The 224,263-nt window shown below is 65.2% G+C and carries 216 protein-coding genes, 7 tRNA genes, 3 rRNA genes and 1 pseudogene (2 of these 227 only partly in view); 148 read left to right on the forward strand and 79 right to left on the reverse strand.

Annotated elements, in window-relative coordinates; genetic code table 11:
- The 6 genes from nirQ to VQ067_RS02880 form a co-directional block, all read left to right on the forward strand.
- Positions 1-506: the 3' portion of a transcriptional regulator NirQ gene (gene nirQ / locus VQ067_RS02855; protein ID WP_003084875.1), read on the forward strand. It extends 277 nt beyond the left edge of the window; only the last 506 of its 783 coding nucleotides appear in the window; the start codon falls outside the window, past its left edge; it ends in the stop codon at positions 504-506.
- Positions 507-540: 34 nt separating this feature from the next.
- Positions 541-1,068 carry a cytochrome c oxidase subunit 3 gene (locus VQ067_RS02860; protein WP_073657368.1) on the forward strand — a complete coding sequence of 176 codons (528 nt, stop codon included), beginning with the start codon at positions 541-543 and terminating at the stop codon, positions 1,066-1,068.
- A 7-nt stretch (positions 1,069-1,075) separates the two neighbouring features.
- Complete coding sequence (locus VQ067_RS02865) at positions 1,076-1,333, forward strand: cytochrome C oxidase subunit IV family protein (RefSeq protein WP_003084879.1); 258 nt, start codon at positions 1,076-1,078, stop codon at positions 1,331-1,333.
- 89 nt (positions 1,334-1,422) lie between these two features.
- Positions 1,423-1,863: a nitric oxide reductase subunit NorC gene (norC, locus tag VQ067_RS02870; RefSeq protein WP_003084881.1), complete on the forward strand. Its 441-nt coding sequence runs from the start codon at positions 1,423-1,425 to the stop codon at positions 1,861-1,863.
- Positions 1,863-3,260 (forward strand): nitric-oxide reductase subunit NorB, encoded by a 1,398-nt coding sequence (norB, locus tag VQ067_RS02875; RefSeq protein ID WP_003084883.1) that lies wholly within the window; start codon positions 1,863-1,865, stop codon positions 3,258-3,260. The genes norC and norB overlap by 1 nt, the downstream gene beginning before the upstream one ends.
- A gap of 1 nt (position 3,261) precedes the next feature.
- Positions 3,262-5,100 carry a nitric oxide reductase activation protein NorD gene (locus tag VQ067_RS02880; protein ID WP_003129146.1) on the forward strand — a complete coding sequence of 613 codons (1,839 nt, stop codon included), beginning with the start codon at positions 3,262-3,264 and terminating at the stop codon, positions 5,098-5,100.
- Positions 5,101-5,106: 6 nt separating this feature from the next.
- Here the strand turns inward: VQ067_RS02880 and VQ067_RS02885 are convergent, their stop codons facing one another.
- The 3 genes from VQ067_RS02885 to VQ067_RS02895 form a co-directional block, all read right to left on the reverse strand.
- A complete protein-coding gene (locus VQ067_RS02885) occupies positions 5,107-5,301 on the reverse strand; it encodes a hypothetical protein (protein ID WP_003084889.1) in 195 nt (64 codons plus the stop codon).
- Positions 5,302-5,384: 83 nt separating this feature from the next.
- Positions 5,385-6,068 carry a transcriptional regulator Dnr gene (gene dnr, locus VQ067_RS02890; RefSeq protein ID WP_003084891.1) on the reverse strand — a complete coding sequence of 228 codons (684 nt, stop codon included), beginning with the start codon at positions 6,066-6,068 and terminating at the stop codon, positions 5,385-5,387.
- Positions 6,069-6,421: 353 nt separating this feature from the next.
- Positions 6,422-7,300, reverse strand: a complete 879-nt coding sequence (locus tag VQ067_RS02895) for a LysR family transcriptional regulator (RefSeq protein ID WP_003084893.1) — start codon at positions 7,298-7,300, stop codon at positions 6,422-6,424.
- Positions 7,301-7,401: 101 nt separating this feature from the next.
- Between VQ067_RS02895 and VQ067_RS02900 the strand changes: the two genes are divergently transcribed.
- From VQ067_RS02900 to VQ067_RS02915, 4 genes are read left to right on the forward strand one after another with little or no spacing between them, the layout of a single operon-like run.
- Complete coding sequence (locus tag VQ067_RS02900; protein ID WP_003129147.1) at positions 7,402-8,103, forward strand: MOSC domain-containing protein; 702 nt, start codon at positions 7,402-7,404, stop codon at positions 8,101-8,103.
- Positions 8,100-8,336: a hypothetical protein gene (locus tag VQ067_RS02905; protein WP_003101561.1), complete on the forward strand. Its 237-nt coding sequence runs from the start codon at positions 8,100-8,102 to the stop codon at positions 8,334-8,336. Before VQ067_RS02900 ends, VQ067_RS02905 begins: the two co-directional genes overlap by 4 nt.
- Positions 8,329-9,510 carry an aspartate aminotransferase family protein gene (locus tag VQ067_RS02910; protein ID WP_003117940.1) on the forward strand — a complete coding sequence of 394 codons (1,182 nt, stop codon included), beginning with the start codon at positions 8,329-8,331 and terminating at the stop codon, positions 9,508-9,510. The genes VQ067_RS02905 and VQ067_RS02910 overlap by 8 nt, the downstream gene beginning before the upstream one ends.
- Positions 9,510-10,226, forward strand: a complete 717-nt coding sequence (locus VQ067_RS02915) for a type 1 glutamine amidotransferase (RefSeq protein WP_033990547.1) — start codon at positions 9,510-9,512, stop codon at positions 10,224-10,226. The genes VQ067_RS02910 and VQ067_RS02915 overlap by 1 nt, the downstream gene beginning before the upstream one ends.
- 74 nt (positions 10,227-10,300) lie before the next feature.
- Here the strand turns inward: VQ067_RS02915 and VQ067_RS02920 are convergent, their stop codons facing one another.
- Entirely contained in the window at positions 10,301-10,564 is a 264-nt protein-coding gene (locus VQ067_RS02920) for a hypothetical protein (protein ID WP_003084903.1), read from the reverse strand.
- 285 nt (positions 10,565-10,849) lie between these two features.
- Between VQ067_RS02920 and VQ067_RS02925 the strand changes: the two genes are divergently transcribed.
- The 3 genes from VQ067_RS02925 (at position 10,850) to VQ067_RS02935 (ending at position 14,539) form a co-directional block, all read left to right on the forward strand.
- Positions 10,850-12,340, forward strand: coding sequence for a helix-turn-helix transcriptional regulator (locus tag VQ067_RS02925; protein ID WP_340080805.1), 1,491 nt, complete (start codon positions 10,850-10,852; stop codon positions 12,338-12,340).
- Between the two features lie 337 nt (positions 12,341-12,677).
- A complete protein-coding gene (locus tag VQ067_RS02930) occupies positions 12,678-13,967 on the forward strand; it encodes an NAD(P)/FAD-dependent oxidoreductase (RefSeq protein WP_033990548.1) in 1,290 nt (429 codons plus the stop codon).
- A gap of 17 nt (positions 13,968-13,984) precedes the next feature.
- The gene (locus tag VQ067_RS02935; protein WP_003084911.1) at positions 13,985-14,539 is read left to right on the forward strand and encodes a helix-turn-helix domain-containing protein; all 555 of its coding nucleotides are present in this window, start codon (positions 13,985-13,987) and stop codon (positions 14,537-14,539) included.
- Positions 14,540-14,677: 138 nt separating this feature from the next.
- On the opposite strand, the gene VQ067_RS02940 is transcribed toward VQ067_RS02935, so the two are convergent.
- The 3 genes from VQ067_RS02940 to VQ067_RS02950 form a co-directional block, all read right to left on the reverse strand.
- Positions 14,678-15,703, reverse strand: coding sequence for a TPM domain-containing protein (locus VQ067_RS02940; protein WP_003121802.1), 1,026 nt, complete (start codon positions 15,701-15,703; stop codon positions 14,678-14,680).
- 3 nt (positions 15,704-15,706) lie between these two features.
- Entirely contained in the window at positions 15,707-16,315 is a 609-nt protein-coding gene (locus tag VQ067_RS02945; RefSeq protein ID WP_003084923.1) for a LemA family protein, read from the reverse strand.
- Between the two features lie 87 nt (positions 16,316-16,402).
- Positions 16,403-16,912, reverse strand: coding sequence for a disulfide bond formation protein B (locus VQ067_RS02950; protein ID WP_003101580.1), 510 nt, complete (start codon positions 16,910-16,912; stop codon positions 16,403-16,405).
- Between the two features lie 227 nt (positions 16,913-17,139).
- Between VQ067_RS02950 and VQ067_RS02955 the strand changes: the two genes are divergently transcribed.
- The 3 genes from VQ067_RS02955 to VQ067_RS02965 all read left to right on the forward strand — a co-directional run bounded on the left by VQ067_RS02955 (position 17,140) and on the right by VQ067_RS02965 (position 18,997).
- Positions 17,140-17,970, forward strand: a complete 831-nt coding sequence (locus tag VQ067_RS02955) for a DMT family transporter (RefSeq protein ID WP_003084928.1) — start codon at positions 17,140-17,142, stop codon at positions 17,968-17,970.
- 69 nt (positions 17,971-18,039) lie between these two features.
- Positions 18,040-18,426 carry an MAPEG family protein gene (locus VQ067_RS02960; protein ID WP_003101585.1) on the forward strand — a complete coding sequence of 129 codons (387 nt, stop codon included), beginning with the start codon at positions 18,040-18,042 and terminating at the stop codon, positions 18,424-18,426.
- Positions 18,427-18,538: 112 nt separating this feature from the next.
- Positions 18,539-18,997 (forward strand): c-type cytochrome, encoded by a 459-nt coding sequence (locus tag VQ067_RS02965; protein ID WP_003110213.1) that lies wholly within the window; start codon positions 18,539-18,541, stop codon positions 18,995-18,997.
- Positions 18,998-19,188: 191 nt separating this feature from the next.
- Here the strand turns inward: VQ067_RS02965 and VQ067_RS02970 are convergent, their stop codons facing one another.
- Positions 19,189-19,608 (reverse strand): DUF1090 domain-containing protein, encoded by a 420-nt coding sequence (locus VQ067_RS02970; RefSeq protein ID WP_015649728.1) that lies wholly within the window; start codon positions 19,606-19,608, stop codon positions 19,189-19,191.
- A 249-nt stretch (positions 19,609-19,857) separates the two neighbouring features.
- On the opposite strand from VQ067_RS02970, the gene VQ067_RS02975 reads away from it, so the two are divergent.
- Positions 19,858-20,826, forward strand: a complete 969-nt coding sequence (locus VQ067_RS02975; RefSeq protein WP_031686349.1) for an alpha/beta hydrolase family esterase — start codon at positions 19,858-19,860, stop codon at positions 20,824-20,826.
- Positions 20,827-20,829: 3 nt separating this feature from the next.
- Here the strand turns inward: VQ067_RS02975 and VQ067_RS02980 are convergent, their stop codons facing one another.
- Complete coding sequence (locus VQ067_RS02980) at positions 20,830-21,573, reverse strand: metallophosphoesterase (protein WP_003110215.1); 744 nt, start codon at positions 21,571-21,573, stop codon at positions 20,830-20,832.
- Positions 21,574-21,777: 204 nt separating this feature from the next.
- On the opposite strand from VQ067_RS02980, the gene VQ067_RS02985 reads away from it, so the two are divergent.
- Positions 21,778-23,082, forward strand: coding sequence for a ferredoxin reductase family protein (locus VQ067_RS02985; RefSeq protein WP_031686350.1), 1,305 nt, complete (start codon positions 21,778-21,780; stop codon positions 23,080-23,082).
- Positions 23,083-23,138: 56 nt separating this feature from the next.
- Here VQ067_RS02985 and metK read toward each other — a convergent pair whose 3' ends face one another.
- Positions 23,139-24,329 carry a methionine adenosyltransferase gene (gene metK, locus VQ067_RS02990; RefSeq protein ID WP_003084948.1) on the reverse strand — a complete coding sequence of 397 codons (1,191 nt, stop codon included), beginning with the start codon at positions 24,327-24,329 and terminating at the stop codon, positions 23,139-23,141.
- Between the two features lie 15 nt (positions 24,330-24,344).
- Entirely contained in the window at positions 24,345-25,346 is a 1,002-nt protein-coding gene (locus tag VQ067_RS02995) for an ArsR/SmtB family transcription factor (protein WP_003113231.1), read from the reverse strand.
- A 246-nt stretch (positions 25,347-25,592) separates the two neighbouring features.
- On the opposite strand from VQ067_RS02995, the gene tkt reads away from it, so the two are divergent.
- Positions 25,593-27,590, forward strand: coding sequence for a transketolase (gene tkt, locus VQ067_RS03000; protein ID WP_023095141.1), 1,998 nt, complete (start codon positions 25,593-25,595; stop codon positions 27,588-27,590).
- Positions 27,590-28,654, forward strand: a complete 1,065-nt coding sequence (locus tag VQ067_RS03005; RefSeq protein WP_033957749.1) for a hypothetical protein — start codon at positions 27,590-27,592, stop codon at positions 28,652-28,654. Before tkt ends, VQ067_RS03005 begins: the two co-directional genes overlap by 1 nt.
- Here the strand turns inward: VQ067_RS03005 and otnI are convergent.
- Entirely contained in the window at positions 28,635-29,432 is a 798-nt protein-coding gene (gene otnI / locus VQ067_RS03010; protein ID WP_003084956.1) for a 2-oxo-tetronate isomerase, read from the reverse strand. The genes VQ067_RS03005 and otnI overlap by 20 nt on opposite strands.
- 214 nt (positions 29,433-29,646) lie before the next feature.
- Here otnI and epd point away from each other — a divergent pair, with 214 nt between their 5' ends.
- From epd to VQ067_RS03040, 6 genes are all read left to right on the forward strand, one after another.
- Positions 29,647-30,708 carry an erythrose-4-phosphate dehydrogenase gene (gene epd / locus VQ067_RS03015; RefSeq protein WP_003084958.1) on the forward strand — a complete coding sequence of 354 codons (1,062 nt, stop codon included), beginning with the start codon at positions 29,647-29,649 and terminating at the stop codon, positions 30,706-30,708.
- Between the two features lie 5 nt (positions 30,709-30,713).
- Positions 30,714-31,877, forward strand: coding sequence for a phosphoglycerate kinase (locus tag VQ067_RS03020; protein WP_033990549.1), 1,164 nt, complete (start codon positions 30,714-30,716; stop codon positions 31,875-31,877).
- A gap of 72 nt (positions 31,878-31,949) precedes the next feature.
- On the forward strand, positions 31,950-32,150 hold the full coding sequence (locus VQ067_RS03025) for a hypothetical protein (RefSeq protein WP_003084961.1): 201 nt from the start codon (positions 31,950-31,952) through the stop codon (positions 32,148-32,150).
- Between the two features lie 159 nt (positions 32,151-32,309).
- Positions 32,310-32,651, forward strand: a complete 342-nt coding sequence (locus tag VQ067_RS03030; protein ID WP_003113229.1) for an MliC family protein — start codon at positions 32,310-32,312, stop codon at positions 32,649-32,651.
- 119 nt (positions 32,652-32,770) lie between these two features.
- On the forward strand, positions 32,771-33,835 hold the full coding sequence (gene fba / locus VQ067_RS03035) for a class II fructose-bisphosphate aldolase (RefSeq protein ID WP_003084964.1): 1,065 nt from the start codon (positions 32,771-32,773) through the stop codon (positions 33,833-33,835).
- Between the two features lie 65 nt (positions 33,836-33,900).
- Complete coding sequence (locus VQ067_RS03040) at positions 33,901-34,383, forward strand: hypothetical protein (RefSeq protein ID WP_015502261.1); 483 nt, start codon at positions 33,901-33,903, stop codon at positions 34,381-34,383.
- A 1-nt stretch (position 34,384) separates the two neighbouring features.
- Here VQ067_RS03040 and VQ067_RS03045 read toward each other — a convergent pair whose 3' ends face one another.
- Positions 34,385-34,810, reverse strand: a complete 426-nt coding sequence (locus VQ067_RS03045) for a YybH family protein (RefSeq protein ID WP_003110219.1) — start codon at positions 34,808-34,810, stop codon at positions 34,385-34,387.
- A gap of 229 nt (positions 34,811-35,039) precedes the next feature.
- Between VQ067_RS03045 and VQ067_RS03050 the strand changes: the two genes are divergently transcribed.
- On the forward strand, positions 35,040-35,807 hold the full coding sequence (locus VQ067_RS03050) for a class I SAM-dependent methyltransferase (RefSeq protein WP_003084969.1): 768 nt from the start codon (positions 35,040-35,042) through the stop codon (positions 35,805-35,807).
- Here VQ067_RS03050 and VQ067_RS03055 read toward each other — a convergent pair.
- On the reverse strand, positions 35,804-36,982 hold the full coding sequence (locus VQ067_RS03055) for a BaiN/RdsA family NAD(P)/FAD-dependent oxidoreductase (RefSeq protein ID WP_003113227.1): 1,179 nt from the start codon (positions 36,980-36,982) through the stop codon (positions 35,804-35,806). The genes VQ067_RS03050 and VQ067_RS03055 overlap by 4 nt on opposite strands.
- 112 nt (positions 36,983-37,094) lie before the next feature.
- Between VQ067_RS03055 and VQ067_RS03060 the strand changes: the two genes are divergently transcribed.
- Positions 37,095-37,583 (forward strand): M48 metallopeptidase family protein, encoded by a 489-nt coding sequence (locus VQ067_RS03060; protein WP_003084971.1) that lies wholly within the window; start codon positions 37,095-37,097, stop codon positions 37,581-37,583.
- 7 nt (positions 37,584-37,590) lie between these two features.
- Here the strand turns inward: VQ067_RS03060 and VQ067_RS03065 are convergent, their stop codons facing one another.
- The 3 genes and pseudogenes from VQ067_RS03065 to VQ067_RS03075 all read right to left on the reverse strand — a co-directional run bounded on the left by VQ067_RS03065 (position 37,591) and on the right by VQ067_RS03075 (position 39,871).
- Positions 37,591-38,286, reverse strand: coding sequence for an HAD family hydrolase (locus tag VQ067_RS03065; RefSeq protein WP_003084972.1), 696 nt, complete (start codon positions 38,284-38,286; stop codon positions 37,591-37,593).
- A gap of 128 nt (positions 38,287-38,414) precedes the next feature.
- Positions 38,415-38,782, reverse strand: a pseudogene (locus VQ067_RS03070) (DUF805 domain-containing protein).
- A 177-nt stretch (positions 38,783-38,959) separates the two neighbouring features.
- Positions 38,960-39,871 carry an AraC family transcriptional regulator gene (locus tag VQ067_RS03075; RefSeq protein WP_003117946.1) on the reverse strand — a complete coding sequence of 304 codons (912 nt, stop codon included), beginning with the start codon at positions 39,869-39,871 and terminating at the stop codon, positions 38,960-38,962.
- Between the two features lie 117 nt (positions 39,872-39,988).
- Between VQ067_RS03075 and VQ067_RS03080 the strand changes: the two genes are divergently transcribed.
- Positions 39,989-40,327 (forward strand): carboxymuconolactone decarboxylase family protein, encoded by a 339-nt coding sequence (locus VQ067_RS03080; RefSeq protein ID WP_004352218.1) that lies wholly within the window; start codon positions 39,989-39,991, stop codon positions 40,325-40,327.
- Here VQ067_RS03080 and VQ067_RS03085 read toward each other — a convergent pair.
- Positions 40,317-40,832, reverse strand: a complete 516-nt coding sequence (locus VQ067_RS03085; protein ID WP_003099616.1) for a hypothetical protein — start codon at positions 40,830-40,832, stop codon at positions 40,317-40,319. The genes VQ067_RS03080 and VQ067_RS03085 overlap by 11 nt on opposite strands.
- A gap of 187 nt (positions 40,833-41,019) precedes the next feature.
- Here VQ067_RS03085 and VQ067_RS03090 point away from each other — a divergent pair, with 187 nt between their 5' ends.
- Complete coding sequence (locus VQ067_RS03090) at positions 41,020-41,178, forward strand: YqaE/Pmp3 family membrane protein (protein WP_003084988.1); 159 nt, start codon at positions 41,020-41,022, stop codon at positions 41,176-41,178.
- Positions 41,179-41,187: 9 nt separating this feature from the next.
- Here the strand turns inward: VQ067_RS03090 and VQ067_RS03095 are convergent, their stop codons facing one another.
- The 5 genes from VQ067_RS03095 to impA form a co-directional block, all read right to left on the reverse strand.
- A complete protein-coding gene (locus VQ067_RS03095; RefSeq protein ID WP_017001541.1) occupies positions 41,188-41,646 on the reverse strand; it encodes a DUF6985 domain-containing protein in 459 nt (152 codons plus the stop codon).
- A gap of 15 nt (positions 41,647-41,661) precedes the next feature.
- The gene (locus tag VQ067_RS03100; protein ID WP_003161937.1) at positions 41,662-42,132 is read right to left on the reverse strand and encodes a hypothetical protein; all 471 of its coding nucleotides are present in this window, start codon (positions 42,130-42,132) and stop codon (positions 41,662-41,664) included.
- A 13-nt stretch (positions 42,133-42,145) separates the two neighbouring features.
- Positions 42,146-42,493, reverse strand: coding sequence for an SMI1/KNR4 family protein (locus VQ067_RS03105; protein ID WP_033990550.1), 348 nt, complete (start codon positions 42,491-42,493; stop codon positions 42,146-42,148).
- Positions 42,483-43,097: a DMP19 family protein gene (locus tag VQ067_RS03110; protein ID WP_033990552.1), complete on the reverse strand. Its 615-nt coding sequence runs from the start codon at positions 43,095-43,097 to the stop codon at positions 42,483-42,485. The genes VQ067_RS03105 and VQ067_RS03110 overlap by 11 nt, the downstream gene beginning before the upstream one ends.
- A 190-nt stretch (positions 43,098-43,287) precedes the next feature.
- Entirely contained in the window at positions 43,288-46,059 is a 2,772-nt protein-coding gene (gene impA, locus VQ067_RS03115; RefSeq protein ID WP_033990553.1) for an ImpA family metalloprotease, read from the reverse strand.
- Between the two features lie 99 nt (positions 46,060-46,158).
- Between impA and VQ067_RS03120 the strand changes: the two genes are divergently transcribed.
- Positions 46,159-46,302, forward strand: a complete 144-nt coding sequence (locus VQ067_RS03120) for a hypothetical protein (RefSeq protein WP_003085001.1) — start codon at positions 46,159-46,161, stop codon at positions 46,300-46,302.
- A gap of 325 nt (positions 46,303-46,627) precedes the next feature.
- Here VQ067_RS03120 and VQ067_RS03125 read toward each other — a convergent pair whose 3' ends face one another.
- The 10 genes from VQ067_RS03125 to rpsU form a co-directional block, all read right to left on the reverse strand.
- Positions 46,628-46,963 carry a nuclease-related domain-containing protein gene (locus VQ067_RS03125; RefSeq protein ID WP_023092350.1) on the reverse strand — a complete coding sequence of 112 codons (336 nt, stop codon included), beginning with the start codon at positions 46,961-46,963 and terminating at the stop codon, positions 46,628-46,630.
- A 92-nt stretch (positions 46,964-47,055) separates the two neighbouring features.
- Entirely contained in the window at positions 47,056-48,177 is a 1,122-nt protein-coding gene (locus VQ067_RS03130; RefSeq protein ID WP_023095146.1) for a Fic family protein, read from the reverse strand.
- Positions 48,178-48,438: 261 nt separating this feature from the next.
- Positions 48,439-48,600 carry a hypothetical protein gene (locus VQ067_RS03135; protein ID WP_015502271.1) on the reverse strand — a complete coding sequence of 54 codons (162 nt, stop codon included), beginning with the start codon at positions 48,598-48,600 and terminating at the stop codon, positions 48,439-48,441.
- Between the two features lie 128 nt (positions 48,601-48,728).
- Positions 48,729-48,805, reverse strand: a tRNA-Ile gene (locus tag VQ067_RS03140).
- 97 nt (positions 48,806-48,902) lie between these two features.
- Positions 48,903-50,588 carry a group II intron reverse transcriptase/maturase gene (gene ltrA / locus VQ067_RS03145; protein ID WP_003099598.1) on the reverse strand — a complete coding sequence of 562 codons (1,686 nt, stop codon included), beginning with the start codon at positions 50,586-50,588 and terminating at the stop codon, positions 48,903-48,905.
- Positions 50,589-51,668: 1,080 nt separating this feature from the next.
- Positions 51,669-55,406, reverse strand: a complete 3,738-nt coding sequence (locus tag VQ067_RS03150; protein ID WP_003109019.1) for a bifunctional diguanylate cyclase/phosphodiesterase — start codon at positions 55,404-55,406, stop codon at positions 51,669-51,671.
- Between the two features lie 106 nt (positions 55,407-55,512).
- Positions 55,513-57,366 carry an RNA polymerase sigma factor RpoD gene (gene rpoD, locus VQ067_RS03155; protein WP_003085035.1) on the reverse strand — a complete coding sequence of 618 codons (1,854 nt, stop codon included), beginning with the start codon at positions 57,364-57,366 and terminating at the stop codon, positions 55,513-55,515.
- Between the two features lie 79 nt (positions 57,367-57,445).
- Positions 57,446-59,440, reverse strand: coding sequence for a DNA primase (gene dnaG, locus VQ067_RS03160; protein ID WP_340080806.1), 1,995 nt, complete (start codon positions 59,438-59,440; stop codon positions 57,446-57,448).
- Between the two features lie 82 nt (positions 59,441-59,522).
- On the reverse strand, positions 59,523-59,972 hold the full coding sequence (locus VQ067_RS03165; RefSeq protein WP_003085042.1) for a GatB/YqeY domain-containing protein: 450 nt from the start codon (positions 59,970-59,972) through the stop codon (positions 59,523-59,525).
- Positions 59,973-60,041: 69 nt separating this feature from the next.
- Positions 60,042-60,257 carry a 30S ribosomal protein S21 gene (rpsU, locus tag VQ067_RS03170; RefSeq protein WP_003085057.1) on the reverse strand — a complete coding sequence of 72 codons (216 nt, stop codon included), beginning with the start codon at positions 60,255-60,257 and terminating at the stop codon, positions 60,042-60,044.
- 200 nt (positions 60,258-60,457) lie between these two features.
- Between rpsU and tsaD the strand changes: the two genes are divergently transcribed.
- A complete protein-coding gene (tsaD, locus tag VQ067_RS03175) occupies positions 60,458-61,483 on the forward strand; it encodes a tRNA (adenosine(37)-N6)-threonylcarbamoyltransferase complex transferase subunit TsaD (RefSeq protein WP_003109020.1) in 1,026 nt (341 codons plus the stop codon).
- 78 nt (positions 61,484-61,561) lie between these two features.
- On the opposite strand, the gene plsY is transcribed toward tsaD, so the two are convergent.
- A complete protein-coding gene (gene plsY, locus VQ067_RS03180) occupies positions 61,562-62,131 on the reverse strand; it encodes a glycerol-3-phosphate 1-O-acyltransferase PlsY (protein WP_003085061.1) in 570 nt (189 codons plus the stop codon).
- A gap of 83 nt (positions 62,132-62,214) precedes the next feature.
- Here plsY and folB point away from each other — a divergent pair, with 83 nt between their 5' ends.
- Both folB and folK read left to right on the forward strand, forming a co-directional pair.
- Entirely contained in the window at positions 62,215-62,568 is a 354-nt protein-coding gene (gene folB / locus VQ067_RS03185; protein WP_003099587.1) for a dihydroneopterin aldolase, read from the forward strand.
- The gene (folK, locus tag VQ067_RS03190) at positions 62,559-63,101 is read left to right on the forward strand and encodes a 2-amino-4-hydroxy-6-hydroxymethyldihydropteridine diphosphokinase (RefSeq protein ID WP_003085067.1); all 543 of its coding nucleotides are present in this window, start codon (positions 62,559-62,561) and stop codon (positions 63,099-63,101) included. Before folB ends, folK begins: the two co-directional genes overlap by 10 nt.
- On the opposite strand, the gene VQ067_RS03195 is transcribed toward folK, so the two are convergent.
- The 13 genes from VQ067_RS03195 to ltrA (VQ067_RS03255) form a co-directional block, all read right to left on the reverse strand.
- On the reverse strand, positions 63,074-64,306 hold the full coding sequence (locus VQ067_RS03195) for a multifunctional CCA addition/repair protein (protein ID WP_003099584.1): 1,233 nt from the start codon (positions 64,304-64,306) through the stop codon (positions 63,074-63,076). The two genes, folK and VQ067_RS03195, sit on opposite strands and share 28 nt — an antisense overlap.
- Positions 64,307-64,349: 43 nt before the next feature.
- Entirely contained in the window at positions 64,350-64,856 is a 507-nt protein-coding gene (locus VQ067_RS03200) for a DUF4136 domain-containing protein (protein WP_003085071.1), read from the reverse strand.
- A 93-nt stretch (positions 64,857-64,949) separates the two neighbouring features.
- On the reverse strand, positions 64,950-66,503 hold the full coding sequence (locus tag VQ067_RS03205) for a SpoVR family protein (RefSeq protein ID WP_003099581.1): 1,554 nt from the start codon (positions 66,501-66,503) through the stop codon (positions 64,950-64,952).
- Positions 66,500-67,771 (reverse strand): YeaH/YhbH family protein, encoded by a 1,272-nt coding sequence (locus VQ067_RS03210; protein WP_003099579.1) that lies wholly within the window; start codon positions 67,769-67,771, stop codon positions 66,500-66,502. The genes VQ067_RS03205 and VQ067_RS03210 overlap by 4 nt, the downstream gene beginning before the upstream one ends.
- Positions 67,772-67,871: 100 nt before the next feature.
- On the reverse strand, positions 67,872-69,794 hold the full coding sequence (locus VQ067_RS03215; protein WP_003085078.1) for a PrkA family serine protein kinase: 1,923 nt from the start codon (positions 69,792-69,794) through the stop codon (positions 67,872-67,874).
- 278 nt (positions 69,795-70,072) lie between these two features.
- On the reverse strand, positions 70,073-70,405 hold the full coding sequence (gene glpE / locus VQ067_RS03220; RefSeq protein ID WP_003099577.1) for a thiosulfate sulfurtransferase GlpE: 333 nt from the start codon (positions 70,403-70,405) through the stop codon (positions 70,073-70,075).
- Between the two features lie 43 nt (positions 70,406-70,448).
- Positions 70,449-71,300: a symmetrical bis(5'-nucleosyl)-tetraphosphatase gene (locus VQ067_RS03225; protein ID WP_003113213.1), complete on the reverse strand. Its 852-nt coding sequence runs from the start codon at positions 71,298-71,300 to the stop codon at positions 70,449-70,451.
- The gene (gene apaG, locus VQ067_RS03230; protein WP_003085085.1) at positions 71,300-71,680 is read right to left on the reverse strand and encodes a Co2+/Mg2+ efflux protein ApaG; all 381 of its coding nucleotides are present in this window, start codon (positions 71,678-71,680) and stop codon (positions 71,300-71,302) included. The genes VQ067_RS03225 and apaG overlap by 1 nt, the downstream gene beginning before the upstream one ends.
- Positions 71,681-71,716: 36 nt before the next feature.
- Positions 71,717-72,523: a 16S rRNA (adenine(1518)-N(6)/adenine(1519)-N(6))-dimethyltransferase RsmA gene (rsmA, locus tag VQ067_RS03235; RefSeq protein WP_003099569.1), complete on the reverse strand. Its 807-nt coding sequence runs from the start codon at positions 72,521-72,523 to the stop codon at positions 71,717-71,719.
- Between the two features lie 115 nt (positions 72,524-72,638).
- Entirely contained in the window at positions 72,639-73,625 is a 987-nt protein-coding gene (pdxA, locus tag VQ067_RS03240; RefSeq protein WP_003129197.1) for a 4-hydroxythreonine-4-phosphate dehydrogenase PdxA, read from the reverse strand.
- A complete protein-coding gene (locus VQ067_RS03245; RefSeq protein ID WP_003129198.1) occupies positions 73,622-74,914 on the reverse strand; it encodes a peptidylprolyl isomerase in 1,293 nt (430 codons plus the stop codon). Before VQ067_RS03245 ends, pdxA begins: the two co-directional genes overlap by 4 nt.
- Entirely contained in the window at positions 74,895-77,696 is a 2,802-nt protein-coding gene (lptD, locus tag VQ067_RS03250) for an LPS-assembly protein LptD (RefSeq protein ID WP_003085092.1), read from the reverse strand. The genes VQ067_RS03245 and lptD overlap by 20 nt, the downstream gene beginning before the upstream one ends.
- A gap of 132 nt (positions 77,697-77,828) precedes the next feature.
- Positions 77,829-79,541, reverse strand: coding sequence for a group II intron reverse transcriptase/maturase (gene ltrA, locus VQ067_RS03255; protein ID WP_023435438.1), 1,713 nt, complete (start codon positions 79,539-79,541; stop codon positions 77,829-77,831).
- Between the two features lie 1,271 nt (positions 79,542-80,812).
- Between ltrA (VQ067_RS03255) and VQ067_RS03260 the strand changes: the two genes are divergently transcribed.
- Genes VQ067_RS03260 through VQ067_RS03270 form a run of 3 tightly spaced genes read left to right on the forward strand, consistent with a single transcriptional unit; the run spans position 80,813 to position 83,260 of the window.
- Entirely contained in the window at positions 80,813-81,829 is a 1,017-nt protein-coding gene (locus VQ067_RS03260) for an aminoglycoside phosphotransferase family protein (protein WP_033989253.1), read from the forward strand.
- Positions 81,826-82,500, forward strand: coding sequence for an N-acetylmuramate alpha-1-phosphate uridylyltransferase MurU (murU, locus tag VQ067_RS03265; RefSeq protein WP_033990554.1), 675 nt, complete (start codon positions 81,826-81,828; stop codon positions 82,498-82,500). The genes VQ067_RS03260 and murU overlap by 4 nt, the downstream gene beginning before the upstream one ends.
- 1 nt (position 82,501) lies before the next feature.
- On the forward strand, positions 82,502-83,260 hold the full coding sequence (locus VQ067_RS03270) for a DnaJ domain-containing protein (RefSeq protein WP_003099547.1): 759 nt from the start codon (positions 82,502-82,504) through the stop codon (positions 83,258-83,260).
- On the opposite strand, the gene VQ067_RS03275 is transcribed toward VQ067_RS03270, so the two are convergent.
- Complete coding sequence (locus VQ067_RS03275; RefSeq protein ID WP_003137371.1) at positions 83,261-84,322, reverse strand: alpha/beta hydrolase family protein; 1,062 nt, start codon at positions 84,320-84,322, stop codon at positions 83,261-83,263. It abuts the gene before it with no gap.
- Positions 84,323-84,473: 151 nt separating this feature from the next.
- Between VQ067_RS03275 and VQ067_RS03280 the strand changes: the two genes are divergently transcribed.
- The 10 genes from VQ067_RS03280 (at position 84,474) to trpE (ending at position 96,618) form a co-directional block, all read left to right on the forward strand.
- Positions 84,474-86,867 (forward strand): PAS domain-containing sensor histidine kinase, encoded by a 2,394-nt coding sequence (locus tag VQ067_RS03280; protein ID WP_033990555.1) that lies wholly within the window; start codon positions 84,474-84,476, stop codon positions 86,865-86,867.
- 45 nt (positions 86,868-86,912) lie between these two features.
- On the forward strand, positions 86,913-87,545 hold the full coding sequence (locus VQ067_RS03285; RefSeq protein WP_003085103.1) for a response regulator: 633 nt from the start codon (positions 86,913-86,915) through the stop codon (positions 87,543-87,545).
- A gap of 128 nt (positions 87,546-87,673) precedes the next feature.
- The gene (locus VQ067_RS03290) at positions 87,674-88,708 is read left to right on the forward strand and encodes a polyamine ABC transporter substrate-binding protein (RefSeq protein ID WP_003085106.1); all 1,035 of its coding nucleotides are present in this window, start codon (positions 87,674-87,676) and stop codon (positions 88,706-88,708) included.
- 233 nt (positions 88,709-88,941) lie between these two features.
- Positions 88,942-90,051, forward strand: a complete 1,110-nt coding sequence (locus VQ067_RS03295; protein ID WP_003085109.1) for an ABC transporter ATP-binding protein — start codon at positions 88,942-88,944, stop codon at positions 90,049-90,051.
- Between the two features lie 55 nt (positions 90,052-90,106).
- Entirely contained in the window at positions 90,107-91,153 is a 1,047-nt protein-coding gene (locus VQ067_RS03300) for an ABC transporter substrate-binding protein (protein ID WP_033990556.1), read from the forward strand.
- Positions 91,154-91,267: 114 nt separating this feature from the next.
- Entirely contained in the window at positions 91,268-92,515 is a 1,248-nt protein-coding gene (locus VQ067_RS03305) for an ABC transporter permease (protein ID WP_015502276.1), read from the forward strand.
- Between the two features lie 105 nt (positions 92,516-92,620).
- A complete protein-coding gene (locus VQ067_RS03310; protein WP_003085119.1) occupies positions 92,621-93,451 on the forward strand; it encodes an ABC transporter permease in 831 nt (276 codons plus the stop codon).
- A gap of 123 nt (positions 93,452-93,574) precedes the next feature.
- On the forward strand, positions 93,575-94,249 hold the full coding sequence (gene rpe, locus VQ067_RS03315) for a ribulose-phosphate 3-epimerase (protein WP_003085122.1): 675 nt from the start codon (positions 93,575-93,577) through the stop codon (positions 94,247-94,249).
- Positions 94,249-95,067, forward strand: a complete 819-nt coding sequence (locus tag VQ067_RS03320; RefSeq protein WP_023100179.1) for a phosphoglycolate phosphatase — start codon at positions 94,249-94,251, stop codon at positions 95,065-95,067. The genes rpe and VQ067_RS03320 overlap by 1 nt, the downstream gene beginning before the upstream one ends.
- Positions 95,068-95,139: 72 nt before the next feature.
- Positions 95,140-96,618 carry an anthranilate synthase component I gene (gene trpE, locus VQ067_RS03325; protein WP_023100180.1) on the forward strand — a complete coding sequence of 493 codons (1,479 nt, stop codon included), beginning with the start codon at positions 95,140-95,142 and terminating at the stop codon, positions 96,616-96,618.
- 186 nt (positions 96,619-96,804) lie between these two features.
- Here trpE and prtN read toward each other — a convergent pair whose 3' ends face one another.
- The 3 genes from prtN to VQ067_RS03340 all read right to left on the reverse strand — a co-directional run bounded on the left by prtN (position 96,805) and on the right by VQ067_RS03340 (position 98,244).
- Positions 96,805-97,119, reverse strand: coding sequence for a pyocin genes transcriptional regulator PrtN (prtN, locus tag VQ067_RS03330; RefSeq protein ID WP_003085128.1), 315 nt, complete (start codon positions 97,117-97,119; stop codon positions 96,805-96,807).
- 99 nt (positions 97,120-97,218) lie between these two features.
- A complete protein-coding gene (gene prtR, locus VQ067_RS03335) occupies positions 97,219-97,989 on the reverse strand; it encodes a transcriptional regulator PrtR (RefSeq protein WP_003109047.1) in 771 nt (256 codons plus the stop codon).
- An 84-nt stretch (positions 97,990-98,073) separates the two neighbouring features.
- The gene (locus tag VQ067_RS03340; protein ID WP_016252929.1) at positions 98,074-98,244 is read right to left on the reverse strand and encodes a hypothetical protein; all 171 of its coding nucleotides are present in this window, start codon (positions 98,242-98,244) and stop codon (positions 98,074-98,076) included.
- A gap of 202 nt (positions 98,245-98,446) precedes the next feature.
- Between VQ067_RS03340 and VQ067_RS03345 the strand changes: the two genes are divergently transcribed.
- The 23 genes from VQ067_RS03345 (at position 98,447) to trpC (ending at position 116,113) form a co-directional block, all read left to right on the forward strand.
- Complete coding sequence (locus VQ067_RS03345) at positions 98,447-98,647, forward strand: TraR/DksA C4-type zinc finger protein (protein WP_003085132.1); 201 nt, start codon at positions 98,447-98,449, stop codon at positions 98,645-98,647.
- Positions 98,648-98,694: 47 nt separating this feature from the next.
- Complete coding sequence (locus VQ067_RS03350; protein ID WP_003118907.1) at positions 98,695-99,054, forward strand: PA0613 family protein; 360 nt, start codon at positions 98,695-98,697, stop codon at positions 99,052-99,054.
- A 459-nt stretch (positions 99,055-99,513) separates the two neighbouring features.
- Positions 99,514-99,867, forward strand: a complete 354-nt coding sequence (locus VQ067_RS03355) for a phage holin family protein (RefSeq protein WP_003085137.1) — start codon at positions 99,514-99,516, stop codon at positions 99,865-99,867.
- 21 nt (positions 99,868-99,888) lie between these two features.
- Positions 99,889-100,404: a hypothetical protein gene (locus VQ067_RS03360; RefSeq protein ID WP_003101620.1), complete on the forward strand. Its 516-nt coding sequence runs from the start codon at positions 99,889-99,891 to the stop codon at positions 100,402-100,404.
- A complete protein-coding gene (locus VQ067_RS03365; protein WP_003085141.1) occupies positions 100,401-100,958 on the forward strand; it encodes a phage baseplate assembly protein V in 558 nt (185 codons plus the stop codon). Before VQ067_RS03360 ends, VQ067_RS03365 begins: the two co-directional genes overlap by 4 nt.
- Positions 100,959-101,110: 152 nt before the next feature.
- A complete protein-coding gene (locus VQ067_RS03370; RefSeq protein ID WP_003085143.1) occupies positions 101,111-101,437 on the forward strand; it encodes a GPW/gp25 family protein in 327 nt (108 codons plus the stop codon).
- Positions 101,434-102,321, forward strand: coding sequence for a baseplate assembly protein (locus tag VQ067_RS03375; RefSeq protein ID WP_003085151.1), 888 nt, complete (start codon positions 101,434-101,436; stop codon positions 102,319-102,321). The genes VQ067_RS03370 and VQ067_RS03375 overlap by 4 nt, the downstream gene beginning before the upstream one ends.
- On the forward strand, positions 102,314-102,847 hold the full coding sequence (locus VQ067_RS03380; protein ID WP_003137385.1) for a phage tail protein I: 534 nt from the start codon (positions 102,314-102,316) through the stop codon (positions 102,845-102,847). The genes VQ067_RS03375 and VQ067_RS03380 overlap by 8 nt, the downstream gene beginning before the upstream one ends.
- Position 102,848: 1 nt before the next feature.
- A complete protein-coding gene (locus tag VQ067_RS03385; protein ID WP_015502281.1) occupies positions 102,849-104,957 on the forward strand; it encodes a phage tail-collar fiber domain-containing protein in 2,109 nt (702 codons plus the stop codon).
- Positions 104,958-104,965: 8 nt separating this feature from the next.
- Positions 104,966-105,406 (forward strand): tail fiber assembly protein, encoded by a 441-nt coding sequence (locus VQ067_RS03390; protein ID WP_003085172.1) that lies wholly within the window; start codon positions 104,966-104,968, stop codon positions 105,404-105,406.
- Between the two features lie 42 nt (positions 105,407-105,448).
- Positions 105,449-106,609 carry a phage tail sheath subtilisin-like domain-containing protein gene (locus VQ067_RS03395; RefSeq protein WP_033990557.1) on the forward strand — a complete coding sequence of 387 codons (1,161 nt, stop codon included), beginning with the start codon at positions 105,449-105,451 and terminating at the stop codon, positions 106,607-106,609.
- A 12-nt stretch (positions 106,610-106,621) separates the two neighbouring features.
- The gene (locus VQ067_RS03400) at positions 106,622-107,125 is read left to right on the forward strand and encodes a phage major tail tube protein (protein WP_003085175.1); all 504 of its coding nucleotides are present in this window, start codon (positions 106,622-106,624) and stop codon (positions 107,123-107,125) included.
- A 14-nt stretch (positions 107,126-107,139) separates the two neighbouring features.
- Entirely contained in the window at positions 107,140-107,484 is a 345-nt protein-coding gene (locus VQ067_RS03405; RefSeq protein WP_003085178.1) for a phage tail assembly protein, read from the forward strand.
- 169 nt (positions 107,485-107,653) lie between these two features.
- A complete protein-coding gene (locus VQ067_RS03410; protein ID WP_033990559.1) occupies positions 107,654-109,891 on the forward strand; it encodes a phage tail length tape measure protein in 2,238 nt (745 codons plus the stop codon).
- 9 nt (positions 109,892-109,900) lie between these two features.
- Complete coding sequence (locus tag VQ067_RS03415; protein ID WP_003085182.1) at positions 109,901-110,773, forward strand: phage tail protein; 873 nt, start codon at positions 109,901-109,903, stop codon at positions 110,771-110,773.
- A complete protein-coding gene (locus VQ067_RS03420) occupies positions 110,748-110,954 on the forward strand; it encodes a tail protein X (RefSeq protein ID WP_003101635.1) in 207 nt (68 codons plus the stop codon). The genes VQ067_RS03415 and VQ067_RS03420 overlap by 26 nt, the downstream gene beginning before the upstream one ends.
- 57 nt (positions 110,955-111,011) lie before the next feature.
- Positions 111,012-112,001: a phage late control D family protein gene (locus VQ067_RS03425; protein WP_023095155.1), complete on the forward strand. Its 990-nt coding sequence runs from the start codon at positions 111,012-111,014 to the stop codon at positions 111,999-112,001.
- 32 nt (positions 112,002-112,033) lie between these two features.
- Positions 112,034-112,663 (forward strand): glycoside hydrolase family 19 protein, encoded by a 630-nt coding sequence (locus tag VQ067_RS03430; RefSeq protein WP_023095156.1) that lies wholly within the window; start codon positions 112,034-112,036, stop codon positions 112,661-112,663.
- Positions 112,660-113,022: a hypothetical protein gene (locus VQ067_RS03435; RefSeq protein WP_003121852.1), complete on the forward strand. Its 363-nt coding sequence runs from the start codon at positions 112,660-112,662 to the stop codon at positions 113,020-113,022. The genes VQ067_RS03430 and VQ067_RS03435 overlap by 4 nt, the downstream gene beginning before the upstream one ends.
- On the forward strand, positions 113,019-113,276 hold the full coding sequence (locus VQ067_RS03440) for a hypothetical protein (protein WP_003137395.1): 258 nt from the start codon (positions 113,019-113,021) through the stop codon (positions 113,274-113,276). Before VQ067_RS03435 ends, VQ067_RS03440 begins: the two co-directional genes overlap by 4 nt.
- 347 nt (positions 113,277-113,623) lie before the next feature.
- Positions 113,624-114,229, forward strand: coding sequence for an aminodeoxychorismate/anthranilate synthase component II (locus VQ067_RS03445; RefSeq protein WP_023091406.1), 606 nt, complete (start codon positions 113,624-113,626; stop codon positions 114,227-114,229).
- Position 114,230: 1 nt separating this feature from the next.
- On the forward strand, positions 114,231-115,280 hold the full coding sequence (trpD, locus tag VQ067_RS03450; protein WP_003085203.1) for an anthranilate phosphoribosyltransferase: 1,050 nt from the start codon (positions 114,231-114,233) through the stop codon (positions 115,278-115,280).
- The gene (trpC, locus tag VQ067_RS03455) at positions 115,277-116,113 is read left to right on the forward strand and encodes an indole-3-glycerol phosphate synthase TrpC (protein ID WP_003085205.1); all 837 of its coding nucleotides are present in this window, start codon (positions 115,277-115,279) and stop codon (positions 116,111-116,113) included. Before trpD ends, trpC begins: the two co-directional genes overlap by 4 nt.
- A gap of 61 nt (positions 116,114-116,174) precedes the next feature.
- Here the strand turns inward: trpC and crp are convergent, their stop codons facing one another.
- Complete coding sequence (gene crp, locus VQ067_RS03460) at positions 116,175-116,819, reverse strand: cAMP-activated global transcriptional regulator CRP (RefSeq protein WP_003085214.1); 645 nt, start codon at positions 116,817-116,819, stop codon at positions 116,175-116,177.
- A gap of 271 nt (positions 116,820-117,090) precedes the next feature.
- Here crp and VQ067_RS03465 point away from each other — a divergent pair, with 271 nt between their 5' ends.
- Together VQ067_RS03465 and speD are read left to right on the forward strand one after the other, a co-directional pair.
- Entirely contained in the window at positions 117,091-117,513 is a 423-nt protein-coding gene (locus tag VQ067_RS03465; protein ID WP_003085219.1) for an OsmC family protein, read from the forward strand.
- Between the two features lie 319 nt (positions 117,514-117,832).
- The gene (speD, locus tag VQ067_RS03470) at positions 117,833-118,627 is read left to right on the forward strand and encodes an adenosylmethionine decarboxylase (RefSeq protein WP_003085223.1); all 795 of its coding nucleotides are present in this window, start codon (positions 117,833-117,835) and stop codon (positions 118,625-118,627) included.
- A gap of 54 nt (positions 118,628-118,681) precedes the next feature.
- Here speD and coq7 read toward each other — a convergent pair whose 3' ends face one another.
- Positions 118,682-119,329: a 2-polyprenyl-3-methyl-6-methoxy-1,4-benzoquinone monooxygenase gene (gene coq7, locus VQ067_RS03475; protein WP_003085224.1), complete on the reverse strand. Its 648-nt coding sequence runs from the start codon at positions 119,327-119,329 to the stop codon at positions 118,682-118,684.
- Between the two features lie 99 nt (positions 119,330-119,428).
- Positions 119,429-119,767: a histidine triad nucleotide-binding protein gene (locus VQ067_RS03480; RefSeq protein WP_003085225.1), complete on the reverse strand. Its 339-nt coding sequence runs from the start codon at positions 119,765-119,767 to the stop codon at positions 119,429-119,431.
- Positions 119,768-119,845: 78 nt separating this feature from the next.
- Here VQ067_RS03480 and VQ067_RS03485 point away from each other — a divergent pair, with 78 nt between their 5' ends.
- Positions 119,846-121,327: an AAA family ATPase gene (locus tag VQ067_RS03485; RefSeq protein ID WP_003121853.1), complete on the forward strand. Its 1,482-nt coding sequence runs from the start codon at positions 119,846-119,848 to the stop codon at positions 121,325-121,327.
- A 39-nt stretch (positions 121,328-121,366) separates the two neighbouring features.
- Here the strand turns inward: VQ067_RS03485 and VQ067_RS03490 are convergent, their stop codons facing one another.
- The 4 genes from VQ067_RS03490 to hemJ form a co-directional block, all read right to left on the reverse strand.
- A complete protein-coding gene (locus tag VQ067_RS03490) occupies positions 121,367-122,167 on the reverse strand; it encodes an SDR family NAD(P)-dependent oxidoreductase (RefSeq protein WP_003085237.1) in 801 nt (266 codons plus the stop codon).
- A 60-nt stretch (positions 122,168-122,227) separates the two neighbouring features.
- On the reverse strand, positions 122,228-123,262 hold the full coding sequence (locus tag VQ067_RS03495; protein ID WP_317951670.1) for a DUF805 domain-containing protein: 1,035 nt from the start codon (positions 123,260-123,262) through the stop codon (positions 122,228-122,230).
- Positions 123,263-123,383: 121 nt separating this feature from the next.
- The gene (locus VQ067_RS03500; protein WP_023095158.1) at positions 123,384-124,352 is read right to left on the reverse strand and encodes an NAD(P)H-dependent flavin oxidoreductase; all 969 of its coding nucleotides are present in this window, start codon (positions 124,350-124,352) and stop codon (positions 123,384-123,386) included.
- Positions 124,353-124,368: 16 nt separating this feature from the next.
- Positions 124,369-124,791: a protoporphyrinogen oxidase HemJ gene (hemJ, locus tag VQ067_RS03505; protein WP_003085245.1), complete on the reverse strand. Its 423-nt coding sequence runs from the start codon at positions 124,789-124,791 to the stop codon at positions 124,369-124,371.
- Positions 124,792-125,081: 290 nt separating this feature from the next.
- Between hemJ and argC the strand changes: the two genes are divergently transcribed.
- From argC to erpA, 4 genes are all read left to right on the forward strand, one after another.
- Complete coding sequence (gene argC, locus VQ067_RS03510; protein WP_033990563.1) at positions 125,082-126,116, forward strand: N-acetyl-gamma-glutamyl-phosphate reductase; 1,035 nt, start codon at positions 125,082-125,084, stop codon at positions 126,114-126,116.
- Complete coding sequence (locus VQ067_RS03515) at positions 126,116-126,835, forward strand: DUF6776 family protein (RefSeq protein WP_003085249.1); 720 nt, start codon at positions 126,116-126,118, stop codon at positions 126,833-126,835. Before argC ends, VQ067_RS03515 begins: the two co-directional genes overlap by 1 nt.
- Positions 126,836-127,258, forward strand: a complete 423-nt coding sequence (locus VQ067_RS03520; RefSeq protein WP_003120826.1) for a bactofilin family protein — start codon at positions 126,836-126,838, stop codon at positions 127,256-127,258.
- Positions 127,259-127,335: 77 nt separating this feature from the next.
- On the forward strand, positions 127,336-127,686 hold the full coding sequence (gene erpA, locus VQ067_RS03525) for an iron-sulfur cluster insertion protein ErpA (protein WP_003085254.1): 351 nt from the start codon (positions 127,336-127,338) through the stop codon (positions 127,684-127,686).
- Positions 127,687-127,739: 53 nt separating this feature from the next.
- Here the strand turns inward: erpA and VQ067_RS03530 are convergent, their stop codons facing one another.
- Positions 127,740-128,831: an anhydro-N-acetylmuramic acid kinase gene (locus tag VQ067_RS03530; protein ID WP_017148741.1), complete on the reverse strand. Its 1,092-nt coding sequence runs from the start codon at positions 128,829-128,831 to the stop codon at positions 127,740-127,742.
- 2 nt (positions 128,832-128,833) lie between these two features.
- A complete protein-coding gene (locus VQ067_RS03535) occupies positions 128,834-130,273 on the reverse strand; it encodes a peptidoglycan DD-metalloendopeptidase family protein (RefSeq protein ID WP_445324201.1) in 1,440 nt (479 codons plus the stop codon).
- Positions 130,274-130,461: 188 nt separating this feature from the next.
- On the opposite strand from VQ067_RS03535, the gene tyrS reads away from it, so the two are divergent.
- The 56 genes from tyrS to bfr all read left to right on the forward strand — a co-directional run bounded on the left by tyrS (position 130,462) and on the right by bfr (position 174,269).
- Positions 130,462-131,661, forward strand: coding sequence for a tyrosine--tRNA ligase (gene tyrS, locus VQ067_RS03540; RefSeq protein ID WP_003113167.1), 1,200 nt, complete (start codon positions 130,462-130,464; stop codon positions 131,659-131,661).
- A 539-nt stretch (positions 131,662-132,200) separates the two neighbouring features.
- Positions 132,201-133,736 (forward strand): 16S ribosomal RNA (locus VQ067_RS03545).
- 64 nt (positions 133,737-133,800) lie between these two features.
- Positions 133,801-133,877: transfer RNA gene (locus tag VQ067_RS03550), tRNA-Ile, on the forward strand.
- Between the two features lie 28 nt (positions 133,878-133,905).
- Positions 133,906-133,981: transfer RNA gene (locus VQ067_RS03555), tRNA-Ala, on the forward strand.
- Between the two features lie 226 nt (positions 133,982-134,207).
- Positions 134,208-137,098, forward strand: a 23S ribosomal RNA gene (locus tag VQ067_RS03560).
- A 144-nt stretch (positions 137,099-137,242) separates the two neighbouring features.
- Positions 137,243-137,358: ribosomal RNA gene (gene rrf, locus VQ067_RS03565) — 5S ribosomal RNA — on the forward strand.
- Together the 16S, 23S and 5S rRNA genes with 2 tRNA genes alongside form the textbook arrangement of a ribosomal RNA operon.
- A gap of 161 nt (positions 137,359-137,519) precedes the next feature.
- The gene (birA, locus tag VQ067_RS03570) at positions 137,520-138,458 is read left to right on the forward strand and encodes a bifunctional biotin--[acetyl-CoA-carboxylase] ligase/biotin operon repressor BirA (RefSeq protein ID WP_033991864.1); all 939 of its coding nucleotides are present in this window, start codon (positions 137,520-137,522) and stop codon (positions 138,456-138,458) included.
- Positions 138,455-139,201, forward strand: coding sequence for a pantothenate kinase (locus VQ067_RS03575; RefSeq protein WP_003093768.1), 747 nt, complete (start codon positions 138,455-138,457; stop codon positions 139,199-139,201). Before birA ends, VQ067_RS03575 begins: the two co-directional genes overlap by 4 nt.
- A gap of 8 nt (positions 139,202-139,209) precedes the next feature.
- Positions 139,210-139,914, forward strand: a complete 705-nt coding sequence (locus tag VQ067_RS03580; protein WP_003112013.1) for an SPOR domain-containing protein — start codon at positions 139,210-139,212, stop codon at positions 139,912-139,914.
- Positions 139,915-140,061: 147 nt separating this feature from the next.
- Positions 140,062-140,146: transfer RNA gene (locus VQ067_RS03585), tRNA-Tyr, on the forward strand.
- A 26-nt stretch (positions 140,147-140,172) separates the two neighbouring features.
- Positions 140,173-140,246 (forward strand) — tRNA-Gly (locus VQ067_RS03590).
- Between the two features lie 19 nt (positions 140,247-140,265).
- Positions 140,266-140,341, forward strand: a tRNA-Thr gene (locus VQ067_RS03595).
- 84 nt (positions 140,342-140,425) lie between these two features.
- Positions 140,426-141,619 carry an elongation factor Tu gene (tuf, locus tag VQ067_RS03600; protein WP_003115146.1) on the forward strand — a complete coding sequence of 398 codons (1,194 nt, stop codon included), beginning with the start codon at positions 140,426-140,428 and terminating at the stop codon, positions 141,617-141,619.
- A 55-nt stretch (positions 141,620-141,674) separates the two neighbouring features.
- Positions 141,675-141,750, forward strand: a tRNA-Trp gene (locus VQ067_RS03605).
- A 45-nt stretch (positions 141,751-141,795) separates the two neighbouring features.
- Positions 141,796-142,164 (forward strand): preprotein translocase subunit SecE, encoded by a 369-nt coding sequence (gene secE, locus VQ067_RS03610; protein WP_003108030.1) that lies wholly within the window; start codon positions 141,796-141,798, stop codon positions 142,162-142,164.
- Between the two features lie 9 nt (positions 142,165-142,173).
- Positions 142,174-142,707, forward strand: coding sequence for a transcription termination/antitermination protein NusG (gene nusG, locus VQ067_RS03615; RefSeq protein ID WP_003108028.1), 534 nt, complete (start codon positions 142,174-142,176; stop codon positions 142,705-142,707).
- 116 nt (positions 142,708-142,823) lie between these two features.
- Positions 142,824-143,255 (forward strand): 50S ribosomal protein L11, encoded by a 432-nt coding sequence (gene rplK, locus VQ067_RS03620; protein WP_003093751.1) that lies wholly within the window; start codon positions 142,824-142,826, stop codon positions 143,253-143,255.
- Positions 143,255-143,950, forward strand: a complete 696-nt coding sequence (rplA, locus tag VQ067_RS03625; RefSeq protein WP_003093749.1) for a 50S ribosomal protein L1 — start codon at positions 143,255-143,257, stop codon at positions 143,948-143,950. The genes rplK and rplA overlap by 1 nt, the downstream gene beginning before the upstream one ends.
- A 198-nt stretch (positions 143,951-144,148) precedes the next feature.
- Positions 144,149-144,649, forward strand: coding sequence for a 50S ribosomal protein L10 (rplJ, locus tag VQ067_RS03630; RefSeq protein ID WP_003093748.1), 501 nt, complete (start codon positions 144,149-144,151; stop codon positions 144,647-144,649).
- A 78-nt stretch (positions 144,650-144,727) separates the two neighbouring features.
- Positions 144,728-145,096 (forward strand): 50S ribosomal protein L7/L12, encoded by a 369-nt coding sequence (gene rplL / locus VQ067_RS03635; RefSeq protein ID WP_003093747.1) that lies wholly within the window; start codon positions 144,728-144,730, stop codon positions 145,094-145,096.
- A gap of 221 nt (positions 145,097-145,317) precedes the next feature.
- Positions 145,318-149,391: a DNA-directed RNA polymerase subunit beta gene (gene rpoB, locus VQ067_RS03640; RefSeq protein WP_003093746.1), complete on the forward strand. Its 4,074-nt coding sequence runs from the start codon at positions 145,318-145,320 to the stop codon at positions 149,389-149,391.
- Between the two features lie 65 nt (positions 149,392-149,456).
- Entirely contained in the window at positions 149,457-153,656 is a 4,200-nt protein-coding gene (rpoC, locus tag VQ067_RS03645; RefSeq protein WP_003093745.1) for a DNA-directed RNA polymerase subunit beta', read from the forward strand.
- A 151-nt stretch (positions 153,657-153,807) separates the two neighbouring features.
- A complete protein-coding gene (gene rpsL / locus VQ067_RS03650; protein ID WP_003093744.1) occupies positions 153,808-154,179 on the forward strand; it encodes a 30S ribosomal protein S12 in 372 nt (123 codons plus the stop codon).
- A gap of 99 nt (positions 154,180-154,278) precedes the next feature.
- A complete protein-coding gene (rpsG, locus tag VQ067_RS03655; RefSeq protein ID WP_003093742.1) occupies positions 154,279-154,749 on the forward strand; it encodes a 30S ribosomal protein S7 in 471 nt (156 codons plus the stop codon).
- Positions 154,750-154,779: 30 nt separating this feature from the next.
- Positions 154,780-156,900, forward strand: a complete 2,121-nt coding sequence (gene fusA / locus VQ067_RS03660; RefSeq protein ID WP_003093741.1) for an elongation factor G — start codon at positions 154,780-154,782, stop codon at positions 156,898-156,900.
- 30 nt (positions 156,901-156,930) lie between these two features.
- Positions 156,931-158,124: an elongation factor Tu gene (tuf, locus tag VQ067_RS03665; RefSeq protein ID WP_003115146.1), complete on the forward strand. Its 1,194-nt coding sequence runs from the start codon at positions 156,931-156,933 to the stop codon at positions 158,122-158,124.
- A 155-nt stretch (positions 158,125-158,279) separates the two neighbouring features.
- A complete protein-coding gene (rpsJ, locus tag VQ067_RS03670) occupies positions 158,280-158,591 on the forward strand; it encodes a 30S ribosomal protein S10 (RefSeq protein WP_003103876.1) in 312 nt (103 codons plus the stop codon).
- Between the two features lie 82 nt (positions 158,592-158,673).
- A complete protein-coding gene (gene rplC, locus VQ067_RS03675; protein ID WP_003103877.1) occupies positions 158,674-159,309 on the forward strand; it encodes a 50S ribosomal protein L3 in 636 nt (211 codons plus the stop codon).
- Between the two features lie 13 nt (positions 159,310-159,322).
- Positions 159,323-159,925 (forward strand): 50S ribosomal protein L4, encoded by a 603-nt coding sequence (rplD, locus tag VQ067_RS03680; protein ID WP_003093737.1) that lies wholly within the window; start codon positions 159,323-159,325, stop codon positions 159,923-159,925.
- Positions 159,922-160,221 carry a 50S ribosomal protein L23 gene (gene rplW, locus VQ067_RS03685; protein ID WP_003093736.1) on the forward strand — a complete coding sequence of 100 codons (300 nt, stop codon included), beginning with the start codon at positions 159,922-159,924 and terminating at the stop codon, positions 160,219-160,221. Before rplD ends, rplW begins: the two co-directional genes overlap by 4 nt.
- Before the next feature lie 11 nt (positions 160,222-160,232).
- The gene (rplB, locus tag VQ067_RS03690) at positions 160,233-161,054 is read left to right on the forward strand and encodes a 50S ribosomal protein L2 (RefSeq protein WP_003103878.1); all 822 of its coding nucleotides are present in this window, start codon (positions 160,233-160,235) and stop codon (positions 161,052-161,054) included.
- A 16-nt stretch (positions 161,055-161,070) separates the two neighbouring features.
- Positions 161,071-161,346, forward strand: a complete 276-nt coding sequence (rpsS, locus tag VQ067_RS03695; RefSeq protein ID WP_003093734.1) for a 30S ribosomal protein S19 — start codon at positions 161,071-161,073, stop codon at positions 161,344-161,346.
- 12 nt (positions 161,347-161,358) lie between these two features.
- The gene (rplV, locus tag VQ067_RS03700; protein WP_003103908.1) at positions 161,359-161,691 is read left to right on the forward strand and encodes a 50S ribosomal protein L22; all 333 of its coding nucleotides are present in this window, start codon (positions 161,359-161,361) and stop codon (positions 161,689-161,691) included.
- 12 nt (positions 161,692-161,703) lie between these two features.
- The gene (rpsC, locus tag VQ067_RS03705) at positions 161,704-162,390 is read left to right on the forward strand and encodes a 30S ribosomal protein S3 (protein ID WP_003093727.1); all 687 of its coding nucleotides are present in this window, start codon (positions 161,704-161,706) and stop codon (positions 162,388-162,390) included.
- 11 nt (positions 162,391-162,401) lie between these two features.
- Positions 162,402-162,815 (forward strand): 50S ribosomal protein L16, encoded by a 414-nt coding sequence (rplP, locus tag VQ067_RS03710; protein ID WP_003093723.1) that lies wholly within the window; start codon positions 162,402-162,404, stop codon positions 162,813-162,815.
- Entirely contained in the window at positions 162,815-163,006 is a 192-nt protein-coding gene (gene rpmC, locus VQ067_RS03715; RefSeq protein ID WP_003093720.1) for a 50S ribosomal protein L29, read from the forward strand. The genes rplP and rpmC overlap by 1 nt, the downstream gene beginning before the upstream one ends.
- A 2-nt stretch (positions 163,007-163,008) precedes the next feature.
- Entirely contained in the window at positions 163,009-163,275 is a 267-nt protein-coding gene (gene rpsQ, locus VQ067_RS03720) for a 30S ribosomal protein S17 (protein ID WP_003093717.1), read from the forward strand.
- Between the two features lie 23 nt (positions 163,276-163,298).
- Positions 163,299-163,667, forward strand: coding sequence for a 50S ribosomal protein L14 (gene rplN / locus VQ067_RS03725; protein WP_003093714.1), 369 nt, complete (start codon positions 163,299-163,301; stop codon positions 163,665-163,667).
- 12 nt (positions 163,668-163,679) lie between these two features.
- Positions 163,680-163,994 (forward strand): 50S ribosomal protein L24, encoded by a 315-nt coding sequence (rplX, locus tag VQ067_RS03730; RefSeq protein WP_003093711.1) that lies wholly within the window; start codon positions 163,680-163,682, stop codon positions 163,992-163,994.
- A gap of 19 nt (positions 163,995-164,013) precedes the next feature.
- Positions 164,014-164,553, forward strand: a complete 540-nt coding sequence (gene rplE, locus VQ067_RS03735) for a 50S ribosomal protein L5 (protein WP_003093703.1) — start codon at positions 164,014-164,016, stop codon at positions 164,551-164,553.
- 13 nt (positions 164,554-164,566) lie between these two features.
- Entirely contained in the window at positions 164,567-164,872 is a 306-nt protein-coding gene (gene rpsN / locus VQ067_RS03740; RefSeq protein WP_003093701.1) for a 30S ribosomal protein S14, read from the forward strand.
- A gap of 189 nt (positions 164,873-165,061) precedes the next feature.
- Complete coding sequence (rpsH, locus tag VQ067_RS03745) at positions 165,062-165,454, forward strand: 30S ribosomal protein S8 (RefSeq protein ID WP_003093700.1); 393 nt, start codon at positions 165,062-165,064, stop codon at positions 165,452-165,454.
- Between the two features lie 11 nt (positions 165,455-165,465).
- A complete protein-coding gene (gene rplF / locus VQ067_RS03750) occupies positions 165,466-165,999 on the forward strand; it encodes a 50S ribosomal protein L6 (protein ID WP_003093699.1) in 534 nt (177 codons plus the stop codon).
- Positions 166,000-166,009: 10 nt separating this feature from the next.
- Positions 166,010-166,360, forward strand: a complete 351-nt coding sequence (rplR, locus tag VQ067_RS03755; protein ID WP_003093698.1) for a 50S ribosomal protein L18 — start codon at positions 166,010-166,012, stop codon at positions 166,358-166,360.
- Between the two features lie 3 nt (positions 166,361-166,363).
- On the forward strand, positions 166,364-166,864 hold the full coding sequence (rpsE, locus tag VQ067_RS03760) for a 30S ribosomal protein S5 (protein ID WP_003093697.1): 501 nt from the start codon (positions 166,364-166,366) through the stop codon (positions 166,862-166,864).
- A gap of 2 nt (positions 166,865-166,866) precedes the next feature.
- A complete protein-coding gene (gene rpmD / locus VQ067_RS03765; protein ID WP_003093696.1) occupies positions 166,867-167,043 on the forward strand; it encodes a 50S ribosomal protein L30 in 177 nt (58 codons plus the stop codon).
- 3 nt (positions 167,044-167,046) lie between these two features.
- Entirely contained in the window at positions 167,047-167,481 is a 435-nt protein-coding gene (gene rplO, locus VQ067_RS03770; protein ID WP_033991348.1) for a 50S ribosomal protein L15, read from the forward strand.
- A complete protein-coding gene (gene secY, locus VQ067_RS03775) occupies positions 167,482-168,810 on the forward strand; it encodes a preprotein translocase subunit SecY (protein WP_003093694.1) in 1,329 nt (442 codons plus the stop codon).
- A 28-nt stretch (positions 168,811-168,838) separates the two neighbouring features.
- The gene (rpmJ, locus tag VQ067_RS03780) at positions 168,839-168,955 is read left to right on the forward strand and encodes a 50S ribosomal protein L36 (protein ID WP_003093693.1); all 117 of its coding nucleotides are present in this window, start codon (positions 168,839-168,841) and stop codon (positions 168,953-168,955) included.
- A 130-nt stretch (positions 168,956-169,085) separates the two neighbouring features.
- The gene (gene rpsM / locus VQ067_RS03785; protein WP_003093692.1) at positions 169,086-169,442 is read left to right on the forward strand and encodes a 30S ribosomal protein S13; all 357 of its coding nucleotides are present in this window, start codon (positions 169,086-169,088) and stop codon (positions 169,440-169,442) included.
- A gap of 18 nt (positions 169,443-169,460) precedes the next feature.
- Positions 169,461-169,850: a 30S ribosomal protein S11 gene (rpsK, locus tag VQ067_RS03790; protein WP_003093689.1), complete on the forward strand. Its 390-nt coding sequence runs from the start codon at positions 169,461-169,463 to the stop codon at positions 169,848-169,850.
- 16 nt (positions 169,851-169,866) lie between these two features.
- The gene (gene rpsD, locus VQ067_RS03795; RefSeq protein ID WP_003093678.1) at positions 169,867-170,487 is read left to right on the forward strand and encodes a 30S ribosomal protein S4; all 621 of its coding nucleotides are present in this window, start codon (positions 169,867-169,869) and stop codon (positions 170,485-170,487) included.
- Between the two features lie 22 nt (positions 170,488-170,509).
- A complete protein-coding gene (locus VQ067_RS03800; RefSeq protein ID WP_003093675.1) occupies positions 170,510-171,511 on the forward strand; it encodes a DNA-directed RNA polymerase subunit alpha in 1,002 nt (333 codons plus the stop codon).
- A gap of 43 nt (positions 171,512-171,554) precedes the next feature.
- Positions 171,555-171,944 carry a 50S ribosomal protein L17 gene (gene rplQ / locus VQ067_RS03805; protein ID WP_003093672.1) on the forward strand — a complete coding sequence of 130 codons (390 nt, stop codon included), beginning with the start codon at positions 171,555-171,557 and terminating at the stop codon, positions 171,942-171,944.
- Between the two features lie 281 nt (positions 171,945-172,225).
- Entirely contained in the window at positions 172,226-173,674 is a 1,449-nt protein-coding gene (gene katA, locus VQ067_RS03810) for a catalase KatA (RefSeq protein WP_003103909.1), read from the forward strand.
- A gap of 130 nt (positions 173,675-173,804) precedes the next feature.
- The gene (gene bfr, locus VQ067_RS03815) at positions 173,805-174,269 is read left to right on the forward strand and encodes a bacterioferritin (RefSeq protein ID WP_003093668.1); all 465 of its coding nucleotides are present in this window, start codon (positions 173,805-173,807) and stop codon (positions 174,267-174,269) included.
- A 71-nt stretch (positions 174,270-174,340) separates the two neighbouring features.
- On the opposite strand, the gene uvrA is transcribed toward bfr, so the two are convergent.
- A complete protein-coding gene (gene uvrA / locus VQ067_RS03820; RefSeq protein ID WP_003093663.1) occupies positions 174,341-177,178 on the reverse strand; it encodes an excinuclease ABC subunit UvrA in 2,838 nt (945 codons plus the stop codon).
- Positions 177,179-177,391: 213 nt separating this feature from the next.
- Between uvrA and VQ067_RS03825 the strand changes: the two genes are divergently transcribed.
- Positions 177,392-178,780 (forward strand): MFS transporter, encoded by a 1,389-nt coding sequence (locus VQ067_RS03825; RefSeq protein WP_003103910.1) that lies wholly within the window; start codon positions 177,392-177,394, stop codon positions 178,778-178,780.
- Positions 178,781-178,796: 16 nt separating this feature from the next.
- A complete protein-coding gene (ssb, locus tag VQ067_RS03830; RefSeq protein WP_003114685.1) occupies positions 178,797-179,294 on the forward strand; it encodes a single-stranded DNA-binding protein in 498 nt (165 codons plus the stop codon).
- A gap of 88 nt (positions 179,295-179,382) precedes the next feature.
- Here ssb and pchA read toward each other — a convergent pair whose 3' ends face one another.
- From pchA to pchD, 4 genes are read right to left on the reverse strand one after another with little or no spacing between them, the layout of a single operon-like run.
- On the reverse strand, positions 179,383-180,813 hold the full coding sequence (gene pchA / locus VQ067_RS03835) for an isochorismate synthase PchA (protein ID WP_033991349.1): 1,431 nt from the start codon (positions 180,811-180,813) through the stop codon (positions 179,383-179,385).
- A complete protein-coding gene (gene pchB / locus VQ067_RS03840; RefSeq protein ID WP_003106950.1) occupies positions 180,810-181,115 on the reverse strand; it encodes an isochorismate lyase PchB in 306 nt (101 codons plus the stop codon). Before pchB ends, pchA begins: the two co-directional genes overlap by 4 nt.
- On the reverse strand, positions 181,115-181,870 hold the full coding sequence (pchC, locus tag VQ067_RS03845) for a pyochelin biosynthesis editing thioesterase PchC (RefSeq protein WP_003114687.1): 756 nt from the start codon (positions 181,868-181,870) through the stop codon (positions 181,115-181,117). Before pchC ends, pchB begins: the two co-directional genes overlap by 1 nt.
- Positions 181,867-183,510 carry a pyochelin biosynthesis salicyl-AMP ligase PchD gene (gene pchD / locus VQ067_RS03850; RefSeq protein ID WP_033991350.1) on the reverse strand — a complete coding sequence of 548 codons (1,644 nt, stop codon included), beginning with the start codon at positions 183,508-183,510 and terminating at the stop codon, positions 181,867-181,869. The genes pchC and pchD overlap by 4 nt, the downstream gene beginning before the upstream one ends.
- Positions 183,511-183,739: 229 nt before the next feature.
- On the opposite strand from pchD, the gene pchR reads away from it, so the two are divergent.
- The 10 genes from pchR to VQ067_RS03900 all read left to right on the forward strand — a co-directional run bounded on the left by pchR (position 183,740) and on the right by VQ067_RS03900 (position 204,321).
- Positions 183,740-184,630 carry a pyochelin biosynthesis transcriptional regulator PchR gene (gene pchR, locus VQ067_RS03855; RefSeq protein WP_003110567.1) on the forward strand — a complete coding sequence of 297 codons (891 nt, stop codon included), beginning with the start codon at positions 183,740-183,742 and terminating at the stop codon, positions 184,628-184,630.
- A gap of 193 nt (positions 184,631-184,823) precedes the next feature.
- Positions 184,824-189,140: a pyochelin non-ribosomal peptide synthetase PchE gene (gene pchE, locus VQ067_RS03860; protein ID WP_033991351.1), complete on the forward strand. Its 4,317-nt coding sequence runs from the start codon at positions 184,824-184,826 to the stop codon at positions 189,138-189,140.
- A complete protein-coding gene (pchF, locus tag VQ067_RS03865) occupies positions 189,137-194,566 on the forward strand; it encodes a pyochelin non-ribosomal peptide synthetase PchF (protein ID WP_033991353.1) in 5,430 nt (1,809 codons plus the stop codon). The genes pchE and pchF overlap by 4 nt, the downstream gene beginning before the upstream one ends.
- Complete coding sequence (gene pchG, locus VQ067_RS03870; protein WP_003129320.1) at positions 194,563-195,612, forward strand: pyochelin biosynthesis thiazoline reductase PchG; 1,050 nt, start codon at positions 194,563-194,565, stop codon at positions 195,610-195,612. Before pchF ends, pchG begins: the two co-directional genes overlap by 4 nt.
- Entirely contained in the window at positions 195,609-197,321 is a 1,713-nt protein-coding gene (gene pchH / locus VQ067_RS03875; protein ID WP_033991354.1) for an ABC transporter ATP-binding protein PchH, read from the forward strand. The genes pchG and pchH overlap by 4 nt, the downstream gene beginning before the upstream one ends.
- The gene (gene pchI / locus VQ067_RS03880; RefSeq protein ID WP_023095168.1) at positions 197,318-199,042 is read left to right on the forward strand and encodes an ABC transporter ATP-binding protein PchI; all 1,725 of its coding nucleotides are present in this window, start codon (positions 197,318-197,320) and stop codon (positions 199,040-199,042) included. The genes pchH and pchI overlap by 4 nt, the downstream gene beginning before the upstream one ends.
- Before the next feature lie 91 nt (positions 199,043-199,133).
- Positions 199,134-201,296, forward strand: coding sequence for a Fe(3+)-pyochelin receptor FptA (gene fptA, locus VQ067_RS03885; protein WP_003111969.1), 2,163 nt, complete (start codon positions 199,134-199,136; stop codon positions 201,294-201,296).
- Positions 201,296-201,577, forward strand: coding sequence for a hypothetical protein (locus VQ067_RS03890; RefSeq protein ID WP_003129326.1), 282 nt, complete (start codon positions 201,296-201,298; stop codon positions 201,575-201,577). Before fptA ends, VQ067_RS03890 begins: the two co-directional genes overlap by 1 nt.
- A gap of 1 nt (position 201,578) precedes the next feature.
- On the forward strand, positions 201,579-203,084 hold the full coding sequence (locus VQ067_RS03895) for a PepSY-associated TM helix domain-containing protein (RefSeq protein ID WP_033991355.1): 1,506 nt from the start codon (positions 201,579-201,581) through the stop codon (positions 203,082-203,084).
- Positions 203,077-204,321, forward strand: coding sequence for a RhtX/FptX family siderophore transporter (locus VQ067_RS03900; protein ID WP_003112118.1), 1,245 nt, complete (start codon positions 203,077-203,079; stop codon positions 204,319-204,321). The genes VQ067_RS03895 and VQ067_RS03900 overlap by 8 nt, the downstream gene beginning before the upstream one ends.
- A 95-nt stretch (positions 204,322-204,416) precedes the next feature.
- Here VQ067_RS03900 and phzM (VQ067_RS03905) read toward each other — a convergent pair whose 3' ends face one another.
- From phzM (VQ067_RS03905) to phzA, 8 genes are all read right to left on the reverse strand, one after another.
- Positions 204,417-205,625 (reverse strand): pyocyanin biosynthetic protein PhzM, encoded by a 1,209-nt coding sequence (gene phzM, locus VQ067_RS03905; RefSeq protein WP_003142876.1) that lies wholly within the window; start codon positions 205,623-205,625, stop codon positions 204,417-204,419.
- Between the two features lie 237 nt (positions 205,626-205,862).
- Entirely contained in the window at positions 205,863-206,507 is a 645-nt protein-coding gene (gene phzG, locus VQ067_RS03910) for a phenazine biosynthesis FMN-dependent oxidase PhzG (protein ID WP_003112073.1), read from the reverse strand.
- Positions 206,508-206,532: 25 nt separating this feature from the next.
- On the reverse strand, positions 206,533-207,369 hold the full coding sequence (gene phzF, locus VQ067_RS03915) for a phenazine biosynthesis protein PhzF (protein WP_003093628.1): 837 nt from the start codon (positions 207,367-207,369) through the stop codon (positions 206,533-206,535).
- 13 nt (positions 207,370-207,382) lie between these two features.
- Positions 207,383-209,266, reverse strand: a complete 1,884-nt coding sequence (gene phzE, locus VQ067_RS03920) for a phenazine biosynthesis protein PhzE (protein ID WP_003132707.1) — start codon at positions 209,264-209,266, stop codon at positions 207,383-207,385.
- On the reverse strand, positions 209,263-209,886 hold the full coding sequence (gene phzD, locus VQ067_RS03925; RefSeq protein ID WP_034020314.1) for a phenazine biosynthesis protein PhzD: 624 nt from the start codon (positions 209,884-209,886) through the stop codon (positions 209,263-209,265). The genes phzE and phzD overlap by 4 nt, the downstream gene beginning before the upstream one ends.
- The gene (gene phzC, locus VQ067_RS03930; protein ID WP_058158277.1) at positions 209,883-211,100 is read right to left on the reverse strand and encodes a phenazine biosynthesis protein PhzC; all 1,218 of its coding nucleotides are present in this window, start codon (positions 211,098-211,100) and stop codon (positions 209,883-209,885) included. The genes phzD and phzC overlap by 4 nt, the downstream gene beginning before the upstream one ends.
- Positions 211,101-211,135: 35 nt before the next feature.
- Entirely contained in the window at positions 211,136-211,624 is a 489-nt protein-coding gene (gene phzB, locus VQ067_RS03935) for a phenazine biosynthesis protein PhzB (protein WP_003123955.1), read from the reverse strand.
- A 29-nt stretch (positions 211,625-211,653) separates the two neighbouring features.
- The gene (gene phzA, locus VQ067_RS03940) at positions 211,654-212,142 is read right to left on the reverse strand and encodes a phenazine biosynthesis protein PhzA (protein WP_003114729.1); all 489 of its coding nucleotides are present in this window, start codon (positions 212,140-212,142) and stop codon (positions 211,654-211,656) included.
- Between the two features lie 696 nt (positions 212,143-212,838).
- Here phzA and phzM (VQ067_RS03945) point away from each other — a divergent pair.
- The gene (gene phzM / locus VQ067_RS03945) at positions 212,839-213,843 is read left to right on the forward strand and encodes a phenazine-1-carboxylate N-methyltransferase PhzM (RefSeq protein ID WP_009313264.1); all 1,005 of its coding nucleotides are present in this window, start codon (positions 212,839-212,841) and stop codon (positions 213,841-213,843) included.
- A gap of 10 nt (positions 213,844-213,853) precedes the next feature.
- Here the strand turns inward: phzM (VQ067_RS03945) and opmD are convergent, their stop codons facing one another.
- The 6 genes from opmD to nmoR all read right to left on the reverse strand — a co-directional run bounded on the left by opmD (position 213,854) and on the right by nmoR (position 222,733).
- Positions 213,854-215,317 carry a multidrug efflux transporter outer membrane subunit OpmD gene (opmD, locus tag VQ067_RS03950; RefSeq protein WP_003111615.1) on the reverse strand — a complete coding sequence of 488 codons (1,464 nt, stop codon included), beginning with the start codon at positions 215,315-215,317 and terminating at the stop codon, positions 213,854-213,856.
- Positions 215,314-218,403 carry a multidrug efflux RND transporter permease MexI gene (gene mexI, locus VQ067_RS03955; protein ID WP_003093610.1) on the reverse strand — a complete coding sequence of 1,030 codons (3,090 nt, stop codon included), beginning with the start codon at positions 218,401-218,403 and terminating at the stop codon, positions 215,314-215,316. The genes opmD and mexI overlap by 4 nt, the downstream gene beginning before the upstream one ends.
- 12 nt (positions 218,404-218,415) lie before the next feature.
- Positions 218,416-219,528 (reverse strand): multidrug efflux RND transporter periplasmic adaptor MexH, encoded by a 1,113-nt coding sequence (gene mexH, locus VQ067_RS03960; protein ID WP_003104731.1) that lies wholly within the window; start codon positions 219,526-219,528, stop codon positions 218,416-218,418.
- Positions 219,529-219,535: 7 nt separating this feature from the next.
- A complete protein-coding gene (gene mexG / locus VQ067_RS03965; RefSeq protein WP_003093607.1) occupies positions 219,536-219,982 on the reverse strand; it encodes a multidrug efflux RND transporter inhibitory subunit MexG in 447 nt (148 codons plus the stop codon).
- A 650-nt stretch (positions 219,983-220,632) separates the two neighbouring features.
- Entirely contained in the window at positions 220,633-221,799 is a 1,167-nt protein-coding gene (ppgL, locus tag VQ067_RS03970; protein WP_031685331.1) for a gluconolactonase PpgL, read from the reverse strand.
- A gap of 79 nt (positions 221,800-221,878) precedes the next feature.
- On the reverse strand, positions 221,879-222,733 hold the full coding sequence (gene nmoR / locus VQ067_RS03975; RefSeq protein ID WP_031685333.1) for a LysR family transcriptional regulator NmoR: 855 nt from the start codon (positions 222,731-222,733) through the stop codon (positions 221,879-221,881).
- 107 nt (positions 222,734-222,840) lie between these two features.
- On the opposite strand from nmoR, the gene nmoA reads away from it, so the two are divergent.
- Both nmoA and VQ067_RS03985 read left to right on the forward strand, forming a co-directional pair.
- Positions 222,841-223,896: a nitronate monooxygenase gene (nmoA, locus tag VQ067_RS03980; RefSeq protein WP_003121876.1), complete on the forward strand. Its 1,056-nt coding sequence runs from the start codon at positions 222,841-222,843 to the stop codon at positions 223,894-223,896.
- Positions 223,897-223,991: 95 nt separating this feature from the next.
- Positions 223,992-224,263, forward strand: the 5' portion of a protein-coding gene (locus tag VQ067_RS03985) for a D-alanine--D-alanine ligase (RefSeq protein WP_023096430.1). It continues 769 nt past the right edge of the window; only the first 272 of its 1,041 coding nucleotides appear in the window; it begins with the start codon at positions 223,992-223,994; its stop codon lies beyond the right edge, outside the window.

The raw sequence follows: 224,263 nt of genomic DNA on the forward strand, positions 1-224,263 counted from the left end.
GTATCTGCTACCTGGACGAAGTGGTGGAGGCGCGCCAGGACACCACGGTCGCCATCCACCCGCTGGCCGACGACCGCCGCGAGCTGTACCTGGAGCGCACCGGCGAGACGTTGCAGGCGCCGCCTTCGTTCATGCTGGTGGTGTCCTACAACCCCGGCTACCAGAACCTGCTCAAGGGCCTGAAGCCCAGCACCCGGCAGCGTTTCGTCGCGTTGCGCTTCGACTACCCGGCGGCGCAGCAGGAGGCACGCATCCTGGTCGGCGAGAGCGGTTGTGCCGAGGCCCTGGCGCAGCGCCTGGTGCAGTTGGGCCAGGCGCTGCGGCGGCTGGAGCAGCACGACCTGGAGGAAGTCGCCTCGACCCGCCTGCTGATCTTCGCCGCGCGCCTCATCGGCGACGGCATGGACCCGCGCGAGGCGTGCCGGGTGGCGCTGGCCGAACCGCTCTCGGACGACCCGGCGACGGTGGCGGCGCTGATGGACATCGTCGATCTCCATGTCGCCTGATACCGTCGAGCGGCGCCTGCCCGGCGACCTGGCGATGTGGTTCTTCATCCTCGCCGAACTCAGCGTGTTCAGCCTGCTGCTGCTGGCGTTCGCCGGTGCCCAGGCCTGGCAGCCGGAGCTGTTCCGCGCCGGCCGGGAGCAACTGGATAGCCGCTGGGGCCTGTTGCTGACCGTGGCCCTGCTCAGCTCCGGCTGGCTCGCCGCGCTGGCGGTGCACGCGGTGCGCCGCGGACGGCCGCGCCAGGCGAGCGGCTGGTTGCTGGCGGCGCTGCTGCTGGCGCTGGTCTATGTCGGCCTGAAGTCGCACGAGTACGGGCGGCTCGCCGACCTCGGCCTGGACATCGAACACGACACTTTCTTCACCCTCTACTGGTGCCTGACCGGCTTCCATTTCCTCCACGTCCTGCTCGGCCTGCTGATCCTCGGCTGGCTGGCGCAGGCCTGCTGGCGCCGGTGTTATACGCCGCAGGCTTGCTCGGGACTGGAGTCGGGAGTGCTCTACTGGCACATGGTCGACCTGGTCTGGGTGCTGCTGTTCCCGCTGGTCTACGTCCTGCAATGAGGTGCCGATGCGAACCCTGACCCTCTGCTGGCTGGCGTTGCTGGCGCTGGCCGTGGCCGGCGTGCTGCTGGGCGGCGCCGGCGACTCTCCCTGGCTGCTGGCGGCGGTGCTGGCCTGCGCGGTGGCCAAGGGCTGGCTGATCGGCGAGCGCTTCATGGAGCTGGCCCATGCCCCGGCGCTATGGCGCCGCCTGCTGCTGGCCTGGCCGCTGCTGATGGCCCTGGCGGTGGGCGCTGCGCTGTACCTGGCGCGGATGAATAACTGAGTAAATCGTTCGGGAATCTTGATTGCCATCAAGCGGGTTCGCCGCCGCCGCTTCCTAGAATCGCCGCACCACCCATTCCAGGAGGCCGCATGTCCGAGACCTTTACCAAAGGCATGGCCAGGAACATCTATTTCGGCGGGAGTGTGTTCTTCATCCTGCTGTTCCTGGCCCTGACCTACCACACCGAGAAGACCCTGCCCGAGCGCACCAACGAGGCCGCGATGAGCGCCGCGGTGGTGCGCGGCAAGCTGGTCTGGGAGCAGAACAACTGCGTCGGCTGCCACACCCTGCTCGGCGAGGGTGCCTACTTCGCGCCGGAGCTGGGCAACGTGGTCGGACGCCGTGGCGGCGAGGAGGGCTTCAACACCTTCCTCCAGGCCTGGATGAAGATCCAGCCGCTGAACGTGCCGGGCCGCCGCGCCATGCCGCAGTTCCATCTCAGCGAAGGGCAGGTCGACGACCTGGCCGAGTTCCTCAAGTGGAGCTCGAAGATCGATACCAACCAATGGCCGCCGAACAAGGAGGGTTGATGATGTCGCCCAATGGCTCCCTGAAATTCGCCTCGCAGGCGGTCGCCAAACCCTACTTCGTGTTCGCCCTGATCCTCTTCGTCGGGCAGATCCTGTTCGGCCTGATCATGGGCCTGCAGTACGTGGTCGGCGACTTCCTGTTCCCGGCGATCCCCTTCAACGTCGCGCGCATGGTGCACACCAACCTGCTGATCGTCTGGCTGCTGTTCGGCTTCATGGGCGCTGCCTACTACCTGGTGCCGGAGGAGAGCGACTGCGAGCTGTACAGCCCGAAGCTGGCCTGGATCCTGTTCTGGGTATTCGCCGCCGCCGGCGTGCTGACCATCCTCGGCTACCTGCTGGTGCCCTACGCCGGCCTGGCCAGGCTCACCGGCAACGAACTGTGGCCGACCATGGGCCGCGAGTTCCTCGAACAGCCGACCATCAGCAAGGCGGGCATCGTGATCGTCGCCCTGGGCTTCCTGTTCAACGTCGGCATGACCGTGCTGCGCGGGCGCAAGACCGCCATCAGCATGGTCCTGATGACCGGCCTGATCGGCCTCGCCCTGCTGTTCCTGTTCTCCTTCTACAACCCGGAAAACCTCACCCGCGACAAGTTCTACTGGTGGTGGGTGGTGCACCTGTGGGTGGAAGGCGTGTGGGAACTGATCATGGGTGCGATCCTCGCCTTCGTGCTGGTGAAGATCACCGGGGTCGACCGCGAGGTGATCGAGAAGTGGCTCTACGTGATCATCGCCATGGCGCTGATCAGCGGCATCATCGGCACCGGCCACCACTACTTCTGGATCGGCGTGCCCGGCTACTGGCTGTGGCTCGGCTCGGTATTCTCGGCGCTGGAGCCGCTGCCGTTCTTCGCCATGGTGCTGTTCGCCTTCAACACCATCAACCGCCGCCGCCGCGACTATCCGAACCGCGCGGTCGCACTGTGGGCCATGGGCACCACGGTGATGGCCTTCCTCGGCGCGGGAGTGTGGGGCTTCATGCATACCCTGGCGCCGGTCAACTACTACACCCACGGCACCCAGCTCACCGCCGCCCACGGCCACATGGCCTTCTATGGCGCCTACGCGATGATCGTGATGACCATCATCTCCTACGCCATGCCGCGCTTGCGCGGGATCGGCGAGGCGATGGACAACCGCTCGCAGGTCCTGGAGATGTGGGGCTTCTGGCTGATGACCGTGGCGATGGTGTTCATCACCCTGTTCCTCTCCGCGGCCGGGGTGCTGCAGGTCTGGCTGCAACGGATGCCGGCGGACGGCGCGGCGATGACCTTCATGGCCACCCAGGACCAGCTGGCGATCTTCTACTGGCTGCGCGAAGGCGCCGGGGTGGTGTTCCTCATCGGCCTGGTCGCCTACCTGCTGAGCTTCCGGCGCGGCAAGGCGGCCGCCTGAGATGGCCTTCGCCGTCGAGCTGGAGGAATGGGTCGGCGCCCACTGGCACCGCTTCATCACCCGCCATGCCAGCGGCGAGTTCGAGGCGGCGCGGGTGACCCTGGAGAGCATGCGGCGTCCGCTCGGCATGCTCTTCCGGGCGCTCGGCGGCGCACCGGGGGTAGCCCTCGAGGCGACCCCGGCGCGCCGCCTGCTGCTACGCCGCACCTGGTTGCAGCGGGTCGCCGGGACCTGCGAGCAGGCCCCGGTGTCCTGGTTCAACGGCGACAGCCTGCGCCTGCCGGAATCCCTCGCGGTCTATCCGCAGGCCGAGCTGAACCGCGAACTGTATCGCTGGCTGGCGCTGCTGGCGGCCAGCGCCGGGCCGCTGCGGCACTGGGCCCAGGACAACCAGCGCTGGGCGCGGCAGTTGCTCGATGCCTATCCGGCGCTGCGCCCGCGCTACGCCCGGCTGGTCGCCGCGCATCTGCGCCAGCGCCCGTCGCTGGACGATTGCCCGGCGGCAGACGCCGAACTGGAAATCGCCCTGCGCCGCGCGCTTGCCGAGCCGGGCAGCGTCGAGCGCTTCCCGCGAGTCGAGCGGGCGCCCTGGCCGGTGCCGCTGTGGCTGTATCCCGGCGAGCGCTGGACGCCTTCCGCCAGCGCGGAGGACGGCGAGGAAGCGGCCGCCGGCGCCGGCAAGCGCCAGGTCGCCCGCAGCGGAGCGCGCAAGCGCGCCGAGCGCATCGAGGAGCGCGACAGCGAACGCAACCTGCTGCTGTTCCGCCTGGAAAGCCTGCTCAGTTGGTCGGAGCACCTGGCCCTGGACCGCTGTAGCGACGACGAGGACGACCCGGACGGCGCGCGCGTCGCCGAAGACCTCGACTACCTGTCGCTGTCGCGCCAGCGCACGCAGAAGGGCGGCGGCCTGCGCCTGGATCTCGACCTGCCGGCCGCCGACTACGATGACCTGCCGCTCGGCCCCGGGCTGAAGCTGCCCGAGTGGGACTATCGGCAGCAGCGCCTGCTGAGCGACCACGTGCTGCTGCAACCGATGCGGCCGCGCGGCGCGACCAGCGCCAGCCTGCCGGCGCACCTGGAGAAGACCGCGCTGCATCTGCGCCGCCAGTTCGCCTGCCTGCGCGACGGCCGCCAACGCCTGCGCCAGCAGCCGCAAGGCGACGAGATCGACCTCGATGCCTGGCTCGACTTCCAGGTCGAGCGGCGGCGCGGCGGTTCCACCCAGCCAGGCCTGTTCCTCGAACAGCGGCCGCGCCGGCGCGACCTCGCCTGCCTGTTGCTGGCGGACCTGTCGATGTCCACCGAAGCTTACCTCGACGACCAGCGGCGGGTGATCGACAGCATCGTCGACAGCCTGCTGCTGTTCGGCGAGGCATTGCAGGCACTGGGCGACCCCTTCGCGCTGTACGGGTTTTCCTCGGTGCGCCGGCAGCAGGTGCGCTGGCAGGTGCTGAAGGACTTCGACGAAGGCTACGGCGGCGAGGTCCGCGGTCGCGTGCTGGCGCTCTCGCCGGGCTACTACACGCGGATGGGCGCGGCGATCCGCCGGGCCAGCCAGGTGCTCGGCGGGCAGCCGCAGAAGCGTCGCCTGCTGTTGCTGTTGAGCGACGGCAAGCCCAACGACCTGGACCGCTACGAGGGCCGCTACGGCATCGAGGACACCCGCCAGGCGGTGATCGAGGCGCGCAGCCAGGGACTGGTGCCCTTCTGCATCACCATCGACAAGGAGGCGGCGGACTACCTGCCCTACCTGTTCGGCGCCGACGGCTTCGCGCTGGTCGAGCGCGCCGGGCAGTTGCCCGAGCGCCTGCTCCAGCTCTATCGGCGCCTGCGCCGCTGAGAGGCCTCAGGGAACATCGCGCGGCAGCCAGAGCATCATGCCCAGGCAGAACAGCGCCAGCCCGACGCAGAACCAGGCGAAGCGCCGCTGCCGGCGACCCTGGAGCTGGCGCTGGGAAGCGCTGGGCAGTGGCATGCCGCACTGTTCGCAGGCGCTTTCCGCGCCTTCGGTTTCATGGAGGCAATACAGGCATTGGCGCATGGGCGTTCTCGCGGGCTCGACCCCGCCAGCTTGCCGGTGGACGGGCCGTGGCGCGCTTGACCGCGATCAAGCGGCGGGGCTGTTCACTCGAAGCACTCCAGGCGTTCGCGGTCGAGGATGCTGATTTCGCGGCCGTCGAGGCGGATGATGCCCTCGTCGCCGAGGCGGTGCATGATCCGCGAGAAGGTTTCCGGCTGGATCGACAGGTGACCGGCCACCAGTTGCTTGGCCACCGGGATTTCCACCCGGCAGTTCTCCCCCGGCGCGTGGGCGGCGAGGGTCAGCAGGTAGCGCACCACGCGGTGGGTGGCGTTCTTCAGGGAAAGCGTCTCGATCTCGTCGATGCGCTGGTGCAGGCGGGTGCTGAGCTTGGCCAGCAGGGCCAGGGCCAACGGGGTGTTGTCCTGCAACTGGCGCAGGTAGGCCTTGTTGGAGAAACGGAACAGCTGGCTGGGCACCACGGCCTGGGCGGTGGCCACGTAGTTCGGGGTGTCCATGAACATCATCGCCTCGGCGAAGGTGTTGCGTTCGTTGGTCACTTCGAGAATCTTCTCCTGGCCTTCCGGGGTCAGCCGGTAGATCTTCACGCAGCCGGAAATCAGGTAGTAGAAGGCGTGCGCCGGCTCGCCCTGGCGGAACACGTAGGCGCCCTTGTCGAGGTTGACCAGGTCGCTGCTGGCGAGCAGTTCCTGGAGCTGGACGGGAGAAAGCGGTTCGAACAGGTGGTGGCTTTGCAGCAACTGCTGGTGGACGCGCTGGAATTCCATGCTGGGAAGGCTCGCGATGATGAGGGGACTGGCCACTGTAGCGGGCCCGGCGCAGATCATCTTGACGCACGGCAAGCTCCCGGCGGCTGGGTGTTGCCGTCGGTCCGGCGAGCGGAACTATTACAGCGTGTAAGCCAAGGCTTACAAACGGCGGTGGTTTTGGCTGCTTTCTCCCCCTCGCGGAGATGCGTAATCTTCAAACCGTCAGGACATTGCGCAGGAAGCGCCAAAGACAATACGGAAACTCAGGGAATCCACCATGGATGGTGGCGTAGCACGGATGTCAGGATAGAGGTCTGCAAAACCCCGCCCAAAAGGCGGGGTTTTTTATTGCCCGAGGAAAACCGCGTCGCTCAGACCACGCCTTCCAGCAGCGAGCGCAGCAGCTCGACGCTGGCGTGCTGGCGTTGCGCGTCGCGGTAGACCAGGCCGACCTTCAGCGGGATGCGCGGTTCGCTGAGCGGTTTCCACAGCAGCCGCTGGTTCGAGTGCATCTGCCGTGCCTTGCCCGGTAGAACGGTGGCGAAGCGGGTCTGCGGCAGGCTGTCGAGAATCCCGCTCATGTGGTTCAGTTCCGCCTGCACCCGCGGCCGCCGGCCGATCGCGGCGAGTTGCTCCTGCCAGATCTGGCGCGCACGGAACTCCTCGCCGAGCAGCAGCATCGGCAACTCCGCGGCCTGGGCCAGGGACACCTTCCTGAATTCCTTCAACGGGTGTTCCTCGGGGATCACCAACTGCAATTCGTCCTCGTACAGCTCGACGCTGTGCAGGCCCGGCTGGCGCGGCGGCAGGAAACCGATGCCGATGTCCAGGTTGCCGGTGAGCAGGCGCCGCTCGATGTCGATTCCCGACAGTTCGTAGATCTGCACCCGCAGGTGCGGCTGCGCGGCATGCAGGCGTTCGACCATGTACGGCACCAGGCTGGCGTTGACCGTCTGCAGCACGCCGATCGCCAGGCTGCGCGGGGTCTGCCCGCGGAATACGCGCATCGCCTCGCGGGCCCTTTCCAATCCCTCCAGCAGCGGTACCGCATGGTTGTACAGGGTGTGGGCGGCGACGGTCGGCAGCAGGCGCTTGCCGCTGCGCTGGAACAGCGAGACGTCGAGGTTCTGCTCCAACTGGCGGATCTGCTGCGAGAGGGCCGGTTGCGACAGGGCCAGGCGTTCGGCGGCGCGGCCGACGTGGCCTTCTTCGTAGAGCGCGACGAAATAGCGGAGTTGGCGAAAATCCATAAGCTGTTCTTATCGATGAAACTGGAAAATCGAAATGGAGTGGGTCCCGCGTGAGGCACTAGTCTAGCTGCATTGGCGGTACATCGGGTGGTCGCGGAGCAATGGAGCAGATAGTCGTAAACGGTGTTTTCATAGGTAAAGTCGAAGAAACCTGGGGCGGATTGGTCAGCGCGATCGACAAGCTGCCGGTCGAGCAGGAGTTCTGGCTGGGCCACGATGGCCTGCCCGGCGACGAACAGGCCGACATCCGCCACCACGGCGGCCTCGAGCGCGCTCTCCATCACTATCCCGCCGAGCACTACCGCTACTGGCGCAAGCGCCACCCGCTGAACCGCTGGCAACTGCCGGCGTTCGGCGAGAACATCTCGACCTACGGCATCACCGAAGCCGAGGTCTGCATCGGCGACCAGTTCCATTGGGGCGATGCCCTGCTGGAAGTCAGCCAGCCGCGTTCGCCCTGCTATCGCCAGGGCCAGCGCTGGAATCTTCCCGAGCTGCCCGACGAATTGCAGAGCGGCGGCCGCTGCGGCTGGTTCTATCGGGTCCTGCGCAGCGGCATGGTGACTCCCGGGGACCAGCTGAAGCTGGTCCAGCGGCATTACCCTGAACTGACCGTCGCCCGCCTGTTGCAGTGGTATTTCGGCGATCCCCTGGAGCCTCTCGGGTTGCGCCAGATGATGGCCTGCGACGCGCTCTCCCAGCGTTGGCGCAAGACAGCGGCGAAACGCCTGTCCAGCGGCGTGGTGGAAGACTGGGGGCCGCGCCTGCACGGGCCGTCGGATTACCGGGAGCATGCCTCTTGAGCGACTACCTGATCACCCTGAGCCAGTCCGGCCGGCTGTTGGCCAGCATGACGGTGAGCGCCGCGCGCTTTGCCGAGGTGCGCGAGCTGATGCGCCAGCGCTTCCCCGCCGGCGACGGCTTCGAACTGCGCATCGAAACGCGCCGGGAAAGCCGCCGGCTGCTGGAACAGGGGCCGCAGGGCGTGCGCTTGCTGGCGGTGGAGTACATGACCGAGGAACTGAAAGATGGCTGATGCGCTGGATAGCCTGCGCCTGATGCGCACCCAGGAACGGCCCGAACAGGTGTTCGTCCGTGGCCAGGGCTCGTGGCTGTGGGACAGCGACGGACGTGCCTTCCTCGACTTCACCCAGGGCCTGGCGGTGAACTGCCTTGGCCACAGTCCCAGCGTGCTGGTCCAGGCCCTGGCCCGGCAGGCGCGGGAGCTGGTCAGCGCCGGCCCCGGCCTGCTCAACCGGCCGGTGCTGGCATTGGCGCAGCGCCTGTGCCTGGCGACCGGCAGCGACCAGGCCTACTTCCTCACCAGCGGCGCCGAGGCCAACGAAGCGGCCATCGCCCTGGCGCGCAAGTGGGGCCGCCTGCATCGCGGCGGCGCGCAACGGATCGTCAGCACCGTCAACAGCATCCATGGACGCACCCCGGGCACCCTGACGGCTTGTGGCAAGCCGGCGCAGCATGGCCTGGAGGGATTCGCCAGGGTGCCGTTCAACGACCTCGACGCCATGGCCGCGGCCATCGACGAAGAGACGGTGGCGGTGATGCTGGAGCCGGTGCAGGGCGATGCCGGGGTGATCCCGGCGACCCTCGACTACCTGCGTGGCATCGAGCGGCTGTGCCGGCAGCGTGGCGTCCTGTTGATCCTCGACGAGGTGCAGACCGGCATCGGCCGCTGCGGCGCGCTGCTGGCGGAGGAACTGTACGGGGTACGCGCCGACATCGTTACCCTCGGCAAGGGCCTCGGCGCCGGGGTGCCGCTGTCGGCGCTGCTGGCGCGTGGCAACGCCTGTTGCTTCGAACCGGGCGACCAGCTTGGCACCCACCACGGCAACGCGTTGATGACCGCTGCCGGGCTGGCGGTACTGAATACCGTGCTGGAGCCGGGTTTCCTGGAGCAGGTGCGCGAGCAGGGCACCCACCTGCGCGATGGCCTGGCCCGTGTCGCGCGTCGCTATGGGCATGGTCCGCTGCGCGGCCAGGGACTGTTCTGGGGGCTGCCGCTGATCGGCCAGCGCGCGCCGGCGGTGGTTCGCGCGGCGTTCGGCGAAGGCCTGCTGATCAACGCGCCGCAGCCGCACTGCCTGCGTTTTTCCCCGGCGCTGACGGTGAGCCGGGCCAACGTCGACGAAATGCTGCGGCGACTGGAGCGGGCCCTGGCCCGGGTCGCCAACCGACACGAGGAGGTGGCCTGATGCGCGCCCTGGTATTGCAACACGTTCCCTTCGAAGGCAGCGCGCGGATCGGCGACTGGATCGGCCGCCACTGCGAGCACGAGCACGTCTGCTACCTCTACGCCGACGCCCACCTGCCTGCGCTGGACAGCTTCGACCTGCTGGTGGTGATGGGCGGGCCGATGAGCGTCCACGACGAAGCGCAATATCCCTGGCTGGTGGCGGAGAAGCGTTTGATCCGCGCGGCGCTGGATGCCGGCAAGAAGGTCCTTGGCATCTGCCTCGGCGCGCAGCTGCTGGCCCAGGCGCTGGGGGCTGCGGTACGCCCGGGACGCCAGGCGGAGATCGGCTGGTGGCCGCTGCACAGGTACAGCCAGGCGCTGGGCTCGCCGCTGGGCGAGCGCCTGCCGGAACGGCTGATGGCGTTCCACTGGCACGGCGAGACCTTCGACCTGCCAGTCGGCAGCGTGCCGCTCTATGGTTCGGCTGCCTGCGCCAACCAGGGCTTCATCTGGAACGAGCAGGCTATCGGCCTGCAATGTCACCTGGAAAGCACCGCGGAGAGCATCGAGGCGCTGCTCGATGCCTGCCCGCAGGACCTGCAACGGGAAGGGGCGGTGCAGAGCGCCGGGAGGATCCGCCAGGGTGTCGCGCATTGCCGCGAGGTGGCGCCGGTGCTGTTCCTGTTGCTCGATTACCTGGCGCATCGGCCGGCGGAGATCGCACGCCGGGCCTGATCGCCAGAAAGATTCCTCTGTCCTCGCATGCGCCTCCGGACGTCGTTTTGGTCCTGTGGGGCGCTTTTTTTATTCTAGGCTGCGTGCTTTCCCAACCAGGGCTCCAGTAGTGCCAGGTCGCGACGCAGGCTTTCGGCGAACAGGTGCAGGCGGGTGGGGTTGTCCAGCTCGCCGGGCTGGATGCCGACGAAGGTGAAGGTTTCGTCGTGCTCTCGGGCGGCGACATTGATACTGACGGTGCCGTCGTAGTGCATCCGGCACTGGCAGTCGTAGCCTTCCAGCGCCTGGTTCAGGCTGCGCTGGATCTCGCCGAGATCGGGGTGCTTGTTCTTGCTCATCGCATCGCTCATGCAAGGGGATGGGGCTTTCTTCTCGTGCAGGGCGAGTCGGGTGGATGCGTCGACGACCTCGGGACCGAGGGGCGGCGTAGCCTCCCGGCCGGCGCGGCGTCTGGGCTTCCCGCCCGGACATTGCTTCCTGTATCGCCAGGGTAGGGGTGCCTCCGCTATCGTTTCGCGATGCAAATGCACTAGCACCGCTAGTGCAATCGTCACGCGTGCGCGGTCAGGGCGGGCGGGCATCCTTGCTGCCCCCGGAAAATCGCTCCATCCAAGAGGAACAGCATGAACGACCAGGTACTGCGTACCCATACCGACCGCCGCCAGTTGCAGCAGATCATCGCCGGTCTTACCGAAGGGGTGATCCTGATCGAGCCGGACCAGCGCATCCTCTGGGCCAACGAGGCGGCCCTGGCGATGCACGGCGTCGATTCGCTGCAAGGCCTGGGCGCCGATACCGGCGAGTATCGCGAGCGCTTTCGCCTGCGCTACCGCAACAATCATCCGCTGCAGGAGGGCCAGTACCCGGCCGAGCGCCTGGTGGCTGGCGAGTGCTTCAGCGACGTGGTGGTGGAAGTGTTTCCCGCCGCCGACGAGGACACCCGCTGGGTGCACCGCGTGCGCGGGTTGGTGCTGACCACCCCCGAGGACAAGCCCGACTGCCTGGTGCTGATCCTCCACGACGCCACCGAGTGGGCCAGCGCCGAGCAGCGCTTCGAGAAGACCTTCAATGCCAACCCGGCGCCGGCGGTGATCTGCCGGCTCAGCGACTACCGCTACGTGAAGGTCAATGTCGGTTTCCTGGAAATGACCGGCTATGCCCGCGACCAGGTGATCGGCCGTTCGGTGTACGAGCTGGACGTACTCGACCAGGCCGAGCGCCGCGAACTGGCGGTGGAACGCCTGGGCGCCGGCGAGACCATCCCGCAGATGGAGGCGAGCCTGCGGGTGGCGGAGGGCGGACGCAAGTGCGTGGTGGTCGCCGGGCAACCGATAGAGGTCGGCGAGGAGGCCTGCATGCTCTTCACCTTCACCGATCTCGAACCGCGGAAGAAGGCCGAGGAGGCCCTGCGCAAGAGCGAGGAGCGCTTCGCCAAGGCCTTCCGCATGGCACCGGTGCCGAGCCTGGTGCTGTACGGCGACGACCTGCAGGCGCTGGACATCAACCAGGCCTTCAGCGAAACCTTCGGCTACCAGGCCGAGGAACTGCTCGGCGAGTCCACCGTCGCCTGCGGGCTGTGGCAGGACGGCGGCGCCGAGCGCCTGGGCGAGCTGCTGGCGCAGAGCGGCAGCGTGCGCAACGTCCAGCTGCGCCTGCAGCACAAGGATCGCAACGGCCTGGACTGCCTGGTCTCGGCCGAGGCGGTGAGCCTCAACGAGCAGGACTGCGTGCTGGTGGCCTTGCTGGACATCAGCGACCGGCGGCGCACCGAAATGGAGCTGGTGCACGCCATCGAGACGGTGATGCAGGACGCTTCCTGGTTCAGCCGCACCCTGATCGAAAAGCTCGCCAACGTGCGCCGCGCCAACGCGCCGGGCACCGGCGCCGAACTGGCCGACCTGACTGCGCGCGAGCGCGAGGTGTTCGACCTCATCTGCCAGGGCCTGGCGGACAAGGAGATCGCCAAGGAACTGGGCCTGGCGCCGAACACCGTGCGCAACCACGTGGCGACCATCTACGCCAAGCTCGATGTCCACAGCCGTGGCGAGGCCATCGTCTGGGCACGCGAACGCGGATTCGCGCCGGAGCCGCGCAACGGCAACGGGCGCAAATAAACGAAGAGGGTACGAATGCACCAGGGCGGCTGGTGCATTCGTACCTGTCGCCCGCTCCCGTCGGCGCCGACACTGGCGCAGCACGCCCGGCATGCCCCCGCCCGTGGTCGTGCACCTTTTCTCCGCGGCGCGAGCCGCGCCGTCCGCACGTCTGTTCCCCTCGCCAGTTTCGCTCTGGCGGGGGGCTTCCCGCCTCCTTTCGAATATTTGCCCCTCTGCCTCTGCTGGTGCGCGACGGCATCCTGCCGGCCGTTTGCGAATGCTCGGGACTGGTGTCGTGAAATTTTAAGTGTTATTTTTCATGAAAAATAACCAATATAATTTCACGGAGGTCGCGATGTTCCTGCAATCCAACGAGCATGTCGGCACTTACTACGCCGCCGTCAATCCCGAACTGATCCAGCCGCGCCAGTCCCTGGAGGGCGACCTCGACTGCGAGGTGCTGGTGGTCGGCGCCGGTTTCAGCGGCTTGCACACGGCGCTGCGGCTGGTCGAAGGCGGACGCCAGGTATGCGTCATCGAAGCCAGCCGGATCGCCTGGGCGGCCTCCGGGCGCAACGGCGGGCAGGCGCTGCCCGGCTGGTCCAGCGACCTGCCGCCGCTGGAGGCCGACCTCGGCTACGAAGGCGCACGCCGTCTCTGGGACGGCATGCTCTGGGCGGCCGGCGAGATGCGCGAGTTGCCGCAGCGACATGGCTTCGACTGCGACTACCGGGTCGGCCACCTATGGACGGCGATCCTGCCGCGCCGGGTCGGCCTGCTCTACGACTGGCAGGCCGAGGCCAACCGTCGCTGGGGCTACGAGGGGCTACGCTTCGTGGCGAAGGACGAGTTGCCCGAATGGATCGCCAGCGAGCGCTACCTTGCCGGTCTCTACGATCCCCACGCCGCACACCTGAATCCGCTCAAGCTGGCGTTCGGCCTGGCCGCCGCCATCGAGCGCGCCGGCGGGCGTATCCACGAGCGGACCCGGGCCCTGAACTATCGCGAGGAGGGCGACGGCTACCGGGTCCGTACCGAGCACGGCGAGATCCGCTGCGCGGCGCTGGTGCTGGCCTGCAACGCCTACATCGACGGGCTGGACAGCGAGCTGTTGCAACGGATGCTGCCGGTGGGCACCTATCAGGTCGCCACTGAGCCGCTCGGCGAGGAACGGGCGAAGTCGTTGCTGCCGCGCAACTGCTGCGTGACCGACAACCAGTTCGTCCTCGACTACTTCCGCCTGACCCCGGACCACCGCCTGCTGTTCGGCGGCGGCTGCACCTACCTGGGCGGCATGCCCAGCGACATCCGCGCCGCCACCCGGCCCTATCTCGAACGGGTGTTCCCGCAGTTGCGCGGGGTGGCGCTGGAATACGCCTGGGGCGGGCATATCGACTGCAGCATGCGGCGCACCCCGGACATCGGCCGGCAGGGCAACCGCTACTGGCTGCAAGGCTACTCCGGCCACGGCGTGCTGCCGAGTCTGGCGGCGGCCAGGGCGGTCAGCGACGCGCTGCTCGGCGACGACGAGACCCTGGCGCTCTACCAGCGTCTGCGCAATCCGAAGTTTCCCGGTGGCCAGCGCTTCGCCGCGCCGCTGGAAGCCCTGGGCAAAGCGTATTACCGTTTGCGCGACCTGTTCTGAGAGGGCCCGGAGCCGAGATGAGCGAAGTAGCCGACGACCTGGCGGAGATCGCCAGCCTGGTGCGCGAATTGCGCAAGCGCAAGGGCATCACCCTGCAGGCGCTGGCCGACGGCATTCGCCGTTCGGTGGGCTTCGTCTCCCAGGTCGAGCGCGGCCTGTCGCGGCCGGCGGTGGACGACCTGGTCGCCATCAGCCAGGTGCTCGGGGTGCCGGCGACCTACTTCTTCTGCTCGCCGAAGACCCAGGCCTCGCCCTGGGTGACCCGTCCGGGCGAGCGTCGGACCCTGGCCTACGCTCGTGGCGCCAGCGACAACCTGGTGTCGCCGCGTCTTGGCGGTGCCTTCTTCATGCTCGAAACCTGCCTTGAAGCGGGTGCCGACAGCGGCGAGCGCGACCTGCTGGACAGCTCGGAGCAGGGCGGCTACGTGCTCGAAGGCGAGCTGACCCTGTGGCTGGAGGACGAGGAGCTGCGCCTGCAGGCCGGCGACGGTTTCCAGATTCCCAGCCATATGCGCAGCCGCTATGCCAACCGCAGCCAGGCGCCGGTCAGGGTGCTCTGGGTATACGCCTGACGAGGCGAGTTACCCTGTCGTTTGCCGGATAACGCCGGGGAAAGGCTGGCGTCGCCCGTTGCGCGAAGACTTCCGGCATCGGCGAGAACCGTCGCCGACCGATGAAAAAAGCCCGAGGCACAGGCCTCGGGCTTTTCGTCACCAGCGTCCGGAGGCGCCGCCGCCGCCGCTGGAGCCGCCGCCACCGCGGAAGATGCTGCCACCGCCGCTGCCGCCTCCCCCACCGCCGCCGCGACTATTGAGGATGGCGCTGAGAATGGCCATCAGCACTTCGCCGGGAAGCAGGAACAGGGCGTAGATGAACAGGGTCGGGGCCAGTACGCCGAGACTGTCGTCCGCCGCGCGGTCGACGTTCTGCCACAGGCCCATGCTCAACAGCCAGGCCAGGCCGGCGACCGCCGCGCTGCAAAGCAGGAAGCGGCCGATGCTGCGCCGCCGCATCCACTGCAACGGCAGCAGGCGTCCGAGCAGGGCCACGGCGAGCAGGACCGCCACATAGACACCGAGGTAGACCGGATTGCCCCAGAGCTGTCCGCTCAGGCCGCTCTTCTTCTTCGGCTCCGGCGGGGCGCTGTCATACACCTCACCCTCGTCGACCGGTGCCGGCAAGGCCCGCGGCGGCGTGGCCTCGGGAACCGCCGGCAAGGCGTCGACGGGAGCGCTGGCGGTCGCGCTGTCCGGGTTCTTCTCGGCATCGATCAGTTGCACCAGGCTGTCCACGCCGGCCTGGATGCCGCCATAGAAATTGCCCTGGCGGAACTGCGGCGTGATCTGCTCGCTGATGATCCGCCCGGCCTGGACGTCGGTGATGGCCCCTTCCAGGCCGTAGCCGACCTCGATGCGCAGGGTGCGGTCGTTCTTCGCCACCAGCAGCAGGACGCCGTCGTCGACCTTCTTCTGGCCCAGCTTCCATTTCTCGAAGGTACGCACCGCGTACTCCTCGATGGAATCGTCGCCGGTGGTCGGGACCAGCAGCACCGCGAGCTGCGCGCCGCTCTTGGCTTCCAGGGCGGCGAGCTGTTGCTCCAGGTGCTGGCGCTGGTCGCCGGAAAGGGTCGCGGTGAGGTCGGTGACCCGCGCCGTCAGCGCGGGTATCGGTGGCACATCGGCCCAGGCGACCAGGCTGGCGAGCAGCAGCCCGGCGCCCAGTAGCAGCCGGCGCATGGCTTACTGCGCCGGTTGCGGGTTGCCGAAATCGACTTTCGGCGCGGTGGAGATGGCCGCTTCGTTTTCCACGCTGAAGTTCGCCTTGGGCTTGTAGCCGAACAGCTTGGCGGTGATCACGCCGGGGAACTGGCGCAGCAGCACGTTGTATTCCTGTACCGACTTGACGTAGCGGCCGCGAGCGACGGCGATGCGGTTCTCGGTGCCTTCCAGTTGGGTCAGCAGGTCCTTGAACAGGCCGTCGGCCTTCAGTTGCGGGTAGTTCTCGGTGACTACCAGCAGGCGCGAAAGCGCCGAGCTCAGTTCGCCCTGGGCCTTTTGGAAGCGCTGCACGGCCTGCTCGTCGTCCAGTTGGTCGGCGTTCAGCTGCACGCTGCCGACCTTGGCCCGGGCCTCGGTGACCTGGGTCAGGACCGACGCCTCATGGGAGGCATAGCCCTTCACCGTGCTGACCAGGTTGGGCACCAGGTCGGCGCGCCGCTGGTACTGGTTGAGCACTTCCGACCAGGCGGCTTTCACCTGTTCGTCGCCGGCCTGCATGGCGTTGTAGCCGCAGCCGCTGAGCAGCAGGGCGAGGACGGGAAGGAGGGCATTTCTGAGGAATCGAGGCATGGTGGTACTCATCCGGGTTGAGAAAGCTCGATTGTAGACCAGCCAATGGCCAGCACGTTCCTTGTGCCGGCACGGATATCGGCGCTGTCAGGCGGTGCGGCGGCCGAACGCCAGCTTGGCCGCCAGGGCCAGCAGGCAGAACACGAACAGCGCCAGCGACCAGACCGCCATGGACTGGCCGAGCAGGGTCCAGACCACTTCGCCGCACAGCCCCTCGGGCTGGAAGACCTGCGGCAGCCAGGTGTCCAGCGGTATCCATTCGGGGAAGCCCATGAACATCTTGCAACTGCCCATGCCCTGGGCAGCCAGTTTCTCTTCCGCGACCAGCGACCAGGCGTGGTAGATCCCGCCCAGGCTGGCGGCGAGCATGCCCAGCGCGGCGATGCCGCCGGCGATCCGCGAACGCGGGGCGAGGCTGCCGACGATCCCGGCGAGCACCAGGCCGAGCACGTCCAGGCGAATGAAGATGCACAGCGAGCAGGGCGCGAAGCCGCGCACGTGCTGGAGGTAGAGGACGAAAGCGAGGATCAGCAGGCCGCCGATGGCGACCGCGGGCCAGAACAAGCGGTTGTCGAGGGGCTTGAGGAGAGCGCTCAAGGCAGGGATTCCTGTGTCGTTGATAAGGGAGGCCGGGCCGGCACTGTGCGGCGCTGGCCGATGGTAGTCCATCAGGATTGCCCGAAGATTAAGCCGTTTGACGTAACGATGTCTGCTGCATGTTTCTCCGCTTTCGTAGGAGCTTTCAGGGAAAAACGCCGCAACGGGGTGAGCATCTGGAGGCTCCGCCGGGATAGACTATCTTGGTCTATACCAAAAGGACCATCATGCTAGCCACCAGCCTGGTGCTGTGCGCCGCCGTTCTCCACGCCACCTGGAACACCCTGGTCAAGTTCAGCAGCGACCGCTTGCTGGTCGTCGCCTGCATGGACGTGGTCGGCGTGCTCTGCGCCATCCTGCTGTTGCCCTTCGTCAGCCTGCCGCCGGCCGAAGTCTGGCCCTGGCTGCTCGGCGCCACCGTCCTGCAACTGCTCTACCGGGTACTGCTGATCGAGGCCTACAAGGTCGGCGACCTGGGCCTGGTCTATCCGCTGATGCGCGGGCTGTCGCCGCTGGTGGTGCTGGGCCTGACCCTGGCGTTCGGCGGCGAGCAGCTCAGCGGCCGGCAGATCCTCGGCATCCTGTTGATTCCCTTCGGCATGCTTTGCCTGCTCTGGGGCGGCGGCGGTTCGCGGCTGCCCTGGCGGACCCTGCCGGTGGTGCTGCTGATCGGCCTGTGCATCGGCGGATACACCTGGAGCGACGGCAACGCCCTGAAGCGCTGGCCGTTGGCGCTGGACTACCTGGTCTGGCTGACGCTGCTCTCCGGCCTGCCGTTCCCGCTGATCGCAGCCGGCGCGCGAACCCGCGCCTTCGCCCGCTTCTGGGCGCTGGAGTGGAAGCTCGGCCTGGCGGTCGGGGTCTGCGTGTTGGCCAGCTACGGCCTGGTGCTGTGGGCCATGCAGCTGGGGTCGATCGCCGAAGCGGCAGCGTTGCGCGAGACCAGCGTGCTGCTGGCGGTGCTGTTCGGCATGCGCTTCCTCAACGAGCCGTTCGGACTGCCACGCCTGCTGGCGTGCGGCCTGGTGCTGGCCGGAATGCTGCTGATGAAGCTCTGAAGGAGCTGTGCCTTTACAGAACGAGCGGCGCCAGCTTGAGTTGCAGTTCCACAACTACAAGGAACTGCCATGACCATCGCTTTCTGGTGCGTGCTGATCGCGATCTTCCTGCCTTACGTCTGTACCTCCATCGCCAAGTTCGGCGGGGAGGGCTACGGCGGTCGGGCCAACGCCGACCCGCGGGCGTTCCTCGGTTCGCTCGAAGGCTTCCGCCGGCGTGCCAACAACGCCCAGTTGAACGCCTTCGAGGTGACCCCGGCGTTCGCCGCGGCGGTGATCATCGCCCATCTGGTCGGCAACGCTTCGCAGGCGACCCTGGATAGCCTGGCCATTGCCTGGATCACCAGTCGCCTGCTCTACGTCATCTGCTACCTCGCCGACTGGGGGCCGTTGCGCTCGCTGGTCTGGTTCGTCGGCATGCTGCTCATCGCCGCGTTCTTCGTGGTTTCCGCCTGAGCAGCCCGCTGCGGCCTATGGCCGCAGTGCGGGCGCGCGGCTCTGGATCAATCGGCGGTGGCGGCGGATAATCCGCCGCTTCCGTGATCGACCCTGAAAAAAGAGCCTTGCCATGAAGCTGAAGTCCCTGCTCGTCGTGCTGCTGGCCGGCGTCGCCCTGAGCGGCTGTCACCGTATGGATCCCAATTCGCCCGAGGCCAAGCGCCAGGCGATCTTCAAGGAAATGCTACGGACCAGCGAGGACATGGGCGGGATGCTCCGCGGACGCCTGCCCTTCGACGCGGAGAAGTTCCGCGCCGGATCGGCGAAGTTGCACCAACTGGCCGACCAGCCCTGGCAGTACTTCCCCAGTCCCAAGGCCGGCGAGGAGGGCGAGGACACCCGCGCCAAGGACGAGGTCTGGCAGCGCCAGCAGGAGTTCAAGGCCGCCACCCAGGTCTTCATCGACGCGATGAACCGTCTCCAGGACAACACTCGCCAGGCCACGCCGACCCCGGATGGCGTGCGCAAGGACTTCGCCGCGGTGGAAGACGCCTGCGAAGCCTGCCACAAGAAATTCCGCGCGCTCTGAGGCCGGACCGGGCGTCATACGCCCTGCCTGGAAGGCGCGAGGGGTAGGGCGAATGAGCGCTGGCGCTCATTCGCCGTTGCGGCAGCGCTGGGCGGCACCTGGTGTCCCGCTGCGGCGCGGATGGCGGGTAACGCCGTGGGTGTCATACGCCTTACGTGGGAGGCGCGAGGCGTAGGGCGGTACCTGGTGTCCTACTGTGCCTGGGCCTGTTCCAGGCCTTTCTTGGCCTCTTCCAGTTCGGCGCGGGCCTCGGCCAGCTTGGCCTTGCGTTTCTCGATCTTCTCCGGATCGCCCTTGCCCATGGCCTTGCGCAAATCCTTCTCGCGTTCGCTGACCTCGCGCTCGCTGTCGATCACCTTCTGCTTGTTCTCCCTCAGCAGGCCGGCTTCGGTGCAGTGTTCCTTGACCTCGGAGAGGGCCTTTTCCAAGCCGGCCACCTGGCCTTCGTTGGCGAACGAACGGGCCGTTTCCAGCTTCGCCTCGATGGCGGCCTGCTTGGCGGCGCAACCGCTGAGCGGGGCGCCTTTGATGGTGCCCGGCTGGGCGGCGGAGAGCGGCAGGGAGACGGCGAGCAGCAGCCCGGCCAGCGGCAGTGAAGGACGAATGGACATCGGTTGGCTCCTTGATCGAACGGCCGGTGCGGTTGCCGGACGACGGCTCGGCCGAGCGTCCTGGCAGGCGGATGAGGCAGGCGGCAGCCGGCGTGACAAAGGCGCAAGTGTGCCAGCAAACGGCACGGTTGTGGTTGTCCGGGAGCAAAGTACGCCGCCCCGGGGTCTCTGGAGAAGGGCCATGGTTCGGGCATTCCGGCGCAACCCGGCCTAACGTTGTCCGAAGACGCCGAGAACGGGAGAACCGCGATGCGTACGCTGATCCGCCTGGTTCGCACGCTTATCCTGCTGCTGGTCCTGGCGCTGCTCGCCGGCGCCTGGTGGTGGCTGCAGGACGAGGCCCTGCGCACCCCCGCGCTGGCCGGCCACAGCGAGGACTCGAGCCTGAAGGTCGCGGGCCTGCGCCGGCATTACCTGCTCTACGTGCCGCCGGGCGTGACCGAGGGAGCGCCGTTGCTGGTGGTGCTGCACGGCTCACGGGGCGACGGCGCGCAGATGCGCCGCATCAGCGGCTACGGCTTCGACCGGCTGGCGGCGCAAGAAGGTTTCCTGGTGGCCTACCCGGACGGCTTCGAGGGCCACTGGAACGATTGCCGCAAGGCCGCCAGCTATTCGGCGCGGCTGCGTGACGTCGATGACGTGGCTTTCCTCCGCGCGCTGGTGGCGCGGCTGGCCCAGGAATACCGCGTCGATCCGCAGCGGGTATATGTCGCCGGCTACTCCAATGGCGGCCAGATGGCTTTCCGCCTGGCCGCCGAAGCACCGGGGTTGCCGGCGGCGATCGCAACGGTGGCGGCGAGCCTGCCGACCACGGAGAACGATGCCTGTCGGCCGGTCGAGCGGCCGACCGCTGCGTTGCTGATCAACGGCACGCGCGATCCGATCAATCCCTATCTCGGCGGCAAGGTCAGCCTGTTCGGCTTCGGCGACCGGGGCGCGGTACGCTCGACCCTGGACTCGGCACGCTGGTGGGCCGGCCTGAACGGCATCGCAGCGCCGCCGGACGTGGCGCCGCTGACCCGTCCCGGCCCGGTCTGGACCGAGCGCCAGCGCTGGCAGGAAGACGGCCATCCGCCGGTGGAGCTGCTCAGCGTGCATGGCGCCGGCCACGTGCTGGCGCAGCCGGACTATCGCTTCCCGCGGATTCTCGGCAAGAGCGACCCGGAACTGGACGCGCCAGTGGAAATCTGGCGCTTCTTCAGCCAGTTGCCGCGCTGAGGCTCAGACCTCGAAGACGAATTCCGGACGGAACCCGCCTCTCTCGTGGGGATAGCCGCCCGGATTGGCCAGCACCCGTGCCCGGCCGATGCGGTAGTCGAGGGCATCGTGGACGTGACCGTGCAGCCAGTAGTCGGCCTGCGCCACCAGTTCGTCGAGGTTGGAAGCGAAGGCTGGCGAGAGCGGGTTGCCGACGAACTGCGGCGGGATCGACAGCGCACTGGGCGCGTGGTGGCTGACCACCAGCGTCGGGCCGTCGTGGGGCCGCGCCAGCTGTTCGGCGAGCCAGTCGCGCGAGGCTCGGTGCAGGGCGATGCTCTGCTCGGGGGTGAAGTCGCCGCCGAACCAGTCGATGCAGCTGAAGTCCGGCATCGATTGCAGGGCCAGCTCATGGGCGGGCGCATAGCCGTCCGCGCCATAGAGCTGGAAGTCGGTCCACAGGGTGGCGCCGAGGAAGCGCGCCGGGCCGATCCGTGCTTCGTCGTTTTCCAGGAAGTGGATCTCCAGCGCCCGGGCGATATTGCGCATCGCCTGGGTCAGGTCGGTCATTTCCGAGGAGTAGAACTCATGGTTGCCGGCGACGTAGACGATCTCGCTGTCGGCGAAGGTCTCGCGGGCCCAGTGCAGGCCTTCCAGGTGGCTGTGGATATCGCCGGCCAGCACCACCACGTCGGCCTCGACCTCTGGCAGTTGGCGTCGCCCGTCGAAATGTTCGTGGTGGAGGTCGGACAGCAGGCGGATCTTCATGGCACGGCTCGGCGGTAGGCGCGGCGGACCAGCATAGCTCCACCCACCCCGGGGTTGAAGGCCGACAACGATTGACGCAGGTCATGGCTGTGCGGGAAAACCTCGCTGGCCTCGCTAATTCCCCCATGAAGTTAAGGGACAATTAAGACTGGACGCGCAGGGTTCATTCCAGCGATTCGCGCGTTCTGTCGGGGAGTGGTGCCAATGAAACTGTTATGGGGAGTTCTCGCCGCCGCGCTGGCGGCCTGGGGCCTGACGCTGGCCGTCGATCCGCCGGCGAGCCTGGATATCTGGGTGGTGCGCAAGCAGGCGATCCTGCTTACCGGGGTAGCGTCCTTCGCCCTGATGTCGTTGATCATGCTGCTGGCGGTGCGTCCGGTCTGGCTGGAGAAGCCGCTGGACGGGCTCGACCGCATGTACCGCCTGCACAAGTGGGCGGGCATCCTGGCCATCGTCCTAGGCCTGTTGCACTACCTGCTGGAGTTGGCCGGTCCCTGGCTGGCGGGTATCGTCGGCAAACCGGTGAAAGGCCCGCGGGTGGAAACCTTCCTCGATGTCTTCCGTGGCTCGGCCAAGGAGTTGGGTGAATGGTCGGCGTGGATTCTCGGCGGGATGCTGCTGATCACTCTCTGGCAGCGCTTCCCGTATCACCTCTGGCGTTATGTGCACAAGGCGTTGGCCCTGGTCTACCTGGTACTGGCCTTCCATTCCGTGGTGCTCGCCCCGGCCAGCTACTGGAGCCAGCCGGCCGGTTGGCTGGTGGCGGCCTGCGCTCTGCTCGGTTCGGCCTGCGCACTGTTGTCTCTGAGCGGGCGGATCGGTCGCGCGCGCCGCCATGCGGGCGTGGTCACCGCCGTCGAGCGGCACGGCGAAAGCCTGCTCGAGGTGACCTGCCGGCTGCAGGGCGACTGGTCGCACAGGGCCGGGCAGTTCGCCTTTCTCACCTGCGACCGCCTGGAGGGTGCCCATCCGTTCACCATCGCCAGCGCCGACCGCGGCTGCGGCGAGGTGCGCTTCAGCATTAAGGCGTTGGGCGACTACACCCGGCGCCTGCAGGACAACCTGGAGGTCGGCGCCAGGGTCGAGGTGGAGGGGCCATACGGCTGCTTCGACTTCCGCCGTGGCCTGGCCGGGCGGCAGGTCTGGGTCGCCGCCGGGATCGGCGTGACGCCGTTCATCGCCTGGCTGGAGTCGCTGCAGGCCGCGCCGGAAAGCGCGCCGTCGGTGGAGCTGCACTATTGCGTGCGCAATTCCCAGGAAGCGCTGTTCGCCGGGCGCTTGCGCGAGCTTTGCGAACGCTTGCCCAGCGTGACCCTGCACATCCGCTATAGCGACGAGCAGGGCAAGCCGCAGGCGGCGCAACTGGGCGTGCTGAAGAGCGCCGAAGGACGCTGGCCGAGCGTCTGGTTCTGCGGTCCGCAGGGGCTGGCCGACAGCCTGCGCCGCGATCTGCGCCGGCAGGGCATGCCGCTGCGGCTGTTCCACCAGGAAGCCTTCCGCATGCGCTGAGCCTGCCGGAAACGAAAAAGCCCCGCCGAAGCGGGGCTTTTTCATCGCGCGGTCGCTCAGAGGCCGGCGGCGTCGCGCAGGAGAGCGGCCTTGTCGGTCTTCTCCCAGGTGAACGCGGTGAAGGTATCGCCGTCCACGGTCAGCTCGAACGGATGACGACCGAAGTGGCCGTAGGCCGCGGTCGGCTGGTACATCGGGTGGAGCAGGTCGAGCATCTTGGTGATCGCGTACGGGCGCAGGTCGAAGTGCTCGCGGACCAGTTGCACGATCTTCTCGTCGCTGACCTTGCCGGTGCCGAAGGTGTTGATCGAGATCGAGGTCGGCTGGGCCACGCCGATGGCGTAGGAAACCTGGATCTCGCAACGCTCGGCGAGGCCGGCGGCGACGATGTTCTTCGCCACGTAGCGGCCGGCGTAGGCGGCGGAGCGGTCGACCTTGGACGGGTCCTTGCCGGAGAACGCGCCGCCGCCGTGGCGGGCCATGCCGCCGTAGGAGTCGACGATGATCTTGCGTCCGGTCAGGCCGCAGTCGCCGACCGGGCCGCCGATCACGAAGTTGCCGGTCGGGTTGATGTGGAACTGGGTGTCCTTGTGCAGCAGCTCGGCCGGCAGCACCTGCTTGATGATCAGCTCCATCACGCCGTCGCGCAGGTCGTTATAGGAGACTTCCGGGTTGTGCTGGGTGGACAGCACCACCGCATCGATGCCGACCACCTTGCCGCCTTCGTAGCGGCAGGTCACCTGGGACTTGGCGTCCGGGCGCAGCCATGGCAGCAGGCCGGACTTGCGCGCCTCGGCCTGGCGCTCGACCAGGCGGTGGGAGAAGCAGATCGGCGCCGGCATCAGCACGTCGGTCTCATTGCTGGCGTAGCCGAACATCAGGCCCTGGTCGCCGGCGCCCTGGTCTTCCGGCTTGGCCCGGTCGACGCCCTGGTTGATGTCCACCGACTGCTTGCCGATGATGTTCAGCACGCCGCAGGTGGCGCCATCGAAGCCGACGTCGGAGCTGTCGTAGCCGATGTCGATGATGACCTTGCGCACCAGCTCTTCCAGGTCGACCCAGGCGGAGGTGGTGACTTCACCGGCGATGATCGCCACGCCGGTCTTGACCAGGGTTTCGCATGCCACGCGAGCGTACTTGTCCTTGGCGATGATGGCGTCCAGCACCGCGTCGGAGATCTGGTCCGCGATCTTGTCCGGATGGCCTTCGGACACGGACTCGGAGGTGAAAACGGAATATTCGCTCATCAATCGGTTCCTACATTACCGGTGGGTGAGGCGGCTTTCGGATGCATCCCTGGCGAAGTGCCGGACCTGGATCTGGAAGCCATTGCGTAAACCAATGTAAAGACTCTCGCCGGGCGTGAGCCCTGCGGCGTCGGCCCACTGGGCCAGGTCCTCCTGTTCGAAACCCAACCAGAGGTCGCCGCAGGCCTCCCTGGCCCAGCCCTGGTTGTGCCGGCACAAGTCCGTCACCAGCAGGCTGCCGCCCGGATGGACCAGGCGGGCCAACTGTTTCAGCGCCTCCGCCGGCGCGGCGAAGTGGTGCAGGACCATGTTCAGCACCACGCAATCGGCCGGTTCGGCGGCATCCTGCAGGGCATCGGCCAATTCCAGGCGGACGTTGCCCAATCCTTCTTCCTTGCAGCGCTGGCGCGCCAGTTCCAGCATCGCCGCGCTGTTGTCCAGCGCCGTGACCTGGCGGAAACGCCTGGCGAGTTCCGGCAGGAACCCGCCGTCCCCCGGGCCGACCTCCAGCGCCGTGGCGCCGGGGGCGAAGGCCAGTGCGTCGAGCAAGGCCAACACGCTCTCACGGTATTGCGGCAGTCCTGCGATCAGGTCCTGCTGGGCCTGGAACTTGTCCGCCGCGCGGGCGAAGAAGTCCTGGCTGACCGCCGCGCGCTGGGCGTGCACGGCATCGATCCGCGCCCGCACGTCGTCGGGTAGCGCCCGTTCGTCCACTTCCTCCAGCAGCGCCGCGTGCAGCGCGCCGCCGGTGCGTTCGGCCAGGGGCAGCGAACGTCGGTAGAAGATCGCGTTGCCTTCGCGGCGCGTCGCCACCAGCCCGGCCTGGGCCAGCACCTTGAGGTGGTGGCTCATGCCCGACTGGCCGATGGCGAAGATCTGCGCCAGCTCCAGCACGCCGAACGAATCGTTGGCCAGGGCGCGCAACACGTTCAGTCGCAGCGAGTCGCCAGCCGCCTTGCACAGCGCGGCGAGCGGGTCGTAGTCGTCTGGTCGTATCGAAGGCACGCGAAGGCTCATGGAGGCGCAGTCTAGTACCGGGTCCGAACCCCGGCAATGCCTGTATCAAAAATTTTTGATATTGATGACGGGTGGCCGTCGCGCAATTGCAATCCGGCTGCGCCAGGCTTCTGGCAAAACCGGTCGGCAGCGACATACTGTCCCCCTGCCGATCTGTCATTGCCCCTTGGGCCTTCGGTGGGCGAAAATGGCGCCCTTTTTTTCACTCCTGGTCTTCCGACCAGCAACCCCCGTAGGAGAATTGCGATGCCCAGCCGTCGTGAGCGAGCCAATGCCATCCGTGCACTGAGCATGGATGCCGTGCAGAAAGCCAACAGCGGCCACCCGGGCGCCCCGATGGGCATGGCCGATATCGCCGAGGTCCTCTGGCGCGACTACATGCAGCACAACCCGAGCAACCCGCAGTGGGCCAACCGCGACCGCTTCGTGCTGTCCAACGGCCACGGCTCGATGCTGATCTACTCCCTGCTGCACCTCACCGGGTACGACCTCGGCATCGAGGACCTGAAGAACTTCCGCCAGCTCAACTCGCGCACCCCGGGCCACCCGGAGTACGGCTACACCGCCGGCGTCGAGACCACCACCGGCCCGCTCGGCCAGGGCATCGCCAATGCGGTGGGCATGGCGCTGGCGGAGAAGGTCCTGGCCGCCCAGTTCAACCGCGACGGCCACGCGGTGGTTGACCACTACACCTACGCCTTCCTCGGCGACGGCTGCATGATGGAAGGCATTTCCCATGAGGTCGCCTCGCTGGCCGGCACCCTGCGCCTGAACAAGCTGATCGCCTTCTACGACGACAACGGCATTTCCATCGACGGCGAGGTCCACGGCTGGTTCACCGACGACACCCCGAAGCGCTTCGAGGCCTATGGCTGGCAAGTGATCCGCAACGTCGACGGGCATGACGCCGACGAGATCAAGACCGCCATCGATACCGCCCGCAAGAGCGACCAGCCGACCCTGATCTGCTGCAAGACCGTGATCGGCTTCGGCTCGCCGAACAAGCAGGGCAAGGAAGAGTGCCACGGCGCGCCGCTGGGTGCCGACGAGATCGCCGCGACCCGCGCCGCGCTGGGCTGGGAGCACGCTCCGTTCGAAATCCCGGCGCAGATCTACGCCGAGTGGGACGCCAAGGAAACCGGCGCCGCCCAGGAAGCCGAGTGGAACAAGCGTTTCGCCGCCTACCAGGCCGCCCATCCGGAACTGGCCGCCGAACTGCTGCGCCGCCTGAAGGGCGAGCTGCCGGCCGACTTCGCCGAGAAGGCCGCGGCCTACGTCGCCGATGTTGCCAACAAGGGTGAGACCATCGCCAGCCGCAAGGCCAGCCAGAACGCGCTGAACGCCTTCGGCCCGCTGCTGCCGGAGCTGCTCGGCGGTTCCGCCGACCTGGCCGGCTCCAACCTGACCCTGTGGAAGGGCTGCAAGGGCGTCAGCGCCGACGACGCCGCCGGCAACTACGTGTTCTACGGCGTGCGCGAATTCGGCATGAGCGCGATCATGAATGGCGTCGCCCTGCACGGCGGTTTCATTCCCTACGGTGCGACCTTCCTGATCTTCATGGAATACGCGCGCAACGCCGTGCGCATGTCCGCACTGATGAAGCAGCGCGTGCTCTACGTGTTCACCCACGACTCCATCGGCCTCGGCGAGGACGGCCCGACCCATCAGCCGATCGAACAACTGGCCAGCCTGCGCCTGACCCCGAACCTGGACACCTGGCGCCCGGCCGACGCGGTCGAGTCGGCGGTGGCCTGGAAGCACGCCATCGAGCGTGCCGACGGTCCGTCCGCGCTGATCTTCTCCCGCCAGAACCTGCCGCACCAGGCGCGCGACGTCGCCCAGGTGGCCGACATCGCCCGCGGCGGTTACGTGCTGAAGGACTGCGCCGGCGAGCCGGAACTGATCCTGATCGCCACCGGTTCGGAAGTCGGCCTGGCCGTGCAGGCCTACGATAAGCTCAGCGAGCAGGGCCGCAAGGTCCGCGTGGTATCGATGCCATGCACCAGCGTCTACGAGCAGCAGGACGAGTCCTACAAGCAGTCCGTGCTGCCGGTGGAAGTCGGCGCGCGCATCGCCATCGAGGCCGCCCATGCCGACTACTGGTACAAGTACGTCGGTCTCGACGGGCGCATCATCGGCATGACCAGCTTCGGCGAGTCGGCTCCGGCCCCGGCGCTGTTCGAGCACTTCGGCTTCACCCTGGACAACGTCCTGGCGGTGGCCGAGGAGCTGCTGGAAGACTGATGCACACGCTCTACTGGCGGGACCTCGAAAGCCCCGCCAATGGCGAATGGCTGGGCCTCGCGGTCCAGGTGGAGGGCGCCCATCGGGCGCCCTCTTTCCTTCATCTGCAATCCGGCGGCCAGGCCCGCATCCGTCTGATGCGCGGCGATCAGCCGCTGCTCTGGGCCACCCAGTTGCCGTACCACGATGGCATCTGGCTGGTGAAGAGCCTGGTCGCGGCGAGCCCGGCGCAGGCCAGCGTGCCGCCCATCGACTCGCCGACCCTGGAAGCCTTGCGCGGCCTGCGCGGCGAGGCCCGCTACAAGGCCTGGAGCCGGCATTTCGTCGAGGCCCTGCGCGCCAGCCCGGGCAGTTGCCTGGAGGCCGGGCGCTGGTTGCTGCGCCTGTCGCTCGCCGAGCAGGTGCCCGCCTGGCAGCCACCGCAGAGCCACGATCCGCGCGAACGGGTGCTGGAACGCTGGCGCTACCGCAGCGTCGGGCGCGACGCACTGTTGCCGGACTGGCGCTTCTACAGCCTGGAGAAGGTCCTCGACGACGACTGGGTGCAGTGGCTCGACTGGTGGGGGCGCGACAACGACGCCCTGATCGCCCTGCGCCGGGTCGAGGATGACGAGGGGCGGGTCAAGTGGTGGCGCAAGAAGGCCCGCGAAGGCGAGCTGCCGCCGGTGCTGGCGCTGCGCCTGAACTGCCTGGATGCCTGCGTGATCCTCGATGGCCACTGCCGGCTGCGCGCCGGCCTGCTGGAGAACGTCGCGCCGGAGATCCTGGTGCTCTGCGCCTACGACGAGCAGCCGATGCCGGTGGATACGGCACAGCGCGAACGGGTGCTGCAATCGCTGGCGCAGCGGGTCGACGCGCCGGTGCGCCGTGGACGCCGGCCGCTGGATAGCGAACAGCTCAACCAGGTGCTGCTGCGCCTGTTCGACGACCGTCCCTGGCCGCGAGTGCTGACCCGTGCACGCGCGGTGCTGAAGGAAGAACAGTGGTGCGCGGAAGTGCGCGACTGGCTGGCCGCCCGCGAGCGCCTGGACGCGCTGGAGCCGATCATCCGTCGCGTCGAGTAGCGCGCCAGCGCCGCAGCCATTCCAGGCCTGCCGAGGTGTCGCCGCGCGGACGGTACTCGCAGCCGATCCAGCCCTGGTAGCCGAGCCGGTCGAGTAGCTCGAACAGGTAGGGGTAGTTCACTTCGTTGTCGTCATCCGGCTCGTGGCGGTCGGGTACCCCGGCGATCTGGACATGGCCGATATTGCCGATGTCGCGACGCAGGGTGGTGGCCAGGTCGCCCTCGACGATCTGGCAGTGGTAGCAGTCGAACTGCACCTGCAGGTTGTCCGCGCCGACCTCGCGGCAGATGGCCTGGGCGTCGTCCTGGCGGGTGAGGAAGAAGCCCGGCATGTCGCGGTTGTTGATCGGCTCTATGAGCACCGTCAGCCTGGCGCCGGCGGCTTCGCGGGCGGCATGGGCGAGGTTGTCGAGGTAGGTCTCGCGGTGGCGGATGCGGTCGGCGCCGGCCGGCAGCAGTCCGGCCATGACATGGATGTGGCGGTTGCCGAGGACCTGGGCATAGTCGATGGCCTGGGCGATGGCGCGGCGGAATTCGGCCTCGCGCCCCGGCAGGCTGGCCAGGCCGCGCTCGCCCTTGTCCCAGTCGCCGGGTGCGGCATTGAACAGCACCTGGCGCAGGCCGTGGTCGTCCAGCCGGGCCTTCAGTTCGGCCGCAGGGTAGGCATAGGGGAACAGGTACTCCACGCCCTCGAAGCCGTCCGCCGCGGCGGCGGCGAAGCGTTCGAGGAAGTCGTGGCGGGGGTAGAGCATGCTGAGGTTGGCGGCGAAGCGGGGCATCTGGCGCTCCTGGCGGTCGGTGGATGCGGGCGAGCCTTGCACAGCGGAACGCGGTCGCGCCAGCCAGGTGTCGCATGAATCGTTTCAGCGCCAGCGCGCGAGCCGTCGCCGCGGCGCATGCCGCGCCGCGCGGGTCGCGGACGGTTCCCAGGCGGGCCCATCCCCCGCATAATTGGCGCCTTTCACTGGCCCCTTGCCGGAGCTATCCCTGCCGATGTCCACCCCGCCTTTTCGCGTCGCGCTCAATGGCTATGGCCGTATCGGCCGCTGCGTCCTGCGCGCGCTGCACGAGCGCCCGGAGCAACTGGGCTTCGAGATCGTCGCGCTGAACGACCTGGCCGACCAGGCCAGCGTCGAGTACCTGACCCGCTTCGACTCCACCCATGGCCGCTTTCCCGGCGAAGTGAAGGTCGACGGCGACTGCCTGCACATCAACGGCGATTGCGTGAAGGTGCTGCGCAGCCCGACTCCGGAAGCCATCGACTGGCAGGCGCTGCGGGTCGACCTGGTGCTGGAGTGCTCCGGCCAGTACACCAACCGCGCCCAGGCCGAACGTTTCCTCCGCGCCGGCGCGCCGCGGGTGCTGTTCTCGCAGCCGATGGCGAGCGAGGCGGACATCGACGCCACCATCGTCTATGGGGTCAACCAGCAGGACCTCAGCGGCCGCGAAACGCTGGTCTCCAACGCCTCCTGCACGACCAATTGCGGGGTGCCGCTGCTCAAGCTGCTGAACGAGGCGATCGGCCTGGAATACGTGTCGATCACCACCATCCACTCGGCGATGAACGACCAGCCGGTGATCGACGCCTACCACCATGAGGACCTGCGCCGTACCCGTTCGGCGTTCCAGTCGGTGATCCCGGTGTCCACCGGTCTGGCGCGCGGCATCGAACGCCTGTTGCCGGAACTTGCCGGGCGCATCCAGGCCAAAGCCATACGCGTGCCCACGGTGAACGTCTCGGCGCTGGACATCACCCTGCAGACTTCCCGCGACACCTCCGCCGCCGAGATCAACCGGGTGCTTCGCGAGGCCGCCGAAAGCGGCCCGCTGCGCGGACTGCTGGCTTATACCGAGCTGCCGCACGCCAGTTGCGATTTCAACCACGACCCCCATTCGGCCATCGTCGATGGCAGCCAGACCCGCGTTTCCGGGCCTCGCCTGGTCAACCTGCTGGCCTGGTTCGACAACGAATGGGGATTCGCCAACCGTATGCTCGACGTCGCCGGACACTACCTGCGCGCCGCCGTGCCTGATCAACAAGTACCCAAGGACTGATTGTCATGACCGTGTTGAAGATGACTGACCTCGACCTCAAAGGTAAGCGCGTGCTGATCCGCGAGGACCTCAACGTGCCCGTGAAGGACGGCCAGGTGCAGAGCGATGCACGGATCAAGGCCGCCCTGCCGACCCTCAAGCTGGCCCTGGAGAAGGGCGCGGCGGTGATGGTCTGCTCGCACCTGGGCCGTCCGACCGAGGGCGAGTTCTCCGCCGAGAACAGCCTGAAGCCGGTGGCCGAGTACCTGTCCAAGGCCCTGGGCCGCGAAGTGCCGCTGCTGGCCGACTACCTCGACGGCGTCGAGGTCAAGGCGGGCGACCTGGTGCTGTTCGAGAACGTGCGCTTCAACAAGGGCGAGAAAAAGAACGCTGACGAGCTGGCGCAGAAGTACGCCGCGCTGTGCGACGTGTTCGTGATGGATGCCTTCGGTACCGCCCACCGCGCCGAGGGGTCGACCCACGGCGTGGCCAGGTTCGCCAAGGTCGCCGCCGCCGGCCCGCTGCTGGCCGCCGAACTGGACGCGCTGGGCAAGGCGCTGGGCAACCCGGCGCGGCCGATGGCGGCGATCGTCGCCGGCTCCAAGGTTTCCACCAAGCTCGACGTGCTGAACAGCCTGGCCGGCATCTGCGACCAACTGATCGTCGGCGGCGGCATCGCCAACACCTTCCTCGCCGCGGCCGGACACAAGGTCGGCAAGTCGCTGTACGAGGCCGACCTGGTCGAGACCGCCAAGGCCATCGCCGCCAAGGTCAAGGTGCCGCTGCCGGTGGACGTGGTGGTGGCCAAGGAATTCGCCGAGAGCGCCGTGGCGACCGTCAAGGCCATCGCCGAGGTCGCCGACGACGACATGATCCTCGACATCGGCCCGCAGACCGCCGCGCAGTTCGCCGAGCTGCTGAAGACCTCGAAGACCATCCTGTGGAACGGTCCGGTCGGGGTGTTCGAGTTCGACCAGTTCGGCGAGGGCACCCGTACCTTGGCCAACTCCATCGCCGATAGCGCGGCGTTCTCCATCGCCGGCGGCGGCGATACCCTGGCGGCGATCGACAAGTACGGCATCGCCGAGCGGATCTCCTATATTTCCACCGGTGGCGGCGCGTTCCTCGAGTTCGTCGAGGGCAAGGTCCTGCCGGCCGTGGAAATCCTGGAGCAGCGCGCCAAGGGCTGACGCAGACGGGGCAAACCATTCGCCGTCCTCGGGGGTCACACCTTTGAGGACGACGAAAAAAGGAGGTGCCCCATGCGTTCCGTAACCTTGCCACTCCTGATGTTCTGCCTGGGCCTGGCCGCCTGTAGCGGCGATGGCGGTCGACGCCCGAGCACCTGCGAGGTGATCAGTCCGCCGGACGTGATGGTGCCGACCGAGCAGAACCGCCAGCGGGTCGAGCAGCAGAGCAGCGGCGATCCGACCGCCGGACAAAAGCCGGTGGAATGCCCGTAGTGCTTTTCTGCCAGTTTCTACGGAAAGGGCTGGGGATTCGCCAGCGTACGCAGTAGCATTGCGCCTTTCCTGTGACAGGCAAGGCCAGCCGGCCGCCGCGCGGGCCGCTTGCGGCCCGGCGAGGTGCGGTGGAGCGTTCCGCACGGATGGAGGATGGACATGAACTACTCGCGTATCGCCCTGTTCGGCGGCTTCGCCGCCGCGGCGCTGCTGGCCGGCTGCTCCGCTTCCTCCGGCAAGCCGGGCGGCAAGGACTGGACCCGCTGGACCTGCGACAGCAAGGCGGTGATCGAATGGCGCTATATCGACGGCAGCAAGAACATCGTCGACCTGCGCCTGAAGGACGAGGACGACGTGGTCCACCACTTGGAGCAGGAACCTGCGGCCGTCGGCGCTTTCTATAGCGACGGACGCCTGGGCTTCCACCTGGAGAACGACGAAGGCCTGGTGTACTGGGTCGAAACCGACGACCTCATCGGTCGCGGTTGCAAGGCGCGCTGAGTCGCGCCGGCAGGGGCGCGGCGCCGCGACCGCTCCTCGCAAGGAACTTGAACCGGGCCTGCCCCTGCGGCAGGCTTCTGAATCACTGAACGACCCCGCGATTGGGAGATACGAGAACCATGGCACTCATCAGCATGCGCCAGATGCTGGATCACGCCGCCGAATTCGGCTACGGCGTGCCGGCCTTCAACGTCAACAACCTCGAGCAGATGCGCGCCATCATGGAAGCGGCCGACAAGACCGATTCGCCCGTGATCGTCCAGGCTTCCGCCGGTGCTCGCAAATACGCCGGCGCGCCCTTCCTGCGCCACCTGATCCTCGCCGCGATCGAAGAATTCCCGCACATCCCGGTGGTCATGCACCAGGATCACGGCACCAGTCCCGACGTCTGCCAGCGTTCCATCCAGCTGGGCTTCAGCTCGGTGATGATGGACGGCTCCCTGCGTGAAGACGGCAAGACCCCTGCCGACTACGACTACAACGTCCGCGTGACCCAGCAGACCGTGGCGTTCGCCCATGCCTGCGGCGTGTCCGTGGAAGGCGAGCTGGGCTGCCTGGGTTCCCTGGAAACCGGCATGGCCGGCGAGGAAGACGGCGTCGGCGCGGAAGGCGTGCTGGACCACAGCCAGTTGCTGACCGACCCGGAAGAAGCCGCCGACTTCGTGAAGAAGACCAAGGTCGACGCCCTGGCCATCGCCATCGGCACCAGCCACGGCGCCTACAAGTTCACCAAGCCGCCGACCGGGGACACCCTGTCGATCCAGCGCATCAAGGAAATCCACGCGCGCATCCCGGACACCCACCTGGTGATGCACGGCTCTTCCTCGGTACCGCAGGACTGGCTGGCGATCATCAACGAGTACGGCGGCGAGATCAAAGAGACCTACGGCGTGCCGGTCGAGGAAATCGTCGAGGGCATCAAGTACGGCGTGCGCAAGGTGAACATCGACACCGACCTGCGCCTGGCCTCCACCGGTGCCATCCGCCGCTTCCTGGCGCAGAACCCGAGCGAGTTCGACCCGCGCAAGTACTTCTCCAAGACCGTCGAGGCCATGCGCGACATCTGCATCGCTCGCTACGAAGCCTTCGGCACCGCCGGCAACGCTTCCAAGATCAAGCCGATCTCCCTGGAAGGCATGTTCCAGCGCTACGCCCGCGGCGAGCTGGATCCGAAGGTCAACTAAGCGCCTTCGTTCGAACGGGAGCCCCGCTGGTCGGGGCTCTTGCACATCCGTCCCGGGGAAATCCGATGCGCCGCTGGCTCCTGACCCTGCCGTTCCTCCTGCTGGCCGGTTGCGCTGGCCTGCACACGCCGTCCCGCGACGTCGAGGAGGCCGCGTCGCCGAGCGTAGCGCGTGATCCCGCCGATCCGCAGGATTGCCTGGCGCGTAGCGACTGCACGACCAAGACTTCGCGCACCCTGTTGTTCGTCTTCGACTATGCAGAGGCCGGCGGCGAACTGGTGGTGCGCGACGGTCGCCGACTGGAAACCCCGCCGGCGCCGCACCGCTCCACCTGGCCGGCGTTGCGCATCCAGCTGGCCGAGCCGGTCAACGGTCGCTTCGAGTTCGAGAGCCCCTGCCTGCGCAAGAGCGGCAAGGGCTGCCGCTACAGCCAGGCTACGCTGCTGAAGGTCTACCGCAGTTACCTGGTCGGCAAGCCTTGCTCGCTGCTCAGCCCTCGCGCAGTGAAACGCTGCGTCGACCCGGCGACGACCGCCGCGCGGCGCTGAGTCAGGGCTGCAGGTCGAACAGCGCCTTGCCGTCCATGTCGAACGGCGCCGAGAAATGCTCGTGGATCACCTTCCAGCCGTCGCCTTGCTTGCGGTAGCCGGCGCTGACCCGCATCCACGAGGAGTGCGGCTGGCCGTCCGGGCCGGTGCCGCCGCAGTGGCAGAGGTAGTGGGCGAAGGCGACCTGCTGGTCGGCATGGATCTGCAGTTCGGCGATATCGAAGGTCATCGGTCCTTTGCACATCTCGGTGCAGGCCTGCCAGTGCTTCTGGTAGGCGTCGCGCCCCTTGAATTGCAATTGCAGGATGGCGTCGAAGGCGACGATGTCCTCCGCGTAGTACGAGACGATGCGCGGAACGTCGCTGGCGCGGACGGCGGCTCGCCAGTCTTCGATCAATTGGCGGATGGCGCTGACTTCGCTGCTCATGGCTGACTCCTGGTTGTGGCGGGGGACGCCGGCGTGTGCCGGGATGCTTTTACCCTGGTCGTCGGGTGGGCCTTCGGATCGACAATAGCCTCTTCCCCGAGAGGTCCACGAAGCCCCTGACCAATGGCTGCGAGCCACGCTGCGCAAGGCTTTGAACCGTTCGTCTGGAATTCGGAGGAAAACCGCTGTGCTATACCTCGGGCTTTCCCTGCCGCCCAGGAGGTCCCTCATGTCGTCCGTACACAGCGCCGCCCAGCAAGGTTTCAGCGCCGAGGCCCAGCGTTACGCCCAGGGCCGGCCCGAGTACCCGGAAGCGCTCTCCGACTGGCTGCGCGATGCCCTTGGCCTGCGTCCGCAGACCGTCGCGGTGGACCTCGGCGCCGGCACCGGCAAGTTCACCCGCCTGCTGGCCCGTACCGGTGCGCGGGTGGTCGCGGTGGAACCGGTGGATGCGATGCGCGCCCAGCTCGCCGAAGCCTTGCCGCAGGTCCAGGCGCTGGCCGGTAGCGCCCAGTCGATTCCGCTGGCCAACGGCTTCGCCGACGCCCTGGTGTGCGCACAGGCCTTTCATTGGTTCGCCACCGTGGAGGCGCTGGAGGAAATGCGCCGCGTGCTGACGGCGGAAGGCAGGCTGGGGCTGGTGTGGAACGTGCGTGACGAGTCGCTGGATTGGGTCGCCGAGATCACCCGCATCATCACCCCCTACGAAGGCGATGCGCCGCGTTTCTACAAGGGCGACTGGCGTCGGCCGTTCGAGCGTGCGCCCTTCGGACCGCTGCGACTTTCCACCTTCGCCTACGAGCATGTCGGCCCGCCGGAGCAGGTGATCGTCTCGCGCTTCCTTTCGGTGAGCTTCATCGCCGCCTTGCCGGAGACGGAAAAGAACGCCGTGGCGGCGCAATTGCGCGAGCTGGTCGCCAGCCACCCGGCGCTCAAGGGGAAGGAGCAGGTAGCGCTGCCCTATCGCACCGAGGCCTATCTGGCCGAGGCGCGCTAGGCGTACTGCCCCGCCGCATAACCCGAGGCCCAGGCCCACTGGAAGTTGAAGCCGCCGAGATGGCCGCTGACGTCCAGTACTTCGCCGACGAAATACAGCCCCGGCGAGCGCTGCGACTCCATGGTCTTCGACGACACTTCGTCGGTGCTCACCCCGCCCAGGGTCACTTCCGCGGTGCGGTAGCCCTCGGTGCCCGAGGGCGTGACCCGCCAGGCCGAAAGCTGCCCGGCGATACCCGCCAGTTCGGTCGGGGTGTACTGCTTCATCGGCTTGGAGACGAACCAGCGGTCGGCCAGCAGTCCGGCGAGCTTCTTGGTGAACAGCTCGGCGAGCAGGGTCTTCAGCTCGCTGTTGGGACGCTCGCGCTGTTGCTGTGCCAGCCATTCGCTGGCGTCGTGGTCCGGCAGCAGGTCGATTTCCAGGGTATCGCCCGGTTGCCAGTAGGAGGAAATCTGCAACATCGCCGGGCCGCTGAGGCCGCGATGGGTGAACAGCAGGTTCTCGCGGAACGCCTGGCCGTTGCAGCTCACCCGGCAATCCACGGAGGTGCCGGAAAGCTCGGCGCACAGCTCCTTCAGCTGGTCGGTGATGGTGAACGGCACCAGCCCGGCGCGGGTCGGCAGCACCTCGTGGCCGAACTGGCGCGCCACCTGGTAGCCGAAACCGCTAGCGCCGAGGGTCGGGATCGACAGGCCGCCGCTGGCGATCACCAGCGACTCGCAGCGCATCTCGCCGGCGCTGGTACGCAGGCGGTAGCCGGCGTCGTCGCGGGCGATCTCTTCGATCGAGGTGTCCAGCAGGATTTCCGCTCCGGCCTCGGCGCATTCGCGCAGCAGCATCTCGAGGATGTCGCTGGACTTGTTGTCGCAGAACAGCTGGCCGAGTTTCTTCTCGTGGTACGGCACCTGGTGCTTGGCCACCAGGCCGATGAAGTCCCACTGGGTGTAGCGGGCCAGCGCCGACTTGCAGAAGTGCGGGTTGCGCGAAAGGAAGTTGGCCGGCTCGGTGTACAGGTTGGTGAAATTGCAGCGCCCGCCGCCGGACATGAGGATCTTCTTGCCGGCCTTGTTGGCGTGGTCGAGTACCCGCACGCGGCGCCCGCGCCCGGCCGCCGTCATCGCACACATCAGCCCGGCCGCCCCGGCGCCAACGATCAGCACATCTGTACTTGCCACTGTCCCACTCCGCTCATCGGAAACGGCGCGCATCTTACCCGAAGCGGCGGTCGGCCGCCGGAGCTCCCGACGCGGTACACTGGGCGTTTTCCGCGAACCGCCGGACCCGTGCATGATCCCCCTCAAGTACCTCCAGGCCTATCCCGCATCGCTGCAGGACCAGGTCCGCCAGCTGATCGCCGAGAACCGCCTGGGCGAGTACCTCGAGCGCCGCTACCCGGGGCGTCACGATGTGCAGAGTGACAAGGCGCTGTACGCCTACACCATGAACCTCAAGCAGGAACACCTGCGCAACGCGCCGGGCCTGGACAAGGTGCTCTACGACAACAAGCTCGACGTGGTCCAGCGTGCCCTCGGCCTGCACACCGCGATCTCGCGGGTGCAGGGCGGCAAGCTCAAGGCGAAGAAGGAAATCCGCGTGGCTTCCCTGTTCAAGGACGCCGCCCCGGAGTTCCTGCGGATGATCGTCGTCCACGAACTCGCCCACCTGAAGGAAAGCGAGCACAACAAGGCGTTCTACCAGCTCTGCCAGTACATGCTGCCGGACTATCACCAGCTGGAGTTCGACCTGCGGGTGTACCTGACCTGGAAGAGTCTCTGACGCCCGGTTACGGCGTTCCCAGCGCCACTCGGCTCTCGCGGCGCAGGCGCGCCACGGTCTCCGGCAGTTCGCGCATGTGCTCGACGATGGCGATGGCGCCCAGCTCGCGCAGTACCTCGGCGTGCCCGGCGGGAATGTGCCCGGCGCCGACGAAGCCAATCACCCGCATCCCCGCGGCGAGGGCGGCGCGGGTGCCGGTGCTGCTGTCTTCCACCACCAGGCAACGCTCGGGGGCGACGCCGAGCAGGCTGGCGGCGTGCAGGTAGACGTCGGGTGCGGGCTTGGGCAGGGCGACCATATCGGCGCTGGCCAGGCGTTCGCCGATCAGTTCGCTGAGCCCGGCGCGCGCCAGCGAGCGCTCCAGGCTGTGGCGGCGGCTGTTGGAGGCCACCGCGACGGGCAGGTCCAGGGCCAGCAGCGCCTCGCGTGCGCCGGGAATGGGTTGGACCTGGGCGACCATCTCCTCGCTGCGCTGGCGCACCTCGCGGTTGAAGCTGTCGGGGATGCGCAGGCCGAAGTGCTTCTCGACGCGATCGAGGATGTCGCGGCTGGTCAGGCCGAAGGTGCCTTCCAGCAGGCGCTGCAGCTCCTCCAGCGGTGCGTAGGCGCTGAGCGCCTCGTACATCACGCGCTCGGCGATGACCTCGCTGTCGACCAGGACGCCGTCGCAGTCGGAAATCAGTGCGTCGATGGGATGGGGCATGGGCTACCTCGCTGCGGGCGTTGGCGCAGGGCGCCGGAGTGGGAGCGAGTCATTCTAACCCCGGTCAGGGGCGGGAAGGGAAACAGGGAGCGGGAGAACGCCGGGCCGTGCGGCCCGGCGGGAAGGAATCAGGCGATGCCTTTCGGGTTCTGGCCGTACTGGTTCTGGCCGGCGTCGCTGTCCTTGGCCAGCAGGTAGATCAGGTACAGGCCGACGATCGGGATCAGCGCGATCAGCATCCACCAGCCGCTCTTGTTGATGTCGTGCAGACGCCGGGCGGTGACGCCCAGGGCCGGCAGCAGTACGGCGAGCGAGTAGAGATTGGCGATCGGCAGGAGCTTTTCACTGATCAGGCCGAGCACGACGCTCAGCGCGACGGAGATAGCGCGACGGAGATGATGATGTTCACCAGGGTGAACATCCAGTATTCCTTGCGACGGGCGCGCCCGTTGAAGTCGAAGTAGTGTTCCTTCACGCATTTCAGAAACCATTCCATGTTTGCCTCCTGGGCGTACTGGTAAAGCGGGAGAGTGGGTGCCGCGACAAGTACCCCCGCGCCTCCTTGCCGGGAAAGCACAGTGTAGCCGTACTGTCAGTGAATTCGTACAGGATGTTGCGAAAATCATTCGCATTGCATAGCGGCGGATTACCGAAATGTGCGCCGGTAGCGCTTTCAGCGAGCGGGGTCGGCCTGGCGGCGGAAACGGCCGGGCGATTCGCCGAAGGCTTGGCGGAAATTGCGGGAAAACGCCGCCTCCGACTGGTAGCCGGTCTCGGCGGCGATATCCAGCAGGCTCTTCTGCGTTTGCCGCAGCAGGCCGCGGGCCTTTTCCATGCGGATGCGGGTCAGCAGGTTCCACGGCGAGGTCCCGCCGAGGGCGGAGAAGGCGCGGACGAAACTGGCCCGCGACATCGCCGCCTGCTGGGCAAGCTGTTCCAGGGTCCAGGCATGCTCCGGGCGTTCCAGCATGGCCCGCAGGGCTCGTCCCAGGCGGGCGTCGCCCAGCAGGCCGAACAGGCCGTCGCCCAGCGGTTGGCGGTCCAGGTAGGCGCGCAGGGCCAGGGCGAACAGCGCGGTGGCCAGCGCGTCGATGATCGAGCGGGCGCCGCTGCGGGTGCTCTCGGCTTCCTCGCGCATCAACCCGATCAGCGCGCGCAGGGGCTGCTGGGTCGACTCGTCCATATGCACCAGCAGGCGCTCGGGGAGCGCGCCGAACAGGCTGGCACCGGCGTGATAGCGGTAGCTGCCGCAAAGCATGTCGAGGGCCTCGCCGGGGCCGTTCAACTGGTACAGCGGGATGCTGCCGCGGTGCTCCACGGTGGGTTCGCAGGGTTGCGCCGGGCTGTCGCTGCGCAGCAGGTGCGGGGTGCCGCGTGGCAACAGGATCAGGTCGCCGGGGTGCAGGTCGAGGCGACCGCCATCGAGGAATTCGCAATAGCAGGTGCCGGCCATGACGATATGGAAGGTCGCCTCGCCGGGCACCGCTTGCGGATGCTCCAGCGCCCAGCTGCCCTGTAGCTGGCAGCGCTGGTCGAGGCGGCCCTGCAGGTTGGCGAGCTGGATGAGCCGGTCGAGTGGGTCCATGGGATGAGCCGATCAGGTCGAAAGTAGAGACGCATGGGCAGGCGGCGCGGTCCAGACTGGTCGAGACTGGTAACCCGACGCGCCACTCCCGGCGCGAAAGCAACGGAGAATATCACCATGCTGAACAACTGGACCGAGTTCGTACCCGCCGTGAAAAAAGCCTTCGGTGCCCTGGGCAAGCAACACCCGAAGATGCTCGCCGCCTATGGCGCGCTGGAGGAAGCCAGCGCCGAGGGCGCCCTGGATGCCAAGACCCGCGAACTGATCTCCATCGCCGTGGCCATTACCACCCGTTGCGACGGTTGCATCGGCGTACACACCGAGGCCGCGCTGAAGGCCGGCGCCAGCGAGGCGGAAATCGCCCAGACCCTGGCCACCGCCATCTCCCTGAATGCCGGCGCCGCCTACGTCTATTCGCTGCGCGCGCTGGAAGCCTACGAGCAGTTCAAAAAGTGAGGCCGTACAGGCGCTGCAGGTAGAACAGCAACCCCAGCCAGGCCACCAGGGCCAGCCAGCCCAGCCCCAGCAGGCCCTTGCGCAGCAGCGTCGAGGGCCTGCCGTGGAGCAGGTCGACCAGGCTCAGCATGCCACCGAGCAACAGCAGGCCGAGCAGTGCCTGGGTGTACTGGGCGAAACTCGGCGACAACGCCTCGTCGCCGTGGGCGGCATAGTTGTACAGGTTCCAGGCGCAGATCAGCGCCGCCGGCAGCAGCGCCAGCAGCGCGCCGAGCCAGCGCCCGCGGACATGCAGGAGGAAGCCCGCGAGCAGGCCGACCAGCCCGGTACCCAGCGGTAGCAGCGCCAGGCCCTGGCTGAGGTAGACCAGGTCGACGCCGTCGGCGAGCGCCATCGGGGTGACGAAACGGTAGCTGCCGCTGGCGCAGAGCAGCACCGAAAGCAGCAACAGGGCATAGCCCGGCAGGTACGGCCAGAAGGCGGGACGCGGGGGCAGGTCGGACATGGATGTTCCTTGCGGGTTGTCCGCTCGCATGAGCGTAGGCTCAAGCGTACCGCTGCGCGTGACAGGCGGCGAGTACCGTTGCGGTTGAACCCTCCGCGAATGGCGGGAGTCAGTCATAGGGTGACGCGAAAAAACGCCGGCTCACGCGCCGGACACCGTATCGACCCTGGACCAAGGAGTTCCGTTCATGGACCTGATCCGCATCCTCATCGCCATCCTCCTGCCGCCGCTGGGCGTGTTCCTGCAAGTCGGCTTCGGCGGCGCCTTCTGGCTGAACATCCTGCTCACCCTGCTCGGCTACATCCCGGGCATCGTCCACGCGGTGTACATCATCGCCAAGCGTTGAGGCCCCTGCTCAGGCGTAGTTCCATGGTTCCTTCACGGTGAAGTCCCGCCACGGGTCTTCGCCGTGGAAGGGGCCGACATAGAGCACCTCGCCGCCCCGGACGATCCATTCCATACCGTGTTCGCGGTCCCATTCGCAGTTCAGCGACAGGTGGATCACCGCTTCGTCGCCCTGTTCCGGGTCGGGCACGATCAGCTCGCCCGGCTCGATCCGTTCCAACACCGCGCGCGCCGGCGCGACTTCCTCCGCAGACTCGCCCAGCCGCTCCAGGCGCGCGGCGCGGTAGCGCAGGCTGGCGGCACAAAGCCGCTCGACCACGGCGTCATCCAGTTCGTCGAGGGCTCGGGCGCAGCGCCAGGCGTAGGCGTCGTCGGCCTCGTTCTCGATGAACAGGCTGATGTAGCGCCGGTACAGGCGCCAATACACTTCGCCCATGTTCGCATCGTCCAGGTTGCGGATCAGTTCCATGCGTGGTCTCCCTGTTCAGCAGCGTTCGGTGAGGGCGATGCCACGGCCGTCGCCGAAGCCATCGTGTACGTGCAGCCACAGCGGGATCGGCCAGGCCCAGCCGCCGGCCTTCCACCAGCACTCGGCGAACCAGGCTTGCAGCGTATCGGCGAGCAGGTCGACGCCGCCGAAGCCGTCGGCGAAGTAGGCTTCGTCGAAATCCGGGGCATGTCCCAGGCCGAGCGCCAGGTCCAGCGCCTTGCCGGGAAACAGGCGCGGGTCGCTGGCGTCGACCCGGTTGTTGGCGCCATTCAGGTACAACCACGCTTCCGCTGCGTCGCGTCCGTCCTCGCCGAGGAACAGTTGGATCTCGCCGTCGCGCAGTCCTTCCTCCAAGGGTTGCCGGAGCAGCTCGCGCAGGCGCTGGATCACGCCCGGCGCGGCGCGTTGCAGGTCGCGGCGGTAGCGCTCGCGGAATTGTTCGGGGCTGAGGCCGAAAGGAATCATGGGCGTTTCTCCGTCATTCGGGCAGGCAGGGCCCGGCTTCCAGCCAGGCCTCCAGGCTGGGTGCCAGGGGTTCGAAGCAGTCCGGCGTCATCGCGCCATGGTCGACCAGGAACAGCGCCTGCCGGTGATCGTCCAGGGCCATCACCACGGCGCGGCCGCCGCTGTCGTCGCCTATGGCCAGGTAGCCGGGGCAGTAGAGAGAGGTTTCGAAGGCCCGGTTGCGTTCCAGCAACTCGTCGGCGGCGTAGAGCAGCAGGCCCGGCTCGACGAGGCGGCCGCCGTGCTGCTCCAGAGCGGCGACGAAGGCAGCCGGCAGCGGTCGTCTGAGCCAGGCCTCCAAGGCATCCAATTCAGGCTTCATCGGGCTCGTCCAGGGCGAACAATGCATGGCGGCGGGCATGGGCCAGCAGGCGTTCGCCAAGCGCGTCGGCCAGGGCGTAGAAGCGCGTGTCCAGCGCATTCAGGGCCGCTTCGCAGTCGCGGTCGGGTTCATCGGCCCAGGTCGGCATGCGCAACTGGCGTTCGGCCTGGGAGACTGGCACCGGAGCGTCGCCGAACAGCAGGGCGGCGGCTCGCTCCAGCAGGGCCAGGGCGTCCTCCGCCTCCAACTCGCGAAGACCCGCGCGCGCCGCCTGGTACTGGTCGCCGGAGGAGTTGCCGAAGTACTGGTCGAAGCCGCCGTTGTGCACTTCGCCGCTGAGCACGCTCACTGCGTAGTAGCTCCGCTCGGCCGGCGACAGCCCGGCGAATCCCTCGCGGCCATCGTAGACGCGATTCACCAGCGCGCTCCAGTACAGCGCCTGCGGACTCGCCAGGTAGCGCCGTCGCTCCGTGTGGAAACGCTTGCCATCCTCGATGTTCTGCCGGTAGCCGCCCTTGCAGGGCATGCACAGTCCGTCGTTCCTCGCCGCCGTGGTCGGGAGGATGAGATGGCCGCAGGCGCGGCAGGGAAGGCGGTCGGTCATGAGCGGTCCTTGCTGGTGGAAGGGGCTCATTATTGCGCAGGATCGTTCAGCTTGAACGACAGTTTGGCTTGCCAGCCTGGCACGGCATTGCCCGCTGGCATGGCCGACCCTCTCTCCCGTCGGGGAGAGGGGCATGAGGACCGGCGCGGAGCGAGAAGCATCACCCCGCGCCAGCCCCCTCAGCTACGACTCACGGAAACGGCCACGTCGGCGACCCCTGGCTCATGTCCAGAAGCTTCACCGTGCTGTATTCGTTGGTCCGGTTGTTGGCATAGAAGAACGCCGGCTGCTCGGCGAAACCGTAGGCCGCCACCTGCGCCTGGGCCGCTGCCGAGGTACGGATGCCCCATAGCGCGAAGGTTGGCCGCTGGTCGCGCTGGGTCAGCCAGGACAGGCCGAGCAACAGGTTGTCGTTGCCGTCCGTGCTGCTGGCATCGCCGCTGTTTCCCGGGCGCTGGGCGTAGGTGCCGTAGCCGAGAGCGGCCTTGCTGGCGTCCCAGTCGGACTTGTCCACCTGGCGCTGGTGCAGGTAGAGCAGGGTCCAGATATCCCAACCCTGCAGCGGATCGTTCTTCAGGTCGGCCCAGTAGTGCACCCACTGGGTATAGAAGGCCATTCGCTCGCCGTTCAGCGCGTAGGTGCCCGGGTCTTCCCACAGGCGCTTGTATACGCCTGCCAGCGGATCGGCCTCGGCGCGCCCGGCGACGATCAGGTTGTAGGCGTTGCGGTAGTTGACCCGCGTATCGTCGAGGTTCTGCCCGAACTCGCGGAGCACGCGCCAGTCCTTGTGCAACGGGAATATCTGGTTGGAGATTTCGCCCGAGCGCCCGCCGTAGACCTTCAGTCGATTCACTTGCAGGTTGTGGCCCAGCTCATGGCTTTCGCCCCAGCCACGCGGGTTCAGGCCCCAGGTCTGGTCGTAGGGGTTGCCGCTGCAACCGCCGCCGCACTGGGCGTACTGGTCGACGTTGATGTGCTGGGTGCCGGGCAGCTTGTGCAGGGTCTCGCTGTCGCAGTCCCAGCCGCGCACCGCGCATTCCTGCTGGATTGCCGGAGTCTTCGCCTGGTTGGGAATGGCGAAGCCGGCCAGGGTGTAGGCGTCGTCGATGAACACCTCGTTCAACTCACGGATGAAGCGCTGGACGTCGCCGCCATAGTCCTTGTCGATCGAGCCACGGACCTTCTCCACCTTGGCGTGGACCTCCACCGAGCCGCTGCGGATCTCCAGCCAGTCGGCCTTGTCGGCGTCCAGCGCCTGGATGAAGTCGGCAATCGCCTGGCTGCTGTCCTCGCCCGGCTGGATGTCGAGGAACGGCTGGCTGGCCGCGCCGGTTACCTTGACGGTTACCGTCTGACCCGGCGTGGCGCCGCTGTAGACCAGTTGCAACAGGCCGCCGTAGGGCGATACCAGCGCCACCGACTGGTTTGCCTGGAGCTTGATGTCCGGGCTCTTGAGGAAGCGCGGGCGGTCATACTGGCGGGTATTCCACAGCCGCGTCGAGCCGATGCGCTGGGTGTTCAGGCCGACCGCCAGGCTGGCCTGGCCAGCGTCTTCGATGCGGATGCTCAGGCGCTTGCCCGGCGCCGCCATGCGGCCGATGGCGGTGAAGCCCTGGGCCGACGGCAAGGTGAGGGTCAGGGTTTCCTCCGAGCCCGATACCGGCATCGACTGTTGGCGCTGGCCGGCGTAGCTGCCCAGTTCCTTCTGCGCCGCGCCGGCCTCGCGCACGTAGCCGACGATGGCGTCGGCGACGAAGGTTTCCTGGAAGCGCGCCGTGTCGGCGGCCTTGTCCATCGGGTAGCGGATGTTCTGCCGCACCGCGTCGGCCCACAGCAGCCAGAGCCGCAGCGAGGTGGTGCCGGGCAGGGCGAAGAGGTTCTGCGCCTTCTGGTTGTAGGCGTCGAGGGCGCCTTTCAGTACATCGACGCGCTTGCTGAAGTCGCTCAGTCCCGGCACGTCGTCGCAGGTGGTGCGACCGACGTAGGAGGTGCATTTCGACCAGTCGTAGTCCGTGCGCCAGCTACCGTCGACGATCTGCTGCACCAGCGCCGGATCCTGGCCGTAGGCACCGCCCAGCTCGACCGAACGCGCCCGGGTGCGGCTGGATGGCACCGCGTCCTTGTCCCAGTAGTTGCCGCCGTAGGGGCCTTCCTGCAGGCCCAGGCCGGAGAGGATCTGCTGGCCGGTGCTGCTCTGGTTCCAGCCATTGGTGTGCACGAAGAGGATCGGCAGCCCGGCCTGTAGCCGTGCGCGCACCGTGGCGCTCAGGCTAGCGGCGCTGGCGCCGTTGCCCAGTACCAGCAATTTGCTGGCGCTGGCGCAACTGGCGTCGGTCAGCGCGTTGCAGGCGGCGTCCGCCGGTTGCAGGCCGGCGCTCTTCAGGCCGTTGAGGGTGGCGGTCTTGTCCACCCCGACCACGCTGACCTTGAAGTCCTTCGCAGTGGCCGCGCCCGGGTCGCCGTTCACCAGCCACTGCACCGCCCGCTTCAGCAGCGGCGCGTGGGCGGCATTGGCCCCGCTCAGTTGGGTGAGCACGTTGGTGCCATAGGCCAGCCCGCGGCCGCCGGCCTCCAGGCTCAGGCTGGCGAGCACGCGGCCCTTGTCGCCGATGAGGAAGGGCAGGGTATTGTCCGGGTTGGCCGGCAGGACCCACATGCTGGCGGCGCCAGGATCATAGGCTTGGCTGAGGTTCTGGTAGAGACCGTCGAGCAACTGCGTGCGGGTCTGGCGGATGCGCTCGACCTGCTGCTGCAGGCGGAGGGCGACCAGGTGGCTGTCGGTCAGTTGCGAGGAATCCCCGCTGACCAGTGCCGCATCGAGGATTTCTTCCTGGGTGGCCGCCTGGGCGGACAGCGCGCCAGCCAGGCAGAAACCGGCCAGCAACGCTCGGTGGCGAGGGATGGGTGAGCGACTCATGTTCTCTCCTTGCAGTGAGGGAAATGCAGTGGTGGACAAGCTCACAACTGGCGCTATCGGCCCGTGGAGGGCGGCATATTGTTATGGGTGCGCCGGGTATCGCGTCGAACAGGGAATGGGCCTCGGACAATGCCGGAAATACGCATGGGCGATCCGCTGCATCGAACGAGTCAAGGCGAGAGGAGCATGTTGGGAAAGGCGGAAAAACTATCTGTTCTGGTTGTTTTTGAACTGCGTCTGATTATTTGGATTTTATTTTTACCGATTGTTCGAAGCGCTCTGGAATAGGCGCTCCAGCGTTTCCTGTGACGAAACGATCCAGACTTTGGTTAGGGTCTTGGAAAATACCGAGGATGTATTTTCAGAGCTGTCGATCGAGTTGGAAGTTACAGTTTCATGAAGGTTTAAGTGCTTCGAAGTTACCGCGTTGGCGATGGAATCGATATCGTCCGGTAGTGCCTTCGGAAGTGCCTGATAAGTGCCTTCCCACGCTCAGGCGGCGAGCAGAGCGCCACGTCCATCGGATTCCGCTCCGCCAGCGCCAGTTCGCCTTCGCCGAAACTTGCGCTGCTGCCGCCGACACCCTGCAATTGATCGCGCAGTGGGGGGCGATTCACACCAAAGCCTGTGACCTGCAGCACGGCTCGCCGGTGCAACGGTAGAGACCTATCGGCAGGTGCTGGAAACCTGCCGTTTCCAGCACGAAGATGCCGTAGGGTGAGAAAAATACGTGGTCGATCTGTGTCGTGCCGTCCGGCGTGTTCAGGGTGACGTTGTGCAGGCGGCGGTAGGTTTGCCTGTCCAGCTGCCAATGGGCGAACAGGCGCACCAGCAGTTCACCGATCTGCCCCTTGGCCCAAGGCGATTTGAGCAGGCCGATCAGCAGGGCTGCCGGGATAAACCAGGTCAGCATGCCCCAGACCTGGGCGACTATCGGGCTGTAATCCACTTTCTTCCTTGAGCCGAGCTGCTTAATGGAGAGGCGACCATTGTCCTATGGCGCGATGACGCATCAAGGGCTGATGAGCCAGGTGCAGGCGCTCAGCGTGCTATCTGGTAACGGGTGCTACGCCCTCCGCCGGGCAGTCGCTCGATGCAGCCCTTTTCCAGCAGGTCGCTCAGGTGGCGGGTCGCGGTGGCTTTGGAAACCTTGGCCACAGCTTGGTATTGCGCCGCACTGATGCCGTCCTCGAACCCCCTTTCGCCGCCATCGAGCAGGCGGTTAAGCACTTTGATCTGCTCCGCCGATAGCGTTTGGCTGCGATGTGCCTGCCAGAAGCGCGCCTTGACCAGCACGCGGTCTATACGGGCAAGGGCTTGCTCCAGGCTCTTGAGCAAGGTTTCGAGAAACCACTGCAGCCACTTGGTGATATCCAGCCCGCCTTTCTGACTGGCTTCTAGGATGCGGTAATAGCCGGCGCGGTCGTCGAGGATGCTCGCAGACATGGCGTAGAAGCGAATGGCTTGCTGCTCGCCCTGAGCCAATGCCAGATCGGTGATAGCGCGGGTGAGGCGACCGTTGCCGTCGTCGAAGGGATGCAGGGTCACGAACCAGAAATGTGCGATACCGGCGCGCAGAAAGGGGTCGAGGCTGGCATCGCTGCGGCTGCTTTCGAACCAGGCGAGAAAGTCCGCCAGTTGCGCTTCCAACCCTGCGCAGGGAGGGGCTTCGAAATGGACTGTCGGGCGGTCGATGCGACCGGAAACCACCTGCATGGGCTCTTCGCCACGCAGTGCACCGATGTGTAGCGGTCGAGCCAGAAGTTGGTCATCGGTGGGGAATAACCAACTGTGCCAGGTGAACAGTCGCTGTTCGTCTAGCGGCTCTTGATGTGCGTGGGTGGCATTGAGCAGCAGTTCCGCCAGGCCTTCGGAGCGAGAGGTGGTTCGACCTTCTTCGTGCAATCCCAGTCGCCGTGCCAGTGATGAGCGCACCGAACCGACATTCAGTTGCTCTCCCTCAATGGCTGAAGAGGTGACGATGTTCTGCAGCATGGCATCCAGGCTGCTCTGCACTTCGGTGTCACTCCCCACGGCACCGAGCATTCCTAACAAACGACCCTGAGCCTGGCTACAGGAGCGCAGCAGTGGTGCAAGCGCTTCGGCTTGCCAGTTGAACTGCGGCCAGTCGGGCTGCTGCCAGATCCAGAGTGGGTCGTTCATAAGGGATGTTCATCTTGAGCCGATTAGAGAGCCTATTCGGCTCATTTTGTGAGCCGATAATGCCAACTATTCGGCTCACTGTCTAATTCTCAAGCTGGGTTGATAGCTTGATGAGCATGCCTGTTCAGGGGGACTGAGTCAGCTAAAGCGCCTGTTTCAGCACGTCAAAAACCTTGTGGATAGAGGTCGGCCGTACCCCTTGGGCATCGATAAAATTTGATGCAGGGACATGTAGCTCTCGGGCTACAAAATGGGGGCAGGTCACATGCGCTCGGAGCCGCTGTGCTGGATGTACACGCCGCGTACCATCTCGTCTTCGGTGCGGCGTGCCCAGTCTTCGGCGTCGCGCTTGGTGCGGAAGGTTTTTTCGTTGGTCGGCCAGTCCGTTTTGCGGACCACGGGAAGGGGGACGATTGTTGCCATCAGATAAGGACTCCAAAGGCAGACTGGCTAACCAGTACTGTACCGATCTTGTACCTTTTGGCCGTGGAGCCGTTTATGAGGCCACTACCCCAGAAAGCGCAAAGCCGCGCAGTGCGCGGCTTTGAAGGTGGTGGGCCCACACGGACTCGAACCGTGGACCAAAGGATTATGAGTCCTCTGCTCTAACCGACTGAGCTATAGGCCCCCAGAGTCGGGTGGGGATGGGCCATTGCTGGCCCATCCCCCCCTAAGAACCGTACGTGCGCCTTTCAACGCATACGGCTCAAGCCTTTCAAAGCCCCCTAACGGGCCGGCTTGCTTACTGTCAGACCACGAGCATGGAGTTGCTGGTGGCAAGCGGGGTGCAATAGTACCCGGTTCTCCAGGGAGTCTCCACCGCCTTGTGAGCGATAGAGGATGTGGTGGTCGTGCCACCCGGTTTCCCTGGTTATCGGTTGGTTGCAGAGCGAGCAGAGCCCCTTCTGGGAGAGGTATAGGTTTCTGATCTGAGTTCGGTACTTCAGCTTTTTCAACATCCGTTCCGTTCGCAGTTTTTCACCTATTGCTTCCATGGCTGGATCGTAGGGGTTGTATTCCCCACTCACCTTCCTATGTCGCTCAATCGGCGTGCTCGCCAGCGAGTACAGCGCGACCTCCCGTTTCTTACCGTTGCTTTCCAGCACCGTGGTAGCGAACACCCAAGTCTTGTCCCCGTGAATCCGGAAATATCGCCTCCTGATCCAATCCAGTGACTTGTTCGGGTGCCGCCGTTTCGCCCAACGCCAGAGCTTGAGAAACACTCTGTTGTCCATGCGGCTGAACGTTTGCTTGGCAACCACTGGCTGGTGATACAGCGCCCAGCCGCGCAGAATCGGATTCAGCGTTCGGATCAAGTCCTCTTGCCTTGCCGTCCTGCTGGTTTCGATGACCTCCTTCACCTTGCCGTAGAACGCTTTCGCGTTCTTCTGGCTGGGTTTGATCAGAAGCTTCCCGTTGTACTTGCGGAAGTTCCAACCGAGGAAGTCGAAGCCCTGATCTATGTGGGCGATCCGCGTTTTCTCCAGAGAGAGCTGCAGCCCGCGTACCGCCAGGAACTGCTCTACCCAGGGTTTGACTTCTTTCTCCAGTACCTCGGGAGAGACACCGGTGATGACGAAGTCGTCCGCATAGCGCACCACATTGAGTTTCAGCTTCTTCGCCCTTGTCACGCCCAGGTGTCGCTTGAGCTGTGATTCCAGGCCATCGAGCACCATGTTTGCCAAAGTAGGCGAGATGATTCCGCCTTGAGGTGTTCCAGCATCCGTTGCCTGGAGCTGGCCTTTGTGGATCACGCCGGCCTTCAACCATTTCCGGAGGATCACCTTGTCCGTGGGGACATGGTTCAGTAGCCAGTCATGATTGATGTGGTCAAAACACCCTTGTATGTCCGCCTCCAGTATCCATTGGGCCGAAGCCTTTCCGGATAGGCAAACGAACAACTGGGACATTGCATCCGCCGTGGATCGCTCGATCCTGAAGCCATAGCTGTTCGGATCGCCGGTGGTTTCTGCAATGGGCGACAGAGCGAGCAGGTAGAGTGCCTGCATTGCCCTGTCAGTCATGGTCGGGATACCCAGGGGGCGCTCCTTTCCGTTCGACTTCGGGATGAACACTCGCCGTAGAGGCCGAGGTTGGTACCCGCGCCTTTTCAACCCTTGTGCCGCTTTCCACTTGGTGTCAGGCGTATCCCAGAGCACGCGGTCGACTCCCGCCGTGCGCTTGCCCTGGTTTTCAGTGACTCTCCGTACAGCCAGGTACCTGGCCGACGTCGAGCGGGTCAGCATCCGTTGTAGGGCCTTCACCCTGCGCCATTTGCCTTCCCGACAAGCCTTCGCAATCCGTACCTGCATTCCCCGGACATTCCGCTGGACCCGACACCAGTCGATGTCGTGCCACTGCTGCGGAGCGCCGGAAAGCGCAGACCCGGCCGATGGGCTGAGTTCTTTCATGCTGCTTTCCTCTCATGATGGTTAGTCCACCCGAGCGGAAGGCGCACGCCGGTCCCTGACGGGATGCGCGCACCCCGCCAAGGTTGGTTTGTGTGGGCTCGATGTTGCTGAGCCCTGGGTTCATTGAGACAGGTTCAATCAGAGTTCTTGCGACGAAAGACCACGCAGAAGTCTGCCCGGTTTCCCGTGGGGTGATGTTCCAACCCCTATCCAGACGATTACAGCCTGGCGTTCGCTTTCTCTGCGATCCCATACCCGCACCGCCAACAGTTCGCCTTACGGCTCCCCTGCCCCGAGGGCGGCGATACGGGCTTACCACGTTCCCTGACTGTCACACGACTGGGTTAGGACCTGCCTTTTCACCGGTGGTCTGAAGGCGACGTATCTCCACGACCTACGGAGATAACCGACCACGTACCTTTTGGTTCGAGCCTGTCAGCAGCTTTGGCTCGTCAATCCTTACGGTGTTTATCAGCAGTTCACCTAGGTTGCCCGTACCAGTCAGCCTAGCGCCTTGGGTCGGTGCTACTCCGACCCTCTGCGGTTCACCTCACGGTGAATTCGCACCCTCGCGGGGGCTACGTTGTCGGGAAAGCTTCGCACCCTGCCGTTACCAGCAACGCACGTTTCCCTAGGCTACCGTTGGTCGCACAACGAGTCCGCTGCCACTCCATACAAGCAGTGGTTGGACAATGACAGACAGAGCTTTCGCTCATGTCTCCTTTGGGGAAGGGAGAACAGGGACGACCTGCTGGCCGCCAGTTCCTGATTTATTACCTCCTGTTTCAAATTACGCAGGAGGTGACCCCAGCGGGGATCGACTCTCCCGCAGGGGTTGGTTTTAGGATGCGCTCCAAGACCGGTGTTCTGGTCCTGCGGTCGTGCTGCCGAGAGCTCAACGACCTTGGGTTTTTATTGCCACCGCCGCTGCGGCAAGTCCTTGAAGGCAAAAGACTTCTGGGCGAGTTTTGGTTCCCGGGGATGGATACCCAAGCGTTCGATTTCCTTGCGGAAATCCCCCAAGCTGACCCTACAGCTTGGAGACGGAGACACGCCACGCGTGTCGCACAGGTCGGCGGATTATACCGGCGCTTCTCGGGGAGCGCCAATCGGCTGGCGCGGTTTGAGGAATTTGCTGGCGAACAGCTCGGCCGGCAGCGGCGGGCTGAGGACGAAGCCCTGGATCTGCTCGCAGCCTTCGTGGGTGAGGAAGCTCTGCTGGCCTTCGGTTTCCACGCCTTCGGCGATCACCGTGAGCTGCATGCTGCGGCCGAGGGCGATGATGGCGCGGGTGATGGCGGCATCGTGGGGATCGTCGGGGAGGCCGCGGATGAACGACTTGTCGATCTTCAGGATGTCCAGCGGCAGGCGCTTGAGGTAGCTGAGCGAGGAGTAGCCGGTGCCGAAGTCGTCGATCGCCAGCTGTACGCCGAGGCGCTTGAGGCCATGGAGGACGGCGAGGGCCTCCTCGGTCTGGTTCATGATGAAGCTCTCGGTGATTTCCAGTTGCAGCCGCGACGGTTCCAGGCCGGACTGCTCCAGCAGTTGCTCGAGGCGTTCGATCAGTTGCGGCTGGCCGAGCTGGGCGCCGGCGAGGTTGACCGACAGCGGGCCGAACGGCGCGTGCAGCTTTTGCCATTCGCCCATCTGCTGGCAGGCGTGTTCCAGCACCCAGTCGCCGAGGGGCAGGATCAGGCCGCAATCCTCGGCGAGGGGGATGAAGCGCTCCGGGGAAATTTCCCCGAACAGCGGATGGTACCAGCGCACCAGTGCCTCGGCGCCGACCAGCAAGCCGCTCTCCAGGCTCAGCTTGGGTTGGTAGTAGAGCTGCAACTCGTCGCGCTCGAGGGCGCGGCGCAGTTCGGTTTCCAGCGCCATGCGCTCGGTGGCCAGGTAGGTCAGTTCGCGGGTGTAGTACTCGATGCGGCTGCGGCCCCGCGACTTGGCGCGGTACATGGCGGCGTCGGCGTTCTTCACCAGGGTCGGGGCGTCGTCGCCGTCCTTGGGGAACAGGGCGATGCCGACGCTGGCGCTGACGAAGAATTCATGACCGTCGGCCTGGAACGGTGCGGTGAAGGCATTCAGCAGCTTGCGCGCGACGTGCTCGGCGTCGCTTTCCTGGTGCAGGCCTGGGAGCAGGATGATGAATTCGTCGCCCCCCAGGCGGGCCACGGTATCGACGTCGCGCAACTGGTCGCGCAGGCGTTCGGCGATGGCCTTGAGCAGCAGGTCGCCGATGGGATGGCCGAGGCTGTCGTTGATGTGCTTGAAGCGGTCCAGGTCGATGAACAGCACGGCGCCGGGACGGCTCTCTTCGCGGGCCTCGTCGAGGGCGTGATTGAGCCGGCTCTCGAACAGCAGGCGATTGGGCAGGCCGGTGAGCGGATCGTGGTGAGCCTGGTAGTCGAGCCGGGCCTGGGCGTACTTGAGGGTGGAGATATCGGCGAAGACGCCGACGAAGTGGGTGATCTCGCCCTGCGGATTGTGTACCGCGCTGATGGTCAGCCATTCGGGGTACAGCTCGCCGGTCTTGCGTCGGTTCCAGATCTCGCCCTGCCAGTGCCCGTCGCGTTCCAGCTGGTTCCACATGGCCAGGTAGAAGCTGGAGTCGTGTTGTCCGGAGGAGAGCAGGCTGGGCGAGCGTCCCAGCGCCTCCTGCTCGCTGTAGCCGGTGATCTCGCTGAAGGCGCGGTTGACCGCGGTGATGCGTTGGCGGGTATCGGTGATCATCACGCCTTCGGCGGTGCTTTCGAAGACGGTGGCGGCCTGCTGCAGCTTCTCCTGCATGAGCTGGCGCTCGGTGATATCGCGGGCGATGGTCAGCACGCAGTCCTCGCCATCGATGCTGATCCGGTGGGCGGACATCTCGCACTGGCGGATGCCACCGTTGCGGTCCCGTACAGGGGCGGTGAAGCCCTGGGTCAGGGTGTGGTGGCGTACCAGCGAGATCAGGCGCTTGCGGTCCTCGGTGTCGACCCACAGGCCGAGTTCGAGCGTGGAGCGGGAGATGACCTCGTCGCGGCGGTAGCCGGTGAGACGGGTGAAGCCTTCGTTCACGTCGATCAGCGTGCCGTCTTCGAGGCGGCTGATCAGCAGACCGTCGGGGTAGGCATGGAAGGCGTTGGCGAACTTCTCCTCGGAGATCCGCAGCAGTTCCTGGGTCTCCACCAGGTGGGTGATGTCGCGGATCACCACCACCAGCGCCGGGGTCTGGTCGAGGGCCACGTGCTGGGCGCTGAGCAGCGCGCTGAAGGTACTGCCATTGCGGCGCCGCAGGGGGACCTCGAGGTTGGTCAGGTTGCCGTGGCCGAGCTTTTCCAGGACCTGCGGGCCCAGGCCGGGGAGCGCCCAGATGCCCAGTTCGGTGGCGGTCTTGCCGATGGCGTCGTCGGCGGCGATGCCGATCTGCTGCTCGAAGGTGTTGTTCACCGCGAGGAAGCGGCCGTCGGCGCCATTTGCCAGTACCACCATGTCCGGACAGTGGTGGAACACCGAAGCGAACTTCTGTTCGGACAGGCGCATGGCCTGCTCGGTGAGCTTGGCCTCGGTGATGTCGATCATCAGACCGCGCAGGAGCAGGTCCCGGCCTTGCGCGATCGGGGTGACCAGATCGCGAATCCAGACCACCCGGCCGTCGGCGGCGAGCATCCGGTAGTCGAAGCTGTGGTCGCGTCCGGCCTGGCTTTCGCTCATGCAGTAGTGGATGGCGTACTCGGCGTCCATGGGGTGCAGGGTCCGCTGCCAGAAGCCCGGCTGCAGCCATTCGCCGAGGGGGTAGCCGAGCAGGCGTTCGGCGTGGGGCGAGACGTAGGTGAAGCGGTTCTCCTCGAGGCGCATTTCCCAGGCGATGGCATTCAGGCTTTCCACCAGTCCCCGGTAGTGCTGTTCGCTGTCGCGCAGTTCGCGCTCCAATTGCCGCCGGCGACTCACCTCGCGGCGCAGGCGGCGATTCATGGCCAGCAGTATGGCGACCGAGACCAGGATCAGCAGGACGATGGGAAGGCCGTAGGTCGCCATCTCGCGCCAGGCCGGACGTCGGTCGAGCAGGCCGCCGACCCAGGGGGCCTGGAGTCGCTCGATCTCCTCGGCGCTGAGGTCGGCGAGGACCTTGTCGATGATCCCGGCGAGGATCGGTTGTCCGCGCGGCACGGCCATCGCCAGTTGGTAGCGGTATGGCGTCTCGCCGCTGATCTCCAGGCCGTTGAGCTTGAGCTGGCGGAGGTTCCACACGCTGGAGGCGAAGTCGCCGACGAAGGCGTCGGCCTGGCCGGTGGCCAGCGCCTGCAGGGCTGCCGCTACCGAAGGCAGCGGCAGCAGGGTGAGGTCGGGATGCTGGGCGATCAGCAGTTCGTGAGGAGCATAGTGGTCGACCACCGCTACCTTGAGCCCGTAGAGCTCGTCGATGCGTTTCGGCATCGGGCCGTTCTTGCGTGCCAGGATGATGATCGGGAAGTCCAGGTAGGGCCGGGTGAAGCTCAGGTACTCCTGGCGCTCCGGGGTAGCCATGATGCCGGGCAGCAGGTCCAGCCGACCGTCCTTGGCCTGCTCCAGGACCTGCGTCCAGGTCTTCGGTTCGACAGGCGTCAGGCTGACGCCCAGGCGTTCCTGCAGCAGGCCGACGTAGCCGGCGGCGAGTCCCTGGTAGCGGCCCTGTTCGTCGCGGAACTCGAATGGCGGCCAGGAGGTATCCACGCCCAGGCGGATGCTCGGGTGCTCGGCCAGCCAGGCCCGTTCCTCGGGCGTGAGCGTGAGGGCGCCGGCCAGCCCCGGCCAGCAGCAGGCCAGACACAGGAGAAGCACGGCCTGCAGACGCTGCATGAGGCGGTCTCGCGGTGGACGGGAATATAAGCGGAAGTGTAGACGCCGGGCGGCGGGGCAAGCGGCAAAGAAAAACCCCCGGTTTTTCAGGCCGGGGGTTCGTTCGTCACTCGTCGAGGAAGGAGCGCAGGTGCTCGCTTCGCGACGGATGGCGCAGCTTGCGCAGCGCCTTGGCTTCGATCTGGCGGATCCGCTCGCGGGTCACATCGAACTGCTTGCCGACTTCCTCGAGGGTGTGGTCGGTGTTCATGTCGATGCCGAAGCGCATGCGCAGCACCTTGGCTTCCCGGGCAGTGAGGCCGGCGAGGACTTCGCGGGTGGATTCCTTGAGGCTCTCGCTGGTCGCCATCTCGATCGGCGACTGCATGGTGGAGTCCTCGATGAAATCGCCCAGGTGCGAATCTTCGTCGTCACCGATCGGGGTTTCCATGGAGATCGGCTCTTTGGCGATCTTCAGTACCTTGCGGATCTTGTCCTCAGGCATGTCCATGCGCTCGCCAAGCTCTTCCGGGGTGGGCTCGCGACCCATTTCCTGAAGCATCTGGCGGGAGATGCGGTTGAGCTTGTTGATCGTCTCGATCATGTGCACCGGGATGCGGATGGTGCGTGCCTGGTCGGCGATCGAACGGGTGATCGCCTGGCGAATCCACCAGGTGGCGTAGGTGGAGAACTTGTAGCCGCGACGGTATTCGAACTTGTCCACCGCCTTCATCAGGCCGATGTTGCCTTCCTGGATCAGGTCGAGGAATTGCAGGCCGCGGTTGGTGTACTTCTTGGCGATGGAAATCACCAGGCGCAGGTTGGCCTCGACCATTTCCTTCTTCGCCCGGCGAGCCTTGGCTTCGCCGATCGACATCGCGCGGTTGATTTCCTTGATCTCGGCGACGGTCAGCTCGACCTCGCTTTCCAGGGCCGCCAGCTTCTGCTGGTTGCGCAGGATGTCGTCGCGCAGGCGCTCGATGGCCTCGGCGTACTTCGGCTTGCTCTTCAGGACACTGTCGACCCACTTCTCGTCGGTCTCGTGGTTCGGGAACAGGCGCAGGAAGTCGGCACGCGGCATGCGTGCGTCACGCACGCAGAGTTGCATGATGGCGCGTTCCTGGGCGCGCACGCCTTCCAGGGCGGAGCGCACGCGGGCGACCAGGGCGTCGAACTGCTTGGGCACCAGCTTGATCGGCATGAACAGCTCGGCCAGGCCGGTGAGTTCGGCGGTGGCCTGCTTGCTGCCGCGACCGTGCTTCTTCAGGGCCTTCTTGGCCTTGTCGAGTTGCTCGGAGACCGCGGTGAAACGCAGGCGGGCTTCTTCCGGATCCGGACCGCCGTCGCCTTCGTCGTCGCTGTCGCTGCTGTCGTCGCTTTCTTCTTCCTCGTCGTCCTTCTCTTTCGAGTCGGCGGAATCGTCCTTCAGGTTGACCGGCTCCACCTCTTCGGCGGGCAGGCTGCCGTCATCGGGATCGATATAGCCGCTGAGGACGTCGGAGAGGCGACCGCCTTCGGCGACGATGCGATTGTAGTCGGCCAGGATGCTGTCCACCGTGCCCGGGAACTGGGCGATGGCGCTCATCACTTCGCGGATGCCTTCCTCGATGCGCTTGGCGATTTCGATCTCGCCTTCGCGGGTCAGCAGTTCCACGGTACCCATTTCACGCATGTACATGCGCACCGGGTCGGTGGTGCGACCGATGTCGCTTTCCACCGCGGCCAGGGCCGCTGCGGCTTCTTCCGCTGCGGCTTCGTCGGTATCCGCCTCGGCCAGCAACAGGGCATCCGCATCCGGGGCTGTCTCGAATACGTTGATCCCCATGTCGTTGATCATGCGGATGATGTCTTCCACCTGTTCCGGATCGGAAATATCCTCCGGCAGGTGGTCGTTGACCTCCGCGTAAGTCAGGTATCCCTGCTCACGGCCTCGGGCGATCAACTCTTTCAGACGAGATTGCTGTTGCGCTTTTCCGGACATAACACCCTATCCACTGAAGGTCTTGGCGGGCAAAAAATAAGCAGAGGATTATACCTGATGCCTGGGCTGAGGCGCCAGTTCAGCTCTGGGAAGGCGATGAAGCGGCAACACTGTAGTGCTCTCTGAGCAAGGCTTTCTCTTCATCGGTCAGTTCACTGTAGCTCTTCTGCATGACGCTGCGTAAACGCTCCTCCCGCTCGCCGAAACGCTGGCTCTCGGAGAGTTTAGTAATGGTGTCGAAGAACTGCTTTTCAAGGTTCTCCTGGACGATCAGCCACTCCTTCTCGCCCAGGGCCTGCAGCAGGCGGCCCTGGGGCGTGCCGTGCCAGCGCGCGATGAGTTGCATCGAGCTCTGCCGCGGGTTCTTCTGCAGGGCTTCCAGCAGGGACACCAGCAACTGGGCGTAGGTATCCTGCTCCCTGGCGAGGGTGCCCGCATCGTCGACCTTCAAGGCCAACTGCGGATGATGCAGCAAGGTGCGCAGGGCGTTGAGGGTGGTGGACTCCACGCTGACCGGCGTTCGTTGCGGAGTCTTGAAGTCGCCGCGGCCGCCTTTGTCCCACTTCTTCTTGCCATCCCACTTCTTGCCGTCCCAGGGCTTCTTGTCCTTGTTCCAGCTCTTGCGCGGTTGCGCCTCGCCATAGCCTGGCGCAGCGTCGAACGGCGCATGGGAGGGCTCGTTCTCGTAGTAGGCGCTGGCGGCGAAATAGTCGTCGCCGTCCAAGGCGCCGCTCGCTCCGTGATCCATGGACGACGGTGGCGGGCTGTGGTGCGCCAGTTGTCCGATGTTTTCGCCGGACAGGCCGGTGATTTCCGACAGACGTTGCCGCATCAGCAGGCGCAGGTTGTTCCCGGGAATCTTCTCCAGCAGCGGTGCGGCGAGGGTCGCCAGGTGGGCCTTGCCTTCCAGGGTGGCGGGGTCGGCCTCCAGCATCAGTTGCTGGAAGAAGTACTCCGCCAGCGGCTGGGCCTGCTGGGTGATGCGTGCGCGGAAGGCATCCTCGCCCTCGGCGCGTACCAGGCTGTCCGGGTCCTCCCCCTCGGGGAGGAACAGGAAGCGCACGCGCTTGCCGTCCTGCAGGTTCGGCAGCACCGACTCCAGGGCGCGCCAGGCCGCCTTGCGGCCGGCCTGGTCGCCGTCGAAACAGAACAGGATGCTCGGTACCAGGCGGAACAGGCGCTTGATGTGTTCCTCGCTGGTCGCCGTGCCGAGGGTCGCCACCGCGTTGCGGATGCCTTGCTGGGCCAGGGCGATGACATCCATGTAGCCCTCGACCACCATGATCTCGTCGAGGTCGCGATTCTTCTGCCGGGCCTCGTAGAGTCCGTAGAGTTCCTGGCCCTTGTGGAAGACCGGAGTCTCCGGGGAGTTCAGGTACTTCGGCTTGTCGTCGCCGAGCGCCCGGCCGCCGAAGGCGATGATCCGCCCGCGGCTGTCGCGGATCGGGAACATCACGCGATCGCGGAAGCGGTCGTAGCGCTTGCCGGTGTCGCTGTTCTCCACCAGCAGGCCGGCGTCGAGCATGGCCTTGAGTTGCAGGTTGTCGCCACCCAGGTGCTTGAGCAGGTTGTCCCAGCCGGGCGGGGCGAAACCGAGGCCGAAGTCGCGGGCGATCTCGCCGGTCAGGCCGCGGCCCTTCAGGTAGTTCACCGCGGCCTTGCGCGCCGGGTGGCTTTTCAGCGCCTGCTTGTAGAACTCGGCGGCGGCGCTGAGCAGCGGGTAGAGCGGCGAGTCGGTCGGCTGGCGCGGCGTGTGCCCGCGTCCGCCGCGTTCCTCGCGCGGCACGTCCATGCCGGCGCGCTTGGCCAGTTCCTCGACCGCCTGGGGGAACTCCAGCTGGTCGTGGTCCATGACGAAGCCGAGCGCGTTGCCGCCGGCGCCGCAGCCGAAGCAGTAGTAGAACTGCTTGTCCGGGCTGACGGTGAACGAGGGAGTCTTTTCCTTGTGGAACGGGCAGCAGGCGCTGTAGTTCTTGCCGGTTTTCTTCAGCTGGATGCGCGAACTCACCACCTCGACGATGTCGGTGCGGTTCAGCAGGTCATCGATGAAGCTTTGCGGTATCAGGCCGGCCATGGTGTTCTCGAAAACGACGGCGCGTGGGCGCAGAGCGGCAGCATAGCAATTATCGCCGGGCCGATCAGGCCGGCGCGGTGTTTCAGGAGGAGAGGCGCGCCTTCAGGCGCTGGCTGACCTGTGCCATGTCGACGCGACCCTGGACCTGCGGTCGCAGCAGGTTCATCGCCTTGCCCATGTCCTGCGGACCCTGGGCGCCGCTGTCGACGATGCTGCGCTCGATCAGGGCGTCGATCTCATGGTCGTCCAGGGGCTTGGGCATGAAGTCCTGGAGCACGAGGATCTCGGCAGCCTCGACCTCGGCGAGGTCCTGGCGGCCGGCGTCGCTGAACTGGCGCTGGGCGTCGCGGCGCTGCTTGATCATCCGGTCTAGGATCAGCAGGGCTCGGGCGTCATCCACCTCGATGCGTTCGTCGACTTCGACGCGCTTGATGTCCGCGAGGGCCAGGCGCAACGTGGTCAGCCGCGGCTTGTCCTGGGCGCGCATGGCGACCTTGACGGCGTCGAGGAGGCGGGATTTGATTTCGCTCATGGCGGAAAGCCGAAAGCCCGGCCGAGGCCGGGCTGAGGCACGATCACTGACGCGTGGGCGTCGAGTGGATCAGTACAGGCGCTCGCGACGGCGCTGTTCGCGCTGTACTTTCTTCGCGTGGCGCTTCACTGCGGCAGCGGCCTTGCGCTTGCGCTCGGCAGTGGGCTTCTCGTAGAACTCGCGGCTGCGAACTTCAGCCAGTACACCTGCTTTTTCGCAGGAGCGCTTGAAACGACGCAGGGCTACGTCGAAGGGTTCGTTCTCTTTTACTTTGACGGCTGGCATCCAGGTCGTACCTTCACTGATTACCGGGGGTTGAACGTACTCCGGCAAGGTGGCGCGGATACGTCGGTTTTCAAGGGTTGCGGATATTAACGGTTCGGCCGGAGGAATGCAAAGCCTCCGATCGAAAAACACTGGTCTGGCGCAAAACCGCCGATTATCATGCGCGGCTTCGTATTTGCCAAGCTCTAAGGCTCAAGCCCATGCGCGTGCTGGGACTGGAAACGTCCTGCGACGAAACCGGCGTCGCCCTTTACGACAGCGAACGCGGCCTGCTGGCCGACGCGCTGTTCAGTCAGATCGACCTCCATCGCGTCTACGGCGGCGTCGTGCCCGAGCTGGCCTCGCGCGACCACGTCAAGCGCATGCTGCCGCTGATCCGCCAGGTGCTCGACGAGTCCGGCTGCACGCCGGCGGATATCGACGCGATCGCCTATACCGCCGGTCCCGGCCTGGTCGGCGCCCTGCTGGTGGGGGCTTCCTGTGCCCAGGCGATGGCCTTCGCCTGGGGCGTGCCGGCGGTCGGCGTGCACCACATGGAAGGGCACCTGCTGGCGCCGATGCTGGAAGAGCAGCCACCGCGGTTCCCGTTCGTCGCCTTGCTGGTTTCCGGCGGTCACACCCAGTTGGTGCGGGTGGACGGTATCGGCCGCTACCAGTTGCTTGGCGAATCGGTGGACGATGCCGCCGGCGAAGCCTTCGACAAGACCGCCAAGCTGATCGGCCTGGGCTATCCCGGTGGTCCGGAAATCGCCCGCCTGGCGGAGCGCGGCACTCCTGGCCGCTTCGTGTTCCCGCGGCCGATGACCGATCGCCCCGGCCTGGACTTCAGCTTCAGCGGGCTCAAGACCTTTACCCTGAACACCTGGCAGCGTTGCGTCGAGGCCGGCGACGACAGCGAGCAGACCCGCTGCGACATCGCCCTGGCGTTCCAGACCGCGGTGGTCGAGACCCTGCTGATCAAGTGCCGTCGCGCCTTGAAGCAGACCGGCCTGAAGAACCTGGTGATCGCCGGCGGTGTCAGCGCCAACCAGGCGCTGCGCAGCGGCCTGGAAAAGATGCTCGGCGAAATGAAGGGGCAGGTGTTCTACGCCCGCCCGCGCTTCTGCACCGACAATGGCGCGATGATCGCCTACGCCGGCTGCCAGCGCCTGCTCGCCGGCCAGCATGACGGCCCGGCGATCAGCGTCCAGCCGCGCTGGCCGATGGAGTCGCTGCCGGCGGTCTGAGTGGCCGCCAGGTCGCAGTCAGGCAGGTGTCGATGACGCAGCTGGGCCAGACTGCATGAAGTTTTTTCCTTTTATGGATTAGAAATGCCGTTCGCGGCCGGCGAATAGATCGCGTAAGTTGGCGCGGTGCCGCCAGACGATCAGGCCGGTCAGCACGGTCATCGGCAGCAGCGCTCCGGGCTGCTGCCAGGCCAGCAACGGCAGGGTCAGCGGGGTGGCCACCAGCGAGGCGAGCGAGCTGGTGCGCGACAGCTTGAAGGTCAGCAGCCAGGCCGCTGCGGCCAGCAGTACGGCCGGCGGATAGAGGCCGAGGAGCATGCCCGCGGCGGTGGCGACACCCTTGCCGCCGCGGAAGTTGAAGTACAGCGGATACAGGTGGCCGATCACGGCGGCGATGCCGACCCAGGCCTCCTCCATCACGCCGAGCCCCAGCCAGCGGGCGACCAGCACCGGCAACAGGCCTTTGCCGACGTCGCCGAGCAGGGTCAGGATGGCGAGTTTCTTCCCGGCGACGCGCAGCATGTTGGTCGCGCCGGGGTTGCCGGAACCGCTGGCGCGCGGGTCCTGGGTGCCGAACCAGCGGCTGAGCAGGACGGCGAAGGAGAGGGAACCGAGCAGGTAGGCGAGGATCGCCAGTAGCCAGACCATGGATTCCACCGAGGACGAGGATGTCCTCGATTCTAACGGGGCGGCGCACGCTTGTCGTGGCATCCCTTGGAGCGGGTAGCGAAGTGGACAGAGTTTTTATCGAAGGCTTGGAGGTCGATACCGTCATCGGCGTGTACGACTGGGAGCGCGGCATCCGTCAGTGCCTGCGCCTGGACCTGACCCTGGGCTGGGACAACCGTCCGGCCGCCGCGGGCGACGATCTCGCCCTGGCGCTGGACTATGCCGCGTTGTCCGAGCGGGTGCAGGAATTCGCCCGGGAATCGCATTTCCAGTTGGTGGAAACCTTCGCCGAGCGCCTCGCCGAGGTACTGATGGGCGAGCGCGGCATTCCCTGGCTGCGCATCCGCGTGACCAAGCCCGGCGCGGTGCCGGCGGCCCGTGGCGTTGGCGTGGAGATCGAACGCGGATGTCGCTGATCCCGGTCTACCTCGGCCTCGGCAGCAATGTCGAGCGTGAGCGCCACCTGCATGCCGGCCTCGATGCGCTGGCCGGTTTCCTTCATGACCTGCGTTGCTCGCCGGTGTTCGAGAGCGAGCCGGTGGGTATCAAGAGCGGGCCGTTCTTCAACCTGGTGGTGTCTGCCCGCACCGATCTGCCGCTGGCCGAACTGAGCCTGCGACTCAAGCACATCGAGGCCGACAACGGCCGCTATGCGCCAGAGCGCAAGGGACTGCCGCTGGATATCGACGTGCTGTTCTACGGCGACCTGGTTGGCGATTTCGATGGCCTGGTGCTGCCGCGCGCCGAAGTGCTGAAGAACGCTTTCGTGCTCTGGCCCTTGTCCGAGCTGGCGCCGAACCTGGAGCATCCGGTCGCCCGCCAGCCGCTGGGCGATCTCTGGCGCGAGGCGAGGATCCAGCAGAAGCTCTGGCCGGCGCCATTCGAATGGCGTGGCCAGGCGTTGACTCCCGAAGCGCTGCTTCAGGCCTTTCCGCGTTCTTCCTTGTAGGCCTTGAGTGCGGCGAGGCGCGCACGCTTCAGCGCCTCGCCCAGTTCCGCGCCCTTCAGGCCCTTTTCCACCAGCGGCTTCACGCTGACTGCCCGCGCTGCCTGCGCCGCGCCGAGCAGGTAGGCGGCCTGCGGATAGTCGCGCTGTTCCAGGCCGAGGCGGCCGCGCGCGTCCATCTCGCTGGCGGCGACGAACTCCTCGAAACGCTGCGGGCGGCGATACACGTCGAAGCTCTGCAACAGCTCCAGCAGTGTATTCGGGCGCAGCTCCAGCGCCCGGTGGGCATGGGTGTGGTACTCGCCCACCAGGCGCGCCAGTTCCTGGCAGTCGCGCGGCACCCTGAAGCGCTGGTTCACCGCATCGATCAACGGCACGCCGCGAGCCTCGTGGGCGATATGGCGGGGCCAGTCCGCTTCGCTGGTGAGTCCCTTGCCCAGGTCGTGCAGCAGGCAGGCCCAGCGTACGCTGAGCGGCTGCCGGTGGCGGGCGCATTGCTGCAATACCGACAGGACATGGACGCCGGTATCGATTTCCGGATGGTGGGCCGCCGGCTGCGGTACGCCGAATAGCGCCTCGACTTCCGGGATCAGTTCGGCCAGGGCGCCGCAGTCGTGCAGGACCTGGATGAAGACCTCGGGGTTGGGTTCCATCAGGGCTCGGGAAATTTCCTTCCAACTGCGCTCCGGGGTCAGCGCCTGCAACTCGCCGGATTCCGCCAGTTGGCGCATCAGGGCGAGGGTTTCGGCGGCGACCCGGAAGCCCAGGCCGGCGTAGCGGGCGGCGAAGCGCGCTACGCGCAGGACCCGCAGGGGATCCTCGGCGAACGCCGGGGAAACGTGGCGCAGCAGGCGCGCCTCGAGGTCGGCCTGGCCGCCGTAGGGGTCTATTACCCGGCCCTGTTCGTCCTCGGCCATGGCGTTGATGGTCAGGTCACGGCGAGTCAGGTCTTCCTCCAGGGTCACCTCGGGGCTGGCATGGAAGGTGAAGCCGCCGTAGCCGCGCCCGCTCTTTCGCTCGGTGCGCGCCAGGGCGTATTCCTCGCCGCTCTGCGGATGAAGGAAGACCGGGAAGTCGGCGCCCACCGGGCGGTAGCCGCGGGCGAGCATCTCGTCGCTGCTGGCACCGACCACCACCCAGTCGATATCGGTGACCGGACGGCCGAGAAGGCGATCGCGCACGGCGCCGCCGACCTTGTAAATCTGCATGGGAATCCTCCGCGTGATAGGCGGAAGTCTACCCCAGGGTGTCCTAGCGGGCGCGTGGAAGCTGCCGGAGCAGGGCGCCGACCGCCAGTTCGAGCTGTTCCGGATTGGCCCTGGCGGGGCTGAGGCCGGTGCTTACCATACCTTCCCAGAGAACGCGCTCCTCCAGGTCGACCAGGCGCACGCGCAATGTCCCGGTTTCGTCGCGCAGGCGGTGGATCGCCAGATAAGGCCCCATGCCGGAGGTGGGCGGAAGGTCGGGGCGGAACTCCAGCGGTGCGTCGCGTAGCGCCAGCCAGTAGTAGACGCGGAATTGCGGGGTAGCGCTCTCGTGGTAGCCGTGGGCCGCCAGTCCCTGGCGCAGCTCTGCGTTTATCAGCGGATAGCGGTTGCGGTAGGGAAGGGCGTCGACCGCCTGTTCCGGCGGCATCAACTGGAAACCTTGCAGGCCGGGCAGTCCGGCGCTGGCCGGATGGGTCACCCGGGCGCTGGGGATGTGGCTGGCGCAGGTGGCCAGGACGAGGCAGAGCAGGACGATGGCGAACAGGCGCATGGCGGCTCCCGTGGACGGCCGGCTTCTTGTTCTGCTGTGGGCGCCCCGACCGTGCCGGCATGCTGGCCGGCGGTCGGGGCGGACGTCAACCGATCAAATGGGCGGGATGATCAGGTCCAAACGCGGGTAGCCTTCCTCGCCCTCGCTGGCGCCCTTGGGCGGCATGTGGTGGGTCTGCACGAGCTGGTCGCCCTGCAGGGTCTCCAGGTGGATATCGAAGCCCCACAAGCGATGCAGGTGCTTGAGCACGTCGGCGGTGGAGTCGCTCAGCGGCTGGCGGTCGAACTGCTGGTGGCGCAGGGTCAGCGAGCGGTCGCCGCGACGGTCGACGTTCCAGATCTGGATGTTCGGCTCGCGGTTGCCGAGGTTGTACTGCGCCGCCAGGGTCTCGCGGATGGTGCGGTAGCCGGCTTCGTCGTGGATCGCCGCGACCAGCAGGTCGTCCTTCTGGTCGTCGTCGAGAATGCTGAACAGCTTCAGGTCGCGAATCACCTTGGGCGAGAGGAACTGGAGGATGAAGCTTTCGTCCTTGAAGCTCTTCATGGCGAACTTCAGCGTGGCCAGCCAGTCGCTGCCGGCGATATCCGGGAACCAGCGGCGGTCCTCGTCGGTAGGTTCCTCGCAGATGCGGCGGATGTCGCGGTACATGGCGAAGCCCAGGGCGTAGGGGTTGATGCCGCTGTAGTAGGGGCTGTCGAAGGACGGCTGGTAGACCACGCTGGTGTGGTATTGCAGGAACTCCATCATGAAGCCGTCGTTGACCAGGCCTTCGTCGTAGAGGTCGTTGAGCAGCGTGTAGTGCCAGAAGGTCGCCCAGCCTTCGTTCATCACCTGGGTCTGGCGTTGCGGGTAGAAATACTGGGCGATCTTGCGCACGATGCGGATCACCTCACGCTGCCAGGGCTCCAGCAGCGGCGCGTTCTTCTCGATGAAGTAGAGGATGTTCTCCTGCGGCTCGCTCGGATAGCGCGCCATGGATTGTTCCTTGTCCTTGCCGCCGACGCGCGGGATGGTCCGCCAGAGGTCGTTGACCTGGCGCTGGATCAGTTCCTCGCGCTCCTTCTGCCGCTGCCGCTCCTCTTCCGCGGAAATCGGGTAGGGCCGCTTGTAGCGGTCGACACCGTAGTTCATCAGGGCGTGGCAGGAGTCGAGCAGGTCTTCCACCGCGTCGATCCCGTAGCGCTCCTCGCACTGCATGATGTACTGCTTGGCGAACACCAGGTAATCGATGATCGAACTGGCATCGGTCCAGGTGCGGAACAGGTAGTTGCCCTTGAAGAAACTGTTGTGCCCGTAGCAGGCGTGGGCGATCACCAGCGCCTGCATGCACTGGGTGTTTTCCTCCATCAGGTAGGCGATGCAGGGGTCGGAGTTGATCACGATCTCGTAGGCCAGGCCCATCTGGCCACGCTTGTAGTTCTTTTCCGTGCTGAGGAAGTGCTTGCCGTAGGACCAGTGGTTATAGCCGATCGGCATGCCCACCGAGGCGTAGGCGTCCATCATCTGCTCGGCGGTGATCACCTCGATCTGGTTCGGATAGGTATCCAGGGCATAGCGTTCGGCGATCCTGCTGATTTCCCGGTCGTACTGCTGGATCAGCTCGAAGGTCCATTCCGAGCCGGTGGCGATGGGCTGGCGCTTGCTCATGCGACGAGCCTCCTCTGGAACAGCTCGCGGAACACCGGGTAGATGTCCGATGCCGAGACGATCTGCTGCTGGGCGAAGCTGTCTTCGAAGGCTTCGCGCACGCGCTCGTACTCGAACCACAGGGCCTGGTGTTCGCGCGGGGTGATCTCGACGTAGGTGTAGTACTGGACGAACGGCATGATCTGCTTGAGGAGGATGTCCCGGCACACCGGCGAGTCGTCGTTCCAGTTGTCGCCGTCCGAGGCCTGGGCGGCGTAGATGTTCCACTCATGGGTCGGATAACGCTCGGCCATGATCTCCTGCATCATCTTCAGCGCGCTGGAGACGATGGTGCCGCCGGTCTCGCGGGAGTAGAAGAACTCCTCCTCGTCGACCTCGCGGGCGCTGGTGTGGTGGCGGATGAACACCACTTCGATCTTCTCGTAGTTCCGCTTGAGGAACAGGTAGAGCAGGATGAAGAAGCGCTTGGCGATGTCCTTGGTCGCCTGGGTCATCGAGCCGGAGACGTCCATCAGGCAGAACATCACCGCCTTGGAGGTGGGGTTGGGCTGCTTGACCAGCAGGTTGTACTTGAGATCGAAGGTATCGAGGAACGGCACCCGGTCGATGCGCGCGCGGAGCTTGGCGATTTCCAGCTCGAGTTCCTGGATATCGCCGAGGTTGTCCGGTTCTTCGCGCTTGATCCGCTCCAGTTCCTTCAGCGCCGCGCGCAGCTTGGCCCGGCTGCCGCCGGACAGCGCGATGCGCCGCGCATGGGCCGAGCGCAGGGTGCGGACGATGTTGATGCGCGACGGGTTGCCGTCGTTGCTGATGCCGGCGCGGACGGTCTTGAAGGTGTCGGTGCCGGTGATGTGGCGCTTGACCAGGTTGGGCAGCTCCAGGTCCTCGAACATGAAGTCGAGGAACTCCTCCTGGGTGATCTGGAAGACGAAGTCGTCCATGCCTTCGCCGCTGTTGCTGGCCTTGCCGCCGCCGCGGCCACCCCCGCCGCCGGATGGGCGGGCGATGTGCTCGCCGGCGGTGAATTCCTTGTTGCCGGGGTGGACGACGGTCTGCCGCCCGCCGCGGCCATGGTGCAGCACCGGTTCGTCGATATCGCGCCCGGGAATGCTGATCTGCTCGCCGTGCTCCATGTCGGTGATGGAACGCCGGCTGACGGCCTCCTCGACGGCCTTCTTGATGTGTTCACGGTAGCGCCTCAGGAAGCGCTGGCGGTTCACCGTGCTCTTGTTCTTGCCGTTCAGACGCCGGTCGATGACGTAGCTCATGAATGCTCCTCAGGGCCTGTGGCGCCCCGCCGGAGCGGAGGCGCCGAGGTCCGAATGCGACGGCGACCGGTACGGTCGCAGCGACCGTACCGATGGCAGACTACTGCGACTTGCGAACCCGCAGGTACCATTCCGACAGCAGGCGGACCTGCTTCTCGGTGTAGCCGCGCTCGACCATGCGTTTGACGAAGTCGTTGTGCTTCTGCTGGTCCTCCTTGCTGGCCTTGGCGTTGAAGCTGATGACCGGAAGCAGGTCCTCGGTGTTGGAGAACATCTTCTTCTCGATCACCACGCGCAGCTTCTCGTAGGACAGCCAGCTCGGGTTCTTGCCGTTGTTGCCGGCGCGGGCGCGCAGCACGAAGTTGACGATCTCGTTGCGGAAGTCCTTCGGGTTGCTGATGCCCGCGGGTTTCTCGATCTTCTCCAGTTCCTCGTTGAGGGCGGCGCGGTTGAGGATCTCGCCGGTTTCCGGGTCGCGGTATTCCTGATCCTGGATCCAGAAGTCGGCGTACAGCACATAGCGGTCGAAGATGTTCTGACCGTATTCGCTGTAGGACTCCAGGTAGGCGGTCTGGATTTCCTTGCCGATGAACTCGACGTAGCGCGGCGCCAGGTATTCCTTGATGAAGCGCAGGTAGCGCTCGCGGGTTTCCGGCTGGAACTGTTCCTGCTCGATCTGCTGTTCGAGGACGTAGAGCAGGTGCACCGGGTTGGCCGCTACCTCGTGCGGGTCGAAGTTGAATACCTTGGAGAGGATCTTGAAGGCGAAGCGGGTGGAAAGCCCGGCCATGCCTTCGTCGACCCCGGCCGAGTCGCGGTATTCCTGGATCGACTTGGCCTTGGGATCGGTATCTTTCAGGTTTTCGCCGTCATATACCCGCATCTTCGAGTAGATATTCGAGTTTTCCGGCTCTTTCAGCCTCGACAGCACGGAGAACTGCGAGAGCATCTTCAGGGTGTCCGGCGCGCAGTGGGCATGCGCCAGCGAGCTGTTGACCAGCAACTTGTCGTAGATCTTGATCTCGTCCGCCACGCGCAGGCAGTACGGCACCTTGACGATGTAGATGCGGTCGATGAAGGCCTCGTTGTTCTTGTTGTTGCGGAAGCTGTGCCATTCCGACTCGTTGGAGTGAGCCAGAATGATGCCGCTGTAGGGCAGGGCACCGAGGCCTTCGGTGCTGTTGTAGTTGCCTTCCTGGGTCGCGGTCAGCAGCGGGTGCAGGACCTTGATCGGGGCCTTGAACATCTCGACGAATTCCATCAGGCCCTGGTTGGCCCGGCAGAGGGCGCCCGAATAGCTGTAGGCGTCCGCGTCGTTCTGCGGGTATTCCTCCAGCTTGCGGATGTCGACCTTGCCGACCAGCGCGGATATGTCCTGGTTGTTCTCGTCGCCGGGCTCGGTCTTGGCGATGGCGATCTGGTTGAGGATCGAGGGGTACAGCTTGACCACGCGGAACTGGCTGATGTCGCCGCCGAACTCGTTGAGGCGCTTGGTTGCCCAGGGCGACATGATCGAGCGCAGGTAGCGCCTCGGGATGCCGTAGTCCTCCTCGAGGATGGCGCCGTCTTCGTCGGGGTTGAACAAGCCCAGCGGCGACTCGAAGACCGGCGAGCCCTTGATCGCGTAGAAGGGCACCTTCTCCATCAGTTGCTTGAGTTTTTCCGCCAGGGAGGATTTACCGCCGCCGACCGGGCCGAGCAGGTAAAGGATCTGCTTCTTCTCCTCCAGGCCCTGGGCCGCGTGGCGGAAGAACGCGACGATCTGGTCGATGCATTCCTCCATGCCGTGGAAGTCGGCGAACGCCGGGTAGCGGCGAATCACCTTGTTGGAGAAGATCCGCGACAGCCTGGAGTCCACCGAGGTGTCCAGCAACTCCGGCTCGCCGATCGCCATCAGCAGGCGCTCGGCGGCGGAGGCATAGGCTGTCTTGTCTTGCTTGCAGAGGTCGAGATATTCCTGGAGGGAATATTCCTCTTGGCGGGTCGCTTCGAAGCGTTCCTGGAAGTGACTGAAAATGCTCATGACGTCTCCTCGCTCGATGCAGTGAGCCGGCGCGGGATCGGTCGTGCGGGTGCGGGGGGGCCGCCAGCCAGGCCGGCGAGAATCCCCCAGACTCCGTCGCTGTACGGTGCTTCCCTTTCCGCCAGCGCTCCTAACGGTCACAGCCGATGGCCCGGAAGCCGGTGTGCCGGCTCTCCCCTGTTTTGGATGGCCTGAGGAAAAGAATAGTTCGTTCTGGACGGAGTAAAGGAAGAAAGGCGAGAGAAGTTACAGTTTTTTTGGCGGGGTAGCGGCGCGGCCTACTCCGCTTCGCCGCTGCTGGTATCCGCGGGATAGACGCTGCGCCATAGCTCGAAGCCGCCGTCGAGGCTGTAGACGTCGCTGAAGCCCTGCTGGATGAAATAGGCGGCGGCGCTCTGGCTGGAGTTGCCGTGGTAACAGACCACCACCAGCGGAGCGTCGAGGTCGGCGGCGGCGATGAAGTCCGCCACCGAGTGGTTGTCGATGTGCCGCGAGCCGCTGATATGGCCGACAGCGAAGCTCTGCGGGTCGCGGATGTCGACCACCTGGGCGCCGTTTTCGCGGAGCTGGCGGGCCTGTTCGGGGGCGATGCGCTGGAAGGTGTCGCTCATGTCGGGGTACCTGTGTACAGGGCGTCCACCGGACGCCGGGGATTCATGCGGGCGTGGCGGCGGGTCTGGCCGGCGCGCGCTGTTCGGCGCAATCGCAGCTCAGGCGTTCGCCGCTGTCGACGTTCAACAGGGTCATCCGCGCGCCCCAGACGCAGCCGGTATCCAGGGCGAACAGGCCGGGCTCGTCGCAGTGGCCTTCGAGGGCCGCCCAGTGGCCGAAGATGATCTTCTCGCCGCGAGTCTTGCGCGAAGGGAAGCTGAACCAGGGGGCGTAGCCGGGCGGTGCGGTGTCGAGGCCTTCCTTGCTCTTCAGGTCGAGCTTGCCATCTTCGGTGCAGAAACGCATGCGGGTGAAGTAGTTGGTGATCACCCTCAGGCGATCGATGCCATGCAGCTTCTTGTCCCACTTGGCCGGCTCGTTGCCGTACATGCCGTCGAGGAACAGCGGCAGGCGCTGGTCGTCGCGCAATGCTTGCTCCACCTCGGCTGCGCGCAGGCGGGCTTTTTCCAGGCTCCACTGCGGGGGGATGCCGGCATGCACCAGGGCGACCTTGCGTTGTTCGTCGTAGTGCAGCAGCGGCAGGCGACGCAGCCAGTCGAGCAGTGGCTCGCGGTCCGGCGCCTCGAGGATTTCCCGCAGCGTGTCGGACTTCTTCAGGCGCTCGGACTTGTGCGCCACCGCCAGCAGGTGCAGGTCGTGGTTGCCCAGGACGCTGACCACCGACTCGCGCATGGCATAAAGGAAGCGCAGCGTCTCCAGGGACTGCGGGCCGCGGTTGACCAGGTCGCCGACCAGCCACAGGCGGTCCTTGGCCGGGTCGAAGGCGACGCGCTCCAGCAGGCATTTCAGGGGATCCAGGCAACCCTGCAGGTCGCCTACCGCGTAGACCGCCATCAGTGCAGCGCTCCCGGTACGGCCAGGCGAAACACCGGGATCGCGGCGTCGAAGGCGATTCCGTCGCTGCCGAGCATCTGATAGCTGCCGCGCATGCTGCCGACCCGGGTCGCCAGCACCGTGCCGCTGGTGTAGGTGTGTTGCGCGCCGGGGGCGATCAGCGGTTGCTCGCCGACCACGCCGGCGCCGCGAACTTCCTGGGTACGGCCGTCGCCGTCGGTGATGATCCAGTGGCGCGACAGCAGTTGGGCCGGAACCTCGCCCTGATTCTCGATGGTCACCGTGTAGGCGAAGGCGAAACGGTTCTGCTCCGGGGCGGACTGTTCCGGAAGGTAGCGGGTGTCGACCCTGACGTTGACCTGGTGCTGGGTATCGCTCATACGGCTTGCCTGATTCCTGACGAGTGTCTCACCAGACTAACGATTGCCTGGCAGCTCGGCCAGCCGGTTGGCCAGGCGGACGAATGCGGCCAGGTCGAGTTGTTCGGGACGAAGGGTCGGATCGACCTCTGCGGCCTCGATGTCCTCGACGCTCAGGAGAGGCTTGAGGGTGTTGCGCAGGGTCTTGCGGCGCTGGTTGAAGGCCTCGCGGACCACCCGTTCGAGCAGTTTCGGATCGCGTGCCGGATGGGGCGGCTCGGCGAAGGGGGTGAGACGGACGATGGCCGAGTCGACCTTGGGCGGCGGGTTGAACGCGCCGGGGCCGACGTTGAACAGGTGCTCCACCCGACAGTGATACTGGACCATGATCGAGAGCCGGCCCCAGTCCCCGCCGCCCGGCGTGGCCGCCAGGCGCTCGACCACTTCCTTCTGCAGCATGAAGTGCATGTCCTCGATCACCGGCGCGTGCTCCAGCAGATGGAAGATCAGTGGCGTGGAGATGTTGTAGGGCAGGTTGCCGACCACTCGCAGCTTCTCGCCGCTCTCCACCAGCGAGGCGAAATCGAACTTGAGGGCGTCGCCCTGGTGCAGGCTGAAGCGCGACTCGAGGCCGAATTTCAGCTTCAACAGGGGGATCAGGTCCTGGTCGAGCTCGATCACGTCCAGGCGTGCGCCGCTGCCCAGCAGTCCCTCGGTCAGGGCGCCCTGGCCCGGGCCGATCTCCAGCAGGCGCTGACCCTCGCGGGCATGGATGGCACGGAGGATGCGGTGAATCACCCCGGCATCGTGCAGGAAGTTCTGGCCGAAGCGCTTGCGCGCGCGGTGTTGGTAAAGCTCGGACATTGGAAACGGTTCCAGGCTGCGGGCCCCAGGCCAAGGCGGGAGGCGCGGATGCGAAAGGGCGCCATTTTAACAGCGAAGCGTCGGGCCGGCAGGGCTAAACGATGGCCGACCGCCGTCAGCAGCGGCTGGCCGCCATCTGGTAGGCGGTTTCCAGGGCGACCTGCAGGCTGCCGCTATCGATGCGGCCGCTGCCGGCCAGGTCGAGGGCGGTACCGTGGTCGACAGAGGTGCGGATGATCGGCAGGCCGAGGGTCACGTTCACGGCGGCACCGAAGCCCTTGTACTTGAGCACGGGGAGGCCCTGGTCGTGGTACATCGCCAGCACCGCGTCGCAATGCTCCAGGTGCTTGGGAGTGAAGAGGGTGTCGGCCGGCAGCGGGCCGATCAGGTCGAGGCCTTCGCCACGCAGGCGCTCGAGGCAGGGTTCGATCACCTCGATCTCTTCCCGGCCCAGGTGACCGCCTTCGCCGGCGTGCGGGTTGAGTCCGCAGACCAGGATGCGCGGATGGGCGATGCCGAACTTGTCGCGCAGGTCGGCGTGGAGGATGCGCGCGACCCGGGACAGGCGCTCGTCGCTAATGGCGTCGGCGACCTCGCGCAGCGGCAGGTGGGTGGTCGCCAGGGCCACGCGCAGGCCGCGAGTGGCCAGCATCATCACCACCTGGGCGGTGTGGGTGAGGTCGGCGAGGAATTCGGTATGGCCGGAAAAGGGGATTCCGGCTTCGTTGATCACGCCCTTGTGTACCGGTGCGGTGATCATCCCGGCGAAGTGCCCGTCGAGGCAGCCCTGAGCGGCGTGGGTCAGGGTTTCCAGGACGTAGGCGGCGTTGGCGCGGTCCAATTGCCCGGGGCGGACCGGGGCGGCCAGCGGCGTATCCCATACGTACAGTTGGCCGGCCTTGGCCGGTCGCTCTGGCCAGGCGGCCGGGGAAACGTCCTTAAGGTCGATCGCCAGGCCCAGTTGGCCGGCGCGCTCTTGCAGGAGCGTGCGGCTGGCGATGGCGATCAGGGGGTGGGGCTGGGCGGAGCGGGCGAGCAGCAGGCACAGATCGGGTCCGATACCTGCCGGCTCGCCGGGAGTGAGCGCGAAGCGCAGGCTCACTGCTTGATTTCCACGTAGGCCTCGTCGCGGATCTGCCGCAGCCAGGCTTGCAGTTCCTCGTCGTACTTGCGGTTGCGCAGAACGCTTACCGCCTGCTGCTCGCGGAACTTCTCGCTGCTGTCGGTGGCGCGACGGCCGAGGACCTGCAGGATGTGCCAGCCGAACTGCGAGCGGAACGGCTTGGACAGCTCGCCCTGCGGGGTATCGTTCATCACCTGGCGGAACTCGGGCACCAGGGCTTCCGGGTCGATCCAGTTCAGGTCGCCGCCGTTGAGGGCGGAACCCGGATCTTCGGAGAAGCTCTTCGCCAGTTCGCCGAAGTCCTCCCCGGACTGGATGCGCTCGTACAGCTTCTGCGCCAGCTTCTCGGTCTCCGCTTCGCTGCGGATTTCGCTGGGCTTGAGCAGGATATGGCGGACATGCACCTCGTCACGGACCATCTTGCTGCCGCCGCGCTTCTCTTCCAGCTTGAGGATGATGAAGCCGCCGGGGGTGCGGACAGGCTCGGTGACGTCGCCGACGGCCAGGGAGCCGATCATGCTGTCGAACGGCTGCGGCAACTGGGCGGCCTTGCGCCAGCCGATCTCGCCGCCTTCCAGGGCGTTGTCGCCGGCCGAGCGGGAAATCGCCAGTTGGCCGAAGTCGGCGCCCTGCTTGAGCTGCTGGTAGAGCTCCTGGGCCTGCTTTGCGGCGGCCTGGATCACGTCCGAGGACGCGGCTTCCGGCACCGGGATCAGGATATTGGCCAGGCGGTACTCTTCGGAAAGCTGGATCTTGCCCATGTCCGAGGCAAGGAAGTTCTTCACCTCCTGCTCGCTGACCTGGATGCGCTCGGCGACCCGGCGCTGGCGCACACGGCTGATCACCATCTCGCGACGGACCTGCTCGCGGGCGTCGGCGTAGGACAGGCCGTCGCGGGTGAGGGCGGCCTGGAACTGCTCCAGGCTCATGCCGTTGCGCTGGGCGATGGTGCCCATCGCCTGGTTCAGCTCCTCGTCGGAGATACGGATGCCGGAGCGGTCGCCGATCTGCTGCTGGATGTTCTCGATGATCAGGCGTTCCAGCACCTGCTGGGTCAGCACGTGCTCGGGCGGCAGCGGCGCACCGCGCTTGAGCAGCGTCTGGTGCACTTCACGCAGGCGCTGGTCGAGCTGGCTCTGCATGATCACATCGTTGTCGACGATGGCGACGACCCGGTCCAGTGGTACCACTTCGGCATGCGCGAAGGAGCAAAGGAGTGCTGCGCCCAATGCAAGGGGGCGCAGCCGGTTACATAGCTTGATCTTCACGTTGACGATAACCTTGGATGCCTTTGTCGAGGAACATTTCCGTCTTGTTGCCCACGATGCCGCCGAGGCCCTTCAGGACGATCTGCAGGAAGATGCCGCGGTCGGCCTTCTCGCTCTGCACGAGGAAGGCGTCATCGTCCACATCCAGCCAGTAGCGGTTGATCAGGCGCAGCTTCCAGCAGCAGCTGTCGTATTCGAAGCCGCCGAAGGCCTCGAGTGTGCGGTTCTTGTTGTAGTCGTACTGCCAGCGGGCGAGCACGGACCACTGCGGCACCAGCGGCCAGATGACCGAGAAGTCGTGCTGCTTGATGATGTCGTTTTCGCGACCATATTCGAAGCGCCCGGTGGAGCTGTTGAAGCGACGGGAGTCTTCGCGATAGCGATAGCCCGCATTGACGACCTTGTTCGGGTTGTTTTCCGGTTGGTAGTGGAACATTGCACTGCCGGACTCGGTGCGGCTGGTGTTTGGGTTCCAATTGAAATCGGAAGTGACATTCCAGTCACGATTGAAGCGGTACAGACCGGCCAGGGCATAAGGTGACCGCCAACTGTCGGTGTCTGGTCTCTTTACTTCTGGCAGAGCTGGATCTTCCAGCCTCTTTTGTTCCAAGAGATCCAGATCTTTTTCGCTCAGGCCTGGCAACTGGACTCGGCGATCACGGAAGTAGTAGATCTGGCCGGCACTCAGTGTGGCACGTTCAAAACCGTTCGATTCGATGAAGCGAGTCGTCACGCCCAAGGACAGCTGGTTGGCGTCGCCGATGCGGTCGCGGCCTGAGAAGCGGTTCTCACGCCATAGCGAGTCGTAGCTGAATGACGGTTCGCTGGTGTCGAAGACCGGGATATTTTCCTGGTTCTTGTATGGCACGTACAGGTACATGGCGCGAGGTTCCAGGGTCTGGCGGAACTGGGTGCCTGCGAAGCTGGTGTCCCGGTCGAAGTACAGGCCGCTGTCGATCTTGACCAGTGGTAGCGAGCGGTCCTGATTGCTATCGAAGGTTTCCTGATAGACGTTGAGGGAGTTCTTGCCCTTGCTGTCCAGATCCAGATCATATTTGGTGTAGAGATACTTCAGCGTCGGCGTCAGGTACCCCCAACTACGGGTCATCGGCAGGCTGACGCCAGGCTCGAGATGCATGCGGTCGCCGGTGGCACGGGCCAGGCCTTCCAGATAAGCGTCTGGGCGCTGTCCACGGATGCTGCCGTCATCGTTGAAGTAGACATTCTCGTCGAGGTCGCGGTCGAAGCGAACGAACTCGGTGGAGTAATCCAGTTTCAGGCCGCCCGGGTTATAGGGAAGGAAGCCGTTGAAGGTGATCTGCGGCAGGCGATCATAGGGCGTAATGTCAGTGGTGGTCGCCAACTGATACGACTGTGCGTTCAGGCGTGCTGTGAAGGTATCGCCACGATAGGTTAGGGCTCCCTGCTGGTTGACGTAAGTAGTACTGCCCACCTGCAGGTCACTGTTCAGGTCCTGAAAGTAATAGGGATCGCTGATCCGCGTGTAGTCGACCTCGGCCAGCCAGCGCGAATCGAGGCCGGTGGTGTTCTTGAGGCCGTACAGCCAGCGGTCCTTGCTGTAGTCCGGGAAGTTCTCGCGGTGGTCGTCCTTGTCGTTCAGGTAGGCGGCCGTCACCATCCCTTCGCTGCTGTGGGTCAGGTAGCGGAACTCGCCTTCCAGCATCATGCCGCGCTTGGCCATGTAGCGTGGGTACAACGTGGCGTCGTAGTTCGGCGCCAGGTTGAAGTAGTACGGGGTGACCAGGGTGAAGCCGGTGTCGCTGGTGCTGCTGAAGCTCGGCGGCAGGAAGCCGGACTGGCGGCGGTCGTCGATCGGGAAATAGATGTACGGGGTGTAGAACACCGGGAAATCTTTGACCCGGAGGGTCGCGTTGGTCGCGGTGCCGAAGCCGGTGGCCGGGTTCAGCTTGACGTTGTTGCCCTTCAGGGTCCAGGCGTTGCTGCTCGGTTCGCAGCGGGTGTAGGTGCCATCCTTGAGCATGATGATGGCGTTCTCGCTGCGCTTGGCGTAGAGCGCGCTGCCGCGGGCATGGGCCTTGTGGATCACGTACTCGGCGTTGTCGACCTGGGCCTCGCCGTTGTCCAGCTGGACCTGGGCGTGGTCACCGACCACCAGCATGCCCTTGTCGCGCAGCTTGACGTTGCCGACCAGTTCGCCGCGGTTTTCCAGCTGGTGCAGGTTGGCCTCGTCGCCTTCCACCTGCATGCTGCCCTGGCGCAGGACCACGTCACCGGCGAGGGTGGCGATCTGTTTTTCCTGCTCGTAGCGCGAAGCCTTGGCGGATACGTAGGTCGGGCTCTCGTCGCTGGGCGCGCCGTCATCCATGCCCGGACGCACCGGCTCGATGTAGGAGCCGCCGCAATAGGGGCCGATTTCCGCCAACTGGGCGGCGGTCAGTTTTTCCCGAGGAATCCAGTCGAGGTGCGAGTAGTCCGCACTGCGGGATTTCAGCGCGCGACCGCCGGACTCGGTGACCAGGCGCTGGGTCGGCTCTGCCTCGACGGTTTCGCCTCCGCTGCCGGATACACTGGTGCCCGCCGCGGCGGTGCTGACCGAGGTCGCGGTATGCGCCGGGCGCGGTGGCAGGTTGGCATTGGCGTTCTGCAGCGGGGAGCAATCCCAGCCGCCGGTGGCCGATACCTTGCAGTCGAACTGATCGGCGGCCTGTACAGTCAATGCTGCGACCGGCTGCAGAGCCAGCAGGCTGCCGGTGACCAGCAGGGGAAACTTTCTTCGAAACACGAGGGATTTCACTGCCATCTTGTTAATCCGGGCTTCCTGCGCGCCATCGGCCCGGTGGGCCGCACGCCTCTCGATGGGCTGAAAGTCGGGTGGGAACCAGCCATTACTGGCTGATCCCCCCCTAAGAACCGTACGTGCACCTTTCAGCGCTTACGGCTCAGGCCTATCCAAAACCCCCAAGGGGGCCGGTTTGCTCACATGCAGACCACGTGCGTGGAGCTGTTGGTGACAAATGGGGTGCAATAGTACCCGGTTCTCCAGGGAGTCTCCACCGCCTTGTGAGCGGTAGATAATGTGGTGATCGTGCCACCCGGTTTCCCTGGATATCGGCTGTTTGCATAGCGCGCATAACCCACTTTGGCTGGTGAATAGACTGGCGATTTGCTTCCGGTACTTCAGCTTGTTCAGCATCCGTTCCATGCGCAGTTTTTCGCCTGCCGCCTCCATGGTCGGGTCGTAGGGGTTGTATTCCCCACTCACCTTTTTGTGCCGCTCGATCGGTGTCCCTGCAAGCTGGTACAACTCGACTTCCCGTTTTGTTCCGTTCGCTTCCAGAACCGTGGTGGCGAACACCCATCCGCGTTCCCCTTGTGGACGGAAATACTTCTTCCGTATCCAGTCCAGGGACTTGTTTGGATGCCGCCTTTTGGCCCAGCGCCAGAGCTTAACAAACGCCCTGTTATCCATCCGGCTATACGCCTGTTTGGCCACTACTGGCTGATGGTAAAGCGCCCACCCCCGCAGGATTGGATTTAGCAGTCGGATCAAGTCCTCCTGCTTACTCGTCTTGTGGGTGTCGATCACCTCCCTGATCTTGCCGTAGAACGCTTTGGTGTTCTTCTTGCTCGGCTTGATCAACAACGTTCCGTCGTACTTCCGGAAGCTCCATCCGAGGAAGTCGAAGCCTTCGTCGATGTGGACGATGCGGGTCTTCTTGGGAGAAAGCCGCAGCCCGCGTACGGCCAGGAACTGCTCTACCCAGGGTTTGATCTCGTTCTCCAGTACCTCCGAGGAGGCTCCAGTGATTACGAAATCATCCGCGTAGCGCACCACGTTGATTTTCAGCTTCTTCGCCCTCGTCACCCCCAAATGTTGCTTGAGGAGTGATTCCAGCCCATCCAGTGCCAGATTTGCCAAGGTTGGGGAGATGATCCCCCCTTGTGGCGTACCTGCATCCGTTGCGTGCAACTGCCCTCGGTGTACAACACCGGCCTTTAACCATTGCCGGAGTACTCGTGTATCCGTGGGGACATTCCTTATCAGCCAATCATGGTTGATGTTGTCGAAGAACCCTTCGATGTCCGCGTCCAGCACCCATTGAGCGGAAGCTCGCTTGGATAGGCATACGAACAACTGCGCCATCGCGTCCGCCGTGGAGCGTTCGATCCTGAAGCCGTAGCTATTCGGATCGCCCCGGGTTTCTGCGACAGGAGACAGCGCCAGCAGATATAGCGCCTGCATGGCTCTATCCGTCATGGTCGGGATACCCAAAGGGCGTTCCCGGCCATCCGACTTCGGGATAAAGACGCGCCGTAGAGGCCGCGCCTTGTATCCCCGCGTCTTCAACTGACCAACCGCTTCCCATTTCGCGTTGGGTGTATCCCAGAGTTGCTTATCGACTCCCGTCGTGCGGCTCCCCTGATTTTCCGTGACTCTCCGTACGGCCAAGTATCTGGCCGACTTCGAGCGGGTCAGCATCCGTTGCAAGGCTTTCACCCTGCGCCATTTGCCTTCCCGGCAAGCCTTCGCAATCCGCACCTGCATTCCCCGGACGTTCCGCTGGACACGACTCCAATCGACGTCGTGCCATTGCTGTGGAGCGCCGGAAAGCGCAGGCCCGGCCTGTTGGCTGAGCTCTTTCATGCTGCTTTCCTCTCAAGTGAACTACCCGAGCGGAAGGTGCACGCCGCCCCTGACGGGGTGGGGCACCCGCCAGGGTAGGTTTGTTAAGGGCCGGTGGAAGCTGGCCCTGGGTTGATTGAGACGGTCTCTGTCAGAGCTGTTGCGACGGAAGACCACGCAGAAGTCTGCCCGGTTTCCCGTGGGGTGATGTCTCAACCCCTATCCAGACCATTACAGCCCGGCATTCGCTTTCTCTGCGATCCCATACCCGCACCACCAACAGTTCGCCTTGCGGCTCCCCTGCCCAGAGGGCGGCGATACGGGCTTACCACGTTCCCTATCTGTCACACGACTGGGTTAGGACTCGCCTTTTCACCGGTGGTCTTGAAGGCGACGTATCCCCACATCCCACGGAGATAACCGACCACATACCTTTTGGTTCATGCCTGACAGCAGTTTTGGCATGGCTATCCTTACGGTGTTTATCAGCGATTCACATGTGTTGCCCATACCAGCCAGCCTGGCACCTCAACCCGGTACTGCTCCGAGTATCTGCAGTCTGCCTCGCGGAAGGACTGCACCCTGGATAGGGGGCTACGTTGTCGGACGAGCTTCGCACAACGCCGTTACCAGCGATGCACGTCGTCGTAGGCTACCGTTGGTCGCACAACGAGTCCGCTACCGCACCCTGATGGGCGTGGTTGGACAATGACAGACAGAGCTTCCGCCCATGTCTCCAGTTTGATGTGAGCAGGTACTGCGGGCGCAGCGTGCTCTCGGGGAAGGTTTCCTCCTGTTTTGAGGCAGGAGGAACCCCAGCGGGGATTCTCTCCCGCAAGGGTTAGGCCACAAGGGCCGGGGTTAGTGCTTGGAGGGCGGTCGTTTGAGGTAGCTTTTGATCCTCGGCCAATCCGCCCAGGCTGCCATCCCTAAACAGACGAGAAGCAAGCCGGTGAGCATGATTATGCCGAAGGTATCTTGGCTCATCTCATTCATAACACCCTCCATTGGGCATGCACTCCAGAACCGAAAAGAGCCGGTTCGCAGTCGCGCTTCCGAGTGCTAGGCGACCTTGGGGTTGCCACCGCCGCTGCGGCAAGTCCTTGAAGGCAATGGACTTCTGGGCGGGTTTTGGTTCCTGGGGATGGATACCCAAGCGTGCGATTTCCTCTCGGAAATCCTCCAAGCTGGCCCTACAGCTTGGAGTCGGAGACACGCTACGCGTGTCGCACAAGATGCTGGATAATAAAGCATGACCTGCGCAACGGCTAGGGCCGTGGAGAACCCCGTAAATGTCTGATGATGCCCGTTTCCAGCAGCTGAATCGCTGGTTGGACTCTTGTTTGCCCGAGTTGTTCGTTGCTGAAGGTTGGGGGGAAGTGCCCCTTGCCGAACTGATCCCGGCCAGTAGCGACGCCAGCTTCCGTCGTTATTTCCGCTGGCAGGGAGGGGACCGCAGCCTGGTGGTGATGGACGCGCCGCCGCCCCAGGAAGACTGCCGACCGTTCGTCAAGGTCGCCGGACTGCTCGCCGAAGCCGGCGTGCATGTGCCGAGGATTCTCGCCCAGGACCTGGAGAACGGTTTCCTGCTGCTCAGTGACCTGGGCCGGCAGACCTACCTCGACGTGCTTCATCCCGGAAATGCCGACGAGCTGTTCGAACCGGCCCTGGATGCGCTGATCGCCTTCCAGAAGGTCGATGTCGCCGGTGTCCTGCCTGCCTACGACGAAGCGGTGCTGCGCCGCGAGCTGCAGCTGTTCCCCGACTGGTACCTGGCCCGCCACCTCGGCGTGGAGCTGGAGGGCGAGACGCTGGCCCGCTGGCAGCGGATCTGCGACCTGCTGGTACGCAGCGCGCTGGAGCAGCCGCGGGTGTTCGTCCATCGCGACTATATGCCGCGCAACCTGATGCTCAGCGAGCCCAACCCGGGCGTCCTCGACTTCCAGGACGCCCTGCACGGCCCGGTCACCTACGATGTCACCTGCCTGTACAAGGATGCCTTCGTCAGTTGGCCGGAGCCGCGCGTGCATGCCGCGCTGAGTCGTTACTGGAAGAAGGCGACCTGGGCCGGCATCCCGCTGCCGCCAAGCTTCGAGGACTTCCTCCGCGCCAGCGACCTGATGGGCGTGCAGCGCCACCTGAAGGTGATTGGCATCTTCGCCCGTATTTGTCACCGCGACGGCAAGCCGCGCTACCTGGGTGACGTGCCACGCTTCTTCCGTTATCTGGAAACCGCCGTGGCGCGCCGTCCCGAGCTGGCCGAACTGGGCGAGCTGCTGGCCTCGCTGCCGCAGGGAGCCGAGGCATGAAGGCGATGATCCTCGCCGCCGGGCGTGGCGAGCGCATGCGGCCGACCACCCTGCACACGCCCAAGCCGCTGATCGAGGCCGCCGGCGTGCCATTGATCGTGCGTCAGTTGCTGGCGCTGCGCCAGGCCGGAGTCGACGACTGGGTGATCAACCATGCCTGGCTTGGCGAGCAGATCGAGGCCTATCTCGGCGACGGCTCGCGCCTGGGCGGGCGGATCGCCTATTCCCCGGAGGGTGAACCGCTGGAAACCGGTGGCGGAATCTTCCGCGCCCTGCCGTTGCTCGGCGAGCAGCCGTTCCTGTTGCTCAACGGCGATGTCTGGAGCGACTTCGACTACTCTCGGCTGCATCTTGCCGACGGCGACCTGGCGCATCTGGTGCTGGTCGACAACCCGGCGCACCATCCCGCCGGCGATTTCCACCTGGATGCCGGCGGACGGGTGGGCGAGACCCGCGAAGCGGGCGGCAACCTGACCTACAGCGGGATCGCCGTACTGCATCCCGCGCTGTTCGAGGGCTGCCAGCCGGGCGCCTTCAAGCTGGCGCCGCTATTGCGCAAGGCCATCGCCGCGGGGCGGGTCAGCGGCGAACACTATCGTGGGCAGTGGGTCGACGTCGGTACTCACGAGCGCCTGGCGGAAGTCGAGCGATTGCTGGCGGAGCACGCCTGAGATGCTCTGGCCCGCTACGCTGATCGGAGCCGGAGCCGGCTGGGCCCTGGCCAGCATCCCCGGCGCCCTGCTCGGCGGCCTGCTGGGGCAACTGCTGGACCGCAGGTTACGCCTGGAGTCCTGGCGCGGCCTGCTGGCGCGCTTGCGCGGGCGGGCGGTGAACGATGAGGACGACCTGCTGTTCCAGTTGCTCGGCTATCTGGCCAAGAGCGGCGGGCGGGTGGAGGAGATGCATATCCGCCAGGCGCGCGAGGAGATGGCGTTGCGCAAGCTCGATAGGCGAGCCCAGCGGCGTGCCATCGCGTCCTTCGGCAAGGGCAAGGCCGGCATCGCCCATCTGCAGGCGGAGGTCGCGCGTCTGAAGGGCGAACGTGCGGAGGCAGTATTGCTCGCCTGCTGGCGGATGGCCTGGGCTGGCGGCGTGCTCAGCCAGTCGGCGCGACAACTGGTGTTGCAATGGGGGCGCTGGCTGGGTTGGTCGGCGGAGCGAACGGAACGCTTGTCGGCGCGGGTCATGCCGAAGCGGACGCGCGCTGTCGCCCGGGATAGCTACCGTGAGGCCCTGCTGCTGCTCGGCGTGGAGGCCGGAAGCGAGCCGGCGCTGATCAAACGCGCCTATCGCAAGCTGATCAGCCAGCATCATCCGGACAAACTGGCGGGAGCCGGCGCCAGCGTCGAGCGCGTGCGTGCGGCTACCGAGAAAACCCGTGAATTGCAGGCGGCCTACGCCCTGGTCCGAGAGCGTGAGGGGTTCCGCTGATCACTCCGCAGGTTTCTGCGCATCGGCCTGCAGGTGAAGACTGAGCCAGCCGCGGATTCGTCGGTACAGTTGCTCCTGCTCCGCCTTGGGGTCGGCCGGTAGCGCCTGCATCGCGATTTGTACGTAGGCCGGGTGTTTCTGCCGCTTGCCGGCCTGCATGCGCAGCCTGGCCGCCTCGCGGTCGGCGCGGGCGTCGCGGTAATAGAAGTCGCCGGTCGCCAGTTTCAGCTTCGGCACCATATCTTCCAGCGCCGGGCGAAAATCGCGCGGTACCTCCGCGGCAACCAGCAGCAGGTTGTGGATTTCCGCAGGCTCCTTCTCCGCCAGGTAGCGTGCCGCCCAATAGGCGCCCGTGCCATGACCGAGCAGGACGACGCTTTTCGGTTCGTGCTGCAGGGCCAGGTCGATGCTCGCCTGCAGGCGCGCCATGACCCGTTCGGCGTGCGCCTTGCGCTGCTCGACCGGATCGATGGCTGGGGGAGGGGCCTGGTCCTCGCTCTGCGCCGGTTCGCCGCTGCCGGCTTCGGCGGTGCTTTCCGGCGCCGGCGCGTTGCCGCTTTCGCCTTTCACGTCAGGCTTGCTTGCGCTGTCCGCGGCGCTGGCGTCCTTGTCGGCGCTGGCGCTGGCGGCGGATTCCGCAGGGCGGGTAACCGGCGCGGTGCTCTGCGGGTCGGGCAGGGCCAGGCTCAGGGTCTGCCAGCCGGCATCCGGCAGTTTGCGCCTTAGCGGGCCGATGGCTTGCGGCCAGTCCGGACTTTCGCCATCACCGGGAACCAGGATCACTACACCTTCGGCCTCGGCGGTGTTGGCTGGCAACCAGAGGGTGAGGAAGCTTTCGTCGCCGGCCTTGAGGATCTGCTGGCCGTCCTCCGGCAACTGGCGCTCCAGCCCCTTGGCCTCGTCCTGGCTGCGCTCGCTGACCGCCGGGCGTTCCACGGGGGCCGGCGGCTGGTCCTTGGCGGCCTCCTCTTCGGCTTGAACGAAAGCCGGCGGCAGGAACGCGGCGGCCAATAGCAGCGGCAGCAGGGCGGAGGGCTTCGGCAGTAGAGAGAAGGCCGGCATTGGAAATTCCCGATAGACAATCCAGAAGGCAGCCTAAACCCAGAGCACTTCTTTGTCAGGCCGAGCCTTCGCATGGTTCGCCGGTCGCGCTCGCGGTAAGGTATGCCCGCTTTTCCTTCCGTTGCGGTGTATTCCGTGGAGTGTCGCCGGCATGTTGCGTCGTTGCTGTCTGCTCTTCTTCTGTCTGCTGTTGAGCCTGCCCGTGCGAGCGGAGGAGTCGGTCGCCTTGCCGCTGACGGCGGAGCTACGGACCTGGCTGGCGGAGCATCGGGAATTGCGCGTCGGGGTGGTCACCGAAGCGCCCTATGCCCAGTACGACCGCCGCCTGCAACAGTACTCCGGGGCCAACGTGGAGCTGATGGGCTGGCTGGCCACGGCAATGCAGGTGACCTTGCGGTGGCAGGGCTATCCCGACCAGGCGGCGCTCGACGATGCCCTGCGCGCTGGGCGCGTGGATATCGCTCCCGGCCTCAGCCAGACCCCAGCCGGGTTGCGCTTGTGGCTGTTCTCCGATCCCTACCTGCGGGTTTCCCGGCTGGTGGTGGGGAAGCGCGATGGCAGCGGCAGCGTCGAATTGGAGCAACTGGAGCGCGATACCCGGGTTGCCGTGCGGGCCGGCAGTTCGGTAGCCGACTACCTCAGCAGCACCTATAGCGGCCTGCAATGGGTGTCGGCCGATTCCGAACGCGAGGTGCTGCGCGCCGTGCTCGCCGGACAGGCACGCTACGCGGTGATCGACGAAGCGCAACTCAGCCGCCTGACCCGCGAACCGGAGTTCGCCGAGCTAGCGGTGGTTGGCGACATCGGCTACCCGCAGCTGCTACGGGTGGCGACCCGCCGTGATAGGCCGGAACTGGCGATGGTGGTCGACCAGGCGTTGCGCTCGCTGCCGCGCAAGTCCCTGGACCAGTTGCACGAGCGCTGGTTGCAACCCAAGTATCCGCGCCTCGGCGAGTCGCCGGGGTTCTGGCAGAACCTGTCGATCCTCCTCGGCCTGCTGCTGGCCGGCGCGCTGGCTGCGGTGTTCCTCCAGCGGCGCCAGCAGCATGCGCTGGAAGCCCGGCTGTACGGCGCCCGCCGCGACCTGGAGCTGCGCCAGGCGGCCGAGGAGGCGCTGCGCCTGACCCAGTTCTCCATCGACAACAGCACCCTGGGCATCCTCTGGGTCAACTGGGACAGCCGCGTACGCTACGCCAACCGCGCCGCCGAACAGATGCTCGGCCATGCCGACGGCCAACTCGTGGACCGTCCGCTGGCCGACTTCGAGCCCGGCCTGGACATGGACCGCTGGTTGAATCTTTGGCGTCGTGCGCGCAATAGCGAGGAGGGCCCGCTCAGCTTCGAGACCCGCTGCCTGCGCGCCGACGGCAGTTGGCTGCCGGCCGACGTCTCGCTTAGCTTCCTGCGCTTCGGCACGTCCGAGTATCTGGTGGTGTTCCTCAGCGACGTCACCGAGCGCCGCCGTGCCCGCGAGGCATTGCAGGAAAGCGAGGCGCGGATGAAGGGCATCGCCTCCAACGTGCCGGGCATGGTCTTCCGCCTGGAGCGGCCGCGGGCCGGCGCGTTTTCCGACTTCGCCTATATCAGCGAGGGCAGCGAGGCGCTGGTCGGCTACAGCGCTCTCGAGCTGATCGAGAGCGGCCGCGGCATTCGTGGCCTGGTCCATCCCGACGACCGCGAGCGCTACTGGTCGAGCCAGATGGCTGCCCTCGACGAGAATCGCGACTGGCATTGGCAGGGCCGCATCCTCACCCGCCAGGGCGAATTGCGCTGGGCCGACATCAAGGCTTCGGCGCGCTGTTTCGAGGATGGTCGCGCGGTCTGGGACGGGGTGGTCTGGGACATCACCGCGAACAAGCAGATCGAACTCGAACTCGGCGAGTCGCGCGCCCAGCTCCGCGAGCTGTCGGCGCACCTGGAGTCGGTGCGGGAGGAGGAGAAGGCGCGTATCGCCCGCGAGGTCCATGATGAGCTGGGCCAGGTGCTGACGGTGCTGAAGCTGGAAACCTCGATGTGCGAGCTGGCCTATGCCGATGCCCAGGAGGGCCTGCGCGAACGCCTGGGCAACATGAAAAAGCTGATCGCCCAGTTGTTCCAGCTGGTGCGCGACGTGGCCACCGCACTGCGCCCGCCGATCCTCGACGCCGGAATCGGCTCGGCGGTGGAGTGGCAGGCGCGGCGCTTCGAGGCGCGCACGCAGATTCCCTGCCTGGTGGAGGTGCCGGAGAACTCGCCGCAGTTGGTCGACGCCAAGGCTATCGGCCTGTTCCGCATCCTCCAGGAGGCGTTGACCAATGTCATGCGGCATGCCGAGGCGCATACTGTGCAACTGCGTCTGCTGCGCGAGGGCGACGAGCTGTGCCTGAGCGTCAGCGACGACGGTCGCGGGTTCGATGTTGCCACGGTGGGGCGTGGCAGTTCCTTCGGCCTGGTCGGCATGCGTGAGCGGGTGCTGATGATGGGCGGTACGCTGGACATCGACAGTGCCCCCGGCGAGGGCACCACGCTCAGCGTGAGGATTCCGCTGGGCGTCGCGAGCCCGTGACAAGAACAACCGCCGGCAAGGCGGAACAGCGTGAGGCAGCAAAGAGTGGTGATCCGAGTCCTGGTCGCTGAAGACCACACGATCGTCAGGGAAGGCATCAAGCAACTGATTGGCATGGCCAAGGACCTGCAGGTGGTCGGCGAGGCCACCAATGGCGAGCAGTTGCTGGAAACCCTGCGCGGAACGCCTTGCGAGGTGGTCCTGCTGGATATCTCCATGCCCGGCGTCAATGGCCTCGAGGCGATTCCGCGGATTCGCGCGCTGAACGAGCCGCCGGCGATCCTGGTGCTGTCGATGCACGACGAGGCGCAGATGGCCGCCCGTGCCCTGAAGATAGGTGCTGCCGGCTATGCCACCAAGGACAGCGATCCGGCATTGCTGCTCACCGCGATCCGCAGGGTCGCCGGCGGCGGACGCTACATCGACCCGGACCTTGCCGATCGGATGGTCTTCGAGGTTGGCCTGACCGATTCGCGTCCGCCCCATGCGCTGCTCTCCGAGCGCGAGTTCTCGGTGTTCGAGCGGCTGGTGCAGGGCGCCAACGTCAACGAGATCGCCCAGCAACTGGCGGTCAGCAACAAAACCATCAGTACCCACAAGGCACGCCTGATGCAGAAGCTCAACGCGCATTCGGTAGCCGACCTGGTGCGCTACGCGATGGAGCACCGCCTGCTTTGACAGGGGCGTTCGCCCAGGTTTTGCTCGCGGCTTGTGCGCCAGGTCCGGTTTTCGCGATCTGCTGTCTACCTGGCTTCCGCGCGGCAGGGAATGATGCTTGCCGGCCAACACGATAAGGAGAAGAAACGATGTTGCCAGCCATGAGGACGGGCCTGTTGTGCGCCCTTCTCGGAGTTACCGCGCCCGCCTGGGCGGAATACGTGACCGTGATTTCCTTCGGCGGCGCCAACAAGGAAGCCCAGGAAACCGCGTTCTACAAACCCTTCAAGAGCGCCACCGGCAATCGCGTGGTGCATGGCTCCTACAATGGCGACCTGGCCAAGCTCAAGCGCATGGTGGAGATCAGCCACGTCTCCTGGGACGTGGTGGAAGTCGAGGCGCCGGAGCTGGCGCGCGGTTGCGAGGAAGGTCTGTTCGAGAAGCTGGACATGGCGAAGGTCGGCGATCCCGCGGATTTCGTTCCCGGCGCGGTGCAGCCCTGCGGAGTCGGCATCTTCGTCTGGACCACGCTGCTTGCCTACAACCCCGGCAAGGTTGCGGGCAGCCCGCAGGGCTGGGCGGATTTCTGGGACGTGAAGAAGTTTCCCGGCAAGCGCGGCCTGCGCTGGGGCGCCAAGTACAGCCTGGAGTTCGCCCTGATGGCCGATGGCGTGGCGCCGAAGGACGTCTACCAGACGCTGGCGACGCCCGCCGGCGTCGAGCGGGCATTCCGCAAGCTCGACGAGCTGAAGCCCTATATCCATTGGTGGAAGTCCGGGCAGGACCCTGTGCGCGACCTGGCTGATGGCACGGTGGTGATGAGTTCGGCCTACAACGGGCGGATCGCCGCGGCGCAGGCCGAGAAGCAGCGCCTGGCAATGGTCTGGAGCGGCGGCGTCTACGATTTCGACTTCTGGGCGCTGCCGGTCGGGGTTTGGAAGAAGCAGTTGGCCGAGGAGTTCATCCGTTTCGCCAGCCAGCCGGAGCAGCAGAAGGCTTTCGCCGAGAACATCGCCTACGGTCCGGCCAACCGCAAGGCGGTAGGCCTGCTCGATCCGCAAGTGGCTGCCAACCTGCCGACCGCGCCGCAGAACATGCAGAACGCGGTGGGTATGAACGTGGCCTTCTGGGCGGAGCACGGCGAGGCCCTGGAGCAGCGTTTCCAGAACTGGGCCAAGCGCTGAGGAGGCCGTTGCGCGCCAGCCGGAGAGCGCTGGCGCGCAAACCTTTGCCCTTCTCGAAAGCCCCTTCCCAGAGCGGTCTGGCCCATTCCGGGGTGCATCTTTTTTGTAGGGCGATTCCTACAAAGAGCTTTCCTTTCCCCTGATAGAAAACTCTCTTGCCGGCCGATTTGCGTCCTGCGCCGGGTTCTCTAGGCTGTTCGCACAGCATCCATAAAACGAACAAAGGTGCGGTTATGGCCGAGACTCAAGGCGGCGATGTACTGGTCAGCTTCCGTGGCGTGCAGAAGAGCTACGACGGCGAGACCCTCATCGTGAAGGATCTCAACCTGGACATTCGCAAGGGCGAATTCCTCACCCTGCTCGGCCCCTCCGGGTCCGGCAAGACCACCAGCCTGATGATGCTGGCCGGTTTCGAAACCCCCACCGCCGGCGAAATCCTCCTGGCCGGTCGCTCGATCAACAATGTCCCTCCGCACAAGCGCGACATCGGCATGGTGTTCCAGAACTATGCGCTGTTCCCGCACATGACCGTGGCCGAGAACCTGGCCTTTCCCCTCAGCGTCCGCGGCATGAGCAAGACCGACGTGAAGGAAAGGGTCAAGCGCGCGTTGTCGATGGTCCAGCTCGACGCCTTCGCCGGGCGTTATCCGGCGCAGCTTTCCGGTGGCCAGCAGCAGCGCGTGGCGCTGGCCCGCGCGCTGGTCTTCGAGCCGCAACTGGTGCTGATGGACGAGCCCCTGGGAGCGCTGGACAAGCAACTTCGCGAGCACATGCAGATGGAAATCAAGCATCTGCACCAGCGCCTCGGCGTCACCGTGGTCTACGTCACCCACGACCAGGGCGAGGCGCTGACCATGTCCGACCGGGTGGCGGTGTTCCACCAGGGCGAAATCCAGCAGATCGAGCCGCCGCGCAATCTCTACGAGCAGCCGCGCAACACCTTCGTGGCCAACTTCATCGGTGAGAACAACCGTCTATCCGGGCAGCTTCTCAGTTGCGACGGCGAGCGCTGCGTGGTCGGACTGCCGCGCGGCGAGAAGGTCGAGGCGCTGGCGGTCAACGTCGGCCAGCCGGGCGAGCCGGTGACCTTGTCGATCCGCCCCGAGCGGGTGCGCCTGAACGGTGCCAGCGAGTCTTGCGTCAACCGTTTCTCCGGCCGCGTGGCCGAGTTCGTCTACCTGGGCGACCACGTGCGTGTGCGCCTGGAGGTCTGCGGCCGCGACGACTTCTTCGTCAAGCAGCCGATCGCCGAGCTGGACCCGACGCTGAGCGTCGGTGATGTGGTTCCGCTGGGCTGGCAGGTCGAGCATGTGAGGGCGCTCGACCCTCTGCCGGCGGCGTGAGCGCCGGCAGTCCCGAACCGTACCGAAGCAACCCTGCACTGTGGAGAGAACAATAATGTCGAAATCCCTGAAAGCGGCCAGCCTGAAGTTCGCCACCCTGGCGGCCGGCCTGGCCTGCGCGGCCCAGGCCATGGCGGTGGACCTGACCGTGGTGTCCTTCGGCGGGGCCAACAAGAGCGCCCAGATCAAGGCGTTCTACGAGCCCTACCAGAAAGCCACCGGCAACAGGATCGTCGCCGGCGAATACAACGGCGAGATGGCCAAGGTCAAGGCCATGGTCGATACCAACAGCGTGTCCTGGGACCTGGTGGAAGTGGAGTCGCCGGAGCTGTCGCGCGGCTGCGACGAAGGCCTGTTCGAGGAACTCGACCCGGCGCAGTTCGGTAAGGCCGAGGACTTCGTGCCCGGCGCCATCCAACCGTGCGGCGTGGGTTTCTTCGTCTGGTCCACGGTGCTCGCCTACAACGCCGACAAGCTGAAAAGCGCGCCGACCAGTTGGGCGGACTTCTGGGACATCAAGAAATTCCCCGGCAAGCGCGGCCTGCGTAAGGGCGCCAAGTACACCCTCGAATTCGCCCTGATGGCCGATGGCGTGGCGCCGAAGGACGTCTACGGCGTGCTCGCCACCAAGGAAGGCCAGGATCGTGCCTTCAAGAAGCTCGACGAGATCAAGTCGAGCATCCAGTGGTGGGAGGCGGGCGCCCAGCCGCCGCAGTACCTGGCTTCCGGCGATGTGGTGATGAGTTCTGCCTACAACGGTCGGATCGCCGCGGTGCAGAAGGAAAGCAACCTGAAGGTGGTATGGAACGGCGGCATCTACGATTTCGACGCCTGGGCCATCCCGAAGGGGGCGAAGAAACAGAAAGAGACCCTGAAGTTCATCGCCTTCTCGGTGCAGCCCCAGCAGCAGAAGACTTACTCGGAAAACATCGCCTACGGTCCGGCCAACAAGCAGGCGGTGCCGCTGCTGGACAAGGCCCTGCTGAAGGACATGCCGACCACTCCGGAAAACATCCAGAACCAGGTGGCAATGGACGTGACCTTCTGGGCCGACTACGGCGAACAACTGGAACAGCGCTTCAACGCCTGGGCGGCCAGGTAATCCTCGCCTGACCCTCCAGTGAGGGCCGGAGGGGCCGCCGCGCGGCGGCTCCTCCTACCGTTCCACACTTTCCAGGGTCGTTCCCGACGGCCCGCTTTTTTTCCGGAGTTCGCTATGGCCACAGCTGTGCCCATGTCCCAGGCCACCGGCAGCACCCTCAAGCAACGCCTGGCGCGCGCCGAGCGGATGAACCGCCTGAAGTCCCAGGCGCTGATCCTGCCCCTGCTGGCCTTCCTGGTCCTGACCTTCCTGGTGCCGATCGCCGCGCTGCTCTACAAGAGCGTGTCCAACCCGGAAGTGGTTCGCTCGTTGCCGCTGACGGTAGAGGCCATCTCCGCCTGGGACGGCAAGTCGCTGCCGGCCGACGCCGTCTACAAGGCGCTCAGCCAGGATCTCGCCGAGGCTCGTCGCAACCAGACCATCGGCGATCTCTCCAAGCGCCTGAACATGGAGCTGGCCGGTTATCGCAGCCTGATGGCGAAGACCGCGCGCAAGCTGCCGTTCAAGGACGAGCCCGCTTCCTACAAGGACGCCATGGAGCAGCTCGACGAGCGCTGGGGCGACCCTGCCTACTGGCAGGTGATCCGCCGCAACGCCAGTAGCTATACGCCCTATTACCTGCTCGCAGCCCTCGACCACCGGATCGACGATCTCGGCGAAGTGGCGCGCGCCACCCCGGACCAGGCCATCTACCTGGACATCTTCGCCCGCACCTTCTGGATGGGCGCGGTGATCACCGTCATCTGCCTGCTGCTGGCCTACCCGCTAGCCTACCTGCTGGCCAACCTGCCGACGCGCAAGAGCAACCTGCTGATGATCCTGGTCCTGCTGCCGTTCTGGACCTCGATCCTGGTACGTGTCGCCGCCTGGATCGTCCTGCTGCAATCGGGTGGCCTGATCAACGGCGCGCTGCTCAAGCTCGGCCTGATCGACCAGCCGCTGCAACTGGTGTTCAACCGCACCGGCGTATACATCGCGATGGTGCACATCATGCTGCCGTTCATGATCCTGCCGATCTACAGCGTGATGAAGGGCATTTCGCCGAGCTACATGCGCGCCGCGATTTCCCTCGGCTGCCACCCGTTCGCCAGCTTCTGGCGGGTGTATTTCCCGCAGACCGTCGCGGGCGTCGGCGCCGGTTGCCTGCTGGTGTTCATCCTGTCCATCGGCTACTACATCACCCCGGCGCTGCTGGGCAGCCCGAACGACCAGATGGTCAGCTACTTCGTCGCCTTCTATACCAACAGCACCATCAACTGGGGCATGGCCACCGCCCTCGGCGGCCTGCTGCTGCTCGCTACCCTGGTGCTCTACGTCGTCTACAGCTGGCTGGTGGGCGCCAGCCGCCTGCGCCTGGGATAGAGCGCCTTCCGAGAAGGCCAACCGATTCCCCTCTCCCTTCGGAAAAAAGGCTGCCCGGAGGGCGGGGAGAGGGGGATCCGCACGAAACACATTGGAGAGCGAGTCATGCTGAGTCCCTACATGTCCCCGGTCGAGCGCCTGTGGTTCTACTCCCTGCGCATCCTCTGCGGCCTGGTACTGCTGTTCCTGGTACTGCCGGTGCTGGTCATCGTGCCGCTGTCGTTCAACTCCGGTACCTTCCTGGTCTACCCGCTGCAAGGGTTCTCCCTGCGCTGGTACGCCGACTTCTTCCAGTCCGCCGAGTGGATGCGCTCGTTGACCAACAGCATGATCGTCGCTCCGGCGGCGACCCTGCTGGCGATGGTCTTCGGCACTCTGGCGGCGATCGGCCTGACCCGCGGCGAGTTCCGCGGCAAGGCACTGGTGATGAGCCTGATGATTTCGCCGATGGTGGTGCCGGTGGTGATCATCGGCGTGGCCAGCTACCTGTTCTTCGCTCCGCTCGGGCTCGGCAACAGCTACCTGTCGCTGATCGTGGTGCATGCGGTGCTCGGCGTGCCGTTCGTGATCATCACCGTCTCCGCGACCCTGCAGGGGTTCAACTACAACCTTGTGCGCGCCGCCGCCAGCCTCGGCGCGCCGCCGCTGACCACCTTCTTCCGGGTGACCCTGCCGCTGATCGCTCCCGGGGTGATCTCCGGCGCGCTGTTCGCATTCGCCACCTCGTTCGACGAAGTGGTAGTGACCCTCTTCCTCGCCGGCCCCGAGCAGGCCACCCTGCCGCGGCAGATGTTCAGCGGCATTCGCGAGAACCTGAGCCCCACCATTGCCGCCGCGGCGACCTTGCTGATCGGTTTCTCCGTACTGCTGTTGCTGACCCTGGAATGGCTGCGCGGGCGCAGCGAGAAGATGCGTACCGCACAACCCGGCGCCTGAGGCGCAGGGCGCGCCCTGCTTGGTCCGGGCGTCGGCTGCTGCGGCGAAAAGTCGTCATTTTCACCGCCAAAAACCGATAACGGCTACAATGCGCGCCTTCCGTGATCCCCTTTGAGGTGCGCCATGCAACCCTTCGCCATCGCTCCGTCGATCCTTTCCGCCGATTTCGCCCGCCTGGGCGAGGACGTGGACAAGGTGCTCGCCGCCGGTGCCGACATCGTTCACTTCGACGTGATGGACAACCACTACGTGCCGAACCTGACCATCGGCCCGATGGTCTGCTCGGCGCTGCGCAAGTACGGCGTGAGCGCGCCGATCGACGTGCACCTGATGGTGTCCCCGGTGGATCGCATCATCGGCGACTTCATTGAAGCTGGCGCCACCTACATCACCTTCCATCCGGAAGCTTCCCAGCACATTGACCGTTCCCTGCAACTGATCCGCGACGGCGGGTGCAAGGCAGGCCTGGTGTTCAACCCGGCCACTCCGCTGGAGGTGCTGAAGTACGTGATGGACAAGGTCGACATGGTCCTGCTGATGAGCGTCAACCCCGGCTTCGGCGGGCAGAAATTCATCCCCGGTACCCTCGACAAGTTGCGCGAGGCACGCGCCCTGATCGATGCCTCCGGACGCGAGATCCGCCTGGAGATCGATGGCGGCGTCAACGTCAAGAACATCCGTGAGATCGCCGCGGCGGGCGCCGATACCTTCGTCGCCGGCTCGGCCATCTTCAACGCCCCGGACTACGCCGAGGTCATCCGCGCCATGCATGCCGAACTGGCCCAGGCGCACCAGTAATGAGCGCTGCGGAGCCGTTCTTCGCCACGCGCCTGCCGCGTCTGGTGATGTTCGACCTGGATGGCACGCTGGTCGATTCCGTTCCCGACCTCACCGCCGCGGTCGACAGCATGCTCGCCAGCCTCGGGCGGCCGCCGGCGGGCATCGAGAAGGTCCGCCAGTGGATCGGTAACGGCGCATGCGTCCTGGTGCGTCGCGCCCTGGCGGGGAGCATCGAGCACGACGGCATCGGTGAGGAAGAAACCGAAGCCGCGCTGGCGCTGTTCATGGAGGCCTATGCCGACAGTCATGCGCTCACCGAGGTCTATCCCGGCGTCGTCGATACCCTCAGGTGGCTCAAGCGCAACGGCGTGGAAATGGCGCTGATCACCAACAAGCCGGAGCGCTTCGTCGCTCCGCTGCTGGATGAGATGAAGCTGGGTCGCTATTTTCGCTGGATCATCGGCGGCGACACCCTGCCGCAGCAGAAGCCCGACCCGGCGGCGTTGCTGTTCGTGATGAAGATGGCCGGCATCGAGCCCGAAGATGCGTTGTTCGTCGGTGACTCGCGCAACGACGTGCTCGCCGCCAAGGCTGCCGGCGTGCGCTGCGCGGCGCTGACCTATGGCTACAACCACGGCCGGCCGATCGCCGAGGAAGCGCCCACCCTGGTCATCGACAACCTGCGTGACCTGCTGCCTTGCGCCGACCAGGCCGCTGAGATAGTGTTGCCGGACGACTCCCTTTCCCCCTCCGACCAGCGAGATCAAGCCGTGGCGGTCAGCAAACTCTGGATGAAGGTCATCAAGGCCCTGGCGCGTTGGCGCTGGCGCGCCTGACATCATCCTCCGCCGGATAGCCGGCGCGCGTTTGCACCCTGTTGACCGTTCTCTCCTCCGATGAGGCTGATCATGAATCGCGAAGAATTCCTGCGGCTGGCCGCCGATGGCTACAACCGCATCCCGCTGTCCTTCGAGACCCTTGCCGACTTCGACACGCCGCTGTCGATCTACCTGAAGCTGGCCGACGCGCCGAACTCCTACCTGCTGGAGTCGGTGCAGGGCGGCGAGAAATGGGGGCGCTATTCGATCATCGGCCTGCCGTGCCGCACGGTGCTGCGGGTCTACGACTATCAAGTGCGGATCAGCATCGATGGCATGGAAACCGAGCGCTTCGATTGCGCCGACCCGCTGGCTTTCGTCGAGGAGTTCAAGGCGCGCTACCAGGTGCCCACCGTGCCCGGCTTGCCACGTTTCGATGGAGGCCTGGTCGGCTACTTCGGTTACGACTGCGTGCGCTACGTGGAAAAACGCCTGGCCACCTGTCCGAACCCGGACCCGCTGGGCAACCCGGATATCCTGTTGATGGTGTCCGATGCCGTAGTGGTATTCGACAACCTGGCCGGGAAGATCCACGCCATCGTCCTCGCCGATCCCTCCGAGGAAAATGCCTACGAGCGCGGCCAGGCACGTCTGGAGGAGCTGCTGGAGCGTCTGCGCCAGCCGATCACCCCGCGTCGCGGCCTCGACCTCGAGGCGGCCCAGGGCCGGGAGCCGGCGTTTCGTGCCAGCTTCACCCGCGAGGACTATGAAAACGCGGTAGGAAGGATCAAGGACTACATCCTGGCCGGCGACTGCATGCAGGTGGTGCCGTCGCAGCGCATGTCCATCGAGTTCAAGGCGGCGCCCATCGACCTGTACCGCGCGCTGCGCTGTTTCAATCCGACGCCCTACATGTACTTCTTCAACTTCGGCGACTTCCATGTCGTGGGTAGCTCGCCGGAGGTGCTGGTACGGGTCGAGGATGGCCTGGTCACGGTGCGCCCGATCGCCGGTACCCGTCCGCGCGGGATCAACGAAGAGGCCGACCTGGCGCTGGAGCAGGATCTGCTATCGGACGCCAAGGAGATCGCCGAGCACCTGATGCTGATCGACCTGGGGCGCAACGACGTGGGGCGGGTGTCCGATATCGGCGCGGTGAAGGTCACCGAAAAAATGGTGATCGAACGTTACTCCAACGTCATGCACATCGTGTCCAACGTCACCGGGCAATTGCGCGAGGGGCTCAGCGCGATGGACGCGCTGCGGGCGATCCTGCCGGCGGGTACGCTGTCCGGCGCGCCGAAGATCCGCGCCATGGAGATCATCGACGAGCTGGAGCCGGTCAAGCGTGGAGTCTACGGCGGCGCGGTCGGCTACCTGGCATGGAACGGCAACATGGACACCGCCATTGCCATCCGCACCGCGGTGATCAAGAACGGTGAACTCCACGTGCAGGCCGGCGGCGGTATCGTTGCCGACTCGGTGCCGGCGCTGGAGTGGGAAGAAACCATCAACAAGCGCCGGGCGATGTTCCGCGCCGTGGCGCTGGCCGAGCAGAGCGTCGAGTAAGACGGCGCGAGGCGGAAGAAAAAAAGGCGGATGGCGTTTGCGTCATCCGCCTTTTTTGTGCCCGGCTGGACCCTCGCATTGGCTTCGCCCTACGCGGAACCGCTTTCGTAGGGCGAATATCGCGACGCGATATCCGCCAGGCGGAGCATGGTGTCGCTCCCTACGATGCTGGCAACGGCGGGCCGCTCAGGATGCGATGCTGTCCGCGCCTGGCTGTGCTCGACGGGCGCTTCCGGCTTGGTTCGCGCGCTGGTCGACGTAGGCGGCGAGGTGATCGAGGGCCACGAACTGCATGGCCTTGTGGCTATCGTCGAGGGTCGTCACTGGCAGGGCGATCCGCCCGCATGCCAGGGCCTTGCTGAAGTTTTCCTTGTTCAGGTTGCGAAACCAGCGTTCGCGGACCTGCTCCAGTGGCACCAGGACGTCGCCGAAGATGCGGTAGACCAATTCCACGGTTTCCTGGCGTGGAATTGGAGTGGTAGGGGCGATGGTTGGCTGCACGGTATTCCCTCCTGCGGCTACGCGTCGTTGGAGGAAATATAGCTCAGGTTGTTTTTCTGTGCAATAGCTGGAGTTGTAGTGCGGGCGAGCGCCAGGCGCTCACCGCACCAGGGACGGGGCGCGCCGGTGGCGTACGGTGGACCACCAGAAGACCCAGCCGATCATGCTGATCTGGCGGCTGCGCATGTCCTCCGGCGAGTACTCCTCGTCCGGGTATTCCTCGCGGTTGAAGCTGCGCAGCCGAATGCCGCCGCCGGGCAGGCGATAGACGAACTTCACCCGCAGCATGCCGTCATGTTCGAGAGCGTAGATCTCGCCATCGGTGATATGGGTGGTGGCGGTGTCCACGCCGATGGTGGAGCCATCCATGATCAGCGGTTCCATGCTGTTGCCGGTGAGTTGGGCGCAGATCGCCGCCGACGGATCGACGCCCGAGGCTCGCAGCGTGGCATAGGAAAAACGCAGCTTGCGCCCCTCTATCTCGCGTACCGCAGTGCGTCCGGCGCCGGCGGACATCTCCACTTCCTTGTACAGCGGCAGTTCCACTTCGTCTTCGTCCAGCGGTGTGTCGCTGTCCCACGGATGCAGCGGTTCCAGCACCAATGGGCTGCCATCGGCCACGGACACGGCACTGCGCGCGGCTGGAGCGCCTTCGCCGGTCTGCAGCCAGACCGGCGAGACGCCCAGGGCCGCCGCGATCTCGATCAGCTTGCGGGTGCTCTGGGCCTTGCCCGAGGTCAGCTTGTGAATGGTGTTCTGCGAAACCCCAGCCGCTTCGGCGAGGGTTTCCTGCTTCAGGTTGCGCATCGCCATGGCCTGCTTGAGGCGAGCGGCGAAGCTGTCGGGCGGGATCTGGGTGCTCTTGTCCATGCTCGGCAATCTACAGGCCGATGAATTTTCTGTAAAGAGCCTAGGTGTTGACGATAAATAGCTTTAGTTGTAATTTCTCTTCCGTCAGAAAGCGGAAGGGGTGAGTTCCACAACTTCCCACCCGCCTTTCAGAGATTTCACATGGGTGCAGGGACGCACCCGGTTGTCGGCGACCGACGATGCAGGTGCCGACTGCTTGGGTGCCGGGGCCATGGGAAAGCGCTCCGGCACCTGGAGGGCCGGAGCGCCGTCCATGCAGACGCTCCATCCCGCTCATTCATTCTGTCGCCGACCTGCTTCAGGTACGGCGGCGTCGTACAGGGAGTCATTGCCATGTCGCGAGATACGCACTCGCCATTTCCGCGCAGAGGAACGCAGGTCGCCGAACCGGCGCCGCGCATCTGTCATGTTCCATCCATTCGGCCGACGGGCGTTGTGCACGCCAGGGAGGCTTTCCATGGCTGACCTTGCCGATCACGCCAACGAACTGGTCCTGGCTCGCCTCGACGGCCTCCTGGCGGCGCGCCCGGCGCTGGCCATCCGCGAGTCCGCGGAAGACTGCGAGGACTGCGGCGAGCCCATTCCCCAGGCGCGCCGCCGGGCGGCACCGGGTTGCAGTCGCTGCATCGACTGCCAGGACCGCCACGAGCGCCGTTGAACCGACCTCATGCCGAGCCCTCGCGGGCAGTGAAAGGAGACACGACCGTGATCAAAGCCATCGATGAAATGCTCAAGCTCTGGGCCGAGGAAATGCACGCGCCAGGCAGCAACGGAGGCGGCTACGCCGGCGGCAACCTGATCGCCATGCTGATCGCCAGCAAGGGCGAGGTGGTCCGCGGCCACCGTGGCAGCCGGGTGATCCTCGACCGTGTGGCGGAGGTCGATCGCCTGGTAAATCGCCTACCCGAGGAACTGAAGAACGTGGTGGTGGAGCACTATCTCAATCGCGACAGCTTCCCCGAGCAGAAGTACCGCCACTGCGGTTGCAGCCGCAACACCTTCTATCTGCGCCTGCATGTGGCGCACCAGGGTATCCAGGACGGCCTGCTGCGGCGGGTGGCCTGAGTTCCTGGACCGGATACCGTGTCCCCCCTGGAATTTTCCAACCGGCCTTCGGGCCGGTTTTTTTATGCCTGTCGCCCATGGAGGCGGCGAGCCCCATGCACAGCAGCGGACCCTGCACGGTAGAGGCGGGGTCGGGCTGGCGGAGCCATCCTTTTCGTCAGTCGATGCCGGGCTTTTCCATATCGGAAGTGGGTACGCGCTTGCCCGGATGCCTGGCGAAGGTTCCCAGGGCGGTATATCACCCTTATATCGTGGTGCGTCTCCCCCCTATTGCAGTGGATTGTCGAGAAGGCATTGCCGGGCTGGGAATCGGGCGGTAAAAAGTAGTCATTCTTGTAAAGGTGCGTCCCCAGGGAGGCACTCGTGAAGCACCGGAACCCGGCCCTGGCGCCGGGTTTTTTATTGCCCGGGAAAACGTTCGTGCGGACGTGCCCGGCGCTGCCTGCCAAGGAGGGACCCATGGGCAACGAACCGCAGACACTGACGGAAATGCCGCTCTGGGTACTGATCCTGCTCGCCGCGCTGGGCGGCGTCAGCGGCGAGATGTGGCGTGCCGACAAGGCCGGTCTCGGCGGCTGGGCCTTGTTGCGGCGCCTGGCGCTGCGCTCCGGCGCGTCGATCGTCTGCGGCGTGGCGGTGATGCTGCTGGCGTTGGCTTGCGGCGCCGCGCTGCTGTTCGCCGCGGCGCTGGGCAGCCTGACCGCCGCGGCCGGCGCGGAGATCGCAGTCGGTCTCTACGAACGCTGGGCCGCCCGGCGCCTGGGGGTTTGCGAGCTGCCCGAGGAACAGTCGGGCGACCGTGGCCCCCATTGAAACTGATCGAAGGAGTCAACCATGCCTGAACAGGCTGTTACGCTCGAGGCTCTGTACGCGGCCATCGAGCAGGTACTGCGTGAGCGTCTGCCGGAGGCGCAGTTGATCGGCTTCTGGCCAGGCGTGCCGGAAAATACCCCGGCGGTTTCCCTGGAAATAGCCGAGCTACTGCCCGAGCGCGATCCCGGTACCGGCGAGAGTGCCCTGCTGTGCCGCCTGCAGGCGCGGATAATGGTGCCGCCTGGTGCCGATCGCCAGGCGGTATCCATTGCTTGCGGAATCGTTCGGACATTGCGCGAGCAGACCTGGAACCTGTCTCTGGAACCGGCGCGCTTCGTACGCTCGGCCGTCGACGGCAGTCGCGAGGAGCTGAAGAGCCTGCGTGTCTGGCTGGTCGAGTGGACGCAGTCGCTGCGTCTCGGAGACCCGGAGTGGGCCTGGGAGGACCAGCCGCCGGGCAGCCTGATGCTGGGCTTCGACCCGCAGACCGGCCCCGGCCATGAGCCGGACTACTTCGCTCCGGAGGCGTTGGCATGAGCTATGTCAGTGCGGAGCATGACCGCATGCTCGCCGCGATGATCCTGCCCTGCGTGGTGGTCGCCGTGGACCTGGCAGCGGCGCGGGTACGGGTGCGCTCCGGCGACTGGACCAGCGGCTGGCTGCGCTGGCACTCCCTGGCAGCCGGCAAGGTTCGCCACTGGCGTGCGCCGAGCATAGGCGAACAGGGGGTACTGCTCAGTCCGTCGGGCGGAGTGTCAATGGGTACCTTTATTCCCGGTTTGTACGGCGATGCGGGCACGGCGCCGGACAACAGCGCCAGCAGTGAGACCTGGCGTTTCGACGACGGCGCCTCGTTGAGTTACGACTGGGCTGCGCATCGCTACCGCGTCGAGCTGCCCAGCGGCACCGTGGAAGTGAGGGTCGGCGCCAGCGAGGTGCGGGTCAGCGACGGGGCGGTCAGTCTCAAGGCGCCGAAGATCAGCCTGGAAGGACCGGTGGAGATCGCCGGGACACTGACGGTCAGCGGAGACATCCTCGGCGGCGGCTCGATCATCGACACCGCCGGCAACAGCAACCACCACACCCATTGAACATACGACGGGGCTGCCGAAGGGCGGTCCGTCGAACATTCAACCGGCCCGCGCGAGCGGGCCTTTTCGTTTGCGGAGTTCGCCATGGGCAACACTCACAGCCATTCGGAGCCAGGCGCGGCCTGTCGCTGCCGGAGCGGGAGGACGGGGCGATGATCGGGATGGATCGCCGTAGCGGGCTGCCCCTGTCCGGCCTGGCTCATCTTAAACAGTCCGTCGAGGACATCCTGACCACCCCGTTGGGCAGCAGGCGCATGCGCCCCGAGTACGGCAGCAAGCTGCGGCGGATGGTCGACATGCCGGTGAGCGAAGGCTGGAAAAGCGCCGTGCAGGCCGAGGTAGCCCGTTCCCTGGGGCGCTGGGAACCGCGCATCGCATTGTCTGCCGTGCGAGTCGTCGCGGTCGTCGATGGCCGCGTGGATCTGCTCCTGAGCGGCGTGTTCGAGGGCGAGAACATCAATATGGAGGTCTCGGCGTGATCATCGATCTTTCCCAGTTGCCGGAGCCAGAGGTTATCGAAAACCTCGATTTCGAGACGATTTACCAAGAGCTGTTGGGCGACTTCCGCGAAGCCATGGCTGGCGAATGGACAGCGGAGGTGGAGTCGGATCCGGTTCTCAAGCTTCTGCAACTGGCGGCCTATCGAGAACTGCTGCTGCGGGCGCGGATCAACGATGCGGCGCGGGCGGTGATGCTGGCATACGCCAGCGGTGCCGATCTCGACCAGATCGGTGCCGGCTTCAATGTGCAGCGTTTGCTGATCAGGCCCGCTCAGCCCGAGGCGGTACCGCCGGTGGAGGCGCAGTACGAGAGCGACAAGTCGCTGCGCAATCGCATCCAGCTCGCGTTCGAGCAGCTATCCGTCGCAGGACCGCGGAACGCCTATATAGCCCATGCGCTGGGCGCGGATGGAAGGGTGGCGGATGCCTCTGCGACCAGTCCGGCGCCCTGCGAAGTGCTGATCAGCGTGCTCGGGGTGGAAGGCAACGGGCAGGCACCGGAAGCGGTGTTGCAGGCAGTGCGCCTGGCGCTGAACGCGGAGGACGTGCGTCCTGTCGCGGATCGGGTAACGGTGCGCTCGGCAGGAATCGTTCCCTATCAGGTCAAGGCGCAGCTCTACCTGTTTCCCGGCCCCGAGGCCGAGCTGATCCGTGCCGCCGCCGAGGCTTCGCTGCGCGACTACATTTCCGCCCAGCGCCGCCTGGGCCGCGACATCCGGCGTTCGGCCCTGTTCGCCACCCTGCATGTCGAAGGCGTGCAGCGCGTCGAACTGCAGGAGCCTGCGGCCGACGTGGTCCTGGATGAAACCCAGGCGGCCTATTGCACGGGGTACGCGATCACCTTGGGAGGCGTCGATGAGTAGCCGACTGCTGCCGCCAAACAGGAGTTCTCTGGAACGCTCTCTGGGTGATGTATTGCCTGCCGAACTGCCGGTGCCGCTTCGTGAGCTTAACGATCCGGCACGCTGTGAGGCGGCCTTGCTGCCCTACCTGGCCTGGACGCGCTCGGTGGACCGCTGGGACCCGGACTGGAGCGACGAGGCCAAGCGCAATGCGGTAGCGACGTCCTTCGTCCTGCACCAGCGCAAAGGCACGCTGACCGCGTTGCGCCAAGTGGTCGAGCCGATCGGTGCGCTGAGCGAGGTCACCGAATGGTGGCAGCGAAGCCCGACCGGCGTGCCGGGGACCTTCGAGATCACCGTGGACGTCAGCGACCGTGGCATCGACGAAGGCACCGTACTGGAGCTGGAGCGCTTGCTCGATGACGTCCGCCCGGTGAGCCGACACCTGACCCGCCTGGACCTGCGCATCACCCCGGTAATCCGGTCCCGTCACGGACTGGCCGTGACCGACGGCGACACCCTGGAAATCTTCCCCTGGAAACAGTGACATGACGACCAATACTCCGAAATACGGTGGCCTGCTCACCGACATAGGTGCCGCTGCGCTGGCTGCGGCCAGCGCAGCAGGCAAGAAATGGCAGCCGACTCATATGCTGATCGGCGATGCTGGCGGCGCACCGGGTGCTACTCCGGATCCGATACCCGCAGCCACGCAGACGAAACTGATCAACCAGCGCTACCGGGCGCAGCTCAATCGCTTGTTCGTGTCGGACAAGAACATCAATACTCTGGTTGCCGAGGTGGTGCTACCAGTTGAGGTAGGTGGCTTCTGGATCCGCGAGATCGGCCTGCAGGATGCCGACGGCAAGTTCGTCGCGGTATCCAACTGCCCGCCCAGCTACAAGGCAGCAATGGAAAGTGGCAGTGCGCGGACCCAGACCATTCGGGTGAACATCGCGCTCTCCGGCCTGGAGAATGTCCAGTTGCTGATCGACAACGGCATCATCTACGCCACTCAGGACTGGGTGAAGGAAAAGGTCGCTGCCGATTTCAAGGGCCGCAAGATCCTGGCTGGCAATGGCCTGGTCGGTGGGGGCGATCTTTCTGCCGACCGCAGCATTGGCCTGGCGCCTTCCGGCGTGACGGCGGGCAGCTATCGCTCGGTCACGGTGAACGCCAACGGGGTGGTCACCCAGGGCAGCAATCCGAGCACCCTGGCCGGCTATGCGATCGGAGATGCCTATACCAAGGCCGATACCGACGGAAAACTGGCGCAGAAAGCGAACAAGGCCACCACCCTGGCCGGCTATGGCATCACCGATGCGCTGCGAGTCGATGGCAACGCCGTGTCATCCAGCAGGCTGGCCGCACCGCGCAGCCTGGCAGCCAGTGGCGATGCCTCCTGGTCGGTGACCTTCGACGGCAGTGCCAATGTTTCTGCGCCGCTGAGTCTTTCCGCTACCGGTGTGGCAGCGGGCAGCTATCCGAAGGTGACCGTGGATACGAAGGGAAGGGTGACTGCTGGAATGGCGCTGGCGGCGACGGACATTCCCGGGCTGGATGCTTCGAAGTTGGTCAGCGGGGTGCTGGCCGAGCAGCGTTTGCCGGTATTCGCGCGCGGGTTGGCTACTGCTGTCTCGACCACTAGCGATCCGAACACCGCGACCGTGCCGTTGATGCTGACCAATCATGCGAACGGACCTGTTGCCGGACGGTACTTCTACATCCAGTCGATGTTCTATCCGGATCAGAACGGCAATGCTTCGCAGATTGCAACGAGCTACAACGCTACATCCGAGATGTATGTACGGGTGTCCTACGCGGCCAACCCTAGCGCCCGGGACTGGCTGCCCTGGAAGCGCTGCGACATAGGTGGTTCGTTCAGCAAGGAGGCGGACGGGGCCTTGGGCGGTGCGGTCAATCTCAACTCGCTCATCACGTCGGGATGGTGGTACCAGACGGCCAATGCACAGGCCGAAAGTGGGGCGAACTACCCGGTCCCCCGGGCCGGCTTGCTTCAAGTGCATAATGCAGGCACCAATTTCATCTACCAGACATACCAGGTTTATGACGGTGAAGGGTTCTATTTTCGTTGCCGCTACACCAACACCTGGTATCCATGGCGGCGTGTATGGCATGGAGCGGACTTCAATCCGAACGACTATCTGCTGAAAAGTGGCTTTACGTGGGCCGCCCTGCCAGGAAAGCCAGCGACCTTTCCGCCTACTGGCCACAACCACGACGCCGCCCAGATCACGTCGGGCATCCTGCCTCTGGCGCGCGGCGGTCTTGGTTCGAATACGGCAGCGGGGGCGCGCAACAATATCGGGGCTGGGGTTCCCGCGACGGCGAACCGATCGCTGAATGGCTGGTGGAAGGATAACGATACAGGACTCATCGTGCAGTGGATGACAGTGAGTGTCGGCGATCATCCGGGTGGAATCGTCAACCGCTCGCTGACCTTTCCGATCGCGTTTCCCACTACCTGCCTGCACGTGGTGCCGAGCGTCAAGGAACTGGGGCGGCCGGCGACGTCGGCATCGACCGTCACCCTCGCAGATGTCAGCGTCAGCACCACGGGGTGTGTGATTGTCGCTACCGAGTATCACGGTGCGGTCCAGAACTATGCGATCAGGCTTGTGGCCATTGGCTGTTGAGGTGACCCATGATTTTTTTCCATGCCGCCACTGGCGGTTTCTATTCGAAGGATGTCCACGGCGACCGCATGCCCATCGACGCGCGGATGTATCCCCTCGAGGAAGCTGAATACCTGGCGCTGTTGGTAGCCCAGAGCGAGGGCAAGCAGATCGTCGCCGACGCCGCCGGCCGTCCGTTCTGTATCGACCCGCCGGCCCCGGCAGAAGAGGTCCTGGCCCACCGTGAGCGCATCTGGCGCGATCGCCAGTTGACGCTTACTGATGGCCCCATCGCCCGTCACCGGGATGAGCTCGACCTGGGCAAGATTACGACCCTGAACCAGGCGCAACTGCTCGAACTCACGCTGTACCGCGCCAGCCTTCGAGACTGGCCGGCATCCGCGGCGTTTCCTGATTTAGGCGCAAGACCCGAGCCGCCGCTGTGGCTCGAACCGCTCATCACCCCCTGAACCCCGCCCCGTGCGGGGTTTTTCATTAATGGAGATCTACCTATGAGTTTCTTCCACGGCGTTACGGTAACCAACGTCGATATCGGTGCGCGCACCATCGCGCTGCCGGCCAGCTCCGTCATCGGCCTCTGCGATGTGTTCACGCCGGGGGCGCAGGCAAGCGCCAAGCCCAGCGTTCCGGTGCTGCTCACCAGCAAGAAGGACGCCGCCGCGGCGTTCGGCATCGGCTCGTCTATCTACCTGGCCTGCGAGGCCATCTATAACCGTGCCCAGGCCGTGATCGTGGCGGTGGGCGTGGAAGCCGCGGAGACTCCCGAGGCCCAGGCCAGCGCCGTCATAGGTGGTGTCAGCGCCGCCGGCGAGCGCACCGGACTTCAGGCTCTGCTAGACGGCAAGAGCCGCTTCAATGCTCAGCCGCGTCTACTAGTTGCGCCGGGTCATTCGGCCCAGCAAGCGGTGGCCACCGCCATGGACGGGCTGGCCGAGAAACTGCGGGCCATCGCCATTCTCGATGGCCCCAATAGCACCGACGAGGCGGCCGTCGCCTACGCCAAGAACTTCGGCAGCAAGCGCCTGTTCATGGTCGACCCGGGCGTGCAGGTTTGGGACAGCGCCACCAATGCCGCACGCAAGGCCCCGGCTTCGGCCTGCGCCGCCGGCCTGTTCGCCTGGACCGACGCCGAGTACGGCTTCTGGTCGTCGCCGTCGAACAAGGAGATCAAGGGCATCACCGGCACCAGCCGTCCGGTGGAGTTCCTCGACGGTGATGAGACCTGTCGCGCCAACCTGCTCAACAACGCCAATATCGCCACGATCATTCGCGACGATGGCTATCGCCTGTGGGGCAATCGCACCTTGTCCAGCGACAGCAAGTGGGCTTTCGTCACCCGCGTTCGGACCATGGACCTGGTGATGGATGCGATCCTCGCCGGGCACAAGTGGGCGGTGGACCGCGGCATCACCAAGACCTACGTGAAGGATGTCACCGAGGGCCTGCGCGCCTTCATGCGCGATCTGAAGAACCAGGGCGCGGTGATCAACTTCGAGGTCTATGCCGACCCAGACCTGAACAGCGCCAGCCAGCTGGCCCAGGGCAAGGTGTACTGGAACATCCGCTTCACCGATGTGCCGCCTGCCGAGAACCCCAATTTCCGTGTCGAGGTGACCGATCAGTGGCTCACCGAAGTTCTGGATGTCGCCTAAGGAGCGCCCGTGATGATTCCGCAAACCCTGACCAATACCAACCTGTTCATCGACGGCGTGAGCTTCGCCGGTGACGTGCCATCCCTGACCCTGCCCAAGCTGGCTGTGAAGACCGAGCAATACCGTGCCGGCGGCATGGATGCGCCGGTATCCATCGACATGGGCCTGGAGGCGATGGAGGCCAAGTTCTCCACCAACGGTGCCCGCCGAGAAGCACTGAATTTCTTCGGCCTGGCCGACCAGAGCGCTTTCAATGGCGTGTTCCGCGGCTCCTTCAAGGGCCAGAAGGGCGCCAGCGTGCCAGTGGTGGCTACCCTGCGCGGCCTGCTCAAGGAAGTCGACCCGGGCGACTGGAAGGCCGGCGAGAAAGCCGAGTTCAAGTACGCCGTTGCGGTCAGCTACTACAAGCTGGAAGTCGATGGCCGCGAGGTCTACGAGATCGATCCGGTCAACGGTGTCCGTGCGATCAACGGTGTCGACCAGTTGGCCGGCATGCGCAACGACCTCGGCCTGTAAGAGGAGCTCCGGACATGACCCAAGAGAATCGACTGCCGGGCTGGCTGACGCTGGATGCTGACGCCGCCCTCGTTCGTCTCTCGCGTCCGGCACAGTGCAACGGGGTCAGCGTCGACACGCTGACCCTGCGTGCACCCACCGTGCGTGATATCCGCCTGGCCGGCAAGGTGGCCGGCGACGATGCCGAGGAGCGCGAACTGCAACTGTTCGCCTCGCTGGCACAGGTCAGCCGCCAGGACCTGGAGGGGCTGAAGCTGAGCGACTACCAGCGGCTGCAAGGCGCCTACTTTCGCCTGGTGCAAGACGACACGGACGACACCTTCGCGTATGCGTCAACTGGCGAGGCGCCTGGCCATTGATCTGGGCTTCCAGGCCAGCGAACTGGAGCGCATGACCCTGGGCGACCTGCTCTGGTGGCTCGCCGAGGGCGAGGAGTGAGCGACGGCGCCGTCCGCCAGGCGAGCGGCGCCCGCGCTACTTCAGTAGGTCCGCGGTGGCGGACATCGATAACAGACGAGACGAACCGTCATGAGTAAAGACATGGACCTGGTGGTCTCCATCGGCGGCATCGCCGACCCCTCCTTGGGCAAGGCATTCGAGACCGTCAAGGCACGGCTCGACAGTCTCCAGGAACGTTCCCGCCAGGCGTCCAGCCTGAGAGATGTGCTGGGAGACGCCATACGCCTGGAGCGAGAACTCGCCGATATGCGCAAGGTCGGAGACCGCGGCGTTGCTGAGCATGCCCGGCAGCTTGGCGAACGCCAGGAGCAACTGAAGCGACTCGGCATCGAGGCCAGGGCCGCGGGCGATGCCTACGCTCGACTGGGCGAGATGCAGCGTGGCCTGGATATGCAGGTCCGCGGCCTGCAACGGCTGGAGCAGGCCAGCCAGGCAATGCCATTGGCTAGCGCATTTTCCGGACTGGTCGTGGAGGCCAGCAAGACGGCTGCCGGTTATCAAGCGCGGTTGCGCGACCTGGCGATCCGCAACGGCCTGGACGTCGGCCGGGAGCCAGCCTTGGCATCCCTGATCCAGGACAGTGCCAGCCAGAGCGGCCTGGGACGCACGGCGACGCTGGACATGCTGGAGCACTTGAACGCCACCGGCATGGGGTTCGCCGCCGCGCAAATGAATCTGGGACTGGCGGGCCGCTTCGGCTTTGGCCAAGGGATTGCTTCAGCCGAGGTTGCGGGGCTGGTTCGAGCGTTGCAACTGGCCCAGGGTTCGGACTCGCCAGAGCAATTGTCCGCCTCCCTCGACCGCCTGGTCGTCCTGGGTAAAGGCAGAGTCGGCAGTGAGGCCCTGGCGCGTCGCCTGCCTGCCTTGTTGTCAGCGCTGGGCAATGCGGGAGAGGCCACGGCCGGCGATGTCGGTGCACTGGGGGCCTTGCTGGAGATTCAGGCAAAGAACACCACGCCAGACAAAGCGGACGTGCGGATGAAGGCCTGGCTGGAGTTCGTCGGCAGCGGCAGCTTGAAACGCGCTTATGGCCAGGACTACGACCGGGACCTGGAAGCGCTGCGCAAGGACGGAGCGAGTCTGCTGGAGGCCAACCTGGAGCTGGCTGCGCGCTATCGGGATAAGGGCAGCAAGCTCAGCGCCGGCGTGGCGTCGCCGGCGCTTGAAGCCTATCGAGCGTCGCGCGGCGAGTTCCAGGGCTTGCTCGAATCCCAGCAGTCTTCCGTAGGCTCTTCGGAGCGCGATGCGCAGCGTCGCAAGGGGATGTCCCAGGAGCTGTGGAAGGCTTCCAGCGACAGTTGGGAGAGGGCGCAGACCGCTTTGGGCAGCGCCCTGAATCCATATCTGGACAACCTGGCCAAGGGGAGCGCGGTACTCGGCGAGTCGACTGCGGAACTGCTCGAAGCCTATCCGCGGACGACGGCCGGTCTTACCGTCGCCGCAGGTGCGGTGTTATCCGGGTATCTCGCCTACAAGGGAGGGCGCGGCGCTATCGACGTGTTGCGTGGCGGTCGGCTCGGTCGGCGAGGGAGCGCTGCCGTCGGCGATCTGATCGAACAGGGCGCAGGCCGGGTATCGGGTGGTAGCGAAATACAGCGCGTGTTCGTTACCAACTGGCCGGTGCCGGGAAGCGACTCTACGCTGGAGTCCGCGAGGAGGCCGGCACAACGAAAGCGCGGTCAAACACCACGCAGGAAGAGAGGCAAGGGCGGTGGGGTGAAGGCCCGCTCCCTTCCATCCCTTGGCTTCTCGGCTGGAGGAGGCTTGGGGGCGATGGCAGGAAAGCTGCCGCGCCTGTCGCGTTTGCCCATACGCAACGCGCCGCTGCAAGTGGCCTCGTCGTTGATCGATGTTGCTGAGGTTTACTCCAGCGACCTGTCGGAGAGCGAAAAGACCATCGCCTATGGCGAGGCCGGTGGCTCCCTGGCTGGTTCCCTGGCTGGCGCCGCTCTGGGAGCGAGCATCGGCTCGGTGGTGCCGGTGGTCGGTACGCTGATCGGTGGATTGGTTGGCGGCGCTATCGGTGCCTGGGGCGGTAGCGAACTGGGGGGGCGCCTGGGGCGCAGTCTGGCTGGCGATCCGCCGGCGGCCTCGGACAACAAGCCGGCGGTGCCCGTACCACAGGCCGAACCCGTCGCGGCTGTGCCCAACTGGACCTTCGCGCCGCAGATCAACCTGACGGTGCAAGGCAACGTACACGAGCCGCAGCGCCTGGCCGACGAGTTGCTGCCCTACCTGCAACGCATGCTTGTCGACTTCGCCGACGAGCGGCAGCGGCGCAGCCTCTACGACCCGGCGATGGTCTAAGGAGTCCCCATGGCATATCTGGAACAATTGCAGGCCGGCCTGAGGTACCTGGGTCGCGCCGGCGAGTCCGGACGCAAGAGTCTGGACAAGGTGGTCGCTCCGGTGAACGGTGCGATCAGCGAGATCCGCGGCGCAGCCGCGGAGCTGGAGAACCTGCCCGGCGTATCGCCGGAAATGGCTGCCCGGCTGCAGCGTGCCATGCGCGGCATCGGCCAGGCGCAGGGCAAGGTGAACCGCGTGGTCTCCACCTATGACCGGGCGAGCCGGGCGTTGCTTGGTATCGACGAACGCCTGGATGCGCTGAAGGTGCAGGTGAACAGTGCCGCGCAGGCGGTCGGCAAGGTCGCTGGCGACATCAGTCCGACGCTGGCGGGAGTGCTGCCGTCGTGGCTGCTGGCACCCTCGGCGACGCCCCCGAGCGAGGCCGCAGCGCCCTTGCCGCACCTGCTGGTACTGCAGCCGCTGACCGCCAATGCCCAACCGTTCTACTTCAACCTGAATACTGCCGCCTTCGACGCCCTGCAGCGCAACAGTGCCTACAACTGGAGCGGGCAGGTGCGCCTGGGTCGGCGGCCGGCGCTGCAGAGCGTCGGCATGGGCGAGGAGAGCATCCTGCTCAAGGGTGCGGTATTCCCGCTGCGTCGACAGGTAGGTAACCAGGAAAAGGTCGTCGGTCTGGAGCAGCTCGAAGCGCTGCGCCGGTTGGCGGAGCGGCGTGAGCCGCTGATCCTGAGCAGCGGCTACGGCGAGGTGCAGATGGGCCTCTGGTGTCTGGTGCGGATCAGCGAGAACCAGAGCGCCCTACTGGGCAACGGCGCTCCCCGCAAACAAACCTTCGACCTGGAGTTCAAGCGCTATGGCGACGACCTGCCGAACCGCTGACGGCGACATGCTGGACAGCCTCTGCTACCACGTCTATGGCCATCTGTTGGGCTGCGTCGAGGCGACCCTCGACGCCAATCCCGGGCTGGCCGATGAGCAGCAGCCATTCCGCGCCGGCTTGCTGATCAGTTTCCCTGACATGCCGGTGGTCAATGTCGAACAGGTGCGCCTGTGGGATTGATCGACCGCTCACCCGCAACCCCGCCTTGGCGGGGTTTTTCTTTTCTGGAGAGATCAGGTGCAACCGAGTTTCCGTATCGTTGCCGACGGCACCGACGTCACCCAGCGGCTGAATGACCGCCTGCTCAAGCTGACCTTGCTGGACAAGCCGGGCATGGAGTCCGACAGCCTGACCTTGAGGCTCGACGATCGCGATGGACAGGTGGCCTTACCCAGGCGCGGTGCGGTGCTGGAGGTTCATCTCGGCTATGCCGGCGAGCCACTGATGCGCATGGGACGCTTTACCGTGGACACCTTGCAGTGGGCTGGTCCGCCGGACTGCCTGACCGTCACTGCCAAGGCCGGCGACATGCGCGGCAGTGGCAAGACGATACGCAGCGGCGGTTGGGAGGGCACTACCCTGGCTCAGGTCTGCCGCGATGTTGGCGCACGCAACGGCTGGCGCGTGGAGTGTCCGTTGCAGGTGGCGATCGCCCGGGTCGACCAGGTCAACGAGTCCGACTACCACTTCGTCACCCGTCTGGCGCGCCAGTACGACTGCACCGCCAAGCTGGCCGAGGGCATGCTCATGGTGCTGCCGCGACAGAGCGGGCAGAGCGCCACGGGGCGTCGGATCGAACCTTTGGTGTTGGGCCGTGCTGACGTCGGTAGCTTCGACGTTACCTTCGACGACCGCAGCCTGATGAGAACGGTGAAGACCCGCTACCAATTGCCCGGCAGCGGCGAGGTCAAGAGCGTCGAGTTGAAGAACCCGAAGGCACCGGCTACGGCTATGGGCGAGCATGTCGACCGGCACCTCTATTCCAGCCGTGGAGAGGCCGAGCAGGCGGCGAAGGCTCGCCTGGCGAGCTTCAGCCGCTCCAGCGCCAGTGTGCGCCTGGAACTGCCAGGGCGTGGCGATCTGTTCGCCGAGCGCAGCCTGCTGCTCCAAGGCTTCAAGGCGGGAATCGACGGCGAGTTCCTGATCGACTCGGTGGAGCACACCTACAGCTCCAGCGGATGGACCACTGTCGTGCAATGCAACGGCGGCCGAGGCGGCAAGGGGTGACGCCTGAAACCCATCGGAGTGCAGGAGGATCGATGAAACTGACCGAGCAGCAATTGCTGCGCATTTTTCCCAACGCCCGCCTCGTCGCGGGCGTTTTCGTTGTGGCGTTGCAACGGGCCATGGACGAGAGGGAGATCGACACACCGGCGCGGCGTGCCGCGTTTCTCGCCCAGGTCGGCCACGAAAGCAGCCAGTTGACCCGGCTGGTGGAGAACCTCAATTACAGCGCCCAAGGCTTGGCGGCGACCTGGCCGAGCCGCTATCTCGGCCCCGACGGGCAGCCTAACGCGTTGGCCTTGCGGCTGGCGCGCAATCCGCAGGCGATTGCCGACAACACCTACGCCACGCGCAACGGCAATGGCGACGAAGCGTCCGGCGATGGCTGGCGCTTCCGTGGGCGTGGCTTGCTACAGATCACCGGGCGTGCCAACTACCGGTTGGTCGGCGAGGCCCTAGGCGAGCCGCTGGAGGCCGAGCCCTGGCGCCTGGAGCAGCCCGTGCCGGCGGCCCGCAGCGCCGCCTGGTGGTGGGCCGGTCACGGGCTCAACGAGCTGGCCGACCGCGGCGAGTTCGCTGCCATCACCCACCGCATCAACGGCGGCCTGAATGGCCAGGCGGAGCGCCTGGCGTTGTGGCAGCGGGCCAGGGCGGTGCTGTCATGAGCCGGCTCGCTCTGCTCCTGCCGGCTGTGTTGCTGGTCCTGCTGGCCGGCGCCTTGCTCGGCGGCGGCCTGGTTGCCCGCCACTATCGTCCGCAACTGGAGGAGGCCCTGGGCCAACTCACTGCCAGCCGCGTCGCCAGCGGCCAGCTCGAGGCTTTGCTCGATGAGCAGCAGCGCGCGCTGGCGGCGGTGCGGGCGAGCGCCGAGAGGCGCGCGAAGGACGTCGAGCAGGCACTCGGCGAGGCCAGGGCACAGGCCGCGGAGCAGTATGCCGCGGCCGTGCGTCTGCTCCAGGAACCCGACATTGGCGTGGACTGCCAGGCGGCAGGTGCGGCGATCGACCGGGAGCTGGGACTATGACTCGTCTCCTGCTGGGGCTTTGTCTGCTTTTCGCGGGCTGCGCAGCCTCGCCGACGACACCTCGCCCCGTGCGCGTCGAGGTTCCCCTGGCAGTGCCTTGCCGTGTACCTGACGTGCGCCCGCCGAGCTGGGCCAGCGCCACGTTGCAGGCTGGCGATTCGCTGCAGGCCAAGGTTCGCGCATTGCTCGCCGAGCGCCGCCAGCGGCAGGGCTACGAACTCGAATTGCAGGCGGCGTTGCGTGCCTGCCGCTAAACCTTTCGGCCGATCCTCTCGGATCGGCCTTCCTTCCGACATCCCGCTGTTGCACCCATCCTCCCCACTGGGCTATGTTCCCCAACATGGCTCCGTGAGACCGCTATCGTGATCCACCTCAGCAGCATCATCACCTCCCTCATCAAGGCATTCGCCCGTTGGCGCTGGCGCGCCTGACTTCTTTTTCGCCGGCCTGGCCGGTCACGTCTCCCTGCGTCCCCCGTTTTCCACAGGCATAATGCCGACGATCCACTCCCCCTTCCTCCGCGAGCGCGCCGGGAACCGGGTGTGGCGAAAGCCGGGTGATGCGATTCGCATAAGAATGAAATCAAGAGGTTACAGCCAGCATGCTGCTGATGATCGATAACTACGACTCCTTCACCTACAACCTGGTGCAGTACTTCGGCGAACTCAAGGCCGAGGTCAAGGTGGTGCGCAACGACGAACTGAGCGTGGAACAGATCGAGGCCCTGGCGCCCGAGCGCATCGTCCTTTCCCCCGGTCCCTGCACCCCCAACGAGGCCGGCGTCTCGCTGGCCGTTATCGAGCGCTTCGCCGGCAAGCTGCCGCTGCTCGGTGTCTGCCTTGGCCATCAGAGCATCGGCCAGGCCTTCGGCGGCGAAGTGGTGCGGGCGCGGCAGGTGATGCACGGCAAGACCAGCCCGATCCACCACAAGGACCTCGGCGTGTTCGCCGGCCTGGCCAATCCCCTGACGGTGACGCGCTACCACTCGCTGGTGGTGCAGCGAGAGAGCCTGCCGGAGTGCCTGGAGGTCACCGCCTGGACCCAACATGCCGACGGATCGCTCGACGAGATCATGGGCGTACGCCACAAGACCCTGAATGTCGAGGGCGTGCAGTTCCATCCCGAGTCCATCCTCACCGAGCAGGGCCACGAGTTGCTGGCCAACTTCCTCCGCCAGCAGGGCGGCGTGCGTGGGGAGGGCAACTGAGATGGATATCAAGGGAGCCCTCAATCGCATCGTCAACCAGCTCGACCTGACCACCGAGGAAATGCAGGCGGTCATGCGCCAGATCATGACCGGGCAGTGCACCGACGCGCAGATCGGCGCCTTCCTGATGGGCATGCGGATGAAGAGCGAAACCATCGACGAGATCGTCGGCGCGGTGGCGGTGATGCGCGAACTGGCCGACGGCGTGCAGTTGCCTACGCTGAAGCATGTGGTCGACGTGGTCGGCACCGGCGGCGATGGCGCGAACATCTTCAACGTATCCTCGGCGGCGTCCTTCGTGGTCGCCGCCGCTGGCGGCAAGGTCGCCAAACACGGTAACCGCGCGGTCTCCGGCAAGAGCGGCAGCGCCGACTTGCTGGAAGCCGCCGGCATCTACCTGGAACTGACCTCCGAACAGGTGGCGCGTTGCATCGACACCGTCGGCGTCGGGTTCATGTTCGCCCAGGTCCACCACAAGGCGATGAAGTACGCCGCCGGTCCGCGCCGCGAGCTGGGCTTGCGGACTCTGTTCAACATGCTTGGCCCACTGACCAACCCGGCGGGAGTCAGGCACCAGGTGGTCGGGGTGTTCACCCAGGAACTGTGCAAGCCGCTGGCTGAAGTGCTCAAGCGTCTCGGCAGCGAGCATGTGCTGGTGGTGCATTCGCGCGACGGGCTGGACGAGTTCAGTCTGGCCGCGGCGACCCACATTGCCGAGTTGAAGGACGGCGAGGTACGCGAGTACGAAGTGCGTCCCGAGGACTTCGGGATCAAGAGCCAGACCCTGATGGGGCTGGAGGTCGACAGTCCGCAGGCCTCGCTGGAACTGATCCGCGACGCTTTGGGGCGGCGCAAGACCGAGGCTGGGCAGAAGGCCGCCGAGCTGATCGTGATGAATGCCGGCCCGGCACTGTACGCTGCCGATCTGGCGACCAGCCTGCACGAGGGCATTCAACTGGCCCACGATGCCCTGCACACCGGGCTGGCACGGGAGAAGATGGACGAACTGGTGGCCTTCACCGCCGTTTACAGAGAGGAGAACGCACAGTGAGTGTGCCGACGGTTCTGCAGAAGATCCTCGCCCGCAAGGCCGAGGAGGTCGCCGAGCGCCGTGCGCGCGTCAACCTGGCCGAGGTCGAGCGGCTGGCGCGTAGCGCCGATGCGCCGCGCGGCTTCGCCAATGCTCTGCTGGAGCGGGCCAAGCGCAAGGAGCCGGCAGTGATCGCCGAGATCAAGAAGGCATCGCCGAGCAAGGGCGTGCTGCGCGAACACTTCGTCCCGGCGGAGATAGCCCGCAGCTACGAGGCGGGTGGCGCGGCGTGCCTGTCGGTGCTCACCGACGTGGACTTCTTCCAGGGCGCCGATGCCTATCTGAAGGAAGCGCGGGCCGCCTGTGCGCTGCCGGTGATCCGCAAGGACTTCATGATCGATCCGTACCAGATCGTCGAGGCGCGGGCGATCGGTGCCGACTGCATCCTGCTGATCGTCTCGGCGCTGGACGACGTGCTGATGGCCGAACTGGCGGCGACTGCCAAGTCGGTCGGTCTCGACGTACTGGTCGAAGTGCATGACGGCACCGAGCTGGAACGTGCGCTGAAGACCCTGGACACGCCGTTGGTGGGCATCAACAACCGCAACCTGCACACCTTCGAGGTGAGCCTGGAAACCACCCTCGACCTGTTGCCGGAAATTCCCCGCGACCGCCTGGTGGTCACCGAGAGCGGTATTCTCAACCGGGCCGACGTGGAGCTGATGGAAGTCAGCGAGGTCTATGCCTTCCTGGTTGGCGAGGCGTTCATGCGGGCCGACGATCCTGGCCTGGAGTTGAAGCGCCTGTTCTTCCAGGAGCGTGGCGGCGTGGTGCTGGGCGCCGATCCTGACTGATCCGCGCTGTCGAATCCCATGAAAAAGGCCGGTTGCGACCGGCCTTTTTCATGGGTGCTGTTCAGCGGGTGCCGAAGACCACCATGGTCTTTCCTTTCACATGCACCAGGCCCTGCTCCTCCAGGCTCTTCAGCACGCGTCCGACCATTTCCCGCGAGCAGCCGACGATCCGGCCGATCTCCTGGCGGGTGATCTTGATCTGCATGCCGTCCGGGTGGGTCATGGCGTCCGGTTGCTGGCACAGGTCCAGCAAGGTGCGGGCCACGCGTCCGGTGACGTCGAGGAAGGCCAGGTCGCCCACCTTGCGGGTGGTCTTGCGCAGGCGGTCGGCCATCTGGCTGCCGAGGGTGTAGAGGATCTCCGAGTCCTGCTGCGACAGTTCGCGGAACTTCGCATAGCTGATCTCGGCGACTTCGCATTCCACCTTGGCACGAACCCAGGCGCTGCGTTCCTGTTCGCTGCCTTCCTTTTCGAACAATCCCAGCTCGCCGAAGAAATCACCGCTGTTGAGGTAGCCGATGATCATTTCGCGGCCGTCGTCGTCCTCGATGAGGATGGTGACCGAACCCTTGATGATGAAGAACAGCGTTTCGCAGCGATCGCCGGCATAGATGATGGTGCTCTTTGCGGTGTAGCGGCGGCGGTGACAGTGTGCGAGCAGCTTGTCTAGGTGTTTGAGTTTGGGTGTGTGGGTAATAGCTACCATGCCCGAGTCCCGAAAGAATAAAGAATATGCCTGACGTACAAGGCGATGTTTTTTTGAGTTCTTATGGAGAGACCTGCCAGGGCCCGGGAGCTCAGCGGAGAGCTCCCCCCAACCGGGCAGATCAGGAAGTGTGCCAGTAAACCGCGTCCAGCTTAACAGACGGACCATGAAGGTCGATGTGATTTTGCGACGCAGCTATCAGGACTGTGATCCCGTACTGTCCTTGGGCCCTGTGCTAAGCTGGCGCCCTTTGCCGGCGGGAGTCTGAACGATGAAAGCGCGTATCCAGTGGGCGGGCGAGGCGATGTTCCTTGGCGAGTCCGGTAGCGGCCACGTGGTGGTCATGGACGGTCCGCCGGACCATGGCGGACGCAACCTCGGGGTGCGCCCTATGGAGATGGTCCTGATCGGCCTCGGCGGCTGCACCAATTTCGATGTGGTCAGCATCCTGAAGAAGGCGCGCCAGCCGGTGGAGAGCTGCGAAGCCTTCCTCGAGGCCGAAAGGGCCGACGAGGAGCCCAAGGTGTTCACGAAGATCCACGTGCACTTCGTGGTCAAGGGCCGCGGTCTCAAGGAGGCCCAGGTCAAGCGCGCGGTGGAGCTGTCGGCGGAGAAATACTGCTCGGCGTCGATCATGCTCGGTCGCGGCGGGGTGGAGATCACCCACGACTACGAGATCGTCGAACTCGGCTGAGACGACATCCGGTCATCATAAAAGGGGCGCAAACTCTGGCGGAGGCTTGATTGGCTCTGCATAATGCGCCCCTTTTTTCGTGCCGCGCGATTCCGTCGGGCGGCCGTTCAGTTCGGAAGATTCTTCCGCTCTGATAGACGTTTCCCGAGCCATCCCGGTCGGGTGACCAATGGCGCCAGCCGGCGCCCGTGCAACTCAACAAACCACAATCGCCATCGCGAAGAGGTGTTAACCGTCCTACGCAGGTGCGTCGTTCGCATCTGACGGGCATGCCCCAACCCTGCGGCAGAGCCGCAAGCAACCGAGAGAGTTCCCCACGGTGAAAAGCAAACTCAAGCTCCACGGGTTCAACAACCTGACGAAGACCTTGAGCTTCAACATCTACGACATCTGCTACGCCGAGACGCCCGAAGACCTCCAGGCCTACGTGCAGTACATCGACGAAGAGTATGACGCGGAGCGTCTGACGCAGATTCTTACCGATGTTGTCGACATCATCGGCGCCAATATCCTGAACATCGCGCGTCAGGACTACGACCCCCAGGGCGCCAGCGTGACCATCCTGATCTCCGAGCAGCCGGTCACTCCGACCGACAGCCAGATCGAAGAGTCCCCGGGCCCGCTGCCGGACACCATCCTGGCGCACCTGGACAAGAGCCACATCACCGTGCATACCTACCCGGAAATCCATCCGGTGGACGGCATCGCGACCTTCCGCGTGGACATCGATGTGTCCACCTGCGGAGTGATCTCCCCGCTGAAGGCCCTGAACTACCTGATCCACCAGTTCGACTCGGACATCGTCACGGTCGACTATCGGGTCCGCGGCTTCACCCGCGACATCGAGGGGCGCAAGCATTTCATCGACCACGAGATCAACTCGATCCAGAACTATCTCTCCGACGACACGCGCGAGGCCTACCAGATGACCGACGTGAACGTGTACCAGGAGAACCTGTTCCACACCAAGATGCTGCTCAAGGACTTCGAACTGGAGAACTACCTGTTCGGCGACGCTACCCGGACGCTCTCGACGGAGCAGCGCGAGCAGGTCACGGAACGGCTCAAGCACGAAATGCTGGAGATCTTCTACGCGCGCAACATGCCGCGCTGATCGCACACGAGAAAGAAAAAGCCCGCTTCGAGCGGGCTTTTTCATGCGTGCGATTCAGATGCGGTAGGTGCTCTTGGTCATCACCTTCGCCAGCAGGCTCATGCCCAGCTTCACCGGTGCCGGGAAGCGCAGGCCGCCGGCGGCCAGGGCGTTGCTCGAATGCTGTTCCTCGTCGATACGCATCTGCTCGAGGATGGCACGGGATTTCCGATCCTCCTGGGGAATCTGCGCCAGGTGTTCGTCCAGATGCTTGCACACCTGGTCTTCGGTGGCGGCGACGAAGCCCAGGCTGACCCGGTCGCTGACCAGCCCGGCGGCGGCACCGACGCCGAAGGACAGGCCGTAGAAGATCGGATTGAGGACGCTGGGACGGCTGCCCAACTGGCGGATGCGTTGCTCGCACCAGGCCAGGTGGTCGATCTCCTCCTCGGCGGCTTCCTCCATCGCCTCGCGGACCTCGGGCAGCTTGGCGGTCAGCGACTGGCCCTGGTACAGCGCCTGGGCGCAGACCTCGCCGGTGTGGTTGATGCGCATCAGGCCGGCGATATGGCGGGTGTCTTCCTCGCTCAGTTCGCCATCGGGTTCCACGATGGCCGGCGACGGTCGCGCCGGCTGGCCGCTGAACGGCAGCAGGGTGCGCAGGGCGGAGTCGGCCTGCAGCAGGAAACGGTCGATGGGCGAATAGTGGCGGTCGGCGGACATGGCTCACCTCCGGAAACGAAAGATCGCACCAGTTTACCGGAAGTGCGCTGATAGCAGGATGTTGCGGACGGGCTGCGATGTCGCAGCGCCAGCAGGGACTCAGCCCGGCGGCCAGTGCATCTGGCGTTGACCCAGCACGTGCATGTGGATGTGGTGCACGGTCTGCCCGCCAAGGTCGTTGCAGTTCATCACCACACGGAAGCCTTCCTCGCAGCCCTGCTCCCGGGCCAGGCGCTGGGCGGTGAAGAGGATATGGCCTGCCAGCGGCCGGTCTGCCTCGGTCAGGTGCTCGAGGGTGGGAATGTGCCTTTTCGGGATGACCAGGAAGTGCACCGGCGCCTGCGGGCCGATATCGTGAAACGCGACAACTTCTTCGTCTTCGTAGAACTTGCGCGCGGGAACTTCCCCCGCCACGATCTTGCAGAACAGACAGTCCATGGGCGATTCCTCCGGCCTCGGGTGCTTTCCCGAGTGTAGCGGTGCCCGTCGCGACCGCCCAAGCGTGAAGGAGCCGCAGTGAAGAACGACATACACGACCTCGGCCTGGTCCTGGATTCCCGGGTCAAGCTGATCCTGATCGAGTCCTGGGACGAGCCGAAGGTGATGGAAACCCTCACCGGCCTGGCGGTCAGGCGCGGCCTTGGCCTGTATGCCTGGTCGGTGACCGAGGGCGTGCAGCGCCTGGGCTTCGGCGGCGAGCCGCTGGGCGGGGAGGAGAGCCGCGACCCGGTCGCGGCGTTGCGCTTGATCAAGCACGATCAGCAGGCGAATCTCTACGTGCTCTGCGACCTGCATCCTTTCCTTGGCGACAGCCCGACCCTGGTGCGCCTGCTCAAGGAAATCGCCATGGCCGAAGGCAATCATCGACCGACCGTGGTGCTGGTGTCCCATGCGCTGAAGCTGCCGGCCGAAGTGCAGCGCTTCGCCGCGCGGTTCTCGCTGTCCCTGCCCAGCGAGGACGAACTGCTCGGCATCGTCCGCGAGGAAGCGACGCGCTGGAGCGAGCGCAACCGTGGTGCCCGCGTGCGCACCGACAACCGCACCCTGCAGCAGGTGGTGAAGAACCTGCGTGGGCTCAGCCATGCCGAGGCGCGGCTGCTGGCGCGCAACGTGATCTGCAACGATGGGGCGATCACCCAGGAGGACCTGCCCGAGCTGAACCGCACCAAGTTCCAGCTACTCGACCTGGAGGGCGTGCTGAGCTTCGAGTACGACACCGCGCGCTTCGCCGAGGTCGGCGGGCTTGCCGCGCTCAAGCGCTGGCTCGGCGAGCGTCAGTCGGCGTTCCTCGCCGGCAAGCCTGGCGACCAGCCGAAGGGCATGATGCTGGTCGGCGTGCAGGGCGCCGGCAAGAGCCTGGCGGCCAAGGCGGTGGCCGGCCTCTGGGGCTTGCCGTTGCTGCGTCTGGATTTCGCCTGTCTCTACAACAAGTACTTCGGCGAAACCGAGCGCAACCTGCGCGAGGCGCTGCGCCTGGCCGAACAGATGGCGCCCTGCGTGCTGTGGATGGATGAAGTGGAGAAGGGCATTTCTGGCGGCGACCAGGACAACGGCGTCAGTCAGCGCGTGCTGGGTACCCTGCTGACCTGGATGGCCGAGCGCGAGGCGCCGGTCTTCATGGTCGCCACCGCGAACGCTATCGACCGCCTGCCGCCCGAACTGATCCGCAAGGGACGCTTCGACGAATTGTTCTTCGTCGACCTGCCGACGCCGGAGGTTCGCGCCGAGATCTTCCGCATCCATCTGCAACGCCGCGAGCTGGAGCCGGCACAGTTCGACCTCCTTCTGCTGGCGGCTGCCAGCGAGGGTTTCAGCGGGGCGGAGATCGAGCAGGCGGTGGTGGCGGCACTGTACGCCGGGCAGGCGCGACAGCAGGCGGTGGATCAGGAGCTGTTGCTCAGGGAGCTGTCGCGAACCTCGCCGCTGTCGGTGCTGATGGCGGAAAAGCTCGCCGCGCTGCGGACCTGGGCCAAGGGGCGGGCGGTGCCGGCAGACTGAGCCGACGGCTAACCTCGTTGCCCTGCGAGGAGAGGCCGATCAACCCCGTGGGACGGAGGGTACCGCCGAGGCGTTGATCCGCGCGGCGAGTCGGCGCACCAGCCAGCGTGGCGCCAGGCGTGGGCTCAGCGCCAGCAGGCGATTGCGCCAACCGGGGACGATCAGGGCGCGGTTCTTGTCCAGCCCGCGCAGGGCCAGCAGCGCGACTTCCTCCGGGGTCATCATCAGCTTGCTCCGGTCGAGCCTGCCGAGCCGCATCCCGGCTTCCCGGAAGAATGCCGTACGGGTTGGCCCAGGGCACAGCACCGAGACCTTGACGCCGCGCCCTTTCAGTTCTTCCCGCAAGCCTTCCGAGAAGTGCAGGACGTAGGCCTTGCTGGCGTAGTAGTTGCTCATCCAGGCGCCGGGCTGGAAGGCGGCCACCGAGGCGATATTGAGTATCTGGCCACCGCCCTGCGCCGCCATGCGGGCGCCGAGGGAGTGGCAAAGGCGGGCCAGGGCCAGGATGTTGAGTTCGATCAGCTCCTGTTCCCGCGCCCATTCCTGGTCGATGAAGGGGCCGGAGGTACCGATCCCGGCATTGTTAACCAGCAGGTCGATCTGTCGTTCGCCCTGTTCCAGTTCGTGCAACAACCCTGACAGTTGCAGCGGCTCGGAAAGATCGCAGGTGCGGAACAGCACTTCCACGCCGAAACGCTGCGCCAGCTCATAGGCGATGCTCTCCAGCGCGTCGCGCTGGCGCGCCACCAGGATCAGGGCGCGACCGCGCCGGGCCAGGGCTTCGGCTAGGGCCAGACCGATACCGCTGGAAGCGCCGGTGATCAGGGCATAACGGGGCATTCGAGACTTCTCCGAAACGGACGGGGAATTGGACCCCGCCCGTCGCGAGGGGTTGCGTGGCTACTGTTGGTCGTCGTCTTCCATGGCCTCTGCCGCCGCCGTGGCGGCTTCATCGGCTTCGGCCGCCGCTGCGGCGGCCTGCTCGTCCGTGGTGTACGGGGCGGCTGGAGCGCTGGCGCCGCCGTCATAGTTCGCGCGCTCCAGGTAACCCTGGTAGGACGGCAGGGCGATGGCGGCGATGATACCGACTATCGGCAGCAGGATGATCAGACTGGCCAGGACTTTCACCCCGGTGCTGCCGGGCAGGACCAGCATCAGGATGCCGAACACGCTGCCGACGAAGGGGACGAAGTTGAGCAGCCAGAGCCAGCCCGACCAGCCGAGGTCATGCAGGCGCTGCACGCCGATCATCACGGCAATGACGATGAAGGCGATCGAGGCCAGGGCGGTGACGGCCACGCCGACGGTTTCGCCGAGCAGGAAGCCCAGGCCCATGATGACCAGGAAGCACAGCGTCATCGCCATCGACCAGCCGAGATAGCGCAGGCGTCCGATCCGGCCGTTGGTGGTGAACACGTTCAGCTCGCCGAACTCGGGGAGGGCTTCGCCGACCTGGGCGCTGGGTGGTGTGTAGGGAGACGCGCCCGCGGCCGCGGAGGCCGCAGGCGCGGCGTTTTCGCCGAGCTGCGCCTGGCGCGCCAGGTACTTCTCGATGATGATGCCGCAAGCCGAACATTCCGCTCCGCTGGGCTGTTCATGGCCGCATTTCGGGCAAGTCATGGGAGGCAGGTCTTGCGCTGGGGTTTCCTCCGCGACCTGGGGGTTGTGATCGGGCGTTTCCACCAGGCTCAGGCTGGCCGCCAGGTCGACTTCCTTGTAGGCATTGGCGCCGGCCTGGCGCAGGGCGGTCAGGTAACGCTCCGCCTCGGCCTCTGGAAGTTCGCGTTTCAGCACCACCGGGCGACCGCCGAAGAGGGCGTCGATCTTGCCCGGTTCGCTCTTGAACAGGCGGGCGAGATTGTCCTTCACGGTTTCGAGCGATGCGTCGGGCATCAGCTCGCCGGAGAAGACGATCTTGAAGCGTTGGTCGGTCATGCAGGCATCCTTGTCAGCTGGGGTGAGAGAAATGCAGCCGACAGCCTAATCGGCGGCCTTGGCGCCCACAAGCGCGAGATGAGAACTCCCGCACAAGCCGGGGCGCCGTGACCCGGCGGTTTCAGCGCGGCCAGCGGTTGGCCAGGCTATCCATGTTCCGCAGGGCGTCTCGATATTCCCGGTCGAGGCGGGCGACCAACTCGTCGACGCCGGGCAAGTCGTCTATGTTGCCCGCGCCCTGGCCGGCGGACCACACGGTCTTCCAGGCCTTGGCCTCGTCGTTCACCGGCTTGAGTTTCTCGCCGTAGTTCATGTCTGCCTTGTCGGTCAGGCGCTTCAGATCGTAGCCGGCGGCCTCCAGGCTTTGCCGCATGAAGCTGGCCGGTACGCCGGACACCGCCGGGGTGTGCACGATGTCGGCGGCGCGTACCTCCAGGATCATCTGCTTGTAGGCGTCGGAGGCATTGCTCTCGCGGGTGGCGATGAAGCGGGTGCCGAGATAGGCCAGGTCGGCGCCGAGCATCTGTGCGGCGAGAATCTCGTGGCCGTGGTTGATGCAGCCGGCCAGCAGCAGAGTCTTGTCGAAGAACTGGCGGATTTCCGCGACCAGCGCGAAAGGGCTCCAGGTCCCGGCGTGGCCGCCCGCGCCGGCCGCCACCGCGATCAGGCCGTCGACCCCGGCCTCGGCGGCCTTTTCGGCGTGGCGGCGGGTGGTGACGTCGTGGAATACCAGGCCGCCGTAGCTATGCACAGCGTCTACCACTTCGCGCACTGCGCCGAGGCTGGTGATGACGATCGGTACGCGGTGCTCGACGCAGATCCGCAGGTCGGCCTGCAACCGCGGATTGGTGTTGTGGACGATCAGGTTCACCGCATAGGGCGCGGGATTGTCCAGCGCTTGCAGGCCGGCCCCGATTTCCTCCAGCCAACCCTCGAAGCCGCTGCTCTCGCGCTGGTTGAGCGCCGGGAAGCTGCCGACGATGCCGCTGCGGCAGCAGGCCAGCACCAACTGCGGGTTGGATACCAGGAACATCGGCGCGGCCACCATCGGCAGTCGCAGGCGTTGGTCGAGCAGGGCGGGCAAGGACATGGACAGGACTCCTGGGTCAGAAAGGTTTGAGCACCACCAGTAGGACGATCAGCAGCAGGAACAGTACAGGCACTTCGTTGAACCAGCGGTAGAACACATGGCTACGCCCCGGCTCGCCGCGGGCGAAGCGCTTGAGCATGGCGCCGCAGGCGTGGTGGTAGCCGATCAGCAGGACCACCAGGGTCAGCTTGGCGTGCAGCCAGCCTTGGCTCAGCCAGCCGGGGGTGAGATAGAGCATCCAGAGGCCAAGGACCAGGGTGGCGAGCATCGAGGGCATCATGATCCCCCGGTAGAGCTTGCGCTCCATGACGCAGAAGCGTTCCCGGCTGGTCTGGTCCTCGCTCATGGCGTGGTAGACGAACAGGCGCGGCAGGTAGAACAGGCCGGCGAACCAGCAGACTACGGCGATGATATGGAAGGCTTTGAGCCACAGGTACATCAGGACATCCTCTTGATCACGGTGCCCCGATAGTAGAGGGATGGCTGGAACGCGTCACCCTGGCGGCTTGCCGCTGTCTGATTTGCCGGCAGATATGGCCGCATAACAGGTAGGAACATTCGGATAGGGCCTCGCAGCAATTTCTGCCCGACGACCCCGGGGGCTAGACTGCCGACCGAAGGGCCGAACCGGTCGCAAAGCCGGACGCCCAGCGCTGTTCATGCCGGCGCTCGGCTCTTATCATTGGCCTCTTTTGGCTAGCTTGCCTCAGCGCGCGGAGTGATGGACAGATGATCAAGGTCGGCATCGTTGGCGGTACGGGTTATACGGGCGTGGAACTGCTGCGCCTGCTGGCGCAGCATCCGCAGGCCCGGGTGGAAGTGATCACTTCGCGTTCCGAGGCGGGGGTGAAGGTCGCCGACATGTACCCGAACCTGCGAGGTCATTATGACGATCTGCAGTTCAGCGTGCCGGACGCGCAGCGCCTCGGCGCCTGCGACGTGGTGTTCTTCGCCACGCCGCACGGTGTGGCGCACGCGCTGGCTGGCGAACTGCTGGACGCCGGGACCCGGGTCATCGATCTGTCCGCTGACTTCCGCCTGGCGGACGCCGAGGAGTGGGCGCGCTGGTACGGCCAGCCGCATGGCGCTCCGGCGCTGCTCGACGAGGCTGTCTACGGCCTGCCGGAAGTGAACCGCGAGAAGATCCGCCAGGCCCGCCTGATCGCCGTGCCGGGCTGCTACCCGACCGCGACCCAACTGGGCCTGATCCCGCTGCTGGAAGCCGGCCTGGCCGACGCCTCGCGGCTGATCGCCGATTGCAAGTCCGGGGTCAGCGGCGCCGGTCGGGGCGCCAAGGTTGGCTCGCTGTTCTGCGAGGCGGGCGAAAGCATGATGGCCTACGCGGTCAAAGGGCATCGGCATCTCCCGGAAATCAGCCAGGGCCTGCGCCGGGCCTCCGGCGGCGACGTCGGGCTGACGTTCGTACCGCACCTGACGCCAATGATCCGCGGTATCCATGCAACCCTCTATGCCCATGTCGCGGATCGCTCGGTCGACCTCCAGGCGCTGTTCGTGAAGCGCTACGCCGACGAACCCTTCGTCGACGTGATGCCGGCCGGCAGCCATCCGGAGACCCGTAGCGTGCGTGGCGCCAATGTCTGCCGAATCGCCGTGCATCGCCCCCAGGGCGGCGACCTGGTGGTGGTGCTGTCGGTGATCGACAACCTGGTCAAGGGCGCCTCGGGTCAGGCGCTCCAGAACATGAACATCCTGTTCGGGCTGGACGAGCGCCTGGGCCTCTCGCATGCGGCCCTGCTCCCCTGATGTCCGGCTGGGAACTCCAGTTCCGTGATCCACGGCGGGCCTGGCTGGTCCGCCTCGGGGTGGGTGCGCTGCTGCTGGCGGTTCCGCTGGCGTTTCTCGGCGGTCGCTGGTCGACCGGGGCGGACGCCGCTCGCAGCGAGGCCGATGCGCAACGCCAGGAAACCCTGATCGGCGAGCAGAAGGCCGAGCTGGAGCGCCTGCGTACCGAAATCGAGGTGTTGCGCAGCGGAGAACGCCTCAGCCAGCAGGCCACCGAACAGAGCCGGCAGACCATCAAGCTGCTTGAGGACCAGGTGTTCAAGCAGCAACAGGACATCGCGTTCTACAAGGGGGTAGTCGCGCCGGCCAGCAAGGCGGATGCGCTGGAAATCCGTGCCTTTGAGGTGCAGGGCACGGACGACCCGCAGCGCTTCCGCTATAAGGTGATGCTCAGCCGCCTGGGCAGGGACGACCGCAAGCTGGATGGGCGGCTGAAAGTCCGCATCAGCGGCAAGCTGGCGCGCAAGGACGCTACCTACGACCTCGAACAGCTCTCGCCGGAACTGGGCAAGACAGGGCTGTCGATTTCCCTCCGGCATTTCCAGTCGATCCCAGAAGGGGGGCGTTTCGCCGAGCTGGAGCTGCCGAAGAACTTCATCCCGAAGCTGATCGACGTACGTGCGGAGCTGAATGGCCAGTCCAAACCGCTACAGCGCCGTTTCGATTGGCCGAAGCAGTGAGTGAGCATTATGTGGAGCAAGAACAAAGGCCGGGCCGACGTCCAGCGTTTCACCGGGCAGACCAGCCTGATCGCCAGCGGCGCCGAACTGGTCGGTGACATGAACCTCAAGGGCGCGGTGCAGATCGACGGCACCGTCCGCGGAGCGTTGCAGGCGCACGAAGGGCTGGTGCGGGTCAGCGCCGGCGGTCGAGTCGATGGCGAAATCCGGGCCCCCCATGTGATCATCGACGGTCAGGTGGATGGCGACATCCATGCCATCGAACGCCTGGAGCTGGGGGCCCAGGCCCGGGTGAAGGGCAATCTTCACTATGGGCTGATCGAAACCGCCATGGGGGCCCAGATCGAGGGCCGCCTGTGCCCGATGACCGAGGCCAGTCCGCGCCCGCTGGAACTGCCTGCCAGCGTGGAAACTGTGGATTAGTTGACCATTTTTCTGGGACAAGAGGATAATGGGCGTAATGTTGTAACGCACGGCCTCAAGCCGGGAGATTCGGAAACATGAGCATCGAGACCTTCACCCCTACGCCCCTGCTCTTTACCCCAGGCGCAGCCAACAAGGTGAAGACGTTGATTGACGAAGAGGGCAATCCTCGCCTGAAACTGCGTGTATTCGTCACCGGCGGCGGTTGCTCGGGCTTCCAGTATGGCTTCACCTTCGACGAAGATATCGCCGATGACGATACCGTGATCGAGCGCGATGGCGTGGGCCTGGTGGTGGACCCGATGAGCTTCCAGTACCTGGCGGGTTCGGAAGTCGACTACCAGGAAGGCCTGGAAGGTTCGAGGTTCGTCATCAAGAACCCGAACGCCGCCACGACTTGCGGTTGCGGACAGTCGTTCTCGATCTGACGTCGATGGGGCCACTACGAAAACGCCGCGCTTATATGCGCGGCGTTTTCGTTTCAGGCGGGATACAGCGCGCCCAGAGTCCTGGGACCGAGCGCACCGGTCACATCAGGGCAGTTGCCGGGCAGACGCTCGAGAAACCGATGGGCTAGCCAGGCGAATGCCATGCCCTCCATCCAGGCAGGGGGAATGCCGTATTCGTCGGTACTGGCGACCCGAGCTTCGGGCATCAGCAGGGCCAGGCGCCTCATCAGCGCCGTATTGAAGGCGCCGCCGCCGCATACCAGCACCTCTTCGCAGTCCGGCTGGGCGTCCAGCAGCGATTCGCTGATGCTGCGCGCGCTCAGCTCCAGCAGGGTTGCCTGGATATCCGCTGCCGGCAAGGCAGGTTGACGAGCCAGGTGCTCCTGCAGCCAGGGCAGGTTGAAGCGCTCGCGCCCGGTACTCTTGGGGCCACGCGCGGCGAAGAATTCATCCGCCAGCAGGCTTGCCAGCAGTGCGTGGTTCATCTGGCCGCTGGCGGCCCACGCACCGTCCCGGTCGAAATGTTCACCGCGCTGGTGATGAATCCAGGCGTCCATCAGCACGTTGCCCGGGCCGCAGTCGAAGCCGCGTACCGGCTTTCCGGGGCTGAGCAGCGAAACGTTGCTGAAGCCACCGATGTTCAGGACCGCCCTGGAGGCGTCATCATCGCCAAACAGCGCCTGATGGAAGGCCGGTACCAGCGGGGCGCCCTGGCCGCCGGCTGCGACGTCGCGGCGGCGGAAGTCGGCGACGACATCGATGCCGGTCAGCTCCGCCAGCAGGGCGGGGTTGCCGATCTGCACCGTGAAGTGGCGAGCGGGTTCATGCCGGATGGTTTGACCATGACTGCCGATGGCACGGACTTCGTCGGGGCTCATCTGCTGCTGGAGCAGCAGTTCGCGCACGCCCTGTGCTGCAAGGGCGACCCAGCGTTGCTCGACTTCGGCGGCGCGGGCGATTTCATCGGGACCGGGGACGCACAGGGCGAGGATGTCTTCGCGCAGCCCGGCCGGCATGGGTAGGTAATGGGAAGCGAGCAAGGTGGTGCGATCACCTTGCTCGATCAGGACGATGTCCATGCCGTCCAGGCTGGTTCCGGACATCAACCCCAGGTAGCGCGGCACGATCAGCGCTGCTTGTTCAGGGCCAGGAGGGTTTTCTTCTCCTGATCCATGCGCGCGATCATCGGCTGGGTCTGCGCCATGAAGCGCTTGCGATCTGCGCCACCGAGCGGGTCCGCCATGGGCAGCTTGGCGCTCAGCGGATCGACGTGACGGCCATTGATCTGGAACTCGTAGTGCAGGTGCGGGCCGGTGGCCAGGCCCGTCATGCCTACGTAACCGATGATCTGGCCCTGCTTCACGCTGGTACCGGCGCGGATACCCTTGGCGAAGCGGCTCATGTGTCCGTAGATGGTCCGATAGCGCTGGCCGTGCTGGATCACCACGGCGTTGCCGTAGCCCCCCTTGCGTCCGGCCTCGAGGATCTCGCCGTCTCCGGTGGCCTTGATCGGTGTGCCGATGGGGGCAGCGTAGTCGACGCCCTTGTGCGCGCGGATCTTGTTCAGGATCGGGTGGCGGCGGCCCAGGGAGAAGCGCGAGCTGATACGGGCGAAATCCACCGGCGTACGGATGAATGCCTTGCGCATGCTGGAGCCGTCGGCGCGGTAGTAGCTGGTATTGCCCTGCTTGTTGGTATAGCGCACGGCGGTGTAGGTCTTGCCACGGTTGACGAAGCGGGCGGCGAGGATATTGCCGGTCGCCACTTGCTTGCCGTTGACCTTGTGTTGTTCGTAGATCACGTCGAACTCGTCGCCTTCACGCAGATCGAGGGCGAAGTCGATGTCGTAGCCGAAGATGTTCGACAGCGACGTGACCAGGTTATAGGGCAGGCCGGCGTTACGACCGGCAACGAACAGCGAGCTGGTGATGCGGCCATGGGCATAGGCGGTATGCAGGTCGATCTGGGCCTTCTCGCGTTTGAAGGAGTAGCCCTTGTCGGTCTTGTCCAGGCCGATGGTCTCGAGTTCGCTCTGCTTGACTCGCAGCGCCTGCAGCTCTCCTTTGGGGTCGAGCTTGAGCTTGACCTCCTGGCCGACCTTCAGATGGGTGAAGCGCTTGGCATCCTTGCTGCTGGTCAGCATGTCGTGCATGGCCGAGGTGGAAAGGCCTGCCTTGGTGAATACGGTCGACAGCGTATCGCCACTGGCGACGGTGATGGTCTTCCACTCGGGATCGACGGGCTTGGTGTCGGCAGCGGCTACAGATGCGCCCGGCTTGTCCGAGTCTTGCTCGGCGGTGTTGTCGTCGGAGGCGCCTTCTACCTGAGCGAAAGGCGTGCCTTCGTCGCTGGAATTGGTGACCGATTGCGGCAGGAGGTCGTCTTTCTCCTGAAGGAGGCGATCGGTGTTGCTTTCAAGCTCCAGATTGAGCGTGGTCCTCTTGGCCTCGACTTCGCTCGAGGGGAACACCAGTAGTGCCAAACTGAGGAGCGCTGCAACACCGCTGGCGGCCAACAAGTGGCTTTTCGGGTAATACGGCGGCGCTTTCTGATCGGATTGCGTCATGGCGTGATTGGTGTTTTTGGATTGTGAATAAATAACTGCCTAAAATATAACCAAAATCTCCTTGAATCAAGCCAAAAGTCGCGTCTGGCCTGGCTCCGTCCCCCTGACGGTCGGCAAAATTTGTTTTTAGTCTGCGATCTTGTATGGTTGGTTCCCTTTCGATTTTGGCAATTGGGCAGAACCTGTAAATGAAGTCGGTTGAAGAGCAGCTGGCGCTGATCCAGCGCGGTGCAGACGAGATCCTGGTAGAGGCGGAACTGGTGGCCAAGCTGAAGCGTGGCCAGCCCTTGCGGATCAAGGCCGGCTTCGACCCGACCGCTCCCGATCTGCATCTTGGCCATACCGTGCTTATTAATAAGCTGCGCCAGTTCCAGGACCTGGGGCATCAGGTGATCTTCCTCATCGGTGACTTCACTGGGATGATCGGTGACCCCAGTGGGAAAAGTGTTACCCGTCCTCCCCTGACGCGCGAGCAGGTTCTGGAGAATGCGGAGACGTACAAGTCCCAGGTCTTCAAGATCCTCGACCCGGCCAAGACCGAAGTGGCCTTCAATTCCACCTGGATGGACCAGTTGACCCCGGCTGACTTCATTCGTCTTGCCTCTCAATACACCGTTGCGCGGATGCTGGAGCGCGATGACTTTAGCAAGCGCTATGCCAGCAATCAGCCCATCGCTATCCATGAGTTCCTCTATCCGCTGGTTCAGGGCTATGACTCCGTCGCGCTGAAGGCGGACGTCGAGTTGGGTGGCACCGACCAAAAGTTCAACCTGCTGATGGGGCGCGAGCTGCAGCGTGCCTATGGTCAGGAGGCCCAGGTGATCCTGACCATGCCGTTGCTGGAAGGGCTGGATGGCGTGAAGAAGATGTCCAAGTCGCTGGGCAACTATATTGGTATCCAGGAAGCGCCGGGTGTCATGTACAGCAAGCTGGTCTCCATTCCTGACACGCTGATGTGGCGTTACTTCGAACTGCTCAGCTTCCGTTCCCTAGATGAGATCGATAGCTTCCGCAAGGACGTCGAGGCGGGCGCCAACCCGCGTGACATCAAGATCAAGCTGGCCGAGGAGATCGTCGCCCGCTTCCATGGCGAGGAGGCGGCGGCGAGCGCACACAAGTCGGCCGGCAATCGCCTGAAGGAGGGCGAGCTGCCGGAAGACCTGCCGGAGATCGAGCTGTCGTCCCCCGAGGATATGCCCGTTGCCTCTGTCCTTAATAAGGCGGGGTTGGTGAAGAATGCGGCTGCGGCTCGCGATCTCCTGGGTGCCGGCAGCGTCAAGGTGGATGGGCAGGTCGTCGACCGCACCTTCATGCTGGCGCTGGGTGAAACCCGTGTGTTCCAGGCGGGGAAGAAGGCTTTCGCGCGCATCACGCTGAAAGCTGAATAATTCTTTCAAATAAGTGTTGACGCCAGTTTCTATCTCCCTATAATGCGCACCACTCCCGGCGACGACGAAGAGTAAATGCTTGAAAATCAAGGATTTACGGATTCTCTCCCAGGAGTGGTGAAGCGCTCCGGCAGGTTGTTCGCCGCAGCGGTTCGGTCCCGAAAGGGGATCGAAACGAAGCTTCACCGAGGTGCTTGACAGCGAATTTGAACGCTGTAGAATGCGCCTCCCGCTGATCGGAAGATAGTTTGAAGGTCGGCGCAAGCGGTTGAGTAGAAAAGAAAATTTTCGAAAATAACGCTTGACGGAAAGAGAGGTTGCTGTAGAATGCGCGGCCTTGGTTGAGACGAAAGCCTTGATCAACTGCTCTTTAACAAGTCGAATCAAGCAATTCGTGTGGGTGCTTGTGATGTAAGACTGGTGATCGCAAGATTATCAGCAACGCAAGTAACACTCGTGAATTCGAGAGTTTTATCTCTTTTTAAGAGAATGCGATTGCTGAGCCAAGTTTAGGGTTTTCTCAAAACCCAAGCAGTATTGAACTGAAGAGTTTGATCATGGCTCAGATTGAACGCTGGCGGCAGGCCTAACACATGCAAGTCGAGCGGATGAAGGGAGCTTGCTCCTGGATTCAGCGGCGGACGGGTGAGTAATGCCTAGGAATCTGCCTGGTAGTGGGGGATAACGTCCGGAAACGGGCGCTAATACCGCATACGTCCTGAGGGAGAAAGTGGGGGATCTTCGGACCTCACGCTATCAGATGAGCCTAGGTCGGATTAGCTAGTTGGTGGGGTAAAGGCCTACCAAGGCGACGATCCGTAACTGGTCTGAGAGGATGATCAGTCACACTGGAACTGAGACACGGTCCAGACTCCTACGGGAGGCAGCAGTGGGGAATATTGGACAATGGGCGAAAGCCTGATCCAGCCATGCCGCGTGTGTGAAGAAGGTCTTCGGATTGTAAAGCACTTTAAGTTGGGAGGAAGGGCAGTAAGTTAATACCTTGCTGTTTTGACGTTACCAACAGAATAAGCACCGGCTAACTTCGTGCCAGCAGCCGCGGTAATACGAAGGGTGCAAGCGTTAATCGGAATTACTGGGCGTAAAGCGCGCGTAGGTGGTTCAGCAAGTTGGATGTGAAATCCCCGGGCTCAACCTGGGAACTGCATCCAAAACTACTGAGCTAGAGTACGGTAGAGGGTGGTGGAATTTCCTGTGTAGCGGTGAAATGCGTAGATATAGGAAGGAACACCAGTGGCGAAGGCGACCACCTGGACTGATACTGACACTGAGGTGCGAAAGCGTGGGGAGCAAACAGGATTAGATACCCTGGTAGTCCACGCCGTAAACGATGTCGACTAGCCGTTGGGATCCTTGAGATCTTAGTGGCGCAGCTAACGCGATAAGTCGACCGCCTGGGGAGTACGGCCGCAAGGTTAAAACTCAAATGAATTGACGGGGGCCCGCACAAGCGGTGGAGCATGTGGTTTAATTCGAAGCAACGCGAAGAACCTTACCTGGCCTTGACATGCTGAGAACTTTCCAGAGATGGATTGGTGCCTTCGGGAACTCAGACACAGGTGCTGCATGGCTGTCGTCAGCTCGTGTCGTGAGATGTTGGGTTAAGTCCCGTAACGAGCGCAACCCTTGTCCTTAGTTACCAGCACCTCGGGTGGGCACTCTAAGGAGACTGCCGGTGACAAACCGGAGGAAGGTGGGGATGACGTCAAGTCATCATGGCCCTTACGGCCAGGGCTACACACGTGCTACAATGGTCGGTACAAAGGGTTGCCAAGCCGCGAGGTGGAGCTAATCCCATAAAACCGATCGTAGTCCGGATCGCAGTCTGCAACTCGACTGCGTGAAGTCGGAATCGCTAGTAATCGTGAATCAGAATGTCACGGTGAATACGTTCCCGGGCCTTGTACACACCGCCCGTCACACCATGGGAGTGGGTTGCTCCAGAAGTAGCTAGTCTAACCGCAAGGGGGACGGTTACCACGGAGTGATTCATGACTGGGGTGAAGTCGTAACAAGGTAGCCGTAGGGGAACCTGCGGCTGGATCACCTCCTTAATCGAAGATCTCAGCTTCTTCATAAGCTCCCACACGAATTGCTTGATTCACTGGTTAGACGATTGGGTCTGTAGCTCAGTTGGTTAGAGCGCACCCCTGATAAGGGTGAGGTCGGCAGTTCGAATCTGCCCAGACCCACCAATTGTTGGTGTGCTGCGTGATCCGATACGGGGCCATAGCTCAGCTGGGAGAGCGCCTGCTTTGCACGCAGGAGGTCAGGAGTTCGATCCTCCTTGGCTCCACCATCTAAAACAATCGTCGAAAGCTCAGAAATGAATGTTCGTGAATGAACATTGATTTCTGGTCTTTGCACCAGAACTGTTCTTTAAAAATTCGGGTATGTGATAGAAGTAAGACTGAATGATCTCTTTCACTGGTGATCATTCAAGTCAAGGTAAAATTTGCGAGTTCAAGCGCGAATTTTCGGCGAATGTCGTCTTCACAGTATAACCAGATTGCTTGGGGTTATATGGTCAAGTGAAGAAGCGCATACGGTGGATGCCTTGGCAGTCAGAGGCGATGAAAGACGTGGTAGCCTGCGAAAAGCTTCGGGGAGTCGGCAAACAGACTTTGATCCGGAGATCTCTGAATGGGGGAACCCACCTAGGATAACCTAGGTATCTTGTACTGAATCCATAGGTGCAAGAGGCGAACCAGGGGAACTGAAACATCTAAGTACCCTGAGGAAAAGAAATCAACCGAGATTCCCTTAGTAGTGGCGAGCGAACGGGGATTAGCCCTTAAGCTTCATTGATTTTAGCGGAACGCTCTGGAAAGTGCGGCCATAGTGGGTGATAGCCCCGTACGCGAAAGGATCTTTGAAGTGAAATCGAGTAGGACGGAGCACGAGAAACTTTGTCTGAACATGGGGGGACCATCCTCCAAGGCTAAATACTACTGACTGACCGATAGTGAACCAGTACCGTGAGGGAAAGGCGAAAAGAACCCCGGAGAGGGGAGTGAAATAGAACCTGAAACCGTATGCGTACAAGCAGTGGGAGCCTACTTGTTAGGTGACTGCGTACCTTTTGTATAATGGGTCAGCGACTTATATTCAGTGGCAAGCTTAACCGTATAGGGTAGGCGTAGCGAAAGCGAGTCTTAATAGGGCGTTTAGTCGCTGGGTATAGACCCGAAACCGGGCGATCTATCCATGAGCAGGTTGAAGGTTAGGTAACACTGACTGGAGGACCGAACCCACTCCCGTTGAAAAGGTAGGGGATGACTTGTGGATCGGAGTGAAAGGCTAATCAAGCTCGGAGATAGCTGGTTCTCCTCGAAAGCTATTTAGGTAGCGCCTCATGTATCACTCTGGGGGGTAGAGCACTGTTTCGGCTAGGGGGTCATCCCGACTTACCAAACCGATGCAAACTCCGAATACCCAGAAGTGCCGAGCATGGGAGACACACGGCGGGTGCTAACGTCCGTCGTGAAAAGGGAAACAACCCAGACCGCCAGCTAAGGTCCCAAAGTTGTGGTTAAGTGGTAAACGATGTGGGAAGGCTTAGACAGCTAGGAGGTTGGCTTAGAAGCAGCCACCCTTTAAAGAAAGCGTAATAGCTCACTAGTCGAGTCGGCCTGCGCGGAAGATGTAACGGGGCTCAAACCACACACCGAAGCTGCGGGTGTCACGCAAGTGACGCGGTAGAGGAGCGTTCTGTAAGCCTGTGAAGGTGAGTTGAGAAGCTTGCTGGAGGTATCAGAAGTGCGAATGCTGACATGAGTAACGACAATGGGTGTGAAAAACACCCACGCCGAAAGACCAAGGGTTCCTGCGCAACGTTAATCGACGCAGGGTTAGTCGGTTCCTAAGGCGAGGCTGAAAAGCGTAGTCGATGGGAAACAGGTTAATATTCCTGTACTTCTGGTTACTGCGATGGAGGGACGGAGAAGGCTAGGCCAGCTTGGCGTTGGTTGTCCAAGTTTAAGGTGGTAGGCTGAAATCTTAGGTAAATCCGGGGTTTCAAGGCCGAGAGCTGATGACGAGTCGTCTTTTAGATGACGAAGTGGTTGATGCCATGCTTCCAAGAAAAGCTTCTAAGCTTCAGGTAACCAGGAACCGTACCCCAAACCGACACAGGTGGTCGGGTAGAGAATACCAAGGCGCTTGAGAGAACTCGGGTGAAGGAACTAGGCAAAATGGCACCGTAACTTCGGGAGAAGGTGCGCCGGCTAGGGTGAAGGATTTACTCCGTAAGCCCTGGCTGGTCGAAGATACCAGGCCGCTGCGACTGTTTATTAAAAACACAGCACTCTGCAAACACGAAAGTGGACGTATAGGGTGTGACGCCTGCCCGGTGCCGGAAGGTTAATTGATGGGGTTAGCGCAAGCGAAGCTCTTGATCGAAGCCCCGGTAAACGGCGGCCGTAACTATAACGGTCCTAAGGTAGCGAAATTCCTTGTCGGGTAAGTTCCGACCTGCACGAATGGCGTAACGATGGCGGCGCTGTCTCCACCCGAGACTCAGTGAAATTGAAATCGCTGTGAAGATGCAGTGTATCCGCGGCTAGACGGAAAGACCCCGTGAACCTTTACTGTAGCTTTGCACTGGACTTTGAGCCTGCTTGTGTAGGATAGGTGGGAGGCTTTGAAGCGTGGACGCCAGTTCGCGTGGAGCCATCCTTGAAATACCACCCTGGCATGCTTGAGGTTCTAACTCTGGTCCGTGATCCGGATCGAGGACAGTGTATGGTGGGCAGTTTGACTGGGGCGGTCTCCTCCTAAAGAGTAACGGAGGAGTACGAAGGTGCGCTCAGACCGGTCGGAAATCGGTCGCAGAGTATAAAGGCAAAAGCGCGCTTGACTGCGAGACAGACACGTCGAGCAGGTACGAAAGTAGGTCTTAGTGATCCGGTGGTTCTGTATGGAAGGGCCATCGCTCAACGGATAAAAGGTACTCCGGGGATAACAGGCTGATACCGCCCAAGAGTTCATATCGACGGCGGTGTTTGGCACCTCGATGTCGGCTCATCACATCCTGGGGCTGAAGCCGGTCCCAAGGGTATGGCTGTTCGCCATTTAAAGTGGTACGCGAGCTGGGTTTAGAACGTCGTGAGACAGTTCGGTCCCTATCTGCCGTGGACGTTTGAGATTTGAGAGGGGCTGCTCCTAGTACGAGAGGACCGGAGTGGACGAACCTCTGGTGTTCCGGTTGTCACGCCAGTGGCATTGCCGGGTAGCTATGTTCGGAAAAGATAACCGCTGAAAGCATCTAAGCGGGAAACTTGCCTCAAGATGAGATCTCACTGGGAACTTGATTCCCCTGAAGGGCCGTCGAAGACTACGACGTTGATAGGCTGGGTGTGTAAGCGTTGTGAGGCGTTGAGCTAACCAGTACTAATTGCCCGTGAGGCTTGACCATATAACACCCAAACAATCTGACGATTGTGTGTTGTAAGGTGAAGTCGACGAACCGAAAGTTCGCATGAACCGCAAAACACCTTGAAATCACATACCTGAATCCGGATAGACGTAAGCCCAAGCGAACGGATATCCAACCGAATTGCTTGACGATCATAGAGCGTTGGAACCACCTGATCCCTTCCCGAACTCAGAAGTGAAACGACGCATCGCCGATGGTAGTGTGGGGTCTCCCCATGTGAGAGTAGGTCATCGTCAAGCTCCTATCCCAAAACCCCTGGTCAGTGATGACCAGGGGTTTTGCTTTTGCGCGCGGAAAAGTCTGCGAAAATCCGGGGAAAAGGCAGCTATACGGCAGGGCTTTTCGTAGGCAAAGCGCAAGTGCCTCTATATGATGCGTGCCTGGCTAGTGTGGGGCGTCTATGCAGACCTTGCTGAAACTACTTCAAGACGGGCGATTCCACTCCGGTGAGGAGTTGGGGGCGGTACTGGGCATCAGTCGCAGTGCAGTCTGGAAACGCTTGCAGCACCTGGAGGCTGAACATGGCCTGCAGTTCCACAAGGTGCGTGGCCGGGGTTACCGCCTGGCGAGTCCCCTCAGTCTCCTGGATCCGCGGAAGATCGACAGCCTCTGGCCTGTCGAGATCATGCCCACCGTCGATTCAACCAATAGCGAGGCCATGCGCAGGCTCGCGGCTGGAGCCTCGACGCCTTTCGTTATCGTCGCCGAGCAGCAGACTGCCGGGCGTGGACGTCGCGGCCGAGCCTGGGTCAGTCCCTATGGAGAGAACCTCTATTATTCTCTGGCCATTACTGTCAGGGGGGGCGCTCGGGAGCTCGAAGGGTTGAGCTTGGTTGTCGGTCTCGCGGTGCTCCGGGCCCTGGAGTCCTTGGACGTCCGGGACGCCGGGTTGAAGTGGCCGAACGACGTTCTGCAGGGAGGCAAGAAGATCGCCGGAATTCTCCTGGAGCTGAGTGGCGACCCCGCGGATCTGTGTCATGTCGTTATCGGCATAGGGATCAACGTCAACATGAAGACCGCCACTGATATCGGCCAGCCTTGGACCTCCCTGCGCGAAGCGCTGGGGGAACTGGTGGATCGTTCGCGGCTGCTTTCTGCTCTCAATCGGCAGTTGGCCGATTATCTCGATAGGCATTCGCGCGAAGGCTTTGCTGCAAGTCGCGAGGAGTGGGAGTCCTGCAATCTCTGGCAGGGTGCCCAGGTCATTCTCTCGACTGCCCTGAGTTCCATCGAGGGTCGTGTGCTGGGTGTCGATAGCCGAGGAGCGCTGCGTCTCGAGGTGGATGGCGTGGAGCAGAGGTTCAGTGGAGGGGAGCTTAGTTTGAGGTTGCGTCAATGATTCTTGAGCTCGACTGTGGAAACTCGCTGATCAAGTGGCGGGTCATCGAGGGCGCGGCACGGTCGGTCGCCGGTGGCCTTGCGGAGTCCGATGATGCCCTGGTCGAACAGTTAACATCGCAGCAAGCGCTGCCAGTGCGAGCCTGTCGCCTGGTGAGCGTTCGCAGCGAGCAGGAAACCTCGCAACTGGTCGCACGGTTGGAGCAGCTGTTCCCGGTTTCGGCGCTGGTTGCATCATCCGGCAAGCAGTTGGCGGGAGTGCGCAACGGCTATCTCGACTACCAGCGCCTGGGGCTCGACCGCTGGTTGGCCCTCGTCGCGGCTCATCACCTGGCTAAGAAGGCCTGCCTGGTCATTGATCTGGGGACCGCGGTCACCTCTGACCTGGTCGCGGCGGATGGAGTGCATCTGGGGGGCTACATATGCCCGGGCATGACCCTGATGAGAAGCCAGTTGCGCACCCATACCCGACGTATCCGCTACGACGATGCAGAGGCCCGGCGGGCGCTTGCCAGTCTCCAGCCAGGGCAGGCCACGGCCGAGGCGGTTGAGCGGGGTTGTCTGCTCATGCTCAGGGGGTTCGTTCGTGAGCAGTACGCCATGGCGTGCGAGCTGCTCGGTCCGGATTGTGAAATATTCCTGACGGGTGGGGATGCCGAACTGGTTCGCGACGAACTGGCTGGCGCCCGGATCATGCCGGACCTGGTTTTCGTAGGGCTGGCACTGGCTTGCCCGATTGAGTGAGAGGATCTATGCGCTGGTTCTTCCTGTTTCTCCTGGCCCTGAACGTCTTCTACTACGTCTGGCACCAGCAGCAATCCCCGCTACGGGCCAAGGAAATCGCACCGCTGGAACTCTATAAGGATGGGCAGAAGAACATTCTGCTGTTGGCCGAGAGCAACCTTGCTTCCAGGGCGCGCTCGGGATCGCAGGTGCCGGCGCCGAGTGTGCCTCCGGCTGCCGAAGAGTCGATCGCATCGGAGTCCGCCTGTCTCTATCTTGGCGGAGGCGGTGAGGAGGCGGATGCCCGAAGGTTGCAGCAGCGCCTGCTGGGTCTGGATATCGAGGCGGAGGTCGAGGCCCGTGGGGAGATGAGCGTCGATTACTGGGTCTATCTTCCTCCGCTAGCCTCGCGGGAGGCTGCGCTTCGTCAGTTGAAGGAGCTTCAGGCGCGCAATATCGACAGCTACCTGATTGGCGAGGGAGTGCTGGCCAATGGCATTTCTTTGGGGATGTTTTCCGCGCGGGATTCGGCTGAAAGTGCGCAGGTGCGTCTCAAGACGGCAGGTTACGAGGCGGAGCTGAAGGAATTGCCCCGCGGGCAGCGTGATTTCTGGGTAAGGGTGGCCCCCGGCAGCCGGCGCCTGGTGGATGAGCAACTGCTCCAGGAGCTGGCTCGGGACTTCAAGGGATTGCAGCATCAAATAATGTCGTGCAAAGGTGTTGCATCCCCCTGATGGTTTGCATAGAATGGCGCCCGCTTCGCAGGGGGAAGGCTGAAAGACTCCTACCATGAAGTTGCTGTTGAAACCTAAGTTCAGGTTTTTTAAGAGAAAACTCTTGACAGCAAGGTGGCAGACGTAGAGAATGCCGCCCACCAGTTTGGAGGGATTCCCGAGTGGCCAAAGGGATCAGACTGTAAATCTGACGTCATAGACTTCGAAGGTTCGAATCCTTCTCCCTCCACCAGTTTAAAAGCGTGAGCTTCGGGCTCCGCGGGTATAGTTCAGTGGTAGAACCTCAGCCTTCCAAGCTGATGATGCGGGTTCGATTCCCGCTACCCGCTCCAGTCAAGTTGCTTGTGTTTCGCTCATGTAGCTCAGTTGGTAGAGCACACCCTTGGTAAGGGTGAGGTCAGCGGTTCAAATCCGCTCATGAGCTCCATTTATCCAGGGGCAGATATGAAAATATCTGCCCTTGTTCTAATGGTAGCGTGATCCGCTCAATTCCTTGAAGGGGATGGTCTCCATGGCTAAAGAAAAATTTGAACGGAACAAGCCGCACGTCAACGTCGGCACCATCGGTCACGTTGACCATGGCAAGACCACTCTGACCGCTGCACTGACCAAGGTCTGCTCCGACACCTGGGGTGGTTCCGCTCGTGCTTTCGATCAGATCGACAACGCGCCGGAAGAAAAGGCCCGCGGTATCACCATCAACACCTCGCACGTTGAATACGATTCCGCTGTTCGTCACTACGCTCACGTTGACTGCCCCGGTCACGCCGACTACGTGAAGAACATGATCACCGGTGCTGCCCAGATGGACGGCGCGATCCTGGTTTGCTCGGCTGCCGACGGCCCCATGCCGCAGACCCGCGAGCACATCCTGCTGTCCCGCCAGGTAGGCGTTCCCTACATCGTCGTGTTCCTGAACAAGGCCGACATGGTCGACGACGCCGAGCTGCTGGAACTGGTCGAGATGGAAGTTCGCGATCTGCTGAACACCTACGACTTCCCGGGCGACGACACTCCGATCATCATCGGTTCCGCGCTGATGGCGCTGGAAGGCAAGGATGACAACGGCATCGGCGTAAGTGCCGTGCAGAAGCTGGTAGAGACCCTGGATTCCTACATTCCGGAGCCGGTTCGTGCCATCGACCAGCCGTTCCTGATGCCGATCGAAGACGTGTTCTCGATCTCCGGCCGCGGTACCGTGGTAACCGGTCGTGTAGAGCGCGGCATCATCAAGGTCCAGGAAGAAGTGGAAATCGTCGGCATCAAGGCGACCACCAAGACCACCTGCACCGGCGTTGAAATGTTCCGCAAGCTGCTCGACGAAGGTCGTGCTGGTGAGAACGTTGGTATCCTGCTGCGCGGCACCAAGCGTGAAGACGTAGAGCGTGGCCAGGTTCTGGCCAAGCCGGGCACCATCAAGCCGCACACCAAGTTCGAGTGCGAAGTGTACGTGCTGTCCAAGGAAGAAGGTGGTCGTCACACCCCGTTCTTCAAGGGCTACCGTCCGCAGTTCTACTTCCGTACCACCGACGTGACCGGTAACTGCGAACTGCCGGAAGGCGTAGAGATGGTAATGCCGGGCGACAACATCAAGATGGTTGTCACCCTGATCGCTCCGATCGCCATGGAAGATGGCCTGCGCTTCGCGATCCGCGAAGGCGGCCGTACCGTTGGCGCCGGCGTGGTTGCCAAGATCATCGAATAATATCGGTTGATCTTCCCCTCTCAGGCCGGCATAATGGTCGGCCTGATTTTGCTTCAGGCCAGTAGCTCAATTGGCAGAGCGGCGGTCTCCAAAACCGCAGGTTGGGGGTTCGATTCCCTCCTGGCCTGCCAGATTTCCCAAGTAAATCTGGCTTTTCTTCACGAGATTCCTAACAGATGAATGCCAAGGCAGAAGCCAAAGAATCACGTTTTGATCTCTTGAAATGGCTCTTGGTTGCCGTTCTGGTTGTGGTTGCCGTTGTGGGCAATCAGTACTTTTCGGCTCAACCAATCCTGTATCGCGTTCTCGGTATTCTCGTTCTGGCGGTGATCGCTGCCTTCCTGGCTCTGCAAACGGCCAAGGGGCAGGCCTTCTTTAGTCTTGCTAAGGAAGCGCGCGTCGAGATTCGCAAGGTCGTATGGCCGAGTCGTCAAGAAACAACTCAGACCACTCTGATCGTGGTCGCGGTAGTGCTGGTAATGGCGCTGCTGCTGTGGGGGCTCGATTCCCTGCTGGGTTGGTTGGTTTCCATGATTGTAGGTTAAGGGTGCGCCGTGGCTAAGCGTTGGTACGTTGTGCATGCATACTCGGGCTACGAGAAGCATGTCATGCGCTCGCTGATCGAGCGTGTCAAGCTTGCTGGCATGGAAGAAGAGTTCGGCGAGATTCTGGTTCCCACCGAGGAAGTGGTGGAGATGCGGAACGGCCAGAAGCGCAAGAGCGAGCGCAAATTCTTCCCTGGCTATGTGCTGGTTCAGATGGAAATGAACGAAGGTACCTGGCACCTGGTGAAGGATACCCCGCGCGTCATGGGCTTCATCGGCGGGACTGCCGACAAGCCGGCTCCGATCACCGATCGTGAGGCTGATGCAATCCTGCGTCGCGTGGCCGATAGCGGCGACAAGCCCAAGCCGAAGACCCTGTTCGAGCCGGGCGAGACCGTTCGTGTCATCGATGGTCCTTTCGCCGACTTCAATGGTGTCGTCGAAGAAGTTAACTACGAGAAGAGCCGGATCCAAGTGGCCGTGCTCATCTTTGGCCGCTCTACCCCGGTGGAGCTGGAGTTCAGTCAGGTCGAAAAGGTCTAGCTGAAAACGCATCCCTCACCCCGCAGCCCAAGGCTGCGGGGTTTTGTCGTCACTGGGATAAACGCGAAAGCAACCGGGGAGCCTTCAGGCGCTTGTACCCGAATTTGGAGTAGCAAATGGCTAAGAAAATCCAGGCTTATATCAAGCTGCAAGTAAAGGCCGGTCAGGCCAACCCGTCGCCGCCGGTCGGCCCTGCCCTGGGTCAGCACGGCGTGAACATCATGGAATTCTGCAAGGCGTTCAACGCCAAGACCCAAGGCCAAGAGCCGGGCCTGCCGACTCCTGTGATCATCACCGTTTACAGCGACCGTAGCTTCACCTTCGAAACCAAGAGCACCCCGGCTGCCGTCCTGCTGAAAAAAGCAGCTGGCATCACCAGCGGCTCCGCTCGTCCGAACTCCCAGAAAGTCGGCACCGTTACCCGTGCCCAGCTGGAAGAGATCGCCAAGACCAAGCAGGCTGACCTGACCGCTGCTGATCTGGACGCTGCTGTACGTACCATCGCTGGCTCCGCGCGCAGCATGGGCCTGAACGTGGAGGGTGTGTAATGGCTAAGCTGACCAAGCGCCAGAAGGCGATTGCCGAGAAAGTAGTTGCCGGCAAGCAGTACAGCTTCGAAGAGGCCGCCAAGCTGCTGGCCGAGCTGTCCACCATCAAGTTCAAGGAGTCCGTGGACGTTGCCGTGAACCTTGGCGTCGATCCGCGTAAATCCGACCAGGTCGTTCGTGGTGCCACCGTCCTGCCGAACGGCACCGGCAAGAGCGTCCGCGTTGCCGTCTTCACCCAGGGTCCGGCTGCCGAAGCCGCTCTGGCTGCCGGCGCCGACAAGGTGGGCATGGACGAGCTGGCTGCCGAAATGAAAGGCGGCGACCTGAACTACGACGTCGTCATCGCTTCCCCGGATGCCATGCGTGTCGTCGGTCAGCTGGGCCAGATCCTCGGCCCGCGTGGTCTGATGCCGAACCCGAAAGTCGGCACCGTGACTCCGGACGTCGCTACCGCCGTGAAGAATGCCAAAGCTGGTCAGGTACGTTTCCGTACCGACAAGAACGGCATCATCCACAGCTCCGTCGGTAAGGTCGATTTCGAACCGGCCAAGCTGCAGCAGAACGTTGAAGCACTGCTGGCTGACCTGAAGCGCCTGAAGCCGTCCTCGTCGAAAGGCGTGTACGTCAAGCGCGTGACCCTGAGCACCACCATGGGTCCGGGCCTGCAGATCGACCTGGCTTCCCTGGAAGCCTAAGTGAAATCGTGCAGCGGGTTCTGCCCGCTGCACAGGTATTGGGGTCCCTGCCTGGCGGGGGCTATCCAAGACCGTAGGTGGCGCAAGCCTTAAACCACAAGCCTACGCAGATGGTGCTCCCGATTCGGTTACCGAATCAGACACCAAAACGACGTCCGGCCCCGGCTGGACGAAACGGTAACATCCAGGAGTAAACCCGTGGCAATTAAACTCGAAGACAAGAAGGCCATCGTCGCTGAAGTCAACGAGGCTGCCAAAGCTGCCCTGTCCGCTGTCGTGGCCGATGCCCGTGGCGTGACCGTAGGCGCCATGACCGGACTCCGTAAAGAGGCCCGCGAAGCTGGTGTGTACGTGAAAGTCGTACGTAACACCCTGCTCAAGCGCGCCGTTGAAGGCACCCAGTTCGACGTGCTCAACGACGTGTTCAAAGGCCCGACCCTGATCGCTTTCTCCAACGAACATCCGGGCGCTGCCGCTCGTATCTTCCGTGAGTTCGCCAAGGGTCAGGACAAGTTCGAGATCAAGGCGGCTGCCTTCGAGGGTCAGTTCCTCGCAGCCAATCAGATCGACGTACTGGCAAGCCTGCCGACCTACGACGAAGCCGTATCGCAGCTGATGAGCGTGATTCAGGGCGCTACCAGCAAGCTGGCTCGTACTCTGGCGGCCATTCGCGACCAGAAAGAAGCTGCTGCCGCCTAAGTCGGCTCGTAAGCGCTTTCAATCTTATTTGTTTAATACGATGGCCGCAGGCCGTCCCCCAATACAGGAATTAGAGTCATGGCTCTGACCAACGAAGACATCATCAACGCCGTATCCGAAATGTCCGTCATGCAAGTGGTCGAACTGATCAAGGCGATGGAAGAGAAGTTCGGCGTTACCGCTGCTGCCGCTACCGTTGCCGCTGCTGGCCCGGCTGCTGCCGCTGCCGAAGAGCAGACCGAGTTCACCATCGTCCTGGCCGAAGCTGGCGACAAGAAAGTGAACGTGATCAAGGTCGTTCGCGAACTGACCGGTCTGGGTCTGAAAGAAGCCAAGGCTGTCGTAGACGGCGCTCCGGGCGTGGTGAAGGAAGGCGCTTCGAAAGAAGAAGCCGAAGCCGCCAAGAAAGCCCTGGAAGAAGCAGGCGCCAAAGTCGAGCTCAAGTAAGCGACGACCTTGCGTCTACAGCCCGAGCGTCAAGCGAAAGGCTGATGGCTGGTGGCTTTTGCCACCGGCCTTTTTCCGTTCTGGGTGGACTCGCCTCGGGCGTTCCACCCAAGACGTGAAAGTGCCCCGAGTGGGCAATGCAGGCCAAGGGGTCTGCAAGATTTTCCGGCTGCTCCCGTCGGAGACGCCAAACAAGCAGGTGACCAAGCTGGGGAACGCTGATGGCTTACTCATACACTGAGAAAAAACGTATCCGCAAGGACTTTAGCAAGTTGCCGGACGTCATGGATGTGCCGTATTTGCTGGCCATCCAGCTGGATTCCTATCGCGAATTCCTGCAGGCTGGCGCAACCAAGGAGCAGTTCCGCGATATCGGTCTGCACGCGGCCTTCAAGTCCGTTTTCCCGATTATCAGCTATTCCGGCAATGCTGCCTTGGAATACGTCGGCTACCGTCTGGGTGAGCCGGCATTCGATGTCAAGGAGTGCGTGCTGCGCGGCGTGACCTTCGCCGTACCGCTGCGCGTGAAAGTTCGCCTGATCATCTTCGACCGCGAGTCGTCGAACAAGGCGATCAAGGACATCAAGGAACAAGAAGTCTACATGGGGGAAATCCCCCTGATGACCGAGAACGGTACCTTCATCATCAACGGTACCGAGCGTGTCATCGTCTCCCAGCTGCACCGTTCCCCGGGCGTGTTCTTCGACCACGACCGTGGCAAGACCCACAGCTCCGGCAAGCTGCTGTACTCCGCGCGGATCATTCCTTACCGCGGTTCCTGGCTGGACTTCGAGTTCGATCCGAAGGACTGCGTGTTCGTCCGTATCGACCGTCGCCGCAAGCTGCCGGCCTCGGTACTGCTGCGCGCGCTCGGCTACAGCACCGAAGAGATCCTCAACGCCTTCTACGCGACCAACGTCTTCCACATCAAGGGCGAGACCCTGAACCTGGAACTGGTCCCGCAGCGTCTGCGCGGTGAAGTCGCGAGCATCGACATCAAGGATGGCAGCGGCAAGGTGATCGTGGAGCAGGGGCGTCGTATCACTGCCCGCCACATCAACCAGCTGGAAAAGGCTGGCGTGAGCCAGCTGGAAGTGCCGTTCGACTACCTGATCGGCCGTACCATCGCCAAAGCGATCGTGCATCCGGCTACCGGCGAGATCATCGCCGAGTGCAACACCGAGCTGACCCTCGACCTCCTGGCCAAGGTGGCCAAGGCCCAGGTCGTGCGCATCGAGACCCTGTACACCAACGACATCGACTGCGGTCCGTTCATCTCCGACACCCTGAAGATCGACAACACCAGCAACCAGCTGGAAGCCCTGGTCGAGATCTACCGGATGATGCGTCCGGGCGAGCCGCCGACCAAGGAAGCTGCCGAGACCCTGTTCGGCAACCTGTTCTTCAGCGCCGAGCGTTACGACCTGTCGGCCGTGGGCCGGATGAAGTTCAACCGCCGTATCGGTCGTACCGAGATCGAAGGTCCGGGCGTCCTGAGCAAGGAAGACATCATCGATGTGCTCAAGACCCTCGTCGACATCCGTAACGGCAAGGGCATCGTCGATGACATCGACCACCTGGGCAACCGTCGTGTCCGTTGCGTCGGCGAAATGGCCGAGAACCAGTTCCGCGTGGGCCTGGTGCGTGTCGAGCGCGCGGTCAAGGAACGCCTGTCCATGGCCGAAAGCGAAGGCCTGATGCCGCAGGACCTGATCAACGCCAAGCCGGTGGCTGCCGCGATCAAGGAGTTCTTCGGTTCGAGCCAGCTGTCGCAGTTCATGGACCAGAACAACCCGCTTTCCGAGATCACCCACAAGCGCCGCGTCTCCGCGCTCGGCCCGGGCGGTCTGACCCGTGAGCGAGCGGGCTTCGAGGTTCGTGACGTACACCCGACCCACTACGGCCGCGTGTGCCCGATCGAAACCCCTGAAGGTCCGAACATCGGTCTGATCAACTCCCTGGCGACCTACGCCCGCACCAACAAGTACGGCTTCCTCGAGAGCCCGTACCGCGTGGTCAAGGACAGCCTGGTAACCGACGAGATCGTGTTCCTGTCGGCGATCGAAGAAGCCGACCACGTCATCGCCCAGGCTTCGGCGACCCTCAACGAGAAGGGTCAACTGGTGGACGAACTGGTGGCCGTGCGTCACCTGAACGAATTCACCGTGAAGGCGCCGGAAGACGTGACCCTGATGGACGTGTCGCCGAAGCAGGTCGTTTCCGTCGCTGCCTCGCTGATTCCGTTCCTTGAGCACGATGACGCCAACCGCGCACTCATGGGCTCGAACATGCAGCGTCAGGCCGTGCCGACCCTGCGTGCCGACAAGCCGCTGGTGGGTACCGGCATGGAGCGCAACGTGGCGCGCGACTCCGGCGTCTGCGTCGTGGCTCGCCGTGGCGGTGTGATCGACTCGGTCGATGCCAGCCGTGTCGTGGTTCGCGTGGCGGATGACGAGGTCGAGACCGGCGAAGCGGGTGTCGACATCTACAACCTGACCAAGTACACCCGTTCCAACCAGAACACCTGCATCAACCAGCGTCCGCTGGTGAGCAAGGGTGACGTGGTCGCGCGCGGCGACATCTTGGCCGACGGTCCTTCCACCGACATGGGCGAACTGGCCCTGGGCCAGAACATGCGCGTAGCGTTCATGCCCTGGAACGGCTTCAACTTCGAAGACTCCATCTGCCTGTCCGAGCGCGTGGTCCAGGAAGATCGTTTCACCACGATCCACATCCAGGAACTGACCTGCGTCGCTCGTGACACCAAGCTCGGCCCAGAGGAAATCACCGCGGACATCCCGAACGTGGGCGAGGCCGCGCTGAACAAGCTGGACGAAGCCGGTATCGTCTACGTCGGCGCCGAAGTGCAGGCCGGCGACATCCTCGTCGGCAAGGTCACTCCGAAAGGCGAGACCCAGCTGACTCCGGAAGAGAAGCTGCTGCGCGCGATCTTCGGTGAGAAGGCGTCCGACGTGAAGGACACCTCCCTGCGTGTGCCGACCGGCACCAAGGGCACCGTCATCGACGTTCAGGTCTTCACCCGCGACGGCGTCGAGCGCGACTCCCGCGCGCTGTCCATCGAGAAGATGCAACTCGACCAGATCCGCAAGGACCTGAACGAAGAGTTCCGCATCGTCGAAGGCGCGACCTTCGAGCGTCTGCGTGCCGCCCTGGTCGGTGCGAAGGCTGAAGGTGGCCCGGCGCTGAAGAAGGGTACGGAGATCACCGACGACTACCTCGACGGTCTCGAGCGCGGCCAGTGGTTCAAGCTGCGCATGGCCGACGACGCCCTGAACGAACAGCTGGAGAAGGCCCAGGCCTACATCAGCGATCGTCGCCAGCTCCTGGACGACAAGTTCGAGGACAAGAAGCGCAAGCTGCAGCAGGGCGACGACCTGGCTCCGGGCGTGCTGAAGATCGTCAAGGTCTACCTGGCGATCAAGCGTCGCATCCAGCCGGGCGACAAGATGGCCGGCCGTCACGGTAACAAGGGTGTGGTCTCGGTGATCATGCCGGTGGAAGACATGCCGCACGATGCCAACGGCACCCCGGTCGACATCGTCCTCAACCCGCTGGGCGTACCGTCGCGTATGAACGTCGGTCAGATCCTCGAAACCCACCTGGGCCTCGCGGCCAAGGGGCTGGGCGAGAAGATCAACCGCATGCTCGAAGAGCAGCGCAAGGTCGCCGAACTGCGTAAGTTCCTGCACGAGATCTACAACGAGATCGGCGGTCGCGAGGAAAACCTCGACGAGCTGGGCGACAACGAGATCCTCGCGCTGGCCAAGAACCTGCGCGGTGGCGTACCGATGGCGACCCCGGTGTTCGATGGCGCCAAGGAACGCGAGATCAAGGCCATGCTGAAGCTGGCCGACCTGCCGGAAAGCGGCCAGATGCGTCTGTTCGACGGCCGTACCGGCAACCAGTTCGAGCGTCCGACCACCGTCGGCTACATGTACATGCTCAAGCTGAACCACCTGGTGGACGACAAGATGCACGCCCGTTCCACCGGCTCGTACAGCCTGGTTACCCAGCAGCCGCTGGGTGGTAAGGCACAGTTCGGTGGTCAGCGCTTCGGTGAGATGGAGGTGTGGGCGCTGGAAGCCTATGGCGCGGCGTACACCCTGCAGGAAATGCTGACGGTCAAGTCGGACGACGTGAACGGCCGGACCAAGATGTACAAGAACATCGTGGACGGCGATCACCGCATGGAGGCCGGCATGCCCGAGTCCTTCAACGTTCTGATCAAAGAGATCCGTTCGCTCGGCATCGACATCGAACTGGAAACCGAATAACACGTGACGCTAGACGGTGCGGCTGGTCAAGGCCGGTCGCACCGGGTCCGTGAGGAGGAAAGGCCTTGAAAGACTTGCTTAATCTGTTGAAAAACCAGGGTCAAATCGAAGAGTTCGATGCCATCCGTATTGGCCTGGCTTCGCCCGAGATGATTCGTTCCTGGTCTTTCGGCGAAGTTAAAAAGCCGGAAACCATCAACTACCGTACCTTCAAGCCGGAGCGCGACGGCCTGTTCTGCGCCAAGATCTTCGGCCCGGTGAAGGACTACGAGTGCCTGTGCGGCAAGTACAAGCGCCTCAAGCACCGCGGTGTGATCTGCGAGAAGTGCGGCGTGGAAGTCGCCCTGGCCAAGGTGCGCCGCGAGCGCATGGGCCACATCGAGCTGGCTTCGCCGGTTGCCCACATCTGGTTCCTGAAGTCGCTGCCGTCCCGTATCGGCCTGCTGCTGGACATGACCCTGCGCGATATCGAGCGCGTGCTCTATTTCGAGAGCTACGTGGTGATCGATCCGGGCATGACCACCCTGGAAAAGGGCCAGCTGCTGAACGACGAGCAATACTTCGAGGCCCTCGAAGAGTTCGGTGACGATTTCGATGCTCGCATGGGCGCCGAAGCCGTTCACGAACTGCTCAACGCCATCGATCTGGAGCACGAGATCGGCCGCCTGCGCGAAGAGATTCCGCAGACCAACTCGGAAACCAAGATCAAGAAGCTGTCCAAGCGCCTGAAGCTGATGGAAGCCTTCCAGGGCTCCGGCAACAAGCCTGAGTGGATGGTCCTGACCGTCCTGCCGGTGCTGCCGCCGGACCTGCGTCCGCTGGTTCCGCTGGATGGCGGTCGCTTCGCGACTTCCGACCTGAACGACCTGTATCGTCGGGTGATCAACCGTAACAACCGTCTGAAGCGCCTGCTCGACCTGGCCGCTCCGGACATCATCGTGCGCAACGAAAAGCGCATGCTGCAGGAAGCCGTCGACGCCCTGCTCGACAACGGCCGTCGCGGTCGCGCCATCACTGGCTCGAACAAGCGTCCGCTGAAGTCGCTGGCCGACATGATCAAGGGCAAGCAAGGTCGCTTCCGTCAGAACCTGCTCGGCAAGCGCGTGGACTACTCCGGTCGTTCCGTGATCACCGTGGGCCCGACCCTGCGCCTGCACCAGTGCGGTCTGCCGAAGAAGATGGCCCTGGAGCTGTTCAAGCCGTTCATCTTCGGCAAGCTGGAAGGTCGTGGCATGGCCACCACCATCAAGGCCGCCAAGAAAATGGTCGAGCGCGAGCTGCCCGAGGTCTGGGACGTTCTCGCCGAAGTTATCCGCGAGCATCCGGTTCTCCTGAACCGTGCGCCGACCCTGCACCGTCTGGGCATCCAGGCGTTCGAGCCGGTCCTCATCGAAGGCAAGGCGATCCAGCTGCACCCGCTGGTCTGCGCCGCGTACAACGCCGACTTCGACGGTGACCAGATGGCCGTCCACGTTCCGCTGACCCTCGAGGCCCAGCTGGAAGCGCGCGCGCTGATGATGTCCACCAACAACATCCTGTCGCCCGCCAACGGCGAGCCGATCATCGTTCCGTCGCAGGACGTGGTAATGGGTCTGTACTACATGACCCGTGAAGCGATCAACGCGAAGGGCGAGGGCATGGCCTTCGCCGACCTGCAGGAAGTCGACCGCGCCTACCGCAGCGGCCAGGCGTCCCTGCACGCTCGCGTGAAAGTGCGCATCAACGAAAAGATCAAGGGTGAAGACGGCCAACTGACCGCCAATACCCGTATCGTCGACACCACCGTCGGCCGCGCGCTGCTGTTCCAGGTCGTTCCGGCCGGCCTGCCGTTCGACGTGGTCAACCAGTCGATGAAGAAGAAGGCGATCTCCAAGCTGATCAACCACTGCTATCGCGTGGTGGGTCTGAAGGACACCGTCATCTTCGCCGACCAGCTGATGTACACCGGTTTCGCCTACTCGACCATTTCCGGCGTGTCCATCGGCGTCAACGACTTCGTCATCCCGGACGAGAAGGCGCGGATCATCAACGCCGCCACCGACGAAGTGAAGGAGATCGAGAGCCAGTACGCCTCCGGCCTGGTAACCCAGGGCGAGAAGTACAACAAGGTGATCGACCTGTGGTCGAAGGCCAACGACGAAGTGTCCAAGGCGATGATGGCCAACCTCTCGAAAGAGAAGGTCGTCGATCGCGAGGGCAAGGAAGTCGACCAGGAGTCCTTCAACTCCATGTACATGATGGCTGACTCGGGTGCGCGGGGCTCCGCGGCCCAGATCCGTCAGCTGGCAGGTATGCGTGGCCTGATGGCCAAGCCGGACGGCTCGATCATCGAGACCCCGATCACCGCGAACTTCCGGGAAGGCCTGAACGTACTCCAGTACTTCATCTCCACCCACGGTGCTCGTAAGGGTCTGGCGGATACCGCGCTGAAGACCGCGAACTCCGGTTACCTGACCCGTCGTCTGGTCGACGTGGCCCAGGATCTGGTAGTGACCGAGATCGATTGCGGTACCGAGCACGGCCTGCTGATGTCGCCGCACATCGAAGGCGGCGACGTGGTCGAACCGCTCGGCGAGCGCGTGCTCGGCCGTGTGATCGCGCGCGACGTGTTCAAGCCGGGCAGCGACGAGGTCATCGTGCCGGCCGGCACCCTGATCGACGAGAAGTGGGTCGACTTCCTCGAGGTGATGAGCGTCGACGAAGTGGTGGTGCGTTCCCCGATCACCTGCGAAACCCGTCATGGCATCTGCGCCATGTGCTACGGCCGCGACCTGGCCCGTGGCCATCGCGTCAACATCGGCGAGGCGGTCGGTGTCATCGCTGCCCAGTCCATCGGTGAGCCGGGCACCCAGCTGACCATGCGTACCTTCCACATCGGTGGTGCGGCCAGCCGGACCTCCGCGGCCGACAACGTCCAGGTGAAGAACGGCGGCACCATCCGCCTGCACAACCTGAAGCATGTGGTTCGTGCCGACGGCGCGCTGGTCGCGGTTTCCCGTTCCGGCGAACTGGCGGTTGCCGACGACTTCGGTCGCGAGCGCGAGCGCTACAAGCTGCCGTACGGTGCGGTGATCTCGGTCAAGGAAGGTGACAAGGTCGACCCGGGCGCCATCGTCGCCAAGTGGGACCCGCACACCCACCCGATCGTCACCGAGGTGGACGGTACCGTGGCCTTCGTGGGCATGGAAGAGGGCATCACCGTCAAGCGTCAGACCGACGAACTGACCGGCCTGACCAACATCGAAGTGATGGATCCGAAGGACCGTCCGGCTGCCGGCAAGGACATCCGTCCGGCCGTGAAGCTGATCGATGCCGCGGGCAAGGACCTGCTGCTGCCGGGTACCGACGTACCGGCGCAGTACTTCCTGCCGGCCAACGCCCTGGTCAACCTGACCGACGGCGCCAAGGTGAGCATCGGTGACGTTGTCGCGCGTATCCCGCAGGAAACCTCGAAGACCCGTGACATCACCGGTGGTCTGCCGCGCGTTGCCGACCTGTTCGAGGCTCGTCGTCCGAAAGAGCCTTCGATCCTGGCGGAAATCAGCGGCACCATCTCCTTCGGCAAGGAGACCAAGGGCAAGCGCCGCCTGGTCATCACGCCGAACGATGGCAGCGATCCGTACGAGGAGCTGATTCCGAAGTGGCGTCACCTGAACGTGTTCGAAGGCGAACAGGTGAACCGCGGCGAAGTCATCTCCGACGGTCCGAGCAACCCGCACGACATCCTGCGCCTGCTGGGCGTGAGCTCGCTGGCGAAGTACATCGTCAACGAGATCCAGGACGTCTACCGTCTGCAGGGCGTGAAGATCAACGACAAGCACATCGAGACCATCCTGCGTCAGATGCTGCGCAAGGTCGAAGTCAGCGAGTCCGGCGACTCCAGCTTCATCAAAGGCGACCAGGTGGAACTCACCCAGGTGCTGGAAGAGAACGAACAGCTCGGTACCGAGGACAAGTTCCCGGCCAAGTACGAGCGGGTTCTGCTGGGTATCACCAAGGCCTCCCTGTCGACCGAGTCGTTCATTTCCGCGGCGTCGTTCCAGGAGACCACCCGCGTCCTCACCGAGGCGGCGGTCACTGGCAAGCGCGACTTCCTGCGTGGTCTGAAAGAGAACGTGGTCGTGGGTCGCCTGATCCCGGCCGGTACCGGTCTGGCTTACCACAGCGAGCGCAAGCGTCAGCGCGACCTCGGCAAGCCGCAGCGTGTGAGTGCCAGCGAGGCGGAAGCCGCACTGACCGAAGCGCTGAACTCGAGCGGTAACTAAGCATCAACGACAAGCCCCGGCTATCCCGATAGCCGGGGCTTTGTCTTGACGGTGTACAAGAACCTCTTTACTATTTTGTACCCCGAAAATTGGCAGGGCGCACGCTCTGTCATTTCGTTTGTGTGTCGTAAGACAATCAGTGGAGCTATAGATGGCAACTATCAACCAGCTGGTGCGTAAGCCGCGCAAGCGCATGGTCGACAAGAGCGACGTGCCTGCGCTGCAGAACTGCCCGCAACGTCGTGGCGTATGCACCCGCGTATACACCACCACGCCAAAAAAGCCGAACTCGGCACTGCGTAAGGTATGCCGTGTACGTCTGACCAACGGTTTCGAGGTTTCCTCGTACATCGGTGGTGAAGGTCACAACCTGCAAGAGCACAGCGTAGTGCTGATCCGTGGTGGTCGTGTAAAGGACCTTCCGGGTGTGCGTTACCACACCGTGCGCGGTTCGCTGGACACCTCGGGTGTCAAAGACCGTAAGCAGGGTCGTTCGAAGTACGGCGCCAAGCGTCCGAAGTAATAGCGTTTTTATATTTATCTGAGTCGATAAGAGTAAGGTCGGGCGTAACTTGACTGTTATGGTCCCGGGCTAACCTGAAGACCGTTTGAGGGCTTATCAATGCCAAGACGTCGTGTAGCGGCCAAGCGTGAAGTGCTGGCTGATCCGAAATACGGAAGCCAGATCCTGGCCAAGTTCATGAACCACGTGATGGAAAGCGGCAAGAAAGCCGTTGCCGAGCGTATCGTTTACGGTGCGCTGGACAAGGTGAAGGAACGCGGCAAGGCCGATCCCCTGGAAACCTTCGAAAAAGCTCTCGATGCCATCGCTCCGCTGGTCGAAGTGAAGTCCCGCCGCGTAGGTGGTGCGACTTACCAGGTTCCGGTCGAAGTCCGTCCGTCCCGTCGTAATGCCCTAGCCATGCGTTGGCTGGTGGACTTCGCCCGCAAGCGTGGCGAGAAGTCCATGGCTCTGCGCCTGGCTGGCGAGCTGCTGGATGCCGCTGAAGGCAAGGGCGCAGCAGTCAAGAAGCGTGAAGACGTGCACCGTATGGCAGAGGCCAACAAGGCCTTCTCGCACTACCGGTTCTAATCGCGCTGCCCAACCCCCGAGGACCTTATTGTGGCCCGTACTACACCCATCAACCGCTACCGTAATATCGGTATCTGTGCCCACGTTGACGCGGGCAAGACCACCACCACGGAGCGGGTTCTGTTCTATACCGGCGTCAACCACAAGCTGGGCGAAGTGCATGACGGCGCTGCGACCACCGACTGGATGGTGCAGGAGCAGGAGCGCGGTATCACCATTACCTCCGCTGCCGTTACCACCTTCTGGAAGGGCTCGCGCGGTCAGTACGACAACTATCGCGTAAACGTCATCGACACCCCCGGCCACGTAGACTTCACCATCGAGGTGGAGCGTTCCCTGCGTGTGCTGGATGGCGCTGTCGTGGTGTTCTGTGGCACCTCCGGCGTAGAGCCGCAGTCGGAAACCGTATGGCGTCAGGCCAACAAGTACGGCGTACCGCGCATCGTCTACGTCAACAAGATGGACCGCCAGGGCGCGAACTTCCTGCGCGTCGTCGAGCAGATCAAGAAGCGCCTGGGTCATACCCCGGTTCCGGTCCAGCTCGCCATCGGCGCTGAAGAGAACTTCGTCGGTCAGGTCGACCTGATCAAGATGAAGGCCATCTACTGGAACGATGACGACAAGGGCATGACCTACCGCGAGGAAGAAATTCCTGCGGAGCTCAAGGACCTGGCCGAAGAGTGGCGTTCCAGCATGGTCGAGGCTGCGGCCGAAGCCAACGAAGAGCTGATGAACAAGTACCTCGAAGAGGGCGAGCTCTCCGAAGCCGAGATCAAGGAAGGCCTGCGTCTGCGCACCCTGGCGTGCGAGATCGTTCCGGCCGTCTGCGGTTCCTCGTTCAAGAACAAGGGCGTTCCGCTGGTTCTCGATGCCGTCATCGACTACCTCCCGGCTCCGACCGAGATCCCTGCGATCAAGGGCGTCAGCCCGGACGACGAGACCGTCGAAGACGAGCGTCATGCCGACGACAACGAACCGTTCTCGTCCCTGGCGTTCAAGATCGCTACCGACCCGTTCGTCGGTACCCTGACCTTCGCCCGCGTTTACTCCGGCGTCCTGAGTTCCGGCGACTCCGTCCTGAACTCGGTGAAAGGCAAGAAAGAGCGCGTCGGTCGGATGGTGCAGATGCACGCCAACCAGCGTGAAGAGATCAAGGAAGTGCGCGCAGGCGACATCGCTGCCCTGATCGGCATGAAGGACGTCACCACCGGTGACACCCTGTGCTCGATCGAGAAGCCGATCATCCTCGAGCGCATGGACTTCCCCGAGCCGGTAATCTCGGTCGCTGTAGAGCCGAAGACCAAGGCTGACCAGGAGAAGATGGGTATCGCCCTCGGCAAGCTGGCCCAGGAAGACCCGTCGTTCCGTGTCAAGACCGACGAAGAGTCCGGTCAGACCATCATCTCCGGCATGGGCGAGTTGCACCTGGACATCATCGTCGACCGCATGAAGCGCGAGTTCGGTGTCGAGGCCAACATCGGCAAGCCGCAGGTTGCCTACCGTGAGACCATCACCAAGGACAACGTAGAGATCGAAGGCAAGTTCGTTCGCCAGTCCGGTGGTCGCGGTCAGTTCGGTCATTGCTGGATCCGTTTCTCGGCCGCGGACGTGGACGAGAAGGGCAACATCACCGAAGGCCTGGTGTTCGAGAACGAAGTCGTGGGCGGTGTGGTTCCGAAGGAATACATCCCGGCGATCCAGAAGGGTATCGAAGAGCAGATGAAGAACGGCGTCGTTGCCGGCTATCCGCTCATCGGCCTGAAGGCTACCGTTTTCGATGGTTCCTACCATGACGTCGACTCCAACGAGATGGCGTTCAAGATCGCTGCTTCCATGGCGACCAAGCAGCTGGCCCAGAAGGGCGGCGGCAAGGTGCTCGAGCCGATCATGAAGGTAGAGGTGGTGACTCCTGAGGACTACATGGGTGACGTGATGGGCGACCTGAACCGTCGTCGTGGTCTGATTCAGGGGATGGAGGACACGGTTTCCGGTAAGGTTATTCGTGCCGAGGTTCCGCTGGGTGAGATGTTCGGTTATGCGACCGACGTGCGTTCCATGTCCCAGGGTCGCGCGAGCTACTCCATGGAATTCTCCAAATACGCCGAAGCTCCGTCGAACATCGTCGAAGCGCTGGTTAAAAAACAAGGTTGATTCAGCCCTTTAAGTAAGAGGTTTACTGTCGTGGCTAAGGAAAAATTCGAACGTAACAAACCGCACGTCAACGTCGGCACCATCGGTCACGTTGACCATGGCAAGACCACTCTGACCGCTGCACTGACCAAGGTCTGCTCCGACACCTGGGGTGGTTCCGCTCGTGCTTTCGATCAGATCGACAACGCGCCGGAAGAAAAGGCCCGCGGTATCACCATCAACACCTCGCACGTTGAATACGATTCCGCTGTTCGTCACTACGCCCACGTTGACTGCCCCGGTCACGCCGACTACGTGAAGAACATGATCACCGGTGCTGCCCAGATGGACGGCGCGATCCTGGTTTGCTCGGCTGCCGACGGCCCCATGCCGCAGACCCGCGAGCACATCCTGCTGTCCCGCCAGGTAGGCGTTCCCTACATCGTCGTGTTCCTGAACAAGGCCGACATGGTCGACGACGCCGAGCTGCTGGAACTGGTCGAGATGGAAGTTCGCGATCTGCTGAACACCTACGACTTCCCGGGCGACGACACTCCGATCATCATCGGTTCCGCGCTGATGGCGCTGGAAGGCAAGGATGACAACGGCATCGGCGTAAGCGCCGTGCAGAAGCTGGTAGAGACCCTGGACTCCTACATTCCGGAGCCGGTTCGTGCCATCGACCAGCCGTTCCTGATGCCGATCGAAGACGTGTTCTCGATCTCCGGCCGCGGTACCGTGGTAACCGGTCGTGTAGAGCGCGGCATCATCAAGGTCCAGGAAGAAGTGGAAATCGTCGGCATCAAGGCGACCACCAAGACCACCTGCACCGGCGTTGAAATGTTCCGCAAGCTGCTCGACGAAGGTCGTGCTGGTGAGAACGTTGGTATCCTGCTGCGCGGCACCAAGCGTGAAGACGTAGAGCGTGGCCAGGTTCTGGCCAAGCCGGGCACCATCAAGCCGCACACCAAGTTCGAGTGCGAAGTGTACGTGCTGTCCAAGGAAGAAGGTGGTCGTCACACCCCGTTCTTCAAGGGCTACCGTCCGCAGTTCTACTTCCGTACCACCGACGTGACCGGTAACTGCGAACTGCCGGAAGGCGTAGAGATGGTAATGCCGGGCGACAACATCAAGATGGTTGTCACCCTGATCGCTCCGATCGCCATGGAAGATGGCCTGCGCTTCGCGATCCGCGAAGGCGGCCGTACCGTTGGCGCCGGCGTGGTTGCCAAGATCATCGAGTAATCGCTGATCCTGCCATCAGAAAAGGGGCCCTTCGGGGCCCCTTTTTCGTTCGTTGGTTAAATATTGACACCCTGTGGGGGCATCCGTACAATTGCGCCTCCTTTTAACGGGCGTAGTCCGTCCGTTGGGAATGGTAAATTGGAGTCTGAGGTCAAATGCAAAACCAACAAATCCGGATTCGGTTGAAGGCTTTTGACCATCGCCTGATCGATCAATCAACCCAGGAAATCGTGGAAACCGCGAAACGTACTGGTGCTCAGGTGCGTGGTCCAATCCCTCTGCCGACCCGCAAGGAACGTTTCACCGTGCTGATCTCTCCGCACGTCAACAAAGATGCGCGTGATCAGTACGAAATTCGTACACATAAGCGTGTACTGGACATCGTCCAGCCGACGGATAAAACCGTCGATGCGCTGATGAAGCTCGATCTTGCTGCAGGCGTTGAAGTACAGATCAGCCTCGGCTAATGCCTTCGGCATTGGTCGTGTAACGCTCTGAAATGGGCGGCCATAGCGGGTGAAAGCCCCGTACACTCAAGAGGTTTACAACATGACAATTGGTGTTGTCGGTCGTAAATGCGGCATGACCCGCATTTTCACCGAGGAAGGTGTCTCTATTCCGGTTACGGTCATCGAGGTCGAGCCGAATCGCGTCACCCAGTTCAAGACTGAAGAAACCGATGGCTACCGTGCAGTGCAAGTCACCGCCGGCGAGCGTCGTGCTTCTCGCGTTACCAAAGCGCAAGCTGGTCACTTTGCCAAGGCGAATGTCGCCGCCGGTCGCGGCGTGTGGGAATTCCGTCTGGGCGAAGAGCAGTATGCCGCTGGTGACCAGATCACTGTCGATCTGTTCCAGGCAGGCCAGATGGTAGACGTTACCGGCGAGTCCAAGGGTAAGGGCTTCGCGGGCACCATCAAGCGCTGGAACTTCCGTGGTCAGGATAACACCCACGGTAACTCCGTTTCCCACCGCGTCCCGGGTTCCATCGGCCAGTGCCAGACTCCTGGTCGAGTGTTCAAGGGCAAGAAAATGTCCGGTCATCTGGGTGCGGAGCGGGTAACCGTTCAATCCCTGGAGATCGTGCGCGTCGATGCTGAACGCAATCTGCTGCTGGTCAAGGGTGCCGTTCCCGGCGCTACCGGCGGTGATGTGATCGTGCGTCCGGCAGCCAAGGCTCGCGGTTAAGGGGGAAGCTGAGATGCAATTGAATGTGAACGGCGCTCAGGCTATCGAAGTCTCCGAGCGTACCTTTGGTGGCGAATTCAACGAGACCCTGGTGCACCAGGCAGTCGTGGCCTACATGGCTGGCGGCCGTCAGGGCAGCAAGGCGCAGAAGACTCGCTCCGAAGTCTCTGGTGGTGGCAAGAAGCCGTGGCGTCAGAAGGGCACCGGTCGTGCTCGCGCTGGCACCATCCGTAGCCCCATCTGGCGTGGGGGCGGCACCACTTTCGCCGCTAAACCGCGTAGCCACGAACAGAAGCTGAACAAGAAGATGTACCGCGCAGCACTGCGCTCCATCCTTGCCGAGCTCGTTCGTCTGGACCGTCTGGTCGTCGTTGCCGACTTCGCTGTCGATGCACCGAAAACCAAGGGCCTGGTTGCCAAGCTGGACACCCTGGGTCTGAAAGACGTGCTGATCGTGACCGATGGTGTCGACGAGAACCTGTACCTCGCTGCGCGCAACCTGGCGCACGTCGATGTACGTGATGTCCAAGGTTCCGACCCCGTCAGCCTGATCGCCTACGACAAGGTGCTGGTCACCGTGTCCGCCGTGAAGAAGTTCGAGGAGCTGCTGGGATGAACCAGGAACGCGTATTCAAAGTGCTGCTTGGTCCGCACATCTCCGAGAAAGCCACGGGTCTCGCGGACGGCAAGAGCCAATTCGTTTTCAAGGTTGCCACCGATGCAACCAAGCTGGAAATCAAGAAGGCCGTAGAAAGCCTGTTCAGCGTGAAGGTACAGCGCGTCACTACCCTGAACGTCAAGGGTAAGACCAAGCGCACCGCTCGCGGTCTGGGCAAGCGTAACGACTGGAAAAAAGCGTACATCGCTCTCCAGCCGGGCCAAGATCTCGATTTCGCCACCAGCGCTGAGTAGAGGGGTGCATCATGGCAATCGTTAAGTGCAAACCGACTTCCGCTGGTCGTCGCTTTGTCGTCAAGGTGGTGAATCAGGAGCTGCACAAAGGCGCTCCCTACGCACCGCTGCTGGAAAAGAAATCCAAGTCTGGCGGCCGTAACAACAACGGTCGTATCACCACCCGTCATATCGGTGGTGGTCACAAGCAGCACTACCGTCTGGTCGACTTCCGTCGCAACAAGGATGGCATCCCTGCCATCGTTGAGCGCGTCGAATACGATCCGAACCGCACTGCACACATCGCTCTGCTGAAGTATGCAGACGGCGAGCGTCGCTACATCATCGCCCCCAAGGGCGTTGCTGCAGGTGACCAGCTGATCTCCGGTATCGGTGCGCCGATCAAGGCAGGCAACAGCATGCCTCTGCGCAACATCCCGGTGGGTAGCACTGTTCATGGTATCGAGCTGAAGCCGGGTAAAGGCGCTCAGATCGCTCGCTCCGCTGGCGCTTCCGCCCAGCTGGTCGCGCGTGAAGGTGCGTACGTAACCCTGCGTCTGCGCTCCGGTGAAATGCGTAAAGTCCTGGCTGAGTGCCGTGCGACCCTGGGCGAAGTCTCGAACTCCGAGCACAGCCTGCGTTCGCTGGGTAAAGCCGGTGCTACGCGCTGGCGTGGTGTTCGCCCGACCGTTCGCGGCGTGGCGATGAACCCGGTCGACCACCCGCATGGTGGTGGTGAAGGCCGTACCTCTGCTGGTCGTCATCCGGTATCGCCGTGGGGTCTTCAGACCAAGGGTAAGAAGACTCGCTCGAACAAGCGTACCGATAACATGATCGTCCGCCGCCGCAAGTAAATAGAGGGATACCACAGTGCCACGTTCACTGAAAAAAGGTCCGTTTATCGATCTTCACCTGTTGAAGAAGGTCGAAGTCGCGGTGGAAAAGAACGACCGCAAGCCGATCAAGACCTGGTCGCGTCGTTCGATGATTCTGCCGCATATGGTTGGTCTGACCATCGCCGTGCACAACGGCCGTCAACACGTACCGGTTCTCGTCAACGAGGACATGGTCGGCCACAAACTGGGCGAGTTCGCCGCTACCCGCACCTACCGCGGGCATGCTGCGGACAAGAAAGCCAAGCGTTAAGGGGTAAGGAAGATGGAAGTAGCCGCTAAGCTGTCGGGCGCTCGTATCTCCGCCCAGAAAGCCCGCTTGGTCGCCGACCAGATCCGCGGGAAGAAGGTGGGCGAAGCGCTCAACCTCCTGGCTTTCAGCAGTAAGAAAGCCGCCGAGATCATGAAGAAAGTGCTGGAGTCGGCCGTTGCCAACGCTGAGCACAACGAAGGCGCCGATGTGGATGACCTGAAGGTCTCCACCGTCTTCGTCAACGAAGGTCGTTCGCTCAAGCGCATCATGCCGCGTGCCAAAGGCCGTGCTGATCGCATCGTGAAGCGGTCTTGCCATATCACGGTCAAGGTTGCGGACAAGTAACGGAGTCGACAGATGGGTCAGAAAGTACATCCCAATGGCATTCGCCTGGGTATCGTCAAGGAGCACACCTCCGTTTGGTACGCAGACCGCAAGAACTATGCGGATTACCTGTTTGCCGACCTGAAGGTGCGTGAGTACCTCCAAGACAAACTAAAAAGCGCGTCCGTAAGCCGTATCGATATTCATCGTCCGGCTCAAACCGCACGCATCACCATCCACACCGCTCGTCCCGGCATCGTGATCGGCAAGAAAGGTGAAGATGTTGAGAAACTGCGCCAGGACCTGACCAAGCAAATGGGTGTGCCCGTGCACATCAACATCGAGGAAATCCGCAAGCCGGAACTCGATGCCATGCTGGTTGCGCAGAGCGTAGCCCAGCAGCTGGAGCGTCGCGTAATGTTCCGTCGCGCCATGAAGCGCGCCGTACAGAACGCCATGCGCATTGGTGCCAAGGGCATCAAGATTCAGGTCAGCGGTCGTCTGGGTGGGGCTGAAATCGCCCGTACCGAATGGTATCGCGAAGGTCGTGTGCCCCTGCACACCCTGCGCGCCGATATCGACTATGCCACCTACGAAGCGCACACCACTTACGGTGTGATCGGTGTCAAGGTTTGGATCTTCAAGGGCGAGGTCATCGGTGGCCGCCAGGAAGAGCTGAAGCCGGTAGCACCCGCTCCTCGTAAAAAAGCTGCTAGGTAAGGAGTACGCAAATGCTGCAACCCAAGCGTACGAAGTTCCGCAAACAAATGACCGGCCACAACCGTGGTCTGGCTCATCGTGGTAGTAAGGTCAGCTTCGGTGAGTACGCACTGAAGGCCACTAGCCGTGGCCGCCTTACTGCTCGTCAGATCGAGTCCGCGCGTCGTGCGCTGACCCGTCACGTGAAGCGTGGCGGCAAGATCTGGATCCGCGTATTCCCTGACAAGCCTGTCACCAAGAAGCCCCTCGAAGTTCGTATGGGTAAAGGTAAGGGTGGGGTCGAGTACTGGGTAGCCCAGATCCAGCCGGGCAAGGTCCTGTACGAGATCGAGGGTGTTTCCGAAGAGCTGGCGCGTGAGGCTTTCGCCCTGGCTGCTGCAAAGCTGCCCCTCGCCACCTCCTTTGTTAAGCGGACGGTGATGTGATGAAAGCGAATGAACTTCGTGAAAAATCCGTTGAGCAGCTGAACGAGCAACTGCTCGGCCTGCTGCGCGACCAGTTCAATCTGCGCATGCAGAAAGCAACTGGCCAGTTGGGGCAGTCTCACCTGCTCTCGCAGGTTAAGCGCGACATCGCTCGCGTTAAAACTGTGCTCAATCAGCAAGCAGGTAAGTGATCATGGCTGAAGCTCAGAAAACCGTCCGTACGCTGACCGGCCGCGTCGTCAGCGACAAAATGGACAAGACCGTCACCGTACTGATCGAGCGTCGCGTCAAGCACCCGATCTACGGCAAATACGTCAAGCGTTCGACCAAACTGCACGCACACGACGAATCCAATCAGTGCCGCATTGGTGACCTGGTCACCATTCGCGAAACCCGTCCGCTGGCCAAGACCAAGGCCTGGACCCTGGTTGATATCGTTGAACGCGCGGTGGAAGTCTAAGGACTAGGGGTCGGAGAAATTATATGATTCAGACTCAATCCATGCTCGATGTCGCTGACAACAGCGGCGCGCGTCGTGTGATGTGCATCAAGGTGCTCGGCGGTTCCCACCGCCGTTACGCCGGCATCGGCGACATCATCAAGGTCACCGTCAAGGAAGCGATTCCGCGCGGCAAAGTGAAGAAGGGCCAGGTCATGACTGCCGTGGTCGTTCGCACCAAGCACGGCGTACGTCGTACCGACGGTTCCATCATCCGCTTCGACGGCAACGCCGCCGTCCTGCTGAACAACAAGCAGGAGCCGATCGGCACCCGTATCTTTGGGCCAGTGACTCGTGAACTCCGTACCGAGAAGTTCATGAAGATCGTCTCGCTCGCCCCCGAAGTGCTGTAAGGAGTAGCCGTCATGCAAAAGATTCGTCGTGACGACGAAGTAATCGTCATTGCCGGCAAGGACAAGGGCAAGCGTGGCAAGGTGCTGAAGGTTCTCGCTGACGACCGTCTGGTCGTCGGCGGGGTGAACCTGATCAAGCGCCACACCAAGCCCAATCCGATGCTCGGCCAACAGGGCGGTATCGTCGAGAAGGAGGCGCCTCTGCACGTCTCCAACGTCGCCATCTTCAATACTGAAACCAGCAAGGCTGATCGCGTTGGCTTCAAGGTAGAAGACGGTAAGAAAATTCGTGTCTTCAAGTCGACCCAGAAACCGGTTCAGGCTTGAGGCTGCTAGGTAGATCACCATGGCACGATTGAAAGAAATTTATCGGAAGGAAATCGCGCCCAAGCTGAAAGAAGAGCTTCAGCTGGCGAACGTGATGGAAGTTCCGCGCGTTACCAAAATCACCCTGAACATGGGTCTTGGCGAGGCGGTCGGTGACAAGAAGATCATCGAGAACGCCGTAGCCGATCTGGAAAAGATCACTGGTCAGAAGCCGGTCGTGACTTACGCTCGTAAGTCCATCGCAGGCTTCAAGATCCGTGAAGGCTGGCCGATCGGCGTCAAGGTCACCCTGCGTAGCGACCGGATGTACGAGTTCCTGGATCGTCTGCTGTCCATCTCCCTGCCGCGCGTGCGTGACTTCCGCGGCCTGAATGCCAAGTCCTTCGATGGTCGCGGCAACTACAGCATGGGCGTGAAAGAGCAGATCATCTTCCCGGAAATCGATTACGACAAGATCGATGCGCTGCGTGGCCTGGACATCACCCTGACCACCACCGCTCGTACGGATGACGAAGGTCGCGCCCTGCTGCGTGCTTTCAAATTCCCGTTCCGTAACTGATTGGAGTAGGAACATGGCTAAAGAGAGCATGAAGAACCGCGAGCTGAAGCGTCAGCTGACGGTAGCCAAGTACGCCAAGAAGCGTGCCGAGCTGAAAGCGATCATCGCTAATCCGAACTCCTCTGCGGAAGAGCGTTGGAATGCCCAGGTCGCCCTGCAGAAGCAACCGCGTGACGCCAGCGCCAGCCGCCTGCGTAACCGTTGCCGCCTGACCGGTCGTCCGCACGGCTTCTACCGCAAGTTCGGCCTGAGCCGTAACAAGCTGCGCGAAGCCGCCATGCGCGGCGACGTACCGGGTCTGGTGAAAGCCAGCTGGTAATCGCAGCGAACGGTGTCGCCAGTCGGCACCGTTGATCGCGACATCGAATCAAGCCCCTCATGGGGCTTGATTCGTTTTGGCGCGATCTCTAGAATACCCGGCTCCCCTGAGCCTGGGTTTGTTTCGCCTGGCGTTTATGGGCGAATTGAAGTTGAAGGCTTATTCTTTTGTATCAGGAGCGTTAAGCCCATGAGTATGCAGGACCCGTTAGCAGACATGCTAACTCGCATCCGTAATGCCCAGATGGCTGAAAAGACCGTCGTAAGCATGCCGTCCTCGAAACTGAAAGCGGCGGTAGCCAAAGTCCTGAAGGACGAAGGCTATATTGCGGATTTCCAGATCAGCTCGGAAGTAAAACCCCAGCTGTCCATCGAACTGAAGTACTTCGAAGGCAAGCCTGTCATCGAAGAGGTCAAGCGCATCAGCCGTCCTGGCCTGCGTCAGTACAAATCCGTTGAGCAACTGCCGAAAGTTCGTGGCGGCCTCGGTGTGTCGATCGTCTCCACCAACAAAGGTGTGATGACCGATCGTGCTGCCCGTGCTGCTGGTGTTGGCGGCGAAGTGCTCTGCACTGTGTTCTAAGGGGAATCAGCATGTCTCGCGTTGCTAAGAACCCCGTCAAGCTGCCTGCCGGCGTTGAAATCAAACTGGCTGGTCAGCAACTGTCCATCAAGGGCGCCAAAGGTGCTCTGGAGCTCAAGGTCCATCCTTCGGTCGAAGTGATCCAGGACAGCGGTGAGCTGCGTTTTGCTGCGCGTAACGGCGACCAGCAGACTCGCGCCATGGCTGGTACCACCCGTGCTCTGGTGAACAACATGGTAGTCGGCGTCAGCCAGGGCTTCGAGCGCAAGCTCCAGCTGGTCGGCGTTGGTTACAAAGCGCAGGCCAAGGGCCAAGTGCTGTCCCTGTCCCTCGGCTTCTCCCATCCGGTTGATTACGAACTGCCGGCCGGCATCGTCGCTGAGACCCCCAGCCAGACCGATATCCTGATCAAGGGTATCGACAAGCAGCTGGTCGGTCAGGTTGCTGCCGAAATTCGCGACTTCCGTCCGCCGGAGCCTTACAAAGGCAAGGGCGTGCGTTACGCCGACGAAGTCGTCCGTCGTAAAGAAGCCAAGAAGAAGTAGGGCATAGCAAATGAGCGTCAAGAAAGAAACCCGTCTGCGTCGCGCTCGCAAGGCACGCCTGAAGATGCGCGAGCTGGAAACCGTACGCCTCTGCGTGTACCGCTCTTCCCAGCACATTTACGCCCAGGTCATTGCGGCCGACGGCGGCAAGGTCCTGGCCAGCGCCTCGACCCTGGACAAAGACCTGCGCGAAGGTGCCACCGGCAACATCGATGCAGCCAAGAAAGTTGGTCAACTGGTCGCCGAGCGCGCCAAAGCGGCCGGCGTCACCCAGGTGGCGTTCGATCGTTCTGGCTTCAAGTACCACGGCCGTGTGAAAGCGCTGGCTGATGCCGCTCGTGAAGGCGGACTGGAGTTCTAAGTTATGGCAAACAACGAGCAAAAGCGCGACGAAGGCTACATCGAGAAGCTGGTTCAGGTTAACCGCGTCGCCAAAACCGTAAAAGGTGGCCGTATCTTCGCTTTCACCGCACTGACCGTGGTGGGTGATGGCAAGGGTCGCGTTGGTTTCGGTCGTGGCAAGGCGCGTGAAGTGCCGGCCGCCATCCAGAAAGCAATGGAAGCCGCTCGCCGCAACATGATCCAAGTCGATCTGAACGGCACCACCCTGCAGTATCCGACCAAGTCCGCCCATGGCGCCTCCAAGGTGTACATGCAGCCGGCTTCGGAAGGTACCGGCATCATCGCCGGCGGCGCCATGCGTGCCGTTCTGGAAGTGGCTGGTGTGCAGAACGTCCTGGCCAAGTGCTATGGCTCCACCAATCCGGTGAACGTGGTTTACGCCACCTTCAAGGGCCTGAAGAACATGCAGGCTCCGGAAGCAGTAGCGGCCAAGCGTGGCAAGAGCGTCGAGGAGATTCTCTAACCATGGCAACTGTCAAAGTCACTCTGGTCAAGAGCCTGAACGGCCGTCTGGCCAACCACAAGGCTTGCGTCAAGGGTCTCGGCCTGCGTCGCATCAATCATACCGTCGAAGTTCAGGACACTCCTGAGAACCGCGGCATGATCAACAAGGCCTACTACCTGCTGCGTGTGGAGGGTTAATCCATGCAACTGAACGATCTGCGTTCCGCGCCGGGTGCCCGTCGCGAAAAGCACCGTCCGGGCCGTGGCATCGGTAGCGGTCTGGGCAAGACCGGTGGCCGTGGTCACAAAGGTCTGACCTCCCGCTCCGGTGGCAAGGTCGCTCCGGGCTTCGAGGGTGGTCAACAGCCTCTGCACCGTCGCCTGCCGAAGTTCGGCTTCGTTTCCCTGAAGGCCATGGATCGTGCTGAAGTGCGCACCTCCGAACTGGCCAAGGTCGAAGGCGACGTCGTCAGCCTGCAGACCCTGAAGGATGCCAACCTGATCAACCAGCACGTACAGCGCGTCAAAATCATGCTGTCCGGCGAAGTTGGTCGTGCGGTCACCCTGAAAGGTATCGCCGCCACCAAGGGTGCGCGTGCGGCTATCGAAGCAGCTGGCGGTAAATTCGAGGACTAAATGGCTAAGCAAGGTGCTCTCTCTGCGCTAAGCAACGGCGGTCTGTCCGAGCTCTGGGCACGTCTGCGTTTCCTGTTCCTGGCGATCATCGTCTATCGGATCGGCGCGCACATCCCAGTTCCGGGCATCAACCCCGATCGCTTGGCGGCACTGTTCCGGCAGAACGAGGGGACCATTCTTAGCCTCTTCAACATGTTTTCCGGCGGCGCGCTGGAGCGCATGAGTATCTTTGCACTGGGGATCATGCCGTACATCTCGGCATCGATCATCATGCAGCTCATGACCGCTATCAGCCCGCAGCTGGAGCAGTTGAAGAAAGAGGGTGAGTCTGGGCGTCGCAAGATCAGCCAGTACACCCGCTACGGTACTGTAGTCCTGGCACTGGTCCAGGCCATCGGCATGTCCGTTGGCCTGGGCAGCCAGGGCGTAGCCTTCTCCAACGACTTCGGCTTCTACTTCGTGGCTGTCACCACCTTCGTGGCTGGTGCCATGTTCATGATGTGGCTGGGCGAGCAGATCACCGAGCGCGGTGTCGGCAACGGCATCTCGATGTTGATCTTCGCTGGTATCGTTGCAGGCCTGCCGCGCGCCATCGGTCAGTCTTTCGAGTCTGCCCGTCAAGGTGACATCAACATCTTCGCCCTGATCGGCGTCGGCCTGCTGGCCGTGGCGATCATCGCGTTCGTGGTGTTCATCGAGCGTGGCCAGCGTCGCATCGCGGTGCATTACGCCAAGCGCCAGCAAGGCCGCAAGGTGTTTGCAGCGCAGACCAGCCATCTGCCGTTGAAGGTGAACATGGCGGGTGTGATTCCCGCGATTTTCGCCAGCAGTATCCTGCTGTTCCCGGCGTCCCTGGGCTCCTGGTTCGGTCAGTCGGAAGGCTTGGGTTGGTTGCAGGACGTCGCGCAAGCGATCGCTCCGGGGCAGCCGCTGAACATCTTGCTGTTCACTGCAGGGATCGTTTTCTTCTGCTTCTTCTATACAGCGCTGATGTTCAACCCGAAGGACGTGGCGGAGAACCTCAAGAAGTCCGGTGCATTTATTCCGGGCATCCGTCCGGGCGAACAGTCCGCTCGCTACATCGATGGCGTGCTGACCCGTTTGACCATGTTCGGTGCTCTGTACATGACGGCTGTCTGCCTGCTGCCCCAGTTCCTGGTGGTTGCGGCGCACGTGCCGTTCTATCTTGGCGGGACCTCGCTGTTGATCGTGGTCGTGGTTGTCATGGACTTTATGGCCCAGGTGCAATCTCACCTCGTTTCTCACCAGTATGAATCCCTGATGAAGAAAGCCAACCTGAAGGGCTACGGCAGCGGCATGCTGCGCTGATAGACCCGTAAGGTTCGAGGAGTTGGTGATGAAAGTTCGTGCATCGGTCAAGAAGCTGTGCCGTAACTGCAAAATCATCCGTCGCGATGGCATCGTGCGGGTGATCTGCAGCGCGGAACCGCGTCACAAGCAGCGCCAAGGCTGATTGTGATCCACGCGTGATAACCCGGCAGCTAGTGTGCTGCCGGGTTGATTATTTGCTATTACAGCGCTAATATCCGCGCCCTTTCTTGGCTTCCTGGGCGCAGGGTAGCTGTCAATTGGAGTTTTTCTGAATGGCCCGTATTGCAGGCGTCAACATTCCGGATAACAAGCACACTGTTATCTCGCTGACCTACATCTATGGTGTTGGTCGCACTACTGCTCAGAGCATCTGCGCAGCCACCGGCGTAAACCCGGCTGCCAAGATCAAGGACCTGAGCGACGAGCAGATCGATCAGCTGCGTAACGAAGTCGCGAAGATCACCACCGAAGGTGACCTGCGTCGCGAAATCAACATGAACATCAAGCGTCTGATGGACCTCGGTTGCTACCGCGGTCTGCGTCATCGTCGCGGTCTGCCGGTTCGCGGTCAGCGTACCAAGACCAACGCGCGTACCCGCAAGGGCCCGCGTAAGCCGATCCGCAAGTAATCGCGTAGGAATCTAGTCATGGCAAAACCTGCTGCTCGTCCCCGTAAGAAAGTCAAAAAGACAGTGGTCGATGGGATCGCCCACATCCACGCGTCTTTCAACAACACCATCGTGACCATCACCGACCGTCAGGGCAACGCACTGTCCTGGGCGACCTCCGGTGGTTCCGGTTTCCGCGGCTCGCGTAAGAGCACCCCGTTCGCTGCCCAGGTAGCGGCCGAGCGTGCCGGCCAGGCTGCCCTGGAATACGGTCTGAAGAACCTCGACGTCAACGTCAAGGGCCCGGGCCCGGGCCGCGAGTCCGCCGTTCGCGCTCTGAATGCTTGCGGCTACAAGATCGCCAGCATCACCGACGTAACCCCGATCCCGCATAACGGCTGCCGTCCGCCGAAAAAGCGTCGCGTGTAATAGGAGACAGTGAGAAATGGCTCGTTACATTGGTCCCAAGTGCAAACTGTCTCGCCGTGAAGGCACCGACCTGTTCCTGAAGAGCGGCGCCCGCGCCCTCGACTCGAAGTGCAAGGCTGAAAACGTTCCTGGCCAGCATGGCCAGCGTCGTGGCCGTCTGTCCGACTACGGTCTGCAGCTGCGTGAAAAGCAGAAAGTACGTCGCATCTACGGCGTGCTGGAGCGTCAGTTCCGCGGTTACTACCAGGAAGCTTCCCGTCGCAAGGGTTCTACCGGTGAGAACCTGCTGCAACTGCTCGAGTGCCGCCTGGATAACGTCGTATACCGCATGGGCTTCGGTTCCACTCGTTCGGAATCCCGCCAGCTGGTATCCCACAAGGCCATCACCGTCAACGGTCAGACCGTCAACATCCCTTCCTACCAAGTGAAGGCCGGTGACGTCGTAGCTGTTCGCGAAAAATCGAAGAACCAGCTGCGTATCGCTCAGGCTCTGGAACTCTGTGGCCAGCGCGGTCGCGTCGAGTGGGTCGAAGTCGACCTCGACAAGAAGGCTGGTACCTTCAAGAGTGCTCCGGCTCGCAGCGACCTGTCCGCTGATATCAACGAAAACCTGATTGTCGAGCTCTACTCCAAGTAAGGGCTAGAAAATAGGTGCATCCATGCAGAGTTCGGTAAATGAGTTCCTGACCCCCCGCCACATCGATGTGCAGGTGGTCAGTCAAACCCGCGCCAAGATCACGCTCGAGCCTCTCGAGCGTGGTTTTGGTCACACCCTGGGCAACGCGCTGCGTCGCATCCTGTTGTCCTCCATGCCTGGCTGCGCAGTGGTCGAGGCCGAGATCGACGGCGTACTCCACGAGTACTCGGCGATCGAAGGTGTGCAGGAAGATGTAATCGAGATCCTGCTGAACCTGAAAGGTCTGGCCATCAAGCTGCACGGTCGTGATGAAGTGACGCTGACCCTGGCTAAGAAGGGCTCGGGTGTTGTGACTGCTGCCGATATTCAGCTGGATCACGATGTTGAGATCATCAACGGTGACCACGTTATCGCCAACCTGGCAGACAACGGCGCGCTGAACATGAAGCTGAAGGTAGCTCGTGGCCGTGGCTACGAGCCTGCCGACGCACGTCAGAGCGATGAAGACGAAAGCCGCAGCATCGGCCGTCTGCAGCTCGACGCATCGTTCAGCCCGGTCCGTCGTGTCTCCTACGTGGTGGAAAACGCCCGTGTCGAGCAGCGCACCAACCTGGACAAACTGGTCCTGGACCTGGAAACCAACGGCACCCTGGATCCCGAAGAGGCTATCCGTCGCGCCGCTACCATCCTGCAACAGCAGCTGGCAGCGTTCGTGGACCTCAAGGGCGACAGCGAACCCGTCGTTGAAGAGCAGGAAGACGAGATCGATCCGATCCTCCTGCGCCCGGTCGATGACCTGGAACTGACCGTACGTTCGGCCAACTGCCTGAAGGCGGAAAACATCTACTACATCGGTGACCTGATCCAGCGCACCGAAGTGGAGCTGTTGAAAACGCCGAACCTGGGCAAGAAGTCCCTGACCGAAATCAAGGACGTTCTGGCTTCCCGTGGTCTGTCCCTCGGTATGCGCCTCGATAACTGGCCGCCGGCAAGTCTTAAGAAAGACGACAAGGCCACTGCCTGATCGTCGTAACTACCGAACGTAAAGTTTGGAAAGGAATTGAACCATGCGCCATCGTAAAAGTGGTCGTCACCTGAGCCGCACCAGCGCGCACCGCAAGGCTATGTTCCAGAACATGGCGGTGTCGCTGTTCGAACACGAACTGATCAAAACCACCCTGCCCAAGGCCAAGGAACTGCGTCGCGTTGCCGAGCCGCTGATCACCCTGGCCAAGGAAGACAGCGTCGCCAACCGTCGCCTGGCTTTCGACCGTACCCGTTCGAAAGCTGCCGTTGGCAAGCTGTTCAACGACCTGGGCAAGCGCTACGCCAACCGTCCGGGCGGCTACCTGCGCATCCTGAAGTGCGGTTTCCGCGCTGGCGACAACGCCCCCATGGCGTACGTCGAGCTGGTTGATCGTCCTGTCGGCGGTGAAGTCGTAGAAGCTGCCGAATAAGGCATCTGCTGCACAAGGAACCGGGCCTAGGCCCGGTTTTTTTATTACCAGCCTTAAAGTTTTTATCTATCGGCTCGCTGTCTTTAATAAATTGGATTGCGGGAGGGCTGTCATTCATCCTTAACCTGCTTTTACGAAAAGCTACGTTCGGATAAGCGAGATCAATGCAAAGGGCGCTTGGTTCAGCCGACAGGTTGTCCTCCGCCAATCCCTGGTCCACGCTGATGATTTCCGTGTAGCCGCTTCGCTTCATAGCACGTTAGCCGTTGAGGAGAGAGTAAATGGAAGAGAAGACCCGCCTGACCACTGCCGCTGGCGCACCGGTGGTCGATAACCAGAACGTGCAGACCGCCGGTCCGCGTGGCCCGATGTTGCTGCAGGACGTGTGGTTCCTCGAGAAGCTCGCCCACTTCGATCGCGAAGTGATCCCCGAGCGACGCATGCATGCGAAAGGCTCCGCGGCCTATGGCACCTTCACCGTCACCCATGACATCACCCCCTACACCCGGGCGAAGATCTTCTCCCAGGTCGGCAAGAAGACCGATATGTTCCTGCGCTTCTCCACCGTCGCCGGTGAGCGCGGCGCGGCGGATGCCGAGCGCGACATCCGCGGCTTCTCCATGCGTTTCTACACCGAGCAGGGCAACTGGGACCTGGTCGGCAACAACACCCCGGTGTTCTACCTGCGTGACCCGCTCAAGTTCCCCGATCTCAACCACGTGGTAAAGCGTGACCCGCGCACCAACCTGCGCAATGCGACCTTCAAGTGGGACTTTTTCTCTCACCTCCCCGAGTCGCTGCATCAGTTGACCATCGACTTCAGCGACCGCGGCCTGCCGAAGAGCTATCGGCACATCCATGGTTTCGGCAGTCATACCTTCAGCTTCATCAATGCGAACAACGAGCGCTTCTGGGTCAAGTTCCACTTCAAGACCCAACAGGGCATCGAGAACCTGACCAACGCCGAGGCCGCCGAAGTGATCGCCCAGGACCGCGAGAGTTCGCAGCGCGACTTGTACGAGAGCATCGAGAAAGGCGATTTCCCGCGCTGGAAGATGTACGTGCAGATCATGCCCGAGAAGGAAGCGGCCACCTATCGCTACAACCCGTTCGACCTGACCAAGGTCTGGCCCCACGGTGACTACCCGTTGATCGAAGTGGGCTTCTTCGAGCTGAACCGTAACCCGGACAACTACTTCGCCGAGGTCGAGCAGGCCGCTTTCACACCGGCCAACGTGGTGCCCGGTATCGGTTTCTCGCCGGACAAGATGCTCCAGGGCCGTCTGTTCTCCTACGGCGACGCCCATCGCTATCGCCTGGGCGTCAACCACCACCAGATTCCGGTGAACGCCGCGCGTTGCCCGCACCAGGTCTACCACCGCGACGGCGGCATGCGGGTGGACGGCAACAACGCCCATCAGCGCGTCACCTACGAGCCGAACAGCTTCAACCAGTGGCAGGAGCAGCCTGACTTCTCCGAGCCGCCGTTGAGCCTGGAGGGTGCGGCGGACCACTGGAACCACCGGGTGGACGACGACTACTACAGCCAGCCGGCCGCGCTGTTCCATCTGTTCACCGACGAGCAGAAGCAGCGGCTGTTCGCCAACATCGCCGAAGACATCCGCGATGTACCGGAGCAGATCCAGCGTCGCCAGATCGGCCTGTTCCTCAAGGTCGATCCGGCCTACGGCAAAGGCGTCGCCGACGCCCTCGGCCTGAAGCTGGACTGATGGCCTGATGAGGCCCCCGGCCCCCTTCCTAGGAAGGGGGCTTTTTTATCTGCATTGGCTTGACCCGGATCAGGCGGAGCCGGGAGCATATGCGGCTAGATTCCTAGTTTTCTCCAGGGAGAGCCCCCCGATGCAAGGCCATCCGGAAGTCATCGATTACCTCAACACGCTGCTGACCGGCGAGCTGGCCGCGCGCGACCAGTACTTCATCCACTCGCGCATGTACGAGGACTGGGGCTTCAGCAAGCTCTACGAGCGCCTCAACCACGAGATGGAGGAGGAGACCCAGCACGCCGACGCCCTGCTGCGCCGTATCCTCCTGCTCGAAGGTACGCCGCGCATGCGTCCCGACGATATCCACCCGGGCACCACGGTGCCGGAGATGCTCGAGGCCGACCTCAAGCTCGAGCGCCATGTCCGCGCCGCGCTGGCCAAGGGCATCGCCCTCTGCGAGCAGCACAAGGACTTCGTCAGCCGCGACATCCTCAAGGCCCAGTTGGCCGACACCGAGGAAGACCACGCCTACTGGTTGGAGCAACAGCTTGGCCTGATCGCGAGGATGGGCCTGGAGAACTACCTGCAGTCGCAGATCTGACCCTACCCCGCGGATACGAAAAAGCCCCTGCGCCTCACGGCCGCAGGGGCTTTTTCATGAGCGCCCGGCAATCAGGCGCGATCGCGTTCCAGCAGCGGCTTGAGGAAGTGGCCGGTGTGCGACTGGGGCATCTCGGCCACCTGCTCCGGCGTGCCGTTGGCGATGATCTGACCACCCTTGGAGCCGCCCTCGGGACCGAGGTCGACCAGCCAGTCGGCGGTCTTGATCACGTCCAGGTTGTGCTCGATCACCACCACGGTGTTGCCGTGGTCGCGCAGGCGGTGGAGCACGTCGAGCAGTTGCTGGATGTCGGCGAAGTGCAGGCCGGTGGTCGGTTCGTCGAGGATGTACAGGGTCTTGCCGGTGTCGCGCTTGGACAGCTCGCGGGACAGCTTGACCCGCTGTGCCTCGCCGCCCGAGAGGGTGGTCGCGCTCTGGCCCAGCTTGATGTAGGACAGGCCGACGTCCATCAGTGTCTGCAGCTTGCGCGCCAGGGCGGGGACGGCGTCGAAGAACTCGCGGGCTTCCTCGATGGTCATCTCCAGCACCTCGTGGATGCTCTTGCCCTTGTAGCGGATCTCCAGGGTCTCGCGGTTGTAGCGCTTGCCCTTGCAGACGTCGCAGGGAACGTAGATGTCCGGCAGGAAGTGCATCTCCACCTTGATCACGCCGTCGCCCTGGCAGGCCTCGCAACGGCCGCCCTTGACGTTGAACGAGAAGCGGCCGGGACCGTAGCCGCGCGAGCGGGCCTCCGGCACGCCGGAGAACAGTTCGCGGATCGGCGTGAACAGGCCGGTATAGGTCGCCGGGTTGGAGCGCGGGGTACGACCGATCGGGCTCTGGTCGATGTCGACCACCTTGTCCAGGTGCTGCAGGCCGTCGAACGAGTCGTACGGCGCCACTTCCAGGGTAGTCGCGCCGTTCAGCGCGGTGGCGGTGATCGGGAACAGGGTGTTGTTGATCAGCGTCGACTTGCCGGAGCCCGAGACCCCGGTGATGCAGGTGAACAGGCCGACCGGGATTTCCAGGTTGACGTTCTGCAGGTTGTTGCCGCGGGCGCCTTTCAGCTTCAGCAGCTTCTTCTTGTCGCGCGGGGTGCGCTTGGCCGGAACCGCGATTTTCTTGCGCCCGGAAAGGTACTTGCCGGTCAGCGAGTCGGGGTGGTTCATCACCTGGTCGGGCGTACCTTCCGCCACTACCTGGCCGCCGTGCACGCCGGCCCCCGGACCGATGTCGACGACGTAGTCGGCGAGTCGGATCGCGTCCTCGTCGTGCTCGACCACGATCACCGTGTTGCCGAGGTTGCGCAGGTGGGTGAGGGTGCCGAGCAGGCGTTCGTTGTCGCGTTGGTGCAGGCCGATCGAGGGTTCATCGAGGATGTACATCACTCCCACCAGGCCGGCGCCGATCTGGCTGGCCAGGCGGATGCGCTGGGCTTCGCCGCCGGACAGGGTGTCGGCGCTGCGGTCGAGGGTCAGGTAGTCGAGGCCGACGTTGACCAGGAATTGCAGGCGGTCGCGGATTTCCTTGAGGATCTTCGCCGCGATCTCGCCACGGCGGCCGGTCAGGCTGAGTCCGGCGGCATACTCGCAGGCTTCGCCGACCGGCATCGCGGTGATCGCCGGCAGCGTCCGGTCGCCGACCCACACATGCCGCGCCTCGCGGCGCAGGCGGGTACCGTGGCAATCCGGGCAGGGCTGGGTGCTGAGGAACTTGGCCAGCTCCTCGCGGACCGTGGCCGACTCGGTCTCGCGGTAGCGCCGCTCAAGGTTCGGCAGGATGCCCTCGAAGGGGTGCGAACGCTTGACGATGTCGCCGCGGTCGTTGAGATAGCGGAAGTCGACGTTTTCCCGGCCGGAGCCGTAGAGCACCACCTTCTGGTGTTCGGCGCCGAGTTCGTCGAAGGGTTCTTCCAGGCTGAAGCCGTAATGCTGGGCCAGCGAACCGAGCATCTGGAAGTAATAGACGTTGCGCCGGTCCCAGCCGCGGATCGCGCCCTCGGCCAGGGTCAACTCGCCGTTGACCACCCGGCGCGCGTCGAAGAATTGCTTCACGCCGAGGCCGTCGCAGGTCGGACAAGCGCCGGCCGGGTTGTTGAAGGAGAACAGCTTGGGTTCCAGCTCGCTGATCGAGTGGCCGCAGACCGGGCAGGCGAAGCGCGCCGAGAAGATGATCTCCTCGACATCCTCGTCCTCGTCCATCGGTGCTACCAGGGCGATACCGTCGGCCAGGGACAGGGCGGTCTCGAACGACTCGGCCAGGCGTTGCTGGAGGTCCGCGCGAACCTTGAAGCGGTCCACCACCACATCGATGCTGTGCTTCTTCTGCTTATCCAGCTTCGGCACTTCGTCGAGTTCGTAGAGCTTGCCGTCGACCCGGGCGCGGACGAAACCCTGCGCGCGCATCTCGTCGAACACCGCCAGGTGCTCGCCCTTGCGCTCGCGGATCACCGGCGCCAGCAGCATCAGCTTGCTGCCTTCCGGCAGGGCCAGGACCTGGTCGACCATCTGGCTGACGGTCTGCGCCTCCAGCGGGATGTCGTGGTCCGGGCAGCGCGGGGTACCGACGCGGGCATAAAGCAGGCGCAGGTAGTCGTAGATCTCGGTGATCGTACCCACGGTGGAGCGTGGGTTGTGGGAAGTGGACTTCTGTTCGATGGAAATCGCCGGCGACAGCCCTTCGATGGTGTCCACGTCCGGCTTCTCCATCATCGACAGGAACTGCCGGGCGTAGGCCGAGAGGGATTCCACGTAGCGCCGCTGGCCTTCCGCATAGAGCGTGTCGAAAGCCAGGGAAGACTTGCCGGAACCGGAAAGACCGGTGATCACGATCAGTTTGTCGCGTGGCAGTGTGAGGTCGACGTTCTTCAGGTTGTGGGTACGCGCCCCACGAATCAGGATCTTATCCACAGCGGCCTCGCATGGCGGGCGAAAACCGCTGATTATACGGCTGGCCGCTAGCGCGCGGCAAAGTGGCGCGCCTGTGCCGCGAGGGGGCGGACTGGTAGAATGCGCGGCATTTTTCCGGCGCGGGCATTGCCCCGGCCGCCCAGGAGCGGGCGGCGGCGCCATTGGCAGGGGCATGAGGCCTTGCCCTGCAGCGGTTTCTTCCATGAGGGTGTTATGCACGACTCACATACTGAGCGGATGAGCGGTACCGAAACGCGAGCGGCCGTCGGGCTGTCACTGGTATTCGCCTTCCGCATGCTCGGCATGTTCATGGTCCTGCCGGTGCTGGCCACCTACGGCCAGGACCTGGCCGGCGCGACCCCGGCGCTGATCGGCCTGGCCATCGGCGCCTATGGCCTGACCCAGGCGATCCTGCAGATTCCCTTCGGGACCATTTCCGACCGCATCGGCCGGCGCCCGGTGATCGTCGTCGGGCTGCTGATCTTCGCCGCCGGCGCGGCCCTCGCGGCCAATGCCGACTCCATCTGGGGGGTGATCGCCGGCCGCGTCCTGCAGGGCGCCGGGGCGATCTCGGCGGCGGTGATGGCGCTGCTCTCCGACCTCACCCGCGAGCAGCACCGGACCAAGGCGATGGCGATGATCGGCATGAGCATCGGCGTCTCCTTCGCCGTGGCCATGGTGCTCGGCCCGGTGCTGACCCATCTGTTCGGCCTGCATGGGCTGTTCTGGTTCACCGCCGGGATGGCGCTGGTCGGCTTGCTGCTGATCCTGTTCTTCGTCCCACAGCCGGACCACATGACCCAGCACCGCGAATCCAGCGTGGCGCGCCAGGCCCTGCTGCCGACCCTGAAGCACGGCGACCTGCTGCGCCTGGACGCCGGCATCCTGATCCTCCACGCCATCCTCATGGCCAGCTTCGTCGCCTTGCCGCTGGCGCTGGTGCACGAGGGTGGCCTGCCCAAGGAGCAGCACTGGTGGGTCTACCTGACCGCGCTGCTGGTCGGTTTCTTCGGCATGGTGCCGTTCATCATCTACGCCGAGAAGAAGCGTCGCATGAAGCGCGTGCTGACCGGCGCGGTGGCGACCCTGCTGGCCTGCGAACTGTTCTTCCTGGTCTTCGGTCACAGCCTGGCCATGCTGGTGGTCGGCACGGTGGTGTTCTTCACTGCCTTCAACCTGCTCGAAGCCTCGTTGCCGTCGCTGGTCAGCAAGGTCTCGCCGGCCGGCGGCAAGGGCACGGCGATGGGGGTGTATTCCACCAGCCAATTCCTCGGCGCGGCGCTGGGCGGCATCCTCGGCGGCTGGATGTTCCAGCACGGCGGGCTGAGCATGGTGTTCATCGGATGCGCGGTGCTCGCTGCCCTCTGGCTGGCGATTGCTGTTACCATGCGCGAACCGCCTTATGTGACCAGCATTCGCCTGCCGCTCGCGCCCGCCGCGCTGCAGGACGCGGTGCTGGTCCAGCGATTCAGGGCGTTGCCCGGTGTGGCAGACGCCGTGGTGGTGGCCGAGGAGGCCGCCGCCTATGTCAAAGTGGATACCCAACAAGTGGATCGCACCGCCCTCGAGCGCCTGGCCCAGGCCGCGCCGGGCGGATGCTGAACCTTAGGAGAACGTCATGGCCCGTGGGGTTAACAAAGTCATTCTGGTTGGTAACGTCGGTGGTGACCCGGAAACCCGCTACATGCCCAACGGCAATGCGGTGACCAACATCACCCTCGCCACCAGCGAGAGCTGGAAGGACAAGCAGACCGGCCAGCAACAGGAGCGCACCGAATGGCACCGCGTGGTGTTCTTCGGCCGCCTGGCGGAGATCGCCGGCGAGTACCTGCGCAAGGGTTCCCAGGTCTACGTCGAAGGCAGCCTGCGCACCCGCAAGTGGCAGGGCCAGGATGGTCAGGATCGCTACACCACCGAGATCGTGGTCGACATCAACGGCAACATGCAGTTGCTCGGCGGCCGCCCCTCCGGCGACGATTCGCAGCGCGCCCCGCGCGAGCCCATGCAGCGCCCGCAGCAGGCCCCGCAGCAACAGTCGCGTCCGGCCCCGCAGCAGCAACCGGCGCCGCAACCGGCCCAGGACTACGACAGCTTCGACGACGACATTCCGTTCTAAGCAACGCCCTTGCGGCGTGGCCCGTCCGCGCCACGGGCAGACCTTCGAAGACCCCCTGCCGCCCTCGGGCCGCAGGGGGTCTTCGTTTTCAGGCGACGCCGCGCTGCAAGGGCACTTCGTCCAGGCCGCCTATGGCGGACAGAGCGTCCCGCATGGCACTGAGCTTAAGGCAGGTTTCGCGATACTCGTGGGCCGGTTCCGAATCGCCTACCAGACCGCAGCCGGCGAACAGGTAGCCCCGGCCCGGCGTGAGCAGGGCCGAGCGCAGCGCCACCAGGAAATCGCCGTTGCCTTCGCCGTCGAGCCAGCCCAGCGGCGCGGCGTACCAGCCACGGTCCATCCCTTCGTGCTGGCGGATGTAGTCCAGCGCCGCGCTGCGTGGGTAGCCGCCCACCGCGGGGGTCGGATGCAGCGCCTGCAGCAGCCGCAGGATGCCGCCTGCGTCGGCGAGGCGGGCGCGGATCGGCGTGTTCAGGTGCTGGACTCGCGCCAGTCGTTTCAGGCCGGGCGCATCGGGGATTTCCAGTACCTCGCTGAAGGGTTCCAGGGCCGTACGGATCGCCTCCACCACCAACTGGTGTTCGTGCCTGTCCTTGGCGCTGTCCAGCAGGGCCTGTCCGAGCCGCGCATCTTCCTGGGCATCGCCGCCGCGGGCGATGGTCCCGGCCAGGGCATGGGTGAGTGCCTCGCCGGCGCGAATGCGGACCAGGCGTTCCGGGGAGGCGCCGAGGAAGCAGGCGTTGCCGCGGCGACAGGCGAACAGCTGGGCGTCGGCATGTTGCAGACGCAGGTGTTCGATGACCTGCCACGGCTCGATGTCGCCGAGAGGCCGGGCCTGGGTGCGGGCCAGCACGACCTTGCCGAAGCGTCCCTGGCGGACACTGCTTACCGCGTCGCTCACCTTGGCTTCCCATTGCCTGCGCTCCAGCGCCGAAGCGTCGCCCTGCGCGCCAGCGGTCGGCCCCGAGGGCCGGCGCCTGGCCGGCTGCCTCAGGCGCAGTAGCGCCGAGCAGTGGTAGGCGGCCAGGGCCAGGGCATCTTCGCCGGGCTTGGCCAGGTGTTGGCAGAGTACCCGGTAGCGTTCGCCCTCGCGCAGCACGGTGATGCCGGCGAGCATCAGGCTGGCATCGGCGAAGGCTTGCCAGTGTTCCTCGCGCGGGCCGCGCGGATCGAAGCGGAATCCGCCGCACAGGCGCGGCGCCAGCGGGCCCTCGACCACGGCGTCGGCGCAGAGCAATTGCCAGTTTTCCTCGATCCGGGCGAAGCGCTGTTCGCCGTGGCCTTGCAGCTCCAGGGCGCAGCCCCAGGCGAAAAACGCCAGCTCGGGCTGTTCCCAGTACAGGCAGGGCGTTTGCCGGTCGTCCCAGGCACCGAATACCTGCAGCGGGTCCAATGGGTCGATCTCGAACGACGCCGCCACCAGCACCGGACGATCGAGCGCCTGCGCCTGGCCGATGGCGCGCTGGAAGGTGCCGCGCAAGGCGTGCAGGCACTGGCTCAGGGGGGCCAGCCGGCTCATGCGGCACCCCGTGTCTGGCGCCAGTACTTGATCTGCTCGGCGATGTACCAGTGGATGATCTGCGCGAACAGTCCCTCGACGAAGGGCGCGTCGAGTCCGTTTTCCTCGGCCCAGCGGGCGCGCTCGGGGAGCATCGCGGCGACCCGCTCGGGCGCCGGAATCGCCGCCTCGCTGGCCTTGAAGCGCGACGCCGCCTTGACGTAGTCCATGCGGCGGCCGAGGGCCTGGACGATATCCAGGTCGATCCGGTCGATGGCCTCGCGGATGTCCGCCAGGCCGGTGCAGTCTTCGGGAGTTTTCATCATGCAACCTCTCGGGAAAGGGCGTCGGGATGTGCGAGGCGGCGCAGCAGGTGCTCGATCACCGCGTCGCGCCCCTCGCTCAGGTAGAAGTGCCCGCCAGGAAAGCGCCGCAGCCTGGCGGGAGTCCGGCTGGCGTCGCTCCAGGCCTGCGCCTCGGCCGCGCTGACTTCCTCGTCGTGCTCGCCGAGGAGGACGTCGAGGGCGCAGGCTAGGGCGATGGGCTGCGCCCGTCGGTAGGTCTCGATCGCCTGGTAGTCGGCGCGCAGGATCGGCAGGAACAGCGCGCGCAGGTCGGCGTCCTCGAGTAGCTCGCTGGCGCCACCCTGGCGGCGGACGTCCTCCAGCAGCGCCGCCTCGTCGCCGCGGTGCAATGCGCCGCCGCGTTGCCGGTGCGGTGCCGGATGGGCGGAGACGAACAGGTGGCGCAGCGGCGCGCCGGCGCTTTCCAGGCGCAGGGCGGTTTCGTAGGCCAGCGCCGCGCCGAGACTGTGGCCGAACAGCGCCAGGGGCGCGTCGGCGAAATCGCGCAGGGCGAGGGCGGCGCCGTCGGCGAGGTCTTCCAGGCGGGTAGCCGGCGCCTCGTTGAAGCGGTCCTCGCGGCCCGGGTACTGCAGGGCAAGCAGGTCGATGTCTGGCGGCAGGCGTTCGCTCCAGCTACGGAAGAAGCTGGCGCTGCCGCCTGCATGGGGGAAGCAGGCCAGGCGCAGGCGCGGCATCGGCGTCAGGCGGAACGGCCGGACCCAGGCGGCGCTCATGCGCGGGCCTCCAGCTCGCGGCGCAGGCGCTCGCGCAGGTCCTTCTTGCTGATCTTGCCGATGCCGGTCTGGGGGAAGGCCGGAACCAGCTCGATGCGGTCCGGCACCTTGAACGCGGCCAGCCCGCAGGCGTGCAGGTATTGCTTCAGCTTCAGCGCCGAGGGTGCCGGCTGGCGCGGGATGACGAAGGCACAGGTGCGCTCGCCGAGCAGGCTGTCGGGCATCGCCACGACGGTGGCGTCGTGCACCTGCGGATGGGCGATCAGCAGGTTCTCCACCTCTTCCGCAGCGATCTTCTCGCCGCCGCGGTTGATCTGGTCCTTGTCGCGGCCCTCCACCACCAGGTAGCCGTCCTTGTCGCGGCTGACCCGGTCGCCGGTGCGGTAGAAGCCGTCCGCGCTGAAGGCCTTGGCGTTGTGTTCGGGCAGGCGGTAGTAGCCGCGGATGGTGTAGGGACCGCGCACGGTCAGTTCGCCGACCTCGCCGGGGCCGACCTCGCGGCCCTCGGCGTCGACCACCCGCACTTCGTCGTCCGGCGACAGCGGCCGGCCCTGGGTATGCAATACGCGCTCGGGCGGATCGTCCAGGCGGGTGTAGCAGATCAGCCCCTCGGCCATTCCCAGCACCTGTTGCAACTGGCAGCCGAGCACCGGTTCGACGCGTTGCGCGGCACTGCTGCCGAGCCTGGAACCGCCGACCTGGAGCAGACGCAGGCTGGATAGATCGGCGCGGCGGCTTTCCTGGGCATCCAGCCAGAGCATCGCCAGCGGCGGTACCAGGGCGGTGTGGGTGACCCGTTCACGGGCGATCAGGGCGAAGCAATGCTCGGGATCGGCGCGCTGGCTGACCACCACGCGGCCGCCGGCCAGCAGCGTGCCGATCACTCCGGGGCAGCAGAGGGTGAAGTTGTGCGCCATCGGCAAGCCGGTGAGGTACACCGTGTGCTCGTCGAAGCCGCAGACCTCGGCGCTGGCGCGGACGTTGTAGAGATACTCGCGATGACGCCGGGGAATCAGCTTCGGCGTGCCGGTGGTGCCGCCGGACAACTGGAAGCAGGCGATATCCTCGGCGCGGGCGGCGCAGTCTTCCAGCGCGTCGGCCTGGTACAGCGGTGCCAGCGCTTGCAGCGGCGCCTCGGCCTCGCCGTGGATCAGCGCCATCCGGCAGGCGCCGCTGGCGAGCAGCTCACGGGCCATCGGCCGTGGGTCGAAGCCGTCGATCCGTTCGGCGCCGATGTAGGCCTTGGCCTCGGCGAAGCGGCAGAAACCGCTGATCTCATGCTGGCGATGGGCGGGGAGGGCGAGCACCGGGCGTACGCCGAGCTGGAACAGGGCGAAGCAGGTCTCGACGAAGGCGATGCCGTTGGGCAGGTGCAGCACCACCGTGTCGCCATGTGCGAGGCCGGCCTGGCGCAGTCCGGCTGCCAGGCGGCGGCAGCGCTGGAGCAGGTCGGCATAGCTGAGCCGCTGGTCGTCGTCGCATAGCGCGATCCGCTGCGGATGGCGCGCGGCGCTGGCGGCCAGGGCTTCGGCGAAGCTCCGGTCCTGCCAGTGGCCGGCGTCGAGATAGCGGCGGACGAAGGCGGCGGGCCAGTCGGGGGCGTCGTCGACGGCCGATGGGGTGACGGGCGAGGAAGTCATGCGATCTCCGTGGATGCGGTCGATTGCCATTGCTGGGAAATGAGATTTATTATCATTGGCGGGCGGCAGGGACCGCGCAAGCCCGCGCCTTTCGATTGCGGGGCTTTTTCATTCGCTGCAGGGGCGGAGTGCAGGGCGCTTTGTCCATCTCCGCTAAAAAGTCCCCCTGCCCCCACGTATCCAGGAAGGCGTCGCCGCGTCGGCAGCGCCCGGGCTACAGGAAAACCTGATGACCATCACCATCATTGCTCCGCCACAGGCCGATGCCGCCGCGCCGGCACCGGGCAACCGGCCCGGCATCGCGCACATCGATCCGAACATGAAGCTGGTGACCGGAACCTTCTGTTCGGCCAGCGAGGACTGGTTCGAGGAACCGCTGGAGCGCGGCCTGCGCCTGATCCTCGTGCAGAGCGGCCAGTTGCGCTGCCGGATCCCCGGCCAGCCCGAGCACCTCATCGAGGGGCCGAGCCTGTGCACCATCGCCAACGACGGCGACTTCACCTCGGCGCAGATCTACGGCACCGACAAGCCGTTGCGCTACACCATCGTCCAGCTCGGCGTCGAAGCCCTGGACAGCCGCCTCGGCTGGCTGCCCGAGCAACTGATACGCCGTCCCGGCGGCGATCCGCGGATCATGAGCTGCCCGGCGCCGCGGGCGATGCAGGCGTTGGCCTCGCAGATCGCCACCTGCCAGATGCTCGGTCCGACCCGCGATCTCTACCTCGGCGGCAAGGCCCTGGAGTTGGCCGCGCTCAGCGCCCAGTTCCTTTCCGGCGAGGGGCGCCCCGTCGAGGAGCCGCGCATCACCTGCTCGGAGGTCGAGCGCATCCACGCCGCCCGCGACCTGCTGGTCGGCGCCTTGCAGGAACCACCGTCGCTGGACACGCTGGCCAGCCGCGTGGGCATGAACCCGCGCAAGCTGACCGCCGGCTTCCGCAAGGTGTTCGGCGCCAGCGTATTCGGCTACCTGCAGGAATACCGCCTGCGCGAGGCGCACCGGATGCTCTGCGACGAAGAGGCGAACGTCTCCACGGTGGCCTACCGGGTGGGCTACAGCCCGGCGCATTTCTCCATCGCTTTCCGCAAGCGCTACGGCATCTCCCCCAGCGAGATCCGCTGAGTCTCCGCGACGACCCCCGACCCGGCCACGGGAGGGGTGTCGCCGCTGCGGGATGACGCTGCATCTAACGAAACAGTCCGGCTGTCTAAAGCATTGCCGGCCAGGCCTCCCAGTCAAGTGAGATAAGGTCGCATTTGATAATCGTTGCCAGGAACTGGCAACCGACCTCAGATGCTTGCCCTAGGGAGCCCCCATGGATCTGCCCCCCGATTCCCGTACCGCCCTGCGCGACTGGCTGACCGAGCAGCTCGCCGACCTGCTCGGTGAACCGCTTGCCGACGTGCGCGCCCTGGCGGACGACGACGACCTGCTGGGCTGCGGCCTCGACTCGATCCGCCTGATGTACCTGCAGGAACGCCTGCGCGCGCGTGGCTCGACGCTGGACTTCGCCCAGTTGGCGCAGCGCCCCTGCCTGGGGGCCTGGCTCGACCTGCTGGCCTGCGCGGACCGGCTGTCCGCCCCGGCAACGGTCGCGCTGCCGGCGGCGCAGGATCGCGACCAGCCGTTCGAGCTGTCTTCCGTGCAGCAGGCCTACTGGCTGGGACGTGGCGCCGGCGAGGTGCTGGGCAACGTCAGCTGCCATGCCTTCCTGGAATTCCGCGCGCGGGATGTCGACCCGCAGCGCCTGGCCGCGGCGGCGGAGTGCGTGCGTCAACGCCACCCGATGCTGCGGGCGCGCTTCTTCGACGGTCGCCAGCAGATCCTTCCGACGCCGCCGCTGTCCTGCTTCGACCTGCAGGACTGGCGCACCTTGCAGGTGGACGAGGCCGAGCGCGACTGGCAGGCGCTGCGCGACTGGCGCGCCCATGAATGCCTGGCGGTGGAGCGTGGCCAGGTGTTCCTGCTCGGGCTGGTGCGCATGCCGGGCGGCGAGGATCGCCTCTGGCTGAGTCTCGACCTGCTTGCCGCCGATGTCGAAAGCCTGCGCCTGCTGCTGGCCGAACTGGGCGTTGCCTACCTGGCGCCGGAGCGCCTGGCGGAGCCGCCGGCGCTGCATTTCGCCGACTACCTGGCGCGCCGTGCGGCGCAACGCGCCGAGGCCGCGGCGCGGGCCCGCGACTACTGGCTGGAACGCCTGCCGCGCTTGCCGGACGCGCCGGCCCTGCCGTTGGCCTGCGCGCCGGAAAGCATCCGCCAGCCGCGCACCCGGCGCCTGGCATTCCAGCTTTCCGCCGGCGAGAGCCGGCGCCTGGAGCGTCTTGCCGCGCAGCATGGCGTGACCTTGTCCAGCGTGTTCGGCTGCACCTTCGCGCTGGTCCTGGCGCGCTGGAGCGAAACCGCGGAATTTCTCCTCAACGTGCCGTTGTTCGATCGGCATGCCGACGACCCGCGTATCGGCGAAGTGATCGCCGACTTCACCACCCTCTTGCTGCTGGAGTGCCGGATGCAGGCCGGGGTGTCCTTCGCCGAGGCGGTGAAGAGCTTCCAGCGCAACCTCCACGGAGCCATCGACCACGCCGCATTCCCCGCCCTGGAGGTGCTCCGCGAGGCGCGCCGGCGGGGCCAGCCGCGCTCGGCGCCGGTGGTGTTCGCCAGCAACCTGGGCGAGGAGGGCTTCGTCCCGGCGGCCTTCCGCGACGCTTTCGGCGATCTCCACGACATGCTCTCGCAGACCCCGCAGGTCTGGCTCGACCACCAGCTCTACCGGGTGGGCGACGGTATCCTGCTGGCCTGGGACAGCGTCGTCGGCCTGTTCCCCGAAGGTCTGCCGGAAACCATGTTCGAAGCCTACGTGGGGCTGCTCCAGCGTCTCTGCGACAGCGCCTGGGAGCAGCCCGCCGATCTGCCGTTGCCCTGGGCGCAGCAGGCGCGCCGGGCCCTGCTCAACGGCCAGCCGGCATGCGCCACGGCGCGCACCCTGCATCGCGACTTCTTCCTTCGCGCCGCCGAGGCGCCGGATGCTGACGCGCTGCTCTATCGCGACCAACGTGTCACCCGCGGCGAACTGGCCGAGCGTGCGCTGCGCATCGCCGGCGGCCTGCGCGAAGCCGGGGTGCGCCCCGGCGACGCGGTCGAGGTCAGCCTGCCGCGCGGACCGCAGCAGGTCGCGGCGGTATTCGGTGTGCTCGCCGCAGGCGCCTGCTACGTGCCGCTGGACATCGACCAGCCGCCCGCACGGCGGCGCCTGATCGAAGAGGCCGCCGGGGTATGCCTGGCGATCACCGAGGAGGACGATCCGCAGGCCTTGCCGCCGCGCCTGGATGTCCAGCGCCTGCTGCGCGGCCCGGCGCTGGCCGCCCCCGCGCCGCTGGCGCCGCAGGCCAGCGCCTATGTGATCTACACCTCGGGCTCCACCGGGGTGCCCAAGGGCGTCGAGGTCAGCCACGCGGCGGCGATCAATACCATCGACGCGCTGCTCGACCTGCTGCGGGTGGACGCAGCGGACCGCTTGCTGGCGGTCTCCGCGCTGGACTTCGATCTGTCGGTCTTCGACCTGTTCGGCGGCCTCGGCGCCGGTGCCAGCCTGGTCCTGCCGGCCCAGGAACAGGCGCGCGATGCCGCTGCCTGGGCGGAGGCTATCCAGCGGCATGCGGTGAGCCTGTGGAACTCGGCGCCGGCCTTGCTGGAGATGGCCCTCAGCCTGCCGGCGAGCCAGGCCGACTATCGCAGTCTGCGGGCGGTGCTGCTGTCCGGCGACTGGGTGGCCCTGGACCTGCCCGGCCGCCTGCGCCCACGTTGTGCCGAAGGCTGCCGCCTGCATGTGCTGGGTGGCGCTACCGAAGCGGGCATCTGGTCGAACCTGCAGAGCGTCGATACGGTGCCGCCGCACTGGCGTTCGATTCCCTACGGCCGGGCATTGCCGGGACAGGCCTACCGGGTGGTCGACACCCACGGGCGCGACGTGCCGGACCTGGTGGTCGGCGAGCTATGGATCGGCGGCGCCAGCCTGGCCCGCGGTTATCGCAACGATCCCGAACTCAGCGCCCGGCGCTTCGTCCACGATGCCCAGGGCCGCTGGTATCGCACCGGCGATCGCGGTCGCTACTGGGGCGACGGTACCCTGGAATTCCTCGGTCGGGTCGACCAGCAGGTGAAAGTGCGCGGCCAGCGCATCGAGTTGGGCGAGGTGGAGGCCGCGCTGTGCGCCCAGACTGGCGTGGAGAGCGCCTGCGCGGCGGTGCTCGGCGGTGGCGTGGCGAGCCTCGGCGCGGTGCTGGTACCGCGCCTGGCGCCACGGGCCGAAGGCTCCATGGAACTACCGGCCGCACAGCCCTTCGCCGGCCTGGCAGAGGCCGAGGCGGTACTCACCCGGGAAATCCTCGGCGCGCTGCTGGAGGCGCCGCTGGAGCTAGACGACGGTTTGCGCCGGCGCTGGCTGGACTGGCTAGCGGACTCCGCCGCCAGCGCGCTGCCGCCGCTCGACGAGGCGTTGCGCCGGCTCGGCTGGCAGGCCGCGGGGCTGACCGCGATGGGCAACGCTCTGCGCGGCCTGCTCGCCGGCGAACAGGCGCCGGCCGCGCTGCTCCTCGATCCCTGGCTGGCGCCGCAGGCGGTGGCCGCGCGCCTGCCGGACGGCCGCGAGGCCCTGGCGCGCCTGCTCGAAGCGCTGCCGACGCCGGCAGCCGGCGAACGCCTGCGGGTGGCGGTGCTGGATACCCGCGCCGGGCTCTGGCTCGACCAGGGCATGGCCTCGCTGTTGCGCCCGGGGCTGGAACTGACCCTCTTCGAACGCAGCCGCGTCCTCCTCGACGCCGCCGCCACCCGCTTGCCGGAACGGATTGCGGTGCAGGCGCTGGATGACGGCCTGCTATCTGCCGAGCACCTCGGTCGCTACGACCGGGTGATCAGCTTCGCCGCGCTGCACGCCTACGAGGCCAGCCGCGAAGGCCTGGCGCTGGCGGCGGCGCTGCTGCGCCCGCAGGGCCGCTTGTTGCTGGTGGACCTGCTATGCGAGTCGCCACTGGCGCTGCTCGGTGCGGCCTTGCTCGACGACCGGCCGCTGCGCCTGGCGGAGCTGCCGGGCCTGTTGGCCGATCTCGCCGCTGCGGGACTGGCGCCGCGTTGCCTGTGGCGCAGCGAACGGATCGCCCTGGTCGAGGCGCTGGCGCCGGGGCTCGGTCTCGACGCCGCCGCGCTCCAGGCCGGTCTGGAGCAACGCCTGCCCCAGGCGATGCGGCCCGAACGCCTGTGGTGCCTGCCAAGCCTGCCGTTGAACGGCAATGGCAAGGTCGATCGTCGCCGCCTGGCCGAGAGCATGACCCGCGCACTCGGCGAGTGTCGTGACGAGCCCTCGGCGGAGGAGCCGCTGGAAGCCCATGAGCAGGCGCTGGCCGAGTGCTGGGAAGCGGTCCTCAAACGCCCGGTGCGTCGTCGCGAGGCGAGCTTCTTCAGCCTCGGCGGCGACAGCCTGCTGGCGACCCGCCTGCTGGCCGGCATACGTGAGCGTTTCGGCGTACGCCTGGGCATGGCCGACTTCTATCGCCAGCCGACCCTGGCCGGTCTTGCCCGCCACTTGCAGGCGCAGACCGTCGAAATCGAGGAAACCCAACTGGAAGAGGGCGTGCTATGAGCCTCGGCGAACTGCTGGAAACCTGCCGCAGCCGGCGCATCGAACTCTGGAGCGAGGCGGGCCGCCTGCGCTATCGCGCCCCTCAGGGCGCCCTCGACGCCGGCCTCGCCGAGCGCCTGCGGGCCGAGCGCGAGGCTCTGCTGGAACACCTGGAGGGCGGCCCTGGCTGGCGCGCCGAACCCGACCTGGCCCACCAGCGCTTCCCGCTGACCCCGGTGCAGGCCGCCTACGTGCTGGGCCGCCAGGCGGCCTTCGACTACGGCGGTAACGCCTGCCAGCTGTACGCCGAGTACGACTGGCCGGCCGACACCGATCCGGCGCGCCTGGAGGCGGCCTGGAACGCCATGGTCGAGCGCCACCCGATGCTGCGCGCGGTGATCGAGGACAACGCCTGGCAGCGCGTGCTGCCCGAGGTGCCCTGGCAGCGGCTGACCGTACATGCCTGCGCGGGGCTCGACGAGGCCGCTTTCCAGGCGCACCTGGAGCGGGTCCGCGAACGCCTCGACCACGCCTGCGCGGCGCTCGACCAGTGGCCGGTTCTGCGCCCCGAGCTGAGTATCGGCCAGGATGCCTGCGTGCTGCACTGCTCGGTGGATTTCACCCTGGTCGACTACGCCAGCCTGCAATTGCTGCTTGGCGAATGGCGCCGCCGCTATCTCGATCCGCAATGGACGGCGGAACCGCTGGAGGCGACCTTCCGCGACTATGTCGGCGTCGAGCAGCGTCGACGCCAGTCGCCGGCCTGGCAGCGCGACCGCGACTGGTGGCTGGCGCGCCTCGACGCGCTGCCGGGGCGTCCCGACCTGCCGCTGCGGGCGCAGCCGGACACCCGGTCCACGCGCTTCCGGCACTTCCACGCGCGCCTCGACGAGGCCGCCTGGCAGGCGCTCGGCGCGCGCGCCGGCGAACACGGCCTGAGCGCTGCCGGCGTGGCCCTGGCAGCCTTCGCCGAGACCATCGGTCGCTGGAGCCAGGCACCGGCGTTCTGTCTCAACCTGACGGTACTCAACCGGCCGCCGCTGCATCCGCAGCTGGCGCAGGTGCTCGGTGACTTCACCGCGCTCAGCCTGCTGGCGGTGGACAGCCGCCACGGCGACAGTTTCGTCGAGCGTGCCCGACGCATCGGCGAGCAGATGTTCGACGACCTCGACCACCCGACCTTCAGCGGCGTCGACCTGCTGCGCGAACTGGCGCGCCGGCGCGGTCGCGGCGCCGACCTGATGCCGGTGGTGTTCACCAGTGGCATCGGCAGCGTGCAGCGCCTGCTCGGCGATGGCGAGGCGCCGCGCGCGCCACGCTACATGATCAGCCAGACCCCGCAGGTCTGGCTGGACTGCCAGGTCACCGACCAGTTCGGCGGCCTGGAGATCGGCTGGGACGTACGCCTCGGGTTGTTCCCCGAGGGCCAGGCGGAAGCCATGTTCGACGACTTCGTCGGGCAGCTCCGGCGCCTGGCGCAGAGCCCGCGCGCCTGGACCGACGGTGATGCCACGGAACCCGTCGAGGCGCCGCCGCAGGCGTTGCCCGGTAGTGCCCGGAGCATCGCCGCCGGTTTCGCCGAGCGTGCCCTGCTGACCCCCGACGCCACGGTGATCCACGATGCCGCCGGCAGCTACAGCTATCGCCAGGTCGCCCAGCACGCCAGCGCCCTGCGCCGCGTCCTGGAAGCGCACGGCGCGGGCCGTGGCCGGCGGGTCGCGGTGATGCTGCCGAAAAGCGCCGCGCAATTGGTCGCGGTGATCGGCATCCTCCAGGCCGGTGCCGCCTATGTGCCGGTGGACATCCGCCAGCCGCCGCTGCGGCGCCAGGCGATCCTCGCCAGCGCCGAAGTGGTCGCGCTGGTCTGCCTGGAAAGCGATGTCCCGGACGTCGGCTGCGCCTGCGTGGCCATCGACCGGCTGGCCGCCGACAGCGCCTGGCCGCCACCGCCCGCGGCGGAGGTGGCGGCGGACGACCTCGCCTACGTGATCTACACCTCCGGCTCCACCGGCACGCCCAAGGGCGTGATGCTCAGCCATGCAGCGGTGAGCAACACGCTGCTCGACATCAACCAGCGCTACGGCGTCGACGCCAACGACCGCGTCCTCGGCCTCGCCGAGCTGAGCTTCGACCTCTCGGTCTACGACTTCTTCGGCGCCACCGCGATGGGGGCCCAGGTGGTCCTGCCGGACCCGGCGCGCGGCAGCGATCCTTCGCATTGGGCGGAACTGCTGGAACGCCACGCCATCACCCTGTGGAACTCGGTGCCGGCCCAGGGCCAGATGCTCATCGATTACCTGGAGAGCGAGCCGCAACGCCACCTGCCGGGACCGCGCTGCGTGCTCTGGTCCGGTGACTGGATTCCGGTCAGCCTGCCGACCCGCTGGTGGCGGCGCTGGCCGGACAGCGCGCTGTTCAGCCTTGGCGGCGCCACCGAGGCGGCGATCTGGTCGATCGAGCAGCCGATCCGCCCGCAGCACACCGAGCTGGCCAGCATCCCTTATGGCCGTGCCCTGCGTGGGCAGAGCGTGGAAGTCCTGGATACCCGCGGGCGGCGCTGCCCGCTGGGCGTGCGCGGCGAGATCCATATCGGCGGGGTGGGCCTGGCGCTCGGCTACGCCGGCGATCCGCAGCGCACCGCCGAACGCTTCGTCCGTCACCCCGATGGCCGTCGCCTGTATCGCACCGGCGACCTCGGCCGCTACCTGGCCGACGGCAGCATCGAGTTCCTCGGTCGCGAGGACGACCAGGTGAAGATTCGCGGCCACCGCATCGAACTGGCCGAGCTGGACGCCGCGCTGTGCGCCCATCCGCAGGTCAACCTGGCGGCCACCGTGGTGCTCGGCGAGACCCACGAGCGCAGCCTGGCCAGCTTCGTCACCCTGCATGCGCCGGCGGAGGCTGGCGAGGATCCGCGCACGGCGCTCGACGCGGTGCGCCAGCGGGCGGCCCAGGCCTTGCGCCGCGACTGGGGCAGCGAGGAGGGCATCGCCGCGGCGGTGGCCGCACTCGACCGTGCCTGCCTCGCCTCGTTGGCCGCCTGGCTGGCCGGCAGCGGTCTGTTCGCCAGTGCGACGCCGCTGGACTTCGCCACCCTGTGCCAGCGCCTGGGTATCGCCGAGGCGCGCCAGCGCCTGCTGCGCCACTGGTTGCGCCAGCTGGAGGAGGGCGGCTACCTGCGCGCCGAGGGCGAGGGCTGGCTGGGCTGCGCCGAGCGTCCCGCGCAGAGTCCGGAGGACGCCTGGACGGCGTTCGCCGGCTGCGCGCCGGCGGCGCTCTGGCCGGCCGAGCTGGTCGCCTACCTGCGTGACAGCGCGCAATCCCTCGGCGAGCAACTGGCCGGGCGGATCAGCCCGGCGGCGCTGATGTTCCCGCAGGGCTCGGCGCGCATCGCCGAGGCCATGTACAGCCAGGGCCTGCATGCCCAGGCGCTGCACGAGGCGATGGCCGAGGCCATCGCCGCCATCGTCGAGCGCCAGCCGCAACGGCGCTGGCGCCTGCTGGAGCTTGGCGCCGGCACCGCCGCCGCCAGCCGCGCGGTGATCGCCCGGTTGGCGCCGCTGGTGCAGCGAGGGGCGGAGGTGGACTACCTGTTCACCGACGTTTCCAGCTACTTCCTCGCCGCCGCCCGCGAGCGCTTCGCCGACCAGCCGTGGGTACGCTTCGGCCGCTTCGACATGAACGGCGATCTTCTCGACCAGGGCGTGGCGCCGCACTCGGTGGATATCCTGCTCAGCTCCGGGGCCTTGAACAACGCGCTGGACACCCCGGCGCTGCTGGCCGGCCTGCGCGAGTTGCTGAGCGCCGACGCCTGGCTGGTGATCCAGGAACTGACGCGCGAGCACAACGAGATCAGCGTCAGCCAGAGCCTGATGATGGAAAACCCGCGCGACCTCCGCGACGAGCGCCGCCAACTGTTCGTCCACACCGGGCAATGGCTGGAGTGGCTGGCGGCACAGGGTGGCGACCTGGCTTGTGGGGTGGTGCCGCCGGGCAGCGCTCTCGACCTGCTTGGCTACGATGTCCTGCTGGCTCGCTGCAAGACCGACCGCGCCCGCCTGGAGCCGGCCGAGCTGCTGGCCTTCGTCGAAGCGCGGGTGCCGCGCTACATGCTCCCGGCGCAGTTGCGCGTGCTCGAACGCCTGCCGGTCACCGGCAACGGCAAGATCGACCGCAAGGCCCTGACCGGCTTTGCCCGCCAGCCCCAGGCGGACCTTCGGCATGGCGTCGCGCAGGCACCGGCCGACGAACTGGAGAATGCGCTGCTGGCACTCTGGCGGGAGGTGCTGGACAACCCGTCGCTGGGCGTCGAGCAAGACTTCTTCGGGGCTGGCGGCGACTCGCTGTTGATCGCCCAGTTGATCGCCCGTTTGCGCGAACGACTGGAAAGCGCCCGCCGGCATCCGTTCGATCGCCTGCTACGCTGGGCGCTCAGCCAGCCGACGCCGCGCGGCCTGGCCGAACGCCTGCGCAGCGCGCCGGAAGAGGGCCGTGGGCCAGCCCTGGCCGCGGCGCGCGGCGTCGCCCCGGCGCAGACCGGCATGTCGCGCGCACCGCTCGCCGAGGGCGCGGTGGCGCTCGACCCGCTGGTGCGCCTGGTGCCCGGCGAGGGCGTGCCGAGGGTGCTGGTCCACGAAGGCCTCGGCACGCTGCTGCCGTACCGCCCGCTGCTTCGCGCCCTGGGTGAGGGGCGGCCGTTGCTGGGCCTGGCCGTGCATGACAGCGACGCCTACCTGGCGATCCCCGCCGAGCATCTCAACGCCTGCCTCGGCCGCCGCTACGCTGAGGCGCTCCATGGCGCCGGGCTGCGTGAGGTTGACCTGCTCGGCTACTGCTCCGGCGGGCTGGTCGCCCTGGAGACCGCCAAGTCCCTGGTCCAGTGCGGGGTGCGCGTGCGCCAGCTGGATATCGTCTCCAGCTACCGGATTCCCTACCGGGTGGACGACGAGCGCCTACTGTTGTTCAGCTTCGCCGCGACCCTCGGACTGGATACCGCGGCGCTCGGCTTCCCCGCGCCGGAACGTCTCGGCCAGGCGGTGCAGGCGGCGCTCGCGCAGACACCGGAGCGCCTGGGCGCCGAGGCGCTGGCGGAGCTACCGGGCCTGGCCGATCTCGTCGCCCTGCGCGGCCGCGTGCTACAGGCGGCCAGCGGTAGCGCCGACGCCGCCAGCGTCGAACGCGACACCCTCTACCGACTGTTCTGTCACTCGGTGCGTGCCAGCCAGGCCGCGGCGCCGGAGCCCTACGTCGGCGCGCTGCGGCTGTTCGTGCCGGACGCCGGCAACCCATTGGTGCCGTGCTACGCCGAGGCCCTGGAGACCCAATGGCGGGCCGCCGCGCTCGGCGCGTGCGGCATCCACGAGGTGCCCGGCGGGCACTTCGACTGCCTGGGCGAAGCCCTGGCGCAATCCCTGTCGAAACCCATGCCAGAGGAGGCGAGCCGATGAGCGACGTCCGTTCCGTGGTGGTCGCCGGTTCCCGGTTCGGCCAGTTCTATGCCGCCGGCGTCGCCGCCGATCCGCGCTTCGTCCTGCGCGGGATCCTTGGCCAGGGCAGCCGGCGTTCGCGGGCGTTGGCCGAGCGCCTCGGGGTGGAGACCTGGTGCGAGGTCGAGGCGTTGCCCGACGATGTCCGCCTGGCCTGCGTCGCGGTCGGCGGCGCGGCACGCGGCGAGCAGGGCCCGGCGCTGGCCGAGGCGCTGATGGCGCGTGGCATCGACGTGCTGATCGAGCATCCGTTGCTGCCGCGCGAATGGCAGGACCTGCTGCGCAGCGCCGAGCGCCTGGGCCGGCGCTGCCTGCTCAACACCTTCTATCCGCAGTTGCCGGCGGTGGCGCGTTTCATCGAACTGGGCCGCCAGTTGCACCACCGGCGCGGCATCCGCCACCTGGACGCGGCCTGCGGGGTGCAGGTCGGCTTCGCCACCCTGGACATCCTCGCCGCGTTGCTGGAGGGCGTCGGCCCCTGGTCGCTGGAGTCGCCCTCGAACGACCTGTCGGCGATGCGCGGGCTGTCCCTGGTGTTGGCGGAAGTGCCGTTGAGCCTGCACGTGCTCAACGAACTGGCGGCCGCCGACGACGGGCGCATGACCTTGTTGCAGCGCGTCAGCCTGACCACCGATCGCGGCACGCTGAGCCTGCTCAGCCCCCATGGCCCGTTGTTGTGGACGCCTGCGGTGGCGGTACCGGCAGAGGATGACGACGGCCTGTTCGCGCTGTTCGACGAGATAGCCGGCGAACCGCTGCCCAGCGCCCAGCTCTGGTATGCCGAACCGTGCAGCTGGGCCCAGGTGCACCAGCGCCTGTGGCCGGCGGCGGCGGCCGAGGCGCTGGCGCTGCTCGCCGACGGCGACGAGGTGCGCCGGCGCAACCAGCGCAGCCTGGAGGTCGCCGCCCTGTGGCAGCGGATCGGCGAGCGCCTTGGCTTCCCCGAGGCGCCGCCGGCGTCGCTGGCGCCGGCGAGCCTGGAACAGGTGCTGGAGCAAGCCTCGTGACCCCGGTGCTGTGGCGCCTGCTGCGCACCTATCGCTGGCGGCTGGCGGCGGCCATGGGGTTGCAGGCCCTGGCCGGGCTCTGCTCGCTGTTGCCCTGGATGCTTCTCGCCTGGCTCGCCGAGCCGCTGGCGCGCGGCCAGGCGCAGCCGGCCCTGCTGGCCCTGGTGCTGCTGGCGGTGCTGGCTTGGTTGGGCTGCCAGGCGCTGGCCGCGCACCTGGCCCACCGGGTCGACGCGGACCTCTGCAACGACCTGCGCCTGCGCCTGCTGGCGCACCTGCAACGGCTGCCGCTGGACTGGTTCGGTCGCCAGGGCCCGGACGGCGTGGCGCGCCTCGTGGAGCAGGACGTGCGGGCCCTGCACCAACTGATCGCGCACGCTCCCAACGATCTCAGCAACCTGTTGGTGGTGCCGCTCGTCGCGTTGCTCTGGCTGGCCTGGCTGCACCCCTGGCTGCTGCTGTTCTGCCTGCTGCCGCTGGTGCTGGCCGTCGCCGGCTTCCTGCTGCTGCGCTCGGCGCGCTACCGCGACCTGGTGCTGCGGCGCAACGCCGCGCTGGAAAGGCTCTCGGCGGACTATGGCGAATTCGCCCACAACCTGCTGCTGGCCCGACAGTACCCCGGCGCCGGCATACAACAGGGCGCCGAGGCGTCGGCGGCGGCCTTCGGCGAAGCGTTCGGCGCCTGGGTGAAGCGGGTCGGCCACCTCGCCGCGCTGGTCTACGTGCAGTTGTCGACGCCTTGGCTGCTGGCCTGGGTCCTGCTCGGCGCGCTGGTCCTGGATGCCCTCGGCGTGCCGCTGGCGCTCGGCCAGGCCTGTGCCTTCCTGCTCCTGCTGCGGGCCCTGGCCGCCCCGGTGCAGGCGCTCGGCCACGGCGGCGACGCGCTGCTGGGCGCGCGCGCCGCCGCCGAGCGCCTGCAGCAGGTATTCGACCAGGCGCCGTTGGCCGAGGGCCGCTCGACCCGCGAGCCGGTCGATGGCGCGGTGGCGCTGCACGGCCTGGGCCATGCCTATGAAGACGTGGAGGTCCTGGCCGATATCGATCTGGAGCTGGAGGATGGCAGCCTGGTGGCCCTGGTCGGCCCCTCGGGCTCCGGCAAGAGCACCCTGCTGCACCTGCTGGCGCGCTACATGGACGCGCAGCGCGGCGAACTGGAGGTTGGCGGCCTGGCACTGAAGGACATGCCCGATGCCGTGCGCCATCGGCATATCGCGCTGGTCGGCCAGCAGGCGGCGGCGCTGGAGATATCCCTGGCCGACAACATCGCCCTGTTCCGCCCCGATGCCGATCTCCAGGAGATTCGCCAGGCGGCCCGTGACGCCTGCCTCGACGAGCGCATCATGGCCCTGCCGCGTGGCTACGACAGCGTGCCGGGACGCGACCTGCAACTGTCCGGCGGCGAACTGCAACGACTGGCCCTGGCCCGTGCGCTGTTATCGCCGGCGCGCCTGTTGCTGCTCGACGAGCCGACCTCGGCGCTGGATCCGCAGACCGCCCGGCAGGTCCTGCGCAACCTGCGCGAGCGTGGCGGCGGCCGGACCCGGGTGATCGTCGCCCATCGTCTGGCCGAAGTCAGCGATGCCAACCTGATCCTGGTGCTGGTCGCTGGCCGTCTGGTCGAACGCGGCGAGCACGCGGCGCTGTTGGCGGCGGACGGCGCCTATGCGCGCTTGTGGCGTGAACAGAACGGCGCGGAGGTGGCGGCATGACCCTGTTCGAACGAATGCGTGCGCTGCCCGAAGACTGCCGTGCCGCGTTGCGCCGGGCGAGCGCTTGGGCGGTCCTGGCGGCGCTGCTGGACGCCGCTTGCGGCGTATTGCTGGTGCCGTTGGTCGAGGCCTGGTTCGCCGAAGGCGCGTTGCCCTGGCGCTGGGTCGCCGCGTTGCTCGGCTTGAGCCTGGCGCAGGCGCTGTTGCAGTACCTGGCCCTGCGTCGCGGTTTCGCCGCCGGCGGCTCGCTGGCGGCTGGACTGGTGCGCAGCCTGGTGGCGCGCTTGCCGCGCCTGGCGCCGCCGGCGCTGCGCCGGGTCGCGCCGGCCGAAGGCCTGCTGCGCGGCCCGGTGATGCAGGCGATGGGCATTCCGGCGCACCTGCTGGGGCCGCTGATCGCCGCGATGGTGACGCCGCTCGGGGTGATCCTCGGGCTGTTCCTGATCGACCCGTCCATCGCCCTCGGCCTGCTCGTCGCCGGTGCCGTCCTCGCCGCGCTGTTGCGCTGGAGCGGGCGGCGCAATCTGGCGGCGGAGGATGCCCGGCTGGCCGCCGAGCGCGACGCCGCACGGCAGTTGCAGGCGTTCGCCGAACGCCAGCCGCTGCTGCGCGCGGCGCAGCGCGAAAGCGTCGCCCGCCAGGGGCTGGAAGAGGCCTTGCGCAGTCTCCACCGCAGCACCCTGGATCTGTTGCGGCGCAGCCTGCCCAGCGGCCTCGGCTTCGCCCTGGCGGTGCAGGCGGCGTTCGCCTTCGCCCTGCTCGGCGGCGCCTGGGCGGTGGAGCGGCAATGGCTGGACGGCGCTCGGCTGGTGGCCGTGCTGGTGCTGCTGGTGCGCTTCATCGAGCCGCTGGCCCAGCTCACCCATCTCGACCAGGCGTTGCGCGGCGCCTGGCAGGCGCTGGATACCCTGCTGCGGGTTTTCGCCCTGGCTCCGCTGCGCAGTCCCGAGCCGGGCGAGCGGCCGCACGACGCCAGCCTGGCGGCCGAGGCCGTGGAATTGCGTCTGGAAGATGGCCGCGCCTTGCTCGAGGACATTTCCCTGAGGCTGGAGCCGGGTTCGCTGAACGTCCTCGTCGGACCCTCCGGGGCCGGCAAGAGCAGCCTGCTGGCGCTGCTCGGGCGGCTCTACGACGTCGATGCCGGGCGTGTCCTGCTGGGTGGCGTGGATATCCGCCGGTTGAGCGAAACGACCCTCGCCGCCAGTCGCAACCTGGTGTTCCAGGACAACGGCCTGTTCCGCGGCAGCGTTGCCTGGAACCTGCGCATGGCGCGAGCGGACGCCGATCTCGAAGCGCTGCGCGAGGCGGCGCGGGCGGTTGGCCTGCTGGAAGAGATCGAGGCCTGGCCGCAGGGCTGGGACAGCGATGTCGGCCCCGGCGGCGCGCTGCTGTCCGGCGGCCAGCGGCAACGCCTGTGCCTGGCTCGCGGGCTGCTCTCGGCAGCGCCGTTGCTGCTGCTCGACGAGCCCACCGCCAGCCTCGATGCCGCCAGCGAGGCGCAGGTGCTGCGCAGCCTGCTCGGGTTGCGCGGCCGGCGCACCCTGCTGGTAGTGACCCACCGCCCGGCGCTGGCGCGTCAGGCCGACCAGGTACTGCTGCTGGAGAAGGGGCGGCTGCGCCTGAGTGGACGTCACGCCGATCTGCTCGTCCGGGACGACTGGTATGCCGGCTTCGTCGGGCTGGCGGGCGAGGAAAGTTCCGCGACGGCCGTGGATCGATAAAGAAAGACCGGCAATCGAAAAAGCCCCGGAGATGATTTCTTCATAATGATAAGCATTATCAAATCGTATATCCCCCGAGGCTGTTCGAACGATGAAAACGGAGACGAAGGTGATCAAGGGACGCCAGGGCATCGCCCGCAATCGGCACACCCCGTTGTGCCTGGGCCTGCTGCTGGCGCTGAGTCCGCTGGCCGCGGCCGTGGCCGACGCGCGCAAGGACGGCGAGACGGAACTGCCGGACATGGTGATCAGCGGAGAAAGCACGTCTGCCACCCAGCCGCCGGGGGTGACTACCCTGGGCAAGGTGCCGCTCAAGCCGCGCGAGCTGCCGCAGTCCGCCAGTGTCATCGACCATGAGCGCCTCGAACAGCAGAACCTGTTCAGCCTCGACGAAGCCATGCAGCAGGCCACCGGGGTCACCGTGCAGCCGTTCCAGCTGCTGACCACCGCCTACTACGTGCGCGGCTTCAAGGTCGACTCCTTCGAGCTGGACGGGGTGCCGGCACTGCTCGGCAATACCGCCAGTTCGCCGCAGGACATGGCGATCTACGAGCGGGTCGAGATCCTCCGCGGCTCCAACGGACTGCTGCATGGCACCGGCAACCCGGCGGCCACCGTCAACCTGGTGCGCAAGCGGCCGCAGCGCGAGTTCGCCGCCAGCACCACCCTCAGCGCCGGGCGCTGGGACCGCTACCGCGCCGAGGTCGACGTCGGCGGCCCGCTGAGCGCCAGCGGCAACGTGCGCGGCCGAGCGGTGGCCGCCTACGAGGACCGCGACTACTTCTACGACGTGGCCGACCAGGGCACCCGCCTGCTCTACGGGGTGACCGAGTTCGACCTGAGCCCCGACACCCTGCTCACCGTCGGTGCGCAATACCAGCACATCGACTCGATCACCAACATGGCCGGGGTACCGATGGCCAAGGATGGGTCCAATCTCGGGCTGTCCCGCGACACCTACCTCGATGTCGACTGGGACCGCTTCAAGTGGGACACCTACCGCGCCTTCGGCTCCCTCGAACAGCAACTGGGCGGCGGCTGGAAAGGCAAGGTCAGCGCCGAATACCAGGAAGCCGATTCGCGCCTGCGTTACGCCGGCTCCTTCGGCGCCATCGACCCGCAGACCGGCGACGGTGGCCAGCTGATGGGCGCCGCCTACAAGTTCAAGAGCATCCAGCGCAGCCTCGACGCCAACCTCAATGGGCCGGTGCGACTGTTCGGCCTGACCCACGAACTGCTCGGTGGGGTCACCTACGCCCAGGGCGAGACCCGCCAGGACACCGCACGCTTCCTCAACCTGCCGAACACCCCGGTCAATGTCTACCGCTGGGACCCGCACGGCGTGCCGCGCCCGCAGATCGGCCAGTACACTTCGCCGGGCACCACCACCACCACCCAGAAAGGCCTCTATGCCCTGGGCCGGATCAAGCTCGCCGAGCCGCTGACCCTGGTGGTCGGCGGCCGCGAAAGCTGGTGGGACCAGGACACCCCGGCCACCCGCTTCAAGCCCGGTCGCCAGTTCACGCCCTACGGCGGGCTGATCTGGGACTTCGCCAGGGACTGGTCGTGGTATGTCAGCTACGCCGAGGTCTACCAGCCGCAGGCGGATCGCCAGACCTGGAACAGCGAGCCGTTGAGCCCGGTGGAAGGCAAGACCTACGAAACCGGGATCAAGGGCGAACTGGCCGACGGCCGCCTGAACCTGTCGCTGGCGGCGTTCCGCATCGACCTGGAGAACAATCCGCAGGAAGACCCGGACCATCCGGGGCCGCCCAACAATCCGTTCTACATCAGCGGCGGCAAGGTGCGCAGCCAGGGCTTCGAGCTGGAAGGCACCGGCTACCTGACGCCCTACTGGAGTCTCTCGGCCGGCTACACCTACACCAGCACCGAGTACCTCAAGGACAGCCAGAACGACTCGGGGACGCGCTACTCCACCTTCACCCCGAGGCACCTGCTGCGCCTGTGGAGCAACTACGACCTGCCCTGGCAGGATCGGCGCTGGAGCGTCGGCGGCGGACTGCAGGCGCAGAGCGACTACAGCGTCGACTACCGTGGCGTGAGCATGCGCCAGGGCGGCTACGCACTGGTCAACATGCGCCTGGGCTACAAGATCGACGAGCACTGGACGGCGGCGGTCAACGTCAACAACCTGTTCGACCGGACCTACTACCAGAGCCTGTCCAACCCCAACTGGAACAACCGCTACGGCGAACCGCGCAGCTTCAACGTCAGCCTGCGGGGCGCGTTCTGATGCCGCGCCGGTCGGGCTTCGGCTGGGCCTGGCGGGTTCCGCTGGCGCTCGCCGGCAGCCTGGCGGCGGCGACCGCCAGCGGCTATCTGTTGACTCGCGGGCTGCCCCTGGACGACCCGCTCGAGCGTCTCTACGCCGGGCTCTTCGGCGCGCTCGGGGTGGGCTTGTTGCTGCTTGTCGGCGGGTTGCTGGCGCGTGATCCGGGCAACTTCGCCTGGCGCCTGGGCGGTAGCCTGCTGGCACTGGGCCTGGCGTTGTGGCTGCTGGCGGGGCGCGGTTGAAGTGGCGGCGCGTCCTCTCCTGCTCTCGCTGCACGGTGGCGCCGGCGCGCTGTTCGGCGTGCTGCTGTTCGTGGTGCTGTTCAGTGGCGCCTGGAGTCTTGGCCACGACGACCTGCGCGAGTGGCTGCGGGCCCCGGCGCAGGCGGGAGGAGAAGCCCTTGCGCTGGAGCGCCTGCTCGAACGGGCGGGCGAGGAAGGCGTCGACATCGGCGATGCGACCCTGCTGCTGCCCGCTCCCGGCCATGCCGCCTTCAGCGTCTGCGATGCGCGCCTGGACTGCCGGCTGGACCTCGACCCGGCCAGCGGCCGGGTGCTGCCACCGACGCCGGCGCTGGACCTCCTGCTGAACCTGCACAAGAGCCTGTTCGTCGGCTTCCCCGGGCGGGTGCTGGTCAGCCTGTTCGGCGTATCGCTGTTGCTGCTGTGCCTGGCCGGCGTGCTGCTGCACAGCCGCCGCTGGCGCGACCTGCGGCGTTGGCGGCGGGATCGCGGGCTGCGCCTGGCGCTGTTCGACCTGCATGGCCTGATCGGCATCTGGGGACTGCCCTGGCTGCTGTTGTTCGGTTTCACCGGCGCGCTCAGCGGGCTGGGCGCTCTCGGGACCCTGCTGCTGGCGCCGGTGGCCTACCCGCAGGAACCGAACCGGGTGTTTGTCGAGTTGATGGGACCGCCGCCGCCCGCCGCCGAGGGGCGGCCATTGGCGTCCCGCATCGATCTCGACCGCCTGCTTGCCGGCGATGCCGTGCGGGCGCCCGGCTTCGTTGCCCAGCGTTTGAGCCTCAGCCATGCCGGGGATGTCGCCGGCAGCGTGGAGATCGCCGGTATCCAGCGTGGCCTGCCGAGTACCGCGAACTTCGAGCGGCACCGCTATCGGCTGGCCGACGGCGCCCTGCTCGGCGAGCGCAGCTCGGCGCAGCGCGGGTTCTGGCTGCGCGCCTTCATCGCCGTGCAGCCGTTGCATTTCGCCCAGTACCAGTGGCTCGGGCCGGGCTGGTCCGCCGCGTTGCGCGGCCTGCACCTGGCGATGGGCCTCGGCGCCTGCCTGCTCTGCGCCAGCGGCCTGTACCTGTGGCTGCAACGACGCGCCTCGGCGCCGGACGCCCGCGTACGGCTCTTGCAGCGCCTGAGCGAGGGTTTCTGTGCCGGCCTGGTGGCGGCGGCCGCGTTGCTCCTGCTGGGGCTGCAACTCGCCCCCTCGGAGCTACTCGCCGGACCCTGGCCGGGGCGGCTGTTCCTTGTCCTGTGGGCCGCCGCTGGCCTGGCGGCGTTGCTGCTGCCGGGCGACTGGCCGCTGGCGCGCGGGTTGCTCGGCGTCGCCGGGTTGGCCTGCCTGGCGGCCGCCGTCGCGCACCTGGCGCCCTGGCTCATGCGCGGCCGGCTGCCGGCCCTGGGCTCCGACCTCACCTTGATCCTCTGCGGCGCGCTGCTCATCCGGCACGCCTGGATGCAGGCGCGCGCCGCCGCGCCACCCGCCCACCCCCGTGTCACCGGAGACCACCATGCTTGAGCTGTATCGCCACCGCCGCCTGGTCATCACCCTGGCGTTGCTCTACCTGTCCCAGGGCATTCCCATCGGCCTGGCCATGGACGCCCTGCCCACCCTACTGCGCCAGGATGGCGCGCCATTGCAGGCGCTGGCGTTCCTGCCCCTGGTGGGGCTGCCCTGGGTGGTCAAGTTCCTCTGGGCGCCCTGGGTTGACAACCATTGGTCGCGCCGTCTCGGCCGGCGGCGTAGCTGGATCCTGCCGATGCAATGCATCGTCCTCGCCTGCCTGCTCGGCCTGGCGACGCTCGGCCTCGGCGTGGCCAGCGCCGGTTGGGCGGTCGGCCTGCTGGCGCTGGCTTCGCTGGCCAGCGCGACCCAGGACATCGCCACCGACGGCATGGCGGCGGAGCACTTCAGCGGCGAGCTGCTGGCCAAGGTCAACGCGGTACAGATCGCCGGGGTGATGATCGGCTTCTTCGGCGGCGGCGCCGGCAGCCTGATCCTCGCCGGGCATTTCGGCCAGCGCACGGCGTTCCTGGTCATGGCCTGCGTGCCGCTGGCAAGCCTGTGCTGCGTGCTCGCCCTGGGGCGCGGCGACCCCCACGAACTCCCCCCGGCACCGGCCGCCAAGGCCAGCCTGCTGCGCTTCCTGCGTCGGCCGCTGGCGCCTTCGCTGCTGGCGCTGGCACTGCTGTCGGCGATGACCGCGGTATCCGGCTTCGGCCTGTCCAAGCTGTACCTCAGCGATGCCGGCTGGGCCTTGCAGGACATCGGCCGGCTGGGCATGAGCGGTGGCCTGGTCACGGTATTCCTCGGCTGCGGCGGCGGCGCCTGGCTGGTCAGGCGGATCGGCCTGTGGCGCGGTTTCGCCCTTGGCGTGGTGCTCGCCGGCTGTTCGGCGCTGCTCTGGTATCTGCAGGCCGGTCGCTGGTTGGCACTGAGCGAAGGGTTGGCGTGGACCTGCGTGCTGATCGGCTCGCTGGCCACCGGCATCACCTCGGTGGCGATCCTCACCGCGGCGATGCGCTTCGCCGGCCAGGGCGGCCAGGCCGGCACCGATGTCACCGCAGTGCAGAGCACCCGAGACCTCGGCGAGATGCTGGCGTCTTCGTTCCTGGTCAGCCTCACCGCGCAGATCGGCTATGCCGGCGGTTTCCTCACCGGCAGCGCCCTGGCGGTGCTGGCCCTGCTGCTCGCCCTGCGCCTGCAGGCCGGCGAGGGGCGCGGGGAGTGGAAAGGGCGGGCGGAAGAGGCCTGAGGCGCTGCCGATAGGCGCGCAGCGCCCGGCACCCGCACGGATGCCGCCTCTCCCGCGGACGGGAGAGGGCAGGCGCGGTGGCCTGCCCGGTGTTGCTAGCGTGGCCGTTCCACCTGGTTGCGGTAGCTGCCGGTGATCGCTTCCAGCGCCGCGCTCTTCTCGGTCTTCGGTCGCGAAGCCGCGGCCCATTCCTCTTTTTCCCGTTCGCGGTTGGCCAGGATGATCTTGTTGGCGGTCGGCCGCCGCGCTTCTTCGTATTCGCGCAGGGCTGCGGCCACGTCGGCGTTGCGCGCCAGCGCGGCGGCCAGCTCGATGCCGTCGAGGATCGCCTGCGAAGCGCCGTTGGCGCCCATCGGATACATCAGGTGGGCGGCGTCGCCGAGCAGCGTGATGCGTCCCCGGCCCCAGTGCGGCAGCGGATCGCGGTCTACCATCGGGTACTGCAGGATCAACTGGTTGCGGGTCAGCAGGTCGCGGATGTCGAACCAGCCCAGGTCCCAGTCGGCGAAGAACGGCAGCACGTCCTCCAGGCGCCCGTCGCGGTTCCAGTCGGCCTCGTTGTCGAGCTGGCCGACGGCGGCGCTCGGCACCATGCACACCCAGTTCACCAGCGACTTGCCTTCGGCCGCGTGACGCGCCGAGATCGGATAGGCGACCAGGCGCGACCAGTGCTCGTCGTTGGCGACGATCATGGTCTTGCCGTCGAGGAAGCGGTCGAACTCGGTGACACCGCGCCACATGGTGATCCCACCGTGGGACAGCGGCCCCTGGTCGGGATGCAGGTGCGCGCGGACCGCCGAATGGATGCCGTCGGCGCCGACCAGCACATCGGCACCGAGCGCCTGGGGCTTGCCGTGTCCGTCGCGGGCGCCGATCAGCACGCGGCCGTCGCGCTCCTCGATACGCTCCACGCCGAGACCGGTGCGTACCGCCTGTTGGCCGAGGCGCTCGCGCACCGCGGCGAGCAGGATCATCTGCAGTTCGCCGCGATGGATCGAGTACTGCGGATAGGCGTTGCCGGCTTCCACCCCGCGCGGCTCGGACCATACCGTGGCGCCGCTCTGGTCGATGTAGCGCAGCTCGTGGGTGGGGATGGCGGTGGCCGCCAGAGCCGGGCCGAGACCCAGTTCGGCGAGGGCCTCGACCGCCGCCGGCTGGATATTGATGCCGACGCCAAGGGGGCGTATCTCGCTGCTGCTTTCCAGCAGCGTGACCTTGCCGATGCCGGCCTGGTGCAGGGCCAGGGCGCAACTGAGGCCGCCGATGCCGGCGCCGGCGATGAGGATATCGATGGGTTCGCTCATGGGTGCTTCCTTTTCTCGAGTGTTCGAATCGATGGGGGTTCGGCTGGGATGGATGACCGTTTACCGCGATGAAACGTCGGCGCAGCGGCGGATAACGCCGGTGGCGTTATCCGCCCTACGACCCGGCTCCGAGGCCGCGGTACGCATGACCGCGTGCGGTTGGATGGGCTCCAAGGCCGCGTAGGGCGAATAACCGCTTGCGGTTATCCGCCATGAAACGTCGGCGCAGCGGTGTCGTCACGGTTGCAGGTAGCGGTGCTTCCAGCCTCCTTCGTCGCGGTCGTAGCGCAGGCGCTCGTGCAGCCGCTCGGTGCCGTTGCCCCAGAACTCCACCGACTCCAGGCACAGTTCGAACAGGCAGTAGCCCGGTGGGCGCGGCAGCGGGCCGTCGGTTTCCGCCAGGCGCCGGGCTTCGGCGCGCAGGGCGTGGATGTCGGCGAGGGTTTCGCTCTGCCGCGAGGCGATCGACATCGGGTGGGTCTGGTACGGGCGGCTCAGCCACTGGGCGTCGGCGCGCTCGTCGGGCAGGCGTTCGGCGCGGCCGTTGAGGATGATCTGCTGGCTGCTCTCGCGCCAGTACAGCACCCCCGAGGCCCAGGGGTTCTGCGCCAGTTCGCGGCCCTTCTGGCTATCGGCGTGGGTGGCGAACACCACCCCGCGCTCGCCCAGCTCGGCGATCACCACGATCCGCGTCGACGGCCGGCCCTGCCCGTCGACCGTGGCCAGGGCCAGTGCCCGCGGCTCGCGCACGCCATAGCGGCGGGCGCGTTCCAGCCAGTTGCGCAGCACCTCCATGGGGTTCGCCGGCGGCGCCTCGAACTCCGGGAAAGGGGCTTCGATGGTCCCGGTGAGGGACTCGGAAATGTTCGCGTTGACGCCCATCACGGCGTTCCTCCGTTCTGCCCGTTCACAGGTAGGCCCGGCCTTCGGCGAAGGCCGCGCCGTTGCCCGACACTTCCACCGCCGAGACCCGCTCGCCGGCGCCCTCGGCGCGGGCGTACATGCGCGACGGCCGGCCGATCTCGACGCCCTGGAGGATCTCGATCTGCTGCCCGTAGGGAATCTGCCGGTGGCGCGCCAGGTGGATCGCCAGCGGCCCGGCGGCGGAACCGGTGGCGGCGTCCTCGACCACGCCGTAGGCCGGCGAGAACATGCGGCTGCGCCAGTGCCGCCCGGCGCCGGCGAAGCAGTTCACCGCCAGGTCCGGGAAGTCGCACAGCGCGCGGTGGTCGGGGTGCAGCGCGGACAGCGCGGCGACGCTCTCCAGGCCGACGAACACGTGGCGCGGGCCGTTGCGGTAGACCTCGATGGGAAAGGTCGAGCCCTTCAGGCCGAGGGCGGCGAGCAGCTCGGCCGGGCGGCTGAAGTGCTCCCAGGTGGGGATCGGCTGCTGCATGCTGCAGGCCACCACCTTGCCGTCCTGGCGCTCCAGGGCGAAGGGCACGGTGCCCATCCTGGTCTCCAGGAACAGCCTGTCCTTGTCGGTCTCGGCGCCCAGGGCGATGGCGGTGCCCAGCAGCGGGTGGCCGGCGAACGGCAGTTCGTTGACCGGGGTGAAGATGCGGATGCGCGCGTCGCCGTCCTGTTGCGGGCGGAGCACGAAGGTGCTCTCCGACAGGTTCATCTCCCGCGCCATGCGCTGCATGCGCTCGCCGCTGAGGTCGTCGCAGTCGAAGAACACCGCCACCGGGTTGCCTTGCAGCGGTTCGCTGGCGAAGGCGTCTATCACGACATATCTGTGCATGGGCTCTCCTGGCTCAGGGCCGCCGCTCGACCAGCGCGTGGCGCAGCAGGTCGGCGATGATGCGCGGACCCTCGCGGGTCAGCACCGATTCGGGGTGGAATTGCATGGAGGCGAAGCGCGGCCCGCGCAGGGCATGGACCTCGCCGGTCTCGCGGTCGCGGCTGATCTCGATCGGGCCGACCTCGGGGATCTCGATGCGGTCCTGCAGGGCGCGCGCGGCGAAGGTGTTGTAGAAGCCGACGCGCTCGGCGGCGCCGAACAGGTCGATCTGTTTCTGCACGCCCTGGTTGGGCTCCTGCCGGCGTTGCAGGTCCAGGCCCAGGCACAGGCTCAGCACCTGGTGGCTCAGGCACACGGCGAGGAACGGCCGGCGCTCGCTGAGCAGCGAACGGATGGCCAGGTGCAGGTGGCCGATCTTCGGCTGGCCGATCTCGGTGGGGTTGCCCGGGCCGGGGCCCATGATCACCAGGTCGTAGCCGTCGAACGAGTACGGCTCCTGGAAGCCGCGCACGGTCACCGTCAGGCCCAGCGACTTGAGCTGCTTGGCGATCATCGAGGTGAAGGTGTCCTCGGCGTCGACGATCAGCACCTCGCGTCCGGACAGGTCGGCCTGCAACTGCTGGCGCTCGCTGGCGCCGCGCAGCCAGAAGTCGGCGATCGGCGCGTTGCGGCTGGCCAGCGCCGCCACCACGTGCGGGTGCGAGCCCAGGCGCTGCGGCGCCTGGCTCTTCAGCGCGGCGATCAGCCCGGAAGCCTTGGCCCGGCTTTCCGCCGCCTCGCCCAGGGGATCGGAGTGACGCACGATGGTCGAGCCGACGCCGATGCGCAGGCGGCCGTCGCCCTCGATCTCGGCGGTGCGGATCAGGATCGCCGAGTCCAGCGTGCGCCCGCCCTGGCCGTCGCCGCCGATCAGCGCCGCCACCCCGCTGTAGTAGCCGCGACCCTGCGGCTCGTAGCGGCGGATCACCCGGCAGGCGCTTTCCAGCGGGCTGCCGGTGACGGTCGGGGCGAACAGCGTCTCGCGCAGCACCTCGCGCACGTCGCGGCTGGTCTGGCCCTCGATGAAGTACTCGGTGTGCGCCAGGTGCGCCATCTCCTTGAGGTAGGGACCGAGCACCCGGCCGCCGTCCTCGCAGATCCGCGCCATCATCTTCAGCTCCTCGTCCACCACCATGTACAGTTCGTCGGCTTCCTTGCGGTTGTCGAGGAATTCCATGACCTCGGCCAGGTTCGGCCCGGCCGGCGGGTAGCGGTAGGTGCCGCTGATCGGGTTCATCACCGCCAGGCCGTCGCGCACGCTGATGTGTCGCTCGGGCGAGGCGCCGACCAGGGTGCGTTCGCCGGTGTGGACGATGAAGGTCCAGTAGGCGCCCTTCTCGCGCAGCAGCAACTGGCGGAAGAAACTCAGCGCGCTGGCCGTGGCGTAGCCGTCGATGCGCGCCTGGAAGCGCCGCTTGATCACGAAGTTGGCGCCTTCGCCGCGACCGATCTCGTCGGCGATGACCCGCCCGACCACTTCGGCGTAGGCCTCGTCGTCGAGGTCGAAAGCTTCCTCGCTCAGTTCCAGCGCCTGGTTCGGCAGCAGCGCCAGGGCCTGCTCCAGCGGCAGCAGTTCCTGCTCCAGAACCTTCAGCGCCAGCAGCGGCGTGCCGTCGTCGAGCGCCTCGAAGCCGCGCTCAGCGATCTGCCGGTAGGGAATCAGCGCCAGCAGGTCATGGCGCGGCAGGCCCGGGCCGGGCTCGTCCAGCGGCAGGTCGGCCAGGCCGTGCAACTCGAGCGTCTCGCCGCGGATCACGTCGAGCAGGCCCGGGCCATTGCTTTCCGGGCGGTAGAGCAAGGCGAACGGCGCCGGCCGTTCGAGCAGGCGCTGCAACAGCGATGTGGGCAGGGCGTTCATTCCAGCACCTCGTCGGTGGTGACCACCATCGCGCAGCGGCTGGCGGCGTATTCCAGGGCCATGCGGTGGTGCGCCTCGCTGAAGTCGGCGATGGCGTCGGCCACCAGGAACGGCTGGATGTCGTTGGAGTAGGCGTCGACCGTGGAGATCAGCACCCCGACGTGGGCGTATACGCCGCACAGCACCAACTGGTCGCGGCCGGCGGCGCGCATCCGCTGGAGCAGGTCGGAGTGGAAGAAGGCGCTGTAGCGCCACTTGGTCAGCAGCCAGTCGTCCGGCCCCGGCGCCAGCTCCTCGACCACTTCGCGGTCGGCCGGACTGGCGCGCATGCCCGGCCCCCAGAAGTCCTTGAGCAGGCCGCGCTGCTCCTCGGTCATGCTGCCCGGCTGGGCGGTGTAGGCGATCTGCACGCCCTGCTCGACGCACCAGCGGCGCAGCCGCGCGGCGTTGGCCACCAGCCCGGCGCGCAGGCTCTCGGGCAGCGGGCGCAGGAAGTAGCGCTGCATGTCGTGCACCAGCAGCACCGCGCGCCGCGGCTCCAGGCTCCAGCGCGCCAGGTTGGCCGGCAGCTGCTGGGCGGTCGGCAAGGGATAGGCGGTGATTTCGGGAATGCGGCTCATGCCACGGTCTCCAGGGGGAAGGTTGCGCTCGGGATCGCTTCTGCGCCGGACCAGGCCATCACCGCGCTGAGCGCCTGCCAGGGGTTCAGCCGCGGATCGCAGAGGCTGGTGTAGTGCCGGCTGACCTGGTGCAGGCCGCTGGAATCGGCGACGCACTCGGTGACGTCGTCCGGGGTGGTCTCCAGGTGCAGCCCGGCGGCCACGCCGCCGGAGCCGGACACCGCCAGGCGGAACGCCGCCACCTCCTCGGCGATGCTGCGCACCAGGCGGGTCTTGTTGCCGCAGGGCGCGACGATGGTGTTGCCGTGCATCGGGTCGCTCAGCCAGATCACCGGGTGGCCGGCCGCGCGCACCGCTTCCACCAGCGGCGGCAGGCGCTCGCCGACCTTCTGCGCGCCCATCCGCGCGATCAGCGTCAGGCGTCCCGGCTCGCGGCGCGGATCGAGGCGCTCGCAGAGCGCCAGCAACTGGTCGCGGCCGATCTCCGGACCGACCTTGCAGGCCACCGGGTTGAGCACCTCGGCCAGCAGCGCCACATGGGCGCCGTCGACCTGGCGGGTGCGCTCGCCGATCCACGGCCAGTGGGTCGAACCGAGATAGACCCGGCGCTGCTCGTCCTCGCGCAGCATCGACAGCTCGTAGTCGAGCAGCAGCATCTCGTGGCTGGTCCAGACCGGCGAGGCATTCGCCTCCTGCCCGGACGCGGCGTCCCAGCCCAGGTGGCGCATGATGTTGCGCGCCGCCGCATAGCCCTTGAGAATCCGCTGCGGATCGGCCCGGCGCTGCTCGGTATGGGCCTCGCGGCCGTTGACCATGTCGCCGCGATAGACCGGCAGGGTCTGCTCGCCGACCTGCTCGTGCGGCTTGGAACGCGGCTTGGCGTACTGCCCGGCGATGCGCCCGACGCGGATCACCGGCCGCCGGCCGGCCAGGCGCAGGGCGCCGGCCAGCAGTTCCAGCACGGCGGCCTTGCGCGCCACGTTCTCGGCATGGTGGTCGTCCATGTCCTCGGCGCAGTCGCCGCACTGCACCACCAGCGCCTCGCCGCGGGCGACCCGCGCCAGGGTCGCGCGCAGGGCCAGGATGTCGCCGGCGCGGATCAGCGCCGGACTGCCGCGCAGGTACGCCTGCACGTCGCGCAGGCGCGACGGATCGCCCCATTCGGGTTGCTGCAGCGCTTCGCAGCGCCGTACGCGTTGCAATAGATCGTCCATGGTGGGTCCCCCTTCGGCAGGAGATATCGTTTCGATCAAGTGGGAATGCCTTCGCGTTTTATTTCCGGGACCGGAATGCTCAAGGCGCGCAATTGCTGGAAGACGTTCATGAATTCGCGGTTGCGCTTGATCTTGCCGTCTTCAAGTTCGAAGGAATGCAGGAAGTGGTTTTCGTAATAACCTTCGGGATATCCGGGGAAAAGAATCTTGCCGTGACCGTCGCATTCGACCCAGAAATGATTGGGGTCGTCGGTTCCGAATATATTTATGTTGTACCACTCCCAATCGGGAAAGCACTTCAATGACCAGACGGCATGTTCCGCAAGTTTGTCTTTGCCACGAATGACGATGGGCGAGCCGGTATCGGTGGTCCATAAACCGCCACAGCCGTCCTCGACGAAAAGTTCATGGCGGCGCAGGCGATCCTGGCCTTTGGTATTCATGTACTTCTCGACGGTGGCGCGATTCTTTTCGCGAAGTTCGTTGGCATCGGTGAAACCGATTGGATTTGTCGTGTCAGGCATCGTCAATGCTCCTTGGCGGTAGATGTCATTCAAGTGGGAATACCGTCACGTTTTATTTGCGGAACGGCTATTCCCAATGCACGCAATTTCTGTATCGGGTTCATGAACTCGCGATTACGTTTTATCCGGCCGTTCTCGAGTTCGAAGGAATGGATGTAGTGGTTCTCGCAATAGCCCTGCGGATACCCCGGGACCAGCGCCTTGCCGCGCCCGTCGCACTCGACCCAGAAGTGGTTCGGATCCTCGGTCTCGAAGATCCGCACGTTGTGCCACTCCCAGTCGGGGAAGCAGCGCTCGAGCCACTCGGCGAGCCGCCTGAGGCTCTCATGGCCCCGGAAAACCAGGGGTTCGCCGCTTTCCGTGGTCCAGTTGCCGGCGCAGCCGTCCTCGACGAACAGGCTGTGCCGCTGCAACCGTTCGGCCCCCTTCATGGCCATGTAGCGCTCCACCGTGGCGCGATTCAGGCGCCGCAGACGCTCGATGTCGAGGGGTGTTTCCCTGTACCGCTGACCGTTCATGCGCCGCCTCCGAGAGGGCTCTCCAGGTATGCCGGAGAAACTTTTCCCTCGCGGCATCGGTTATTCTCTGGCGCGCAGGAGTTCGTCGCTCGGTAAGGGAGCGATATTCGCTGGGCGCATTGTTTATACGTAGAGTGAAATTTCGCGTTACATATGTTCGCCTGTCGTTTCCAATTTTCGAAAGGCAATAGGAGTTTCATCCCGGTTTTCTTTTGAAAACCTGCCGGTAATGGATTCGCAATGCTTTCGTTAAGGTGCGACAGACGAGGTCGCGAAGACTTTCAGCGTCATTCCGTGAAGTGTTTCAAATAGCCAGCATCCCTGGTCGCTGATGTGGATTGCATAAAACACAGAACGCTCGTACCGGCTCAACTACAAGATCTGGTAGGTGCCAGACAGGGTATGCGGGATTGCTAAGCTGATGCTTCCTGCAATGCCGGAGGTTGTAGCCAAGTTGTAATTTTATTCTTTCGGTACGCAGGAAAAGGCTCTGGAACAGGCAGTTGGAAAGTTCCAGGGTTGTTTCCGCAACGAGATCCAGGGAGCGCTGATCCGGGGGATGAGCGCATTTTTTCTCAAAGTTCCGAATGAACCGGGGTGTTCTGCGGTATTTCTCGCCGAGCGGGCAAGAAGTGCGAAATAGAGCGCTTGGGTACTTCTCGGGTTACGGAAATGTGTAACGAGAGAGAATAAAAGATGAATAATTCGAATCTTGCTGCTGCGCGTAATTTGATACAAGTTGTTACCGGGGAATGGAAGTCCCGTTGCGTCTACGTCGCTACGCGCCTCGGGCTGGCCGATCTGATCGAGAGCGGGATCGACAGCGACGAGACGCTGGCCGCCGCGGTCGGTTCCGATGCCGAGCGCATCCATCGACTGATGCGCCTGCTGGTGGCCTTCGAGATCTTTCAGGGCGATACCCGCGACGGCTACGCCAATACCCCCACCAGCCACCTGCTGAGGGATGTCGAGGGCTCCTTCCGCGACATGGTGCTGTTCTACGGCGAGGAGTTCCACGCCGCCTGGACGCCCGCCTGCGAGGCACTGCTCAGCGGTACCCCAGGCTTCGAGCTGGCGTTCGGCGAAGACTTCTACAGCTACCTCAAGCGCTGCCCGGATGCCGGCCGGCGCTTCCTGTTGGCGATGAAGGCGAGCAACCTGGCCTTCCACGAGATCCCCAGGCTCCTGGATTTCCGCGGGCGTAGCTTCGTCGACGTCGGTGGCGGTTCCGGCGAATTGACCAAGGCCATCCTGCAGGCCGAGCCCAGCGCCCGGGGCGTGATGCTCGACCGCGAGGGTTCCCTCGGCGTGGCCCGCGACAACCTCTCCAGCCTGTTGGCAGGGGAGCGCGTCAGCCTGGTGGGCGGCGACATGCTGCAAGAGGTGCCGTCCAACGGCGATATCTACCTGCTGTCGCGGATCATCGGCGATCTGGACGAAACCGCCAGCCTGAGGTTGCTCGGCAATTGCCGCGAGGCGATGGCCGGCGACGGCCGGGTGGTGGTGATCGAGCGGACCATCTCGGCCAGCGAGCCGTCGCCGATGTCGGTGCTCTGGGACGTGCACCTGTTCATGGCCTGCGCTGGCCGCCACCGCACCACCGAGGAGGTGGTCGACCTGCTCGGGCGCGGCGGCTTCGCGGTGGAGCGGATCGTCGACCTGCCGATGGAAACCCGCATGATCGTCGCTGCCAGGGCCTGAATCGGAACTCTCAACGGTTGGCCCCGGCGGTTTCGCCGGCGGCCAGTTGGCCGGCGCCCGGCGCCAGGTCGCCGCTGCCCCAGCCGAGCGCCTTGTAGAGGGCGATGACGTTGACGAACGAGGCGGTCTCCGCCTGCGCCAGTTCCTCGCGGATCTGGTACAGCGCGCGCTGGTTCTCCAGCACCGCCAGGTAGCTGCCGGCGCCGGCGCGGTAGCGTTCGTTGGCGATCTCCAGGGCGTTCGCGCCATGGGTCGCGGACTGGAACAGGGCGACCAGCCGACGCTGGTGTTCGGCCAGTTGGTTGAGCGCGTTGCCGACGTCCTCCTGGGCCAGCAGCAGGGAGCGCTGGTAGCGCGCCAGCGCGGCGTCGGACTGCGCCTCGACGGCGCGCAGGCGGGCCCGCACGTTGCCCAGGCGGAACGCCGGCCAACTGACGCTGGGCGCCAGTTCGAAGGCGCGCGAGGCGCTGCCGAGGTCGCCGCTGCGCAGGGCGAAGAAACCGATGAAGCCGCCCAGGTCGAGGCGCGGATAGAGTTCGGCGGTAGCCGCGCCGACGTCTTCGGTGCTCGCTGCCAGTTGCCGCTCGGCGCTGACTACGTCGGGGCGCTGGAGGATCAGGCGGTCGACGTCGCCCAGCGGCAGGTTCTTCGCCAATGGCGCGGCGCCGCCACCGTCGAGGATCGGCGCGCCGCTGCCCGGTGCCTCGCCGCGCAGCACGTCGAGGCGATAGCGGGCGCTCTCCAGCGCGGTCGTCAGTGGCGGAATCGCCGCTTCGCTGCGCAGCAGGTTGGCCTGGGCGTTCTCCACGTCCTCCGGCAGGCCGCTGCCCAGTTGCAGGCTGCTGCGGGTCAGCTCCAGGGTGTCGCGCCAACTGCGCACCTGGGCGCGCGCCACGTCCAGTCGGCGCTGGTAGCCCTGGATCTCGAAGTAGGCGCGGGCGGTGTCGGCGGCGATGCTCAGGCGTACCAGCCGGAGGTCGGCGTCGGCCGCTTCGGCGCGGGCCAGGGCGGCGTCGGAAAGTCGGCCGAGGCGACCGAACAGGTCGATTTCCCACTGCGCGTCGAAGCCGGCGCGGTAGCTCTCCGCCAGGCGCCGGCGCGGCTCGCCGTCGTAGTCCAGCTGTTGTTCGATGCTGCGGTTGTAGCCGGCCTGGCTGGTGACCTGCGGCAACTGGTCGAGCCAGCGGTCGTCGAACAGCGCGCGGGCGCTGCGCAGGTTGGCGCGGGCCTCGCGGATGTCGTGGTTACGCGCCAACGCCTGGTCGACCAGGCGCACCAGTTGCGGATCGTCGAAGAAGCTCCACCAGGGCGCTTCCCGCCGCTCGCCGGAGAACTCGCCGAGGTGCTCGCTGGCGACGCGTGGCGGCGGCGACTGCGGACGCTGGTAGTCGGGGCCGACGCTGCAGGCGGCCAGGCCGGTGCCGACCGCCAGGGCCAGCGCCAGGCGCGAAAGGTTCGGGTAGGAGCGCTTCATGCCTTGTTCACCAGCAGATCGGCCTCGGCCAGTTGCCGGCTGCGCGGGCTCTTGTCGACTTCCGCGTGGTTGCGCGCCAGCAGGGTATAGACGGTGGGCAGCACGAATAGGGTGAAGAGGGTGCCGACCAGCATCCCGGAGACGATCACCACGCCCAGGCCGAAGCGGCTGGCGGCGCCGGCGCCGCTGGCGAAGAGCAGCGGCACCAGGCCGAAGACCATTGCCGCGGTGGTCATCAGCACCGGCCGCAGGCGGATCTGCGCGGCGCGCAGGATCGCCGCGCGGCGGTCGAGGCGCTCGTGGAGTTGCAGTTCGTTGGCGAACTCGACCATGAGGATGCCGTGCTTGCTGATCAGGCCGATCAGGGTGACCAGGCCGATCTGCGTATAGATGTTCATCGTCGCGTAGCCCAGCGCCAGCGGCAGCAGCGCGCCGCAGATCGACAGCGGCACGGTGATCAGGATGATCAGCGGGTCGGCCAGGCTCTCGTACTGCGCGGCGAGCACCAGGTAGATCACCACCAGGGCGGCGAGGAAGGCGAACACCAGGGTGTTGCCTTCCTGGGTGTATTGCCGCGAGTCGGATTGCCAGTCGTGGCTGAAGCCGGCCGGCAGGCCGCGCGCCACGTCGTCGAGGAAGGCCACCGCCTGGCCCATGGAGACGCCGGGCGCGGGGATCGCCTGGAGGGTCGCGGCGTTCTGCTGGTCGAACTGGATCAGCTTGTTCGGCTCGACCTGAAGCTCCACCCGGACCACCGTCGACAGCGGCACCAGGTTGCCGTCCTGGGTGCGCACGAACTGCCGTGCCAGCGCTTGCGGAGTGAAACGCTGGTCGCGCAGGCTCTGCGGGATCACGTCGTAGGAGCGGCCTTCCATGCCGAAGCGGTTGACGTAGTTCTCGCCCACCAGCACCGCCAGCGACTCGCCGATGTCCTGCATGCGGATGCCCAGGCTGTTGGCCTTGGCGCGGTCGATGCGGACCTGGACCACCGGGTTGTTGTAGTCGAGGTCGCTGTCGACCACCACGAACAGCCCGCTCTGTCGGGCCTTCTGCTTGATCTCTTCCATGGTCCGGTAGAGCACCGGATAGTCCTGCGGGCTGCGCAGCACCATCTGCACCGGCAGGCCGCCGGTGGAGCCGGGCAGGGCGGCCAACTGGAAGGCGAAGATGCTGCTGCCCTCGACGTCGCCGACCTTGCCTTGCAGCTCGGACTGGATCGCCGAGGCGTCGCGCTCGCGTTTTTCCCAGGCCGCCAGGTTGATCCCGCCGAAGCTCGCCGCCGGTCCGTCGGTGCCGTTGATGATCCAGGTGCTCACGGTTTCCGGGATGCTGGTGTAGACCTGGTCGAGCTTGCGCGCGAACAGTTCGACGTAGTCGAGGTTGGCGTGCTGCGGCGCCTTGATCGCGGTGAGCACCGCGGCCTGGTCCTCGGTCGGCGCCAGTTCGCGCTTGGGCATTGAATACAGCAGCGGCAGGCTGATGCACACCAGCAATGCCAGGCCGCCGGTCAGCCAGCGGTGGCCCAGGGAGAACTCCAGGACCTGCCCGTAGCGCCGCGTCAGGCCGCCGAAGAACCACTCGGCGGCGCGGCCCATGCGCCCCTCGTTCTGGTGTGCCTGGAGCAGCAGCGAACTCATCACCGGCGACAGGGTCAGCGCCACCACCCCGGACACGATCACCGCGCCCGCCAGGGTCAGGGCGAACTCGCGGAACAGCGCGCCGGTGAGGCCGCCCATCAGGCCGATGGGGGTGTACACGGCGGCCAGGGTGATGGTCATGGCGATCACCGGGCCGGCCACTTCGCGGGCGCCGATCAGCGCCGCCGCCACCGGCGACTTGCCTTCCTCGATGTGGCGGTGGACGTTCTCCACCACCACGATGGCGTCGTCCACCACCAGCCCGATGGCCAGCACCATCGCCAGCAGGGTCAGCAGGTTGACGCTGAAGCCGAAGGCCAGCATCAGCGCGGCGGCGCCGAGCATCGACAGGGGAATGGTCGCCACCGGGATCAGCACGCTGCGCAGCGAGCCGAGGCAGAGGTAGATCACCAGCACCACGATCAGCAGCGCTTCCACCAGGGTCCGCACCACCTCGTCGATGGAGGCCTGGATGAAGCGCGAAGTCTCGTAGGCGAGGTCGACGCGGACATCCGGCGGCAGGGTCTTCTGGATCTCCGGCAGCAGCTTGCGGATGCCGTCGACGATCACCAGCGGGTTGCCGGTGGGCGTCGGGAACAACCCCAGGTGCACCGCCGGGTCGCCGTCCATCAGTGCGCTGGTCTCGGTGGCCGCGGCGCCCAGTTCGACGGTACCGACGTCGCGCAGGCGCACCAGGCCGTTGCCATCGTTGCGGATGACCATCTCGCGGAAGTCGTCGACGTTGGTCAGGTCGGTGTTGACCCGCACGTTGGACAGCACGTACTGCCCCTTCACCATCCCCGGCGCCGCCTGGTAGTTGTTGCGGCGGATCGCCTCGGCCACGTCGGAGGCGGTCAGGCCGCGCCCGGCGAGGCGGTCGGCGTCGAGCCAGAGGCGCATGGCCAGGCGCTGGCCGCCAAAGGTCTGGACCTTGGCCACGCCGTCGATGGAAGAGAACATCGGCTCGACCACCCGCGACAGGTAGTCGGTCAACGCCGGGATCGGCAGGGTCTTGCTGGAAAAGCCGACGTAGGCTACCGCGGTGGTCTCGCCGGAAGAGCGTTCGATCACCGAGTCGTAGGCACGCTCGGGCAGCTTGTAGCGCACCGAGTTGACCTTGGCCATGGTCTCGGTCATCGCCTGGGTCGAATCGCGGTTGAGCAGCATGCGGATGGTCACCACGCTACGCCCCTGCACCGAGGTCGAGGAAAGGTAGTCGATGCCCTCCACCGACGACACCGCCTGGGCGATCGGCTGGGTGACGAAGCCTTGCATGAGATCGGCGGAGGCGCCGGGGTACTCGGTGGTGACGGTGATGGTCGAGCTTTCCAGCAGCGGGTACTGGCGGATCGGCAGCTTGCCCAGGGAGAACAGGCCGAGCAGCAGGATCAGCGTGCTGACCACCAGCGCCAGCACCGGCCGGCGGACGAACAGGTCGGTAAAGGTCATCGCGGGGTTCCTTCAGCGGCCGGCGACCGGCACGGGGGGCGCGGCACTGCTCAGGGTGTCTTCCTTGACCGGTTCCACGGCCATCCCGTCGCTCAGGTTGATCTGTCCGGAAGTCACTACCCGGTCGCCCTCGGCGAGGCCCTGGAGGATTTCCACGCGACCGTCCCAGCGCTCGCCGATCCGCACCGAGACGCGCTTGGCGCTGAGCGGCCGGTCGCCGTCCTGGTGGGCGACGAACACGGTGTCGCCGTAGGCGGTGTAGGTGACCGCGGTTTCCGGCACGCTCAGCGACGGCGCGTCGGCTTTGCGCGAGACCCGGATGCTGGCGAACATGCCGGCGGCGAGCAGGCCTTCGGGGTTGTCCAGCAAGGCCTGGACCTGCACCGTGCGCGACTTGCCGATCAGCGGGTCGATGGCGCTGATGCGCGCCGGGAAGCTGCGCCCCGGATAGGCGTCGACCAGGACCTCGAGGGGCTGGCCGAGCTTCAGCTCGGGGCTGGTGCTTTCGTCCAGGGAGAAATTGCTTTTCAGGGTCCGCGCATCCACCAGGCTGGCCACCGGCTCGGCGACGCCGAGGTACTGGCCGAGGTGCACGCGGCGGATGCCGAGCTGGCCGGAGAAGGGCGCGCGGATCGCCTTCTGGTCGATCAGCGCCTGGGTCTGGCGCACCGCGCCGAGCGCCATGTCGCGGGCGGCGACGGCGTTGTCCAGCTGTTCCTGCGAGGCGACGTTGCGCTCTACCAGCTTGCGCGCACGGGCATGGAGGATCTCGGCATTGCGCAACTGCGCCTTGAGACGGATCAGCTCGGCCTGTTCCACCGCGTCGTTGAGTTGCACCAGCAACTGCCCTTGCTGCACCTGCTGGCCCGATTCGAAGGCGATGCGGGTGATCCGTCCTGCCGCTTCGGCGGCCACCTGGACCTGGCGACCGGCCTCCAGCTCGCCGACGCCATCGAAGACGCGCGGCACCACCCGCCGCTCCACCGAGGCGAGGGCGACCTTCACCGGCGGGTAGCCGGCGAAACCGCCGGCGTCTTTCTTCGCCGAGCCGGTGGCGTAGACGGCGATGCCGATAACCGCCGCGCAGATGAGCGCGGCACTGGCGATCAGGACGGGTTTCTGCATGATCGCCTCAGGCCTTCTGGTAGGTGGCGGCCACGGAGACGTCCTGGCGCAGCCGCTGACGTTGCGCGCTGGCGATGGCCGTGGCGATCAGGCCGCCGATCACCGCGATGTGTTCGAGGGCGAAGAACATCGCCAGCTTGGCTTCGACGCCGGTCTTGCTCCAGAAGGTGTGGACGATGAGGATGGTCAGCAGCAGGAACACCGCCAGCGCCCCGGCGCCGAGCCATAGCTTGCGGTCCAGCAGGACCAGCGCGGAGCCGGCCAGCAGGGTCACGGCGGTGGCGATGTTGAACAGCCAGGCCGGCTCCAGGCCGGCGGCGCGCATTTCCTCCAGGCTGGCCTGATAGTCGAACAGCTTCGCCAGTCCCGAGGCGACGAACATCAGGGCCAGGCAGATCCGGGCGGTCAGCCAGAGCCAGTTGCTTTCGAGCGAGTTATCGATGAAGCGCTGCATGGGTCGTTCCTTGTGCTGGTCGCCATCCGGCGCCGCGAAGCGGCCGTGGGGGCGGTTCGTGGTCCTGGGGAAACGGGGCGGTATGACCGCAGCGGGGACTATAAAACCTCAAGTTAAGTTGAGGTCAAGGGCGTCTGTGATTAGCGCTATAGGCCTTGCTGGGCGTGGGTTGCAGGTGGATTCGTTGGTGTCGCGGAACGGTGGGATGAGGGGCTGACGATTGGTCGCGGGGACTATTGGGGGAGGGGCTGGGTGTAGCTTGCGGGCAACCCGTCGCGACGGTTCCCCCTGGAGCGAGACGCCTTCGCGGCATCACTGTCGCTCGACCCGCTGCGCGACGATTCGACCTCCTGCCGGGGCGAGTTAGCTACCCCATCGTCTGGAGGGCAAGCATGGCAAACCTCTACGTGGCGGATCCTGGTTCCGTAGGGCGAATAACCGCTTGCGGTTATCCGCCGGTTCTCCGGGACAGCGGCGGATAACGCCCCTGGCGTTATTCGCCCTACAGGACTTGCCGTATGTGGGCGGAAGCTCCATGCCTGTGGGCCTTGGAGCCAGGGCGGGCTTCGGGTCTGGCTCCGTAGTGCGGATGACCGCTTAGCGCCGATCCGCCGGCCCAGCGGCGTATCGGCGGATGGCCGAGCGCAAGGTCACGGCACCGCCACGAAGCGCAGATCGCTCGGTGACCCCACCTCGACGCTTTGCAGCGTCTTGCCCACCTGGCCGCTCTGCGGATCGCGGGCGAACACCCGCAACTGGTCGCTGTTCTGGTTGGCCACGAGGACGAAGCGCCCGCCGGGCGAGAAAGCGAATTCGCGCGGCTCGGTGCCTTCCACCGAGCGCCGTTCGACGAAACGCAACTGGCCGCTGGCCGGGTCGACGGCGAAGGTCACCAGTTGGTTGTCGTCGCCGCGATTGAGCACGCCGAGGAAGCGGCCGTCGGCGGACAGGTGCAGGGCGCCGGCGCCGACCTTGCCCTGGAAGCCGGCAGGCGCCAGGTCGTGGGTCTGCAACTGACGCAGGCGGCCATTGCCCTCATGGGCGAACACCATCACCTGGCCGCTCAGTTCCAGGGTCAGGTAGGCGAAACGCCCGTCGGCGCTGAAGATCAGATGGCGCGGGCCGCTGCCGGGCGGGGTCGGGACGAATGCCGGATCGGCCGCCTGCAGTGGACGTTCGGCCTGTTCCGGGGCGTAGCGGTAGACGAATACCTTGTCGGCGCCGAGGTCGGGGGCGAACAGGTACTGGCCGTCGGGCGAGGACACCACCGAGTGCACATGACCGGAAACCTGGCGCGGATGCACCTTGCTGGCCTGGTGCGACTCCACCTGCACCACCGGCGCCAGCGAGCCGTCCGCGCGCACCGGCAGTACCGCCACCGAGCCTTCCGGCTGTACCGAGTAGTTGGCGACGAACAGGTAGCGACCGTCGTGGCTGAGGCTGCTGTAGGTCGGATGATCGCCGAGGGTCTGGACCTGGCTGATCTGTTGCAGGCGGCCGCTGATCGGATCGAAACGGTAGGACGTGGCGCGACCGACGGTGTCGCCCTTGCCGCCCCGTCCGTTCTCGTTGACCACGAACAGAGTGCGTTGGTCCGGGGCGAAAGTCAGGTACGAGGGGTTGCTGGTATGGGCCACGCGCAGCGGGCCTTTCACCGAGCCGTCGGCGCCGTCGAAGCGGTATACCTGGATGCCTTCGCTGGAGCCTTCGGTATAGGTCCCCACCAGCAGGTTGTAGAGGCTGGCGGCCTGGGCCTGGGGCGCCATGCCGGTGAGCGGCGCGAGGGCCAGCAGGCAGAGGGTGGGCAGTCTTCTCATGGGCAACTCCTTGGCTCGCTATTGTTCTGATGGCTCGGGGTTGGACCGGAGCCAGGCCGTTGGGTTCGCCCCTGGCCGCTCAGCCGCCGGCCTGGCCCAGCACGCCGCGCCAGCGTTCGAAGGCGGCGGTCGCGTAGCCTTCGCGCCAGACCAGCCAGGTGTCTACTTCGGCAAGGGGCAGGCTGCGCAGCGGCGGTGTGCCGAGCAGTTGCAGCACCGAGCGCGGCAGCACGCCGACACAGGCGCCGGCGGCGACGCAGGCGAGGATCGCATGGTAGGAGCCGACTTCCTGCACCGTCAGCGGCGTGCCCAGGCTGTCCTCGGCCAGTTGCCGGTAGGTGCAGCCACGGGCGAAGCCGGCCAGGGTGCGCAAGCGCACCTCGGCGACGTCGTGGACCGGCGGGTGTTCGGTCGGCAGGATCATCAGCAGTTCCTCGCGGAACAGCGGCTCGCCGCGCAGGCCGCTGCCATCGAGTTCGCCGGCCCAGCCCGGGCCGGCGGCCACCAGCGCGCAGTCCAGGCGCCGCGCCCGCACCCCATCGAACAACGCGCGACTGGTGCCGGTGGAGACTTCCAGGGCGACCCGCGGACAGGCCTTGTGATAGCTCGCCAGCAGCGCCGGCAGGCGGCTGGCCGCGGTGCTTTCCATGCTGCCCAGGCGCAGGCGCCCGCCGGGCTCGGCGGGATGCATCGACTGACGCGCCTCGTCGGCGAGAGCCAGCAACTGCTCGGCGTAGGCGAGGAATTCGCTGCCGCGTTCGGTCAGGCTCATGCGCTTGCCGTCGCGCAGGAACAGTTCGACGCCCAGGTCCTCCTCGAGCTGGCGGATCCGCGTGGTGACGTTCGACTGCGCTCGCTGCAACTGCTGAGCGGCGCGGGTGACGCTGGCTTCGTGGGCGACCGCGCGGAAGATTTCGAGGGAGGAAAGGTCCATCGATCTATCTCTTTATGAGAATGAATTGTTAAAAATATTCTTTTATGAAGATATATTGGTCAAGCGTCGGCCGACGCGGTGTCGTCCGACCGGGAGAGGGAATCGCCATGACTGACCGCTTCACGCGCCTGCTCGGCATCCAGCAGCCGATCGTCCAGGCACCCATGCTCGGCGTCTCCACGCCGGCGCTGGCCGCCGCCGTATCCAACGCCGGCGGGCTCGGTTCGATCGCCATCACCGGTAGCGCCGCCGAGAAAGGCCGGGCGCTGATCCGCGAGGTGCGCGGGCTGACCGACAAGCCGTTCAACGTCAACCTGTTCTGCCACCGCCCGGGGCAGGCCGACCCGGCCCGCGAGCGCGCCTGGCTGGACTACCTGAAGCCGCTGTTCGCCGAGTTCGGCGCCGAGCCGCCGGCGCGCCTGAACAACATCTACCTGAGCTTCCTCGAAGACCCGACCCTGCTGCCGATGCTGCTGGAAGAGCGGCCGGCGGCGGTCAGCTTCCATTTCGGCGCGCCGCCCCGCGACCAGGTTCGCGCGTTGCAGGCGGCGGGCATCCGCGTACTGGTCAGTGCCACCACGCCGGAGGAAGCGGCTCTGGTGGAGGCCGCCGGCGCCGATGCGGTGGTCGCCCAGGGCATCGAGGCCGGTGGCCATCGCGGGGTGTTCGAGCCGGAGCGCGGCGACGCCGCCATCGGCACCCTGGCGCTGGTCCGCCTGCTGGCGGCGCGCGGTTCGCTACCGGTGGTGGCTGCCGGCGGGATCATGGACGGACGGGGCATCCGCGCCGCCCTGGAGCTGGGCGCGAGCGCCGTGCAGATGGGCACCGCCTTCGTCCTCTGTCCGGAGTCCTCGGCCAACGCCGCCTACCGCGAGGCGCTGAAGGGGCCGCGCGCGGCGCGCACCGCGCTGACCGTGACCATGTCCGGGCGCAGCGCCCGCGGCCTGCCCAACCGGATGTTCTTCGATGCCGCCGCGCCTGGAGTGCCGCCCTTGCCGGACTATCCGTTCGTCTACGACGCGACCAAAGCGTTGCAGACCGCCGCTCTGGCTCGCGGCAACCATGATTTCGCCGCCCAGTGGGCCGGCCAGGGCGCGGCGCTGGCGCGGGAGCTGCCGGCCGCCGAACTGCTGCGCACGCTGGTCGAGGAACTGCGCGGCTGAGGGAGGCCGTTCGCTGCGCGCGACGATGACTGTCTCTGTTCAGTTACCCCTGTGTTGTGCTTTTCTGCCTCCAGCACTGGAACGACAGGTGGAACATGGGACAGGACAAGTTGAAGGTCGCCGTTCTCTTCGGCGGCAGCAGTGAGGAACGGGACGTCTCCATCGCCAGCGGCGCGCAGGTGATCCAGGCGTTGCGCAGCGCCGGCCACCAGGTGCTGGCGGTGGATACCGCCAGCGGCCTGCTCGGCGCGGAGGAAGAGCGCCGCCTGTTGGCGAGCAAGGTCAAGGAGGTCCCGCCGGACTCCGACTCGCTGGCGATCATCCGCAGCGGCAAGCAGAGCCTGCTGAGCGCCGGCGAACTGGCTGG

The sequence above is a fragment of the Pseudomonas sp. KBN12P06040 genome (assembly GCF_037574965.1).
In the GTDB taxonomy this organism is placed as follows: Bacteria; Pseudomonadota; Gammaproteobacteria; order Pseudomonadales; family Pseudomonadaceae; genus Pseudomonas; species Pseudomonas aeruginosa.

Coding starts and splice junctions, on each gene's coding strand:
- VQ067_RS02860 (WP_073657368.1), top strand. CDS start 541: ATGTGGTTCTTCATCCTCGCCGAACTCAGCGTGTTCAGCCTGCTGCTG.
- VQ067_RS02865 (WP_003084879.1), top strand. CDS start 1,076: ATGCGAACCCTGACCCTCTGCTGGCTGGCGTTGCTGGCGCTGGCCGTG.
- norC (WP_003084881.1), top strand. CDS start 1,423: ATGTCCGAGACCTTTACCAAAGGCATGGCCAGGAACATCTATTTCGGC.
- norB (WP_003084883.1), top strand. CDS start 1,863: ATGATGTCGCCCAATGGCTCCCTGAAATTCGCCTCGCAGGCGGTCGCC.
- VQ067_RS02880 (WP_003129146.1), top strand. CDS start 3,262: ATGGCCTTCGCCGTCGAGCTGGAGGAATGGGTCGGCGCCCACTGGCAC.
- VQ067_RS02885 (WP_003084889.1), bottom strand. CDS start 5,301: ATGCGCCAATGCCTGTATTGCCTCCATGAAACCGAAGGCGCGGAAAGC.
- dnr (WP_003084891.1), bottom strand. CDS start 6,068: ATGGAATTCCAGCGCGTCCACCAGCAGTTGCTGCAAAGCCACCACCTG.
- VQ067_RS02895 (WP_003084893.1), bottom strand. CDS start 7,300: ATGGATTTTCGCCAACTCCGCTATTTCGTCGCGCTCTACGAAGAAGGC.
- VQ067_RS02900 (WP_003129147.1), top strand. CDS start 7,402: ATGGAGCAGATAGTCGTAAACGGTGTTTTCATAGGTAAAGTCGAAGAA.
- VQ067_RS02910 (WP_003117940.1), top strand. CDS start 8,329: ATGGCTGATGCGCTGGATAGCCTGCGCCTGATGCGCACCCAGGAACGG.
- VQ067_RS02915 (WP_033990547.1), top strand. CDS start 9,510: ATGCGCGCCCTGGTATTGCAACACGTTCCCTTCGAAGGCAGCGCGCGG.
- VQ067_RS02920 (WP_003084903.1), bottom strand. CDS start 10,564: ATGAGCAAGAACAAGCACCCCGATCTCGGCGAGATCCAGCGCAGCCTG.
- VQ067_RS02925 (WP_340080805.1), top strand. CDS start 10,850: ATGAACGACCAGGTACTGCGTACCCATACCGACCGCCGCCAGTTGCAG.
- VQ067_RS02930 (WP_033990548.1), top strand. CDS start 12,678: ATGTTCCTGCAATCCAACGAGCATGTCGGCACTTACTACGCCGCCGTC.
- VQ067_RS02935 (WP_003084911.1), top strand. CDS start 13,985: ATGAGCGAAGTAGCCGACGACCTGGCGGAGATCGCCAGCCTGGTGCGC.
- VQ067_RS02940 (WP_003121802.1), bottom strand. CDS start 15,703: ATGCGCCGGCTGCTACTGGGCGCCGGGCTGCTGCTCGCCAGCCTGGTC.
- VQ067_RS02945 (WP_003084923.1), bottom strand. CDS start 16,315: ATGCCTCGATTCCTCAGAAATGCCCTCCTTCCCGTCCTCGCCCTGCTG.
- VQ067_RS02955 (WP_003084928.1), top strand. CDS start 17,140: ATGCTAGCCACCAGCCTGGTGCTGTGCGCCGCCGTTCTCCACGCCACC.
- VQ067_RS02960 (WP_003101585.1), top strand. CDS start 18,040: ATGACCATCGCTTTCTGGTGCGTGCTGATCGCGATCTTCCTGCCTTAC.
- VQ067_RS02965 (WP_003110213.1), top strand. CDS start 18,539: ATGAAGCTGAAGTCCCTGCTCGTCGTGCTGCTGGCCGGCGTCGCCCTG.
- VQ067_RS02970 (WP_015649728.1), bottom strand. CDS start 19,608: ATGTCCATTCGTCCTTCACTGCCGCTGGCCGGGCTGCTGCTCGCCGTC.
- VQ067_RS02975 (WP_031686349.1), top strand. CDS start 19,858: ATGCGTACGCTGATCCGCCTGGTTCGCACGCTTATCCTGCTGCTGGTC.
- VQ067_RS02980 (WP_003110215.1), bottom strand. CDS start 21,573: ATGAAGATCCGCCTGCTGTCCGACCTCCACCACGAACATTTCGACGGG.
- VQ067_RS02985 (WP_031686350.1), top strand. CDS start 21,778: ATGAAACTGTTATGGGGAGTTCTCGCCGCCGCGCTGGCGGCCTGGGGC.
- metK (WP_003084948.1), bottom strand. CDS start 24,329: ATGAGCGAATATTCCGTTTTCACCTCCGAGTCCGTGTCCGAAGGCCAT.
- VQ067_RS02995 (WP_003113231.1), bottom strand. CDS start 25,346: ATGAGCCTTCGCGTGCCTTCGATACGACCAGACGACTACGACCCGCTC.
- tkt (WP_023095141.1), top strand. CDS start 25,593: ATGCCCAGCCGTCGTGAGCGAGCCAATGCCATCCGTGCACTGAGCATG.
- VQ067_RS03005 (WP_033957749.1), top strand. CDS start 27,590: ATGCACACGCTCTACTGGCGGGACCTCGAAAGCCCCGCCAATGGCGAA.
- otnI (WP_003084956.1), bottom strand. CDS start 29,432: ATGCCCCGCTTCGCCGCCAACCTCAGCATGCTCTACCCCCGCCACGAC.
- epd (WP_003084958.1), top strand. CDS start 29,647: ATGTCCACCCCGCCTTTTCGCGTCGCGCTCAATGGCTATGGCCGTATC.
- VQ067_RS03020 (WP_033990549.1), top strand. CDS start 30,714: ATGACCGTGTTGAAGATGACTGACCTCGACCTCAAAGGTAAGCGCGTG.
- VQ067_RS03025 (WP_003084961.1), top strand. CDS start 31,950: ATGCGTTCCGTAACCTTGCCACTCCTGATGTTCTGCCTGGGCCTGGCC.
- VQ067_RS03030 (WP_003113229.1), top strand. CDS start 32,310: ATGAACTACTCGCGTATCGCCCTGTTCGGCGGCTTCGCCGCCGCGGCG.
- fba (WP_003084964.1), top strand. CDS start 32,771: ATGGCACTCATCAGCATGCGCCAGATGCTGGATCACGCCGCCGAATTC.
- VQ067_RS03040 (WP_015502261.1), top strand. CDS start 33,901: ATGCGCCGCTGGCTCCTGACCCTGCCGTTCCTCCTGCTGGCCGGTTGC.
- VQ067_RS03045 (WP_003110219.1), bottom strand. CDS start 34,810: ATGAGCAGCGAAGTCAGCGCCATCCGCCAATTGATCGAAGACTGGCGA.
- VQ067_RS03050 (WP_003084969.1), top strand. CDS start 35,040: ATGTCGTCCGTACACAGCGCCGCCCAGCAAGGTTTCAGCGCCGAGGCC.
- VQ067_RS03060 (WP_003084971.1), top strand. CDS start 37,095: ATGATCCCCCTCAAGTACCTCCAGGCCTATCCCGCATCGCTGCAGGAC.
- VQ067_RS03065 (WP_003084972.1), bottom strand. CDS start 38,286: ATGCCCCATCCCATCGACGCACTGATTTCCGACTGCGACGGCGTCCTG.
- VQ067_RS03075 (WP_003117946.1), bottom strand. CDS start 39,871: ATGGACCCACTCGACCGGCTCATCCAGCTCGCCAACCTGCAGGGCCGC.
- VQ067_RS03080 (WP_004352218.1), top strand. CDS start 39,989: ATGCTGAACAACTGGACCGAGTTCGTACCCGCCGTGAAAAAAGCCTTC.
- VQ067_RS03085 (WP_003099616.1), bottom strand. CDS start 40,832: ATGTCCGACCTGCCCCCGCGTCCCGCCTTCTGGCCGTACCTGCCGGGC.
- VQ067_RS03090 (WP_003084988.1), top strand. CDS start 41,020: ATGGACCTGATCCGCATCCTCATCGCCATCCTCCTGCCGCCGCTGGGC.
- VQ067_RS03095 (WP_017001541.1), bottom strand. CDS start 41,646: ATGGAACTGATCCGCAACCTGGACGATGCGAACATGGGCGAAGTGTAT.
- VQ067_RS03100 (WP_003161937.1), bottom strand. CDS start 42,132: ATGATTCCTTTCGGCCTCAGCCCCGAACAATTCCGCGAGCGCTACCGC.
- VQ067_RS03105 (WP_033990550.1), bottom strand. CDS start 42,493: ATGAAGCCTGAATTGGATGCCTTGGAGGCCTGGCTCAGACGACCGCTG.
- VQ067_RS03110 (WP_033990552.1), bottom strand. CDS start 43,097: ATGACCGACCGCCTTCCCTGCCGCGCCTGCGGCCATCTCATCCTCCCG.
- VQ067_RS03120 (WP_003085001.1), top strand. CDS start 46,159: ATGGGCGATCCGCTGCATCGAACGAGTCAAGGCGAGAGGAGCATGTTG.
- VQ067_RS03130 (WP_023095146.1), bottom strand. CDS start 48,177: ATGAACGACCCACTCTGGATCTGGCAGCAGCCCGACTGGCCGCAGTTC.
- VQ067_RS03135 (WP_015502271.1), bottom strand. CDS start 48,600: ATGGCAACAATCGTCCCCCTTCCCGTGGTCCGCAAAACGGACTGGCCG.
- ltrA (WP_003099598.1), bottom strand. CDS start 50,588: ATGAAAGAACTCAGCCCATCGGCCGGGTCTGCGCTTTCCGGCGCTCCG.
- VQ067_RS03150 (WP_003109019.1), bottom strand. CDS start 55,406: ATGCAGCGTCTGCAGGCCGTGCTTCTCCTGTGTCTGGCCTGCTGCTGG.
- rpoD (WP_003085035.1), bottom strand. CDS start 57,366: ATGTCCGGAAAAGCGCAACAGCAATCTCGTCTGAAAGAGTTGATCGCC.
- dnaG (WP_340080806.1), bottom strand. CDS start 59,440: ATGGCCGGCCTGATACCGCAAAGCTTCATCGATGACCTGCTGAACCGC.
- VQ067_RS03165 (WP_003085042.1), bottom strand. CDS start 59,972: ATGAGCGAAATCAAATCCCGCCTCCTCGACGCCGTCAAGGTCGCCATG.
- rpsU (WP_003085057.1), bottom strand. CDS start 60,257: ATGCCAGCCGTCAAAGTAAAAGAGAACGAACCCTTCGACGTAGCCCTG.
- tsaD (WP_003109020.1), top strand. CDS start 60,458: ATGCGCGTGCTGGGACTGGAAACGTCCTGCGACGAAACCGGCGTCGCC.
- plsY (WP_003085061.1), bottom strand. CDS start 62,131: ATGGTCTGGCTACTGGCGATCCTCGCCTACCTGCTCGGTTCCCTCTCC.
- folK (WP_003085067.1), top strand. CDS start 62,559: ATGTCGCTGATCCCGGTCTACCTCGGCCTCGGCAGCAATGTCGAGCGT.
- VQ067_RS03195 (WP_003099584.1), bottom strand. CDS start 64,306: ATGCAGATTTACAAGGTCGGCGGCGCCGTGCGCGATCGCCTTCTCGGC.
- VQ067_RS03200 (WP_003085071.1), bottom strand. CDS start 64,856: ATGCGCCTGTTCGCCATCGTCCTGCTCTGCCTCGTCCTGGCCACCTGC.
- VQ067_RS03205 (WP_003099581.1), bottom strand. CDS start 66,503: ATGAGCAAGCGCCAGCCCATCGCCACCGGCTCGGAATGGACCTTCGAG.
- VQ067_RS03210 (WP_003099579.1), bottom strand. CDS start 67,771: ATGAGCTACGTCATCGACCGGCGTCTGAACGGCAAGAACAAGAGCACG.
- VQ067_RS03215 (WP_003085078.1), bottom strand. CDS start 69,794: ATGAGCATTTTCAGTCACTTCCAGGAACGCTTCGAAGCGACCCGCCAA.
- glpE (WP_003099577.1), bottom strand. CDS start 70,405: ATGAGCGACACCTTCCAGCGCATCGCCCCCGAACAGGCCCGCCAGCTC.
- VQ067_RS03225 (WP_003113213.1), bottom strand. CDS start 71,300: ATGGCGGTCTACGCGGTAGGCGACCTGCAGGGTTGCCTGGATCCCCTG.
- apaG (WP_003085085.1), bottom strand. CDS start 71,680: ATGAGCGATACCCAGCACCAGGTCAACGTCAGGGTCGACACCCGCTAC.
- rsmA (WP_003099569.1), bottom strand. CDS start 72,523: ATGTCCGAGCTTTACCAACACCGCGCGCGCAAGCGCTTCGGCCAGAAC.
- lptD (WP_003085092.1), bottom strand. CDS start 77,696: ATGGCAGTGAAATCCCTCGTGTTTCGAAGAAAGTTTCCCCTGCTGGTC.
- ltrA (WP_023435438.1), bottom strand. CDS start 79,541: ATGAAAGAGCTCAGCCAACAGGCCGGGCCTGCGCTTTCCGGCGCTCCA.
- VQ067_RS03260 (WP_033989253.1), top strand. CDS start 80,813: ATGTCTGATGATGCCCGTTTCCAGCAGCTGAATCGCTGGTTGGACTCT.
- murU (WP_033990554.1), top strand. CDS start 81,826: ATGAAGGCGATGATCCTCGCCGCCGGGCGTGGCGAGCGCATGCGGCCG.
- VQ067_RS03270 (WP_003099547.1), top strand. CDS start 82,502: ATGCTCTGGCCCGCTACGCTGATCGGAGCCGGAGCCGGCTGGGCCCTG.
- VQ067_RS03275 (WP_003137371.1), bottom strand. CDS start 84,322: ATGCCGGCCTTCTCTCTACTGCCGAAGCCCTCCGCCCTGCTGCCGCTG.
- VQ067_RS03280 (WP_033990555.1), top strand. CDS start 84,474: ATGTTGCGTCGTTGCTGTCTGCTCTTCTTCTGTCTGCTGTTGAGCCTG.
- VQ067_RS03290 (WP_003085106.1), top strand. CDS start 87,674: ATGTTGCCAGCCATGAGGACGGGCCTGTTGTGCGCCCTTCTCGGAGTT.
- VQ067_RS03295 (WP_003085109.1), top strand. CDS start 88,942: ATGGCCGAGACTCAAGGCGGCGATGTACTGGTCAGCTTCCGTGGCGTG.
- VQ067_RS03300 (WP_033990556.1), top strand. CDS start 90,107: ATGTCGAAATCCCTGAAAGCGGCCAGCCTGAAGTTCGCCACCCTGGCG.
- VQ067_RS03305 (WP_015502276.1), top strand. CDS start 91,268: ATGGCCACAGCTGTGCCCATGTCCCAGGCCACCGGCAGCACCCTCAAG.
- VQ067_RS03310 (WP_003085119.1), top strand. CDS start 92,621: ATGCTGAGTCCCTACATGTCCCCGGTCGAGCGCCTGTGGTTCTACTCC.
- rpe (WP_003085122.1), top strand. CDS start 93,575: ATGCAACCCTTCGCCATCGCTCCGTCGATCCTTTCCGCCGATTTCGCC.
- VQ067_RS03320 (WP_023100179.1), top strand. CDS start 94,249: ATGAGCGCTGCGGAGCCGTTCTTCGCCACGCGCCTGCCGCGTCTGGTG.
- trpE (WP_023100180.1), top strand. CDS start 95,140: ATGAATCGCGAAGAATTCCTGCGGCTGGCCGCCGATGGCTACAACCGC.
- prtR (WP_003109047.1), bottom strand. CDS start 97,989: ATGGACAAGAGCACCCAGATCCCGCCCGACAGCTTCGCCGCTCGCCTC.
- VQ067_RS03340 (WP_016252929.1), bottom strand. CDS start 98,244: ATGGACGGCGCTCCGGCCCTCCAGGTGCCGGAGCGCTTTCCCATGGCC.
- VQ067_RS03345 (WP_003085132.1), top strand. CDS start 98,447: ATGGCTGACCTTGCCGATCACGCCAACGAACTGGTCCTGGCTCGCCTC.
- VQ067_RS03355 (WP_003085137.1), top strand. CDS start 99,514: ATGGGCAACGAACCGCAGACACTGACGGAAATGCCGCTCTGGGTACTG.
- VQ067_RS03360 (WP_003101620.1), top strand. CDS start 99,889: ATGCCTGAACAGGCTGTTACGCTCGAGGCTCTGTACGCGGCCATCGAG.
- VQ067_RS03365 (WP_003085141.1), top strand. CDS start 100,401: ATGAGCTATGTCAGTGCGGAGCATGACCGCATGCTCGCCGCGATGATC.
- VQ067_RS03370 (WP_003085143.1), top strand. CDS start 101,111: ATGATCGGGATGGATCGCCGTAGCGGGCTGCCCCTGTCCGGCCTGGCT.
- VQ067_RS03380 (WP_003137385.1), top strand. CDS start 102,314: ATGAGTAGCCGACTGCTGCCGCCAAACAGGAGTTCTCTGGAACGCTCT.
- VQ067_RS03385 (WP_015502281.1), top strand. CDS start 102,849: ATGACGACCAATACTCCGAAATACGGTGGCCTGCTCACCGACATAGGT.
- VQ067_RS03390 (WP_003085172.1), top strand. CDS start 104,966: ATGATTTTTTTCCATGCCGCCACTGGCGGTTTCTATTCGAAGGATGTC.
- VQ067_RS03395 (WP_033990557.1), top strand. CDS start 105,449: ATGAGTTTCTTCCACGGCGTTACGGTAACCAACGTCGATATCGGTGCG.
- VQ067_RS03400 (WP_003085175.1), top strand. CDS start 106,622: ATGATTCCGCAAACCCTGACCAATACCAACCTGTTCATCGACGGCGTG.
- VQ067_RS03405 (WP_003085178.1), top strand. CDS start 107,140: ATGACCCAAGAGAATCGACTGCCGGGCTGGCTGACGCTGGATGCTGAC.
- VQ067_RS03410 (WP_033990559.1), top strand. CDS start 107,654: ATGAGTAAAGACATGGACCTGGTGGTCTCCATCGGCGGCATCGCCGAC.
- VQ067_RS03415 (WP_003085182.1), top strand. CDS start 109,901: ATGGCATATCTGGAACAATTGCAGGCCGGCCTGAGGTACCTGGGTCGC.
- VQ067_RS03420 (WP_003101635.1), top strand. CDS start 110,748: ATGGCGACGACCTGCCGAACCGCTGACGGCGACATGCTGGACAGCCTC.
- VQ067_RS03430 (WP_023095156.1), top strand. CDS start 112,034: ATGAAACTGACCGAGCAGCAATTGCTGCGCATTTTTCCCAACGCCCGC.
- VQ067_RS03435 (WP_003121852.1), top strand. CDS start 112,660: ATGAGCCGGCTCGCTCTGCTCCTGCCGGCTGTGTTGCTGGTCCTGCTG.
- VQ067_RS03440 (WP_003137395.1), top strand. CDS start 113,019: ATGACTCGTCTCCTGCTGGGGCTTTGTCTGCTTTTCGCGGGCTGCGCA.
- VQ067_RS03445 (WP_023091406.1), top strand. CDS start 113,624: ATGCTGCTGATGATCGATAACTACGACTCCTTCACCTACAACCTGGTG.
- trpD (WP_003085203.1), top strand. CDS start 114,231: ATGGATATCAAGGGAGCCCTCAATCGCATCGTCAACCAGCTCGACCTG.
- crp (WP_003085214.1), bottom strand. CDS start 116,819: ATGGTAGCTATTACCCACACACCCAAACTCAAACACCTAGACAAGCTG.
- VQ067_RS03465 (WP_003085219.1), top strand. CDS start 117,091: ATGAAAGCGCGTATCCAGTGGGCGGGCGAGGCGATGTTCCTTGGCGAG.
- coq7 (WP_003085224.1), bottom strand. CDS start 119,329: ATGTCCGCCGACCGCCACTATTCGCCCATCGACCGTTTCCTGCTGCAG.
- VQ067_RS03480 (WP_003085225.1), bottom strand. CDS start 119,767: ATGGACTGTCTGTTCTGCAAGATCGTGGCGGGGGAAGTTCCCGCGCGC.
- VQ067_RS03490 (WP_003085237.1), bottom strand. CDS start 122,167: ATGCCCCGTTATGCCCTGATCACCGGCGCTTCCAGCGGTATCGGTCTG.
- VQ067_RS03495 (WP_317951670.1), bottom strand. CDS start 123,262: ATGACCGACCAACGCTTCAAGATCGTCTTCTCCGGCGAGCTGATGCCC.
- VQ067_RS03500 (WP_023095158.1), bottom strand. CDS start 124,352: ATGTCCTTGCCCGCCCTGCTCGACCAACGCCTGCGACTGCCGATGGTG.
- hemJ (WP_003085245.1), bottom strand. CDS start 124,791: ATGTACCTGTGGCTCAAAGCCTTCCATATCATCGCCGTAGTCTGCTGG.
- argC (WP_033990563.1), top strand. CDS start 125,082: ATGATCAAGGTCGGCATCGTTGGCGGTACGGGTTATACGGGCGTGGAA.
- VQ067_RS03515 (WP_003085249.1), top strand. CDS start 126,116: ATGTCCGGCTGGGAACTCCAGTTCCGTGATCCACGGCGGGCCTGGCTG.
- erpA (WP_003085254.1), top strand. CDS start 127,336: ATGAGCATCGAGACCTTCACCCCTACGCCCCTGCTCTTTACCCCAGGC.
- VQ067_RS03535 (WP_445324201.1), bottom strand. CDS start 130,273: ATGACGCAATCCGATCAGAAAGCGCCGCCGTATTACCCGAAAAGCCAC.
- tyrS (WP_003113167.1), top strand. CDS start 130,462: ATGAAGTCGGTTGAAGAGCAGCTGGCGCTGATCCAGCGCGGTGCAGAC.
- birA (WP_033991864.1), top strand. CDS start 137,520: ATGCAGACCTTGCTGAAACTACTTCAAGACGGGCGATTCCACTCCGGT.
- VQ067_RS03575 (WP_003093768.1), top strand. CDS start 138,455: ATGATTCTTGAGCTCGACTGTGGAAACTCGCTGATCAAGTGGCGGGTC.
- VQ067_RS03580 (WP_003112013.1), top strand. CDS start 139,210: ATGCGCTGGTTCTTCCTGTTTCTCCTGGCCCTGAACGTCTTCTACTAC.
- tuf (WP_003115146.1), top strand. CDS start 140,426: ATGGCTAAAGAAAAATTTGAACGGAACAAGCCGCACGTCAACGTCGGC.
- secE (WP_003108030.1), top strand. CDS start 141,796: ATGAATGCCAAGGCAGAAGCCAAAGAATCACGTTTTGATCTCTTGAAA.
- rplK (WP_003093751.1), top strand. CDS start 142,824: ATGGCTAAGAAAATCCAGGCTTATATCAAGCTGCAAGTAAAGGCCGGT.
- rplA (WP_003093749.1), top strand. CDS start 143,255: ATGGCTAAGCTGACCAAGCGCCAGAAGGCGATTGCCGAGAAAGTAGTT.
- rplL (WP_003093747.1), top strand. CDS start 144,728: ATGGCTCTGACCAACGAAGACATCATCAACGCCGTATCCGAAATGTCC.
- rpoB (WP_003093746.1), top strand. CDS start 145,318: ATGGCTTACTCATACACTGAGAAAAAACGTATCCGCAAGGACTTTAGC.
- rpsL (WP_003093744.1), top strand. CDS start 153,808: ATGGCAACTATCAACCAGCTGGTGCGTAAGCCGCGCAAGCGCATGGTC.
- rpsG (WP_003093742.1), top strand. CDS start 154,279: ATGCCAAGACGTCGTGTAGCGGCCAAGCGTGAAGTGCTGGCTGATCCG.
- rpsJ (WP_003103876.1), top strand. CDS start 158,280: ATGCAAAACCAACAAATCCGGATTCGGTTGAAGGCTTTTGACCATCGC.
- rplC (WP_003103877.1), top strand. CDS start 158,674: ATGACAATTGGTGTTGTCGGTCGTAAATGCGGCATGACCCGCATTTTC.
- rplD (WP_003093737.1), top strand. CDS start 159,323: ATGCAATTGAATGTGAACGGCGCTCAGGCTATCGAAGTCTCCGAGCGT.
- rplW (WP_003093736.1), top strand. CDS start 159,922: ATGAACCAGGAACGCGTATTCAAAGTGCTGCTTGGTCCGCACATCTCC.
- rplB (WP_003103878.1), top strand. CDS start 160,233: ATGGCAATCGTTAAGTGCAAACCGACTTCCGCTGGTCGTCGCTTTGTC.
- rplV (WP_003103908.1), top strand. CDS start 161,359: ATGGAAGTAGCCGCTAAGCTGTCGGGCGCTCGTATCTCCGCCCAGAAA.
- rpsC (WP_003093727.1), top strand. CDS start 161,704: ATGGGTCAGAAAGTACATCCCAATGGCATTCGCCTGGGTATCGTCAAG.
- rplP (WP_003093723.1), top strand. CDS start 162,402: ATGCTGCAACCCAAGCGTACGAAGTTCCGCAAACAAATGACCGGCCAC.
- rpmC (WP_003093720.1), top strand. CDS start 162,815: ATGAAAGCGAATGAACTTCGTGAAAAATCCGTTGAGCAGCTGAACGAG.
- rpsQ (WP_003093717.1), top strand. CDS start 163,009: ATGGCTGAAGCTCAGAAAACCGTCCGTACGCTGACCGGCCGCGTCGTC.
- rplN (WP_003093714.1), top strand. CDS start 163,299: ATGATTCAGACTCAATCCATGCTCGATGTCGCTGACAACAGCGGCGCG.
- rplX (WP_003093711.1), top strand. CDS start 163,680: ATGCAAAAGATTCGTCGTGACGACGAAGTAATCGTCATTGCCGGCAAG.
- rplE (WP_003093703.1), top strand. CDS start 164,014: ATGGCACGATTGAAAGAAATTTATCGGAAGGAAATCGCGCCCAAGCTG.
- rpsN (WP_003093701.1), top strand. CDS start 164,567: ATGGCTAAAGAGAGCATGAAGAACCGCGAGCTGAAGCGTCAGCTGACG.
- rpsH (WP_003093700.1), top strand. CDS start 165,062: ATGAGTATGCAGGACCCGTTAGCAGACATGCTAACTCGCATCCGTAAT.
- rplF (WP_003093699.1), top strand. CDS start 165,466: ATGTCTCGCGTTGCTAAGAACCCCGTCAAGCTGCCTGCCGGCGTTGAA.
- rplR (WP_003093698.1), top strand. CDS start 166,010: ATGAGCGTCAAGAAAGAAACCCGTCTGCGTCGCGCTCGCAAGGCACGC.
- rpsE (WP_003093697.1), top strand. CDS start 166,364: ATGGCAAACAACGAGCAAAAGCGCGACGAAGGCTACATCGAGAAGCTG.
- rpmD (WP_003093696.1), top strand. CDS start 166,867: ATGGCAACTGTCAAAGTCACTCTGGTCAAGAGCCTGAACGGCCGTCTG.
- rplO (WP_033991348.1), top strand. CDS start 167,047: ATGCAACTGAACGATCTGCGTTCCGCGCCGGGTGCCCGTCGCGAAAAG.
- secY (WP_003093694.1), top strand. CDS start 167,482: ATGGCTAAGCAAGGTGCTCTCTCTGCGCTAAGCAACGGCGGTCTGTCC.
- rpmJ (WP_003093693.1), top strand. CDS start 168,839: ATGAAAGTTCGTGCATCGGTCAAGAAGCTGTGCCGTAACTGCAAAATC.
- rpsM (WP_003093692.1), top strand. CDS start 169,086: ATGGCCCGTATTGCAGGCGTCAACATTCCGGATAACAAGCACACTGTT.
- rpsK (WP_003093689.1), top strand. CDS start 169,461: ATGGCAAAACCTGCTGCTCGTCCCCGTAAGAAAGTCAAAAAGACAGTG.
- rpsD (WP_003093678.1), top strand. CDS start 169,867: ATGGCTCGTTACATTGGTCCCAAGTGCAAACTGTCTCGCCGTGAAGGC.
- VQ067_RS03800 (WP_003093675.1), top strand. CDS start 170,510: ATGCAGAGTTCGGTAAATGAGTTCCTGACCCCCCGCCACATCGATGTG.
- rplQ (WP_003093672.1), top strand. CDS start 171,555: ATGCGCCATCGTAAAAGTGGTCGTCACCTGAGCCGCACCAGCGCGCAC.
- katA (WP_003103909.1), top strand. CDS start 172,226: ATGGAAGAGAAGACCCGCCTGACCACTGCCGCTGGCGCACCGGTGGTC.
- bfr (WP_003093668.1), top strand. CDS start 173,805: ATGCAAGGCCATCCGGAAGTCATCGATTACCTCAACACGCTGCTGACC.
- VQ067_RS03825 (WP_003103910.1), top strand. CDS start 177,392: ATGCACGACTCACATACTGAGCGGATGAGCGGTACCGAAACGCGAGCG.
- ssb (WP_003114685.1), top strand. CDS start 178,797: ATGGCCCGTGGGGTTAACAAAGTCATTCTGGTTGGTAACGTCGGTGGT.
- pchA (WP_033991349.1), bottom strand. CDS start 180,813: ATGAGCCGGCTGGCCCCCCTGAGCCAGTGCCTGCACGCCTTGCGCGGC.
- pchB (WP_003106950.1), bottom strand. CDS start 181,115: ATGAAAACTCCCGAAGACTGCACCGGCCTGGCGGACATCCGCGAGGCC.
- pchC (WP_003114687.1), bottom strand. CDS start 181,870: ATGAGCGCCGCCTGGGTCCGGCCGTTCCGCCTGACGCCGATGCCGCGC.
- pchD (WP_033991350.1), bottom strand. CDS start 183,510: ATGACTTCCTCGCCCGTCACCCCATCGGCCGTCGACGACGCCCCCGAC.
- pchR (WP_003110567.1), top strand. CDS start 183,740: ATGACCATCACCATCATTGCTCCGCCACAGGCCGATGCCGCCGCGCCG.
- pchE (WP_033991351.1), top strand. CDS start 184,824: ATGGATCTGCCCCCCGATTCCCGTACCGCCCTGCGCGACTGGCTGACC.
- pchF (WP_033991353.1), top strand. CDS start 189,137: ATGAGCCTCGGCGAACTGCTGGAAACCTGCCGCAGCCGGCGCATCGAA.
- pchG (WP_003129320.1), top strand. CDS start 194,563: ATGAGCGACGTCCGTTCCGTGGTGGTCGCCGGTTCCCGGTTCGGCCAG.
- pchI (WP_023095168.1), top strand. CDS start 197,318: ATGACCCTGTTCGAACGAATGCGTGCGCTGCCCGAAGACTGCCGTGCC.
- fptA (WP_003111969.1), top strand. CDS start 199,134: ATGAAAACGGAGACGAAGGTGATCAAGGGACGCCAGGGCATCGCCCGC.
- VQ067_RS03890 (WP_003129326.1), top strand. CDS start 201,296: ATGCCGCGCCGGTCGGGCTTCGGCTGGGCCTGGCGGGTTCCGCTGGCG.
- VQ067_RS03900 (WP_003112118.1), top strand. CDS start 203,077: ATGCTTGAGCTGTATCGCCACCGCCGCCTGGTCATCACCCTGGCGTTG.
- phzM (WP_003142876.1), bottom strand. CDS start 205,625: ATGAGCGAACCCATCGATATCCTCATCGCCGGCGCCGGCATCGGCGGC.
- phzG (WP_003112073.1), bottom strand. CDS start 206,507: ATGGGCGTCAACGCGAACATTTCCGAGTCCCTCACCGGGACCATCGAA.
- phzF (WP_003093628.1), bottom strand. CDS start 207,369: ATGCACAGATATGTCGTGATAGACGCCTTCGCCAGCGAACCGCTGCAA.
- phzE (WP_003132707.1), bottom strand. CDS start 209,266: ATGAACGCCCTGCCCACATCGCTGTTGCAGCGCCTGCTCGAACGGCCG.
- phzD (WP_034020314.1), bottom strand. CDS start 209,886: ATGAGCCGCATTCCCGAAATCACCGCCTATCCCTTGCCGACCGCCCAG.
- phzC (WP_058158277.1), bottom strand. CDS start 211,100: ATGGACGATCTATTGCAACGCGTACGGCGCTGCGAAGCGCTGCAGCAA.
- phzB (WP_003123955.1), bottom strand. CDS start 211,624: ATGCCTGACACGACAAATCCAATCGGTTTCACCGATGCCAACGAACTT.
- phzA (WP_003114729.1), bottom strand. CDS start 212,142: ATGAACGGTCAGCGGTACAGGGAAACACCCCTCGACATCGAGCGTCTG.
- phzM (WP_009313264.1), top strand. CDS start 212,839: ATGAATAATTCGAATCTTGCTGCTGCGCGTAATTTGATACAAGTTGTT.
- opmD (WP_003111615.1), bottom strand. CDS start 215,317: ATGAAGCGCTCCTACCCGAACCTTTCGCGCCTGGCGCTGGCCCTGGCG.
- mexI (WP_003093610.1), bottom strand. CDS start 218,403: ATGACCTTTACCGACCTGTTCGTCCGCCGGCCGGTGCTGGCGCTGGTG.
- mexH (WP_003104731.1), bottom strand. CDS start 219,528: ATGCAGAAACCCGTCCTGATCGCCAGTGCCGCGCTCATCTGCGCGGCG.
- mexG (WP_003093607.1), bottom strand. CDS start 219,982: ATGCAGCGCTTCATCGATAACTCGCTCGAAAGCAACTGGCTCTGGCTG.
- ppgL (WP_031685331.1), bottom strand. CDS start 221,799: ATGAGAAGACTGCCCACCCTCTGCCTGCTGGCCCTCGCGCCGCTCACC.
- nmoR (WP_031685333.1), bottom strand. CDS start 222,733: ATGGACCTTTCCTCCCTCGAAATCTTCCGCGCGGTCGCCCACGAAGCC.
- nmoA (WP_003121876.1), top strand. CDS start 222,841: ATGACTGACCGCTTCACGCGCCTGCTCGGCATCCAGCAGCCGATCGTC.